A 230,686-nucleotide genomic window follows, 5' to 3' on the forward strand; every position below is an offset into this window, starting at 1 on the left:
CTGATACCTCACGTCCTTCGTTAAATAAGGGAATCTTTTCTTTGTTGCCCAAACGGCATGTATCCAAATTCTGATATAAGGCATAATATTAGTGGGTTTTATTAATAAAAAATTAGTTCTGAATTTTATTTACTAAAGGGCTCTTCCCTTATTTATAAAAGCCACGAGTCTTCCAGATGTGACATTTTTTTATGGCTTTTTTTAACAATAGGGCTAAAGCCCTTTCTAAAACTGATCAATCGCTCCGCCCTGAAGGACGGAGCGATTGATGCCAATTGCTCCCGTACTGATGGGCGACGGAGCGATCGATACCATTTATTCCAGAGCTGATGGAAGACGGAGCGATCGATGCCATTTATTCCAGAGCTGATGGAAGACGGAGCGATTGATCCCATTTATTCCAGAGCTGATGGAAGACGGAGCGATCGATGCCATTTATTCCAGAGCTGATGGAAGACGGAGCGATCGATGCCATTTATTCCAGAGCTGATGGAAGACGGAGCGATCGATGCCATTTATTCCAGAGCTGATGGAAGACGGAGCGATTGATGTCAATTGCTCCCGAACTGATGGGCGACGGAGCGATCGATGCCATTTACTCCCGTGCTGATGGAAGACGGAGCGATCGATGCCATTTATTCCAGAGCTGATGGAAGACGGAGCGATCGATGCCATTTATTCCAGAGCTGATGGAAGACGGAGCGATCGATGCCATTTATTCCAGAGCTGATGGAAGACGGAGCGAATGATCCCAATTGCTCCCGTGCTGATGGGCGACGGAGCGATCGATGCCATTTACTCCCGTGCTGATGGGCGACGGAGCGATTGAAAATTCAAGCATTCCCATCGAACTTGTGCGAATGCAGACTGTTTCATTATTCGAGCATCTGATCTGTGGATAAATTCAGGTTAAGGAATTTGCCCGGAGTTATCCACGAACCATCCTAAATACTTACCTTTGTTATATGAGAACAGACGATTTATTACAAAGAGCACTCAACCTGGAATTCCTCACGGCAGAAGAGGGCGTTTTCCTTTTCGAAAATGCCGAAACAGCTGAATTGGCCTATGTAGGAAATGAATTGCGCAAGTACCATGTTCCTGACAATATCGTCACATGGATCATTGACCGTAATTCCAATACAACCAATGTCTGCATTGCCAATTGCAAATTTTGCAATTTCTATCGCAGGCCTGGCCATGAGGAAGCTTACATTACCTCCATCGAAGAATACAAACAAAAGATAGAGGAAACCTTTGCTTTTGGAGGACAACAGCTGTTGCTTCAGGGCGGGCACCATCCGGATCTCGGACTGGATTATTATACCGGTTTGTTCCGTGAACTGAAATCCCTGTATCCTGATCTCAAATTACACGCTCTCGGCCCACCGGAAGTGGCGCACATTACCAAGCTCGAACAATCCACTCATACCGAAGTACTGAAAGCGCTGAAAGAGTCAGGACTGGACAGCCTTCCCGGCGCCGGAGCTGAAATCCTCAGCGACCGTGTCCGAAGGCTCATCTCCAAAGGAAAATGCGGCGCCCAGGAATGGCTCGACGTGATGAGAGCAGCACATCAGTTACACATCACCACCTCGGCTACCATGATGTTTGGGCATATCGAAACCAACCTTGAACGCATGGAACACCTGGTTGCACTGCGTGAAGTGCAGGCCGAAAAACCAGCAACCTCAAAAGGTTTTCTGGCCTACATCGGGTGGCCCTTCCAGGATATGGATACCATTTTAAAGAAGATCAAACGGGCTCGTAATGATGTTACGGGCAACGAATACATTCGTATGCTCGCGATGGGAAGAATCATGTTGCCCAATGTGGTCAACCACCAGGCATCATGGCTTACCGTTGGAAAACAAGTAGGGCAAATTTGCCTGCACAGCGGCGCGAATGATTTCGGAAGTATTATGATCGAAGAAAACGTGGTTTCAGCGGCAGGTGCCAATCACCGGTTTACGGCCAACGGCATCCAGGAAGCCATTCGCGAAGCCGGATTCACTGCACAGTTGCGTAACCAGGAATACGAATTCCGCGAACTGCCTGAAAACATTAAACAACAGGAGCTCGATCGTACCACCATAATTGTAGATTAATCCTGGTTACGGGTTGCTTGCTACTCGTTTTGGCAACCGGAAACCAGTATGGCCAAAGAGAAACCAGTAACATGTTATACGACAACATCCAGGAATCCCTCGAATTCATCAGGGCGCGAACCCCTTTTCAACCTGAGTTCGGCATCATACTCGGCACCGGCCTCGGGGGACTGGTGGACGAAATTGAAATCATCGCCTCTATTGATTATGGGGACATTCCTCATTTCCCGGTATCTACCGTTCAGAGCCATGCCGGAAAATTGATCTTCGGGCTGCTGGACAGGATTCCGGTTGTCGCCATGGCCGGCCGCTTTCACTATTATGAGGGGTACAGCATGGAGGAAGTCACTTTCCCGGTAAGGGTTTTGAAGTTCCTGGGCATTAAAAGACTTGTCATTTCAAATGTTTCAGGAGGAACGAATCCCGATTTTAAAGCCGGAGATATTGTTTTTGTCCGGGATCACATTTACCTGCAATCCGAAAACCCCCTCCGTGGTGCTAACGATGAACGACTTGGTCCCCGCTTTCCGGACATGCTCAATATTTACGACCGAAAACTGAATGGCCGCGCGCTTAAAATCGCATCAGCCCATAACATTCGCGCTCATGAAGGCGTTTACCTTTGCCTCCAGGGTCCAAACCTGGAAACTCCTTCTGAATACGTATATATTCATCGCGTCGGGGCAGATATGGTGGGCATGTCCACCATCCCGGAAGTGATTGTGGCCCACCACATGTCGCTGCCTGTTTTTGTCATTTCGGTAATTTCCAATCAATCTTATCCTCCTGAAGTAATCAAAGAAGTCAGCGTTGAAGAAGTCATCGCCATGGCTAAATCAGTGGAACCCAAAATGAGTTTAATTGTTAAAGAAATCTTGAAAGAAGAAGCCCGTAGCTATTGACAAAAAGATCGAAATTCCCAATAGGGCAATACATTTTTTGCTAAAACAGGAACTCATTTCCGGTTACATGAGTTATTAAAGAAAATTTTACACAAAAAGCACCGCTTATGATCATAGAAACGGAGCGCCTGATCATCAGACCCACGACCCTTGAAGATGCCGAAGCCGCCTATCAGGTTAACCAGGATCCGGAGGTGAGCCGGTACACCTGTGATGGAGGTGTCAAAACCCGGGAAGAAATTTATGCCATCCTAAAAAATACCACGCTGGCAGACTATAAAAAATACGGTTACGGAAGAATGTCCGTTATTTACAAACCTGAAAATTGTTATATAGGCTTTTGCGGGTTGAAGTACCTCCCGGATCTGGACACCGTCGACATTGGGTACAGATTTGCCCAAAGGTATTGGGGCCAGGGCATTGCCACCGAAGCCGCCCGACCTTTTATCCGGTTCGGTTTCGAAACCCTTGGGCTTAAGGAGATCATCGGATTGGTAGTTCCTGAAAATACGGCTTCCTCCAGCGTTCTGAAAAAACTGGGCTTCAGATTGGTTGACCTGTTCGAATATGATGAAGAAACCGTAGAGAAATATATCATTTTCCCTGAAAATGGATGATCTCTTTTAACTGATCGATCCTTCCCTCAACATATTTCCTGTATTTTTCATCACCCGTTGCAAGATAACTCCTGTAGTGTTTCAATGCAATGGATTTGTCCTTGTAATAAATATCACTCAATCGGGCAAGATGGAAAAGATGTTCCGGGTTGTCTCCGTAATCCACCGCCGCTTTGTAATGAGCTAAAGCCTTAGCAATATCGTTCTCTTTTTCATAAACAGAAGCGAGATCTGCATGGAAGTCAGGCATTTTAGGAGAAATCCCCTTTTCAATAGCTTTCTCCAAATGTTCAATACTTTTGGGAAGGTCTTCTTTGAACCGATAGGCAAGTCCCAGGTAATGATGGGTGTATTCAGAATCTTTGCCCCGGTCAACAATATTTTCTAAATTCAGGATGGCCAAATCAATGCTGTCCATCTGCAGGTAGGCCACCCCAAGCATCATCTGGTAATAATCACTGGTATCTCCCTGTGCCATGGTTTTTTCAATGCTCTCCACGACCAGGCTGTGCTCCTGTCGTTTTTGATGAAGCCGGGATTTATTTTGTAATAATTTGATATTCTGTGGATCCAGGGCGAGCCCTTTGTCCAACATCTGGTCCACATAATCCAACTGATCGAAGGACAGGTAAATTTGACAAAGCTGGTCAATGATCTCAATATCCGATTCATTGACCTCATGACCTTTGAGGAAAAAAGCCACGCCTTCCAATGTTTTTCCCAACCTCATGGCGGTGTACCCGTTTAACTTGTAATAATAACTGTTCGTAGTGTCGATTTTCAGCAATTTCAGGTAGCATGTTTCTGCCTCCCTGTAATTCAGTTCCCTTTCAAAAATGGTTCCCAGTGAACTCAAGGCATTGGTATTGACCGAATCCACTACCAGTACCTGCCTGTAAAACATCTTGGCATCCGGATAACGCCCCATCTGGAAGTTGCAATAAGCTATTTTGGAAAGATAATCGACATTGCGGGGATCCCGGACATAACATTCGCTCAGGATTTTTTGGGCTTCTTCAAACTGGAAAGAGGCGATAAGATCATTGGCGATAAGGTATTGTTCCCTGGTATCGTCTGCCTGCGCTGTTTCCTGGGCAGACAGATTGATGAGCGTAAAAAATATAAAGATCAAAACGATTAAAAATCGGAAGGCAGGTAGTCTGGACATAATATTTTCTTTAAACCATTTACGATATATTAAAGATGCCAGATCAAAAATAAATGGTGTGCCACGGTGTTTTTATATGCGATGGAGAAAATTTATGAATTTAATTCTGAGCAAGAAAAACTCAAAATGCCGTAGTTAGAGCCAGGCCACATCCCAAACCTTTCGAGCCGTAAACAGGACCCAAATGTAGAAATGAACCTCAACCTTGAAACCACCCCGACCTGCGGTACGATGTCGCTACGCTCCACTTGAACAATTAGAACAACTTGCCCCCCTTGAACCATTTCCCCTCACGACATATACTCCCAGGCCGACTGGTACAATCCATGTTTTTCAACATGATCAGAGAGTTGATTGAAGAGCTCAAAAGAAGAAAGGGTAGTCATATCGCCGATGATGACGAGCTTTTTACGGGCTCGCGTCAAAGCAACATTGAGGCGGCGACTGTCTTTAAGGAAACCTATTTCCCCTTTGTCATTCGAGCGCACCAGGCAAATGTAAATAAGATCCTTTTCCTGTCCCTGAAAACCGTCAATGGTATCCACTTCAATATCCAGTCCGGCAAAACTTGTATCCTGGCGGATTTCTTGCTGAATATAACGCACCTGCTCCGCATAAGGACTGATGATGCCGATGCTTATTCCTGCCAGGTCGGGGTATTTTCCGGTAGTCTTATCCTCATAGTGAACATGCATGTGTTCCTTCAGGATAAAATATTCCCCGGGATTGGAAAGGCTCCTTGGTCCGGGGTTGAACACCTCATCAAACGAACAACCGCTGGTATCAATTAAAGTCACCGGGGAATCTCCTGACTTAATCCTGTGACCGGCCACTTTGATATTGGAATAGAGTTTTCCTTCATAAAACTGCGTGTTGGAAAAAGCCAGGATTTCATCATTCATCCTGTATTGTTCCCGCAACAGGTAACTGTGTATTATTCCTCCGGACATACGTTCCAAAAGCGTGTGATCCAGTCCCATTTTTTTAGCCTCCATGCTTTTAATGGTAGGAGGTAATTGAAAATGATCACCGGCGAGAATGACTCTGCGGGCGCGGAGCATGGCATTCCAGCATTCCGCTTCAAGCGTTTGGGAAGCCTCATCAATGACCAAAGTATTGCAGCGAATGCCCTCCAGGGCTGGCGCACTGATCCCCACCAGAGTGGTAGCAATGACTTTACTGCTGTTGATGATTTCTGCCGTCAGCCGGTCTCCCAACTCCCGGGCCCATTTTCTTAATTCTCGGGCTTCTTTATACATATCATGCCTCTCCTGTCGCTGTTGGGCGCCAAAATTCCGCTTAAAGGCAGAGGCCTGCTTTTTGGCCTCTTCAGCCATCACCTTCACTTTTTTGATATGCTTCCAATCGGGATGGTTACGTGCTTTTTCCTCTATGGTCAGATGCGCAATGGAATCACCGATTCGGGTTACATTTCCTATCCGCAGGACGGAGATGCCCAAATCGTCAAGCTGTCGTGCCAGTAGATCTACCGCATTATTCGAAGGTGCACAAACGAAAATACGCTTTTCCACTTTGCTCAGCGCATGGACCAGCGCCACCAGGGTAGTCGTTTTTCCCGTACCCGGCGGGCCATGAATGATCCCCATCTGAGCCGCGGCCAGCGACCCTTTTACGGCTTCAACCTGGGTGGCGTTAAGATGGGAATTTTCGGGCAAGGGGGCCATTTCATCCTCCGATACCACAAGATCCATCGGTTCCTGCCGGCGAATTCCTTCCCTGAAGGCCACCACCACCGGGTCCCGGCTGTTTATTACCTCCTTCAAAGCTGCCTTCATCACTTTATAGGGCCTTTCGTCATAAACCAGTTCTACCCCGACATTCCCTTCCTGGAAAAGTTGTTCTTTTTGAATAAAATCATGCCGCAGGATCACGCCCATCTTGTCGCGCTGCAAAAAAGAGACGGTGCCGCTAAATTCCTGGTTTTCGGCCCCATGACTAAAAACCACACAACCCGCACCCACCCTGAATTGATGCCTGCCCGACTCTTGTTTGGTGCGTTGCACCACCACTTCTACATACTCTCCCACGGTGTAGTGCTTTTGGATAATCTGTACCGGATACCACAAAATACCTGAATCGGATTTTTCCTTAAGGGATTTATTCGCACCAAGACTGCGAAAATATGCTTCCTCCTGTGCCCTTTCGAGCTCAGTAGCATCCAGTAATTGTCGGTATCTGTCCTGATCTGTCATGGGCGCAAAGATAACATTTTTGGAATCTTGTTGCTGGTTACTTGTTGCTGGTTACTTGTTGCTGGTTGCTCGCTACTGGTTGCTCGTTACTTGTTGCTCGTTACTTGTTGCTCGTTACTTGTTGCTCGTTACTTGTTGCTCGTTACTTGTTGCTGGTTGCTGGTTTTTTCAAACCCTTTGAAACTCCTGAAGCCTGGAACAACCCCTACCTGCGGTACGATTTCGCTGCGCTCACCTTGAACAATTTGGACTTGGAACATTCTGAAACCCCTACAAACCATCTCCGTATCAAAAAAGTCCATTACCTTTGCAAAATGTCAGTAATCCATACAAAAATAGATATTCGCCAATTTGATCTTCCTGAGTTGGAAGCATGGTTTACCGAAAAAGGCCAGGCCCGTTTTCGTGCCAAACAGGTATTTGAATGGTTATGGAAAAAAAGTGCTTTTTCTTTTGAGGTCATGACCAATCTTTCCAAAGAACTACGGCAGGAATTGGAAGAGCACTTTGAGATCTTACCCATTGTTTCTGACAAAGTACAGCAAAGCAATGACGGTACCATTAAATCCCGTTTCAGGTTATACGACGGACACCTGATTGAATCCGTTTTGATTCCCGTTCCCGATGATAACCGTTATACAGTATGCGTCTCCTGCCAGGTAGGATGCAGCCTGAGCTGTACCTTTTGCGCCACCGGACTGATGGAACGCCAACGAAACCTGACGGCTGCAGAAATTTACGACCAGGTGGTCCTGGTCAACGAACAATGCCTCGAAGCCTTTGGACATCCATTGACCAATATCGTTTATATGGGGATGGGAGAGCCGCTACTCACTTATCGGGAAGTGAAAAAGAGTATTGAAATGATCACCTCTCCCTCCGGACTCGGCATGTCTCCCAAACGCATCACGGTCAGCACCGCCGGTATTGCCAAAATGATCCTGAAAATGGCCGATGACGACCTGCGGGTCAATCTCGCCCTCTCCCTCCACGCAGCAGACGATACCAAGCGGGACAAGATCATGCCCATCAATGAACACAACAATCTCAAAGTACTCATGGAAGCCCTGACTTATTTCCATGAAAATACAAAAAACAAAATCAGCTACGAATACATCGCCTTTAACGATTTTAATGTGACCTTCCAGGACGCCAAAAATCTGCTAAAACTGTGCAAACACTTTCCGGTCCGCGTCAATATCATCGAATACAATAAAGTGGAAGGACTCGACTTTGTCAAAGCGGGGGAAGACCAGATCAATGAATTTGCAAAATACCTGCGCGACCATGGCGTTATGATCACCGTAAGAAGAAGCCGCGGCAAAGACATCGACGCCGCCTGCGGTCAATTGGCCAATAAGGAATAGTGGACGGTGGAGGGCCTATCCGGAGTGTTCAATTAACTGTGTCATGGAGATTATAAATCCTTGATAATCAACAATAATTCCGATAATTTTATCGAGGATGTCGCCACGACTTATCGGTACGGGATGATCACTGCGTTCAACATTGCTCCATTAGAACCTGCCTCCTGATGTTTTCTACCATATATACATAGATGCTTGGAGGAATGAAGATCGTATTCAACCCATTTCAGGCCTGTCTGCCGTCGGCTTTGCCAGGCAGGGTTGCCATATATGTACTTTTTATCAATGGATTACATCCATTGCCATTAACACCTGCCTGCCGGCAGGCAGGTTGATTCCCTGTCGGGAATAGGCTTGAGAAAATAACGGTATTGGCATACACTAATGGGTAAACTTTTACATAAAATGCCCAACGGGCATTAATTTTAATAACGCAGTATGAAATGCTGCGTCAAACAAAAAGAATAACAACCCTGAAATGGGTTGAATTTAATTTAACCTCCGTAAAAAGTAAGTTGTGCATATACAGTAGCTGATGTTTTCAGGCAGGCTTTGAACCTGGAACTTTGAACAGTCCCTTATTTCCAAAACAAAACCACCTGAAACACCTAAAACCTTCTCCACCAAGATTTCCTTTTGTCATGCATCATGCCTGCACTACGTTCGGCCCTGTCTAACTGGTGTTGCCAGGTAGAACCGGGCTGTTCGCTCCATACTTCCGCTGCCATCCCTTGCTGTGCTCGTCCCTCGCCGCCCTCCGATACGCTCCGGCCGATAATACTTTTTAGCCCAAGAAAAGTCCCTTTATCAATAAAAAAAGCCCGGCGAAATCAATCACCGGGCTCCTGTGCCTTTTTATCAACAGGCATCGCTACATTATTCCCCCATAAAAGACATACTACGCTTAATGAAAGCTGTCAATTTGGGCCCTTTCAGCATATTCTGATTCAACAACGCCAGGTTGTACAGGTATTCTGCAATGTCTTTTTGTTTGCTTTCGTCTTTTTCTCCGATCAGTTTACCGGAGATAAGCGGATGGTTGGTATTCACTACAACATTGAATGTACCGGGGAAGCCATCGAGGCCCATGCCCTGAAGTTGCTGCATCTCCTTCATACGACGCATAAACTCAGGCTGGGTGATCTGTACCGGCTGGTCTTCGGGTCCCATAGCTTTGAGCATAATGGTTCCGTCGGCTGGCGTAACAAAACTTTCGAAAACCGTTTTAACAGCCGTTTGTTCGTCTTCACTCAGCACGGATTCTCTGTTTTCGTCTTTCTGGATCAGGTTGTCCACCGTATCAGAATCCACCCGAACAAAGGTCACATCTCCCAGTTTGTATTCGAGCTGCTGCATAAAGTGATTGTCGATGATGTTGTCAAACAACAATACATCATATCCTTTATCCTGGCAGGCGCTGATCAGGCTATGGTGTTCGCTCACATTATTGGTATAAAGCATAATGATCTTATCATGCTTATCCGTTTGAGTGGCTTTGACCTGTTCTTTATATTCTTCGATCGTGAAATATTTCTTCTCTGTATTGGTCAGCAAAGCAAAATCAATTCCTTTATCGTAGAATTTTTCTTCGGAAATCATTCCGTACTTTACAAACACGTTGAGGTCAGCCCATTTTGCTTCAAATGACTCACGATCTTTTTTGAAAAGACTCTTCAGTTTTTCAGCCACTTTTCGGGTGATGTAACTGCTGATCTTCCTGACTTCTGGGTCGCCCTGGAGGTAACTCCTCGAAACATTCAAAGGAATATCGGGCGAGTCAATCACTCCGTGGAGCAAGGTCAGGAATTCAGGAACAATCTCCTTAACTTCATCCGTAACAAACACCTGGTTGGAATATAACTGGATCTTGTTTTTTTGAACCTCAAAAGAGTTGTTCAGCTTCGGAAAATACAGGATGCCCGTCAGCTTGAAGGGATGATCCACGTTGAGGTGTATCCAGAACATAGGAGGCTGGCTGTAAGGATACAGCTCATTGTAAAAATTCCTGTAATCTTCATCGGAAAGATCTGCCGGTTTTTTATTCCATGCAGGGTCCGTATTGTTGATGATGTTGTCAACTTCGGTTTTGATTTCTTTAGCATCGTCGCCCTCGCCTTCGTAAGTCGTTTCAGTTTTAGTGCCAAATTTAATGGGTACCGGAAGGAACTTACAATATTTATGCAAAAGTTCGTCAATGCGGTTGTCTTCCAGGAACTCTTTACTGTCCTTACTTATGTGTAAAATGATTTCCGTTCCGCGGTCTTTTTTATCGGCTTCGCCGATCTGGTATTCGGGTTCTCCTTCACAAACCCAATGAACCGCCTTGGATCCTTTTTTATGAGATTTGGTGAACACCTCCACCTTATCGGCCACCATAAAGGCGGAGTAAAATCCAAGACCAAAATGCCCTATGATATTGGCATCATCCTTATATTTTTCGAGAAATTCCTGGGCACTTGAAAAGGCCATCTGGTTGAGGTACTTTTCCACCTCTTCTGCCGTCATCCCAATACCTTTATCTTTAAAAGTAATGGTCTTTTTCTTTTTGTCAACGCTGACTTCAATAGTAGTGTCTCCAAGTTTTCCTTTGAACTCACCTTTGGAGGCCAGTGTTTTTAGTTTATTGGTCGCATCAATAGCGTTGGAAATCAACTCCCGGAGAAAAATGTCATGTTCGGAGTATAAAAACTTCTTGATGATCGGGAAAATATTTTCGGCCTGAATCGAAATATTACCTTTCTGCATAATTTTATGTTTTTAGCCTAAGTACCTTCAAAGGTTATGCCATGGATCAATCCCTGCCAAAATGTCAATACATTTACCTTTCTTAAGACAATAGGCTGACGATTTGTACCGCTTCCACCGGCACGCGAAAAAAAACGAGTTAAAAAAAGCATCCGGATTGAAGTAAAGAAGAAAGAGGTTTGTTTTTTTAACCAAAAAAATATATCTTGCAGCTTAATTAAAGATATTGTTTGAATAAAATTCCTTCTATTTAACATTAGGCGTTTATACTATAGCAAATTAATTTCTTTAACAGCTGGTTTTCGATTCTTTTGAATCCTCGAATGTCAATAACTCAGTACACTTTCAGCACCAATAAAAAAACTATTTGCATTTTTTAAGAATGCAATAAACGATAACACATTTACCCAAAAAGAAATCAGGCTCCCGCCTGATAAGTAGTGAGTGAGGTCAGTTCTTCTGGGGGGATCGAGCTGGCCTCTATCTCACTCACTTTAAGTTTTTCTTGTCTTTATTATTTTTTATCCACTTTGATGCGTTCATCTCTATTGGCCAGGTCCCAGGCCGTATAGAAAATCAATCGGGCGATTTTGCTCATTTTATCAAAATTTATCTTTTCTATGGTATCCGTTGCCCGGTGATAATCGGCATGTGTTCCATTGAAATAAAAAATGGCAGGAATGCCCTTTTCTGCAAAATTGTAATGATCTGAGCGATAATAGTACCGATTGGGATCGCTTTCTTCATTATAGGTATAATCCAGCTCCAACTGCGTAAACCTCTGGTTGGCCTGCTCATTGATTTCGTGAAGTTCCGTACTCAGCCTGTCGGCACCGATAACATAAATATAATCGGGATTGTCCTGGTGTTTTTCATCCACACGCCCCACCATATCTACATTCATATCCACAATGGTGTTTTCAAGTGGAAATACCGGGTGTTCGACATAATATTTGGACCCCAATAATCCCTTTTCTTCTCCGGAGACGAGCATAACAACAACGCTTCTACGTGGCCCCCAGCCGTTATCTCTAGCCTCATCAAAGGCCTGTGCGATTTCCAGCAGGGAAGAAGTTCCTGAGCCATTGTCATCTGCTCCGTTATAAATATCCTCCCCTTTTTGCCCGATATGGTCATAATGAGCCGTCAGGAATACGTATTCATTTTTCAGTTTTTCATCAGTTCCTTCTATAAACCCGATGACATTATTTCCCAGGAGTTCATTGACTTTTTTCTTTTGAACCAATTCAACCGCTGCTGTAATATCCAATGACCTGGGGTTTCCTTTCTTATTGATCTTCTGCTTCAGTTTATTTATTTTAGAGAAACTACTGCCCGCGATCTTTTTGGCCAGTTCCGAATTGATCACACAACTGTTGGAATAATTCACCTCTGCATTTTCACTTCTGCCCATTTTTTTTCTGCGTCCCACGATTTGCTGGCGAACGTCAGCTTTTTGAGCTTCATATTCATTGGCGATGATAAAAATAGCTTTGGCCCCGTTTGCTTTGGCTGCTTTTAGCTTTTTATCAAGATTAGTGGTCCATTCAGAAGGCTCGTTTGAACCCGATAGCAGATAGATGCCATTTTTGTCCGGTTCCCCGTCAAAAACAAGCAGCACCTTTCCATTGACTTTTTGCCCTTTGTAATCACTATAATTTGCATCGTCGATACCATACCCCAGGAAGACTACCTCGTTGGTATTGAGTTCGAGATCACTGTTTTTGGCAGGAATGGAAAAGAAATCGCCTAAATGGTTGATAAGTTCTCCGTTGATTTTCAGGGAAATATCATCCCAATTTTCAGAGATATAGGAAAATTGTTGAAAATAGGTACCGTTATCACCTACCGGCGGCAACCCGTAGGATTCAAAAATACCGGCAATATAATTTCTAGCTTTTTCCTCTCCCGCCGTACCGGTTTCCCTGCCTTCGAATTCATCAGAGGAGAGGATGGTCAGGTGTCTGGTCAGTTCATCAACGGTGATGGTTGATGCCAGTCTTCCGAGTTGAGATACTTTTCCTGTTCTTTCCTCAATCGCCTGGTCTTTGGCGGCAGCAGCTTGCTGTGCATAAACCCCAAAAACAGAAAAGGTAAACGTTAAAAAGAGCATTAATTTTTTCATCGTATTTGTTGTTGATTAAAGGTCAAATGGCCATTATATAAAAAAACGCCGATCATCAGTTTTCGATGATCGGCGTTAAAATTAAAAATATTTTTTAAGTAAACGAGTAGTTCTTACCGAGTTAGTCAGTTATCTGCTAATCCTTGGCACCTTCCTCTACCATATAAGGAGCAAACATTTCCTGCAAATGCTTAAGGAATTCATCATCTTTCTGACGCTCAACTTCCTTCAGAATGCTTTCCATGGTATTGTAGGAAAGTACGGTTTCTGCCCGGTAACTCGACTCAATAATACTATCATCCAGGGATAAATAATACTCGAGGTTATCTGCAGTATTCCGGGCCAGTATTTCAATTTTCGGTTTGGCTTTCTCATAAGCGTCGGCTTGAAGGTAAACGCCTATCATCGGCCAGGTCCGGTAGTCGTAAGCAAAATTCATATCCGGGAAAGCTTCAAAGAATTTATCCGTGAGGCTCACCGCTTTGTCTTTCTGGTTTTCTCTCAGCATTTGATATGCGGCACGTCTGATTGCCAATTGCATGGTCTGAACGCTGGGCTGGTAACTGCGGTCGACAAAAAGTCTTTCCTTGTCAAAATTACCCCATCGGAACTTGTTCATTACATTATCGTAAAGCTTCTCGGTATTCACTCGCCCGCTTCCCACGATACCATAATTTTGAAGATCGCTTTGGTTTCTCAAAGGTATGATACGCAAACCGAGGCCTTCCAACTGCATATAATCTTCGAGTCCGAACAATTTATTACGCTGACAGGTCACTGCAAAATAAACCGGACGCTCCCAAAGATTCGAAGCGATGATATCCAAAATGGCAATCTCGTCTTTGATCAGCTGGTTACCCGAAAGCTGGATGGGTATGTTACGCATGACATTGGTATCCCCACGCTCAATGGCACCGCTTTTGATCGCGGCCTCTGCATCAACCGGGATATACCATTTTTTGCTCGGATAATAACTATCGATGGTCCGCCCCCCTTGCAGTGGCAGCGGGTGGTCCTGCCCGATAAATTCCAATACCGACTTGGCAGGAAGCGGCCTGTCCTCTGCCTGGTCCGGATTGTAATAAAAGACCTGGTTCCGTTTTTTCCCGGCCAGGGCCTCTCTAGGGATGGTCATTTTTATCGGTGGAGAATCATTCACTTTTCTCCTCAACAGGTCAATGTACCAGTCCACAGCAATAAGGCTCAGGTTGACTACCCGCACATCGGTACGGATACCTTCCACTTCCTGGGCGTACCAGAGCGGGTAGGTATCATTATCCCCGTAAGTAAAAATGATCGCATCTTTCTCGCAGGAGTTCAGAAAGTTGGTTGCATAATCTCTGGACGCTTTATGGTCTTTACGGCTGTGATCGTCAAAATTCTGGGTACCCATCAACACAGGAGCGATAAGCACCAGTAAACCTGCAACCAGTGCTGGCATTACGCCATTGTTCTTCATCTTCTTCCGCAGGAATTCAAAAATGGACAATACTCCCAGCCCGATCCAGATACAATAGGTAAAGATGGAACCGGCCAGTACGTAATCCCTTTCCCGGGGTTCATTAGGAGGCTGGTTGGAATAAACTATGATGCCGATACCTGTGATGATAAACAATATCATAACTGCAATCGCGTCATTTTTCCTTCGTGCAAAATGAAAGAAAAACCCAAGGAGTCCAAAAAGAAATGGCAAAGCATAATAGACATTTCGGCCCTGGTCATTTTTCATGGCATCAGTGAGTTCGCTTTGATTGCCCAAACGAATAGCATCCAGAGCCTTAATTCCGGTGATCCAGTGTCCGCTTGATTTATCCCATGGATAATATCCCTGAGCGCCGTTCTGACGGCCGGAGAAGTTCCACATAAAATAACGCCAGTACATCCAGCCTAACTGATAATTAATGAAAAATCCAATATTGTCAATAAAATTAGGCCTTCCGGAAGGCAGTGGTTTTTGCGGATCGAGGCCCATCCATTGTTTGTAGAGGTCTGGACGGCCCTGTGAATTATCCCACATACGTGGAAAAAAAACCTTGTCACGGTTATTGTATTCCAGTGATATTTTATATTCAGTGTAAGCATAACGATCGCCTTCTCTTCCATAACGATCCTGGATGTCCGTTCCTGTAGGGCTGGCCGTAAATTGTGGTCCTCTCAATAGGGAACGATCGCCGTATTGTTCCCGGTTGAGGTAAGGCAACAGACGCATGGCATCTGACGGGTCGTTCATATTGACGGGAGTTTCAGCATTGGCTCTGACGACAATAACGCCTACGGTTGCATAAGAGGTTACCAACAAAATAATACTCACCATGGCGTATTGTAACAGCTGGCTTTTGTTTTTATGCGCCATATAGAGCCCTCCCACAGTAATCCCTCCTATGATAAGAATGGCCGGCAATAAACCTGAATTGAATGGCATTCCAAAACCATTGACGGTCAACAATTCTAAGTTTTTCCACAATGCCGGGATCCCTGCAATGATCACTTTTTGTATAAATACAATAGCAACGACTCCTAATCCCATAGCCGCTAAAATCCCTTTTAAAGTATGGTCTTCATATTTTTTGAAATAATAAAGCAATGCCAGTGCAGGGAAGGTCAGCAAACTCAGCAAGTGAACTCCAATGGAAAGGCCTGCGGCAAAGACGGTAAAGATCAGCCAGCGGTCGGTTTCCAGTTCGTCAGGCAGGGTGTACCATTTCATCATTGACCATAAGGTCAGCGTGGTAAAAAAAGTAGACATGGCGTAAACCTCACCTTCCACGGCTGAAAACCAGATGGACGTGGCAAAAGCAGTAGACAAGCCGGCGACAAGTCCTGCAGCAGCAGAAGCAATGGTCTGTGCTTTATCCAGTTTCCCTTCTCTCCCTACCAGGGTGAGTTTTCCGAACATTTCAGTGATCCGGCTAATAAACATGGCGGCAAAGGCCGTACAGATACCGGACATTAAATTGATGGAAAAAGCAATGTCCTCGGGATTGTCTGAAACCAGGGTGGCTACCCAGGTAAATAATCTTCCGATCAGCAGGAAAATTGGCGCCCCCGGCGGGTGTACCACCTCGAGCTTATAGGCTCCGAGAATAAATTCTCCGCAATCCCAGAGACTTCCTGTGCGTTCTGCCGAGAAAAAATATACAACCATGGCGATCGCAAATACGAGCCATCCGGTCAATTTATGGATTCTGTTAGATGAATTCATTGAATAGGTTTGCTTGTTATAGTCATTGGTCCGATTAGACCTAAAGATTTGCAAAAGTAAAAAATTATTTTCAAGTCCATTAACGATTGAAAATCTCTTTTTGGATAAAAGCGCTTTACTTTAACGCCTGGAATGGCAAAAAAAGAACATTCATGTTTCACTTATGGGCAATTTATTGTTATTCCTGTCCGCGAATTTAGGTATTTTTCCACACCACTAGAGGGCATTTGGATAAAAAACATCGTTTTTAACTCCCTTATGGCAGGTTTAAGGTAAAAAAAAGGTCAGTTTCCGTTTTTCGAAGCCGAAATGCGTAATTTTGAGGCTGACCATTAATCACGATTAAATTAAGCGTTATGTTTTTAAAATGGGCACTGGCTATTTTGTTGGGCTATTTTGTATACAAAAGATATATAGCCCTTCCTCCGGGAGAGGATAAAAATAACGATGGTAATCTCAACCGTAAAAACCACTCCAATTCAGGAAAAGCTGATGACGATGATTACATCGACTTCGAAGAGATTGATTGAACGCTGCTGCTTTGCAAACCCCGGTTTCACAGCAGATATAATTAAAAAACGACATTCCTCATGACGGAACAATTGAATATTGGCGAACTGGTTTTGTACAAAAACAACCAGCTGATCGCTTTTAACAAACCGGCAGGCATTCCCGTTCAGGCAGACACCACCGGAGACAAATCCATGCTTGAACTGGGCGAGATTTATACCAAATCAAAGCTGCATCTTGTGCATCGGATCGACCGGCCGGTAAGTGGCGTGGTGCTGTTCGCCAAAACTTCCGGGGCGCTTGTTTTTCTGAACGAGCAGTTTAAAACCCGGCAACTGAAAAAGACGTATTGGGCCGTCGTACAGGAGAAACCGCCCAAAGAGGAAGACACCCTCGAGCATTTTGTCATCAAAAACAGCAAAAAAAATATCAGCTTTGCCGACGATAAGGAACAGGCGGGAAGCAAACAAAGCTCAATGCGCTACAAACTACTCGGCAGTATAGAACGATATCATTTGCTGGAAATCTCCCTCGAAAGTGGTCGACACCATCAGATCAGGGCACAGTTGGCGGCTATTGGATGTCCGGTTAAAGGAGATGTAAAATACGGCGCCCGAAGGGGAAACAAAGACCGCTCCATCCACCTCCACGCCCGCCAACTCGAATTCATTCACCCTGTATCGGGAGAGATAGAATCCATTGTTGCCGAACCGGCCGACGAGGTCATCTGGAACGCATTTCGGGAAAAGGGAGTGATTTAGTGGACGGTGGACGTTTTTTTATAATGAACCTGTTCAAAAAAAAACTACCAACATGTTTGGTTTAGCGCCTGGATACCTCCTCATATTCTCGCATTAAAAACATTCTCTCATTAAAAAAACATTCGTGGCTAATATCGACATCATTTTAAAATACTTCCCGGACCTGACTGACCATCAAAAAGAACAATTCGATCAGCTGGAAGATCTTTACCGGGAATGGAATCAAAACATCAATGTCATTTCAAGGAAGGATATCGATAACCTTTACCCTCACCACGTACTGCATTCCCTGGCTATTGCCAAAAAGGTAAATTTCAAACCCAAAACGGAGGTGCTTGACCTGGGCACAGGTGGTGGGATGCCGGGCATTCCACTGGCTATTCTTTTTCCCGAAGCCAGGTTTACCCTGGTGGACGGAACCAAAAAGAAAATCCTGGTGGTCAATGAGGTGGTAAAAGCGTTGGGGCTTGAAAATGTGACAGCCATTCATGCCCGTGCGGAAGAACTCAAACAAAAGTTCGACTTCGTCGTTTGTCGTGCTGTGACCACCCTTGACAAGCTCTACTTCTGGAGCCTTCGGCTGGTCCACGATGAGCAAAAACACGGACTGCCCAACGGCCTCATCACCCTGAAAGGCGGGGATGTAAAAAAAGAGATCAAAGCCCTACCCAAACGCAGTTACACAGAGGTCTGGCCGATCGACAAAATTTTTCCGGAACCCTTTTTCGAAGAAAAGGTGATGGTGTATGTGCAGCGGTAAACGCCCCTGGATCACTTGACAAATGGGGGATCCCGTTTCATAAAATATGCCCCTAAAGTTATCCAAAGCGCTATTTATTTCAAAAACCTGTTTTATATTTTAAAATAAGTTGTATTTTTGCTTTCCGAAATTCAAAAGACAGCGAATAAACATTAATTTTGAGCTTTGTTTTCTGGATTTTGACTCTAGAATTTAAAACTAAAGTTTTAAATTTCTCCGGGGCTATAGCTCAGTTGGCTAGAGTGCTTGACTGGCAGTCAAGAGGTCAGGGGTTCGACTCCCCTTAGCTCCACAACTTAATTTTTCAAACCCCTTGCAGGTCATTACTTGCAAGGGGTTTTTCTTTAAGAGGCTAATATAGAGGATGTTTTGGATTGAAATGCTAAATGAAACCCAAATTCACCCTTCTTGCCATAATTCCTCCAATTCCCAATTTTTAGGAAATCCCATATGTGCAATATCTATTTCAGGATATTTTTTGATTAATCCCTTTAGGTCTTTTTTAAATTTATGATAAGGGTTTATATGATCTAATAAATAAGTAAGAAGGCACATCGCTGCATAAATTTTTAATTCTTTGTCATTTGTTATTTTATTTTTCTCTTCATTCTCCCAACGGTTTACCCATGCACTCCTAGGAGACTTAATCCAAGTTGGAGAAATAGTAAGTTTTATATTCCATAATCGACTATGATGGGCACAAATATTCCGAATATAAACCAATGTATCCATCCATGAAATAAATACAGAATGATGGACGCCAAAATGATTGCTAATTTGTCTTTTGTATCTTTTAAATTTTTATAGATAGAATATAAAGTTCGAAAGGAAATTATTTCGAAACTCTTCCAGGCGGGAGGTAAAAATTGGATATATTTTTTCTTATACTTTTTGATAAACTCCTGTTTGGTTTCTTGAATCCCATAGGACACTTTATTCAAAACTAAAATATAAGCCGGATAACTTGAAAAGGCCTCTGGCTTTTCATACCAGAAACCTGATTTATATTTATGAGATAAATGATAAATGATCTGTGTTCTGACAGCTATTTCAATTTGTTCAATAGCATGAAAAGTGAGGATTCTTAATTCGCTGTCAAACTGATAGAAATGAAAGGCAGTTTCAAAATTGGCTCCTTCCTTAAATAGCTCTTCCTCTTTCGGGTCTTTTAAAATCGGATACCAATATGCACTTAGTCTATTGTAACTAATATTCGCTAATACCTTTTTAGCTTTTTCCTCATTTGGAATAGTAAGCCCTCTTTGTTTTAATAGGTTAACCTGGTCTTCAAAGGTTTTTGGTAATTTGGTGTATAGTTTCTTTTCCATGTTTTCAAAAGGCGTAGGGTATAAAAACAGAAAACCCGCCAAAAATGCGCATGACCGAAGCCAGAGGCGAGGCGGGTATTGATGAAGCAAAGATAAAAGTAATTCCTCTAAAAGTCAAATGAAAAAATTAACCTCCCGCCTTCAACTATAACAATTCCCTCCACTGTCAATCCATATAATTCGTAAACCGTTTGAATTACCTCCTTATTATCTTGTCAGTCGCTGCTCTAAGTGCTTGCACTCTTTCTTTTTGTTCATTGAAATATGGCATCCATTCGGCTTCTTTATTTAAACGTAAGTTAATTTATTGTTTTTTAAGTTATTTTGAAAATTCACTGCTCAGTAAATAAAGGCTTCTCCTTTGATAGGAAAGACCTTTTTGTTTTGGAGGTAAATTGGGGTTTAGAAATTAAAAGGTTTTCTTTGCAACTCACCGTTAAAGTAAACGATAAAATGCCCATAGAAATAGGTATCGATAGTTTTGCCGCCGCACCTTTGCACAAGGGCGAACCCGTTGCGGTACATAACATGAACGCATTGGGAGAGCTGATCGACAGGATAGCTTATGCAGATGAAGTGGGGCTTGATGTTTTCGGACTGGGGGAACATTACCGAAAAGAATTTTTGGATTCCGCCTCCCCCATGATCCTGGCCGCTGCGGCTGCCCGGACGAAACGCATCCGGCTGACCAGTGCCGTGACCGTGCTCAGTGCAGCCGACCCGGTAAGGGTGTTTCAACAATTCTCCACTTTGGATCTGATTTCCCGGGGCAGGGCCGAAATGGTGGTGGGCCGGGGTTCCTTTACAGAATCTTTCCCGTTGTTTGGGCTGAATCTCCAGGAGTATGATGCGCTGTTTACCGAAAAACTGGAACTCTTACTGGCGATCCGCGACAATGAAATCGTCACCTGGTCGGGGAAATTTCGTCCTGCCCTTCACAACCAGCCTGTTTATCCCCGCCCCTTGCAAGATCCTTTGCCCGTTTGGATAGGCGTCGGTGGTACCCCCGCATCCTTCGTCCGTGCGGGCATGCTGGGACTCCCGCTTATGGTAGCCATCATCGGTGGGCAGACGCACCGTTTCCGTCCCCTCATAGACGCTTACCGGCAAGCCGGAGCGATGGCCGGGTACGCGCCGGAGCAACTAAAAGTCGGATTGCACTCCCTGGGGTATGTGGCCAACACCTCAGAAGAAGCCATCGCTGATTATTACCCGGGGTATGCTGAGATGTTTACCAAAATCGGGAAAGAGCGGGGATTTGCTCCCGTGACCCGCGCCGGGTTCGATGCCCAGAATGATGACCTGGGCGCCCTGGTCGTCGGAAGCCCGGAAGAAGTAGCCGCAAAAATCCTTCGCCATAGTGAAGCCCTGGGCGGGATCTCCAGGTTTACCTTCCAGATGGATGCCGGGTTGCCACATGAAAAGCTGATGAAAGCTATTGAGCTGATTGGAACACGGGTATCGCCTTTGGTGAATAAATAACACCCATCACGCATTTGTATCCTGGAAAATTAAAAAACAAAAGCCCGCATACTCATCGCATACAGGCTTTGCTTGTTTAAAGTAGATCTGTTTTCATAACTTATAAACCCAACTTTCCAAGGGTATCACAATGCTACCACAACAGTAGCAGGAGGGGATGGTTTATTTGTTTGGATTGCCGGGTATTATCCTTTATTCAATTCGGCTTTGAAGTACTTCCAGGGCACGATCAGCATGCCAAAACACTCTCCGTCTTCTTTGCCCAGGTGTTTGTGGTGCACTTTGTGTGCCCTGCGAATCGCCCGAAAATAAATATTGTTCGACTTTCTGAGCCATTTCAGCCTTTGGTGGATAAAAACGTCATGCACCAGGAAATAACAAAATCCATAAGCGGTGATTCCTAATCCGATCGGTAAACAAAATGGCACCCCAAAAAAGGACCCCAGGATGATACAAGTGATGCCCGGTGTGGCAAAGATCAGGAAGAAAGCATCATTGCGTTCAAAAATAGGATGGGCATTGCTTTTATCGTGATGGTCAAGGTGCAGCGTCCATAACAGTCCGTGCATGACGTATTTATGGGTAAACCAGGCCACAAACTCCATGCCCAAAAAAGTCAATAAAAAGATCAATACGTTCATAAATACTGTATTTTTTTTTGCTAAATTAAACAATTATACTTGCTTAAAAAATGGTTTTTCATCGAAGGCCTTTTTTAAAGCCTAATAGTTTTACCTTGTCTTCAGGTTTCAGGTTTTCTCCCCGAAGCAAATTATCCGTAAAAAGGACGATCCACTTTTTATCGATGCCATAATTTTGAACACCATTGATAAAAAAATCGATATCCCCGGAAACCTGTCCGTAATATCCTAAAAGCGCAGGGGCGTTCAGTTGAACCATCAGCCTTATGTACCTCAATTCAGGATTATCCTTTTGTGCCCGGATGGCGGATTCGATTTTGCTTTTTCCATTGTTAAAATACCGCAATTTAGACGTCGGCATAAAAGCATATTTGGCCATCATGGTTTCACAAAGTCCCTTGTATGCCGCTGTCAACGGGGAATCTTCATACCCTTTTTCGTTGATAATCGTTTCCAGGCGTTGTTCATCGGGTTCCTTTTCGTGAAAATCAGCCCTGATGGTTCCCTGGATTCCGAAATTTCCAAGAAAAAAACAGGAAACGACTGAAAGGCTCAATATCATCTGCATTACAACAAATTCATTTTGATGCTAAAATAAGATTTCATCAGCAGCCCCATTTTAGCGTAATTATTCACCCTGATCCGGGTGCTCAATATTTCAGACGAAGGGGTATTTTTGAGTTTCATCAGCAAACGCTTGTAATAAACAAAAGCCGTGTAAACCCCAAATTTCGAAGTGGCCGGAAGATGAATGATGCCTTCATAAGCCTTATGAAAATCTTCCTCAATCTCCTCGATGATCTGCTGTTTGGTGGCAGGATCCAGGTTTTTCAGGTCAGCATTAGGGAAATAACTCCTGTTGAGCAGTTCTACGTCACTTTTGAGATCTCTCAGGAAATTTACTTTTTGAAACGCCGACCCCAAACGCATGGCGCTTTCTTTCAACTCATCGTATTTCTTTTCATCCCCATTTACAAAAACTTTCAGGCACATCAACCCTACCACATCGGCAGATCCGTAAATGTATTCCTCGTATTCTGCTTTGGTGTGGTAGTCTTTTTTGGTCAGGTCCATTTTCATGCTTTTCATAAAAGCATCAATCAGGTCCAGGTCAATATCGTATTCTCTTACCGTCTGCTGGAAGGAATGAAGAATAGGATTTAAACTGATGCCCATTTCCAGGGCAAGGTAAAAATCCTTCTCGAATTTATCCAGCAAAAAGGATTTATTCCATTGGTGAAAAGTGTCCACAATTTCATCCGCGAAACGCACAAAACCATAAATGCTGTGTATGGCCGGGCGAATCGAAGGCGCCAGCATATTCACTGCCGACGAAAAGGACGTACTGTAGGATTTGGTCACCTTCCGGCTACAGTCGTAGGATAATTGATCAAATATCGACAACATATTTTGGATTTTTTGTCATGGTTTTAATAATCTGTTCTGCCACGATCTTTCCAGAGATCAATGCAGGAGGTACTCCAGGGCCAGGCACGGTCAGTTGCCCCGTGAAGTAAAGATTTTCAACTTTTTTGCTTTTGATACTCGGTCTGAGAAAAGCGGTCTGTCTGAGTGTATTGGCCATGCCGTAAGCATTGCCTTTATAAGAATGATAATCTTTTTTGAAATCGGCCACACAATACGAGTGCTTAAAAAGAATGTGCTCCCGAATGGATTGGCCGGTATGAAATTCCATACGATCCATAATGGCATTGAAGTACTTTTCACGGGTGGCTTCATCATCCCCTGTCAAATCCGGTGCAAGCGGTATTAAGAAGAACCCGTTTTCCTTACCGGCAGGGGCTACGGTATCATCGGTCATGCTCGGAAAACTGGCATAAAACAATGGATCTGCAGGCCACTTTGGTTGATCGTAAATCTCTACAGCGTGTGCATCAAAGGATTTATCAAAAAACAAATTGTGATGCGTGAGATTAGATAATTTTTGATCAAAACCCACATAAAAAAGCAGGGCTGAAGGCGCAAAAGTTTTTTTGCTCCAGTATTTTTCTGAATAAACCCGATCCTTCTGATCCAAAAGGGTTTCTGTATGGTGGTAGTCTGCCCCGCTAAGGATAATGTCAGCATGGTGTGCTTTCCCGTTGATCATCAACCCTATCGCTTTTCCATCCCGGGTAATGATCTGTTCCACCGGTGAATGGGTGTGGATTTTTACACCCAGGGATTCTGCCAGGGTTTGGAAAGCTTCAACAATCTTATACATCCCTCCTTGGGGATACCAGGTTCCCAAAACGAAATCAGCATAGTTCATAAAACTGTAAAAAGCAGGCGTATCCTGGGGTTTTGCGCCCAGAAACAATACGGGAAACTCAAGGATCTGAATGAGTTTTTCGCTCTTAAACCGTTTTCTCACTTTCTGGCGAATGGTGGCCACGAACTGGTTGAGTTTGGTCACCGTTTGTGGGGTCACCAGCTCAATGGGAGACAATCCAGGTTTGTAAACCAGGTCCTTGATGGCTACTTCGTAATTGTACTCCGCTTCCTTTAGAAAGGATTTCAAATGAGCAGCGCTTCCAGGCTCTTCCTTTTCGAAGAGGTCATAGATTTCGGCTACACTGCTTGGGATATCAATGAAAGTAGAGTCTTCAAAAAATACCTTGTACGCCGGAGAAAGCCGCACCAGTTCGTAATAATCCGAAGTTTGTTTGCCGAAGTCGTTAAAAAAACGCTCGAATACATCCGGCATCCAGTACCAACTGGGGCCCATGTCAAATTTAAAGCCATTCGTTTCGAATAACCTCGCTCTTCCCCCGATCTGGTCGTTTTTTTCAAAAACATTGACCTCAAAACCGGCCTGTGCCAGGTAACAAGCCCCGGCAAGTGAAGAGAACCCTGATCCTATAATGTTTATTTTTTTCATAATTGTTTAACAAATTTAAAAAAAGATTAAACAAAAACAAAAAAAATTTCTAAATTTTTTCAAGTAGGGTCTGAATATCTTTGAAAATGGTGATGTTTTCGAAGGATTTAGGCATTTCAAGATCCTGAACTCTGCGACCGAGAAGCCAAAATTCATTTGAATTCCCCGGTGCCACTTCAGTATTAAATTCCTTCAGGTAGTCCAGTACATAATCAGGATCAGGTTTTACCGTAAAATAACTGACGTAAGTCACGTTGGCATATCTTTCTTTGAAGGTAGGCAAATTATCAATAGGAATACTTTGGCCCAAATAGATGGAATGACATCCTTTAAGCAACAATTCATAATGAAGATACAACAAACCAAATTCATGGATCTCATTCATGGGCAGAAACAAAACAAAAACCTTGTCTTTATGCTGAACAGGATTTTGTTGCACTCGCTCAATATTGATGAGTAACTTTTGGTTAATGAGGTTGGAGATAAAATGTTCGTGCGCAGGAGTGATATTGTTGGACTGCCACTCCAGGCCTATGTTGTGCAGGAATGGAATGAATACATCGAGGAAAACGCTTCTGAATGAATTATCCTTTATTAACCGACTGTAAGTTTGTTCAAATAAGGCAGTATCAAAATTGAGCATAGCCAGTTTCAAAGGGCCCAGTGCATTTTCTTTCTTAGCTTCTTTTGAGGCAAATTCCCTCACCTTGAGCTGGAGCTCTTCCTCACTCAATTCCGCGATCCGGGAAATTTTAAGCCCGTTATTGTATAAAGTAGTGACGTTGAGGAGTTTTTGTAAATTTATCGTATCGTAAAAACGTATGTTCGAATCCGTCCTCAATGGTTCAAGGATATTGTATCGCTTTTCCCAAATTCTTATGGTATGCGCTTTAATGCCCGAAAGGTTCTCCAGGTCTTTTATAGAAAAAATAGTGGCTATATTGTTCAATGTTATTTTGTTTTTGTTTAACAAAAGTAAAAGAAATAACGATTGTTCGCAACAATTGTTCAAAAAAATGTCCTTTTTAAAACAATTGGGCTTATTTTCGGGCAAAGTCCGCTCAGTTTTCCATCCTTTCTATCAAAACATCGTATTATTGTATAGCCTTGATCAATCAAGGCAGCCCCCTTTTTATTCCATCAAAACATCAAACACCATGAAAAATCTAAAATACCCGGTCGGCCCGTTCAAAAGACCTGAAACCATAACAGAAAATGACCTCGAAATATGGAAAAATGTTATCGCTCAATTCCCGGCAAAGTTATCTTCCTTAGTTGACCCGCTGCGCAAAGATCAACTGTTATGGCCCTACCGCCCCGGCGGCTGGACCATACAACAGGTCGTCCACCATTGCGCCGACAGTCATATGAACAGCTTCATCCGTTTTAAACTGGCCCTGACCGAAGACAGCCCCACCATCAAACCTTATTTCGAAAACCTATGGGCAGAAATGCCGGATTACCTCGAAGCTGAAATACAGGCTTCCCTGTCCATCCTCAAGGGTTTGCACCGGCGGTGGAGCATTTTACTGAACCATCTCAGCGCTGAAGATCTCAAGAAGGAATTCATCCACCCGGAACACGGCAGGCTGTTTTCATTGGAAGTAACGCTTGCCCTTTATGCCTGGCACTGTAATCATCACCTGGCGCATGTGGAGCAGGCGTTGAGGTTTAAGGGGGATTTTGGGGCAGAAAGCGATACTCACTTTGTATAGGCCCCGAAGGGTGGGTTGGTGATTTGAAAAAAGTTAATTAAAGCAAACTGAATCATTGGATCATTGGTTTTCTTTCTGGCAATTTTCACTGTATGTGGAGTTTCATTCCCTGTTGAATCAAAAGAGTGAACCACAAGTGAGTGTCACTTGAATATACCATTGCCTTCCCTCCGTGAATTATGTAGCAACCCAGCCCCCTATTTCAATTCCACCTCATCCCCCAAAGCAGGGATTTCCACATCGCGGAAACCGTTTTCATTCAGCAGGTCCCTGAATTTTTCCTGGCGGTCCAACGTACCGTGCACGAGGAAAATTTTCTTTACATGCCCGCGTTGATTGTGGATAAAACTGAGCAACTCCCCACGGTCGGCATGTGCGGAGAAGGAGTCCATGACGATTATTTCTGCTTTCACCATTTTCATCTCTCCAAAAAGCCGGAGGGTTTCCACGCCGTCTCTCAGTTTTCCGCCCGGAGTTTCCGGGGAGCAATACCCCACAATGAGAATGGTATTTCGTTTATTTTCAATGTTGTTGGCGAGGTGATGTTTCACGCGTCCGGCATTCATCATGCCTGAAGAACTTATGATAATACAGGGCTCATCCGATTCATTCAGACTTTTGGACATTTCAACATCCTTGATGTAAGTCAGGTTGTTGAATCCAAAGGGGTTGTCATCGATAAGCATGTAAGCATTGAGGTCATTATCAAAACACTCAGGGTGGGCGCCGAAAATGGTAGTCGCGTTGACAGACAACGGACTGTCCACATACACGGGAATCCTGGGTAATAAGCCTTCCGTCGCCATCTTGTCCATCATATAAACAATTTCCTGGGTACGCCCCACACTAAAAGCAGGAATGATGAGTTTTCCTCTTTTTTCAACACAGGTATGTTTGATGACTTCCAATAATTTTTTGCTCTCGTTAGGGGCACCTTCGTGATCCTTATCTCCGTAAGTGGATTCACAGATCAGGTATTCCACCTCCGGCATGGGTTTCGGGTCTCGAAGGATAGGCCGATTCGGGCGCCCTACATCCCCTGAGAAACCAAACATACGGGTTACGCCTCCTTCTTTAATCCGCAAAGTTACACTTGCACTGCCCAGGATATGACCTGCATCCCGAAACAATACTTCAACTCCTTTATGTATTTTCAGCCATTTATCGTAAGGATGAGCCACAAAATTATCCATGCAGGCGTTGGAATCATCCATGGTGTAAAGCGGTTCCCTGGGGACGAATTTTTTACCTTTTTTGGCCAATCGTTTATTGTAATATTCTGTATCACGCTCCTGGATTTTAGCACTGTCAAGCAACATAATAGCACAAAGACTTCGGGTAGCATGGGTGCAAATAATATGGCCCGTGAACCCGTCTTTTACAAGTTTGGGAATCCGCCCACTATGATCAACATGAGCATGGGACAATATCATGCACCCTATCTCTGAAGGTTTGAAAAGCCAGTTTTCGTTAAAGTGTTTCCATTCATTGCTGCTGCCCTGGTACATGCCGCAATCGAGCAATATTTTAAATCCGTCAGAAAGCGTTATCAAATGCGCGCTGCCGGTTACCTCTTGCGCTGCTCCGCAGAATTGTACTGTCATGATTTTTATTTTATTTTCTTAAAATAACTATTGTCAATAGGGACAAGAACTCCCAAATATAATAAAAAAATTCCTGCTTTACCAAAGGGTTTGTGCCCCTACACAACAAAAGGCTTAGTGTTTTTTGTACATGAAGTTTATTTTTCATTATCTTTACCCACTGAGTAATTTAAAAAAATGGAAGAGATACCTATCGCCCTATGTATTTTTGACCTTGATGGGGTCATTGTAGATACGGCAAAATATCATTACGTTGCATGGAAGCAACTGGCGGCCGAATTTGGTTACGAACTGACCGAAGCAAAAAATGAGCACCTTAAGGGAGTCAGCAGGGTTCAATCGTTGAACCTCATCCTGGAATGGGCCGGCGTATCTTTTACGGAAAAGGAAAAAACCGAATTAGCCACCCGAAAAAATGACTGGTATGTAAAACTCATCGAGAATCTGACTCCTGCCGATGCACTGCCCGGCGTAGTGACTTTCCTTCAGGAACTCAAGGCAACAGGAATAAAAATTGCCCTGGGCTCTGCCAGTAAAAATGCCCGGCTGATCCTCGACAGCCTCCAACTGACCGATGCTTTTGACGCCATTGTGGATGGCACCATGACCCAAAAAGGGAAGCCCGACCCGGAAGTTTTTCTCCTCGGGGCACAACTCGCAAATATTCCCGCCAAAAAATCACTGGTTTTTGAAGATGCAGCCAAAGGCATTGACGCAGCCAAAGCGGCACATATGTATAGCGTTGGGGTGGGCCATGAAGACCAACTTGGGCATGCAGATTTTGTCATTCCCGGTTTCGAGCACTTCACCCTCTCAGATTTTATTTATCAATTGAGCCTCCTAGAAAAAATATGAAACAGTACATCCAAATTGACCCCTGGAAATTGATAGAGCAAGGTTTCCATCCTGACTACCATGCCAACTCAGAGAGTATTTTCAGTATCGGTAACGGCAAAATGGGTCAGCGGGCCAATTTCGAGGAAGATTATTCGGGTAACATGCTCCGGGGGAACTATATCGCCGGCATTTATTATCCCGATAAAACCCGCGTAGGTTGGTGGAAAAACGGTTACCCGGAATATTTCGCCAAAGTACTCAATGCAGTGAACTGGATCGGGTTGCACATCAAAATCAACGGCCAGGTCCTAGACCTGAACCAATGCGAACTGCTCGCTTTTGAAAGAGTGCTGGATATGCAGCACAGTATTCTCGAGCGCAGGTTTACGGCCCGGATGGCCAATGGCAATGAGGTCAGTATAACGGCCGTTCGCTTCTACAGCCTGGCAGAGGATGAGATCGGCGCCTTGAGTTATAGCATTAAAGCGGATAATTTTGACGGCACCCTTGAAATCGAAAGTTACCTCGATTTCAATGTGGTCAACCAGGATTCCAATTACAACCAAAGATTCTGGACACCGGTTTCGCAGGAGATCGGTGAGCATTATGGCCAGGTAAAATCTGAAACCAAAATCACCAGATTTGTTGTCGCATGCGGCATGAGTCACCAGATTTTTAAAAATGGTGAGCCCCTCGAAGCCAACAAAAAAATGACGGAAAACGAACAACTCGTCAGCCATAAATTTTCTACGGCCGTTACTCCGGGAGATGAAGTTCGCCTGGTCAAATATGCCTCGACGGTTTCTTCCTTTTATTACGATGAAAAGGAAATTGATGAGGCATGCAAGCGCAATGTCGAAAAAGCGGTAGCCAAAGGATTTGAAGAGTTGCTAAGAGAACATTCGGAAAAATGGGAAGAAAACTGGTCGCACAATGATATCGTCATTGAAGGAGACGTATCGGCACAGCAGGCCATCCGTTTTAATATTTTCCAACTCAACCAAACCTATACTGGCAAGGACGACCGGCTCAACATCGGTCCGAAGGGATTTACGGGGGAGAAATACGGCGGAAGCACCTATTGGGACACCGAGGCGTACTGTCTTCCTTTCTACCTGAGTACCGCACCACCTGATGTGGCCCGAAACCTGCTTTTATACCGTTACAAACACCTGGGGAAAGCTATTGAGAATGCCCAAAAACTGGGTTTTAACTCAGGTGCGGCCTTATATCCCATGGTGACCATGAACGGAGAAGAATGCCATAACGAATGGGAAATCACCTTTGAGGAAGTCCACCGCAACGGCGCTATTGCCTATGCCATTTACGATTTTGTTCGTTATACCGGCGACCGGAAGTACCTCATTGACTATGGACTGGAAGTGCTCATCGCCATTGCCCGGTTCTGGGCCCAACGCGTACATTTTTCAGAGGCCAAACAACAATACGTCATGCATGGGGTGACCGGCCCCAATGAGTTTGAAAACAATGTCAACAACAACTGGTACACTTCTTTCGTCGCCCGTTGGTGCATGAGATACGCCATGGAGATCATGCAGGAAGTCAAACAAAAAGCACCTCAAAAATTCGCTGCGCTGCTCGGCAGGTTGAACCTGGATGAGGAGGCTACGGCAAAAAGATGGTCTGTCATTACGGAAAATATCTTTTTACCAGAAGACAAGGAACGAGGCATTTTTTTACAGCAGGAAGGATTTCTCGACAAAGAACTCATTCCAGTTGCCGACCTGGATCCAGCCCAATTGCCTATTGTTCAACACTGGTCATGGGATCGCATCCTTAGATCATGTTACATCAAACAGGCAGATGTCTTACAAGGATTGTATTTCTTTGAAGATCAATTTTCCAAAGAAACCATCAAAAGGAATTTTGACTTTTACGAACCCCTGACGGTTCATGAATCATCGCTTTCTCCCTGCGTGCATTCTATCCTGGCTGCGGCTATAGGCAAGGAAGAAAAAGCCTATGAGCTGTTCATGCGCACGGCAAGGCTGGACCTCGATGATTTCAACAATGACACAGAAGATGGCTGTCATATCACCAGCATGGCGGGTACCTGGGGAGCTTTTGTAAAAGGTTTTGGCGGATTGCGTGTCAGGGAAGATAAGTTGTTCCTGGCCCCGTTTCTACCCAAAAGCTGGAAAAGTTATTCCTTTATCATCGGCTTCAGAGGACATAAGGTGAAGGTAAACGTCCAACAGGATGCTATAACTATAAATAATGACAACAGTAGCTCTATGACGATTTTACTTCATGGTGAAAAACAAATTCTCGAACCCGGGAAAAATGTTTTTGAACATGTTATATGATAAAAAAACCGACAAAATCAATTTCTTAAAATAATTCATTATGCAAAAAGTAGTTTTATTTCTGCTCCTCGTTCTGACCACCACCATGTGTAAAAACAGTACACCGGCACCGGTTATCGCAACGGAAACTCCCGAACTGATTCTCAAACCAGCTCCGGAATGGTCTAAAAATGCCAATATTTATGAAGTGAATATCCGGCAATACACCCCTGAAGGAACCATTAATGCTTTTAAGGCGCATTTACCCCGTTTAAAGGAACTGGGCGCGGACATTTTATGGCTCATGCCTATCTTTCCGGTTGGAGCCGAAAACCGCAAAGGGAGCATGGGTAGCCCGTATGCAGTAAAAGATTACAAAGCTGTCAATCCCGATTTCGGCACGACCGAAGATTTCAAAAGCTTTATCGATGAGGCCCACGCTATGGGTTTCAAAGTCATCCTCGACTGGGTCGCCAACCACTCTGCATTCGACAATAACTGGGCGTTGGAACACAAAGATTGGTACACCCTGGACGAAGCCGGCAACATCACTTATCCAAAAGGCACCGATTGGACCGATGTAGCAGACCTGAATTATGATAATGAAGACATGAGAAAGGCCATGATCGATGCCCTGGAATACTGGGTACGCGATTTGGATATCGATGGCTACCGCTGTGACGTGGCAGGGGACGTCCCCAAGGATTTCTGGATGGAAGCCATCGGCAACCTGAACAACCTCAAAGACGTATTTATGCTGGCCGAAGCCGATGAACCATGGCTCCATGAAGCCGGCTTCCACATGACCTATGGATGGGGATTCCACCACGTTATGAACGCTGTTGCACAAGGTAAAGAACCCGTTGCCAAAATCGAGGCATACCTGAAGGAAGATGCTGAAAAATACAAACCTGAGGATTACCGGATGGAATTCACGACCAACCACGATGAAAATACCTGGAACGGCACCATATCAGAACGCATGGGAGCATTCGGCGATGCCATGAACGTTTTGGCCTTCACCGTAAAGGGCATGCCCCTGATCTACAGCGGTCAGGAAGCCGGGCTGAACAAACGCGTAAGCTTTTTCGAAAAGGACACCATTGATTTTTCCGATCTTTCCAAATCGGCTTTTTATGCCAGCCTGCTGAAGCTGAAGCACGAAAACGAATCCCTCTGGAACGGTACTTACGGTGCTCCGGCCACACGGATTCCTACTTCAAAAGACGACTCAATATTCGCCTTTGAAAGAGCCAAAGGTGAACAAAAGGTATTGGTCCTGTTGAATCTTTCCAAAAAAAACCAATCGTTCAGTCTGACAGGTTACGCTGAACCCACAAAAATGACCGATCTATTTACCGGAAAGGAAGTTGACCTGGAAACCAAAAAAAGTTTTACCTTGGGTTCCGGTGGATATTTGGTTTTAACAAAATAAGTCCGGGGGGTGTGAAAACTCAATTTTTCAATGACCTTGTTGAAAATGCAATGTAGAAGATGGAAAATCGATTTTTCACACCTGTAACTTCATCATAATATGGCAGGTTGGGTAATTTTTCACCCCCTGTTTAAAAAAAAACTAAGAAATTATGAGCACAGCAATATTGACCAGGAAACCGAGACTCAGCTTTTGGGACATCTGGAATATGAGTTTTGGCTTCCTCGGCATCCAGATGGGTTTTGCCCTACAGAATGCCAATGCAAGCAGGATTTTGCAGATCCTCGGGGCAGATGTTCACGAGTTGAGTTGGTTTTGGATCGTAGCGCCTTTAACCGGTTTTATCGTACAGCCCATCATCGGGTATTACAGTGACCGTACCTGGACCCGCCTGGGAAGAAGAAGGCCTTACTTTTTGGTAGGTGCTCTTTTGGCAGCAGTTGGGCTTATTTTCATGCCCAACGCAGGCGTATTGACCACCTTTTTGCCGGGACTTTGGGTAGGTGCCGGGATGTTGATGATCATGGATGCTTCTTTCAACGTAGCCATGGAACCCTTTAGGGCCCTGGTGGCCGACAAGCTTCCTTCTGATCAACGTACGCTGGGGTTCAGCGTGCAGACCATCCTGATCGGATTTGGAGCCGTTGTAGGCTCCTGGTTACCCTGGTTTGTGACTTCGGTGCTGCATATCAGCAATGAAGCGCCTGAGGGTGTTGTACCTTTAAGCCTGATCCTCTCCTTCCTGACCGGAGCTATCGTACTCATTATCACCATTATCTGGACGGTATCCAAAACCTCGGAATATCCTCCTGAGCAAATGACCCAGTTTGAAGATGGCCATGTGGCTGAAGAAGAAGAACACGCCAGTTTATGGAATATTTTCAAGGATTTTGCGAACATGCCGACGACGATGCGTCAACTGGCGGTGGTTCAGTTCTTCTCCTGGTTTGCCTTATTCGGCATGTGGGTTTTTACCACCCCCGCCATCGCTCATCATATTTACGGGTTGCCGGTAGATGATAACCACAGTAAAGCTTTTCAGGATGCCGGAGACTGGGTGGGTATTATCTTTGGAGTGTACAACCTGGTATCCGCCATTTATGCATTCTTCCTGCCGGCCATTGCCAAAAAAATAGGCAGAAGACAAACGCACGCCATGTCACTGATCATCGGTGGTATCGGATTGATCTCCATTTATTTCGCACCAAATCAATACTGGCTGATCCTTTCTATGGTAGGTGTTGGTATCGCCTGGGCAAGTATTCTGGCCATGCCTTACGCCATCCTGGCCGGATCTATTCCCACCAACAAAATGGGCGTTTATATGGGTATCTTTAATTTCTTTATCGTTTTGCCGCAAATTTTAAATGCCATTACCGGAGGTTTTCTCGTAAAATACCTCTACAACAATAACACCATTTATGCCATCATAGTAAGTGGTGTCTCTTTGTTCATTGCCGCCTTCCTGATGAGATGGGTGAAAGATGAGGACGATGTTGTGATCACAGAATAGAAGCATTAAAATGCAACGTGAATCCCGAATTCTGGCATATGTCAAAATTCGGGATTTTTTTTGTCTGGATCAGGATTTTCAGGATTAGAGGGATGATTTTTTCCGTTATCCTTTGTGCCAAACATTACACTGCTCCACTAAATGTAAAAAAAAATAGCCAAATTAAATCCATTATGACCTTGATCTACATTCATTAAAGATGGACAAACGATCGGTGAGCCAATTCCAAGCAAAGAACCAAACCTGATTGCAGCCCATTTCCTTGCCAAGCCAGGATACACACTCACGTTACCCCTTAATCAGTTTTTTCATCCATTGCTGTCCTCCTGATTCGATGGTGAGAAAATACACCCCTTCCGGCAGATCAGACAGGTCGAAAGAAAGGTCATTCGGTCCTTTTTGAGAAATCCTATCCATTGTCTGTAAAATTTCTCCAAGGGTATTGCTCACAAATATTTTCACCCCACTGGGTTTGGAGGCTGTGAAGGTCAAATGAAAAAGGTCGCTTACCGGATTGGGAACTACCTCCAATTCATTGATCAGAGATTCCAGGCGAACCGTTTCTACCTTCGAAAAATCAAACCTGCCATCGACATCCACCATACGAAGGCGGTAAAAAATATTGGTATTGTAAACCATTTCATGGTCAACAAACTGGTAATCCCCCTGACCTTTTGCTGTTACAGATCCTATTTTCTCATAAGTCTTTCCATCCCCTGACCGCTGGATTTCAAAATGATCCAGATTCAGCTCATGGGCAGTTTCCCAAACGAGGTTTACTGTCGATTCCTTTGCTTCTGCTTTAAAGCTCAGCAGTTCAACCGGCAGGGTGGCATCCTGTAACCAGACAGCATAACTTTTGGCCGGCAATTTTATATTGACATCGTTATTCGGGGCAAAAACGGTCAGAGTGGTATTGCTGGAATAGTTGTTGGTAACTTCCGTAAAGGTTTGGCCTACGCCAAAATTGTTATTCCCATCCATGTCCGCATCAAAATTGACCCCCTGCCACATATCCACAGCGGTAGTGCCGAAGTTAATGGCTACGATGACATCCTTTCCGGCAAGGCCGGCCGCCATCTGGTAAACCAATAATTTATTGGCCGCCCCCGAGTTAAAAAACTGGTGGTGCGGAGTACTGTAGCGGTTCAGATTGTCCACCTTCGGAGATTGAAATATATAATCGGTATGCAAACTGATTAGCTCATCGATGCGGGATTTTAAATTGACCCCGGGAGGATAATCCGTATTCGGCCTTACGCCAAAATATTCAGCATAAAATACACAAGGCAAGCCAATCTGGTTGTTGGTCAGCAAATAGGCATAGGCCAGCATAGGATCATTCCAAACCGGCTCATATGCGTTTCTTAAATCGTGGTTGTTCAAAAAGGTAATTACATTATACCCATTAGCGCCAGCGGCCACCATGCCGCTGTTGTAAATATCCCTGGCATCGTGGTTATTGTCGCAAACATCTTTCAATTCCTTCCGGAGACCGAAATCAAAGGCTCTCACTTTAATGGCTGCTTTTGTGGCAGGATCCATATTGCTTTCAACACTTGATACCCAATTATTAAGCGTTCCGGGGTTGCCGTCAAAATATTCCCCTACCACCATTCCCGGGTTAATCCCGCTATAATGTAGATTATCCATCAGGTCCCCTACGAAAGCAGGATCAAAATGCTTGACCGCATCCATTCTAAAACCTCGGAAGCCCACGCTGTTCCACAACCACTTTGTCCAGTTTGTAAGGGCAGTCTGGGTTACGGCCTGACTCTGATCGTAATCGTAGAAAAACAACATGGAGTTCCAGTCTCCATCGAGTTGTTCGTAAGATGTGGTAGTGGTATTAGGCCTGAAATTCTCAAAATTCATGCTTCCCTGTCCACTGGGCATGGCTGTAAAGTCTGTGTAGGTCTGGTACTCCATTTGTCCAACTACATCAGCGGCGGCGGCAGCGTTCCAGATGCCGTAAATCCTGTGGTCAGAATAACCTCCTGTATTGCTGAGGTAGATGTATAAATTATCTCCTGCAGGGTTAAAATCCCCCGGGTTGAGGGTGAGTTTGAATTCATCCACATTACACACCATCGGGTCAGGATCGTAATCCACATGGGCATTGAAATTAACTCCCAGCGTAATTACGGTACCATTACCGGGAGTGCCACAATCGCCCCCCCCATTGGGTTCTAATTCAGAACCATCGCCAAATCCCTGCCATCCAACGGTATTCGTCTGCATATAGACCTTATAGGCATAATTATCGAACTGGGCGGCCCCCGTTTTGGAACTCACCTTAAAATAATAATCTCCTGCCCCATTACCCGAAGCACCTCCCAATGGTAAAACACAGCGAAAACGATCAGAGGGGAAAGGATTTTTAAAGGATTGATAGTGGGTAGTGATGTAGTCTTTGACCGCGTTGTTGGTCTCCGCAGCACCACCGTCGCGGTGATTATAGATTACGTCAGCCACCGCCCCGATTCCGGCACCATTGAGGGCTGAAATTAAATTGTTCAGTTCGGTACGCGTTCCGATTCCCGTTGGGGCTGCATCTCCCAGGTCATAAATATCCCTTGGGTCGTAACCGTTGCTGCATTGACCAAATGAGGCGTTGGTGGGCGGCGGCAACCATACGTAGGTAAAGCCTCCGTTAGCGATGCTATTCACCTGGCCCTGTAATACACTTGCCCACGTATTGGTCACTCCGTTACAGTCTTTTTTGGGATAATCCCAGTACCAGCCCTGCATCATAAAATCCTGCCCGAAGAGTACTGAAATATTAAAAAAAATCAACAATAAAAGTCCAAAAAGTTGGATAATTTTTTTCATATTAGATACTAAATAATTAGGTTATTTAATTTAATAATTCTAAAACCAGGGTGCTGCTTTTATCCACCTCAATAACGTCAATTTCAGACAATATTTTTTCACTTATAACATTTTTTGCTTTTAAAAACCCGCCCATCCGCTCTGCAAAACGAGCTGTATTCACTTTTGTTGCTTCTGCATTCGTATTCATGAGAACCATGATGGTTTTAGTGGTATCGTACCTAAAATACACATAAACTCCGTTTTCAGGTATAAAATGCATGAGTTTCCCGTTGTACAAGGCGGGCGTGTTGCGACGATAATTAGCCAGTTTTTTAACATAACCAAACATATCGTTCTCCGCCGCGGTTCTGTCCGAAGGATCAAATTTGTTGACCTTATCTTCTTTCCATCCCCCTGGAAAATCCTGGCGCACCTTACCATCAGGATCGGCCAAACCTGCAAAAAGTTGCTCCGTACCATAATACATGGAGGGAATGCCCCGCATGGTGAGCAGGAAAGCGATGCCGCTTTTCAGTTTATCCACCTCTTCTCCAACGGTGGAAAAGAAGCGGGACTTATCATGATTGTCCAGAAAGATCACGTTTCGCATTGGATCATCATAGAGAAAATCCTGCGTCAGGGTATAATAAATGCGAGCCAATCCCCCTGTCCAGGACTGGGGGAGGGTCAAAGCTTCTTCAATGGCAAAATTGAGTTGAAAATCCGTGATCCCCGGAAGGTTCGAATTGTATCCTTTGGTTAACCTGTCGTTGGCGGCAAGTGTAGCCTGTACGGCGAGTTGTTGCGTCCAGGTTTCCCCAAACAACCCGATAGTCGGATATTCCTGCTGCATGCGTTTGGCCCAGTCCGACAAGAAATCCTGATCCGGAAAATACCAGGTATCAATACGGTAAGCATCGTGGCCGGAGTATTCGGTCCACCAGATTTTATTTTGAATCAGGTAGTTGGCCAGTCTCGGGTTTTTCTGATTGAGGTCGGGCATGGTATAATCAAACCATCCATCAAACAAATGGCTGGCATCCGATTGGGAAGCATAAGGATCGGCCACCACCGCCGAACGAAAATTGGATTTAGTAAATTCCGGCCATTGGTTGATCCAGTCCTCCTCAGGCAAATCTTTGATAAACCAGTGCTCATGACCACAATGATTGAATACGATATCCATGATGACCTTGATCCCTTTTTCGTGGCACTTTTCGACGAAAGTCCGGTACAATTCATTGCTTCCAAAGCGCTTGTCTATTTCATAATGGTCTGTGATGGCGTAACCGTGGTAGGAAGAATAAGGCTGGTCATTCTCCAGTACCGGGTTCAACCAAAGGGCGGTAACGCCCAATTCTTTAAAGTAATCGAGATGATCGAGAATCCCCTGAAGGTCTCCCCCATGGCGGAAGAACATTTTGTCCCGGTTTACGCCGGATTGCAGCATATCCTCGAAACTATCGTTGGTGTAATCGCCATTGGCAAAACGGTCGGGCATGACCAGGTAGATGAAATCAGAGGCATTGAGGCCCTGTACTTTGGAAGTATCCTTTTTCCTGGCTTTGAGTTCGTAGGGATAACTTTTTTGTTGAGCTCCTTTGGTCAGGATGATATCGAAAAATCCCGGTTGGGTTCCTGGCCCTGTCTCTATTGCGATAAAAAGGTAATTGGGATTTTCCACCCGGTATACTTTACCGAGACGAACGCCGGCTTTATCACTTAAACGCACCTCGTAGTCTCCGATCTTTTCATCGTAGATCATCACCTCAACAGTAGGATCTGCCATTCCAGTCCACCAATTTGGAGGATGCACCCTTACGCGATCTACTATTCCTCCTTCCGCCGAATAGTGCCGAAATGGAGCCACTTCCATTCCCATGGGCAGGTATTGGGTGGGATCATCATTGTAAATGGAATCCGGTTGCCCGTGAAGGAGAAAAGCGAGTGAGATTATGTTTAGAAGTATGAGGAAAAATTTGTACATGGCAACGGGCGTTGAATTTTTAAAAAAAGAACAGCGAAAAGGCTCAGTGACGGCCTGACTTTGAGTCAGGCCGTCACTGAGCCCCCAGCCCCCACATCTAAAAGCCGCGAGATGGTGAAATGTGACATTTTCTGGCAACTTTTTTTAAAATTTTGCCGGCTTTGAATCTATGTCCTTTTTTCATTCCACAAGGAATAAAAGGCCCCCGGAGCAATTCCCCGGAGGCCTTCTAAAACAATTCAATAATTATAAAAATCAATATCCTGTATTCTGTTCAAGGTTTGGGTTGGCCCCCAGGTCTGCAGAAGGAATCGGGAAAATATCCCTCCAGGCTTCCACTGACTTTCCTTCCATTACGCCTCCTTTCCATGCCCACTGATAATCCGTATTGCTGAATTTGCCAAAACGGATGAGATCCGTTCTTCTTTGGCACTCCCAGTACAATTCCCGACCCCGCTCATCGAGTAGAAAATCGAGTGTCAATTCTCCTGCGGTAATATCACCTGCTGATGAATTATTGAAGGCTCTTTTACGAACCGTGTTGAAATATCCAACTGCCGTATCCATATCTCCGCCACTTCTCATGATGGCTTCTGCTGCCATGAGGTAAATATCGGCCAGACGGAATACAGGGAAGTCTGTGTCGGTATGATCCGGATTGGAGCCCGCACTTCCATCTGAATTGACGTTCTTAAACTTATTAATGGCATAACCATCCGTAAACAGGGTCAAATCCGTAATATCAAGGTTTTGTCCGTTTTTGTAAAAAAGTCCCCTTACGTCAGTACTGGTGTTTTTTAACTGGTAGGTATAATCAGGTTTATCCAGGAAAAGGAGAATTTCGTAATTTCCCCCTTCTGCTATCACAATATTTTGACCTTCCTGGGTAAGAATACCGTCTGCATTATCATCACCGAGGTTTGCAGCCCAATCATCATTGGCTCTGAACTTGATGGTCCCCGGATTAAGGCTGATCGTGATCTTCATAGCTTCCTTGGCAGCATCCCATTCCATGTTGGTATCAGAATCCCAACCGGTGGCGGTGGCATCTCCAAGTACACCCCATTCACGCCTTTCCATAACGTAGGTATTGTTGTTAAAATCCACCTGGACGTAATACAAACCGGCAGGACCGGCGGTAATGGTATCTCCCATGGTCAGGGTACCGTCGCCGTCATTGTCACCAAATCCAGGAGACAAAGGATATTTGGTAATAAAGAACCGGCTATTGTCTTCAGGAAAATATTTATAACCTTCATACACTTTATTGCCACTGACAGAAGTCAGCGTGGTAGCGTTATTTGACCCATTCCAACCCTGATAATCACCAGGCATGTAAACTTTTGAATAACTGGCAGTCAATCCTTCATTAGGAGCTACCACAATACCTCCAAGATTTTGAGGGAATTTGGCTATAAATTGCTTAGTGGTCCGGGTTCCGGCCCAACCGCTGGAGACACCAGAAGCTACAGGATTCATGGATCCTCCGATACCCGCTCTGATGATAAAGGTTGTTCCACCCCAGGTCTTTGTGTTCACACCATCAAAAGTAATGGGGAAGATCACCTCATTGTTATGGTCATTGTCTGCCAGGAACAGGTTTTGATACACGGGCTCAAGGGTATATCCTCCATTAATAATTTTTTCACAATATGTTAAACAATCCGTATATCTCGGAGTGCCGGTATAAACTTCCGCATTCAGATACAATTTTGCCAGCAAAGCCCAGACGGCTCCCTGATCCGCTCTTCCGTATTCATTGGTCCTTACCGGGGCGATCTCATTTTCAATAGCCTTAAGTTCGGACTCAATATAATTAAAAAGATCCGGACCTTTAATTTGTTCGGGAAAGAAAGATCCAACGATGTCATCTTCTGTTACAAAGGGTACATTGCGGAAAATGTCGAGTGCGTGCCAGTAACTCAAGGCACGAAGGAACCGTGCCTCAGCGCGGAATCCCTGTATGTCTTTCTTCAAATCACTATCCACCCCTCTTGAGTCAAGTTTGGCATCCGTTGTTTCTCTTAAAAATTCATTGCAAAGCGGTATCTGATAAAAAATACGGCTGTAAAAAGCGTAGGTAAACCCATCGTCAGAACTCCAGTTCTGGCCATGGAAATTCAGAATGGTCTGATCATTCCAACCGATTACGGCTTCATCTGTTGTGAGTTCCTGGTGGTACCAGAGTCCTCTCAAATATTGACCGAAACCTTCATCAATGCCGGAAATATCCGCCTGGCCGGAAGGGCCTTCCTGTCCGGAAACCGCCAATCCTGCATATAATTTTGCCAACACCTGCTTGTAGGCATTGGGATCCTCGTAAACAGAAGCCGCCGTTACAATATCCTTGTCGAGCGGGATGGTATCGAGGTCATTGAAGCAGCTGTTACAAATAAAGAGCAAGGCTGCTAATGACATTATTTTGATATAAATAGAATGCTTCATTTTTTTAATTATTTAGCTTTTTTAGAAAGAGAAAAGTCTGCATTTAAGCCAATGACAAACGTTCTGGGTCGTGGGTAAATGTTGTTGTCAATTCCATTGCCAATCTCCGGATCCAGCCCGTCGTATTTGGTGAGTACGAACGGATTTTGCAGGGTCGCAAATACCCGGATGCCGTGACCAATGAGTTCATTGAAGTTGTATCCCATCGTGATGTGATCCAGTCTGAGGAAATTGGCCTTTTTTACAAAATGATCACTAAAAGTCAGGTTGGACTGGTTAATGACGTTGAGGTCCACGGCAGATTGATTCACGTTCCAAAGCGTTCCTGTTGATCCATACATCCTGTTTAGATAGCCCATGTCGGTCTGAACGTTGTTGTAAACGTAGTTGCCGATAGCCGCCCTTCCCGCAAAAGAAAAGTCAAAATTACCAAGTTTCAGATTACTTGTAAAACCGATAGAGTAATCCGCTGCCGGTTTTTGGTACCTGTATTTGTCCTGATCGTTCACGATTCCGTCTTTGTTTCTGTCTGCAAATTGTCCTTCGAGAATATTACCGCTTTCATCATACAACTGTTCGTAAACGTAAAATGAGTTTGGCGCATATCCTACGGTGTGTATTTGAATATTACTTCCTACCCCGCCGGCAATCCCTCCGACCGCAACGCCCTGGTATTCAGGATCGTCGGTAGCAGTCAGTTTGGTGATCTCCGATTGATTGTAACCGACGTTCACGGCCAGGTCCCAGGAATTTTTCTCCGTCAGGTAAGGCGTGAGGTTAAGCGTCAGTTCCACGCCCTGGTTCTCGATATTTCCAACATTGGTATTGATAAAGTTGGTCAGGTTGGTCCCGGCCGGAACTGGAATATAGTTCAACAGGTCCTTGGTATAACGCTTGTACACCTCAAGGGTACCGGACACGCGGTCTTTCACGAGGGAGAAGTCCAGTCCAACATTATAAGTGGTCGTTTCTTCCCATTTGATGTTTTCGTCGTAACCGTTAGGCCTTAGTGTTGAAATGAACTGATCCCCGAACTGGTACCTGGCATTGTCAAAGCTCAACTGATATCTCGCCAGATAAGCATAATAATCCCCTATATCCTGTTGACCGGTTACCCCCCAGCCTGCTCTCAGTTTGACGTTGTTAAAATATTGATTTCCATTTTCGATCAACTTCACACCCAATGCTACGGCAGGGAACAATCCCCATCTGTTCTCAGGGGAGAATCTGGAAGTACCATCCCTTCTCAAAGTGAAAGTGAATAAGTATTTATCACTAAAACTGTAATTCAACCTTCCAAAGAGGGATACCAGGTAATACTCGGCTGGATCATCTCCCGTCACGATGTTTTCCGGTGTTCTGGCGACATCTGAATTGGTGTAGGTATTGGCTACCTTAAAATGCTGCCAGGAATAACCGGCCATCGCATCTAGAGAATGTTTTCCAAAATCCTTCTTATAATTCATGTAATATTCCAGCAGGCTGTTGTATTTGCTCTGGCTGTAAACATTATCCACCCCACCACCAGTCAACTGGTTGAAAGAAAAAGAGGCAATGGTAGGAATGTAAATGGTTCCGTTTCCTTCGGAAAAATCATAGGCCAGGTTGAGGTTGGCCCTGAGTTCCGGCAAAAAATGGAAACGATAATCGATGTTGGCGTTGGTAATATACCTGAGTACGTCAGAATTATCATCACGCAGGTTTATCAAAGCCAAAGGATTGGTCGGAGCCAAAGAATTAGGATTGCCGTTGGGAAGCGTCCATGTGAAGAAACCTCCATAAGCATTCCCTTCATCGTAAATTTGCTGTGTAGGGTCGAAGGAAAGTGAATTGCCAATGGCTCCTCTGTCGGCAAAGTGATTCTGTGTTTTCATCACTTTGGCATGCAATTTCACCTGCAGTTTATTGTCAAAGAATCCGGGCGTCAGGTTCACGCTTCCTGTCAAACGGTTAAAGTTATCCGTCATCAGGATACCGTTTTTATCGGAATACCCCAGGGAAACACGGTAAGGAACATTGCCCACACCACCGGAAACACTCAGGTTATGGTCGTGTGAAAAGGCTTGCTGATAAATTTCATCCTGCCAGTTCGTATTCGCATCACCCAGCAGCGCCAGGGAAGGGTGTCCTTCTCCATAATAATCGGTCAGGGTGGCTCTGTATTCATCGGCGGTCAAAACATCAATCCTGTTGCTCGCATTGCCGAAAGAAATATTGCCATTATACCCCAGGTGGATACCGCCACCCAGGCTCCCTTTTTTGGTCGTGATCAGGATAACCCCACCAGAAGCCCTGTTTCCGTAAATGGCAGATGCAGAAGCATCCTTGAGAACGGTCATGGACTCGATGTCATTTGGATTGATCACATTCAGCGGGTTCCGGCTTCCCGAAACACCACCATTATCCAGGGGCACACCGTCAATTACGATCAAAGGATCATTAGAAGCACTGATGGAAGACTCCCCGCGCACCCTGATCCTTGATCCTCCCCCCGGGCTACCGTCCGTGGTAATAGTCACCCCGGCGATTTTTCCGGCGAGCAACTCCTGGGGTCCTGTAATGGATCCTTTGTTAAAATCTTTGGAAGTCACCGATTGGAGTGAACCCGTGGCATCACTTCTCTTCACCGTACCGTAACCGATAACGATCACCTCATCAAGCGCCACCCCGGAAGAAAGCAACACGTCAATAATATTCGATTCTCCAATGGCAATTTCCTGGCTTTCAAACCCTGTGTAACTGAATACCAGGGTCTTTACTTCGGCAGGGATCTCCAGTTCGTACTTCCCGTCAAAGTCGGTAACTGTACCATTTAAGGTCTCCCTGGCTAAAACGTTCACCCCGAAAAGGGGCTCTCCGGTACTCGCATCTGTTATGGTACCGGTTATGGTTCTCTGACCAAAAATAAATAAAGGCATGCCCAGAATAAACAGGATCAGCATCCCTCTACCTGAAAGTCTATTTTTACCCATGATATAAAATTTTATAAAAATTAAGTGTCTTAGTGTCAAAGATACACTAAAATTTGATATATTTGTGAATCACACTTGGTGAAATTTGTATTTTTCACCATTTTTACAAAGGTAATTTGTTCTTTAACTTAAATAAACTATACCATGAAATTACGATTACTTTTATCTGCACTTTTCTGTGCAATTCTTTTGTCTGGTTTTAGCCAGATCACTACCGTGGGACTTATTGGGGATGCCACTCCCGGAGGATGGGATACTGATACTCCAATGGTTCAGGATACCGAGAATCCGGATTTGTGGACCCTCAACGTCACACTTGTTGCCGGAGCTGCTAAATTCAGAGCGGATGCTCTCTGGACGGTCAACTGGGGGTCTTCAGACTTTCCGTGCGGTACCGGCGTGCAAGATGGTGATAACATCCCCGTTTTTGCAGGAGAATATGATGTTACTTTTAACGCTGCTACCGGCGAATACTGTTTTAATGTAATCTCTCCTATCGGCATCATCGGTGATGCGACACCAGGTGGATGGGGAAACGATACGAATATGTATAAAGACACCACGGAACATGGTTTTTTCATAGAAATTGACCTCGTTGCCGGTGCTGCCAAGTTCAGAAAAGATGATGACTGGGTTGTCAACTGGGGATCTTTGGATTGGCCAAGTGGCATCGGAGTTCAGGACGGAGATAATATTCCAGTCCCTACCTCAGGAACCTACCGGGTAACCCTGGACACTATGTCTGGTGCTTATAACTTCGAAGAACTTATCGCTATCAATTCCATCGGTCTTGTGGGTGATGCCACGCCAGGTGGATGGGACGTAGACACAGAACTCAACCAGGATCCAAATGATGGAAGCATCTGGAGAGCCAACATTGACCTGGTCGCTGGAGAATGTAAATTCCGCGCCAACGGTGAGTGGGTTCTTTCCTGGGGAGGTGCTGATTGGCCTAGTGGTATTGGTACAGCGGACGGTGGCAACATTACTGTTCCAACAGACGGTTTTTACCAGGTTACCCTGAATACGACTACAGGAGCTTACAGTTTCCTGCCGGTTGTTTATTATGAGACGATTGGTATTATCGGTGATGCTACTCCAGGTGGATGGGCAGAAGATACAGATATGGAAGTAGATCCTGATAATCCTGAATTATGGAACGTAAGAATGGAATTCACCACCGGTGAGGCAAAATTCAGGGCTGACAACGACTGGCCAGTCAACTGGGGTGCGGGTGACTTCCCTTCAGGTATCGGAACTCAGGATGGAGCCAATATACCTGTTCCTGCCGGGGAGTACTTTGTTGATTTTAACACGACTACCGGAGCATATAACTTCACTCAAATCATTGCTTACGATACCATCGGAGTCGTAGGAACAGGCAGTCCTTCCGGAAGCTGGGACATTGACGAAGATCTCACCAAAGATCCGGACAATGAGTTGCACTTCTTCTCAAACTACATCCTTATGCAAGACGGAGAAGCTAAATTCAGAGCCAACCACGCATGGACTATCAACTGGGGTGGTGACACATGGCCAACCGGTACAGGAACTCAGGACGGGCCAAATATTCCAACTGTTGGTGGCGCATATAGCGTATCCCTTTTCACAGACACGGGAGATTTCGCTTTTGGTGACCCGGTCAGCACAAAAGAAGAATTGTTGAACCCTGCTGATGTACAGGTATTCCCTAACCCTGTTGGAGAAACCCTGAACGTCGATTTGAGCAAGTTACAACTGAAAGGCGATGTGACCATGACTGTCATGGACATCAACGGAAAAAAATTGTTGACTAAAACTGCTGCCGCGACTTCTAACCTGACCGTTAATGTGGCAGGTCTCCAGAACGGAAACTACATCCTGCACATTACTTCCGAAGGATATATCATCGGCAAACGTTTCAGTATTGCAAAATAATACTTTAACCAGGCTGAAATAGCAACTGTCGGTTAAAGACAAATGAAACATGAGTCATCCCGAATTTCATCTAATCAGATTAAATTCGGGATTTTTCTTTTACAAAAGAAATAAACCGCAAAACCTGCCTTCCGTCGCGGCAGCAGGCAAGGTTTAAAACAAGTAACCGCAAAATTTAGAAGTGTTTGGGTCGTGTGTTAGGTGTTTTGCGACAAAAAATGACTTTTTTCCAAAACCCAAACCTTTTGCCCACTCACTTTTACACCTGCCTTCCTGCGTCAGCAGGCAGGTTTTAAATTCCTTGTTTTACACCTGCCTTCCTGCGTCTGCAGGCAGGTTTTACATTTAAAAAATACTTCAAATAATCAAAAAATTTCTATTTCAGACAGTTTTTGAAAATTCGGGATGAACTCATGTTTGTTATACACGTTGCCGGTTTTTCGGACATTAAAAATTAATCCGGAGAACTTGTCGCCTGCTTCCCTTCCTGGTTCACAAAACGCGCCAGTAAGCTATGAAAATGATGCACCCCCTGTTCCCGGGTCGGGGAAAAACGCCCGGCCTGGTAAAACCGGGAACGCACCCCTTTCTGAACGCCTTCCACTACATATTCATCTTCCATTTCAACGGCATCCAGAATCGAGCCTGCACCTTCTTCCAGCTTTGTTTCATCATAAATGTAGGAAATAAAGGAAACCAGGCTCTTGTCAACGGCCAGTGGTTTGACGATATTGATGGATAATCCCCATGGGTAAAAATTGAACATCATATTCGGGAACACCCAGAAATAATAAGCGGCCACATTTTTACCATAATCGATATGCCCTTCCGGCAAATCAAAACATACCTCCGGATCATCGGCATAACCGACCTGAAGATTGCAATAATCATAGACCTCCGTGGTATAATCACGATAGTCCAATACCTTGTTTAATTCGGGATGAACGTACGGAATATGAAACCCCTCAAGGTAGTTGTCGCAATAAAGCGCCCAATGTGCATGGACAGGATAATCCCTGGAGCGGTCAGGAGCCCTTTTAAAGGCTTTCAGGGGAAGAAAACCTATTCGCTCATCCATCCTCGCCAATACGGAAGAAAAGTCGAACAAAGGATCCATTCCGACAAACAACAGCGTTCCCCATTGCTTAAAAGAAAAGGGATGCAGGTCATCGCAAGGCCGCGGGAAGTTTTTAGTAGTTTTGAACTCGGGCATGAATTCAAATTTTCCATCAAGGGAAAACCTTCGCCCGTGATACATACACTGTAACCGTTTAGCCGGCCCGGCGGCATCGGCCACCAGGTTTCCCCGGTGGGTGCACACATTGCTCAGACAGGAAATTTCACCGGCTTCGTTTTTCGTCAGCAGCAAAGGCTCCGTCAAAAAGCCTTCCAGCAAAATCAACGGGTGAACGTGCATGGGATCTTTTACCATGGTTTCGTCCCCAATCCATTGCCAGGAGCGAAGGAAAACCTTTTCTTTTAGCGTTTCAAACATTTCCGTACTCCTGTAAAAAGAAGCAGGCAGTGTTTCGGCCAGGGAAATATCAGGATGTATGAATAATTTTGATGGCATTTGAACAGGAAATTTATTGGGCAATATCGCTAAATTAAAGCAAAACATACACACTTAATCTCAATTTGCCCAATCCCAATAAATTTGTTTTCCTCTATTTGACTTTGGTTATTATTCTGTAATATTGCCAGATATTGGGATCTTTGTAAAATGTAAAATAATAAATTAAAATTTTAAAAGTACTGATTTTCAGTGATTTACAAGATTAAGAATGTCAATTTGTTTTTTCATCGTTCCTTATTAAAAATCAGCAAAAAAAACATTACCATGGTTAAAAGCAGTTTATCCCTTGTATGTTTCTCATTTATCCTTTTTCAATCTATGGCTCAGGACTTAACCCTTTTCGAAAAACACCGGTTCACAATAGATGAACAACCGATATCATTCCGCCTGTTATTGCCTGAAAATTATGATGCCACTCAAAATTATCCCTTGATTTTCTTTTTGCATGGAGCAGGAGAAAGAGGGGACGACAATGAAACCCAATTGGTTCACGGGGCGAAATTATTTTTAAAGGATGAGGTGAGGAAAAATTATCCGGCTATTGTCGTTTTTCCCCAATGCACCAAAGACAGCTATTGGAGTAATGTGGGGCACAGCGTTGACCTGACCTCCAGAAAAAGGGATTTTTACTTTCGCAAGGCAGGAGCTCCTACAAAATCAATGGAGCTCGCCGGGGCCTTACTGGAATTTCTCCTCGACACTTACCCTGTTGATGAAAACCGGGTCTATATTGGAGGATTATCCATGGGAGGCATGGGAACATTTGAAATGGTCAGGCGTTATCCAGGAGTATTCGCAGCCGCTTTCCCCATTTGCGGAGGGGCCAACCCGGCAACGGCCAAACAACTCAAAAATGTGAGCTGGTGGATATTCCACGGAGCAAAAGACGATGTCGTGCCGCCGAAATTTTCCGAGGAAATGGCCACAAATCTAAAGAAAGCAGGAGCTGACGTAAGGTTCACTCTATATCCCGAAGCCAACCACAACAGCTGGGATTCAGCCTTTGCCGAAAAAGACTTGCTACCCTGGCTCTTCACACAAAAAAAGCACTAATAACCCCTTGAACAACTGAAACAATTTGACCCCTTGAAACAATTCAACCATAACAAACCATCCAGCCATGCCTTTATCTCAACGAGGAGAAGCCGCCATCAACGCCGTATTAAGATTCGACCTGGAAACCTTTTTCGAGGCGGTCCAAAACCTTTACCATAAGGAAGATAACCCTGAGGGGACTTTTCCTCTCAATATGGCCGAAAACAAATTGAGCTGGCCTGTATTAAAAGCCAAAATGAGGCAAATAAGCAGCGAAAATGAAATCCCCGACTGGGTGTCTAACTACACCTCAAGTTTGGGTGCTCCCGAAGTAAGACAGGCCATCGCCTCTTTTCTCTCAAAATTTCTGACAGGATGCCCGGTTGACCCGGCAAGGATGGGTATGTCGGCCGGAGCAACCAGCGTGATTGAAATGACGGCCTGGGTTTTGGGCAACCCCGGGGACGTGGCCGTTTTTCCGGCCCCCTGTTACCCGGTATACAAACAGGATATGGGCAACAAGGCAGGTATTGAAAGGTACAACCTGGTGACCCACCACGAGTTGTCCGAGATCAGCAAGGGCCCCGTTTTGGATATTCCTCATCTTGAAAAAGCATTCAATGACATAAAAAGCCAGGGCAAGCGCTTTCGGTTCCTGGTACTGACTTCGCCGGACAATCCAACAGGAGGCATTTTCGAATACGATAAATTACTGGAGATCACCGACTGGTGTATTGAGCGCAACATTCACCTTATCGTTAATGAGATTTACGGTTTGTCGCTGATCAATACCCGGCACCCTGAATTGAAAGATGATTATCAAAAGATTCCGGATTTTACCTCCTTTGTCAGGATCATGGAAACGAAAAAGAGTGATTTCCTACACTGGTGGTATGCCTTTTCCAAAGACTTTGGCGCTTCCGGATTCAGGGTGGGGCTGGTCTATTCCCACAATACGCAATTCATAAAATCCTACGAGAATTTCAATGCCACACACATGGTTTCGAATTACGCTCAATGGATATTCCAAAAGGTGCTGGAGGATCATGATTTTGTTGACAAATACATTCAAATCAATCAGACACTTTTAACGGAATCCTACCTCGTTGCTGTTAAGACTTTCAGGAAACTCAACATTCCTTACGTGCCGGCTGCCGGAAGTTTATTTGTCTGGATCGACCTCTCCGAATTCCTCTCGGAACAAAGCCAGGAAGCGGAAAACCAATTTTGGCTGGAACTTTACCAGGAAACGGGCATATTGCTCACGCCGGGAGAAGGGTTCGGGCATAGCAAAAGAGGACAATTCAGGGTGGTTTTCCCGTGTTTGCCTAAAGAAGATCTGGAGGTGGCGATGGGAAGGCTGGAAAATTATATTGTCAGGATACGCCAATAGAAAAATTAGTTCGGCCGCAACGGGCGCCGTTCTATGTTGTGCCTTTATTCAAACCTTTGCGCAAAACTTTAACATTCTACATTCGGTGTTTTGCACCTAATCTAAAATTGGCCGGTCTTATTTCCATTTTCCGGACCATAAAACCCAGTCAGGTTTACGGGTTTTTTTATTCCATTTCGAGTTTATTCTGTACATTTGGCGTATTACTGAAGTAATTCAAATATGTACTTATTAGGATACGACATAGGCAGTTCCTCCATCAAAGCAGCCCTTGTGGCGGCAGACTCCGGCGACACCATCAAAATCGTGCAATATCCGGAAACCGAAATGGAGATGATTTCAGTCCAGTCAGGCTGGGCCGAGCAACATCCTGCCGACTGGTGGGAAAATGTAATCAAAGCTACCCGAAAATTACTGGAGGATACGGGAATCAAATCGTCTGAAATAAAAAGCATCGGCATTGCCTACCAGATGCACGGTTTGGTGTTGATCGACAAAGACCAGAAAGTTTTGCGACCTTCCATCATTTGGTGTGACAGCCGGGCGGTGGACATAGGTCATAAAGCCTTTGAAGGCATTGGCCACGGATACTGCCTCAGTCATTTACTCAATTCTCCGGGCAATTTCACTGCGTCAAAACTCAAATGGGTCAAAGAGAACGAACCGGAACTTTTTGAAAAAATTGATAAGATCCTGCTACCCGGGGACTATATTGCCATGAAGTTGACAGGCGAGGCAAAAACCACTATTTCAGGTCTTTCGGAAGGGGTACTTTGGGATTTCAAGACCAATGCCCCATCGAAAACATTACTGGATTATTATGGAATCAGGGAAGACCTGTTGCCTGAAATTGCCGACACTTTTACCGTCCAGGGAAAACTTACGGAAGCCGCAGGGGAGGCAACGGGATTAATGCCGGGCACTCCCGTCTCCTACAGGGCCGGGGATCAGCCCAACAATGCCCTTTCGCTGGGTGTTTTCAACCCGAATGAAGTGGCGGCCACAGGAGGTACTTCCGGAGTGGTCTATGCCGTGGTGGACCAACTCATTTATGACAATCAGTCGCGCATCAACGGTTTTGCCCACGTCAACCACTCCCCTGGAAATCCCAGACTCGGACTTTTACTGTGTATCAACGGAGCAGGCATTCAATACGCATGGGTAAAAAAACAGATGGCTGAAGCTGGCATTACCTACCAGGAAATGGAATCTATGGCTGGATTGGTTCCCGTGGGCTCTGATGGACTCCGGATCATTCCTTTCGGAAACGGAGCAGAACGCATCCTCATGAATGAAAGCCCCGGAGCACAGATCAACAACCTCCAGTTTAATCGCCACGGACGCGCCCATTTTTACCGGGCCGCCCTGGAAGGCATCGCTTTTTCTTTTGTTTACGGATTTGAGGTATTGAAAGCCCTGGGGTTGGATCCCGAAGTCATAAAGGTTGGCAACGACAATCTTTTCCAGTCGGAAATTTTTGCACAAACCATCGCCAATTTACTCGATTGTTCCATTGAGGTGATCCAAACCACCGGGGCCGTAGGAGCAGCCAAGGCAAGCGGATTCGGAGCGGGAATATACAGCAACCTTGATGAAGCTATGAAAACCGGAAAAGTGGAACACCGTTATATTCCTCAAAATAATATAGAAGCCTTTAAGACCGCCTACCAGCTTTGGAGCGGGGAGCTCGATAAACTGATGCATTAACCATTATAAAATAAAACCATGCAGGTAACAGAAAATACGAATGTGGTTCTGGGAGATAAGGAATACTTCCGGAACGTTCCAAAGATCAAATACGAAGGAAGGGATTCTAAAAATCCTTTTGCCTTCAAGTGGTATGATGAAAGTAAGGTGGTCGCAGGCAAAACCATGAAAGAGCACTTTCGGTTTGCCATCGCCTACTGGCATTCCTTTTGCGGAATCGGGGGAGATCCTTTCGGTGCCGCCACCAAAAATTTCCCCTGGCTGGCCTCGAACGACCCCTACCAGGCGGGTAAGGATAAAATGGATGCGGCTTTTGAATTCATCACTAAAATCGGAGCTCCCTTTTATTGTTTCCACGATTTCGACCTCATTGCAGAAGGCGACAATCTGAATGAATCGGCAAAGCGGCTGGAATTTATTACAGACTATGCCCTTGAGAAACAAAAAGCATCAGGCGTAAAACTCCTTTGGGGAACAGCCAACCTTTTCTCCAACCCGAGATATATGAACGGCGCCGCTACAAATCCTGATTTTGACATTGTCGCCTATGCCGGGGCGCAATTGAAAAACGCACTGGATGCAACCATAAAACTGGGTGGTGAAAATTACGTTTTCTGGGGAGGGCGCGAAGGGTACATGAGCCTGTTGAATACAGAAATGAAAAAGGAACTGGACCATATGGCCAGGTTCCTGCACATGGCCAAGGATTACGCACGTAAAAACGGATTCCAAGGCACTTTCTTCATTGAGCCCAAACCCATGGAACCCAGCAAGCACCAATACGATTTTGATGCGGCTACCGTCATCGGCTTCTTAAAAGAATACGGACTGGACGGGGACTTCAAGCTCAACCTGGAAGTGAATCACGCCACCCTGGCCCAGCATACCTTTCAGCATGAATTACAGATCGCCGTCGATAACGGGTTACTCGGCAGCATGGATGCCAACCGCGGTGATTATCAAAACGGATGGGATACCGACCAATTCCCGAATAACCTTTACGAACTGGTGGAATCATTTTTGGTCATTCTCCCCGGCGGAGGTTTCCAGGGCGGAGGTATCAATTTCGATGCAAAAACCCGCAGGAACTCAACCGACCTGGAAGACCTGTTTTATGCCCACATCGGCGGAATGGACGCTTTTGCCAGGGCTCTCCTGATCACTCAGGACGTTTTGGATCATTCCGACTATTTGCCGCTCAGAAAAGCGAGATACAGCTCCTTCAATACCATCAACGGGAAAGCCTTTGAAACGGGGAAACTGACCCTGGAAGAGCTGGCTGACATTGCCCGTGAAAACGGAGAGCCTGGTTTGAGAAGCGGGCGGCAGGAGTTGTTTGAGAATATTATCAATCAATACATTTAAACGGAAGGCAATTTTTTTTCATACAGCCTTTCATATATCGATTTAATCCGGCACTTGCCTTTGGGTAGTGCCGGATTTTATCTTACCAATCAATCTCCCGCCTGTCCCGGAAGAATTTGCCTGTGGGAATGACTTCGGCCGTAGCGAGCCAGGTGGCCGTATCGGCACCCTCTTCAACCGAGAGCGGGGCTTCTTTTCCGCCCATATCCGTACGCACCCAACCCGGGGACATGGCGTTGACTTTGATACCTATCCCTGATAACTCATTCGCCATTTGGACCGTTAGTGCATTTAAAGAAGTTTTGGACAAGCGGTAACCTGCATAACCGCCACTGAGACTATCCCAGGCTCCCATACCACTGCTCATATTGATGATCCTTCCTTCCTCACTGTTTTTCAATAAAGGAAGTAAAACCTGGGTAAGCCGCCAGGGACCATAAAAATTGGCCTCCATGATGCGTTTTACCTCATCGATATTTACCTCCGTAGCGCCTTTATTGCCAATGAGCAGCCCAGCATTATTGATGAGCACGTCCAGTTTGCCAAAATGATCCCGGAGGTCCATGGCCAGGTTTTTTATATCTGCTTCTTTGGTCACATCGAGATGACGGACATGAATATCTCCTTTAATGGATTCAGCCGCCTTTTTGCCTTTGGCCAGGTCACGGGATCCCATGATCACTTTGTGGCCCATTTCAAACAGTTGTTTGCATATTTCGAAGCCAATGCCGCGGTTACCTCCTGTAACCAGGATGATTTTTTGTTCCATCTTTTATTCTTTTGCCCGCTGAATGTGAAAATTGAAATTGGCATTTCCCAAGGCGCCCCACAATCTCAGCCATACCGGCAACAACATTTCTGTTCCTCTAGCGGTAGAAATATCTCCCAAATCAATAATATTGTCGGCTTTCCAGCCAATATTTTTCAAAAGATCACTCACGGATTTTTTAGCCTCGTTGTCATTTCCGCTGACAAAAACGGTATGATCTCCCGGAATGGTTTCGGGGTGCATCATGATGTAAGTGTTCATGGTATTAAGGCTTTTGACCACCTTAACTTCCGGAAACCTGGCCTGGATCTGTTCTCCCAAAGAATCTGTATTGCAAACAGACAAAGTAGGCGGCATACCGTTTGAGAAGTCAAGTGGATTGGCAATATCCAGTAAAATTTTATTCCGTAGGCTGGAGGCGCCCACTTGCGCAAGTGCTTCCAGCGTAGCTCCGCCGCTCGTGGCATTTATGACCAGATCTGCTTCCTGTGCGGCCGCATCATAGGTTGCCAGGTGAATTCCTTTTTGACCATCGAGCCATTGGCCGAAAGGTATTTTACCCCATTGAGCGGAAGTGTTACGTGTTCGTGTAGCTTCGGGATTACGGGTTCCCATGGTTATTTGATGTCCCAATTCGATGAGTCTTTCTGCTATGGTCATCCCGACCATTCCCGTCCCTAAAATGGTAATTTTCATACTAAAACAGTTTGGTTATGGTTAATTAATCAAAACCACTTTAGCTACAGCCGAACTTGGATCCGTAAACCCCAGGCTGGAGCTTGTCGTGGCAAAAACGAGATAAACCCCGGTATTGGCCCGGCGTCCGTTATAATCCCTGCCATCCCAAATGGCTTGTCCCCCCAGTGCTTTGGTCTCAAAAACCAGTTTGCCGCTGATATCGGTAATTTTGACGGTAGCATCGCGGGAGAAACCCCTGATGGTAATGGGTCCGTCATATTCGGGACGGACGGGATTGGGAAATACTTTGAAATTTTCCTTGTGGGTAAATCCACCTTCCACAGCATCGCCCTGGTAAGAAACGATGCCTTTGTTGGTCGCAAAGAATACTTCGCCTGTTTGTTGATTACAGGCAATATCATAAATCGTATTATCAAGCAAAGGAGAATTATCCTGGTTGAAATACAACAATTCATCCTCCCCGTTTGCAGAGAGCAGGTAAGCACCTGTGGAAGTACCCACCCATTTTCGGTTGGCTCCGTCAACGGCAATGGCTTCTATCCGTTCCGTTTCAAAAAGATACCCGGGGTTACCGTCTTCTCCCACCACAATACGTCGTGACCCATTGCATTCCGGGTCAAAAGAGTTGCCCCCGCATTCAAAAATGACGATACCCGCAGTAGTACCTACCCAGACATCTCCGTCCAGGTCAACGGCCAGGCTGGTCACATCATTGGTTTGCAAATTACTGTTACCGGAAGAAAAAAACTGGCATCGGTCATCTGTATCGTCATCCATATCGCCCTCATCGAACAACAATAAACCGGCACCGTCATCTCCTACTCTAATCCACTTGTATCCGTTGGCATCCACCACCACATCCATGAGCACTTCAAACCCACAAACCTCATCAAAACTCTTCCAGGTGCCGTCGGGCCTGAGGACGGACAGCGGACGGCCGCCACTTGCCAGCGCATTGGTCACCCACAGATTACTTTCCTCATCCACCGCAAGTCCCAAAACCCTTACGCGGCTATCATCTCCCTCCGCTACCTGGAGCGTCGAATTATTTTCGTTATAAAGCTTGACGTTTTCCCCGTCCACCTCAATCAATCCTTCAAAATAAGAGCCGGTATAGACTTTTCCCGAAGCAGGATCGATGGCTAAAGAAATCATTCCAAACAAGTCGTCATCTTTACTGTCCGGGTCTTCGCCTTTCATCACGACATTGGTCTGGTCGTTATAAATGGTCCACTGACCGTCGATAAAAGAATAAAAACCATCCCTGAAAAATTGCCCCTTCAAGGTCTCTGGTGTCAATCCTCCGGAAGTGACCCATAGCTGATTATTTTGTATTTCAATATTCCAGCAACGCTCGGACCAGGGCGAGTTAAGCGAAAAAGTATTACAATTGGCATCCTCCACATTATCGATCCAACGAAAATTCCGGTAGTCTTCCCCAAACCAGATACGTCCCTGTTCATCTTCAATGCCATTATAAGGAACGGCAACACATCCCGGAGCAAGTACTCCAAAGGATTCATCAGGATTGAAATAAAGTACTTTGCCGTTTCCCCCACAATTTTCCCAGTCACAACGATAGCCTGCCATCAGGTGCGCCCCTTCAGCAGAAAGGTATTTCATTTTTTGATTTTCCTCTGTATGAATCTCAACAGGCGCGCTTTCATTCCAGCGGTATAATACGCTGTTGATATCAAAATAAAACTGCCCGTTAAAAATAGCCATGGCGTGTGCCGAATAATCCATAGGGAAACCATTGGACTCATCGAGATACTCCCAATTGGTAAAAACCTCCGGGAAAAAACTATCCGCATTGATCCGGTAAATACCTTCTTCTGTTGCCGCGTAGATAAATCCCTCAAAAGAAGCTACTGAAAGCACCGGAACCCCGGTAAAAGCCGTAAAGGAAAACTCATTGATATTGTCCGTAATTTTCACCCTCGACACCCCATAACTTGCTGCCAGCAATATGGTTGAATCACTTTCGATAAAAATTTCGTTGACTTCCTTACCTATGAGGACATTGGGAAAGTTTGTGATCTGTGGCATCGTAATAACCTCGTCCGGCTTGACTAAATCCATGGTACCGTTGGTGTACACCACTATCAAAGTCTCCTGCGGGCCAAAATATTTAATATATTGGATGCCTGCCTGGCTCAAAACATCCGTTTTGGTAAGAAACCGGGGCGAAAGCTCCTCCTTATCAAAAGCCACGACGGACAAGCCTGTGGAATAAAAAATTTCCTGCTCGCTCTGGGTAACATACTGACCGATCTTGTAGGGTAAATGGGAACGCCATTGCCCAATGGGTAATACATTCTGACCCAAGGCAAATGCGGAAAGGAAAAGGATCAAAACACCTGAGAGTAGAAGTCTTCTGTACATGTTCGTTTTTTTGCTTAAAAAAATAACTGGCGCGGGAAATTTATATTGTGCTTAAATTTCTTTTAAGTGTTTTTTTGCGGGGCGGACAATAGAAGCAGGAGTAAACATGTGAATGAAGAACACCCTTTACGCATTCCCACATTGATCCATTCCCGCATTGTCGCATCGACTCATTATCCCCTATACAGATTACTCGTTGACAAATACTCATATACAGGTTCAGGTACAAGGTATCTCACCGATTTATTTTCCTTAATACAATTCCGGATGTAGCTCGCAGAAATATTCATCAAAGGGGCATCAAAAAGTTGAACTGCCGGATGATCGGCCAGGGCACCCAAATCATATTCCGGCCTTTTATACACGTAAATTTTATGATTAAGGAGGAGCAGTTCGTAATTTTTCCATTTGTGGAATGTGCTTAGGTTATCCCCTCCCATGATAAGAGAAAAAAGGTATTCCGGATGCCGTTCTTTTAAAACGGTAAGGGTATCAATGGTATAAGAAGGTTTAGGCAGACGGAATTCAATATCTGTCACTCTTAGCGCAGGGTTATCTTCAATGGCTATCCGAACCAGGTGCAATCGATCCTGATCACGGGCAAGGGATGATTTTTGTTTCAATGGATTCTGAGGAGAGACGACGATCCAAATTTCGTCGAGATCGGTTTGGGTGGCCATAAAATTAGCAATGATGAGGTGCCCGATGTGGATGGGGTTAAAGGAACCAAAAAACAAACCGATTTTACGTTGAGACATGGAATCTGGTGGCTGGTGGCCGGTTTCTTGTTGCCTAGCCCGGAAACCAGCAACAAGAAGCCGGTAACAAGATTATTTTTTACTGGCGTTAAAAAGGAACTCCTTTTCTTCCGGGGTAAGGCTTTCGTATCCTTTTTCCTTGATCTTATCTAAAATGGAATCCACTTGTTCTTCATGGGATAGATTATCGCTGGTATGATGCGGTTTGCTCTTTTCCTGCTTCCTGGTAGCTGTTTTTTTCTTATCCTGGTTTTTATAAACCATATAAGGGCCTTTGCGTTCCTGTTTTCGGCTATCCGGTTTAAACAAAAGGGTAATGCTGTAAATCAGGCGGTTCACCCATACCGAGAGATCTTGTCCCTTTCGCAACTGACGCACAAATATCCACCCAAAAAGCGCCCCGCCAAGGTGGGCAAAGTGCCCTCCCGTATTGGTATTTCCCGCCACAGCGAAAAAATCCACGATCAACATGACCGCGATGATGTATTTTATTTTGACGGCTCCCAGCAATGGAAGGTAAAAAATATAATCCGGCGACAAGACTCCGGCAGCAAGTACAATACCCATTACGGCAGCCGATGCCCCGAGGGCAAAATGCAGATTACCTCCTCCGTAGGGCAGGAAATTTACGGTTAAAAAAAACATGAGCGCTCCGGCTATTCCAGAAAGCAAATACAGCGGCAAAACCCGATGATTCCCAATAAAATCTCCAACGATGCGCCCAAAATAATACAACATGAGCATATTGAAGAATAAGTGAAAGAATCCTTCGTGCAGGAACATATGGGTGATGAACACCCAGATATGGGTCAGATTGTGCCTTACACTGGATGAAATGCTGAGGAACTGAACAATTTTTTCGTAAGCCGGTGGGGTCACCCAACCGTTTGAAATACGGAGGATCACCCAAACAATATTGATCAAAAGGAAAACACCAATATTGACGAGAATAATGCGGCTAACCGTATTCCCGTAATTAAATTCCCTTTTTATATCTTCCCAAATCGAAGTAAACATGCAAATATTTTTTCGGCCGGTGTTAGGGGCTTAAAACCCCAATACAGGCATCTCCATCAATGCTGAAATCCACTATCAAACTTCCGCCAGTACAAAATTAATAAGAATCCGAATAACGCGCCGCCCAAATGGGCAAAGTGTGCGATATTATCCCATGAGAATTGGGCAATTCCCAAAGTTAACTCAAAAACCATCAATATGGGGATGAAATACTTGGCTTTAATAGGAATCGGCAAAAAGATCAGCATGAGTTCCACGTTCGGAAATTTCATGCCAAAAGCAAGTAACAAACCGAAAATAGCTCCCGAAGCCCCCACCATTGGTACATAATTGTAGGAGTAATATTTCAGATTAAGTTCAGCCAGTGACCCGTTTTCATAATTATACCCTTTACTCAATGCATCATACCCCTCTTTAGCAAACAACTGGATCTGTTCAGGAGTAAGCTGGCTTAAAAAGTGGGCATACTCAAAATAGTGGATCCCAAAGGAAAGCGCTACAGCACCAAGGGCGCTAAAAAAGTAGAAAAACAAAAATTTCTTGCCGCCCCAAAGCGCCTCCAGGGGAGAACCAAACATGACCAGGGCAAACATATTGAATAAAATATGCGTAAATCCCCCATGCATAAAAAAGTGGGTGACGATCTGGTAAGGCTGAAAAAGAGGAGAATTCGGGTAATACAATGCCAGCATCCTGTTGGCATCAAAAATTTCGGAAGAAGTAAGGACATTACTTCCCACAAACATCAAAATATTGATGATCAGCAAATTCTTGACAACATCTGTTATCCTAAGACCCATTTTTTATACTTTTTTTGAGTGTTTAACAAAACGAAACCCTCTCTTTTGAATCATTGGGTACGTACAGAAAACCAGGGAAAGCAAAATGCCCCGATCCCACTCCTGTCTATTCCCCAGGATTACTGCTTTCCCAAAAGGAAACCTTTGGGTCTCCTGGTGAACAGTGATTCTGTTTTTTAACACGGTTCATTCAAAACGTTTCTTCAGGTCCTCAAGTTCAAAAGTGATAAAACAATTCCGACCAGCAGGACTTTTAAATGGAATTTCGCAGGCAAATAGCTGATCAATGAGCATTTGCATTTCCTGGATATCGAGCCTTTGTCCTCTTTTCACCGACGTACTCCGGGCCATGGATCGGGCAATATTGTCGCGGGTATCGAGTTTGAGGTCGATATTATTTTTATATTGTTCCAGCAGGAATTCGATGGCTTCCTTTTCATTTTGTTTGCCGGTCATGTCGGCAGGAAGTCCATTGATCACAAACGTATTTTTTCCCAATTCCTGTATATCAAACCCCAGAAGGTTAAGATCAGGAATGATGTCTTTCAAAATAGCAGCATCTCCGGGCGGCAGGTTCAAGGTGCTCGGAAACAATTGTTTTTGCGTCAGGGCATTTCGTTCCTGGAGGGCCTCAAGGTACTGCTCATACAAAATCCGCTCATGAGCCAATTGCTGATCGATCAGCAGGTAGCCCGATTTGATATGGCTGAGAATATAAGTATTATGAATCTGGAAAGGAGGTTTCTGAACTTCGTTGAAGCCTTTCTGACCTTTGCCATCGGTATCATCGCTCATACTGCTCTCGATGGTAAAAGGCTCATTCGGAGAGGCATTGTCCTCCTCCGGAAGATATTCATCCAGCCCTTCGTAGAGCTTTTCCCATTCCTGCTTTTCCTGTTTAGGCGGTAGCGTAGAATAAGACTCCCCGGTAAATGAGGCGGCAGAAGATTCTTTTACGGTCTTGGGAGGGGTTGACTCTTTCGGTGGTTGGGGGACATTTCTTCTGGCAAAGTTCGTGTCGATCTCAAAGTCGAGCGTCGGCATTACATTGAACTGTCCCAGGGAATGACGCACAGCAACCTTTAGATAATTATAGATCAGGCGTTCGTCATCAAACTTAATCTCCTGTTTGGTCGGGTGCACGTTAATATCAATCTTTTCCGGATCGATATCCAGGAAAATGATGTAAAAAGGAAAAGCGCCTTCTGCCAGCAAATCTTCATAGGCCCCCATGATGGAGTGGTTGAGATAGGAGCTTTTTATAAACCGCTGGTTGACAAAAAACAACTGATCCCCTCGTGTCTTCCTGGCAAATTCTGGTTTCCCGACAAACCCGTAAATATGCACCTCTTCCGTCTTCTCGTCAATAGGCACCAACCGTTTATTGAATGGTTGTCCAAAAATACCGATGACCCTTTGCCGTAAATTGGCAGGGGTAAGATGGAAAACTTCTGAATTATTGTGATGCAGGGAAAAGAAGACATCGGGGTTGGCTAAGGCAATGCGTTGAAATTCATCAAGAATATGCCGCATTTCCACGGTATTGGACTTTAGGAATTTTCGCCTTGCCGGAACATTGTAAAAAAGATTTTTGACGGCAAAACTCGTTCCTGACGGGCATTGAGTAGCTTCCTGGGTTTTAACTTCCGACCCTTCGATAAGAATCCGGATGCCGAGTTCGTCCGTCTGTTTGCGGGTTTTCAGCTCCAAATGGCTGATCGCTGCAATGGAAGCCAAAGCCTCTCCCCGAAACCCCATGGTGCGAATGGCAAAAAGATCATTAGCTTCCCGTATCTTGGAAGTAGCGTGGCGTTCCAATGACATACGGGCATCGGTTTCGGACATACCACACCCGTTGTCGATAACCTGGATGAGTGTTTTACCGGCTTCTTTTATGATGAGCTTGATCTCCGTACTTCCTGCATCGATAGCATTTTCCATCAGCTCTTTTACAACAGATGCAGGTCTTTGGATAACTTCTCCGGCGGCGATTTGGTTGGCAATAGCGTCGGGAAGTAGCTGAATGATGTCAGCCATACTTGTTGGTTGTTACTTGTTACTCGTTACTTGATACTCGATACTTGTTGGTTCCAGGTGGTAAAAACTGCTTAATTTAGTTTCAGGGCTTCCAGTATTTTTGGTAAATATACACCAAGTCCGTAATAGGCCACCAGCATGAGCAGAACAATTATTCCAATTAAGGTAAGATTAGAGCGTAGCACCCTTTTTTTGCGGTAGCTTGCGTCAGCCATATATCCCCTGCTGAAGCCGCTTGAGATACGTTCCTTGATAGATTCCGTATCTCCCTTTTTGCGCAATTCGGCTTTCTTCAAACGCTCTTCGAGTTCTTCCTTTTTGGGATTCCAATACCGCGGCTGATAGTTGTATTGCTTGTTTTTCGGCAATTTTGTCAGACGTCCTTTAAACATAGTTATAGCTTTAATGAACAAATATACTTAAAACTATTGATGTCAAAAAATTGAAAATTGGCGGGTAACCAGGCAATTTGAAGAATAAAATCAAATATCCCGATAAAAAAATTGAACCTGGAAAGAGAAATGCTCTCCCCAGGTTCAACCACACTTTATAATTTTAACTTGATAATTTTAAAGCCCTACTCTCCCACCGTCCAGCTAGTGCCGTCTTTACCGTCTTTGAGTTGAATTTTCAGCTCTTTCATTTTATCCCTGATTTTATCGGAAGTCGCCCAGTCTTTATTATTACGGGCATCCATCCTCATCTCGATGACAAAATCCATGAGTCCGTCCAGGATGCTGTTGTCTTCCCCGGAAGCACCGGTTTCATCCCGCAGTCCAAAAATCTCAAAGACAAAACCATGGAGGAAGGCTTTCAAACGCTGCAAAGTTTCTGCAGCGACTTCACTCAAAGGCAAATGACCGTCTTTAAGGCTATTGATCCTGCTGGACAGTTCAAACAAACGAGCCAGGGCTTTGGGGGTATTAAAATCATCGTTCATATCCGCCATCGCCAGATCCATCAATTCGTTGAGTTCCTGATCCGTTTTACCGGCGGCAGCGGTGGCATCAGGCTGCAGGTTGCTCAATGATTTATAGGCTTCCATCAGTCGGCGATAACCTTTTTCGGCAGCCTGAAGTGCTTCATCCGTAAGATCGAGGGTGCTGCTGTAGTGGGTCTGCAACATAAAGAAGCGCACCACCATCGGGCTGTACCCTTTGGTTACATGGGGGCTTTCTCCGGAAAACAATTCCCAGGGGGAAATGGTATTGCCATCGCTTTTTGACATTTTCCTGCCATTCATCAACAGCATATTGGTATGCAGCCAGTAATTACAGGGCGTATGTCCGCAGGAAGCGGTATTCTGAGCAATTTCATTTTCATGGTGCGGAAATTTCAAGTCATTTCCGCCCCCGTGAATATCAAAAGTCTCTCCCAGGTATTTTGTACTCATCACGGAACATTCCAGGTGCCAACCGGGGAACCCGACCGACCACGGGGAGTTCCATCGCAAAATATGCTCGGGGGAAGCTTTCATCCATATCGCAAAATCCGACGAATGTTTTTTCTCGTCCTGATTTTTGAGATCATCACGCGATTCAGCCATGAGATCTTCAATTTTCCGGCCTGACAATTCCCCGTAAACGCCTTTTTCCTCCGCATATTTGAGGGTATCAAAATAAACGGAGCCGTTGCTTTCGTAAGCGTAACCATTGTCCAGTATCTCCTGAACCATTTCTATCTGTTCCAGAATATGACCGGTGGCCCGTGGTTCTATGCTGGGTTCCAGCGTATTGAACATGCGCATGACATCGTGAAAACCATTGGTGTATTTTTGCACCACTTCCATGGGTTCCAGCTGCTCCAGCCGGGCTCTTTTGGCAATTTTATCTTCTCCGGTATCTGCATCATTTTCCAGGTGCCCTACATCGGTGATGTTGCGTACATAACGTACTTTATAACCCAAAAACTTCAGGTACCTGAAAATTATATCGAAGCTTACAAAAGTCCGGCAATTTCCAAGATGCACATCACTGTAAACTGTAGGACCGCACACGTACATACCAATGTGTCCTTCATGAATGGGTTTGAAAATTTCCTTTTTTCGGTGCAGACTGTTGTAAACTCTTAATTCGTTTTCCATGATCATGTTTTATTCGGGTTTTAAAACCGAACCGCAAAAATATACCGTTTATTTAAACTCCCCAACTCTGCCAAATATTATTTTAGGGGAATAGCGTGTAAAGGGTTAAACTATATACGCCTTAAAGGCTGATTTGGTTCCAATTGTTTCTTTTTTCTTCTTTCAGGCTATAAAAATATCAGACTTTGGCCCTGCAGTATTCCTTCACGCAGAATGATTGAAATTTATAAAATAACCGCAGAATTTTAGTAAGGTGCAGCGTCCCGGCATCGTATGCCGAGGACAGGCTACCGCAATATTCGTTGTAAAAATGCCCCAAAATAATCAAAGGTCCAGCGCACCGCAACCTAAATTTAATTTATGGAGAGAAGGTTGCGGTGCGCTGCACCTTGAATCCTCTTTTCCCTTGTTTGGTGACAAAGATTAAGGTGCTCTGCACCTGATTGTATTCGGAGGTTAAATGTTAAAAACCAATAATTCGGCGCTACTAATACGCATCCCCGAAACCAAATTCTGCCTTACGCTCTGTCCATCTTCCGCGGGTAAAATCGGGCACCGGCATCGGCTGGCTGCCCATGGCGACAGATTGCTCCGACAGCGGGGTGATGGAGAGCCAGGTAGCGGCATCATAGACATCAAAAGGAGGCCTTTCATTCTTTTTGGCACTTTCTATAAAAGCATGTATCAGGAAAAAATCCATGCCGCCGTGTCCCGCCCCGACAGCCCTATTTTCATAGCGCTGCCATAGCGGGTGATCATATTTTTTAAGATAGGGTGCAGCTTCTTCCCAACGATGGGCCGGACTTACCCCTTCAATATGCAAAGATTGGTTGACATCCATCCACAAGCCTTTGGTGCCTTGCACGCGAAATCCCAGCGAGTAGGGGCGCGGCAGGTTGGTATCATGATGCAGGACGATGGTTTCACCGTTGGAACACTGAACGGTGGTAGTCACTTTATCTCCGAGTTTGAATTCGACTTTGGCATTGGGATGATCCGGGCCACCCTTTTCATGGTTGACGATGTAATCATGCAGTCCCCTTGCCTTAGAGGCAAAAGAGGTAAGGTATAACAGGCGATTCCCCCGGTTGATATCAATATACTGAGCGACAGGCCCCAGGCCATGAGTCGGGTAGAGATCTCCGTTTCGGTGCACCGAATGTTTGGTCCGCCATTTGGATTCGCTAAATCCTTTTTCGCCAAACTCTACGCCATGGCCATAAGGTTGCTTTCCGTCATTGAACTTTACTTCACGCAGATCATGCTGGTAGCCGCACTCCAGGTGGATAAGTTCTCCGAACATATTCTGACGTACCATATTGAGAATAGCCATCACGTCGCGTCGGTAGCACACATTTTCCAAAAAGAAAAGATGAGCCCCCGTGGCTTCCTGGGTATTGACGAGTTGCCAGCATTCATCGAGGGAAAACCCTCCGCAGACTTCCATGCCTACATACTTGCCGGCTCTCATGGCCGCGATGGCCATTTCTGAATGCCAGCGCCAGGGCGAACTGATGATAACGGCATCGACATCGGCTTCCTGCAATAAGTCGAGGTAAGCTTTTTCTCCTTTGAATACTTTGGGTTGTGGTTTCCCCTTTTGGGTAAAAATGTCTTTTGTGGCCTGGATCATTACATCATCCACATCGTTTATGGCCACTACATTACAATCATCGCGGTCGAGCAGCAATTCAATGTGGCTCTGCCCCCGGAGGCCTGATCCGAGTACGGCGACATTCAATTTATCTTTCGGTCCTGTGGGTTGAGGCCTTGACTGTGCGTTGATCTCTGTGTTAGGGATGGCGAGACTTGCCCCGGCAAGTGCTGTGGTTTGTATAAACTTTCTGCGGTTGAATGATTTTTCCATAATTACGTTGATTATTCTAAATGTTTTGATCTTCTACTCTTTCCAATTACCATTCCCTCTGATAGTGGAATCCCACAACCTGATTAGTGAGGTTGGAGACGTGCAAAAACGGGGTAATGGTCTGAAAAGTCTGCTTTAATAATTTCAAATTCGAGGGTTTTCATATCGGGGGCACCGAAAATATAGTCGATCCGCAAGGCAGGGATGCTTCCCGCATAGGTAGTTCCCAGGCCCACTCCGGCTTCTTTAAAAGTATCTTTCCTGCCGGCTGAAAGCAAGTGATAGGCATTGGACTGGGGCACATCATTAAAATCCCCGCAAATGATCACTGGGTTGGGACTCCGTTGGATATGTTCTGCAATTTCAGCGGCTTGCATTGCCCTCTTTCGCGCGGCATTCCTGTACTTTCCAATCATCCCCCTTATCGTCAGCCAGGTTTCCTTTTCCTGTATTTTGCCTTCCGAGGCCACTTTATCGGCAATGGTGGAAACGGCATTGGACTGAAGGTGAATATTAAACAACCTAAAAGTTTTACCCCCTTTGGTTATATCTGCAGACAAGTATCCATTAGAATGATTGGTATAATATTTCGCCCGCTTTTTGCTGATCGGATATTTTGAAAAAATGGCCAGTTGTCCACTCTGATCCTGGAAAAAATATTTAAAGCCCGTACCATGAGTAATGGCATCTGCGAATTGGCCGGAAATGGAAGGCACCGGAAATTCCTGAAAACACAAAACGTCAGGTTCATATTCGTTGATCAATCCTGTAAGTTCCTCATTGGTCACCCTGACTTTTTCGCTGCCGGGTTTTATCAGGTTACGGCAATTGTAGGTCATAACCCGAAGTTCCGTTTCCGTCCGGGCATGGATGGGTTTGGCGCGAAAAGCCACCAGGCTGGTAAATTGCCCCCAACCGAACAGGAGCCAGGCCAGGGAATAAATAAAATAACGCTTTCGCAAAACAGCCCAGATTCCCACAAATAAAAGGTTGCCGAAAACCAGCCAGGGATAAAAGAGACCAAGAATGGAAAATATCCAAAAACCTTCAGGCGACACATGAGGGGACAAATAGGCACCAAAACCTAATAAAATCATGAAAATATTAGCCCATAAAAGTATTTTTACCATCAGAATAACTTGTTTTCCCCTTTTTTTTGAAAATTAAAAATAGCCGTTTTATTTTGATAAACAAATCTTCTTTCATTCAATCTTTAAAGTATTGTCCAAAGATCATTGCCGGAGAAAGTACAAGACTGGGAGGTATTGGGAAGTTCCCTTATGAATCCCTCAACCTCGGAATCCACACCGATGACGATCCCAAAACCGTTATGGAAAACCGGCGCATTTTTTTCACAAGCCTCGGAAAAAAGGAGGAGGACGTCGCCGGCAGTCACCAAATACACGGAGATGATCTCCTCATGGTGGAAAAACCTGGCCAATACGAAGGTTACGATGCCCTGATGACCAATAAAAAGGGCATCCTGCTCAGCATTACGATTGCCGACTGTACGCCGGTTTTAATTTATGACAGCGCAAACGATGCCATAGCTGCGGTACACGCCGGGTGGAAAGGAACGGTCAAAAAGCTGGTCAAAAAAACCCTTGGGCAGATGGCGGAGCATTTCGGAACCCGGGGCGAGGATTGTTACGCCTACATTGGCACCTGTATCGACGAATGTTCTTTTGAAGTAGATGCTGACGTAGCCGACTCTTTTGATTCTTCTTTTAAACGGTGGGACGAAGAACGCAGCAAATTTTTCATCAACCTCAAGGAAGCCAACCGGAAACAACTCCTGGATTTTGGCCTTCCTGCAGCACAAATTGAAGTCTCTCCTTTTTCCACCTATCTCGACAATGAACGTTTTTTTTCGTATCGTAAGGAAAATGGCAGGACAGGCCGGATGCTTGCCGTTATTGGCCTGATTTAGTGTCTGGCCACAAGATTGAGGATGCAAACTTCGCTGGATTTGGGTTAATAACTATTGAATGGAGCTAAGTCATTCGGAACAAATTCTATTTTTGCAATCATAATTTGCCCGGATGAATTCATTCATTCGGCAGGAATTTACCTTTGCAAATCAAAATCCCGGAAATCTTTTATACCTTGGTCTGTTCAATATAAAACCATAAATGTCCATAAAAGCCATAATCCCTGTTGCCGGCAAAGGGCTTCGGCTTCGGCCGCTGACTTATACCCAGCCCAAACCGTTGATTTCGGTCGCCGGAAAACCCATTATCTCTTTTATCATCGACCAGCTACTGGAGGCCGGAGTAGAAGAATTTGTGTTCATCATCGGTTACCTGGGCGAGAAAATTAAACTATATATAGAGGAGCACTATCCGGATCTGAATACCACTTTCGTTCACCAGGAAAAACGGCTCGGATCCGGACATGCCATCTGGCTGGCCCGGGAATCCTTTGACACTGCGGACGAAGTGATCATATTTTTTGGCGATGCCATCATTGACACCGACCTTAAAGCCCTCGTAGCCTTACCGCATTCGGCAATTGGCGTTAAAAAAGTTGATGACCCTCGGAATTTCGGGGTAGTTGAGTTGGGAAAAAACGGCAAAATAAAAGCCCTGGAAGAAAAACCCCGTATTCCTCATTCCAATTTAGCGATGGTTGGAGTTTACAAAATCAAACAGGTGCCTGCTTTTATTAAGGCGCTGGACGCTGCTGTGCAAGACGGCATAAACCAGGAAGATGAAATTCCCTTGACCAATGCCCTCGCTAAAATGGTTGACAAAGGCATTTCCCTGAGAAGTTTTGAAGTGGACAATTGGTTTGACTGCGGACAGATGGATATTTTACTGGAAACCAATGCCGCTTTCCTGGATCGGGAAGGATATGCTTCCTATGACCTGCCAGCATTTTACAATTCCATTATCATCCACCCGGTAAGCATAGGACATCATTGCCAGATCATCAATTCCATCATTGGTCCGCATGTGACCATCGGGGATCACGTCAACATAAAAGGCGCGATCATAAAAAATTCCATTATTGGCGATTACTCCAGCGTTCGGGAAATTATCCTTCGAAAGTCAGTCATTGGCAATGACGCATCCATAACAGGGTTTCGTCAAAGTCTTAACATTGGAGACAATACAGAAATTGATTTCAGCCCAAAATAAAAAAAGGCGAGGAATAAAATTCCTCGCCGGATTATCGATAGAAACTTAATCTCCTATCATGAGTATCAAATGAAAAAGACAATCTAAATATATATTTTGGTTAACTTTCCTTCAATATTTTCACTACTCTGTTGAAATTTATTTAAATAAACCTCACCTTTGCTGTTATTTCCTCTAATTTTAAGTTCATTTTGCTTTTCGAATGTAAAAATAGACTCATTTGGGGAGTCCGCCACAGTAAATTTACTGTGACTATAAGAAATCGAAGGAGCAGTAGTGTTACATAATTTACTGATAATAAACAGATTAACTTGATTGAAAATCCTATATCCACCCATCATTCCGATACCTTATTTAGTCTTATAAAAGCCCTGACAAAAGCGGAAAAACGCAATTTCAAGCTTTATGCCAACCGTACCCAGAGCAGTTCGGGTTTAAAGTTCATTCAGTTATTTGATATTCTCGACAAACAAAAAGAACCCAATGACGAGCAGGTGCTCAAAAAAATATCCGGGCTCAATAAAAATCAGCTCGCCAATATGAAACAGCACCTTTACCGGCAAATCCTCAAAAGTCTCAGGCTCATCCACCTTCAAAAAAGCGCGGAAATTGACATCAGGGAGCAGATCGATTACGCTCACATCCTTTATGGAAAAGGCTTGTATATGCAAAGCCTCAAACTGCTTGAAAAATACAGGCTCGTGGCGCGGGAGAATCATTTTAATATACTTCATCTCGAGATCCTGGAATTCCAAAAGCTGATCGAAGAGCGCCACATTACACGAAGTCGGATCGTAAAAAACAGGATAGAAAAACTGCTCAGGCAATCAGAAGCCCAAAGTGAGATCATCAACAATCGTTGTAAACTCGCCAACCTGAAGATCGAAATCCATGGCTTTTATATCAAATACGGACATGTTCAAAATGAAAAAGATATAGACATCGTCCGCCGGCTTTTTCAAACCGGGTTGAAAAACATCAAACTCGAAAGCCTGAGTTTTTACGAAAAGATCTATTTACACCAGGCTTATGTGTGGTATTATTATATCCTGCTCGATTTTGAAAATTGTTACAGCCATGCTTTGAAGTGGGTCAAGCTGATCGAGGAAAATGCGCACCTGCTGGATGAAGACCCCGATCTTTACATGAGAGGACTACACTACGTGCTAACCTCCTCTTACAATATCAAGGCCTTTGATCAATTTCACCATTACCTCGATCATTTTATAAAATTCGAAAAAGAAAAAAGGGCCACTTTTAACGACAATTCCACTGTGCTGGCCTTTTTGTATATCCAGACCTCCAGCATCAACAAACATTCCCTGATGGGAACCTTCGCTGAGGGCGTCAAAATAATACCAGGGCTGCTGGAGCAACTTAATCTCTATGGCAACAAAATGGATATTCACCGGGTGCTGGTGTTTTATTATAAAATTGCCTACCTGTATGTTGGCAATGAAAATTATGATAAAGCCCTCGATTATCTGAATGCAATCATTGACCTTAAGGCAGGTAACCTTAGGGAGGATATTCAGAATTATGCCCACCTGCTTAGTATTCTGGCTCATTTTGAACTGGGCAACTACCAGCTTCTGGAATATATGGTGGGAAAGATCAGACGCCAGCTTTCCAAGACCAAAGAACTCAATGCCGTACAACGAAAAACCTTCCGGTTCTTTAACAACATCATCCGGAAGCCAAAGTCCGACCATATGGAGCAGTTCATCAAATTCAGGGAAGAAATCAAAAAAATCGAGCACGACAGGCTTGCCATCCGGGATTTTATCTACCTGGATGTTCCCGCCTGGATCGATAGCAAGATTGAAAAGAAACCTATGTCGGTTATCATCCAGGAAAGGTTAAAAAGAGAAGGTCATTAAAAAAACACAAAAGGTCAGAGATTTCCTTGTTGAAGAAGGAAGCAGGTAAAACCAGCAGCTCCCTCAAATTGTTATCCCTCAGCAGCTGTACGTTGCTTTTTCCTTAAAGTCAGATTCCGGCCTATCAAACCCTCGCTTAAATTCGGGACGATATGCCGCGGGACAATAAGATGGAAAAGACACCGGTAATTTGGGTACATTTGCTGCTTAATTTTAGATGATATCATATTGAACAAAAAAAAGATCCTTTTTCTAATCAATCCGATTGCGGGGACCAGGAACAATACAGATTACCATCAGTATATCGACAGGTATATTGATAAATCCTTGTTTGATTACGTCATCAAACATTCCCAAAAACAGCATCATGCCACGCGGCTCATTAAAGAAGATTCGGAAAATTATGACATTATTGTTGCGGTAGGAGGCGACGGTACGATCAATGAAGTCATCAACGGATTTGCGGGAACCAATGCTGTCCTGGGAATCATTCCCGCCGGGTCGGGAAACGGGCTCGCTTACACCATGGGGATTCCTTTTGATATCAAAAAAGCCCTTGAACTCATCAACCAGTACGAACAAAACATACAGACCATTGATGTGCTGAAAGCCAATGACAGGATAGCCGTAAACCAGATCGGGTTCGGTTTTGACGCACATATTGCCTACCTCTTTTCCAGTACTCAAAAGCGTGGACTCCTTAAATATGCCTACCTTTCCCTTAGGGAATATTTCCGCTATAAAAACAAGCCGTTTTCCTTCCATGCAAACGGAAAGACCTTTACAAAGCATACCTTCGTCACCAACTTTTCCAACAATACCCAATTTGGCAATAAAGCATACATTGCTCCCCTGGCCAGGCTCAAAGACGGGCACATAGAGATAAGCCTGCTGGAGCATTTTCCAAAATTGTTGCTCCCCGTGATTTTATTCAGGCTCTTTAGGAAAACATTGCATAAATCCCAGTATTATACTTCTTTCAAAGCCCGGGAAGCAACCATTCCTCACCAGGTAAATGTCATCCTGAATATCGATGGAGAACCTATGGAGGTCATTCGTGATCTCCACATTACGGTAATTCCCGGGGGATTGAAAGTTATCGCGAAAGGCGAAGGAATTGCCTAACGCCCCTTCCTCTTTTTTCCCTTATATTTTTCCATTATATTTTGGATCAAAATCCACCATCCATTCAATACCAAATTTATCTCTAAACATCCCAAAATAGGAACCCCAGGGACTGTCGCTAATAGGCACTTCAATCGTTCCTCCTGCTGAAAGCCCGTTAAATAACTTGTCTGCCTCTTCCCGACTTTCTGCGCTAATAGATATTTTAGATCGGTTTTCATTTTCATTTACAGGACCCATGCTTTCGGGGACGTCATTGCCCATCAGAATATTTATGCCAATAGGCAAAGCAATGTGCATGATCTTATTGGCATCATTTTCTGCTACCGGAAATTCGGGGCTTTCCAAATCTTTCAGACGCATAACCATTGCGAACTCTCCGCCAAATACTGATTTGTAAAAATTGAATGCTTCTTCGGCATTGCCGTTGAAGTTAATGTGAGGATTGATGAGTGCCATTATTATTATTTTTATTGTAATTTAAAATCCAATGATTTCCATATTTGTCTGTAAGGTCACCAAATAGTGCTCCCCAAAAAGTATCTTCAAGTGGATGATCAGCTTTACCTTCTGCTGAAAGTTTTGTGTAAACCATTTTTATTTCTTCCTCGCTGCTACAATCCAGGGAAAGAGAAACTGCATTTCCTTTCACAAGTCCGGTTTGAGGAACCATGTCTGAGCCTTGTAATAACAAAGTTTCTCTCGTAAGCGTAGCATGCAATATGAAATCTTTCATTTGTTTTGGTATTTTCTTAGAAAGTGGTGACTCACCAACTGTTTGAAAAGTGAGTTCGCCCCCCAAACAGTAATGATAAAAAGTCATTGCCTCCCGGCAATTACCATTAAACGTGAGGTATGAATGAATATGTGCCATTTTCATTTAAGCGTTTATCAGCTTTTCAATATCAAATTTTTTCATTTGCATAAATGCATTAACCACTCTTTCCCTTTTCTCCGGATCAGCCATTAATTTGCCTAATATTTTAGGGACAACCTGCCAGGAAACGCCAAATTTATCATCGAGCCAACCGCATTGGTTATAGATTCCATCTTTCCCCAATTTGTCCCAGTAATGGTCAATCTCTTCCTGTGTTTCACATTCAATTACATACGAATTTGCAGGGGAAAATTTATACAATGGCCCGCCATTTAAGCCCATAAATAGTTGTCCATTCAATTCCCATTTTACAACCATTGGGTTTTCTTCGGTAATTTTTGAATGGCTAAAAATGGAACAATAAAATTCTGCGGCTGCTTTGGCTTGTCCATCAAACCATAAACAAGGATATATTTGATTGTTCATAGTTTACGAATTGTATTGATTGTTCATTACATTAAACATCCAACGGATGCCAAATTGATCCAGGCAACAGCCCCAGTATCCCCAAAACTCCTCTCTCATATCTGCTTTTTCACTTCCTCCAGCGGATAAAGCAGCGTACAATTTATCGGCTTCTTCTTTAGAGTCCAACTGCAAGCTAATGGTGGTATTATTTCCAATAACCAATTTTTGTCCCATTGATTCCAACATATCGGTACCCATTAATTCGGTGCCGCCAATAATGGGTAAGGCAACATGCATCACGCAATTCTTATCAGATTCTGATAATTTAGGTCCATTTGGGTCAGGGGGTAAATTCCCTATTCGCATGATGGGTGCAGAGAACGCTGTCCCAAAAACTGATTTGTAAAAATTAAAGGCTTCTTCTGTGTTGCCCTGGAAATTTAAATAAATTGCTACTTTACTCATATAAATTATGCTTAGTCGGTTAATTATTTTCAGTGTAGTTTTTGAAATTATTCAAAATGGCCTGCCACCCCCCTTTTTGCATTTCGATGGGATTTTCATCCTCCGGGTCAAAGGTCACTACAACCTCTGTTTGCTTACCCAAATCAGTAAATTGAACGGTTGCCGTTCTTCCTCCAAATTCATACGTAAAGTTTTTGCCTTCCACGATATTTGAATAAATCGCTTCAAAGTCAAAACCAAAACTGCCATCTTTGGCTTCCATTCTTGCTTTGTAGGTGCCTCCTATTCGCATGTCGTTTTCAGCACTGGGGCAATGCCAGCTTGGGTCTGCAAAATTCCAATGGATAATGTGCTTTGGATTAGTGTAATAATCCCACACTTTTTTTGAATCAGCGTTGATGGTTGCTTGAACTGTAATTTTTGAATGGCTCATTTCATTATTTTTTAAAATGCTAATTGATGGTACAAAGATGCAACGACTTTTTAATACATTAAATGTGTAAAAATGACAACAAAAGGGTGTTTTGCGACAAAATAGTTTTTACCTTTCTGTAAATAAAATAATAATGCCTTGATGAATATAAGCATTCTTGTTCCTGAAAACGCCGTAATGCAAGCCATTGCTGACCCACAGTATTTATTTTCTGCCGTAAATCAATTTATGGCAGTAGCGGGTAAAAAGCCATTGTTCAATGTGCAATTAGTGGGGTTGAAAAAACAAGTAAAAATTAATGATGGCTTGTTTTCTATAAATACTTCTCAACTTTTAAAAGAGGTAAAGAAAACAGATCTAGTCATCATTCCTGCTTTGTTTGGCGATATGAAAACAGCCATTGCTTCTAACAAAAAAGCATTGCCCTGGATAAACGAGCAATACCGCAATGGGGCAGAAGTGGCTTCTTTGTGTGTCGGAGCATTTCTATTGGCTTCAACTGGTTTGCTCAATGGGAAAAAATGTTCAACTCATTGGGGATTTCAAAATGAATTTAGGGAAATGTTCCCGGAAGTTGAAGTAGTGGAAGGAAGTATAATTACCGAAGAGCATCGGATTTATTCAAGCGGTGGGGCAAATTCTTATTGGAACTTATTGTTACACCTGGTAGAAAAATATACCGATAGAGCAACTGCGATACTTGCATCAAAGTATTTTGCCATCGATATTGATAGAGAAAGCCAAACTACTTTTGCAATGTTCAAAGGGCAAAAAAACCATACAGACGATGCCGTTAGAAAAGCCCAGGATTTTATTGAAAAGCATTTTCAGGAAAAAATAAGTATTGATGATTTAACTGAATTGGTATCAATAGGCAGACGTAGTTTTGAAAGGAGATTTAAGTTAGCGACCAATAACACTGTTTTGGAATATATTCAGCGCATAAAAGTTGAGGCCGCCAAAAGAAGTTTTGAGAACAGCAGAAAAAATATGAACGAAGTAATGTTTGATGTAGGTTATACCGATACAAAAGCATTCCGTGCTGTTTTTAAAAAAATTACCGGGCTTACACCCATTGAGTATCGAAATAAGTATAATAAAATGGCGGTCTTGTAATACTCGCCAGGGATTCGTATTTAGTGGTGTTGAAGTTTTTCAAGAGGCGTTTCTTTGACCCATTGGAGTTGTCCATCCTTGTCAATGGTGTAATTGGCCCAGCCTTTGACGCCCTCTTTTTCAAAATACAACCGGATATGCTGTTCGAAAATTTTTCCATCCACAAAGATCAGCCCGTTTTCCTCGCAATATTTTTTTCCTGCCATAATATCCTGCCTCCTCTGAATGCCACTTCTGACCCATAATATGGCTACTATTAAAATGATCAGATAAAAAAGAGCATTGAGTCCCATTGAAAACGGCTTATTGGTTACAATTTGGTAGTCCCAAATATAACCAATAAGCCGTTGAAAAGCAATTTAATACATATATTCCGGCAATAGAAAAAGGCTAGTCTTCCTCAAAAAGTAATTTACACCCTGGATCAAGTCTTATGCCGGTCACCTTATTTCGGGCAGGTAATTCAAAACTTTCGGTGGCTGTATCTACCTGAAATGACGTTACGGTGGTCGTTCCATCTTCAAAGGTAATTTCCACCTCCAAAGGAAAAAAGAACGGAGCGCCTTCCTGGGTCTGAATAATTGCTATTTCAAGGGTGCCATTTTTTTGTTTCCAGCTGTCTTTCAAGACAGGATGCCCGGCCCGAAAAATCCACTGCCTGAAAAAGGCTTCAAGATCCTGCCCGCTCGCTTCTTCCATAGCGGCCTGAAAATCGGACGTCAGCGCATTGGAAAACTTATATTTATCATAATACATCCGGATCCCTTTCCAGAAAATTTCTTTCCCCAGTTTATGGCGCAACATATGCAGCACCCAGCCGCCTTTTTGGTAGGAATTCGGATTGAGCAGTTCGTTGTAATCTTCGATTTCAGTATTTACAATGGGAACGGGATTCTGCCTCGCATAACGGATCACCTGGTTCCTTTCGGATTGCATGCGTTCGGTAAAAACAGCGGCCCCCTCGAGATCCTCGAAATACAGGTCTGTAAGGTAGGTGGCAAAACCTTCACTCAGCCAAACGTGGTGCCAGCTCAGCTCAGAGGCAGAATTGCCAAACCACTGGTGCACGATTTCATGGGCAATAAGCGCCTCATGATCTTTTTTACCGGTCACAGAGCCTTCGTAATAAAAAATATTCCCGGCATTTTCCATGCCCCCGTAGCGGGTTTTCGACTGCACATTGGCCAGCTTTTCGTAGGGGTATGCCCCGATCTTTTCGGTGTAATAATCCAATACACGCACCGCCAGGCTGTAATCATCAAATCCGGCCTCCCGATCCTGGGGATAAATCCAGCTTGTCACGGGAGTATCATGGGAATACCCGGCCAGTTGAACGGCAAAACGCGCCACGCCAATCACCATGACTTTAGTCGGCAGGGGCACCGCTTCTTTCCAATGGGTCAGTTTTGTGCCGTCTTCCAGGTTGGTCTCTTCGAATTGTTCTCCATTGGCTACCACCTGGTAATGTTCCGGGGCGATGACGATGAATTCGACAGTAGCTTTATCAGAAGGATGATCCACTGTCGGCAACCAGTAATGGGCGCGGTCAGGCCAGTTGTCCCCAAAAAAAGTGCGGTCTCCGAATTTATTTTTAGCAATGATCAGCCCGTCCTGCGGTTCCCCTTCGTAGGCAATAGTATAATTTCTTGTGGATCCTTTGAGCGCCTGGTCCAATGGTTCAATGATCAGTTGATCGTCGGCCTGTCGAAAGGAAACGGCTTGACCATTTTCCAGGACTGTGGAAACTTCCATTCCGGCATTCGTGCTCGTTTTTGAGGCGAGGTCCAGGGCAAAAGCATCCGAATCTTTCAGAAAATGGATGGTTACATTGGCCTTTCCTTTTATGATATCATTCTCATCAGAAAGTTCGAGTTGAAAAATGTAATGGAGTACGTCGATTTGTTCAAAACGAGGAAGGTGGTTTTGGGCCAGCACAACGCCAATAGACAGGAAAAGGCAAAAGAAACCCGATATGATTTTTTTAGGCATCATCTTGATTTATTTTTTTTCAAATCTCTACGAAATCGAAAGCCCATACGGGAGGGCTACCCCAAAAAATTACCTGCAGATCATTGGCAATACGGAATCGAACCAGTCAACCAAAGAGATCTCTTTGGCTTTACTTAGATCGGCACAGGCTTCTGAAAAACGTTTGAGTTCCATTAGTGCCTGCCCACGAGCGATCAGCATGGCACCGTCATTGGGGAACATTTCGAGCGCCTTGTTCATCATTTTCAGTCCTTGTTCCACATCATCTCCATCGATGAGAAAATTCCCGTCGTTGACGAGTTTGACCGCATCGTTATATTGCTCGATCCTTTCGAGGCAATGCCCTGCTGTAGGGGTAAAGCCCAGCGTCATATCAAATGCGGCAGGTACTTTTCTTCCTTTGTGCTCGGCAAGGTCCCAGTGTCCGATGGTGGAGGTAGTCGCATTGATGGCTTCGTACCAAAAGGCATCTCCGAGGCCATTATAATCAGTCATTTCGAGCACCCGGACATCGCCGTTTGAACGAACTAGTACCTCCACATCGATATTACCGATAAGACAGCTATCATTGCCGATTTCGGGGTAATTTAGTTTTTCTGCCAAAAAAGATTGCAGTGAATCCTGTCCGCCAACAAACTGCAATGGTTTGTCAAATACCTGCCAGATGGAATCGCCCTGTACGATTTCAAACTCAGGAGGAGTCTGCAGTTTAAACCGGACGGGAAGCACATAATGTGCCCGAACGGCCTGTCCGTTATGTTGTCCAGGTACCCAGACCACCCCTATACCATTCATCGCATTGATGACACGAAGGGCTTCGGCTCCACATCCGCCGCCGATTTCTTTAAGGACCTCGCTTTGCGTAATACTTCCGTCCTTTTCCACGACAAACCTCACTACGATAGTTCCTTCAATATTTTCCCTCCTGGCTTCATAAGGATAATTAATATTTTGATAGAGGAAGGCCAGTAATTGTTGTTCGGCACACTTTTGTTTGACCGCGAGGGTGGTATCCAGCCCCTCGCAGGCGGGAAAACGCGGCGCTACCTCAACCACTTCGTAAATGGTCGTATCTGCTTCCATAATTTTTTCCTCCTGGGCAAAGACGGTGGTTCCAATGATCAATGCTAACCCTAAAAAACAATATTTCATCAGCTTAAAAATTTAAATTCTTTTTACATAAAAATACGCTGCAATTTCAACGGCCCGCCTGGTTTGTACGCCCTGGATCTAGCGGGTTATCACAAATTTCTCAACGGCTGCAACTTTTCCCTTTTCTATTACAGAAAGTATATATTCTCCGTTGGGCAAGGTACTGATATTAATAATATTTATGCTTTCTTTTGCTTCAAAAACGATTTCACCCTGCAAATCGCTTATTTGCACCCCGAAATTTCCTCGCTTTTCAAGTCTGATTTCCTGGTCAGCTGGATTGGGGTGAATACCAACCCGGGGCAGTTTCAGGGGCTTCATGGCATCGATATTATTTATATTGATTCGCAAAGTACGATCCGTAACTTTCTGATTCTCCCGCATTCCTCCGGCAATAATAAATTGATCAGGAGCTATTTTAGCTACCCCCCGGAGGTCCATTACCGGCACAAAATACTGGGTCAAAGGAGCCAGGATTCCGGTTAAAGGGTCATAAATCGTTATCCTTTCATTTGATGGAACTCCCCCCGATCCGTTATAGGCAATGCCGTTGAAATTGTAGGTCACATCTGAGCCCCCGAACCACAGCGCCTTTCCGTCATATTGAGCTGACGCCATCCGGTAACCTGTTCCGAAGATATGCTCACTGCCTTCCCAGGTAATTTCCGTGGGATTGTCGGGATGAATGAAACCCTTCCTGAAAAATGAGGTAGCCGGGAAATTGCCGATGGATTTTGCTCCTCCCGCATAATAAATGGTATCTCCGATAATGGTACCGGAACCGCCGAATACTTTCCAGTTTGAATTGTCAAAAACTGGCGTTCCCTGCGTCCAGGAATCTGTAGCCGGGTTGTAGATTTGTACATCGGCCACATTCGAGGTATTGCTCCAGCCCGTTATCACATAAATCAGGCTGTCGCGCCAAACGGCCTGCACCTGGTCATCTATTGGTTTAGGAACAGGAGCCCCATCCGGCAGGTAGGTATTCGCTTCAGGATCATAAATATGGACTTTATCAGAGGATACTTCGCTGTAATTGCTCGCCACATGGTATCCCCCGATGATGTAGATTTTATTTTTGACGGTACTTGCCGCGGAAGCGATCTTCCCTCCATTAGGATCGGGTAAAGGGTCAATAGCTTGCCATTCATCAGCAGTTACATCATAGCGGAAAGATCTTAGGTGAATGCCAAACCAGTCTTTTGTGGTATCGATGCCGGCAAATGAAAAAACAAAAGGCATCCCGTTGACGGTAGCCTGTGTAACGGCATTATTGCTGACAGCCTCGGGCATGGGCTCCAGTTCTTCCCAGGACACCTGCTGTGCACAGGAGGGAAAACAACCTAGAATGACCAAAAATTGAAGTATGAAAAATCGCATTATTTTTTTTGTTTTATCGGGATGGGTTGCCGGGTGCTCCTTGCTTAAAAGGACTGTTGAAAGTTCCATGTTCAAAGTCTGCCTGACAACATCAGGAGGCAGGTTCAAACCTGTCTTCCGTTGCGCAGCAGGTAGATGGAGCATCTCGACATCCTCGATAAAATTATCGGGATTGTTGTTGATTATCAAAAATTTAAAGACTCCCAGACACAGTTAATTGAACACTCCTTGCTGAAAATCCTCAATCTTTTTCAATCTATCTCTATCTTTTTCAATCTATCTCAATCTTTTTCAATCTATCTCTATCTTTTTCAATCTGTCTCTATCTTTTTCAATCTATCTCTATCTTTTTCAATCTATCTCAATCTTTTTCAATCTATCTCTATCTTTTTCAATCTATCTCTATCTTTTTCAATCTATCTCAATCTTTTTCAATCTGTCTCAATCTTTTTCAATCTATCTCTATCTTTTTCAATCTGTCTCTATCTCCATCAATCAATTACCAAAACCTCCTGCCTTCCCGAGCCATTTTCCTTAACAACGGACTACAGCGATAACGATCTTCATGGTACTCATGGTACAGGTCATCCATCCTTTCGACGCAAGTTTGAATACCGATCTCATCGGCCCATTTAAGCAGGCCTTTGGGATAGTTCACGCCCTGGGTCATGGACAAGTCAATATCTTCGCGGGAGGCTATGTTCAGGTAAAGAGCATCAGCGGCTTCATTGATGAGCATAATCACTATCCTATCGACGATCTGCTGACCAAAAACTTCCTCCTTCATGGGTTCGGGCGGGATGGCCCCATCCCTGTAGTCGTAAAAACCTCTTGCTGATTTACGGCCGAGATAGCCGGCATCCACAAGACTCTTTTGGACAAAGGAAGGCTTGTATCGGGGGTCGTAATAAAATGCCTGAAAAACCGATGCGGTGACTTTATAATTCACATCATGGCCGATGTAATCCATCAAGGCAAAAGGTCCCATTCGGAACCCGCCCATAGAAGTCATGGCCCAGTCGATGGTTGCTATATCAGCAAACCCTTCTTCCAAAATCCTGATCGCTTCGCCGTAAAAAGGCCGGGCGATGCGGTTGACGATAAACCCCGGAGTATCTTTGGCCGTGACCGGCAATTTTCCCCAATCCTTTATCAGGTCATACACTTGCTGAACAACGGCCTGGTCGGTCTGGATCGCCGGTACAATTTCCACGAGTTTCATCAAGGGAGCCGGGTTAAAAAAATGGATGCCGATTACCCTGCCCGGCATTTCACATGCCGCGGCTATGGAAGCCACCGAAAGCGAAGAAGTGTTGGTGGCCAAAATACAATCGTCGGAAACAATATCCTCCATTTGGCCAAAAACGGCCTTTTTTACGCCAATGTCCTCCACAATAGCCTCAATCACCAGCCGGCAATTTTTTATATCATAGAGGCTATTGACAAAATGGACACGGCCCATGATGGTTTGCTGTTCCGTTTCATCCATCCTGCCTTTTTCCACGAGGCGTGAAAGGGTGGCGTTCAGTTTTTTTCCTGCACTTTTTAAAGCTTCCGGATTGTTATCGTACAGATTGACCACGTGGCCGGCGGTGGAGGCTACCTGGGCGATCCCCAACCCCATGGTTCCGCTACCGATTATGGCAACTTCTATCATATTATTTATCCTGTTTTGCAAATACTCTTTTCAACAAATCTGTTGTCCTTGCGGCAATGTTATTGCGGATATTTTTCTCTTCTTTTTCCACCATACTGAACAAACCGTTCAATGCCTGCTTGGTCACATAATCGTCCAGATCCGCATCTACCTTTTCGATGAATGGGATTTTGTTGTAAGCCGTAACGGCATCAGACCAGTATTTACGGGCGTTGAATTTATCCAGGGATTCTACAATCACGGGGTTGAATTCCCTGTAAAGTTTATTGGAGGTGGCTCCTTCGAGATAGCGGGTGGCCGAATCATCGGCTCCCATCAGTACATTCATCACATCGCTGAAGGTCATGTTTTTGATGGCATCCACAAAAATAGGCTTGGCTTTTTTGGCAGCATCTTCCGCCCCACGATTTATTTTTTCCAGGATAATATCTTCCACATCCGAAAATCCGGGAATGTTTTTGAGCTTATCCGTAACTTTCCGTGCTTCCGGAGGCAGCAGAATCTTATAACTGCTTTTAAAATATCCGTCTTGCTGGGAAAGGGTTGCGGCACCTTTGCTGATGCCAGAGTCGAGAGCCTCTTTGAGTCCTGAAGCGATCTGGCTTTCAGTGAGTTCACCACTGCTTTCAAGAATGGTTCCAAGGGCGCTTTGGAGCTCAGCGCAGGCATACAATTGAGTCACCAGTATTAAGGCAAAGATCTTTTTGATCATTATTTTTTTCTTTTTATTATGAAAAATGTTCATCACATTTCTTAGAACGAAGTCCAAAGCCGTTGGATAGTTATCAAAAAGTTAATTAATCCTCCGGCAGTAATTCAAGCAGGTCAAAAAGGCGATTAATTTCAAAGGTTCCTGTTCTGATCTCTACGCTGGCTTTTTCCACCCGACCGTCCAGGGGCGGATTCAATTTACTCAACTTGAGGCGCACTCCATTAATATTTTGAAAATGTTCTTCAATTCGATCAACGATTCGCATGGCTACCGTTTCAAGGAGTTTGGCAGGCTCCTTCATTTCAAGTTTACATAGATAAAATAAAGTTTCGTAATTGACGGACTTGAAAAGGTCATCTTCGATAGCGGCCTCATCAATTTCGGTATCGACAAATAAATGAATCAGGAATTCGTTACCCAGCACCTCTTCTTCTTCATAAAAGCCATGCCGGGCAAACAATTTTACCCCTTCCAGTGAAATGATCGCCATACTGTTGGATTATTATTTTTTAGCCCAGTTTTTTAATCTAACCGGCACCTCGGCATTACGTTCTGCGTAAATTTTATCTTCGTTTTTATCCACATTTTTTACGCCAACATAAAGAATATCCTTTTCGATATCTACCATCACCGCTACTTTGGGATCACCGTTCCCCGGGCCCGCCTGTGCAGAGGTAAAGATATATCCGCCTTCTGCTTCAATAAGTGTCTCCTGTTTCCAAAGTTTCTGGATAGAGCTAAACAAATTTCCTCCCAGCAATAATTTCATCCTGGTCCTCAACACCTCATTGCCCAGAAAATTGACAGTACTCGGATACTGGTCTGCATATTTAACGAGATAATTCAACGGAACGGTTTCTGGTTTATAAGGCTCTGCAGGGGTAGACTCTTCTGCCTCATTGGATATTCTTTCCGACCGCTCTTGAGCCAATTCCCTTTCATTCATATCATTTCCACTGGCCGACGTTTCTGTTGTTACACTTTCTTCAGTGGATGCTGTTTGGGGGCCCGCTTCGGTCCCTCCCTGATTACAGGCTGCCAAAAATAAAAACATCAAGGCCCATAAGGTAAATCGAATACTTTGCATATTTTTAAAATTTAAAATTTCAAATAATTCGCCACAAAGATATTAATTATCCTCCAGTCATTTATCTAATCTCCGAATTACGTACATTTGCACTTAATTTTCCTAACCAGTTCAAATGTAAAAAAATGAGCGAAAATAATGGCAACCCCCTGGTAATGAAAAAAACGAAAGAAGATCGTTTCCAAAGTCATGACTACTACAATATCGATGCATTATTGGCTGAAGACCATCTGCTTGCCCGCGAAGCGGTACGGGATTGGGTGAAGCAGGAAGTATCTCCCATCATCGAAGAACATTTTGAAAAAGCGATATGCCCTCACCACCTTTTTAGAGGATTGGGGGAAATCGGCGCATTCGGCCCCAGTATTCCGGTGGAATATGGCGGCGGCGGAATGGATGAAATGGCTTATGGGATCATCATGCAGGAGCTTGAGCGCGGAGATTCCGGTATTCGCTCCATGGCATCGGTACAAAGCTCTCTGGTGATGTACCCGATTTACCGTTATGCTACCGAAGAACAAAAGAGAAAATATCTTCCCAAACTGGCGACCGGTGAGATGATTGGCTGTTTCGGGCTGACAGAGCCGGATCATGGTTCCAACCCCGGCGGGATGGTCACCAACATAAAAGAAGATGGTGATGCCTACATTCTCAATGGGGCAAAAATGTGGATCACCAATTCACCTGTGGCAGACATTGCCGTGGTTTGGGCCAAGGATGAGGAAGGAAAAATTCGTGGAATGGTCGTGGAAAAAGGAACAAAAGGATTTACCGCCCCTGAAATTCACGGCAAATTATCACTACGTGCCTCCATTACCGGCGAACTCGTTTTTGAGGACGTTCGGGTGCCAAAAGCCAATGTATTCCCTGACATTAAAGGATTAAAAGGACCTTTGTCCTGTTTGTCCAAAGCTCGTTACGGAATCGCATGGGGCGCCGTCGGTGCAGCATTGGATTGTTACGATTCTGCACTCCGTTATTCCCAGGAACGCATCCAGTTTGGCAAACCTATTGGTCAGTTTCAGCTCACGCAAAAGAAACTGGCTGAAATGATCACCGAAATCACCAAGGCGCAACTAATGGTATGGCGACTGGGCACGCTGGCCAACAAGGGAGAAGCTACTCCAGCCCAGATTTCCATGGCCAAACGGAATAATGTAGATATGGCACTCACCATTGCTCGTGAGGCGCGACAAATCCATGGTGGTATGGGAATCACCAATGAATACCCGATCATGAGACATATGATGAACCTGGAATCCGTGATCACCTACGAAGGGACACATGATGTGCACTTACTCATTACCGGACATGATGTTACCGGGTTGAATGCCTTCAGTTAATTCGAGTCCGGGTCCATTCATAAAAAACAGCTCCTGTCATCACCGTACTGACTTCCTGTCTTTCCGGTGATGGCAGACAGCGACATACAACTTTTTGTACGTTAATAAGTCGTTAAATATTAGTCGATTATATTCAAAATTGATAATTTTATACTTTATACAAAACAATGTCCCCGGTTAAAAACGTTTATAGACGATAGAGGTAACAAAGAAAAAAATAACCTTTGTAGCCCTTAATGCAAAATGCTTTTTTCATTCATAATGAATAGAAACAACCATCCATTTATTGGATGAAATAAAGTATAAGCCTGTATAAAAATAAATACTATGAAGAGGAGTTTCCTGGCTGTTACTGTTTTAGCCCTTATGTTTACCACCCAACTTTACGGGCAAACAGATACGATCTATTTAACCAACCCATCGTTTGAGGATTTTCCCCAGCCGAGTCATCCTCCACGTGGATGGACAGATTGCGGATGGCCCTTAGAATCCCCGCCGGATACACATCCTGCCGGAAATTTCGAAGTGGTAAAACCTGCTTACGACGGCGCCACCTATCTAGGCATGGTAGTAAGGGATAACGAAACATGGGAATCCGTCAGCCAACGTTTAAGTCAGCCCATGAAAGCCGGTAACTGTTATTCATTCACCATTATGCTGGCTCGCTCCGAGTTATATGTAAGTGTTAGCCAGGCCAGAGGGGAAGATGCTAATTATACAACGCCTGTCAAATTAAAAATATACGGGGGCTTAAATGCCTGTGGCAGAAATGAGATATTGGGGGAAACAAAGGAAATAGTGAACCATCGTTGGGTAGAATACAAATTCAAATTTGAGCCCAGCGAAGATTTTTCATACATCACCTTGGAAGCCTTTTATAAAACCCCCACCTTGTTTCCCTACAATGGTAATGTGCTGCTGGACAAAGCTTCTGCTATAGTACCCGTTCCATGTGAGGAATTGGTAGCCACCAATGAAGATATTCCTGAACCTGATCCTAAACCAGCCCCAAAAAAACCTCAGCCTCCAAAGCCGGATCCTAAAAAAAATGACCCCGTTCCCCCGAAATCTACTCCCGAACCTAAAAAAGATGTCACCCTGGCAGGGGTGGAAAGAGCTGAGCTGAAAGAAGGCCAGGTCATTCAACTCAAAAATGTTTACTTCAAGGCCGACAGTAGCAGCATTACCGCGGAATCTTATGAGGCGCTGAATAACATCTATGATTTTCTAAGTACCAATAAAGATGTTGCCATTGAAATAGGCGGACATACCAATTCCAAGCCAAGTCACGATTTTGCCGATAATCTTTCGAACGAGCGGGCAAAATCCGTTATGACTTATCTCGTCAATAAAGGGATTGACCCCAAGCGCATCAAATACAAAGGCTACGGCAAACGCAACCCGATTTCGACCAACAGTACTCCCGAAGGAAGGAAATTAAATCAAAGAGTGGAAATAAAAATTCTTAATTTTAATGGTTGAGGTGCTCGATTTCAAAACCCAGTTTTTTAAGGTCATTCCAAAAATCAGGGTATGATTTTACCACCACCATTGGCTCTTCGATGAGGATTTTCCCCATCATGGCAAGTGGTGCAAAAGCCATGGCCATCCTGTGGTCTTCATAAGTGGAAAAAACAGGAGGTACGTCCCATTCAGCCCTGCCTTCCAGCAGGTAGTATTCTTTCGTATCTTTGGTAATTTGAGGCGGTAACAGGTTGAACCATGTTTTCACCTTGCCTAATTCTTGCTGAAGGGCCTTGATCCTATCCGTTTCTTTGATTTTGAGCGTCTTTAACCCTGAAAACAACCCGTGTATTCCGGCGCCGGCACAGACCACCGCCAGCGTTTGGGCCAAATCCGGGCATTCGATGAAATCCCATTCAAAAACATCCTCCGGAGGGGCATTTCTGGAAAGCCGGATGCCCTGTGCTGTATAAGTCGTTTGTATCCCAAACCCGTTCATCATTTCTGCCAGCACTGCATCACCCTGAACACTATGCTCAAATAATCCTTCCAGCTCCAGATCAACCTTTTCTGCAAAAACAGCCATTGCATAATAATAGGAAGCCGCAGACCAGTCGGCCTCGACCTTAAACGGCCTCGCCTTGTATTTTTGAGGGGCTATCCGGATGATATTTCCTTCCCAACTATGGGTGACCCCAAAGTATTCCATGGTTTTTAAGGTCATTTGAATATAGGGCAATGAAACGATCTCTCCATCAAGGGTCAGCGACAGGCCGCCAGGCAAGACCGGGGCGATCATCAAAAGGGCTGAAATATACTGACTGCTGGTATTAGCCGGGATAGCCAGTTCGTTTTTTGTTCCTATCTTTTCAGGTGCGTGAATCTTCAATGGCGGGTACCCTTCTTTTTCAACATATTCAATGTTCGCTCCAAGTTGACGGAGTGCCTCGACGAGTACTTTTATGGGACGCTGTTTCATGCGGTCGCTTCCCGTGAGCAATTGAGTACCTTCTTTCAGGGACAAATATGCGGTAAGAAAACGGAAGGTGGTTCCGGCAGGACCTGCGTCCTTCAAATCCTCTTCTGAGGACAACAACTTTTCGAGGAGGTCCGTATCCCGGGCATTGGCCAGCTTAAATATTTCAAAATTTTCCTCACAAAGTGCCTGAATGATAAGTACCCTGTTGCTGATACTCTTGGAGCCGGCAAGTGAAATTTTTCCTGTAAGTTCTTTTTTCGGGAAACGGAGAGAAAGCATGGCTGGTTGACTGGTTGACTTGTTGCTGGTTGAAAAGGAAAGGCGGAATACTTGATACTAGTTGCCCGTTAATGGAGTGCGAAAACCAACAAACCATTAACGGGCAACCGGCCAAAAAACTATTTTACTTATGATTCGGAATCTTCTGTCTGGATACTGGAATCAACTTGAGGGACAACTTCTTTTTCCACCTCAGGAACAGGCTCTTCATCCGGGAAAGGACGGGGCCCAATGAGTTTCACCAGGTCAGATTTGATCAAAACTTCTTTTTCCAGCAGTGTTTGAGCGAGGATTTCCAATTCATCCCTGTATTTCCTCAACAGGCTTTTGGCCCTGTCGTATTGTTCGTCCAGCATTTTCCGTACTTCATCATCGATAAGCCTGCCTGTTTCGTCAGAGTAAGGTTTATTGAACTGGTCTCTCTGCATTCCGTAAAAAGAGATCTGGCCGACTTTTTCATTCATTCCATAAATGGTGATCATGCTGTAAGCCATGCTGGTGATCCGATCCAGGTCATTTTGTGCTCCGGTAGATATTTCTCCGAATACAATTTCTTCGGCTGCCCGTCCTCCGAAAGTCATACACATACGATCGAGCAACTGATCCGTAACGGTGATGTATTCATCTTTAGGCAAATACTGCGCATATCCAAGCGTACCAATGCCTCTGGGGACGATGGTGACTTTCACCAGAGGAGAAGCATGTTGGAGGAACCATCCGCAGATAGCATGTCCGGCTTCGTGATAAGCGATAATTTTTTTCTCCCGGGGCGAGATGAGTTTACTCCTCCGCTCCAGTCCACCGATCACTTTATCCAAAGCGTAGTTGAAATCTTCCATTTCAACAGACTTTTTATTTTTTCTGGCGGCAATAAGTGCTGCTTCGTTACAGACATTGGCAATTTCAGCTCCTGCAAATCCGGGGGTCATTTCAGCGAGAATGGCCGGATCGATCCCGTCGGACTTTTTGATGCTTTTAAGGTGAACCTTAAATATAGCTTCGCGCTCTTTGAGGTCGGGTCTTTCCAAACCGATCTGACGGTCGAAACGTCCGGGACGCAACAGGGCGCTGTCCAGTACATCCGGCCGGTTGGTTGCAGCCATCAGGATAACCCCTTTGTCTGTACTAAATCCATCCATTTCCACCAGCAACTGGTTGAGTGTATTCTCACGCTCATCATTCCCTCCCTGGAAATTTCCACGGCCACGGGCACGTCCTATAGCATCAATCTCATCGATAAAAACGATACAAGGTGCTTTTTCACGGGCTTGTTTGAACAGGTCACGCACTCTTGAAGCACCTACTCCAACAAACATTTCAACGAAATCAGAACCCGAAATAGAAAAGAAAGGAACTCCTGCCTCACCGGCAACGGCTTTTGCGAGGAGGGTTTTTCCTGTTCCCGGAGGGCCTACGAGCAGCACGCCTTTAGGTATTTTCCCTCCCAGGGCAGTATATTTTTTAGGGTTTTTTAGGAAATCCACTACTTCCATTACCTCTTCCTTAGCTTCTTCAAGGCCTGCCACGTCTTCAAAGGTGATGTCAACTTTTGCATTCTGGTCAAAAAGTTTGGCTTTGGATTTTCCGATATTGAATATCTGGGCACCGGCACCGCCTGCGCCACCGCCTACCCGACGGATGATGAACAGCCAGATAAGGATAAACAAACCAATAGGAATGATCCAACTCAGCAAAGTGCTGATCCAACTTGGCTGACTCTTAAAAGTAGGATAAATGCGCTCGTCCCTTGGGATATTTTGTTCATCCTGAGCTGCGGTCAAAAAGGTATTAAACGATTCTTTGTCCCCAATTTCAATCCAGTAATGAGGTCTTGGTCCGCCGAGTTTACTCTTGGCAGCATCCTGGTACTCGGGTTTGTCCAGACTTTCCTTGGTAAGGTAAATCTGGCCAATCTTATTTTCTGCGACAACTATTTTTTCAACAGCACGGTCAGCAATCATTTTGTCCAGACGATTAAACGAGATTTGCTCGTTGCTGCTCTCTGAAACACTGTAAAAATTTATGGCCAACAACACTAATGCAATGGCTCCGTAAATCCAATATGAGCTAAACTTAGGCATCATTGGAGGAGGTGTATTATTGTCGTTGTTGTTATTCTTATTCTCCATTTCTTTTTTTTCTGTTCATCCGGCCTTCCCGGCATAGGTAAAGAAGTCTGATCTTTTTATAATTTATCCTTTGATAACGCTTATGAGGGCTTTTCGTTGCCACTTTTCGTCAAAACTATTTAAATTAGGGATTAAACCAACTTTAAAATAGGCTAAAGGGTTTGATATTCCGTCACCCGGGCATCACTCCAAAGATTTTCCAACTGATAAAACCCACGTGTTTCTTTATAAAAGACATGAATGACCGTATGAAAATAATCCAGACACACCCACGAAGCATGTTGTACCCCTTCAATATGAGAGGGGAAGGTATCTGCTTCAATTTTGAGTCTTTTTTGAATATTATCCGCAATGGATTTGACCTGCGTATTAGAGGTTCCCTCGCAAATGATGAAGAAATCTGTAGGAGATTCGTGAAGTTTTCGCAAATCGAGTTTTACAATTTCCTCTCCTTTTATGTCCTGTATACTATCGATAATCAAATCGTGTAATTTATCCACAGTAACGGCTTGTTCTTTTAACTTTGTGCTTGAATTCAAATTCTTATTTTATAATTTTGTAGGCAATTAAGGCCGAAAATACTAACTTATTGCAAAAATTAAACACTCTTTTTATCGGAAAGGTTCTATTGGCATTTCCTCAACTTCCTTCCACTAACGTTCATGCCATTGACTTACTGTCAAAAAGCAGGCCAATTGAAGGAACTGTCATTTCGACGGCAGATCAAACCAACGGTCGCGGACAAATTGGCAGTAAGTGGTTAAGTAACCCTTTTGAAAACCTGACTTGCAGTGTTATCTTATACCCGATCTTTCTCGAAGCAAAACATCAGTTTTTGCTCAACATCATGACTTCTCTGGCCGTTTTTGATGTCATTCAGCAGCTACTTCCTGGTAAAAAATGTGCCATCAAATGGCCCAACGACCTCTATGTTGAGGACAAAAAAATTGCCGGCATTCTCATTCAAAATTCACTACAGGGCTCCACCATACAAAGTACTGTAATAGGCTTGGGAATCAATGTATTACAAACTTCTTTTGCTAACGAAATTCCCAATGCCACTTCCATAAAACTGGAATCTACCCGACCTAACGGTACGGGATTTCCCTGCGCTCAACCTGATTCCCCGTTTTCTGTTGAAAATGTCCTCTTCCGATTTTGCGAAAACCTTGAAAATCGTTACCTGCAACTAAAAGCAGGAAGAGAATCCAGCCTCAAAGATAATTATTTAACCCATTTATTGGGCCTTGGAGAAGAAAGGCTGTATCAAAAAAACGATAAAAGCTATTTTAAGGGCACCATCAGGGGGGTGACCGAAGCAGGAAAGTTGATTGTTGAATCTTCAGGGGAGCTATTGAATTTTAATTTAAAAGAGGTGAGTTTTTTATAATTTTTTTCACGAATCATTAAAAAATGACCTTCTTATTGTTCCTCCATTAACTTAAGAGGCTAGGGCAATTTCACTGGTCATAACAAAAGTCTGCAAATTGGCGCACCATCAACTGGGTATTTCTTTTGGATTCAAACATGCCCATGTGGCCTACTTTTTCCAAAACGTGCACTGAAGTTACCTCCGGTAAAGAGGTCTGATCCATACTTTGTTCCATGGTAACAGCTCCGTCTTTTTCCCCGATGATAAATAATACCGGTACGCTGATCGTTTGTAAAACAGCCGATTGATCGGGTCTTTCAGCCATGGCTTTTTGCCCCTGGATGATGCCTTCAGGATCGTATTGGGAGGCTTTATGGATAAGTTTGTCGAGCAAAAAACGATTGCTGCGTGCAAAATCAGGGGCGAACAATTTAGGGATAAGTTGTTTGACAAAAAGGTGGTGCCCCTGCTCCAGGATAAAATTTATGCCTTTGTAGCGATTTTTCTTTTTTTCTTCCGAATCAGCATAAGGATGTGAATGGAATATTCCCAGACCTTTGAGGTATTCCGGGAATTTCCTGGCAAAGGCGAGTCCCGTGTATCCTCCCATTGAATGGCCGATAATAATAAAGTCAGTGAGATTCAAATGATCGACGACAGCCTTCACGGCATCGGCCATACCGTCAATGGTCAGGTTTTCGACTACTTCTGATGCTCCAAAACCAGGCAGATCAATACACACCACCCGGTATTTTTTTTCGATTAAATCGAGTTTAAATTCATCCCAGATAAAACTATCTTCACAAAATCCGTGTACTAATACCACAACGTTTCCCTTGCCCTCACTGGAATAAGCAATCGTTTTTTCGTTTTGTTTTACATATTTCATCCTAATAAATTTTTCAACGCATCGTCATATTGGGTAGCTAATGTACTCCAATCGTATTTAGTAACAAAATTTTTATACGCACCAGGCTGATTAAAAAGATTCTTTTGCGCTATAATATTTTCAAGCATAGGCAGCAAATCTTCGTCGGAACGATAGAAATGGTTTTTCTTTTTATCCCCGGGAATATGCTCCGGGTAAGCCAGCCTTTCCGGCAAAAGGGGATAACAATCGCAATAAATCGCTTCCACTATACTGCCTCCGAAGAAATCCTGGTGACTCGTCACGGGCAAAATGTCGGCCTCGTGTAATAACGCTGCGTATTCACCTCTGCTTGCGGCAAAACCGAAGTGGATGATTTCCTCCCGAAGCCGCTCGCGGGCTTCTTCAAATACCGGGGGAACCTGCTGGTAAGCCTCTCCAACCACTATGAGCTGAAAAGCCGTTCCTTTTTCTTTTAACTTAAACAGTGTATTAAAAAACAGTGCCGGGTTTTTGTCGTACTCCCAACGATGATTCCAAAGTAAAACGGGTGCTTTCATTTCGCGATTCCTGCTTTCGCGATCCAGTGATTTCAGATCCATCCCCAGGTGGAGGACAGCGCTTTTTTCAACGATCTTATCGATATTTTTCAATCCGCGATGATCCGGGAAAGCTTTGAGGAAAGGTTTCAACCCCTCCAAAAAAGATTTTTGATGGAAGACGGAGTTGAAAAATACTTTATCGGCAGCGAGGGCACTAGTATAGTTAATGAAGCCGTACTGGCGGTTGAGTTCTCCAGCTGCTGCAGCTTTGATGCCTGTCCAGGGATAGGTAATTTGATTTTCATGAAAATAGAGCGCTACGGGAATCTCCCTGGTTCTGGTGAGCCCAAGGAAGGTCGACAGATCGAGCATATCCGTTGCCAGGATCAGGTCGGGCTCAAAATCCATTTTCATAAAATCATCCGCGAGGCTTACCGCTCCACCGAACATCCGCCATTTCCAGTGGCGACCTTTTAGGCTGAGGATTTCAACCTCATGCCTGCTGAATTGCTGATAGGCTTCAGCCCATTGGCGGTGGCTGCCGGAAAAAAAAGGTTCTATGATCAGGACTTTCATTCGGCTAATATAATGAATGTTGATGAATGATTGATTTTAGTGTTGTTTCACTTCCTTATCTATGGTCGGAAGGGTCCAGAAAGGTTCAAAGAGTTCAAAGAGTTTCAAAGGGTTTCAAAATTGTCCCGGCACTGCGTGCACGAGGATCTCCCTTCGGTCGATTTTAAGTTGGGTTCAAAATTGTTCCAAGGTAGTTTCAAGGTAGTTTCAAGATGGTTTCAAGTGAGTTTTAAGAGGGGGAAGACAACGAAAAAGGTCAACCAAAAAACAGGAGAAATAAATCATCGACGCCCCAAATTCAACGTTTGGGCAGCCTTCAAATCTTAGCAAAAGCTACAAATTATGCACCATCCCTTCTTAAGATTCAAGAATCTCGGCATTATTTACGATATTTGTCAATGAAGGAAAAATTTACGGAAGTTTACCGGGATTTTATTTTCGATTAACCAACAAACAAAACAAAATCTACTAACAATTAATCATTGTAAAGCACTTTAAATTCGACCCAAAATGTCCAATCTTACTGATATTAAAATGGGCCTCTCAAAACTCGAAGCTTTAGAAAAGGAACTCAACCTGAAGCGGTTGCAGATCAATAGTCTGTTGACCATTACTCAAGCCATCAACGACAATGTGTCGGCAGATGAACTTTATGAGATGTACCATTCTTTTCTGAGTTGGGAGCTGACCATAAAAAAAATGGCCCTTTTTGTAAAGAGCGATGACGGGAACTGGCATTGTGCCTCTTCCATCAATATTGCTAAAAATTTACTGGCTAAAGATATCAGTCCCATCCTTGCAGAGATAAAAGGTCCCAACAACCTCGATGACAAAAAACATCCTTTAATCAGCCAGTTTGACGTAGTCATCCCGGTAGCGCATAAAAAGTACCCCATTGCCTATGTCTTTATCGGCGGTTTTTCTGACGAGGAAGACATGTACAACAAAGTGCAGCTGATCACGACCATCACCAATGTGATTGCCGTGGCCATTGAAAACAAAAGACTTTTCAAGCGTCAGATAGAACAGGAACGGTACAACAAAGAAATGGAACTGGCCGCTGAGATGCAGCGCCTGCTCATTCCCCAGAAGTTGCCGTCCAATGAACATTACGAACTTGCCGGTATTTACAAGCCGCATTTCCGTGTCGGAGGAGATTACCTTGACTTCCTCGAATTTGAGGATGGCAAGTTGTTCTTCTGCATCGGTGACATTTCGGGCAAAGGGGTAAGTGCTGCCTTGTTGATGGCAAATTTCCAGGCCAACTTCAAAACACTCATCAATAAACACCGCTCGAACCTCCACGATTTCATCCACGATATCAATAATGCCGTCAACAGGATAACCCTGGGAGACAAATTCATCACTTTTTTTATCGGCGAATACGATATTGCCACACGCAACCTTCGTTACATTAATGCCGGGCATACCCCACCGATCCTGGTAGACGATGGTCACATTCATTTACTGGATAAAGGATGTACCCTGCTCGGGCTTTTTGAGCAATTACCCAAACTGGAAATCGGGCAGATCAAGCTGAGTGGAGAAGCCGTAATTCTGAGTTTTACAGATGGCCTTACAGATATCCGGAACCACCAGGGTGATTTTTTATCGGAAGAAAAATTGCAGCATTTTGTACAAGGTCATTATCTTGTCTCCGCAAAGGATTTTACCCAACAATTGAAAGAATATATTGAAGCATTTATCGGAGAAGAGAAATACCCCGACGACTTTACGGTATTATCTTGTCGATTTTTTTCTCCTAAATGAAGCAGGTTTGCAACAAAACCTGGGTTATAGAGGTTAATTAATCAAAAGCAAAGCAAAAGACAGCGCGTTTAGTCTATGAAAAATAAAAATATTGCCGCTATAATGGCCTTCTTTTTTGGCTCATTTGGTGTTCACCGGTTTTATCTTGGACAGGTGGGCATGGGTATCGGTATGATTTTTTTGTTCAGTGCCGGATGGAGGATGTTCGGATGGCCGGTAGCGGCCATCATCGGGGTCATTGATGCCATTGTGTTTCTTTCCATGGATCAAAAAGAATTCGATAAAAAATACAACAAAAAATTCTTCAACACTGGAGATCCTGATTATGAAAGAAAGAGGGAAATGGAACGCGAACGTTATAAAAATATGAGAAGAACACGCCCTGAAAGACCTGATTTCGATAGAAAAAGACCGGAGCCTCAAAAAACAACAAACCGCAGGCAGACACAGCGCCAGAAAATTGCCGCGGTAAGTCCTTTTAAAGCCAGCGGGATCAAGAAGTTCAAGGAATACGAATACGAAGGAGCCATAAAGGATTTTGAAAAAGTGTTGGAAGTTAACCCCAGAGATGTTGCAGTACATTTCAATATCGCCTGTGCCTATTCCCTGATGGAGAATGCAGAAAAGGCCTTTGACCACCTGGACAAAGCAGTGAGTTATGGATTTTCAGATTTTGACCGCATACGCACTCACGATGCTTTAGCTTTTATTAGGGTTCAGAAGGAATTCGAAACTTTTGAGCAGAACAAATTCCAGCTTCCTCAACAACGGCTGGAAGCGCCAAAAGAAGATTTGCTCAGCACTCCGGCCATTACCTCGGGAGATTTGCTTGAACAATTGAACAAACTGGGTGAATTGAGAAAAAAAGGATTACTCACAGAAGATGAATTTACTGTGCAAAAGAAAAAATTACTCGCAGAAAAATAAATGATCACAGAAACACTTATATCGAATGTTATTGTTCCCCTGCGGACTTCCGATACCGGGGAAAGCGCGCTTGAAGTGATGAATGAATTTCATATCAGGCACTTACCTGTCGTTAATGACAAGGAACTACTCGGTCTGGTGTCAGAAGATGACATCCTTGACTATGATGCCACTGAGCCTGTCGGTTCCTACGCACTGTCCTTACCCAAGCCCTGTGTACAGAGTAAATCCCACCTCTATGAAGTCATGAAACTTATGGCGGATTATCACCTGACCGTAGTTCCCGTCATCGATGATGAGCAGCATTACCTCGGATTGGTCAGCATGGAAGATGTTTTGTACCGTTTTGCCAAAACATTGCCTTTCACCGAACCAGGTAGCATCATTGTGCTTGAAATGGCAAAAATAGATTATGCCTTATCAGAAATTGCACGAATCGTGGAGTCTGAAAATTCCGTGATTTTGAGTTCATATGTTACCTCAAGCCAGGATACTTCTCAAATTGAGGTGACTCTTAAAATAAACAACCAGCAGATCAATTCCATCCTCGCTTCGTTCGAGCGCTTTGAATATGACATAAAAGCCTCTTTTAACGAAGTAGAATATCTTGACACGCTCAAGGAACGCTATGAATCGTTGATGAATTACCTGAACGTTTAGCCGAATTTTTTTCTTAATTTAAGATTTGCGCCACGGTGAATGGGCCCTCCGTGACCAAATACCGCCTTGTCAAAATCCAGGGCAGCAACTTTTCTAAGGCTTTGGAGGCCAATATCCGTATCTTCATAAACAACACTCAGGGCCAAGCCGAAAATATTGGCACAAATGTCTCCGGCTATCACCAGGTTGTCTGCCCTGACCCATAAAGCTATATGTCCCGCGGTGTGGCCGGGGGTATGGATCACCTGGATCCCTCCTGCAAACGGGAGTTCATCCCCATCCTGAAGCCTTCGATCCACCTGGGTCGGCTCAATTACGACAGGAGTTCCTTTGATTAAAAGCTGAAACATAAGCCAGTTGAACCCTCCCGGCGAAACAACTCTGGATTTTCGTCCTGCGATTCCTTTTTCGATCTCCTTCGCATCCTCTTCATGGGCCATGACCGGTACATTGAGCCTTCTTTTTATTTCGGCCGCACTTCCCGCATGATCAAGGTGTAAATGAGTGAGAATGATCCGCCTGATATCTTTTGGATCTTTTCCGCCTTTTTTGATCGCGTTGAAAATTTTATCGGCACTTCCTTTGTATCCTGTATCGACGAGCGTCAGCCCGTCATCTTCAATGACAAATGCGTTTACCGCCCCCAGGGTGATCTGGTAAACGTGGTCTGTGATTTTTCTCATAATAGAATGGGCTTTGGTATTCTTTTTCCATCTATGAGAAAGCGCTGATGTTAAGTAGTTGGCACGGTAGAATCAAACGTAATCATCTGAATAATCATATAAAATATGTTCTATCAGATCGAGTACAAAGTCATATTCCAGCATCATCTCTTTAGAAGGGATTCTTTGATTTCGATAATACAAAAGAAGATAATCCGCTTCTCCTTCGACGGACAACCCTTTTTTTTTGGCGATATCTTCCAATACCCGGCTTCCTGCCTGCCCTTCAAAAATAATACTGTCGTTGGTTTTTATTTCATACTTTGAATGAAATTCCTTTTTCTCAGGGAAAGGTTTCTCCTTATCCATAAAAAACTCCTGGATCTGGTTCAGGGTACCTTTGGGCCTAATTTCAAATTTATCGAAATCAAATTCCTCACTCTTGATTTCAAAAATAGTTGTGGTACGCTTCTTAAACTCCCCGTAATAGGTATAATCATAAATCCTTATGATTCCGGAAAAGGATGGATCCTGCTTCTGTAAAATACCTTTTAAACGCTTGGATTTTTTTCCCTTAAAAATGTCAAATCCTTTGAGAAAAAAAGGTTGATTGGAAAATTTTTCTTTACTCGTAAAAGCAAATTCATATTGCCGGGCCAACTGGCTCAATTCGGCGATGCGCTCGTTACTCCTGAACCTGTCCAGTAAATCATCAATAAATGCCTCCATCAGTAAGGTTTTGGTTGATTTCCCTCTCTTCTTTCTCTCCATTTTTTCATAAAAATCCCCCCCTGGAAATGCAACCCCTAAATTATAAAAAAAATTATAATTATGATAACCTTCTTCCTCCGCTCATTTCCCCGCAGCACTTTTTTTACCCTAAACTGGTTTTCATTGAAATGGAGGCGATGAAATTTAAACCATAAAACGGCCCGAATTTTGACTTATTGAGTTTAATTAATACCCTCTGAATAAAATTCCTCCTCCCACCAGGCTAAAGACCTATAGTTAAAAGTCTTTTTCGCATTTCTATCAATGATTAACTGCAGATAATCTTTGATCTTTTCGAGGTGTTTCATGGCTTCTCCGACGGTATTGATCTGTTCAACGGGGCTGGTTTGTACTGCAAACAGCGCCGTCATTTTTGGATTTTTTCGGGCAATATGATCCGCAGCCATTAAAATCGATTTTTGCAGGTCATTCATTGGTATTCAATTTTGCTTAACCACTCCGAAAACACGAAGGGATAGACAAAAATGAATAAAAAATATGGAACCCAACAGCTTATAAATAACCGGCCAGGGTTAATCCATCCATCCTTTAAGTCCGTTAAGTTTAACCCGCGCTGGCCGCGGCTTTTTTTTGTTTGTAGAGCCGTGCGGCAAATCCACAGTAGATCAGCAATTCAGTAAGCGTTTCTTCCTCAAACTGGTTGATATCTGCTTCAATGTCATAGTCGAAATCAAATTTCCTCCAGATCCATTTGGGATACATGGTCAACACCAGGTTATCGGATTCGTCCAGCAGTTCAAAGCGGTGTTTCCATGCGCCCCTGGATCTAAACAAAAAACTCCGCTCGGCCACGCCTGCCTCCTGGATCCAGTTGATGCTGATGGTTCTTTTCCAATGGTAATTAATTCGCCCCATGGGAATCCCGTTTTTCAGTATTCCGAATTTAGTGCGGAAGAAGTTTTGGGGTTGTATTTCAATGTTTACCCCTTTGTACCTTGCTTCCGCTTTACTTGAGAACCAACTGGTATAATCTACTTTCAACACTGCAAATGTCCCTTTTACGATCTGGAAATTCCCTCTCCCAGAAGTGCATTCTATTTTCATGATTGTCGGTTTTTATTTTCTTACCTACTCTTTCAGCGGTCTCCGTTTTCCAATTAAATCGGGAGCATATCAAAAAACAGCTCCGCAATAGGAATGTTTAAATCCTGGATGAAATCATAATAGAGGCCTGGAGAACAATTAATATCTACTACTTTGTAGCCATCCTGGGTTTTGATAAAATCCAGGCCAAAGTAATCAGCGCCTAAAATTTCCCCTATTTTAATCGCAATGGATTCAATTTCATGGCCAGGTTTGACATAAACCGTCTCTCCGCCAATGCTATCTTCATCATATACTTTCCAGCCCGATATTTTAGTGCTTTTTTTTCGGAATCCATATAAGACCTTTCCGTTAATGACGGTTACCCCAACCCATTCTTCTATATTGTTTGGGTAAAATTTTTCTAAATAATAATCCTTCTTTGGGTGGTAACCGATAATATCTCTTAGTTGATTGAAATGATCTATTTTCACAATCCCAATGCCAAAAGAGGATCTTCTTGGCTTGAGCAGGAAAGAAGACGTTTCAAACAAAGGTTCCAATAAGCCGTAATTATCCGGGTTGACCAGGTATAAATCTGAAACCGGAATATTATACTTGTGTAAGATACTAAATGCAATAAACTTATCCGTAGCTACAGCATAAAAGGAATGGGAGTTATGTACTTTTGTACTTAGTTCAAGAACCCGCAGCACTTCCATGTGATAACTATCCCGACTGCGGTCCAGCATGCCCATCCATACAAAGTGGTCAAGATTACTTAAACAATAATCACCAATAAAAACCTGGTGGTTTTTGATGATCGCTTTTCTGAAATCCAAATGCTCGACATAATCGACTTCCTTTTTGATTAAAAAGGAACAAAACAAGTTGTAAATACGCTCATCAATGTGGGCCGGGTTTTGCATGGTGATGGAAACTTCCAGGTCTTTTCTTGGAGGAATCCAAAGCCCGACTTTTAATTTTTTCATGACGCTTTTTTATCAATAATCAACCAAACAGCCAGTCCAAGTTCTCCAATGGCCATAGGAAGCGCGAGAATCATTTCCAAATTACTTACCATAGCTGATTGAGGAAGAGTTAATTTCAGGAAGTGGACAACTACGTAAGAAACTCCAGCGATTAATGCCAAATACCATAAAATCTTTGGTACCCGGGCATGAAGTTTCATTAAAATTCCAACTAAAAACAGATGAATGCCAAATATGATTAACCCGGCACTCCAAATCGATTGGAACAATTGAAAATTATTGATAATAATCTCCTTACTTATTTCCGTATGATTAAGATTTTTCGTCAGATAAAATGTCCCAATTCCAAATACAATTGTATATATGATTCTCAAGGTTGATGATGCAAATGATATATTTTTATTGTCCTCTTTAAAATACCTATAAAGCGTCCAGGAAACCAATAGATCAAGAAGAAGCACTATTACAATAGCTAATAACATCAATTTGTAAAGTTGCAAATTACCGGCAAGGTTGCTTTGGACAAAATCAGGTTGGCTCGGGTTAAATATTTTAGGAAATGCAAATCCAAATGCAAATCCAGCTATTATTGCCATCAATAAAAGTGAGTACCCGGTAATTTTTGCAAAAGTTCTCTTTTTAATCATTTTATGCTTCATTTTAGTTTAGCAGTTTAAGGAAATAACGATAATTAGGTTGCAAGGTAATATTACACCAAAGGCTGATAAAGAACGTAAATGCTGAGGCCAGGAAGCAATTATCGCATTTATTGTGCATTCGTTTCTGATTTAAAATCTTATTTGTCGTTCACTTTCCCTGGATTTATCCATTTCCAAGCGAGCCACACAATAGCTATGGTAGTGGCTATTTCGATAATGCTACAAAATAAGTAATATTTTGTAGGTGCAACTGCAAAAAGTGTCGCTGTTTGAACAAGTGTCATGATTATTCCGGCAATAATGTTTGCCCACCGGTTGGATCTATAATTTAATATTCTCGACAGCAAAACCATTACGATAGGAATTTCCATCAGGATTGCTGAAGCTAATAAGAAATTTTCATTCATTTCCATTCCGTTTACATTTCCTGCCAGATATTGCTTTAACAGGTTTACATCCATTATTCCCATGATATCGCAATACAAATAATTTAAAATTGCGAAAATCCACAAGGTGGAGAGTAATACTTTTTTATCCATTTTATTATTTTTATGCATGTTACGAGCTTTTTTCCCTTCTCACTATTTTCACAATACGACTATATACTATCTCCGCCAAATTCCAGTCATATCCATGAAAGTTCGTTGTATTATTAAATTGAATAACAACCGTGTCGATGTCTTTGTAGTATTTGGCAATACTTTGATAGCCGGGAAGCAAACCCGTATGTTCGTAAACGTAAATGGAGGAATAGATTTCCTGTTCCCCTTCGTTGAACACCGAACCATCGTTTAATGCGCGCAAGAATATGCCCACATCCTCTGCTGTAGCTAACATTAGGCCTGTGTCTTCATACTTAAAATCCTTTTCAACACCAACATAATAGCCACTCATCACATTGTCTATATTCACTTCACTAAGCGAACCGAACGTGTTTTTTAGCCCAAGTGGATTCAAAATTTCCTCCCTGATAAATTGCTGATGGGGATAACCTAACGTTTTATCGATAAGGTCCTCAATTAACATATAATTTGTATTTGAATATTCATAGTGCTTTCCGGGTTTAAAGTCAGCAGGTAAATCCAGCGCGTATTCAAGTGTTTCTTGTCTGTTTTTTGGCGGTTTTATCCAATAATCAGGATGGTCTACAAAATTAGGAATGCCACTCCGATGTTGCACCATCATTCTCAAGGTTATCTTGTCTGAATATTCTATTCTTCCGGCTAGTTCCGGAAAGTATTCAGCGAGTGTTTTATCCAAAGACAAACGTCCTGCTTTCACTAATTTTGTGGTAGCAACAGCCAGATAAAGCTTGGTAATACTGGCAATTTTAAATAATGCTTGCGGGTAGGCAGGTATTTTATTTTTTCGGTCATGCCAGCCTGCAGCATAAAATTCCGGTGGCTTTCCAGCTTGGTCCACATAAACAATCATTCCATCAAACCCGTGATCGATACCTTCCTCTAATTGCTCCTGAACGGTATCTGGAAGTGGTAATATCCATGCCCTTACCAAAATCCATGGAACGAACGCCAAAGAGGATATGCTTGCAATAATAAATGCTATTCTGAGTATTCGTTTTATTTGTTTCTTTGTCATAATGTAAAGCGACCTGTTGTTAAAGTCCATCCACAAATCGCCGGAATGAACTCATAAATAATTCCTGTTCTTCAATATATCCTTCATGAGCGCTATTTTCTAGGATCACCATTTCTTTGTCCATAAATCCCGGCCCACCAATGCTATTAAATGCATCGAATCCCATTTCAATCGTGTTTACTCCATCGTGTCGGCCCCAAATAACCATGGTAGGTATTTTAATATTTGCCATTTGAGGACTTAGGTTCAATTCCAATATGTTAAAGCGCTTTGCGAGATATCGTCCGTTAAAAAATATGGCCAGCGAAAGGTATGAATTCATAACGCCTGCGGCTCCAACTTCTGGTCCTCGCACTACCTGGTCCGGGTCGTGACGATAAGCATTTGTATTATCCAGATATTTGTCATATTTGAAATAATTGTCCACTATTGTCATATCAGGAACTGTTGCACACCAATCGCGTGCTTCCGTCCAGTAGTCAACATCTAAGCCATTATCTATTTGTTCCTGAGCGTAATCTTTAACAAACACAACTGATTTTGGAATTCCTTCAAGCAAGTTGTGTCCACTGTCCATATCGATAAATCCAGCTACCTTATCCTGATAATTTCCGGTGCTCAAATACGCGCTTCCCAGTGCACCGCCCCAGCTTATTCCATAAAAAACAATTTTAGGATAATTGTGCCGTAAATTAATCGCATCAATTACAAGGTCAAGATCTTCTACAAATTGCTCAACAGTAAATGATTCTTTGTCGGGATTACCCTGAGAAAGCCCCGATGCGCGTTGATCCCAATAGGCAAAGGCATAGTCATTCTCCAACTCCTTTGCTACCGGGAGAAAAGAGGACAACGAAGCATTTCCACCGGGTCCTCCATGTACAAAAAGGATAAAGACTTTCGATTCGATATTTCCTTTGATGTAAACGGGCATTTCCGCCCCGTCATTTTTTACGAAGAAATGATCTCCATCGTAGAAACTCTCTTTTTCACAAGAACTGAATAAAATTGATGTTAATAGAACAAATACTAAAATGATGTGTCTCATAACAGTTATTTTTTGAATTTATAGGTAAATCCCATTTTGGCTGCAACATGTGGTATGAAAGTATGATTAACTCCTGATTGCAAATAAGCTTCCGCTCCAATGTGAATACTAAGCGGTAAATTAGCTTTCCGGCTTCCATCCCAACCCAGCAATACTGAAGAAGTGGGCATAAAATGAGGGTTGCCCCAATTCGGCGCTTTTTCTACACTGCCATCTGCCGACCTATGGTAAATCTTACCAGCTGGAAAGGAGTGCATGTATCCCGCGCCCAAATTTAAATCGACGAACATGGATGAAATAGGAAACCTTGTTCCAATAGATGTTTTAGCAAATAGGGCCGTGTTATTCCATCGATGCCAATATCCGCCTAAATCTGTATCCCAATGAACCGTAACCCACTTTTTCGATGATAGGGTATACTCGATTCCAAGGCTTAAACCCGGATGCAATACCAATTCACCGAAGTAATCGAATTTAACAGCTACTCTTTCATTATGTATTAATCGGGAGAATAGCCCTTCCCGGTCGGTATTTTTATCCATGCTCTGCTGTGCCATTACCTGGCCGTGGCATTGACCCAGCACGATCACGAAAAATGCCACAAAAATCATTTTCATCATATTTTTTATTTATTATTTACGATTCAATTTTCCTCTTTTCAATTCATTGCCTGAATAAATTCATGTCCTCGCGGATGACTTTATAACCCCGGACACTATTTTTTTCTTAAAAATAGGAAGGTAAAAGCCCCTCCTAACATGTTGCCAAACCCTGCATTGGCAAGTAGGAGGGGGCCTTCACTTTAAGGAAGTCAGGTGTTCCGTATCGTATGCTATTTATGGTTTTCATTTTCGCTATTATATGATAAGCGTTATTAATTATGAGCCAAAGGTACTCCCAGGAACAGGAGCAGTCGTTCTGAATTAATAAAATAGCGTACGGAATTATAATTCCGTACAAACCAGATAATGTATTGTATTGAAAAACTGAAACGCTTCTCTTTACTGATTTAGGAACTGCTTGGGTGTTAAGCAGGTTTCTTTCATGAAATGGTTGTCTACATGCGTAGTTATTGACGCTAAAGAGATTCCCCTAAGCAGTATTTATAGAGAAGGGGGGATGCTATGATAGATGACATGGGGAAGAAAAGGGGCCATAAATTCTAAAAACGAATAATTTTTTTGTTTTGGTTTTTAAACTTAGATTTTATTTGTTGCGAAATTGCTTTAACCAATCGCTTACAAGAGGAAGATATTCAGGGGATAGTATTTGAAAATATGGAAAGTCTTCATTCAGCCAGGTCATGGAATGGGATGTGTTTTCTAAAGTGATTAGCTGGTAATTTGTTGATTTTGACCTACCAATTGCCTTTTTAATGGTTTTGTAGCTTTTGTCTGGAATTACATTATCAGATAATCCGTGAATGACTAAAACCGGTTGTGTGATTTTCTTAAAATAAGGAAGTCCGCTAAAGTTTAGTTTGTAATCTTTTTGGATATCACGTTCAGGTATCCAAACGTATTTTAGCCAATCCTCACGGCTATTTTTATTTTTTAGTTGTTCTAAAAATTCATACGAAATATTTCCTGCGAGGTAATTATATCCTGCCTTCTGGATTTTTAAGGCCTGATTAATATTTTTTTTGCCTATTCGATTAATATTTAAATTTTTCCAATGGTTTAAATCACTTTCCAAAAGGGTACCGTCGGGACAACTAATCGAAATACCAAAACCCAAATCGGGTAATTTTGAGAGGATGTAAGGAATTTTAATGCCTCCCTGGCTGCTTCCCTTAATACCCATTTCGGATAATGGAAGCGCTGAAATTTTTGAGAAAAATTCAATGGCATTCATGTCATCAGAACAGAGCTCTTCGATTGTTGCTAATTGCCATGCTCCTTCTGACTTTCCGGTTCCCCGTTTATCGTAATTAAAAACGGTATATCCTAAATTGGCAAAATAATAAGCTTCTGCATTGGTTCCGCTCCGGTCGTTTCCCTGTGATGAGGTCACAAAGAACAGACCCTTGTTAACGGATTCCTGAGGCTTCCACAAGGTGCAGGAAAGCTGAAGTCCATTAGAAATAAATGTAAAATCTATCTTCTCAATTTTATCCTGCTTATTGGGTTCCGTTCTATTTAGATTTGTTTCAAAAGAATTTAATAGTTGCTCCGATTCATTGGAATAGATTTTCAGGTTTCCTTTGAAATTTTCATTTCGTTTGATGTACCGATATTCATAGGTGTAGTAATCACTTACGACATAAAATTCCAAAGTGTCTTTTTTTAACCTTGTATTTTGACAAGGAATTTCATAAGCATTCATATCGATACTTGTAAAGAATGCTTTTGTTTGGCCCTCCATTTCTTTCAATTTCACCTGATAGTCAATAGTCGATTTCCCGAAATGAATGGTACCTGACCAGGTTTGAGCTATTAATCCCCCAAAGGAGAACAGTTGAACAATCGTTAAAAAAAGGATATATCTCATGGCTTTAATTTTATGGTTTATTGAATGTAGGATACAAATTTACCCTTTTCCCCCTTTGTATGCCTTTAGGATTATTTTGTTAGCAGCCAAAATATGCGGTCATAAGAAATGACATAATGTACCAACACAAGGGCACCAAGCACCAGGCTCAGCTGATTTGATTCCATATTATACAATGCCCAGGTGGCAAAACCAAAAAATAAAAATTCAATGCCAAGCCTTACTATTCCTGAAACGGGAACGGGAGCATTGCCCGAACGGCTGGGGTCATTGGCTACCGCAAATGTTCCCCAAATCACAGCCGCGATAACCGGTAAGCCAATAGCCAGAACATATTTTTCCCAGCTGTCACTTTGTTTCCATCCCCAGACTCCTATTACTGCTAAGGAGAATATTTCAAGTAGAAAACGCACCGCCAGATTAATCGGATTTGAACTCATTTGGTTTGTTTTTAATTTTTCTTAGAAATCTATTTATTGTTGCGCTTCCACTCGTATTTTCAGGGCTTTCATAGCACTCAAATTTTGATATTAAAACTCAATCCTGTAATTTAAAATCGGGACTAAACCAACCAGATAACTTTGTTCAATTTTTTTAGTTTCGGGGCTATAATATTGGTCCCAAACATTTGAGCGATTTGTAACATTTTGAATATCCAGAGATAGTACCCAAGCCCATCTTGGTTTATTTATCCGATAGCTGATACCTACATCTATTCTGAAATAATCGGGTGCTTTGTCTTCAAAAGCTTTATCGTACATTCGAACATCTTTGTTTTGCTCGTTCGATTCATCAACATTTAAAGGAATGGTTCTGTAACCACCTCGCCAGATTGTTCTGATGTTTGTGCCAATAATATTTTGTTTGTTTTTTCCAACCAAAAATTCCTTTCCTCCTACAAAATTTCCAATGTATTTGCTGTTAAATCGTGTGTCCCGCTCAATGTTATCGGTCATCGTATATTTCGATTCAAAAAGAGAAGCTGTTACCAGCAGGTACCAATTATTTGAAAAGAATTTTTGAAGGGTTAGTTCAGCCCCATAATTCCTGCCGGTACCTTTGTTTACTAATTTTTCGTTGGTAAAGCCGCTGCTAAAATTCAGCACATTTATTACGTTTGTTGTATCGCCAGGCTTAACAGGAACATCGTATAAATATTGATAGTAAACTTCCGCTTTCAATCTGAAATTTTTGGCAAAGTTCCAGTTATAACCTAAAACCATGTGAGTAGCTTTGGTAAGGTCTAAATCTTTATTTGGAATAATAGTGTTGCCATTGTCCAGTGCTTGTTCTGCGAGGTAAATGGAAACAGGCTCGACTTTACTGTGCAATCCTGCGCCTAAACTTATTTGGTGCATTTTGTTAATATCCCACTTCATTCCAAGTCGCGGCTCGATGGTATAATTATTATTTAATGCAAAATAAGTATAACAATAGTACGGGCAGAAAACTGCCCTTATGAATAATTCAAAGTTCCAAGCTTAATAGCTTGTTGAACTTTGGGATGATTTAATTGAAACTCAGCTTCAGAGCTGAGTTGTGAAAAAAGCCATTTGACCAATCGTTGGTTATAAGCTCTTCTCACAAAACCGTTCATTGACTTAACGGCTGGATTGAGTTCCATTTTGAGTTGAGCTAGGTTTACCGCAGCAAGACTCATATTAAAATGGAAGTCAAGAGCTTCTTTACTTCGAGCCTGACAGTGGGTTAACCCACAAAACTGCTTGGCATCTCGAAACAAGAACTCTATTTTGAATCTCAATTGGTAGTAATGGACGATAGTGCGAGCATCTAATTTTAAATCACAAGCAAGTAAAATGTATTTACTGGTTCGTTTATTAACCAGCATAACGATACGGAAATTGCGATCGAAATGTGGGGAGTTGAGTATCTGGGTATAAATTTCCAAATACTCATATTTCTCATCCTTGCCCACATAATCCCATTTACTTAAGTCCAACTCCTTCCAATTTACTTTACCGTTGTACTGCGTAGGACGGCCTCTTTTTCCAGTTGAAGATCCTTGATATAGGGCAGTTTTCTGCCCGGACTATTGTTAAATAAAATCGGTCATAAATAATTTCAAATCATCTGTCATTTATTGTTCGGTTAGTTTGCCTTACAGAATTAACGCTGATTATATCGTGATAGATAAAGTCAATAATTTCATCAAAGCTTCTGGTCATGGGCAAACCTGCCCAGCTGTGCGAGCCGCCATAAATGGTATAAAAGTAATAGGAGGCACCCAAACCTTTTAAACGCTCAGCAATCGGTTCAGAACCATATAGCATTATATAGCCTTTATCATTTGAATTACAATAATGATGCGGGGCGATGTTATAAGGTACCAATCTATCCCCAGTACCATGAAAAAGTTGTGTGGGAATAGCTGTATTGGCGTTTATTTTATCTAATGTAGTTATTGCTCCTGCCATGCCAATGACACCTGCATAATTAAAATCCGCAGGCAAGGTTTCATCTTCATAAACATAGGCCATATTTAAAACCGTTTCAGCCCCTGCACTTGAACCGGCAAGAATAATTTTATTTTTGTCGATGTGGAATTCTTTGTCATGGTCGAGCATATACTTTATTGCTAAGTTAACATCGTACGAAGCCGAATCAATAGCTGCTATCTTTTTACTAAACTCAACATCGCAACCAAAACCAATCCCCTTCATCGTTAATCTGTATGAAACCGATGCAACAGCGTATCCTCGTTGAGCAAGTTTTGTAGCAAAACGCACAATTTCGGCATCATCTCTTACACCATTTGAAAACCCACCACCATGTACAAAAACCAACAAAGGCATCTTTATCCTGGCGTTTCCCGCCTGATAATAATCGAATTGCAATGGTTCATTTTTATAAGTGTCGAAGTTGTAAGTGGTTTTATTGACTTCAAAGAAAATACTATCTTTATACAGTATTTGAGCAATTGAAACTTTTGCTGCTATAATGAGCAGGATTGTCGCTAAATATTTCATCGAAATTATTTAATTATTAGAGTTTTTTTTTAATGTAATCATATAATTTCCAGTTCAGACAGTTGTTGAAATTTCGGGAACCTGTCCTCGGCATGGAATGCCGGGATGACTCATACTACTTAAACAACTCCTTCATCACCGCCCCCTCCCCTTCAGGAAGACTGAAATGCATCAGCTCCGCGATGGTCGCCGGGATATCCACCAGTTCTCTCGGGGTATCGGTTAGGCACCCCTGTTTAAAGTCGGGCCCCCAGGCAAACAAATTGATATGCCGACAGCCTTCACATCCGTCGCCGTGGCCGGCAAACCCATTGCTTATGCCATCCAGATGACGGCCGTGGTCGTTGGTGACAAACACCGTTGTGGTGCCCTGGTAGAAGTATTCATTTTGGAGAAAAGTCCATATTTTATAGATGTATTCATCGGTTTTATAAATGCTATTGGTGTACTTTTCCCAACTGTTCTGGTGAGCGGAGAAATCCGGATCCCTGAAATGGATGAGCGCCAATTGAGGGTGATGGGTCGCCAAAATTTTAAGGGCGTTGTAATAGGTAATGCTGTCCTCGCGGTAGCCACTCCCCAAACCATCAACGCCACAATTGGTGGCTGGCCTGCTTTTGCCCTTCCACTCCGGAAGGGTGCAATCTGATAAAATTTCAAGTTTGTCTTTACTGGAAATGACCCAGGCGGCCAGGCTGTCATTGTCGGTGGTTTGCAGCCAATGCTGAAAAATGGAGGGATATTGGGGCAATTCGGTCCCGCTGTTATTGATTTCCTGGTAAAATCCTGTGGTCATGGCGGTGTGTCCGGCATTGGTATAAGTGGGCCCGTTGGTGTAAAACCGGGTATAAACCATGCCTTTACCGGCCATCTGATTGGCCATTCGCGGGATGAACTGGTGGGTGGAATCTCCCCAGGTTTCCGAATAGCGGGGCCCGTCCATGACGATGATGATCACGTTTTTGGTTTCATAATTCGCAGCAGGGACGAGGGGCTCTCTTTCGCAGGAGGTTAAAACCACTCCTATGAGTGCCAATAATAATAGTGGTTCAAAACCCCGATAGCATTTTATCATTGAATTTTTTTTAACCGCAAGGGCCGCGAGGAGAAGACGCCTAGGCCGCATAACCTTCTCTTGAGGCCTCTGCTGTAAAGTTAATATTTTTCCAATGAAGTAAAATCTATCTTCGGCGCATTGTGTAACTTGTTTCTTTCAAATCTCGAATCTATCAAAACATTATCATCGGAAAACCCACAATTTTTTAAATAAAAGCTGTTGTTTTCGACCCCTCCGGAATAATCGAGCCGGTAGGCTTTTCTGGCGGTATTATCTGCTGTGAAAGTGACTTCCGTGAGTTCATGCCACCCTGCAGCATCATACACCCATTGATTTTGGTACAAGCCTTTTCTTTCCAGTACGCCCGTTTCGGGGATGAAATTTTCCAAAAAGGAATATAAGTGCTTCAGGTAAGTGTTCGTGTGGGGTCTTCTGAACTCCGCTATTAAGCTCCATTTGTTCGTTGCAGGGTCATGGAAGTACGCCGCATAATCCGTCTGGCCATTGCCCGTTGGTTGGGCGCCGACCAGGAAGCCGTAGGTCAGGCCGGCTTTCCACTGATACACTTTGTAACTTTGTCCGCCGGAGCCTTCGTTTCCAAATTCCCCGGTGGTAACGCCTGCGCCTTTTTTCAATAATTTTATTTTATAATCCTCCGGCACATCCGACGGATTGTCTGTTTCATAGGGGCTCCAAATGGAAAAAAGTATTTTCCGCTCGGTGGCGGAATTTACCTGTATTCCAAAATACCCTTCTCCGAAACCATTGGCCATGAAATAAGATCCTATCACATCCTGATTTTTGGGGATGGTGAGTTCACTGTAAAACCATTGCACCTGCTCCACTCCTGCCGGCACGTTGAAATTTAAATGGACCGAAGGACCTCTTCTTCCAAAATAGAAATCGTCTTTTATAAATTTAGTATCACGGGTTCCTGCTCCTCCCAGCAAAATATCATTTACATCCGCGTAAACCGCGCCGTCCTTTTCCAAACCCTTCAGGTCAACAAAATAATACCCGGGGTTTTCGACCTGGAAATCTCCGATGTAGAAATCCTCAAAACGGCTTCCTTCCAGGGTAATGTTTTGGGATTCATTTCCAAAGGTGCATTGGATCCTGGAAACGCCGGAACTTACTTTTGCCCTGATGCCAAGGGAAATGCTACCTTTTTGTTCCAGGTAAAAGAAGGTACGTATGGTGCTACTGGCATTGCTCCATTGGCGAATGCCCTCTGCGGTGACGATATCCCCGGGCGTATAAATGCCATGATCCATCACCCAGGAATTTCCAGCGGTGGGGATGGCGATATTTAAAGTCGGGGTGGAGGATGTCGCCGGATTGGTTTGTTCATTAAAGATAAATGCACACGAGCTTAGACAAGTTAGGTAAACAAGCGTCAGGATAGAGGTTGGTATAAAAATGGTGTTTTTCATGTTCCTTTTTTTGTGTTTTTCTCCCATATATTTATAATAGTTGTCGTACAGAATTTTTGTCCACCTGACTCACCAAATATTATGCTTTTTAGTACTGTGTAGCAAAAGATTAATTATATTTTTTGAATAAAGAAATTTTACAGATTTCTCCTGGAAATTTAATTTTTAAAAAGCCATCCATCGCCCTGTGCTTTAGCCTGCCTGACGCCGCAGAAAATTATAATAGGTGCAGCGCACCTGTCTGGCAGCCAGGCAAGACCGAAAAATTTGTTGTAAAAAGATTCTAAAATCTATCTAAGGTGCAGCGCACCGCAACATTCTTTCGATGTTCGAAGATTTAGGTTGCGGTGCGCTGCACCTTGAATCTCCTTAATCTGTGTTTGCCAACACAGATTAAGGTGCTCTGCACCTAATTTTAATTCGGCGGTTCATTATTTAATTTCAATTAGCACTGGGCAATCGAAATTTTATTTAAAGCGATTCTTTTTGTTACACGATATTAAGCGGTTATCTTATTCAAATTCGCATAAAACTGGCATATGATCACTTATTTCTATCCACTTGTCGACCTCCCCGATTTCAAATTTTTTCAATTGTTTGCAAAATCCCTGATCTCCAAAAATATAGTCAATATGATATGGCCTTTCGAGTTTTTTTTGGAAATACAACGTCGGAATGGTTTCCCGTCCTTGTTCCTGCCCTGTAAACCTGTGGTAAAGACTTTCAATTCCGATTTCTTTCAGTTCGTTTACAACATCTGAATGATTCCACCATCTGTCCCATTGATCCCAAATTGAATTGCTATTAAAATCTCCTGCGATTATCGTATTGTTCAATTTGTCTTTGTTAACCTGAAGATATTTCCATAACTGTCCAATGTATCCGAAATTCGGGGAATTGTTTCGGTGAGTCCAAACCGCAAGCAGGTCAAAGTCTTGATTGATAGAACAAGATAAGAAATGCTTTACAAAATGGTCTTTATATTGATTCGACCAATTCAGTTTTTCAAGTTTAATTTCAGGCTTGGCGAAAACGGCAAGTCCTTTATTTCTGTCGTCTCCGATCCATAAATAGTTTTCTGCCCAATCCTGATATTGTTTGTGTTGTATTTCGGCAGGATTCTCACATTCCTGGATGATGGATAGGTCTGCATTGAAGTCCAAAATATTTTCAAACTTCCTCCTGAAAGCGCCGTTACAGTTCCATGTTAATATTTTCAATTTTATTGTTTTTTTGACGGTTAGGCTATCAATCTAATTTAGGGGTTGTGTAAAAAGGCTAAAAATCTTTTAAATCAGGTGATTATTTAATGTGTAAAAAGTCGATTTTTCAAGCTTTACATATTCCATTTTCAAAGATATTTTAGAAAAATTGAGCCTTGCCTGCTCCGTGACGGAAGGCAGGTTTTTACACAACCCTTAAATTTATTCCACAACAACTTCATCCGCAAACAACCATGCCTTGCCACCGGCGCCATGGTGCCATTCCGGGCAAAAACCTATATTGTGGGCATGAACCTTGATATACCGGGCTTTTTTCCCTTTGGCCTCTTTGGAAAAGTACCTGACGCCGTCCACGCCGCTTTCTTTATTGACCACCACATCGATGCTGCCCAGGGAGTCAAACGCTTTCCCATCCCCGGAAATGAAAAACTCAACCTTTACCGGATGAAAGATCCAGACGCCAAGGCTTTGCAGGAAGCCGGCCGTTACCCGGTTGACCGACATGGGTTTTCCCAGGTCGAGCACCACCTCCATGTCTTTTCCGCTAAAGCCCTGCCAGGTGCCGTCATTGTAAAAAAAGGAGCCAAGTTTACCGTCGATCAGCCCATTGACACCGCCTCCTGTATAGTTCTCCGCATACAGTCCGTCGGCAACATCTCCGGCAACATCTTTACCGGATGCCGGAGCTAAATAGGTCACCTTTGGGTATGTCCCGTCAAATTTCACCCCGGCTTTCAAAAATTCATGGCTGGCCGTTCCGCTTGGCTCAAATCCTTCCTTAAAAGCTTTTGCTTTCAAAGTGGCTGTTTCAGTCAGATCAAAAGCTCCGGAATACTTCGGGCTGCTTTGATCCGGCTCGCTGCCATCCAGGGTGTAGTGAATGTCCACGCCTTCGGAAATGCAGCCCAGTGTTATCGACAAATGATCGTAAAACAATCTTTGATTTGTTTCGACAAAGGGGTTGAATATTTTTCCTGTCCCCAGGGGCTTTAACTGGTTTTCGGCTTCGATCGGCAAGGAATAAGGTCTGTTTTCTTTTTTTGCCCCCCAGTCTTTGTTGGGCGTGGCACCCATCTCAAAAATCAGGGTTCCCCCCTTTAAAATGTCGGTATGTGAAATATACGAATAGGGATAATCCTGCCCGTTTAATGTGGTCGATTGAACATACATATTTTCATCGGAGGCATTTTTCGATTGGACGACAAATAACTTTCCATTAGGCAACGAAAGGGTTACTTTATCAAATACCGGACTGCCAAAAACATACATATCCTGTCCCGGACAAACCGGGTAAAATCCCATGGCGCTGAACAGGTACCAGGCAGACAACTGCCCGCAATCATCATTGCCGCAAAGGCCATCCGGTTTGGTGGTGTACAGTTCCTGCATGGTTTTGCGGATCAGCTCCTGTCCTTTCCAGGGCGCCCCGGCGTAATTGTACAAATACGGCATGTGGTGCCCCGGCTCATTGCCATGGGCGTATTGTCCGAACAATCCGACAAAATCGGATGGCGCATTTTCGTGTTTTGTCTCCAGGGTAAAAAAAGTATCGAGTTTGGATATGTATTTTTCATCGCCGCCCATCAATTCAATGTGCGAGGTCACATCATGGGGCACATAAAAACTGTACTGCCAGGCATTGGCCTCCGTATAATCTCCTCCATCCAGCATGGTGATCTTCAGCGGATCGAAAGGATCCACCCAGGTGCCGTCATCATACCTCGGCCGCATCAAACCGGTGGAAGGATCGAACATATTTTTATAATACTGGGCGCGTTTGATGTACTGGTTGTACACCTCCGTATTCCCAATGGACTTTGCAAACTGGGCAATACACCAGTCATCGTAGGCATATTCCAGTACTTTGGAAACGGAATTGGAAGATTTATCCCGTGGTATAAATTCAAAATCCCGGTAAGGCTGAATTCCCTCGCTGTTTTGCGCACCGCTGGTCAGCATGGCTTCCAGGGCTTTTTCAATGTCAAAGTCCTGATTCCCTTTGAGGTAGGTATCCACGATGACCGGCACACTGTGGTAACCGATCATACAATTGTTCTCGCAACCGGAAAGTTCCCAAACCGGAAGCAACCCGGAATGCTCATATTGTTTGAGCATTGTTTTGATAAAATCCTCGTTTCGCTCCGGGCTGATCAAATTGATCAGTGGATGCAAAGCCCGGTAAGTATCCCATAAAGAAAAGACGCTGTAGTTCGTAAACCCTACAGCCTCATGCACCTGGTGATCCATGCCACGGTATTGCCCGTCCACATCCATATACAGATTTGGGGTCAACAGCGCGTGATACAGGGCAGTGTAAAATTTTGTTTTTTGATCGGCTGTTCCACCTTCGACTTTCAGGGTATTCAATTCCTTGTTCCAGGCGGCTTTGGTTTGCCGGACAATGGCATCAAAATCCCAATGTGGCAATTCGGCTTCCAGGTTTTTTCTCGCCCCGTCCACGCTTACCGCTGAAATTCCCACTTTGACCATTATTGCCTGGTTGGCTTTCGTTTCGTATTTAAATGCCGCTTTAACCACTTTGCCGGTCACTTCAGTGGTGCCCTGCTGGAGTTCGTTGTCCAGGTAGATCTGTGATGCGGTAAAGGGTTCTGAAAATTGGGCAACAAAATAAACGTACTGGTCACTGGCCCATCCCCGGGAATGCCTGAGTCCTTCAATCTCGGTATTGCTGATCACCCGGATAAAACAATCGTCTTTCGGATCTTCCCCCGCCGTAATATCATGCTCGAGATCGAGGATGATATGGCTTTCAGCCGAGGCCGGAAAAGTATATTTATGAAACCCCACACGAGGCGTGGTCGTCAGTTCCACTTTTACATCATAATCATCGAGTAACACGCTATAATACCCGGGGGAAGTTGTTTCCTTATCGTGACTAAACCGGGAACGATAACCGGAATCGGGATCTTCAGCTGTTCCTGGCATGATATTGATCTCCCCGACGGCCGGCATAAAAAGCACATCCCCGTAATCGGCGCAACCCGTACCGCTGAGGTGAGTATGAGAAAAGCCGATAATCGAATTATGGGTGTAATGATACCCGGAGCAACAACCGTCATTGTAGGTATCCGGACTCAACTGAACGCCCCCAAAAGGGGTGCTCGGGCCGGGAAACATATTGCCGGTGGCGTCCGTGCCGATCATGAGGTCGACATAATTCGTCAAATCCTGTGAGGTTTCTTTTTTACAGGAGCCAATAGTCAAAAGTACGAGTAAACAAAAGAAGAGGTTTTTCATTTTTAAAATAATTATTGATGATTAACACATAGTCATAAAGTTCACAGTAGTTTTTTTTTATCAGCCAGATTTATGTGCTATGTGGTTATGTGGTTCCTTTTTTTTAACCACATAACCACATAGTTTGGATCAAAGTTATTTGGGTTCCAGGTATTCCTTTAGTCTTTCTCCAAGGAAATAATTCCATCCTCCTATACAGCTTTCTCTTTTGAATTCAGGGTTACGCAGAAGCGGTTCTTCAACGTCTTTCACAGGAATACCCAGAACAAGAAAATAGTTTCTTAATCCTAATTCCTCGAAGGATAAACCCCTTGCAGGGCAATGATGTAATTCACGGTTACATAAGGCTGAATATTGGAGGCTTCGCCGTCGCCTAAGGAAATGTTATCCCTTACTGCCCTGGTTGCATTGACGGAAGATATTTTGGGAAAACTTACCTTTTCTGCCCCCCCTTTTTGTCCCAGCCGATATTCGGACAATCCTGGTCCGGTTCCGGGATGGATGACTACTCTTCCCCTCATGTCGGGAAGCGCAAAAGTGGTGCGACCATCCCCTCCATAGGTCGTACCTAGCAAAGAAAAAAGAGCAGTGTTCTCAGAAATGGGGAGAAGCTGGCCGTTACAGAATGCCCAGCCTCGGGGCGCAAAATTGCCGGCAAACATCGTGATTTCGCCTAAGAGCGGATCAGCCGCAAAGGTGACGCCGGCGTTGTTTTGTTCGTTCATCGCACCTGGAATTGGGGCGGAAGGGTTGGAAAGGCCCATTAAAAATAAGGCTAACAAGGAAAAGGTAGCTACGATCCAACCGGATGCTGGACTCAATACGTTTTTCATAATAGTGTAGTTTTGGTTAAAAAATATTTATTGATTACTTGGTTAATTGCGCTTTAAAAAAATCGATGGTACGCTGCCAGGCGAGTTTGGCTGCAGGTTCATTATACCTCGGCGTGGTATCGTTATGGAATCCGTGGTTGACATCAGGGTAGAAATAGACCTCGTATGCCTTTTGGTTCGCTTTCAAAGCGGCTTCATAGGCCGGCCAGCCCTCATTGACGCGGGTATCCAGCCCGGCATAGTGCAGGAGCAGGGGAGCCTGTATGGCCGGCACCTCTTCAGCTGTAGGCTGACCGCCGTAAAAAGGAACTGCAGCCAACAATTCAGGCACACGAACCGCCATCATATTGGCGATCCAGCCACCGAAACAAAATCCCACGACACCTACATTCCCGTCGCACTCAGGATGTGTTTTCAGGTATTCAAAAGCGGCGATAAAATCTTCCAGCATTTCATTCCGGTCTCTTTGTTTTTGTAATTCCCGGCCATCATCATCATTGCCGGGATAACCACCCAAAGGGGTCAGTGCATCAGGTGCTAGGGAGATGAATCCATCCAGTCCGGCCCTTCGGCCTACATCTTCGATATGAGGATTGAGCCCGCGGTTCTCATGCACTACGATGATGCCAGGCAACCTCGTGTCTTCATCCGCCGGACGGGACAGCAGCCCGCGAATTTTGCCCCCTCCCTTGGGTGATTCATATTCAATGAATTCCGATTTCAGGCGGGGATCACCGGGCTGAACCTGGAGTCGCTCCTTGTATTTCGGCAACAGGTAATCGAGCAGGGCCGGTACGGTCAGTCCGCCGATGGCAAAAACCGACAATCGTTCCATGAAAAGCCTGCGTTCAATTTTATTATGGACGTAATCATCATACAGGTCAAATACTTCCTGGCTGATATTTTCTTTTTTGATCTTTTTCATAAACGTTGTATTTATTATTGCCTGAATATGATCCCGTCTTTCATAACAAATTTCATATTGAGCAACGTACTGATGTTTTTAAGTGGATCCCCCTCCACTGCGATGATGTCGGCGAGTTTGCCTTTTTCAAGGGTTCCTATTTTATCGGACATACCCAGCAGGTCGGCGGCATTTACGGTGGCTGCCTTTATGGCCTGTTCAGGGTCCATGCCGTAGCGCACCATGATTTCGAATTCCCGGGCGTTGGTGCCGTGTTTGCTGACCCCGGAATCCGTTCCAAAAGCAATTTTGACGTTGCCTTTCAAAGCCCGTCTGAAGGAAGCTTCCACTACCGGCGTTACCTGTCTGATCTTCTCCTGTATGGCTGGTGGAATGTTATGATTAACCTCCATTTCTTCGGCAACCGAAACGCCGGCTAAAAGTGTCGGAACGAGATAAGCTCCTGTTTTATTAAATAACCCGACCGATTCATCATTCAGGTAAGAACCATGTTCGATGGAATTGACCCCAGCCCTCAGGGCAGCGTTTATACCGTCCGCCTCATGAGCATGGGCCGCCACCTTCCTGCCCAGGGAATGAGCGGTTTCCACGATGGCCACCATTTCTTCATCCGTCAACTGTTTTCCGACGCCTGCCGCGGTATTACTCAAAACACCACCGGTTGCCGCGAACTTGATGACATCGGCTCCCTGTTTCACCATTTCCCTGACCGTTCTCCTGCAATCATCGGATCCGTCACAGGTATTTACCATGGGGCCCATCGCTTCTTCAATTTCTTCCCGGTAGCCATGGAAATCGCCATGTCCGCCGGTGGCGGAGATCATATTTATAGCAGCAATGATTCTCGGACCTTCAATGTTGCCCTCCCTGATGGCGCGCTTTATCGCCGGGATCAGCGTGGGCTGATCGCTTCCCAGGTCTCTCACGGTGGTAAACCCGGCCTCCAGTGTCCGTTTTAAATAAGGAATGCACCTAAAAGCGAAATCTTCCTTGTTGAGGGTCGTCCATTCATGTGGATTTCGGTCGGGGTCACGCTCCCCGGTCACATGGGTATGCAGGTCAATGAATCCCGGCATGACGAATTTGTCCTTCAGATCCACCACCCGGGCATCTTCCAGATCAAGATCCTTCGGGTTCAGAAAACCGGCCTTCACATCGGTTATAAGACCGTTTTTCACAACGATGGTTTGTTTGGAAAGCACCCCCTGGCCCGGAACGGCTAGTAATTTTCCGGCGTGGATGATCGTGGTGCTTTGGGCATTCAGCATACAAAAAGTTGCTAAAAGCAAGCACGTAAGAAGTGCAATTTTTGGTTTTAGTGTCATGTTTATCGGTGTGTTAAAATTAAATTTCCAGATAAAGTTTCCAGAAAGCCTATGCCCTGACAGCAATATCCTCCTACATTCCACAGTCCCTGCTTTAGTTTAGCCTAACCTTTGAAAATATTCAGTAAAATTGAACCCTTCAGGCCTTTTGTATTAGCTGTCGTGTTTTCTTATAACATCCTTAGTCATCATAGTGAAATCGACATTGAATGATGGAGCATTTTTGATCAATCCCTTTATTTCCGCTTACTTTGTAGACTAACCGATGTTCCTGAGATATTCTTCTTGACCAAAATCCTTTTAATCCGTGCTTTAAAGGTTCAGGTTTTCCTAAACCTGAGAAAGGGCTTTGCATTATAGATTTGATTAAGTCTTTAATTTTTTGGACAATTTCAGTATCCGTTTCAATCCAATATTGGAAATCGTCCCAACCATGCTTTGAAAATTCTATTATCATTTGGTCAATTTATTCCTCAATAGAAAAAGGGATTGTTTTACCTTCTTTCAATTGATCTATAGATTCTTCTAATCTTAAACGATTTTTAGATGTTGAGAGCAGATACTCCGTTTCTTTTAATGAATTATACTCTTTTATTGACATTATGACAATGGCATCATCGTCATTGTTGTTTCTTGGGACGATGATAACATCCATGGAATTGCTTACTACATCAAAGTAGTATTTCATTTTTGCTCTTAATGAAGATATCGTTATCGCTTTCATGATGTATTGTTTATGTACATCCAAAGGTACAATATTATGTACAATATATCAACATCAATTATTTCTAAAATGGGATTATTACATTTTTTTTCATTAATGTCCGTTTTTTTCTTTCGCCATTGATTAATTATCGTAGAATTTAAAACTGCCTGGTAAAAACTTAGACACACAGGCAGGGTAAAGAAATACTGTTCCTTGTCCCACTGTCCGAACATTTGACTTTACAATAAATCTACACCCTCACTTTGAAAGCCAATATCCTAACTCAGCCTCAAATTCTGCAATTTTGCCCGTGCATCCCCTTATTTATCCCCTGCTTTAAATTGCTCAAATCTCGACACCTCTTTCACCCGCGGGAAGGCATTATTCTCGGTATTCACATCCGCCAGCTCTTTATTCGGATCCAGGTTGATGCTGATTACTTCTTTGTCTTTGAGGAAGGTTTTGACCACTTCGGCCTCGTTATGTCGCCAGACCTCTACCGGCAAACGGTCGATCTCGGTAGTACCATCGGCATAAGTCCATTCCACAATGATAGGCATGACCAGTCCGCCGAGGTTTTTGAAAGTTAGTTCATAAAGGTTTTTGCCCTCGACCGCCTTCCGCATTCCCTCCTCATCAAGACGGCTCAAAAACTGTCCGTAATACTGATCCGGGGTCGGAATCATCGTCACCTCAACGGGGCCTCCTGCAAAATCCGAAATAACCGGATCCATGGCCATGCCACCGGTACCAGCCAGGGCAGTATTCTCGTCCTTATTTTCTTTCACGACGAGCCATTTTACCGCTGCCAATTCAATATCTACATTATCGGTGGTAAAAAACCATCCCCGCCAGAACCAGTCCAAATCCACCGCAGTAGCTTCTTCGAGGGTCCGGAAGAGGTCAGCCGGGTTGGGGTGTTTGTATTTCCAGCGATTGGCATATTCCTTAAAAGCAGGGTCAAACAAATCCCTGCCGATGACTGTATTCCTCAGTATTTGAAGGGCAACCGTGGGTTTTTGGTAGAAGTTGGCCCCAAAACTGAACATGTTCTCATTGTCTGACTGGACCATAATGGGCCTCATGATGTCTTTTGTTCCGGTCATATAAGTCACAATATCGGCCGGTACCGTATGGTGAAACTGTGGGTACCGCAGCGCCATGGTACGCTGGTGCAGAAACGTATTCAGGCCCTCATCCATCCACATCCATTGCCGTTCGTCAGAACTCACGATCATGGGGAACCAGTTGTGGCCTACTTCATGCACGATGGTGCCGATCATGCCGGCTTTGGCGCCTTCACTGATGAATCCATGCACAGGGCGCCCGCCGTTAAAACTGATCATCGGGAACTCCATCCCAATGTTGGAGGTATTGACGGAAATAGCCACCGGGTAAGGGTAGTCAAAAGTGGCTTCGGAGTAAACTTCCAGGGCATTCGCCACCGCTTTGGTGGATTCTTCCGACCATACCGGCAAACCTTCATTCGGATAAAAAGACATGGCCATCACCGTTTTGCCGGAAAGGTTAACGGCCTGAGCGTCCCAGATGAATTTCCTGGAACTGGCCAGGGCAAAGTCACGAACATTCTCCGCTCTGAATTTCCACGTTTTGGTCGCTGTGGATTTTTCTTTTTCATTGGCTTTTGCCTCCTCAGGGGTAACGATCACTACCGGTTTATCAAAAGACTGCCGGGCTTCCTGCAGGCGTTTGAGCTGCTTTTTACCCAGCATCTCGCTGCTGTTGAGCAAGGTGCCTGTAGCCGCCACAATATGGTCTTCCGGCACGGTGATTTCCACGTCAAAATTCCCAAATTCCAGGGCAAACTCTCCCAGGCGCTGAAACTGTTTGTTTTGCCAACCTTCGGTATCATTGTAAACCGCCATCCGGGGATACCAGTGAGCAATGAGGTAAACATTGTTACCGTCTTCGGGAAAATGTTCGTAGCCTTCACGGGATAGCACAAACATACTCCTGTCGGTAATGGCGTAGGACCAGGAAATATCAAGCCTGATGGATTGTCCCGGCTGAAGCGCCTCCTTTAGGTTGACCCGCATCATGGTATTGTTGACGATGAAATCAAGCGGATTCCCGGTTTTATCTTTGACGGATTTGATTTGACAACCCGCATCAAAATCCAGGGGCCGGACCAGGTATTGCATCTGCAGGGTAGTGACGGAATCTCCAATACCTCCAAACCTGTCTCCAAAATCCTCGTTCCCTTTTTTGTTGATATTCTGCTCCAATTGTAACCACAGGTATGGGAGGGCATCCGGTGAATTGTTGTAATAGGTAATGTTTTCTTCCCCGGTCAGCGTATTGGTCGATTCATCGATAGAAGCCTTGATCACGTAATCGGCGCGCTGCTGCCAATACTCTTTCCCGGGAGCGCCGGAAGCCGTTCGGTAGGGACCCGGCGGGGTAATCAGGTTGCCAAGTTGTTCGAATTTCCCCTGGTAGGGAGCGGTGGGATTTTGGGCAAAGCCCTGAAAAAAGAGGGTTGCGAGGAAAAAGAGTATCGGGTATCTCATATTTTATTGGGTAATTGATTGTAATTATGTTTTGGTCATTATCTCTTGCAAATTAGAAAAATACTGTATTAAAATGAGTTTTGATTCCAACAAATCGCTGATTTCATGTAAAAGAAGCCGTTTCAATGGATGATTACTCATCAAATCAACCGGATCAATATTGTACAACAAGGGATCCTGTTTCCCATTGATTCCCAATACGAAACAGGTAAAAATACATGCCGGGAATGGTTTTTTCCGTATCCCAGGTCATCTCATGGGAACCGCTTTCCAGTCTACCTTTTTCAAGGTTATAAATGGTGCATCCAAACAGATCATAAATGCGAAGGGATACTTCTGCCGGAAGGGTAAGGTCAAAGGAAAAGCTAACCTTTCCCGAAGCCGGGTTAGGAGCCACTGCGATCAGGTTTTTCGTTTTTAAGGGCTGATTCAAAGCCGTCACCGTCGAATCCCCGGAAAGCAATTCCCGCAGGCAGTCAAATTTAAAATTCCGGTCAGGAACGTTCACATCATCCGTCAATCCCCAGCAGCCGTAACGGTTGTAGCTGCTTGTGAGGGTGAACTGCATGGCGAGGGTACCTCCAAGCTGCAGGAAGGCATCGTCATAGTTGTATCGCAAAGCTTCGCACATCCCTTCCGAGCGCTCCGCAAGGATGCGATTGGTTATATTGGCTGTACTGCCCCCGCCGTGATCAGGGCCGCCTTCATAGGAAACATATCCCCCCGACAGGTTCCACTGGCTGGCCTTTTCGATCCATTGCATCCTTCCCGCCTCATTGATGCCGGTATCGTTGATCTGGCCGGAAATGCTGTTGAGACAGTTTTCAATGATCTGACCTACACCATCACCTACATTTTGACCGCCCGAAAAATAGCTTTGGCAACCGATAGCATAAATAAAATCGGAAGGTGCGCCAAAATGGGTACTGACATATTGCAGCATGGGTTCCACCCACCATTTGAGCATGGGTTGGTGGCTGCACAACACCACACGGATGCGGTTGTTCAGCGACCCTGCACCGAATACCGTCTCGAAAATTTGCGCCAGTTCAACCGTTCTCCGGGCGTGGTTTTCCTGCTCTCCGATACCGAGCCCTGCGGCCTGTGCCTGATTGTATTGACTTTGCGAAAAGCCGGGAGCCGTATTCCAGACCTCGTTGCTGCTCTCCACATAAATATTCAGGTCCGCATCCAGATCGTTTTTTAACAGGGTTGCCAATTGGGTCACGTAATCGGAGCTGGCAGAAATGGGTACGTTTATCCAGGCATCGGTTTTTGTCCGGTTGGCCAGGTCGATCACATGTTCCCAGCAGGCGCCGCCGTTTTTGCCGATGGTTGGAATACTCGCCTGGGAGGCATCGGTGGGCAGTTTACGGTCCGCCCATTCCGTCAGTCCCGGAAAATCAGGGTCGCGGCCGTTGGTGCCTAAAAATACCATATAACGAATGGTCGTAAAATGAATGGAATCCAGCATATTCAGCAAGGGGGTATGAAAAAGGGCACTGTCATCATTATACCCCGGACGAAGCATTTTAAAATCGGTAAAACCCGAATTCAGCGGGTCGTTGGGCGTCTTCCGCGTATTGCTGAAATTGATGAGCATCAGGCCATTGCTCTGAGCAGACACCACGAAATCGAATGTAGTCGTATTGGTATTCCCGTCGTATTGCAGATTTTGCACGGCACCACCGACCAGTCCGCTGACCTGACCTTCTCCCCTGAAGGAACATTTCCACGTACCGCTGACATCCAGTCGGTAAACTTCCGGATCATCGATGGATCCACTCCACTCAGCGACAGGTCTGAAATCAACGATATACTGGGCATCCACATTCGGCCACCCCTGCTCATCTACCTGGCTGCCGTTGATGGCATTGCCGGTGTTCAAATCATTCCAGCGGTAATTTTCCCGCACCAGGTCAATGTAGGTGCCTCCACGTTCGGGCAAACCGATATTGACCCCGATCTGGGCAGTGGAATGGATACTGGCCAACAGGAAAAAGATAAATAGGTTACAAGGTTTCATACACGATATTTAGTTATGTGTCTGGGCAAAATTAATATATAAGCTCTTTTTAACGGAAGACTTGCCTGTTTAAAGTAAAGACAATTCTATATATCCTGCTAATGCCGCAAAAAATTGATTCTTCAAAAACAAAAAAGGGTTCCTGGATACTCCATTCAACTGGCAGGGGGGATACGGTGCTTTTTCGTATACCAAATCCCATGTACCAAGGGTAATCCGGTATATTCAGAATCAGGAGGAACATCATCGAAAACAGACTTTCCTTACTGAATACGTCGAATTATTGAAAACTGCCGAAATCGACTATGATGAACAATATATTTTCAAACCCTTGATTTGATGGTTCACTAATCTTCGCTGCAAATCATATGACGCCCCTATGGGGCTACCGTGTGGCGCCCCTTGGGGGGGTGCCAGTGGCGCTCTACCCATAAGTCCCATCGGGACGGCCTATGGGTACAGAATATTAACCTGCAGGCTTAGTGCCTTTAGGTACGTGATATATCATCCCCGCCGAAGAGATAATTCCCGATTAAGCAATTCTTATTTTTGGCCAAGACCCTTTTTGATCGCATCTTTGCAAAAAATGCAGCAACATGCTCAAAGTCTTCGGCATACGGCATCATGGTCCCGGCTCCGCGAGAAGCCTGGTGAAGGCATTGGAGGCCATGCAGCCCGATTGTATTCTCATAGAAGGTCCTGCCGATGCCCAACCCGCAATTTCCTATGCCACCGATGGCCTGTTGGAACCGCCGGTTGCCCTGCTCGTCTACCAGCCCGATGATCTAAAGAAAGCTTCCTATTTTCCTTTTGCTCATTACTCTCCGGAATGGCAGGCTATCCAATACGGGCACCAGCATGATATTGAGGTACGGTTCATCGACCTGCCAATGGCCCTGCAATTTACCCTCGATGCTGAAGAAGCAGAGATCCGGCAGACGAGCCTTGCCGGACAACTTGAAGACCAGACCCAAAAACCGATCATTCACGATCCGCTGGGCTATATCGCTTCCATTGCCGGATACAAAGACAGCGAAAGATGGTGGGATACTGTCTTTGAAACGACCGACGGTACGACCGATACTTTTGAAGCCGTCAACGAGCTCATCAGTACCCTGCGGCAGGAACTCGGCCGCCAGGAATCGCCGCGCACCTTGCTTAGGGAAGCGTTCATGCGCAAGATGATCCGACAAACTGAAAAGGAATCCTTTGAAAAAATTGCTGTCGTATGCGGTGCCTGGCATATGCCTGCGCTGTTAAACTTAAGCCTATTCAAAGCCAGTGCCGACAACGACCTGCTCAAAGGCATCAAACGAACCAAATCGAGCGTCAGCTGGATTCCGTGGAGTTATGAGCAACTGGCCAATCAGAACGGCTACGGAGCCGGAGTGGTGTCGCCGGCCTGGTACGCACTGCTGTTCGATCAGCAACAGGATGTGGTAGCCCATTGGATGGCGAGGGTTTCACAACTTTTCCGTAAAGAAGGTTTTGATGCCTCGCCGGCTCATGTGCTGGAAGCCGTGCGCCTTTCCAAAACACTTGCCGCCATGAGGAAAAAGCCTTTGCCCACCCTCGAGGAAATGGAGGAAGCTGCCCTGTCTGTTTTTTGCCGGGGAGAGGTGGTGCAGCTCAATATCATCCGAAAGGCGCTGGTCATTGGAGAGCGGGTCGGCAAAGTGTCGGAAAACATCCCCATGATTCCTTTTCAAAAAGACCTGCTGGCATTAGTAAAAACGGCCCGGCTCACCAAATACTGGGAACAACCTACGGAAGAATGGCTTAAAAGCACAAAAGACAAACCCAAGGGGGGCATTGACCTGCGCGAAGAAGCGGACCTTTTGAAAAGCCATCTCCTTCACCGTCTGAATATCCTGGGCATTCCTTGGGGGCAACAGCAGCATTTTTCGGATAACGACCTGGGCAGTTTTAAAGAATACTGGAAACTCAAATGGCATCCCGGTTTTTCACTGCGGATCATCGAAGCCGGGATGTGGGGCAATTCCGTGAAGTCGGCCGCTTCCATGTTTTTAATCAAAAATGCGCGGGAAGAGGAAAGGTTATCCACCCTAACGGTTCACGTAAAAGCCGCTCTCGATGCCGGTCTGCATGAGATCATAGACGAATTGCTCCAAAAAATGCAACAGCTGGCTGCACAAACTCATCAAATCCTGTCGCTCATGGACAGCCTGCCGTCCCTGGTGTGGATCGTCCAATACGGTGATGTACGCCAGACCGATATCCCGGCAGTGAGTGATCTGATCAATGAACTCATTCCCAGAATTTGCATAGGCCTGCCGGGCCTGTGTGTGAATATCGACGAAGAGGTGACGGAAGAAATTTTCAGGGAAGTCATCCGCACCCACCGGGCCATCACTGCCCTCGACAACGAGGACCATAACGATCAATGGCAAAAAACGCTGATGGCCATTGCCTCTTCAATGGTGTCAGAAGAAAAACTTAGAGGGGCCTGCACCCGTATCCTTTTTGACAAGTCGGTCCTCGATCCCGAACGGACGGGAAAACTCATGCAATTCGCCATTTCCGGCGGAAATTCTGTCCAGTCCATTGCGCGTTGGGTGGAGGGCTTTTTATATGGAAGCGGGCTGTTGCTGGTGCATCACCCTGCCTTGTGGAAACTGATTGATGACTGGATCAGCGGCCTCTCACCAGATCATTTCAACGAAGTAGTGCCCCTGCTACGCCGTTCTTTTGCCAATTTTTCCGAATCAGAACGCACCAAAATGATGACGCTGGCTCAAAAACCGGAGGATTCCCCTATCTTTGCCGGCCTTTCCGAAGAAATGGAATTTGATAAAAAAAGGGAAGCAGTCGTGTTGCCGGCGGTGAAGCGGATTTTGGGGATTTGATCCTATGATGCTGGAATGCTGCGATGATGTGATGCTACAATGCTGCGATGATGCGATGATTTGATGCTGCGATGATTTGATGAGTGAATCACAGTACTAATTGGTTTTGATTTTGTAACCGCCAAATTTTGGTGAGGTGCAGAGCACCGCAATATTTGTTGTAAAAAGGCCCCAAAATAATCAAAGGTGCAGCGCACCGCAACCTAAATTTTATTTATGGAGAGCATGTTGCGGAGCCCTGCACCTGATTGTATTCGGCAGGGAAATGTTCAAAACCAATAAGTGCTGGGGATGTCGCTGCGCTCCATGGGAGGATGAGTGGATACGGAGCGTTTTCCAAAACTATAGAGACACTTGATGATTACGTTTTAAAAAAAGCAATATGAAATTTTACGCACTACCACTGATCATTTTTTTGACTGTGAGCCTTTGGCTGCCGGCCCAGCAAATAGATGTCTTTCCGACTTACTCCGGAGACGAACTGCTTGGGTTATTGGTACAAAACTATAAACCGGCCACCGTTTTAAATTACACCCAGGCGCGAGATACCTTGTTTTCAAAAATTGATGCAGTACATGACACGCTGACCGGCGTTTATACAGGCTTCTCCATTTACCTCAACCCGAATGAAGATCCGACGGTGGCGGCTTTCATGGGCGGGGGCGCCAACGGTATCAACACGGAGCATACCTATCCCACTAGTAAAGGAGCCGAAGCGGGCAATGCCAAATCCGATATGCATCACCTTTTTCCTACCCGCATCGATGTGAATGCCGCCCGTGCCAATGAACCTTTTGCGGAGATCGATGACAACCAAACGACGAAATGGTACTATCTCAACCAATTGCTTACCAATATTCCGACCGACAACATCGACCTGTACAGTGAATTCCGGCCCGGCGGCTTCGAACCCAGGGAATCCCATAAAGGGGATATTGCCCGCGCCATGTTTTACTTCTACACCATGTACAAAGACCAGGCCGACGCGGCGGACAATGCTTTTTTTCCGGCCCAGCAAGCTACCCTTTGCCAGTGGCATCTCGCCGATCCCGTAGATACCAAAGAATGGGAAAGAACGAACAAAATTGCCCATTACCAGGATGACAAACCCAATCCTTTTGTGCTCGATTGTACCCTGGCGGCGCGTACCTATTGCCCCGGACAGGAATGTCAGGTGAATGGAATTATTGAATCTGAGCCTACAAAACCTTACCACCTTTTCCAGAACACCCCAAATCCTTTTGAAGGTCAGACCGAAATCCGATATATCTTAAACCAGCCTTTTGAAGTGGAGCTTTTCCTGACGGATGTGCTGGGCCGCCATGTGGGAACGCTGGTTCATACCATGCAATACGAGGGGGAATACAAGGTTACCCTTGAAGCGCCGGGCAGCGGGATGTGGTTTTGTCACCTTGTGCTAAAAGATGAAGGTCAGGTGTTTCATGGTATGATAAAAATGGTGATGGGGCAATGAGTTAAGAGAATAAGGACTGAAGGGTTGTAGTGCTGATGCTTTCTTAGCGAACTCTGCGCCTCCTTGGCGGCCTTTGCGGTTAAATTATTGAAACGACAAACTACTAAAACAACTTCAATTGCCCGGTTTTGAACCCATCATGCAGGTCGAGATTGAACGGCACTGAAGTGACATTTTTGAAATAGATCTTTTTGGCTAGTTTGTACTGGTCTTTGATGATTTTAGCGATGTTGCCTTCTCCGGACATACGTTTTCCAAAACGGCTGTCGCCCAACTCTCCGCTGTGGCAGGATTTGATCTTGGAAAGAATTTTATCCTTCCGGTCGGGATAAACACGGGAAAGCCAGTCCTCAAAAATACGGCCGATCTCCCCGTTGAGTCGCACCAGAGAATAAAAAATATCGTTGGCGCCCAGGGTGGAAATCTTTTTGGCCAACGGCATCAGCTCATGCTCATTCAGGCCCGGGATAATGGGTGAGATCATCGCATTCACGGGAATACCCGCTTTCGCCAACGCTTCAATGGTTTTAAACCGGCCCGGGATACTGGAGGCTCTCGGCTCGAGGAATTGCCGCAAGGTATCATCCAGAGTCGTGACGGTGATGACCACTTTAACCAGGTTGTATTGGTTCAATTCTTTCAGTAAATCCAGGTCGCGCAGGATGAGGTTGTTTTTGGTGATGATGCCCACAGGATGGCGGTATCGCAGCAGCACTTTCAGCAATTCGCGTGTGATGCCCAGCTTACTTTCGGCGGGCTGATAACAATCTGTATTACCGGACATCATGATGGGATCGGCTTTCCAGCGGGGCGATTTCAGTTGTTTCTCCAGCAATGCCGCGGCATTCTTTTTATAAAGGATGGTCTGTTCGAATTCCAACCCGGCGCTGTATCCCCAATACTGGTGCGTGTTGCGGGCATAACAATACACGCAGCCATGCTCACACCCCTGGTAAGGATTCATGGAATAATTGAACGGCAGATCCGGGCTTTCCACCTTATTGACTATGGTCTTGGGATATACCTCGATGTATTTGGTCGGCACCTGTCCGGAGTCTTCCGCCAGCAAATGCTGTGTCCCTTCGTCATAAACCAGGTTATGAAAACGATTGGGCGGGTTGATCTGTGCGCCCCTGCCTTTGAGATATGATTGTTCCAATTTTTAAATAATAATGCGAAAAATCTTGGCAACACACCTTGTCCGGTTAAGCTTTGTGGTTGATGTTCACGCCTGTTTTAGTGTGCGTTTATTATGTTTTGAAAGACGGTTTGTGTTGCCAACATTTTCGGGTGATTTAAGAATACTGGTGGAGAAAATTAACTAAAAACAAATATAGTAAAAAATTTATAAAATATCAACTTTTTGTTTTAAATAAATATTATAAATCAGCGCCTTTAAGAGAACCAGAGGAAGTTATTGCTTTGCCTTAATAATATATTATTTGCCTTTCATAAATAAATTCCAAAGTGTCATTACGAAAAACTTTTTTGTTTATCCAATTGCCCATTTTGTCATAGGTAAAATCCGTCGTTCTGACATCCTCCAAAAGGTTTCCGTTTTCATCTCTTTGTATCCAGGCTTGCTTTATAATGTTACCATATCTATCCTTATTTTCCCAATTGTATATAAACGAACCAATTGAATCATTAAATGGCAAGTAGATCCTTTCAATTGGGTATCCATATTCATCTCCCGCAAGAAGTTGTGTTGCAATCCTATTTTTGTCGATTTTATCAGCCTGGATCACACCCCCTTTATCATCGTAATAAAACATTTCCATATTGGTAATATTATCCAGAGAGTCATAGTGAGTCTCCCTGACTTTACGATCAAAATAATCATAATCGTATGCGATAGAGAAAGCCGAAGTGAGTCCTTCCAATCCGGGGTAAAAAACCTTTACCAGGTTTCCGTTTTTATCAAATAATTTTTCCTCTCCAGGATCTGGCACATAGTTGATAGATTCGCCGTATTTATCATAAGTATTTACGTTAGAGTAATGGATTACCCCATTTTTTGAAGCCGTTTCTTCCATTATTACAGTATCAATTTTATAAAAAAATTCCCATTTTATTAGATTGGAATCTGGAAGACTTGTTTCATTTACCTCAATCAGTCTTCCTGATTTATCATAGATAAATGAGCGATGTAATATAAAATTTCCATTAAAATTCGTTCGATTCCATTCTTCAAGAATTCCTTTTTTGGAAAAAATAAAATTCTCAATAAATACGGAATAAAATTTTTCATACTCATGGAATAAATCCTCACTTTGATATCCATTTACACTTCTGATCAATTGGCCTGATCTGTTGAACAAATACGACGCACTCTCCTCAATTTCAACATCTCTTATCTTTTCAAAAAAGCTATCAGCGACTATATTTTGATACTGTCCCCCTTCAAGCGGCACAAAATCATCCACAATAGCCTCTTCAGAATACCCATATTCAAGGAGAGAACGTACCGGTCCAAACAATTTTTTTTCTTCTCTGTCAATTATTATTTCGGCTATCATTTCTTTTACTATATCCTTTTCAATTTTGCCAGGGATTATAGTATTTGGCCCTTCCCGGCAATTGGAAATAATAAGACTAAAAGCTGTGATAAAACTTAAAATATATGATCTCTTATAATGTAACATGAGCTTGGATTTATTGAAAAAATTTCTCTATAAAAGAAACAGTATGTTTAGCAACCCGGTTATCCCTAAAAGCATTAACTCTATCCACAAAGCCCTTTTCCTGACTATTTTACCAAAAAACAAACCTAAACCGATCAGCATTCCACAAATGCCAACAATAATATTAAGTATCAGGAGCCAATTCGGAAATCTGAACAAATATGGCTAGCGATCCAGAACAGCAGAACCTGCCCTCCGTGCGTCAGCGGGTATCGAATACAGAATCGAACTCCGAAATTGGTGCTGGTCCTTTCTATTTCCAACTCTTTTATGCGTAAAAATTTGACAAAAACATTTGCTTATGCGTAAAAATTTAACAAAAAAGGCATTTTTTGCGTAAAAATTTGACTAAAAAGCCACCCCAGATGGTTACGTCAGGATGATGAACCGTGCACATGCTTTTTCTCACTGGTTAAACCCTTTAGATTTTACCAGCCTGACTGACCAACTGAAACAAAGCAATGCCTTCCTGGAAAGCGATGAAGCTGCATTGATTTTTGAATAACCGCCATTGCCTGCCTTGCGCCTTCTTTGCGTGCCTTGCGGTTAAAAACCAGCAGAACCCACAATGCAAAATCCTAAACTATCCATCAAAACCAATTTTCCTCGTAAATTTGCAGAAACAACCAAGCATCATGCTGCACACCGTCGATCTATCCGATACCATCGTTGCCCTCGCCACTCCGCCGGGAGTAGGGGCCATTGGCGTCATCCGCCTGTCCGGCAAGGAGGCCATAACCATTGTCAATGAGGTATTTCCGGGTAAGGATCTTGCCAAAGAAGCATCCCATACCATTCATTTCGGGACCATCCGGGACGGGGACAAGATCGTTGATGAAGTATTGGCCTCGCTGTTCATAGCTCCCAGGTCTTACACCGGGGAAAATGTGGTGGAAGTCTCCTGCCATGGTTCGGAATACATCATTCAGAAATTGATGGAGTTGTTTGTCCGGCATGGTGCGCGACCTGCCGAAGCGGGGGAATTCACCATGCGCGCCTTCCTCAACGGCCAGATGGACCTTTCCCAGGCCGAAGCCGTGGCGGACCTGATCGCTTCTTCTTCAGCATCGTCGCATACCATTGCCATGCAACAGATGCGGGGAGGCTTTTCTCATGAAATTGCCCAACTGCGGCAAGAGCTGATGGATTTTGCCAGCCTCATCGAGCTCGAGCTCGACTTCAGCGAGGAAGACGTGGAATTCGCCAACCGGGACGCCCTGGAAAAGCTCGTCAAAAAGATACGTACCCTGCTCAAGGCCCTGATCGATTCCTTCCAGTTGGGTAATGTGCTAAAAAACGGCGTCAATACCGTCATCGCCGGTCGGCCCAATGCCGGGAAATCCACGCTGCTGAATGCCATCCTGAAAGAAGAGCGGGCCATCGTCAGCCATATCGCCGGCACCACCCGCGACACCATCGAGGAAGTCTTCAACATCCGGGGCATCAACTTCCGCCTCATCGACACTGCCGGCATCCGCGATGCCCGCGACCAGATCGAAGCCGTGGGGGTGGAAAAAACCTTTGAGAAGATCAGTCAGTCGGCCATCCTCATCTACGTTTTTGACGTAGTCGAAACCTCGCCGGAAGAAGTGAAGGAAGACCTGGCAAAACTATCTACCCCCGGACTCATCATCCTCGGCGCAGCCAACAAAATGGACCTCAACCCCTACACAAAAGCCGAACACTACACCAACGAATACCTGCCCGCCGAACGTTTCGTCCCCATCTCCGCCAAAAACAACATGAACCTGGGCCTGCTCAAGGACCGGCTCTACGAAAACGTCGTCAGCGGCGACCTCAACACCGATAGCACCATCGTAAGCAACACACGCCACTATGCCGCGTTGCAAAAGGCCTACGAAAGCCTGGATGCCGTGCTGGCAGCCATGCACTCGGGCATCACATCAGATTTTATTGCAATGGATATCCGCCAGGCGCTGCATCACCTGGGAACGATTACGGGAGAGATCTCTACTGAGGATTTGCTGGGGAATATTTTTGGGAGGTTTTGTATTGGAAAGTAACGCACCATTCCTCCGATTTTAATACGTCCATCGATAGTAAATCTTGCTTTTTCGAACTATATTAAGTACGTTCAGGCTTGATTTGTCTTAAATATAGTACAATGAAAGAAAAGGCATTTCATTTCCCTCAACATCAAAAAATCCGGGATCACTTAGGAGAAAATATTAGGCTTGCCGGAAAAAGGCGAAAACTGACTACCGTGCGGGTTTACGAAGGGGCAGGAATGACGAACCTTCATTTAGTGTGCCCAGTCAATTTTTGACATCAATTATTTGTCACAAATTCGGTGAAAATTTGTGACCGAAAACAATCCCAAGCAGGATCAATTATTACACGGTGGACCTTATCAACCGGATCGTGAATAGACTTTACCGCCGTGCGGGCGGCGGCCCCCTAAAATTAAAAAAGTACAGACGATGGTCAGATATTCGTTTTTTATGTTTAAAGAATCTGGCCTATTAATTTTCACCCTGGATACTCAAAATAAATAGGGCAATATCAGTATAAAAACGATTAACCCGGGAATTAAGGCTAGTATGGCAAGAAAAAGTCCTGAATATTTTTCCTTGTTTAATAGTATCCTAAAAATACTGATGATACCCATAATAAATCCTAAACCCAAAAAGACTAAGACAAAGGGCCCGGCAAAAGGTAGTAAAACGACCCCAAGGGTCGTACTAATTACTGCCATCAAAGCAATCTCGTCCAGTTTCAATCCGGATTTTTTCGCCAAAAGTTCCCGGTTCCTGTATTGATACGCTTTCTCTTTTGCCCAAACATAAGTGATCTCCGATTTTTCAATTGTAATTTCCGCCGAATTTTCCTCTCCACATTTTTTATACACGAAAGCTGTTTCGGTTTCTCTGGTGATTTTTGCTTTTATCCTCTTATTGTCCACCAAACGGATCACGACACAATCATCATAGGAACTGTAGTCTTTTGGTTTATTATTTATTTTGGCCATGTATTCTCTGGCCTCCTGAACAACGGGGCCTGCCCCCTTATGGCCAACGAGGCTTTTTACTATTGTCCAGGGTAAGGTTATTTCAGGGCCATCCGGATCGTTGCAAATCCTGTAGGTAACCTTCTCTTCCGTCATTTTTACGATCTGGATTTTTAGCCGCTTGCCATCTTTCAGAATGAGGGTAACACATTCGTTTTCGGGAGGTTCGGAAAAAGGAAAAGCGATGTTCCCGGATCCTTTTCTCAATTGTTTTCCTAATCTTTTTCGTAAAATCTTCAGTGCGATTTTCTCCCTCCAGTCGAGTTTTGTCTCTTCGCCGGAAATAAACGCACCATGAAAATTTATTTGACCGATGGCCATTGCATCATCATTGGGGTAATGAACCGTATGGATCGCCTGTAAGGGATCGAAAAAAAATAAAAAAATTAGAATGGATAAGGCGTAAACGATTTTTTGATATTGGTTTTTCATGTTTAAAGTATTTGGTTAAGTATCGTTTTTGATCATCTTTTACAGGATCGTTTTAACCGAAAAATGAATCATAGCCCATGGTGTTGTTTACCGCCAATTTAAAAAAAAGTTTGCGATTGCTGAATAAATTATTGGCCAAAAAAAGAATATATATCTGATCTAAATAAATCAGGGTTTTCCGTACAGCCGAACCTGTCTGGCTGCCAGGCAAGATTCGTTACTTTTATTGGGTGTATTTGTAAAAGGTGAAAGGAAAATCATCCCACTTCTTCACTATACCTGCCTTGACCGGATTATTCAAAATATATCCAATAACATTATCAAACTCCATTTCATTACGGATAAACCGGTCATAACTTTCCTTTTGCCAGAAGGTGCTGCCGGCTCTGTCCAGCTCTAAATTGGCGTAACGGGCTGAGGCTCCCTTGATCCGTTTCATGATCCTTTCCAGGGGTTCAAAATCCATTTGTTCAAAGTTGAACAAGTCTTGTTCTTCAGGAATTTGAAGGCTTGTGTCAATCAAAATATGGACGTGGTTGGACATGATACAATAAGCCACCAGGTCATATAATTCCCCGTCGAACCGGTGTAATTGACTCGTAACCATTAAAGCTATCTTCGGATCCTTCAAATAATGCGGCCCTGTCCGGACATCTTCAAGCAATTTGTCATAGGCCAAAAAGAACCGGTGGTGGTGCTCCATCAATTCCTGTTTGGCAGAAACGGTGTTTTCTCGGAGAAGCGTTTTCTTCTTTGCTTCAAATGCCTGCTTCAGTTCAGATAACTTCGCTCGGGGAATGCTGTCTTTCAGCCTGAAGGTGACAAAAAAGGCTGCGCCAATGGGTTGCAAATGCGGCAGGTTATGCCGATAAAAGGTTTTTATTTTATTAGCTTTCATGGTAAAGGGGATAAATTAGCACCGAAGCTGCCTGGAGGTCAGGAAGGCTCGGTAAAAAAGCAAATTAATGGGTTTGAATTAAAAAAGCAATACCCGTCGAATGAATTCGACGGTACTTGTGGATCTCCCGTCGAATGAATTCGACGGTACTTGTGGAACTCCTGTCGAATGAATTCGATGGGACGTTTTGATTCCGTCGAATGAATTCGACGGTACTTATAGAAATTTTGATCAAAAAAAGTTAATTTTGTCAATTGATATTCCAATAAAATAACTTGTAATTTTTGAGGAGTTTCATTTTGGAACAACGCCTCTCCAAAAAACACTCCATTGATCCGCAGGACCAGCCAGAAGTAAAAACGTTTTTTCCCCCTCTGACATTTCGGCTTTTCCCGGTTTCTTTTTTTCTTTTTTTGAAATCGAGCTGTTCATTCCACCGGCAGAACCCATTTGTATTTATTTTATCACACCTTTTAAATCCCGGATTTTGAAAAACCTTATTGTGTTGTACAGATGGGTGGTAGCGATGACCACCATGACGATTACAGGGGGCCTATCGCTTATTTTGATCTTTTTGAGCTTCGGTTACCTGCGCAACTTTTGCGTCCAATACATCATCAAATATTCTTCCCGGTTTATCTTATTGGTCATGGGTTTTAAAGGGGTTTTTCCGCCGGTTGAACAATTTCCCGATTACCCGGTACTTTATACATTTAATCACAATTCCTACCTCGATATATTCCTGCTGACGGGTGTCGGGTTGCCCAATCTGAGGTTTCTGCTAAGTGAAAAAACACTCATTTATGTTCCGCTGGTCATTTCGGCCAAAGCCGCCGGCACATTTTACATCCCCCAAAAACATCATGCCGAACGCCGGCTCAAATTTTTTATCCGAATCACCAATTTCCTAAAGCGCAAACATCTGTCCATCGCCGGGGCTTCGGAAGGTGTCCACAAATACCTGCACGGTATTGCTCCCTTCAACCGGGGTATTTACCACATGGCCCTGGAGGCCAAACTGCCGGTTGTGGCTTTATACATTCACATTCCAATTGAATCCAACCCTTTTAAGGGGCAAAAACATGCGGTCGGCGGCACATTGAAACTGGAAATAATCGGCGAATTTCCCACCTCAGACTGGACCTTTGAACATTTGGATGCCCATATTGCCGAAGTGCGAAAAGTTTATGTCAACCGATTCAATGAACTGAATCCTGAAAACCCCTGCGTATGAATATTCCCTATATACAAGTCCCGGGCCGTGGCCTGATGAATAAAACGGCTTATGAGCTGCGGATGGATTATTTAAAAACACTGGTGGCGGATATTGCCCCTGCCGTGGCATCCGAAACGATCGAATTAGCTCAGATTCAAAATAATATCGAAAGTTATATTGGCACCATCGAAATTCCCCTTGGACTGATCGGGCCGCTGTTGTTTCTTGAAAAAGACCTGGAGCCCGAATGGGTACACGGGGCCGTGGCGACCACCGAAGGTGCCCTGGTGGCAAGCCTGAACCGCGGGGCCAAGGCCATCAGCCAAAGCGGCGGATTCCGGGCACACATCGTCCACCAAAAGATGCTGAGAACGCCCATGTTTACCTTTGTCAACATGTCGGAAGCTCTGGAATTCGACCATTGGATCAAGGCCAATTTGAATAACATTAAAGTCATTACCGGCAAATATTCGAATTATGCGGAACTGCTCGAAATTTCCAGCATCGTCGTCGGCAAGATTGTACACCTGAAATTCATCTACTCCACCAGCGACGCCTCAGGGCAGAATATGACAACCTCCTGCACCTGGAACGCCTGCCTGTGGATCGACCAGCATTTTCAGGAAGAAACGAATATCGACATCCTCCACTTTGTGATCGACGGCAATGGTGCCTCGGATAAAAAAGTGTCTTTTTATTCTATGCAAAACGGCCGTGGGACGCATGTGATCAGCGAATGTTTCCTGACCAATGAGATCATTGAAAAGACCCTTCGCACCAATGCGAACGATATGTTCCGCTCCTTCAATCATTCTATGGCCATCAGCCGCCTGGATGGGATGATCGGGTATAACATCAACGTAGCCAATGCCGTGGCCGGCATCTTTGGCTCCACGGGACAGGACCTGGCCAGCATCCACGAATCCTCGACGGCTATTTTACAAATGGAACAGACGCCGGAAGGATTATACCTGTCTCTCACCCTTCCCAACCTTGTGGTAGGAACGGTAGGCGGCGGCACCCACCTGCCAACGGCATCCAAAATACTCGAACTCATGGGTTGCAAAGGCGCCGGAAAATCAGGGCGGTTTGCCAAACTGATCGCCGGCTTCGCCCTGTCGATAGAGATTTCAACCCTGGCGGCCATCGTGAGCGGACAATTTGCCCGGGCACATCAGAAACTGGGAAGGAACAAACCCGTAAGATGGCTCCTGCGGTCTGAACTGGATTTAGCTTTTTTTGAACAATCCATGCCTTACCTCGAAGGAACCATCCGCCGATTGCATATGGAAACCCAATCCCACATGGACAATGGAATCCTGATGGAACTGACGAGCAAGGTGTCGAAAAAAGTGATCGGTTTTATTGAGGCCGATCTGGAAATGGAAACCGGGAAAATATTGCCCGTGCTGGTGAAAAGCAAGGCTCTGGGAGATGAAGTGATCGACGGGTTGCATTTTATGGCCAGCAACCTCAATGTGCAGCTGGCAGACAAACTGCTGAAATATAAAGATTTCCTGGAATACAAAGACTGCCACAAGAAGGAAATTGAAATCTATGAAGCCCTGAAATCGTTTGATTATCCTTATACCCCCAAATACTACGGGGCCATGGTGGATGAAACCAGGGAAATCCACCTTTTCTTCCTCGAACGATTGTGTGAGTCGGAAATGAGCCTCTTTAACACGGGTAATGCGCCGGAAAAATGGACGGTCCCGCTTATTAAAAAAGCCATAGAAGCCATCCACATCGTGCATCGCCGGTTTGCCAACGGGGAAAACCAGGAAAGGGTTCCATCCATATTCACCCTCGACTTCACCCAATCGATCGATCTTTACCTGTCTTTCATTACCACCAACCGGAAAGACTACGAATACCTGGAACTTGACCACTACTTTGATTTTATGAACCAGGTAATCAATGAATGGGAGGAATTTAAACCCAAACCTCATGGCGTTTTAACGGTGGTGCATAACGATTTTAATCCCAGGAATGTGGCGATCCGAAAAAATGGCGATCCCTGTATTTACGATTGGGAACTCGCAGTAATCCACCTGCCGCAGCGGGATATCTTTGAATTCCTGGCTTTTACGCTGGATAAGGAGATCGGGCAGGAGCAATTATCTGAGATGCTGAACTTCCATTATCAACTCGTTTTGGAATTCAACGATCCCGGGTACAGTTGGGAAAACTACCTGGAAGATTTTAAACTGGCGGGGAAAGACTTTTTGATTACGAGGGTCAATTTTTACCTGGCGGGAAGTACGCTGGTCCATTATCCTTTTATGCCAAGGGTTTTTGAACATTCGGTACAGATACTGGAATCGGTGGATGGTCTGGCAGATAAATAATTAACTGACGTTACGAACTAAGTTTATGCCAATTGAAAAATTGTCAGCCTTTTTTAAAATCAAAGCTGTTTTTTTGAATGTAAAACCTACCTTTCTTCGACAGTAGGCAGGTGTAGAAGTGTTTGGGGATAAGAGTTTGGGTAGGAAAAATAAGTAATGATTATGGAGTGTATTGGAAATGTACAGCGGCCCAAAGAGATATAAGGCGTCAGGTGGCTTCGGGAAGTGGCTTTGTCACAAATGATTCCTAAGCAACGATGCTTGAGTAATTTCAATTACCAGGCATACAGAAATCGGTGCCACTTAACGGGAAAATCGCCTTATGTCAAACGAAAGAGCCAAATAAAACCTTCGATTATGCCTTTCGATAAAACCGAGTGTGAACTTGCCGCCTTGCATTTCCAGGCCTTTTTTCTATCTTTTTTTGGCCGGAAAAAAAGATAAGTGATTCTAAAAGTTACTATCAAAAACAGACATTACAAAACCCAAAAGCAACGAAGTGTCTCAAGCTCTACCTGGCGCTAGATTGGCAATTAAGACCGTATAACTTAAAGATGGCGTAATAAACTATAATAGTGTATGTTTGCGTAACATCAGTGATTAAGATTATTCAGGGGAAAAGTTGCGGTAGCCTTTCCTCGGCATACGATGCCGGGACGCTGTACCTTGAATTCTTTATCCTTTGTTTGACAACTAAGGTTTTGGTCTCACCTGGCTGCCAGACAGGTGCGCTACATCTAATCTAAATTTGGTAGCTATAAAAGCAAACTCCATTAGGCCTTTTTAATATGCTAATTGAAAATAAAAAACATCTGGTTAAATTTGTCCAGGCACTATAAATGCTCAAGGATTTCCGCTCGTTCTTTCTTTAGACCCCGAGCCAATATGGAAAAATGCTAAACAAGAGAAACACAACATGCTGACTTACGCTAAACTCCATATCTTCCTGCTTTTCCTGCCCATGATCACCGGTAATGTGTTGCACATGATCATCGTCAGGAAAAACCTGTTGCCCGGCCTGGCCATCCCGGTATCGCAACCACTCTTTGGCAGGAATAAAACGCTGAGGGGGTTTTTAGTTCTGCCCATCCTGAGCGGGGTGCTAGCCTTATTGAGCAGTCTTGCCTTCGGGCCTTTGCTGCAGTCACACCTGGAAGACTTTCTGACAGGGGCAGGTATGGGGGTTGTTTATCTACTTTCGGAATTGCCCAATTCCTATATCAAAAGAAAGCTGGGCATTGCCAATGGAGAACACTCGCAACGATACAAGCTGGTTCAGATATTTTTTGACAAGGCAGACTCCCTCATCGGGATACTCTTATTTTACTGGCTGGTCACTCCGGTTCCATGGACAACGATCTTTGGTTTGTTTTTCATTTCTTTTGGCATTCACCTCTCCATATCTTATTTACTGGTTCGTCTGAAAATCAAGCAATCCTTATGATCTACCTGTCACCTTTGCATAAAAAACTCACCTCTGCTGAAGTTGGAGGCAAAGCTTCCGGGCTTTCTCAACTGATCACCTTTGGAGTAAAGGTTCCCCGTGGATTCGCCGTAAGGAAAACGGCGCTTAATCAATACCAGGCTGACCGGGCGCTGCCGCCCGGATTCATTCAGGAGCTGGAAGATTGTATCAAAACACTACCCGGCAGGCAATTGATTGTGAGGAGTTCAGGCATTGGCGAAGACTCCGAACACCATTCCTTTGCCGGCCAACTGGATTCCTTTGTCGTAGCTCACGATGCGGAAGCCGTCCGCGCCGCCATTTTAAAATGCTGGGACGGATTGAATAACGAAAGGGTAATCGCCTACCAGGCATTTTCAGGACAATCTCTTTCAGAAATGGGAGTAGTGATCCAGGAATTTCTTGAGGCCGATTATGCCGGGGTAACTTTCACCCGATCTCCCAATGACGAATCTTCTATTTACACCGAATATGTGAAGGGAGGAAGTGAGGCCCTCGTTACCGGTAAAGTGACCCCTCTCAATTTTTCAATATCTACAGGAGAATCCCCACCCCGTGATCTTCCCTTCAACGGGCACCAATTGATCCGGCAATCCATGCAGTTGAAAGAGCAATTCGGCAGTCACCTGGATATCGAATGGGTGGCCATCGGCGATGAAATATATTTTGTACAGGCCCGCCCCATCACTGTAAAAAGTACTGCCCGGGTTTACTGGACGAACACCAACCTGAACGAGAATTACCCGGATCCCATCTCTCCGCTTTTGTATTCCATCGCCCGGGATGCCTATTACCACTATTTCAAAAACCTGGCCAGGCTTTTGCAGATCGACAAAGAGGCCATCAGATCACTGGAGTACGATTTCAGCAATGCTGTCGGGATATGGAGCAACCGGATTTATTACAACATGACCAGCATTCACAACATTCTTTCTTCCTCTCCCCTTAAGGATTATTTCAAGGAAGCCTTCAACCAGTTTGTGGGGTATGGAGACCGAAAAGATGCCGCCTCGTCAGGCATTTCAGGAAAAACTTCCCTGCTGAGGATCGGGTGGCGTCTGGTCTGGCTCAACATATCCCTGGAACGCCACGTGAAACAAATCGAAAAAAAAGTAACCGGTTTTTCATCCAGGGTTGACCACAAGCCTCACGGAAAAGCCAAAGGAGATTTGTTTTATGAATTCCTCGACCTTCGTTTCAACCAGTGGTATCATGCCAGCCTTGCCGACTTTTTTTCCATGATCCATTATAAATGGTTAGGGAAGCTGACCCAAAAATTTTACGGGAAGCAAAGTGTGGGGGTGCACAATACGCTGGTGCAGGCCATCCCGGGTTTGATCAGCAGCGAACCCCTCAACGACACCTGGAAACTCGTAGAACATATCGACCGGCAGGAAGGCGGACGCCAGTTGTTCTCAAATAACACGGCGGAAAAAGTATATCAAACCGTCTTTACTTCGGAAAAATGGGAAAGCACCAAAAAACTGATCCAAAATTACCTCGACAAATGGGGTTTCCGCTGTTCCGGGGAGTTGATGTTTTTTAAGGAAAATTATATTGAAAACCCGGTAAAATTCATCGAGCTGGTACAGAGTTACATGCGCAATGCTGCCCAGGATCCTGGGATCATTATCGCACAGAAAGACAAGGAGCGGAGGCTGGCGATGAGACAGTTTGCTGCCCGTATTTTCCGAAAAAGACATGTGCTGCTGCCGCTTTCCATTTTTGAAACGGGCCAGCTCTACCTGGTGTCAAAATTATGTAAACAAGCCATCTCCAGTCGGGAAAGGGTTCGGTATAAACAGGCGGAGATGTACTATAAATTCAAAGTAGTCGTAAAATCGATCGGCCGGGAGGCCGTGGAAAAAGGGTTGCTGGAAAATGAGGAGGACATTTTATACCTGAACTATAAAGAGATCGGGGAATTAATTTCCTCCTCCGGCATGTTCGGTCCGGCGCTCAAACATCTGGTGGCTTCCCGAAAGGAAACCTTCTGTCAAACCTCCTCCTCCTTTTTCCCGGATAGCTTTTCCACCGAATTCGGGGAAAGGCCCGATCACGTAAGCGCCAAAATAGCACTTGTTGAAGGGGCTACCGAATTCTCCGGGCTAGCTGCCAGTGGAGGCAGGGTAAAAGCCAGGGTAAAAGTGCTGGAATCCGTGCTGGAAGGCCATAAAATCGAAAAAGGTGATATCCTGGTCACCAAACAGACGGACCCCGGATGGGCCATGATCTTCCCGCTCATCGGGGGCCTGATCGTGGAAAGAGGTGGTGCTTTATCCCATGGAGCCATTGTAGCCCGTGAATTTGGCATCCCTGCCGTAATTGGCATCGAGGGCATTACCGAAATACTCAAAGACAATGATGAAGTAATCCTGGATGGGGATTTGGGCAAAATTCAGATACTTTGACTGGGGGTTGCTGAGGGGTTTGTTCGAACAAAAATTTAACCGCAGAGAACGCGGAGGAGGCGCAGAGATCACAAGGGGTTCCTTGTGTCGAATGCTGTTAAAAATCAATTAGATCAGTTGAAAGTTTAAATAAATGATAGGAAAATATTTGACAAGCCGTTTAAAGCCCGTAAAATTTTTGTGGCTCGCAGCACTCTTTTCCATTTTTGTGGCTGATGCAAAAAGCGGGGCAATGCCCTGGCTGCAAAACATCGTTTTTTTATTCCTTTCGTTTTTGGTCTTTCGTTTTATTGACGATGCCGGATCCGTGGAGACCGACAGAAAAGAACATCCGGAGCGCACTTACCTGGAGGTGGAGCAATATCCCCGATTTCTGCGGTTGACCATCACATTAACTATCCTTTATCTCCTTGTTTTGGTGCTCATAGATGTGCGGATTTTTTATACTGTACTGGCTTTGATCGCAGGTTCTGCCGGGCTTTATTTTATTTCCCGCAGATCCCAATTCCCGTTGGAATTCATCCCGTTATTAAAGTACCCTGTGCTGTTGTGGTGCCTCTCCGGTTTTTCAACGGATATTCATTCCCTGGGGCCCATAACCTCAACTTTTTTCATCATTTTCACCTATGATGCACTGGAAAAAATATCTCTAGAAAAAATTAACTTATTTTGGGGCTTAATTCCCTTAGCCGTGAGCGGATTTCTCGCTTTCAGGGTGTGGGAAAATGCAACAAACCTATGGCTTATTTTACCGGCGATGCTCCTTATTATGCTTTTTAAAGGATCTAAAAAAATCCGGTATGTCCCCGTTTTGTATTATCCAATTTTGGTCTTTATGCTAAACATCAATTAAACATGGAGAATTTGTTTTTAAAAAAACTAAAAAACCCTCCCGGCTACCGGTTTGAACCGGTCAACTGTTACAACTGTGGAGCAAATGACTATGATCTCTTTTTGATCGGGGAAGAAGACCTGACCGGAAAAGAAGGCGAATTTCAGTATGTTAAATGCAAATCCTGCGGCCTGGCATATCAAAATCCCAGGATACATGTTGACCAGATCAAGGAGTTTTACGACGGGGAATACATTGCCCACCGCAAGAAAAAGAACTGGGGCATACTGACGCCCTTATACGAATGGGCGATGAACAAACACGACAGGGAAAAGGAAAAGATCGTCGCACAATATGTAGATCTGAATGCTGACACCGAAGTCATGGATGTAGGTTGTGCAGTAGGCACTTTTTTGCTGCACCTGAACCAAAAATACGATTGTAAAATAAGCGGGGTGGACTTCAAGGAAGGATTGGATTATCCTGGGTTTGACAAAATAGAATTTTATGAAGGGTTGTTTTATGAACAGAACCTCGCTGACAATCGCTTCGACCTGGTGACCATGTGGCACTTCCTCGAACATGATTACGATCCCAATAAAACCCTACAAACAGCAGGCAGAATCCTAAAAAGGGGAGGAAAACTCATCATCGAAGTACCTCGGCTGGACAGTTTTACCTTTAAACTGTTCGGCAGAAAATGGCCGGGGGTGCAGGCGCCTCAGCATACCGCGTTGTACGACAAAAAACGTTTTTTGGAAATGATGGAGAAAAACGGTTTCAAGGTGATTAAATACTTGCCTTTTGGTGCCTTTCCTCCTTATTTTTATATATTTTCAGGCACCTATTTTAAGCTCATCGGTAAGGGGCTGAACCTTGATAAAATCATTTTTCCTTATTTCCTGGGCCAGTTTTTATTGACGCCGATATTGATCTTTCAGAAAGTTTTAAATCTTTCCATGCAAACGGTAATTTGCGAAAAAATGGATGATAATTAAGCATGTCATGGGTACACAAGAACTTAAGTTAACCGATTACAAAGCGAGCAACGGGAATGCTTTTTTAAGTCTTATCATTCCCGGGGCATTGGCCGTTGGAGGAACACTGTTGGCGCTGTCCGAAAACACCGTTTCCTACTGGTTCGGGCAGTTGTTTTTGTCCTTTTTCTTTTTGCAGACATTTATTTTACTGCATGAATGTGCGCACCTGAATTTTTTCAGCAGCAGGTGGCTCAACAACCTTTTCGGGCATGTTTTTGGGTTGCTTTCCATGATCCCGTATTACACCTGGCAGCACATGCACAACCTCCACCATCGCTGGACCGGCTGGCGGGACAAGGATCCTACCACTGAGAAAACGGTGGAACCCAGCAAATCACCCGTCATGAGAATTGTGGCCAATGTGTGCTGGTTTCTTTTTATCCCCATTTTTTATCTCGTTTACAAGCTGAGCAATTACTGGAACATATTCAAGATCCGGCGTTTTCTGAATCCTAAAAAATTCAGGTCGGCCGTTTTTCATGTTACGGCCTATCTGTTCGTTTACATCGCTCTGGGATATTTTTTCGGGGCTTTCCTGGCGGCTCTTTTGGGTCCGGCTTTTATCCTCAGCCTGGTATGGAAAGAGCTGGTCATTCTCACCCAGCACTCACACATTGACATTCCCGTTTCGAATGGAGAAGCGGTCCGGCCCATCGCTTATAAAGACCAGGTGCAGTACACCCGAAGTTTTTATGTGAATGCTTTTTTTGCCCGGCATTTTTTGTTCAATTTCAATTTGCACGAAGCCCATCATGCCCATCCGGGGTTGCCTGCCTACTGGTTGGAGAAAGTCGCCCTGGGGGTGCCAAAAGAGCCGAGGTACCTGACATGGTTCAAAAAAGCGAAATCAATGAAAGGGGAAGACTATATTTTCAGGACGTCAAAACATACGGGCAAGTTTTTTTAGACGTAATTCGGCTGGTCTGCGATTCCGAGAATACACCATTACCATCTAAAGAGGAATGTTCGATAAATCTTTTGAAAAAAGTGGAAATAATTGCATTTGTATAAAAATAGCTATAATATCGCTGTAAGTCAACCCGTGGCAGGGTATTTTGTGAACAATATTTTTTACCGCAAAACCTGTAAAAAACATGGCGGCCGAACCTAACTATTCCCACAACAATAATCGGTACTACTGGATGCCCCTGATAGCCCTGCTTATCTTTAGCCTGGCAGGCAGCATTACCGGATTCAGGGAGTACTTTATGGCTCATGGAGAAAGCCATGATTGGTTGCGCTGCCTTTATCGTACCCTTCAACTTTTCACCTTTGAAGGAGGAGATTTTGATTTTTCCATTCCGTGGCAACTGGATGCATCACGCTTCACCGCCCCCCTCACCACTGTGCTGACTTTTGTTTATGCAATGCTGGAAATTTTCAAGGAACGCTGGACCCGGATGAGAATGAGAAGGTTGCGCCACCACGTGGTCATCATCGGCTTGGGCACAAAAGGAAAAAATCTCCTGCGGGAAAGCCTGCAAAAAAAGGAAAAAGTACTGGTCATTGAAAAGAATCCACTCAACCCCAATCTCGCTTCCCTTAAGTCCTCCGGAGGGTTTCTGCTGATTGGTGATGCCAAAAGCACACATCTGCTCAATAAGGCCAAGATCACTCGCGCAAAATCAGTCTTCCTGCTGATGCAGGATGACAATGACCAGGTGAATGCCTGTCTTCGGATTTATCAGCTTTTGAAAGAAAGCCACCGGGACGAATCCAATGCGCTGAATTGTTTGATGCACCTTCGGAACCAGGAATTTCTGAATCCTTTGAGAAGCCATAACCTGGTGCGGGACGTGCATGATGGTTTTGTGCTGAACATTTTTAATGTGTATGAAAACAGCGCCCGGGTAATGTTTGAAGAACACCCTCCCGACCGCTCGGGGATTACCCTCGACAGCGAAAAATATGTGCAGATCATTATCATCGGATTCGGACAGGCAGGGGAGGCACTGGCCCTGCAAACGGCCTATAACGGGCATTATATCAACGGCAAAAAACCAAAAGTTTTGGTCGTGGACTTAAAGGCAAAGGAGAAGATCCCGGATTTCCTGGAACGGTACCCTACTTATACTGACTATTGCGATATCCGGTTTCTGGCCCATAACGCCAACAGCCCTCAATTTCTTCAACACTTGGCCCAAAATCTCGAGGATCATCCTGATGCCTTAAATACCATAATTCTTTGTTTCGACAATAAAACCCACAATATGTTGCTGAGCCTGCAACTGGAGAATTTAATGATCGATGAGACCTATGGCCCGCTAAACATTTTTGCACGGACCAGTGACAATGAATCCTTTGCCTCCTTTTCCAAAAACATCAAACCTTATGGTTTGCCTTCAAGGGTGTCTTCTTTTCCGGCCATCATTGAAGAAGATCTCGATAAAAAGGCAAAAGCCATCCATCGCAATTACCTTGAAAAACGAAAAAGTGAACCTGATTTTGGTACCAGGGCAGCCGATGTCTCATGGCAAAATCTATCCCAGGAATACAAAGATTCCAACCGGAAAGTCGGTGACCATCTCGGGGTGAAAATGAGGGGTATTGGATGTGAGATCGTAAGCAAAGAGGATTCACGCCCTGCCGCAATATTTTCCCAGGAAGAACTCTACCAGCTGTCGAAACTCGAACACCGGCGCTGGAGTGCCGACCGTTCTTTGGCCGGCTGGACCTACGGCAGTGAAATCAATGAAAAAACCCGGAGAACACCCTACCTCACCGATTGGGAAAGCCTTTCTGAAGAGATCCGTGATTACGATAGTAATGTGGTGAGAAATATTCCTGAAATACTGAACAGCGTTGGATTAAAGGCAGTACGGGTTAATTAGCACCCTCATAAGTTCATTCTTTTTTTTTCGAGGCAATTGCTTGCTAGAATTCGTCCTGATCTCCTCAAAAATCACTAAACTTGCCATGAGTTCCGGCCAAGGCATTTCCGGGCGTAAAAATTATGAATTACATCGACATTTTAGTCAAGCTACGGAAGATCATCCGGTCGATCAACCTGGAGAGCAAGCAGATCGAAAAACAATACGGCATCAGCATCCCTCAATTGTTGTGCCTTCAATTTCTCTCGGGCCAGGAAGACTACAAAGCCTCTGCTTCGCAGATCAAGGATTTTATACAGCTCAATGCCAGTACCGTATCCGGCATCATAAGCAGGCTTGAAGCCAAAGGGCTGGTCGCCAAATTGCCCAATTTTAAAGATAAAAGAGCCACTTTTATTACCCTGACCGCGAAGGGAGCAGATCTGCTAAAGGAATCTCCCACTACCCTCCAGGAAAAACTAAAAGCCAGACTTTCTCTACTTTCCACTGAACAGATCAGTGAGCTCAACAAAAATATTGAGTTGCTCGTTCAGATCATGGACGCAGAGCATTTGAGCGCTTCTCCCCTCATTACGATCAATGAAATCAGCGAAAATCAAAAATAGTTTGTATAGAAACTATTTTTTTTCTACTTTTGCAACTGTTTTGTTGCTCATACGTTTCTATTAATAACAGTATGGTCGAGGCCGGTTGGCATATTACTGTCATTATCTAAAAATCTGTTTTTCAACTAATTTTATACCTAACATTAGCTGAACTCACAGAATCACTTGCGTTACAGACAAATTTTACCCGAGAGACAGTCGCGAAAACGACTCATACTTAGAGAATTTTTAGCCAAAATCTCTAGAAAAGGTTTCTATTGAAACAATTTTGCGATCAAAGCAATAAATGTACCATTTGTTTTTTTGCCGTGGGTCGCAATTTCTAAGTCAATAACTACCGACCATACCTTTTTAAATCTATTCTGTGCCTGGCGAAGTCGTTTGGGGCTGCATCGGACCTTGAGAAGGAATACAAACACCAGGATATCCTGTGTGAGTTTATCTGTTATCCGTTTTTAATAAAGACCCTGGTCCCGGGAATAAATAAATAAAAAAGTAAGCATTTATGGATGAATTTAAAATGAAATTATTCACATCGTACGACCCTTTGTCATCGAATCAGACAGCTGGTACGGTCGATTTTTTACACACGCATCTCGACCAGTTTGGTGACCCCAAGGATCACATTTCCAAGGCCATAGATTACGCCATTTCAGACAATGAGGGCGAAGGAGGTTTTGTCATTAACTGCCTTGATGGGGATAAAATCATCGGTACCGTTGTGGTAAACAAAACAGGTATGGAAGGATATATTCCGGAAAATATCCTTGTTTACATCGCTGTTGACAAAACATATCGTGGAAAAGGTCTTGGCAAAAAACTAATGCAATATGCCCTGAAAGTCAGTGACGGAGGAGTGGCCCTGCATGTTGAACCGGATAACCCGGCCAAATTTCTTTACGAAAAACTTGGCTTTGAAAACAAGTATCTCGAAATGAGATACACCAAATAAAATTGCCTTTTAAGGCAAGAAAAATTCCATTATTTACAACAACTTAAAAAATATTTATATGCTAAAAATTGAAAGAAGCGACGGTGAAACGATCGATCGAATGTTAAAAAGATACAAACGTAAACACAGAGACACCAAACAAAGAAGAGAGCTTTCCGACAGGAAGCAATTTACCAAACCTTCCGTGTTGCGCAGAAAAGAAATTTTAAAAGCTGCCTATGTCGAGAAAAAGCGTCAGGAGAAATAATCATTCTTCTGAGTTTTTCAATTTTAAAAGTATGTTGTTTAAAATTTACGGTAGGGAAGTGCTCTTCAGAGCCTTTTTCTGAACCAAACGGCAGCAACTGGAATTTTAAACAGCTTCAAAAAACTATTTATGCTGATTTTAGAAAAAATAAAAGCGTTATTCACAAGTAATAAGCAGGAAAAATCCGAAACGGATTCCCCAAAAACAGGATTCATTAAATACTTTAACCGGTCAAGAGGCTTTGGCTTCATCCACTCTAAACAAATGGCCAAAGATGTGTTCGTACATTTCCAGGATCTTGAAGACAAGATCTATGCCGGCGACAAAGTATCTTTTATCGTTGAGCGCAATGAAAAAGGCCTAAGGGCGCGAAATGTTGCCCTGCTTACAGAATAATAATCCTTGATGAATACTCATCGGACTTCTTGAACTGGAAGACGGAAGTTGTCGATAATTCAACAGCTTCCGTCTTTCATTTTTATGGCTTTTCCTTTTAAAAAGACCCTACTTTTTTATGCATTTGATAGACCTGTTAATTTTTGGGATCTATTTCCTGGCCATGCTCGGCGTGGGATACTTTTTCTATAAACGCAATAAAAATGCGGAAGACTATTACGTTGGTGGACGAGAAATGGGCAGTTGGCACATTGGCTTATCTGTCGTCGCGACAGATGTCGGCGGAGGGTTTTCCATTGGACTCGGCGGCCTGGGCTTTCTCATGGGGATTTCAGGTTCATGGATGCTTTTCACAGGGCTTGTAGGCGCCTGGCTGGCCTCCGTTTTTCTGATCCCCCGTGTGAGCTCCTTATCCCGGAAAATGAAATTCCTGACTTTCCCCCAATTGTTTCTCCATTTCTACGGCAAGCGGGTAGCCTTGCTGGCGGGCATCATTTCCGCTATCGGATATATCGGCTTTACGAGTTCCCAGCTGCTCGCCGGGGCCAAACTGGCCTCTGCCACCTTCCTCGACCTCAACATGAATACGGCCTTGCTCATCATGGGATTCATCGCCGTAGGATATACCGTTATCGGCGGGTTAAAAGCCGTCATCTACACCGACACCATCCAATGGATCATACTCATGAGTGGCCTGATATTCATCGGTATCCCCATGGGATATTATGCCATCGGAGGGATTGATGCCATCCGTTCCACACTTCCGGCCTCCCATCTTTCTCTGACCAATATCAAACCCGTTACTTTAATCAACTGGTTTGTTACGATAGTCCCCATCTGGTTTGTCGGCATGACCCTTTATCAGCGCATTTATGCCTGCAAAGACGAAAAAACCGCCAAAAAGGCCTGGTACATTGCCGGGTTGTTTGAATATCCTGCCATGGCATTCATGGGCGTGCTCCTGGGGTTATTTTCGAGGGTAGCCGCCGAACAAGGCATGTTTGAATATGCCGGTTACGCCAGCGCTGCTGCCATAGACCCTGAAATGGGCCTTCCCATGTTGCTGCGGACCATTCTGCCTACCGGATTAATGGGCCTGATGTTGTCGGCTTATTTTTCAGCCATCATGTCCACCGCCGATAGCTGCCTCATGGCCGCTTCCGGAAATGTGGTGACCGATGTACTGGACCGGCTGATGCCCAGGGAACCTACTGAAAAAGAAAACTTACGCTATTCACAGATCGCCACCCTGGCCATCGGAGTGCTGGCACTGATACTTGCAACGTTGATGCAAAACGTACTGGAATTGATGCTGTTGTCCTACGCCTTCATGGTGTCAGGACTTTTTGTGCCTGTACTTGGGGCACTGTTCTGGAAAAAAGGAACCCCTCAGGCTGCTTTTTGGGCAATGCTTGCCGGTGGGGGCACCACCACAGGCCTGGTGATCGCCGAAATATCATTGCCCCTTGGGCTGGACGCTAACATAGGAGGTATTTTTGTATCCGCCGTTATTTTTATAATGCTGAGTTTTTTTCCGCCGGCAGATCCGGTACCCATGCCTGTTTCAACACCGGCTTAAAATGGTTCAATATGGATTTGACATCATACCAATTCCTTGAAAAGATCAGACATGATTTACATGCCCATCCCGAATTATCGGGTGAAGAATATGAAACAGGACAAAAGGTAGCTTCCATTCTATCCGGCTACCGGCCGGCTTTGCTGCTCGAAAAAATTGGCGGTACGGGAGTCATCGCCGTATTTGACAGCGGAAACCCGGGTCCATCGGTCCTTTTTCGGTCAGAGCTTGACGCTTTACCCATTCAGGAGATCAATGATTTTGCCCATCGGTCCAACCGGGAAAACATCTCCCACAAATGCGGTCATGACGGGCATACTACCATTTTGATCGGACTGGCAAAAAAGCTTTCGGAAGGAATGCTACTAAAAGGAAAGGTCATCCTACTGTTTCAACCGGCCGAAGAAAATGGCTCAGGCGCCGAAACGGTCATGTCAGACCCGGCATTCCGCTCTATTCACCCGGATTACGTTTTTGCCTTTCACAACCTTCCGGGGTACCCGTTCAAACAAATTGTCATAAAACAAAATGCCTTTACGGCTTCAGTGAAAAGTATCATCATCAGGTTACAGGGAAAAACAACACACGCGGCAGAGCCTGAAAACGGGATCAATCCAGCACTGGCTATTGCCCGGATCATCACCGAAACGGCAAAATTATCCAACAATACCCCCGAACAGGAAGACTTTTCCGTCGTCACGCCCATTCACATCAATATGGGTGAAGTGGCTTACGGAACAGCTGCCGGAAACGGCGAAGTACACCTCACCCTCAGGACATGGACTGAACCCCACATGAAAAGGCTGGAAACCAAAATCATCGCCGTAATCGAGCAGGTTTCCGAAAGGGAGCAGTTAAAGGCAGAAATCTCCTGGACGAATAAATTTACCGCCAATGAAAATGATGACGAAGCCACCGAAATGGTCATGGCAGCAGCTCTTAAAAATAATTTTTCGGTAACGAAAAGGGATTTCCCTTTCAAATGGGGTGAAGATTTCGGTCTGTTTACCCAACATTTTAAAGGAGCCATGTTTGGCATCGGTGCCGGAGTAAATACCCCGGCACTGCACAACCCTGACTACGATTTTCCAGACGAACTTATCCCTGTGGGTATTCAGATGTTTTACTCCATCGCTCAAAAAATTCTTGACTAAAAAATGTTTAATACTTCTCAAATTGAAATCAGCCGATCAGCGCTGGAGCACAACCTGAAGTTTATCAGAAACTTCATTGGCCAGAAGGTTTTGTACTCCTCAGTAGTGAAGGGGAATGCCTACGGGCACGGAATCGAAATTTTTGTTCCCCTGGCCATGCAATGCGGCGTCAATCATTTTTCGGTTTTCAGCGCAGATGAAGCTTTGCGCGTCCACAAGGTTACCGATTCAGCATGTACGATCATGATCATGGGGGCGCTGGATAATGACCAGATGGAATGGGCCATCAAAAATAATATTGAGTTTTTTGTTTTTGAGTTGGACCGGCTGCAAAACGCCATAACCATTAGCCAAAAAATGGGGACAAAGGCCAACATTCACATTGAGGTGGAAACGGGAATGAATCGTACCGGATTTTGCGTCAAAGCCATGCCCGAGATCATGAAACTGCTTAAAAAAGAAAGGGAACATCTCAATTTACGGGGTTTGTGCACCCATTACGCAGGGGCGGAAAGTATTGCCAATTTTTACCGCATCAAAAATCAGCAAAAAACTTATGCAAAAGCGTTAAAAAAAATGGCTTCCGACGGGCTGTCTCCCCAACTGCGCCATACCTCCTGTTCCGCGGCCACATTGAGATACCCCAAAACACAACTGGACATGGTACGTATCGGCATTCTCCAATATGGATTTTTCCCAAGTAAGGAGGTGCTTATCGATTATATGATCCGGAATAATGAACATGATTATCCTTTAAGACGCCTTATCTCCTGGAAGACCACGGTCATGGATGTAAAATCCGTAAAAACGGGAGAGTTCGTGGGATACGGTACTTCCTACCTTGCGAATACAGACATGAAAATTGCCACCATTCCGGTAGGCTACAGCCACGGATTCAGCCGCGGTATGAGTAACCAGGGGAGAGTGCTGATTCACGGGCAGCGCGTCAGTGTGGTAGGAACAGTGAATATGAACATGATGTCCGTTGATATTACCCATGTGGAAAATGTACAAAAAGGTGATGAGGTCGTCCTGATAGGGAACCAGGGAGACCTGGAAATTTCAGTCGCTTCATTCAGCGATTTCAGTGACCAGATCAATTATGAATTGCTGACCAGGTTACCTTCCGATATTCCCAGGAAAGTTTTTGTTTAACTCAATCCATTATTATGGCATTTATAAGACTATATAAATCGCGTTTGAAAATCAATTATGATTATCTCAATAAATTATTTGAAACAAACGATATCGACTGGGCAATTGTCACAAAAATGCTCTGCGGAAACGAGGCATTTTTAAGAGAAGTGCTCGATCTGGGGATAAAAGAGGTGTGTGACAGCAGGCTTAGCAACCTCAAAACCATCAAATCCATCAATCCCGAAATTCAGACCGTTTACATCAAACCGCCCCCGAAAAGGAGCATCAAAAAAGTGGTCAAATACGCCGATGTGAGTTTTAATTCAGAAAGCTCAACCATCCAGCTCCTTTCAGAGGAAGCCGTCCGCCAAAACAAGGTCCATAAAGTGACAATCATGATCGAACTCGGAGATCTCCGGGAAGGCATCATGGGAGAAAATCTCATCAAATTTTACGAAAAAGTCTTCGAACTTCCCAATATAGAAATTGTGGCTATAGGTGCTAACCTGAACTGCCTGCACGGCGTAATGCCCTCCCAGGATAAGCTCGTCCAGTTAAGCCTTTATAAACAACTGGTGGAAGCCACCTTCAATAAAAAAATCAAGTGGATTACCGGGGGGACGTCTGTGACCCTGCCCCTGATTTTCAAACGACAGGTTCCCAAAGCCATCAATCATTTCCGTATCGGGGAAACCTTGTATTTTGGGAACAACCTGGTCACAGGTAAAACCATCAAAGGTATGAAATCAGGGGTTATGCGGCTCTATTCCGAGATCCTGGAGATTACAGAAAAGCCCACAATCCCGGTGGGAGAACTAGCAGAAAACCCTTCCGGCGAAATGTTCGAGATCGATGAAACCCAATACGGCAAAACCTCCTATCGTGCCATCATTGACGTCGGGTTACTGGACATTTCCCCGGAATATCTCATACCCGACGATCCGCAACTTCAGATCGTAAACGCCAGTTCCGACATGCTCATCGTAGACCTCGGCAAAACTCGCCGCAATTATAAAATCGGCGGAATGATCTCTTTTAAGCTCAAATATATGGGCGCTTTGCGGCTTTTGAATTCCGATTATATTGATAAGGAAATCGTTTGAGTCATTCCGCAAAAACAACACCGGTTTTTACATTTTTTTATAAAAATTTCCACCATGACTCATAAAGTAACCCACTCCATGGAAAAAGACAATCATTCTTCCGACAATCATTCGTCCCCGACAGGGCTCCACCAAAATCTTCCGGTGGGAATTTACCAAAAAGAGAGTGATTCCTTATCCGAGGCCACCTTAAAAACCATACAAAAAATGGTAAAACTGATGCCCAGGATAAAAAAGAGCAGTAAGGTGCTGATCCTAGGGTACACTCATGCCCCGGCCGCCCGGTTCCTGGAGCAAAAGTACCAATGCAAAATAGAGTGCCTGGTTTCCGAAGAAGCACTCCAGAACAAAAGCAGACAAAACATTCCATCTGAACCTTTGGGCGACCGCATCAATGTTACCATAGGACGTGCAGATGCCCTGACTTTTCCCGGGGAAACTTTCGATGTGGTATGGTCGCAGGACGTTTTTTGGAGTAATCCCGAGAAACGGAAGGTCTTCCGGCAGATTACCAATGTACTCAAACCAGAAGGTCGCCTCATATTTACAGACATCATGAAGGGGGAGCAATGGTCCAAAACTGCCTCAGAGGAACTTCCTGAATGGTTTGACAGCGAAATATTGACCACCTTAAAATCATATCAATTGCTTGCCGGTCGGGTTGACCTGGAAAAAGTTTATATCCGGGAAATGTCCCCCCAATTGTTAAAACACCATAGCGTATTATTAAACAAAGCCGAAGCCGACCTTCCCGGAATGACCGAAAAAAGTGAAAAGGCCCTGGCCGACAAATACATACAGGATCTGAAAAAATGGATCACCGCCGTGGAAAAGGGATACCTTACATGGGGTATTTTACAGTTCCAGAAACGCAATGTTTAAATAAATGCTGCATCATTTCTTCCTGCCCACGAGCGAATAGACCATCGGAATTTTATCGCCCAGGTGTTTGATCCTGAACTTTCGCTCCCCTATCTGCTCAATAGGACTAAAGCAGGCATAGGGAGAATAATCGTATTCTTCAAACTGGAGCAGTTCAATTCCTTGCCTGATCAGGCTGCTCATCACTTCTGCCAGTCCATGATTCCAGGAAACACTTTCCGTTTTCAGATGCTCCCCACCGTCGGTATAGGTACCCTGATCAAATTCTACGATAGGCTCATCCTGGAAATACCGGTACTCAACTTTTGAAAAAGCGTCATCGAACATCCACACCACGGGATGAAATTCGGCAAAAATGAACTGCCCCCCGGGTTTGAGAAAACGGGAGACAACGGCCGCCCATCGGTCAATATCCGGCAACCAGCCGATGGTTCCGTAAGAAGTAAACACAATGTCAAATTTTTCCTCAAGGTGATTGGGTAAATCATATACGTCACAACAAATAAACCTGGAATCCAGGCCCAGCTGTTCATTGAATTTCCTGGCGGCCTCTATGGCCTTATCCGACAGATCCACGCCGGTTGTCTTTGCACCCATTCGGGCCATCTGCAACGTATCCTGTCCGAAGTGGCACTGCAAATGTAATACTGTCTTGCCTTTGATATCTCCCAGTATATTCAAGACGATATCGTCCAGTGGGTTGGCTCCTTCCAGGAAAGCTTTATTGTTGTAAAATTCTGACTCCAGGTGGACCTCTGTGCGTTTATTCCAGGAGTCCTTGTTTTTTTTCAGGTAGTTTAAAGCCATGGTTGATGTAATTTTTCAATTAATTTTGGGAAACAACCTTTTGGTAATCTTTACTTCCAATTATTTCCATTGTTATCATAATTTAAACCAATATGCGGGTAGAAAGAGTTTCAGATGGTTTCAAATGGTTTCAGTCAGTTCTCAAGGACTTCGACATGCTACTTGCTAACAACATTAAAATGATTTTAATTTCAAAAATGGCGGGTATTTTCAAAATGGAAGGAAAATTGAATATAATGCCTTTAACAACAGCTGATGGTGAAATAACAAAGTGACCCCAACAAAAAATGAAATGGACTATTATTATCATTTCATGAGTGCCCGGACGGAGGAATTTATTTTCCCCTTGATTTCAGGTACTCGGCAACGATATCGCGAATGATATACTTGAGGTAGGTTTTTTCCATTTTGGCGATATCCTTAAGTTGCTCTACCTTTTCTGCATCGAGCAGGATGGTGAGGCGGCGGGCATCTTTATCTGCCTTTCGCATCTGTTTCGGATCGATGGTGCTGCGGATGAGGGAATCGAGTCCGCCGAAAGCCTTGCGTTGATTTGCTGAGGGCGTTTCTCCTTTTTTTCCGGTGAGCTGATCCTTGACTTCTTCTTCAAAGGCTTCTGACAACAAAGATTCCAACCCGGAGGCAAATTTTTTGGAAGCGGCAGACTTTCGGAAGGCCCCGGCCTTGTGTTTGGCCGACGTTGATTCAGTCTTTTGCTCAACAACTTCCTCCTTAAAGAAGTCATCCCCGCTGAAAAGACTGTCAAAGCCTTCTGAAAATCTTTTTTTACTCATATTTTGGTTGCTGGTTGCTGGTTACTTGTTACTTGTTACTGGTTTACCTTGTTAGCATCATCGTCCATTCTTTTCAAAATTTCTTTACATAAATTCAGAAAATCTTCTGCCCCGATACTCTTCGGACTGTACTCAAAAATATCTTTTCTTTTCGCAGGCGCCTCGGCAAGGGTTACATTATCCCTGATGATCGTTTCAAAAACAAGCGGCCCAAAGTATTTCTTGATCGTTTTTACAACGTCTCGGTTCAACACCTTTCTATTGTCGTACATCGTCGCGATGACTCCGCCAATTTCCAGTTGTTTGTTGAGGCGAAATTTAACTTTTTGGATCACCTCCTTGATTTTTGCCAATCCCTGCAATGCCAAAAATTCTGTCTGCAAAGGAATAAATACCTTGTCACTGCTGGTCAATGCATTTAAGGTCAACAACCCCAATGATGGTGGACAATCGATCAGTATGAAATCATAATTATCCTTCACCGGTTCAAACAATTCTCTAAGAATGTATTCTCTTCCTGCCTCATTGACCAACTCCATTTCCGCCCCCGAAAGATCGAGCGTGGAAGTAATGATATCTAAACCATTCTTTATAGTATAAGGTTCCAGTTCTGACTCCCCGCGAATAGCTTCATAAATGGTATTCGGCAGGCGTGGAGCCCCCAGGGATAAAGATAAATTGGCCTGAGGATCCAGATCGATCAATAAAACCCGTTTCCCCAATTCGACAAGACCTGCCCCAATACCAATGGTACAGGTCGTCTTTCCAACGCCCCCTTTATGATTTAATAACGAAATGATCTTTCCCATGAATTGCGCGACTATTGATTTTTTTTTTTAGATGTTCAATCCTTTCTACCGGATCCGGACCTCCGGATCGGCGACAGCAACAAAGATGCAAAGATAGTTTAAAATAACCCAGTATGGAGGCGAGCAATTTCAATCAACGGGGGGGTGTTCCAAAATCTTTGCTTCTCGCCAAGGCGCCAAAATGCAAAGATTGGATTATCTTAATAAAAAAATTATACTATTTACTTTGATGCACTTTTTTGAACAGCCTCATCAATGGACAGAATAATTACCCCAATTCCTTTGACGTCATAATTATTACCTGAATCTTAACCTTTAACTGCCTTATACTCGTGCTTCACGAATCCGTGTCTGCCCTGAATAGAAAGCACCAGCTTGTCTTTAGTCAATTCCAGGATTTGCCAGCGAAAATCAGCAACGGTTAAATCCTTTCCGGTGGATTGTCCATTGTATTTTTCAAATACGATGCCCACGCGGGTTGAGTCCTCATTAAATGCCCAGCGGCCAACGCCGGAATTATCATTATCATATTCCTCGTAAGTGCCGTCGACTTCAAAAACGCGATATTGTATATTCGCCGGGTCTGCAGTGCCGATGGTTCCCCCCTGGTAAGGGTCTTCCGAAGATACAAATGCCCATTTCTGGCAAAACATGGAAGTCTTCTCAGATTTTTCACATTTTGAGGCCATGAATAAAATCCCTAAAAGTACGGGAATCAACATTTTAAATTTCATAATAAATTATTAATGAAGTGGTTAGGAAAATCATTATCACAAAATCACGTTTAAAACGTGAAATAAATATCCTTTTGCTACTAACTACCGTGTAACAAATGTTTTTTTATTTTTTAATAAGTCCCCAAACACAAATTTTTCACTCAGATGGAACAACGTGACATATCCTACCTCTGGTCGGTATTCCGTAGATGGAACACCCCGTACCAATGGTCGGGGCAAAACGCAGAATAAAAGGATTTTTCCTAAATATTTCAGCGATAATCTGCGAAATCAGCGTGACAAAAAAGTATCGGAATAGAACATTTAAACTATATAAATAAACTTTCGTTAAAGTGTACTAACTACCGTGTAGCAAAAATAATCGCTTTAAATCAAATTTCGATTGCCCAGTGCTTTAGTGCTGAGATAAATATCATCAAAAACCCTGGCCGTATTGATTTTGAACATTTGACCGCTGACTATAATCAGGTGCAGCGTCCTGGCATCGTATGCGGCGGACAGGCTACCGCAACATTCTCTTTTAGGTTTCGGTGCGCTGCACCTATTATAATTTTCGGCGGTTATTAAATCAAATTCAATTTGGCCTTGCCAATAAACGACCATCAAAAAGGGCTGAAAGCCCTGGAGCTTTGTTTTTTTTTTTGTTTCCTGCGCCTCCTCCTCCTGCGTCAGGCAGGCTAAAGCACAGGGCGATGTAGGACCTTTTAAAAAATTAATTCCCGGCGAAATTTGTAAAATTTCTCCATTCAAAAACTATAATAAATCTTTTGTTCCACAGGACTAACGTTTTCCATCAAGAAATTTGTGAATGGCCGCAAAATCCAACCTACCCAACCCTTCTTTTTTGGCATTGGCAAACAGCTCCTTGGCAAGGTTGGCCAGGTAAAGAGGCTGGTCATTTTCATAAGCCGTCAGCGTTGCCAGGTGGAGGTCCTTGTGCATCCATTCCAATGGAAATTGCACTTCGTAATCCTCCTGGCGAATCATCTCCGCTTTGGCTTTGGTAAAAGGCGCCGCCACGACCAGGTTGGGGATAACATTGAGCAGAAAATCTTTGTCAAGGCCCATTTTTTCACCCAATAAAATGGTTTCCGAAAAGATGAGCATGGATTGCGCCAGCATGGCATTCACCAGCATTTTGAATGAGGCTCCTTTTCCTGTTTCCCCGATATGTAATACTTTTTGCCCCATAAATTCCATCAATGGCCGGACCTCCTCCACCCTTTCAGACCTTCCGCCAACAAAAAACGTCAATTCAGCATTTTGAGCCTGTGGTTTGCTGCCGGCTACCGGGGCATCCAGGAACTGAATGCCATAACCTTCTGCCACGGTATTAGCCTCCAGGCTGAAAGACGGGTTTACCGTTGAACAATCGATCCAGATGGATCCTTTTTTCATATTAGCAAGACATCCGTCTTCCTGGAGCATTACTTCCCGCACTACATCGGGGGTCGACAACATACTAAAAACATAATCAGCTCCTGCAACGGCCGCCTTTGCGGAAGTAGCATTGCCCGCCCCGGCATCTTTCAATTCGAGCCCGGGCCCCTCTGATCTGTTGTAAACCACAAGATCAACTCCGTTTTTCAATAAATTGGAGGCCATACGACTGCCCATAATGCCCAGCCCGATAAAGGCTACTTTACTGTTTTTATTTTCCATGACAACATCATTTTGGGTGATAATAATAGTAAAAAATTCAGCGGTTAAATGTTCAAAATGATTTTGTGACCACAGCTAACATCCCGTTACCCGATAATCTCCCAGGCCTTGACCGAGCGATCATCTCCTGTGGAAATGAGGAGAGATTTGTAATCGCTCCAAATAATTTTATTGACAGATTTAGTATGTCCTTCCTCCTCGGGTTGGGCAATGGTATACAATAGATCGAGCGTGGCGGCATCCCATATTTTGACCGATTTATCCCGGCTCGCCGAGGCAAGATATCGACCATCCGGACTCAGTGCGATGCCGTAAATGGCATATTTGTGAAACTGGAATCCTTTGCGGAACGCATAATCGTTCTCCGCATCCCAAAGGACCAGGTTGGCATCCCTTGAGCCCGACAACAATTGCCGGCCATCTTTCAGGTATTTCAGTGCATTGACGGAAAAGTCTTTTAAATGACCGTCCAGTTTATTTATTTCGCGAAAATCGGTCAGATCGATGACCCGGATAAAACCATCCTCGCAGCCGATCACCATTTCCTCCCGGTGCGGGTGAAAATCGATGCTACGCAATTTAAAATGGCCCAGGGACTTTGTCTCCAAAAGCGAAAAATCTTTTGTGGACCAGACGGAAAATGCCCCATCGGCGGATAAAGCGATGAAAGCCTCTTTATTGGGTAAGATTTCGATTTCAAAAATTATCTGCTGGTGATGTTGAAGAAACTTTACCTCTTCTCCTTTATTCAGATCGATCACATGAATGCCGCCGGTATAATTTCCTGCCAGCAGAATATTCTGTTTACTGAGCAATTTGAGTGCAAAGATACGTTCCGGCATATTCATCAATACCCGGCTTTTACCATGATCCTGAAGATCCCATTCCAGTATGAGATGATCCGCTCCGGCCGTATAAATTATATGAGGGGCCGCACCTTGTTCAAGTGCATAAACGGAAGCTCTGTGCCCTTCAAAGTGGGCCACTTTTTTTACTTGCATTTTTTTTCCTTTTACTTTCGTAGGAATGGAAGTAAAGTAACACAATTCCCTGAGCCTTCCAATAAAACTTAGCACTAAAACAAACTGACAAATCCGAAATGAACTTTAGGTTCCCCAAAATCAATGGGATTGCCCTTTCGGCTTCCGTATGCCAGGCTGATGCCAAAAATGCCGGCTTTGGTTTCAAAGGTAAGGCCCGCCCCAAAGCCGTATGGCAGGCTGATGGTTTGCTCAACGTTCTGCACGGTCTCCTCGTCCACCCGCGCCAGGTCACCAAAAACATACAGGTACCCGTTGCGGTCGAGCAACAAACGATACTCGAGGGTGGAAACGACAAAATTCGTGGCAAAAACAGATTCTTCATCAAAACCCCGCAACAGGCGGTTACCGCCGATGCGGTATTGCTCATTGGCCAGCAGCTTATCATCCGACAATAAAATGCCGGTCTGTAGGCCCGCTTTGACGGCTCCCGTTTGACCGACCGGTAAATAATAGGCTGCCTGTGCCTCAATCCGGTACTGAAAGGATCGGCTCACCAGGGCGTCGTACAACTCCCCCAGTCCGGCGCTTTCGATGAGGCTGTTCCGTCGGAGGTCGCGGAGGCCGGCTCCCGCGCGGAGGCGGACAGAAAATCCACTCCGGGGATTGTAACGGTAATCCAGCCTTTCCAGGGCGTATTCCAGTCCAAGAGTCGTTCGGGTGATGTCGAGGGTATCCGGCAACCGCCCGGAAACCTTAATACTTGCAGTATCCACGGAAAGCAGGTTGGATACGTGCTTCCCGGCATAAGCTTTCAGGTAATTGTTTCCGCTGAAACTGTACTTCACCCCTGTTTCATATTTTATATCGATAAAGTTGGTGTCCCGCCGATACAGTTCAAAAGTAAAATCAGCCCCAAAAGGCAATTTCAACAGGTAGGGATAAGCAAAGGAAACCTCCACTTGCTGGGTCTGCGGTCTGAGTTGTTCAAATTGCAAATAAATTTCCTCTGCCTTTCCGAATTGGTTCTTAAATTCAGCTTCAAGGGATCCGGTGATCAATACTTTACCCCTTTTTTGTTTGTCAGGCAGCACGCCGATGAGGAAATCGAAGCGACTGGCATTTTTCTTTTCCAACTCGAGGTGTACGGTGGCAAAACCATTTTGGAAGGTCACGTAAGGATCTTTTTTCAGCCGTACAAATGGAAGTTCCTGGAGCCGGTTTTTTGCCTGGAGGATCTTTTCCCGGTTATAGGGTGTGCCCTCTTTCAATCCAAGATAAAAACTTAAGTATTGGACAGAAATGTCCGCTTCCCCGGAAACCTCCAATGGGGACAGCCGGATATAAGATTTTTGATCCAGGAAAAGCTGAGCATTGATGACCCCGTTTTCGGCACTGATGCTGTCGAGCCAGACTTTCGCAAAAGGGTAGCCGTTGTTTTCCGCAAAGGTGAGCAGGTCATCCATCAGGCGGGTGACTTCCCGGGTGGAGAAGCGTTTATTGCGAAAATTTTTCTCCCGGAAGCCCACCTGTCCGAGCCATAACGGGCCCACATTACCATCCGACAAACGCGCCCATTCGTAGGGAGACCCAACATGTAAAAAGACATAAACCAAACTGTCGCGAAAAGCGATGGAATCGGCAGAAGCCTCCAGGAAAGCTTCTGCTCTTAAGCGACTGACGATACTGCGTATTTCACTGAAAACCGCCAGGGAATCCGGCTGCTCTTTCTTGTACTTAATATGTTCTTCCACGAACCCGTTTTTATCCGACAGGGGCAACACCTGTAAGACATACCTCCCGGGCTTTTGTGCATTCAGACGGCCGGCCGGTAAACTTCCGATCAGTAAGAACAAAGCGATGAATGGTATGTAGGATCTTTGAAGAATCATTTAATTAGTATAATGGTAAAACGGGTTTTATGTTGTATAAAAATACCGAACATTTTTGTTGCCTTTTATCGCCAGTTTACCCTTAAATACCTTTTTTTGGAAAGCATACTTTTGGGAATATTCGCCAGGATTTCCGTCCGCATGGAATCGATCAGGGCTTCTTTGGCAAAACTGTTATGAACCACCAGGCTGACCTCTCTAACCGGTTCCGGGGTTTGAAACCGCCTGATCTGTCCCTTGAAATTGCATTGTTTGACCGCAAGTTCGGGCACCAGGGTGTATCCAACCCCTTGTTTTACGAGATTCACCAGGGCTTCGATGGAGCCACTTTGATAATCAAAATTAAGTCCCGGCGCGTGTCCGTGATGCCCGCAGATATTCAAGGTCTGATCGCGAAAACAATGCCCGTCCGTAAGCACAAGCAATTGCGACAGGTCCAGGGCTTCGGCTTCGATGGCTTCCTTGCCTTTTAAGGGAAAGTCTTCCGGAAAAAAAGCGAGAAACGGTTCGTTGAACAGGGGGATTTCCCTGATATCATGTTCCATCACAGGAGTCACCAGCAAACCAATATCCAACAGATCGTTTTTCAGCCCGTTGAGAATATCCGTTGTTTGTTGTTCCTGGATGATGAGTTTCGTTTGAGGATTAACCTTAATGAAAGCCGGCAAAAAAAGCGGCAGCAGGTAAGGTGCCAGGGTCGGGATAATGCCCAGCCTAAAGCTGCCTTCCATCGATTTCATCTGGTTGGAAACCAGTTCATTCAATTGTTTGACCTCCCGGATAATCTGCCGCGCCTTGAGCAAAATTTTTATGCCGGCATTGGTGGGAACCAGTTTCTTTTGGGATCGATCAAAAATCTGAACCCCAAATTCCTCTTCCAGTTTTTTGACCTGCATGCTCAGGGTAGGCTGGGTCACAAAACAATGTTCAGCAGCTTTCACAAAATGACGGTAATTGTCCAGGGCGACGATGTATTCCAACTGTTGTATGGTCATGTGCTGATGGTTTGATAGGTTGATCTTATGATGCTATTATTCTCTGATCCTTTTTTGGTTAAAAATGTAAAACTTTAAGGGCTAAAAATTGTTTTTATTTGCATAACTTTAAGACTCAATTCCGACCAACACCTATTTGATCCACACCCTTTTTTTGATTTATTTCCTGGCGCAAACCGGAAGCCGTTTTGGATCATGATTACATGGCATTTAAGGGAGTTAAAGAACTGTAAATCCACTTCACCAATGGCTGTTTCATGAAAGTTTCGCGCCCCTAATGTATAAATAAAATCTATATCGACATAGAAACAATCAATTTGATTTATACTGATGCGTGGCGTATTTTTGTATTATTAAATCAGCAAAGCCCGAAAAAAAAAAATGAATTCAAAATAAACACAAAAATTATCTAAACAAATGATGCAAAACACAATAGGAATTAACCAGGTAGCAGCGAACAAACTGGTCACCCAGTTAAATGATTTGCTTGCCAATTACGAAGTGTATTATCAAAATTTACGCGCATTCCACTGGAACATTACTGGTCCGGGATTTTTTGAGCTTCATTTAAAATTTGAAGCATTGTACACCGCAGCGAATACCTCCATCGATGAAATTGCCGAACGAATCCTGACTCTTGAGGGGCAACCCTTACATACTTTTACCGACTTCCTGAGTGCTTCCACAATCAAAGAAGCCAAAGGACTGACCACTGCCGGTGCAACGGTACAAACCGTTATCGAAAATCTAGGAACACTCATTGCCATTGAGCGTGACCTTCTCAAAAATGCTGCTGAAGCGGATGACGAGGGTACCGTTTCCATGATCAGTGATTACATCAAAGCCCAGGAAAAAGAGGTTTGGATGTTGCGTTCTTATGTTGGATAAAATTCATAAAAACTTAATATCAGGCCAGCCAAACACCCAGGGAAATGTAAAATGTAAAATGATAAATTTAAAATTAAAAGTGCTGATTTTCAGCGCCTTACAAGATTAGGCATGTCAATTTATTTTTTCATTTTTCCTAAAGGAAAGTCAAAGATCAAAATGCAAAAGATCACATTTGAAGGTTTCGACTTCCCGACCATTTTTTATTTTTTTAATTTAAATTCAAACACATTAACATGGAAAATCAAGAAGTAATGGCAAACACCATGCCTCGTATCGGAGATCAGGCGCCTGATTTCACCGCCGTAACCACCAAAGGAACCATCAAATTCTCCGACTATGCCAAGGACAAATGGTTGGTTTTATTTTCTCACCCTGCTGACTTTACTCCTGTTTGTACGACAGAAATGAGTGGTTTTGCAGAAAGAAAAGGCGAATTCGACGCCCTGAACACTGAACTGATGGGATTGAGCATCGACAGCATCCACGCCCACCTGGCATGGGTAAATAACGTGCATAAAAACACCGGCGTCTATTTTGACTTCCCGATCATTGCCGACATCGACATGAAAGTGTCCAAGTTGTATGGCATGTTGCAGCCCAATGAAAGCGAAACGGCTGCGGTAAGAGCCGTATTCTTCATCGACCCTTCCAAAAAGATCAGACTGATCATGTACTACCCGCTGAATGTTGGTCGTAACATGGATGAAATTTTGAGGGTCCTGGAAGCGCTGCAGGTATCGGATGCCAATAAAGTGGCCATGCCGCTGAACTGGAGAAAAGGCGACAAAGTCATCGTTCCTCCACCAAAAACCCTTGTTGAAATGGCCGAAAGAAATGCTAACACGACATACGAAAAGGTCGATTTTTACCTGTGTAAAAAAGATCTGAATTAAATTGACCAAAATAAGGCGGATCCGTAGCAACGGGTCCGCCATTTTTTTTCTGACACAAACCCTATTACATGAAAATCAGGAAGCTCACCCTCTTCACCTCCAGGCTCAATGAACAGATCAACTTTTACCGCGACACCCTGGAATTAAAAATGCTCACCAGCGGAAAGGATTTTGCCGAATTTCGTGTCGGCAGTTCCGTGCTGCGGTTTGAAGGTAAAAGAGGAGCCACGCCATATCACTTCGCGTTTAACATTCCGTCCTACCAGGAAAATGACGCATGGCAGTGGCTCAAAAATCGACTCGAAATCATTCCTTTTGACACACAGGAGATCATTCCTTTCGAAAACTGGAACGCAAATGCCATCTATTTTTACGATGCCGAAAAAAACATCGTCGAGTTCATTGCCCGCAGAAACCTGGGCTATGAAGATTCCATTCCTTTCTCTTCGGAAAGCATTGTGGAGATCAGCGAAATCGGCGTTCCCTTAACCGATATTATTCCGGTACACGAACACCTGACCGCCGAGTTAAGCCTCCCGGTTTACTCCGGCTCAACCGAACGTTTTTGTGCCATGGGGGACGAACGCGGATTGTTCATCCTGATCAACACCCATAAAAAAAGGGAATGGTTCCCTTCAGGGGACAAGGCCATCCCTTCAGATTTCAAAGCCACTATCTCCCACCAGGGACAGCAATACGGCATCAATTTCCACAACGAAATCCTATTGACCCATGAACTTAAATCAAATCACCATTCCTTCAACGAATTTGTTTAAATCCGTGCCCTTTTATCAAAAACTCGGGCTACAGATGATCGTGGATTCAGTCCCCCGTTATGCCCGGTTTGTCTGTCCCGACGGGACGACGACGTTCTCCATTCATCATTCGGAAAAAATGGCCTCCGGCGGGGAAGGCATACAGGTCTATTTTGAATGCGACGACCTGGAGCAGGAAGTCAACCGTCTCAAAGCCGAAGGGCTCGAATTTGAGCACGACCCTGTGGACCAGGTCTGGCTCTGGAAAGAAGCCCGGCTCAGGGATCCAGACGGCCACCTGCTCGTGTTATACCATGCGGGAACGAATAGAGTGAATCCGCCTTGGAGGGTCGAAAGTTAATTCCGTTCAAGAGGATAGAGGAGCATTTTAGGTGGTAACTTTCAGCTTTGAGGGTCGGCTTTTTTATATATTTGGAAAAGCTTCGAAGACCGGGAAGATTTTGGCCAGCACATTTTTTAAATTTACAGAACATCAGCATATCTATGGACGCATTAAACCTGAAAGATTTCCCTTCCATCACTTTTGACAAGATCCGGTACGGGGATACAGACCGCCAGGGGCATGTGAACAATGCCGTTTTTTCAACTTTCCTGGAAACGGGCAGGGTTGAATTATTATTCAATGCAGGGCCGTCTTCTCTTTCCGGGGAGACTGGTATGGTCATTGCCTCCCTCAAACTTAATTTTCTCAGAGAAGTTAAATGGCCCGGCAAGGTCGACATCGGAACAGGAATCATTAAACTTGGTAACAGCTCTATCACCATTTTTCAAAAAATATTCCAAAATGAAGTATGCGTGGCCACTGCGGAAACGGTGATTGTTCAGGTGGACAATACCAGTGGTCAGAGCAAACCCTTGACGGATAATGCGAGGAAAGCTTTAGAAAGGTTTTTGATTATGGAAAGCTGAAAAGAGCATAAAAATAAGCCCGCAAGGACATCAGGGTGGTTGATTATTAGACTTCCGATGGTGGCAGCTTTAAGCCTTGACCATCGAATTCTTTTTTTGTGGCATGCATCAGCCATCAAGGTCTGCCAATACCTTTCCTGTCAAATTGGTTTTGACCATTTAACCGCCGAATATAATCAGGTGCAGAGCACCTTAACCTTTGTCACCAAACAAGGGGGGAAGAGGATTCAAGGTGCAGCGCACCGCAACCTAAATCTCCGACCATAGAAAAAATGTTGCGGTAGCCAGTCCTCGGCATATGATGCCGGGGCGCTGTACCTTAAATTGATTTTAGAATCTTTTTACAACAAATTTTTAGGTCTTGCCTGGCTGCCAGACAGGTGCTCTGTACCTATTATAAATTTCGGTGGTTGAATTAAATTATAAGCCATGTAAAGCCTTCCATCGGTGCCAGCAGGATTTTCTCAAAGGCAGTACATCCGTTAAAATCTGCCCAACCCGTTTTATCAGCGCTCCTCAATTATTTTGAACACAGATCAGGTGGATGGAAGGGATTTTTACTGATTTATAGCCCCCCGATGGCCATTTGATCGTTTTGTATCGTGCCGGAGCAAATCGGATCAATCCAACCTGGAGGGTTAAGGTTTAATTTTTCGTTTTTTTCCCTAATTACTGCCTCGTTTTAACGGTCTTTCTTACCTTTGCGGCAAACATCAAAAGATGAATCTTAACGAGCAACCCAAAGCAGTATTACTCCTGGAAGACGGAACGGTTTTTCATGGAATCGCTGCCGGAAAAATAGGCACCGCCACCGGCGAAATTTGCTTCAATACCGGAATGACGGGATACCAGGAAATTTTTACCGATCCCTCCTATTTTGGTCAACTGCTTGTAACGACGAATGCACACATCGGTAATTATGGCATCAAAACCGACGAAGTCGAATCGAACAGCATCAAGATCGCCGGTTTAATTTGCAAGAATTTCAATATCGATTATTCCCGCCAGCAGGCTAATATTTCCATCCAGGAGTATTTTGAAAACGAAGGACTGGTAGGCATCGCTTCGGTAGATACCCGCGAGATCGTTCGGCACATCCGCCATAAGGGCGCGATGAACGCGATCATATCCTCTGAGGAAACGGACCTCAAAAAATTAAAGGCGATCCTGGCTAAAGCGCCTTCCATGGAAGGGCTGGAGCTGGCCTCCAAAGTAAGCACCGCCGAGCCATATTTCCTGGGCGATGAAAAAGCCGCTTACAAGGTGGCAGTCCTTGATTTTGGGGTCAAGAAAAACATCCTGAACAACCTGACCCAGCGCGATTGTTACCTGAAAGTTTTTCCGGCCAAAACGACCTTTGAGACCATACAGGAATGGCAACCTCACGCCTACTTCTTATCCAACGGCCCCGGCGATCCGGCGGCTATGGATTACGCCACCGCCACCGTAAAAGCCATCCTGGAGACGAACAAACCCGTTTTCGGCATTTGCCTGGGCCACCAGATCCTCGCCAAGTCAGTAGATATTCCGACTTATAAAATGCACCATGGCCACAGGGGCATCAACCACCCCGTCATCAACCTGGTGACCGGAAAATCTGAAATTACCAGCCAGAACCATGGTTTTGGGGTCAGCCCTGATGCCATTGAGGCGGCAACGGATATTGTGGAAATTACCCATCGCAACCTGAATGACCATACCATTGAAGGCATACAGATAAAAAACAAACCGGCTTTTTCCGTTCAGTACCATCCCGAAGCCTCGCCCGGGCCTCACGATTCTAATTATCTTTTTGATAATTTCCTGGACCTAATCAAATCACAGCATTGAGCAGACCAAAAAGAATTAATTAAAGACAGTTTTATTTCATCAAAAACAAAAAATAAGTCATGAGTGAAATAGTTGACCTTCGATCCAGAGAAATTCTCGATTCACGCGGAAACCCAACCGTGGAAGTAGAAGTGGTTACCCAAAGTGGTTTCATTGGCCGCGCTGCTGTTCCTTCCGGAGCTTCAACGGGCGTTCACGAAGCCGTAGAGCTTCGCGATGGCGACAAGAGCCGTTTTCTCGGTAAAGGTGTGCTCAAGGCATGTAACAATGTTGAAGAAATCATCTCTGAAGAATTATTGGGGATCAGTGTTTTCGAGCAGCGTTATATCGATAATATAATGATCGAGCTGGATGGCACACCCAACAAAGCCAAACTGGGGGCTAATGCCATCTTAGGCGTTTCACTGGCAGTGGCCAAAGCAGCTGCAGGCATTTCGGGTCAGCCATTGTATCGCTACCTGGGAGGTGTGAACGCACACGTGCTGCCAGTACCGATGATGAATATCCTGAATGGAGGATCCCATGCCGACAACAGCATCGACTTCCAGGAATTCATGGTCATGCCCGTGGGTGCCGATTCCTTTTCCCAGGGATTGCGCATGGGCGTTGAGGTATTCCACAGCCTGAAAGCCGTTTTAAAAAGCAAAGGTTATTCTACCAACGTAGGAGACGAAGGAGGATTTGCGCCTAATATTAAATCCAACGATGAAGCCATCCAGATCGTACTGAAAGCCATCGAATCTGCGGGATATCGTCCCGGCGAAGATGTGTTCATTGCGCTCGACCCTGCTGCTTCTGAATTTTACCTGACCGAAGAAAAAATGTATCACCTGCATAAATCAAGCGGGGACAAACTGACTTCTTCAGAAATGGTCGGTTTCTGGAAAAACTGGTGCGAACAATACCCGATCATTTCCATTGAAGACGGTTTGGCCGAAGATGACTGGGCTGGTTTCAAAGAAATGACTAACTTGTTGGGCAATAAAATCCAGATCGTGGGAGATGACCTGTTCGTGACGAATACTGAAAGACTCCAAAGAGGCATCGACGAAGGCATTGCCAACTCGATCCTGATCAAGGTGAACCAGATCGGTTCCCTTTCTGAAACGATCGATGCGGTAAATCTCGCGACCCGCAACGCTTATACTTCAGTGATCAGCCACCGTTCCGGCGAAACCGAAGATACAACTATCGCGGATATCGCAGTAGCTTTGAATACCGGACAAATTAAAACCGGTTCAGCTTCGCGCTCTGACAGAATTGCAAAATACAACCAGTTGTTGAGAATCGAAGAAGAACTGGGAGATTCAGCTGTTTACCCGGGTAAGGCTTTAATCAGCTAAACCCCACAAGTAAGGGAGCAAGAATTCCGGGATTTCCTGAAATTCAAATGTTTAAAAATCAGCGTTTATGGCGAATAACAATAATCCTCTGCAACCCTTGCTCGACAAGGTTCCCGGACCATTAAAAAATAAATATTTTTTGGTCCTTGCCGCCTTTTTTGCATGGATGATCTTCTTTGACAGGCACGATCTTTTAACGGAATGGCGCTTGCAAACGACAGTCAACAAGCTGGAAGCCGACAAACTATATTACATCAAGCAGATCAAATTGGCCAAACAAAAGCGAATGGAACAGGAAGTGAATGAGGAAAAATTTGCGCGGGAACGCTATTTTATGAAAAAGCAGGGCGAGGATGTTTTCATCATTGTGGAAGAAGATAAATAATGGTTTCAAGATGGTTTCAAGTTGTTTCAAGATGGTTTCAGGTTGAGCGCAGCGAAATCCCGGACCGACAGGATGGGATGGTTTTCAATCAGTCGTTATTCGATACTTTTTAAAATTAAATATTGAACATTGTAAATAATAATAGCTTATGTCAGTTCTTGTTAATAAAGATTCCAAAATTATCGTACAGGGATTTACGGGTAAGGAAGGCACTTTCCATGCGACTCAAATGTTGGAATATGGTACCAATGTAGTAGGTGGAGTTACTCCCGGAAAAGGAGGAACCTTACACCTCGACCGTCCCGTTTTCAACACCGTTGCCGATTCAGTGAAAGAAGCCGGTGCCGATACCTCTGTCATTTTTGTTCCACCTCCATTTGCGGCTGATGCCATCATGGAAGCTGCTGAAGCTGGGATAAAGGTGATCATTTGTATTACCGAAGGAATTCCTGTGCAGGATATGGTAAAAGTTAAGGCTTACCTCAATAATTACGATTGTCGTCTGATCGGCCCTAACTGCCCCGGAGTCATTACGCCTGACGAAGCAAAGTGCGGCATTATGCCCGGATTTATTCACCGCAAAGGCAAGATCGGGATCGTTTCCCGTTCCGGCACATTGACTTACGAAGCGGTTGACCAGGTCACCAAGGCCGGTATGGGCCAATCCACCTGTATCGGTATCGGTGGAGACCCTATCGTAGGCACCACGACCAAAGATGCCGTTGAATTGCTGATGAACGACCCTGACACGGAAGGAATCATCATGATCGGCGAAATTGGTGGTAGTATGGAAGCCGATGCAGCGCGTTATGTTAAAGCACACGGCACCAAGCCTGTCGTAGGTTTCATCGCCGGTCAAACGGCTCCTAAGGGACGTACCATGGGACATGCCGGAGCCATTATCGGTGGATCCGACGATACGGCGGAAGCGAAGATGAAAATCATGAGGGAATGCGGCATCCATGTCGTTAATTCTCCTGCGGAGATCGGGGCCACAATGGCCCGGGTTTTGGGAAAATAAGCCCGCATTGATTGCAAATAAAACATGAGCCATTCCCGAATTTTATCTGATCAGATGAAATTCGGGATTTTTTTTATAAAAAGAGCTAATCCGCAAAACCTGCCTCCTTCCTCTTTTGCCATATATAAACAAGTTATCTCTCATTCACAGAATTGCAATATAACCTAATAAATTAAATTAGAATTATTAATGTGATGATACATTCTATAAAGTGATATGAAATTAATGGGGATAGTCTTCATCATATCCATGAACATTTAAAGCGAATATTTTTGTTACACGATACTTATGCCTATACCGTAACTGCGTCTGCAGGCAGGTTTTACATTAAAAAAAGGCCCGACCTGTATACCAGGTCGGGCCTTTTTTTAGCTCATGCTTTACTTTCTGTTAATAAAAAGTAGCACGATTATCCTGAATATTAGCTTTAGACTTAATGGATTCAAAAAGCTGACCCGCCACTTTGCCGCGGTCTTCCCGTTGCATGGTCTGGCGAATTTGCTGTAAGCCGTTAGGGGTGGTTACAGCAGGTTTGTTGATCATTTTGACGACATAAACGCCTGTGCTTCCTTCTATAGGTGCAGATACGCCTCCATTTTCGAGACCAAAGGCCGTCGCCACCACTTTAGGCTCGCTGCCCAAACCGGTTACAAATGGCGCTTTAAATGAAACCCCTGAAACAGAATCTACCGGAACGCTGTATTTTGCGGCTACGGCCTCCATATCCATTCCCTTGATCTGGTTCATAATCATCTCTGCACGCTTCTGATCCAGTACAATAGGTTGAATTTGATCTTTAATATTTTCAGCAGCAGGAACGCCTGCTTTCTGTACCGCTTTCAAAGCTACGGCAACATATTTATTGTCGTAAAAGAAAGTTTGGTCTTTAAAGGTGTAAACAACATTGGACACATTGCCTTTTTTAGCCGAAAAGCTCCACTTTACAATATCACGGGCATCATCTGTAGCTCCGAGAGATCCGACAGTATAATCGCTGGATTTCAGAGGTGCTGTTGTTTCAACCGTAAGTTCGGGATCCTCATTGGCCGCTGCTACCATTTCCTCCAGTGTGCGGTGCAGGCCTACAAAAGCATTGGCTTTTTCATAAGCAGCATTCCTGGTATCTTCGCTGGGAACAATATCTTCAGTAAGGTAAGCTAACTGAACGCCAGGATTGTTGTTGATGAATTTTTTACCGGTAACCTCCACAAGGTGCAAACCAAACTGAGTGATTACAGTGTATAATTTACCTTGTTCTGCTTCATAAAAAATCAGATCATTGAATGGCTTCACCATAGCTCCTGGGGCAACATATCCAAGATCTCCTCCCTTTGAAGAGGTTCCGTCTGTACCAAAAGCAGCAGCCAACTCTGCAAATGTATTGGTTCCATTCTCGATCAGGGTCTTAAGACTGTCGATCGTTTTCTGGGCCGCTGTAAATTCTTCAACGGTACTTACCGGACGCAAAATATGGCGGGATTCTACTGAATCAGGAATGATTTTACGGTCGCGTACTTTTACGATTTTGTAAACGCCATTTTCTTCGTAAGGACCATAAACATCTCCTATTTCGAGGTTGAACACCGTATCTTTAATGGCTTCACTCAAATCCGCTTCTTTAAAATAAGTCTGGTCAATGCTTCCGCCGTATCTCAGCACGTAGGCAGAATCTTTTGCTGCAGTGGTGATCGCCTTAAACTCCTCAATACGCTCGACAAGTTTTTTCTTACACAAATCACGGTCACTATCGGTGGCGCTCACATTGAAAGCAACAAAACTCAGGACTCTTGATTCTTCATCCTGCTTCAAAAGGGCTGCATTTTCTTTGATGTAAGCTTCATAATCTTCATTGGAAAGGCTTACTTCCGTAGGGTCGATTTCATCGTAAGGGACTTTTACAAAAGAAAACTCGATCAATTGGTTTTGATCTGCATACCCCATCTGTGTCATCCATCCCGGAGCATACATGGCCTTTTCTACCAGACTGTTGATTTTTGTTTGCAGCCTGTCTTTACGAATTTCATTTCTCTGGTGTTTCCAGTAAGCAGGAAATTGCGGACTCAGCTGACCGGCATCAATTGCTTGCTGGATACGATCTTCGTCAATCGTCTGTTTGATATCATTGAGACGCTGGCGATCCACCTGTCCGGGAGCATTCGGGTTGGAAAATCTTGAAACAATGATCCTGCTTGGGTTGGTTCCAAATTCAAGGTCATCCAATTCAGTGGGGCTGATGCCCAGGCCGAGTTGGTCAGCTTCTTCTTTCACAAGAACCTCTTCTACAAAATAGTTCCACAAATAATTCCGGCGACCGTTTACGTCACCCGTTGAGTTACTGTACAACAAGCTGTAAGCTCTTTCAAATTCCTGTCTGCTCACCTTCTGTCCATCAACTTTTCCAAGATCGAACTGACTGCCGCCCTGGCCTCCGCCACGCTGCTTAGCCGTAAAATAATCCATGAGAATGAATCCCCCGAGGCCAATACCTATCATTACGATCAGTATCCATGACCTTTTTCTAATCTGTCCAATTAATGCCATTATTTATTACTTTTTAAGAAGATATTTTTAATCTTTTACTGATACCCTGGAATTCGGTTTTTCCAAACGGATTGCAAAGGTAACACCTCTTTTGAAAAAATCCATGCAAAATAAACGCTTTGGCATATAAAATCAAAATTTTCAGGGTTTTATAAGACTAATTATGAGATCGCCAGCAAATAATCATGTCTTTTGGGGAAAGAAATCCACGGAGAACCTATCCGAACTGGCTATAACAAATATTTTACAAAATGTCCGTAAGGTGAAATAGGCAATGTTTAAAAATAACTTCTTCATTCCCATCCGTTCCGGCCTGGTCCGATTTAGTCGTACTTATTGCTTATTGGTTTTGAATTTAAATAATAAATCGCGAACTTGTCTGGCGCTGATTACAAAGGATAAAGACAACGTTTCACCCTCAAAACAAACAATAATGAGCAGGCTGGAAAATTATTTTTCATTTATCGTTTATTTCATGATCATCCTGATGGCTTCCGTCAACATGTCGCTCGCCCAGGCTCCTGATATGGAAAATATGCATTTCGTTCAGATCGACATTCCGCAGCATGGTATTATTGAAGTGGCTCCTCCCCTTCCCATGGACGGCAGGTTGCCGGATGGAACGGTCCTTACCATCAAAGCCACCCCCGCTGAAGGATATGTTTTTGATGGAGGATATTATGCCATTTACGGCACATGGGGAAAATTATATTTTGAATCCATGACCCCGGAATTCGAGGTCGTCATCGACCAGGACAAAACCCTTGGAGCCTCATTTATAGAAAAGAAAGCCCTAGAAGGATTCAGGGTCATCCAAAATGTGGAATACGCCCAACCCGGTGAAAAGCTATTGAAATACGATGTTTTTACGCCCGAAGGAGCCATCGGGCTGCCGTGCATCATCATTATCCACGGAGGCGGATGGTCAATCAATACGGAGGATATCATGCGAGGCCTGGCACGGGAATTGGTCAGCACTGGAGATTATGTTGTATTCAGCATCGACTACCGCTGGATAAGCAACCTGGACGGAGACCAGGAACCCAACCAATTGGTCGATATCATCCAGGATGTTTATGGCGCAATATGCCATATCCAGGAGCATGCACAGGAATACGGCGGCGACCCTGGTCGCATTGCCCTCACCGGAGATAGTGCGGGGGGACACCTGTCTGCTGCTGCTGCCAATTTTGCAGACAGGATAGGGGACGGGGGATTCGGCGGCGATGACGGAGTTTTCGAATTTAACCCCAGTTACCTGCCGGAAGGCAAACCTGTCGGGGAAGTCCGCAGGGATATCCTGAACGCGATCAGGGCAGTGGCTCCAAGTTATGGCGTATTTGGCGGCCCGCTGCTCAAAGCCTTTATGGGCGGAGCTTCGGAAGAATATTTCCGGGCGATAGCTCCCATCGAAAACATCCCCGATGTGAAGGACAGAAATATCCCACAATATCTGTTACGCGGAACAAATGATTTCCTGATCCAGAACGAGTCTGTCCAGGCATATGCCGATGCGTTGAAAGCCGCAGGTCAAAAAGTCATTTATGAGCAGGTGGAGGGAGCCGGTCACGCTTTTTTCGACTGGAAACCCGATAGCAATACCAAAGAGGTTTTCTTACAATATGGTGTGCCCTATGCCGCAAAAATGAAAGCTTTTTTCGACGAGGTTTTTTATCCAAAGGAATGATCAGGCTACAGATTCCGCGTGCAATTTAAAATCGTCCAGAATGGCCTGCCATCTGGTTCGTTGCCTGTCCACGGGTTTTGTCGCCATTCCGGGTAAAAGTGATCTTTACTTTTCATCTCCCCCACGATCAGGAAAACCGAAAGCCTACCCCATGAATATTCTCGATCTTTATCTCCGGATCAGCGTTCAGGTATTTTCTAAGGCGGGAGATAAAAACATCCAGACTTCGGCCGAGGAAGTAATCATCCCGGCCCCAAATCTTCTCGAGAATCTCCGAACGTTTGAGAATTTTGCCCCGGTTGTCGAGGAAAAAACGAAGCAAGTCGGCTTCTTTTTGGGTGAGTCTTTTCTCTTTACCCTCCAGAATCAGGCATAAATTAGGATAATCAAAAAGATAACTTCCTATCTGGTAATGATCGGAGGAGGGAGGAGTATGAACCTTACTTCTGCGAAGGAATATTTCAATTTTGAGAATGAGCTCTTCGATACTGAATGGTTTAGTGATATAATCATCGGCGCCCAGGCGAAGCCCGTAAATCTTATCTTCTTTCATGGATTTTGCGGTAAGAAAAAGGATCGGAGCCTCCTTGTCGTATTTTCTTACTTCCTCTGCAATAGTAAAACCATCTACCCCGGGCAGCATCACATCGAGTATGTAAAGATCGAATTTTTCTTTTCTGACGATGTCCAAAGCTTCATTGCCATCTGCACAATGGGTGATGTTAAACCCATGGAATTCGAGATTGTCACGAGTCACAAAACTCAAACTTTGATCATCTTCCACGTAAAAAATATTAGCTTTCATCCAAGAGCTTTTTTGCCTGAAGCAACAGGCTTGTATAAATTGTTCAAATTTAAACCAAACTGTTCAATTTTTAACATTCGGAAACGAAGCATTAAGTCAGCTGGCCGGCACCAATGCTTCAGGAATCCTGATTTGAAAACAGGTACCTTCCCCTTCTTCACTTTTCATTTCTATTTTCCAATGGTGCGCCCTGCAAATGGATTTCACATAATACAACCCAAGGCCAAAACCCTTCACATTATGGATATTTCCTGTAGGCACACGGAAAAATTTTTCAAAAATTTTAGGCTGATATTCCTTTGGGATTCCAATACCTTTATCGCAGATCTTAAAATACACAAAATTATTTTTCTTATCGACTACTACCTCGATATCTGGTGCTTTTTTGCAGTATTTTATGGCATTATCGAACAAATTGTGCAAAATATTAGTGAGATGCAACTTATCTGCTTTTATCCACAGAGGTTCTTCAATAATCGTATTCAAATGCCCGTGTAAATTATCCACCCGGGCATCACAACTCTTAAGTGCTTCTTTGACCAATATCGAAAAATCGAGCAATTCTGGTTTTATCTCCAATCCTCCTTTCTCGATACGACTGATCTGCAATACTTTTTCCACCTGGTTGTTGAGCCGCTGATTCTGCTCATGGATAATACTGGCATACTGAAAAAGCCGGTCATCTGCCTGTACGCCGGGGTGGTTGAGAAAAACATCCGAGGAAATCTTTATCGTGGAAATAGGGGTTTTAAACTCATGGGTCATATTGTTGATAAAATCCTTTTGCTGCTCGGAAAGGCGCTTTTGTCGTAAGATGACAAACATCGAATAAGCGAAGAAAATAACAGTCAGCAGCATGAGTACGGAAAAAAAGATGGACAGCTGCATCTTGCCGATAAGGTAACCGGGCAAGGTGGGGAATTTCACTCCGAAATAATAAGTAAACTGACTGTCTTTGGGCAGGTTACCCAACTCTGCATTAACCTTTGCATCGGGACTGTACCTGCAATAATTGCCATAGACCATTTCATCTGTGTGACAGTCAAATACAGCGTATTCAAAATCGATGTTAAGGGCCAGATGCTCAAATTCCTTTTGAAGCACGTACTCCAGATAATCAGCATTGACCTCATTTTCGATATTGACAATATAATAATTGGATGTTTTTCGTTTGATGATATCCCGGCTGGGCAGGGTGCCGTTATTGATCCGGACAATGTCCTTGGCGGTATTAAAAAGAGCGAGATTTACTTTTTTATTGAATTCTTCTTCATGAATACTCCAGGCACTAAGTACCCAGTAAGTTTGCATGGTTACAATTCCCGTCAGTGCCAGCACCCCAAGGATGATTACTCTTTTTATTATTCCGCTACTCATAGATGGAGCAAATTATTGTTTATTTGTCGCACCGAAAAATCTTTAACAACTCATTAACGCCCTTTCCGGGTGTGCCCCCCCTAGATTCCCCCCTGGAAGGCTCTACCATGTAAGGATAAACACCATTCTACACTAAACATTCTCAAAAATCGTAGTATTTTTGTAAAAAATTTAGCCTTGAAGTTTCAAAAGTACATATACTTCCTACTATTACTCACAGGACCGTTCGTTTTTGTTGCGGCACAAACGGCTTCCAACCCTTTTGAACTCACGCCCAGGCTTACCACACCAATAGTAAAGGCGGATACCTCTGCCCGGTCAGAAGACCTGGTGACCGAGGCAAATCCATTCGAGATTGTAGCCAGCAAAGCCCCTGTCAAACGAAAAAAAGAAAAAGCCCTTGTCCCCGTAGCCAAACCCGACAAACCTGCTACAACATACGCGGACAAGGCTGACAATGCCTTCCTTTTTCCGGTTGTAATTACCATTCTTTTGCTGCTGACGATTTTCCTGACTTTATTCAGGACATATGTATCGAGAGTCTATAAAGCGGTTTTCCGGGATAATATGTTACACCAATTATACAGCGACAGGCAGAACATTGGCATGACTACAGCTTTCATACCGCTGTATCTTTTATTTTTTCTCAATGCCGGACTCTTCCTCTTTTTGATAGCCAATCATTTCGGGGTGTTACCGGAAGGCAACCAATACGTTATTTTAGGATATATCACAGCAGGAATAACGGGTTTGTTTTTGCTAAAACATCTTGTACTCATTTTTATAGGATTGGTATTCCCTGTAGAAAAGGAAGTCAGTACCTATAATTTCACGATGGTCGTTTTTTCCATCTTTACGGGGCTGTTACTCGTTCCTTTCAACTTATGCATTGCCTATATGCCCCCGGGGATGACCCGTGCATTAATTTTCATTACTTTTGGAATTATCACACTTATTTATCTACTGCGTTACCTAAGAGGGCTTTTCATTGCAGATAAATTTTTACAGTTTCATAAATTCCACTTTTTGTTGTATATTTGCACCGTCGAAATCACACCTGTCCTTTTCTTGTACCGTTTTTTCACGAACTATTTACAAGGATGACGGGTTTTTTTTTATCACAACACTATAATGAATGGCATCTAACGGAAAAGCGAAACAAGAGAGTTTTAAGAAGATAAAAACCATTCTTGTGTCACAACCGAAGCCGGAGAGATCACCTTATTACGAACTGGAAAAAAAATACAATCTCACCATTGACTGGCGTCAGTTTATACAAGTGGAAGGCGTTTCTGCGAAAGAATTTCGCAAGACCCGTGTTCGCCCTGATGAATTTACGGCAATAATCTTTACCAGTAAGAATTCCGTGGATCATTTTTTCCGCATGTGTGAAGACCTAAGGATTACTATGTCTCAGGAGACCAGGTATTTTTGTCTTACGGAAACCATTGCCAATTACCTGCAAAAATTCATCGTTTACAGAAAACGGAAAGTCTTTTTTGGTCAGCGGGCCATAGAGGATTTGGCTCCGGCTCTGAACAAGTTTAAAGCAACTGAAAAATTTCTGTTGCCTTGTTCCAACCTCGGCGCCCAGGATGTTTCCGTTTATCTCACTGAAAACGGATTTACCTGGCAGGATGCAATGATGTACAGAACGGTGAGCAGTGATTTGTCTGACCTGAGTGACGTTACCTACGATGTACTTGTATTTTTCAGCCCCTTGGGAATAACGTCTCTTTATGAGAACTTCCCTGATTTCAAGCAAAATGAAACAAGGTTGGCTATTTTTGGGAAAGCCACCAGCGAAGCGGTTGAGGCTAAAGGTTTAATAATCAATATTCAGCCTACGCCTGATGCTCCTTCCATGACCATGGCGCTCGAAAAATACCTGCAGGTATCAAATAAGAAAGATTAGCCTTTAGGGCAACTATTTAACTTCTAAGACAAAACCCTGGTAGTGAACCTTTACTGCCGGGGTTTTGTTTTTAAGGAAACCCGATACTACCCGGCACTTAATCTGTTAACTATATTGTTGGAGGTTGAACGCATCGAAATCCCGGCATGATTAACAGAGGTTGCCGTGACGTTAGACCGGGAGAGATCCCGGGAAAATTGTTCCGGAAAAAATTAGTAATTTTTATGGATTTCATCAGCCGCTTCAGAGAGAATTTAAAGCAACCGCTTCCTGGAAAGAGGGCACAGCTTGAAATGGCGAAAAATTTTCGTTCCAGGGAAGAAATCACTCCCCCCACTGATGCCCGTACTGCCGGGGTACTGATGCTTTTTTATCCCAAAAACGGAGCGTGGCACATCGCCCTGATCCGCAGGCGAGCCCATGAAAATGATCCGCATAGCGCGCAAATAAGCTTCCCCGGCGGAAAATATGAAACCAGTGACCGCACCCTGATGCATACTGCTCTGCGGGAAGCCATGGAAGAAACCGGCGTGGCACCCGACCAGGTAGAAATGCTGGGCCCCCTGACCAGCCTCTACATTCCCGTCAGCAATTTCGAGGTACACCCTTTTGTGGGGTACACTACCACCCGACCCGATTTTGTTCTCCAGCAAGATGAAGTGGATGATATCATTGAAGTACCCGTTTCCTTTTTACTTGACCCGGGAAGCATTCAAACCATCGACCTCACCGTCCGGAATTTTCAGCTTAAAAACGTCCACTGTTTTAAATATGAAGGGCACATCATCTGGGGGGCAACAGCCATGATGCTGAATGAACTGGTGATGGTAGCCAAAAGGTAACTTCGATCAACATCCTGTCACTTGACTTTGTTATAATTCAAAGGTAATGAGCCCTTTGACCAAGCCGTTAAAGGTGTGTTAAAGTGTCCATTCTCAATTTGAATATCCCTATTTTTGTAGCACTTAGATAAAAATCACAATCAGATCAATGAGTAAACGGGTAATATGGACCATTATAGGATTGATGACCATGGCGGTAGTCGGGGTAGTCTGGTTGCAGATGAACCTCATCCGCACATCGATCATCATCAACGAGGAAAAGTTTGACGCTAATGTTTTTACTTCATTAAATGCAGTAGTCAGGAACCTGGAGGAAGAAGAGGATCGCCAGGCATTTCTACACTATGAAAATGGCTATGCCAATATCCACCGGGGCAACATCCCTGCTCCCGGGACCATTACTGAAGTCAATATAGGGCTTTCTTACTCCAAAGACAAAACCAATGGGGAAACCATTTTACTGGATCAGTTGAGAGCGCAGTTTACGGCTACTGAGCCTGTATGTGCTAATTGCCGTAAAGAGATGAGCACCAATAGTCAAAAGCGAATAGCTTACCTCAGTTCCAACAGCCTGGGGCAATTACCTCTCAAAGACAGGGTCAATATTGATTATCTGAAAGAAACCATCCGCCAGCAGCTAACCAACAACGGTGTGAATACCGAGTATCATTATGGCGTATTTTCAAAAAAAGACGGACGGTTTATCATCATGGACGATAAAAACACCCAAAACACCCTGATCACAGAAGCGTCCAACGAAGTGATTACCAATATTAACTCAACGAAATACAAAGTGTTCCTCTATCCTGACAAAAAAGGATCTTCGGGGATGCTCATGATGTATTTCCCCAAAAAGACAAGTGTTGTATGGAGTTCCATGTGGGGAAATTTGCTGGGAACAGCTTCTTTCACCACCATTATCCTGCTCTGTTTTGCTTATACGGTAAATGTCATTTTCAGACAAAAGAAAGTTTCTGAAATGAAAACGGATTTTATCAACAACATGACCCACGAATTCAAAACCCCTATCGCCACCATCTCTCTTGCAGCGGATTCCATTACCAGCCCGATGATCATGGGTAAACCCGATAAAATTGAACGATTTGCCAACATCATCAAGCAGGAAAACAAAAGAATGAACAGCCAGGTGGAGAAAGTATTACAAATGGCGGTGATCGATAAAGATGAGTTTTCCCTGAAAATTACAGAAGTTAACCTTACAGAAGTTATTCACAGGGCAGTGGACAACATTAACCTGCAGGTAGAAAAAAAAGACGGCATCGTCACCACCGATCTGCAAGCGACCAATCCGTTCATTAAGGGCGATTTGACCCATATTTCAAACGTGATCAACAATCTTTTGGATAATGCGAATAAATATTCTCCTGAAAAACCCGAAATTTCTATATTCACACGCAATGTTGCCAACGGAGTTGAAGTTATTATAAGTGATAAAGGAGTCGGGATGGATAAAGAGGCACGTAAGCACATTTTTGATAAATTCTATCGTGTTCATACAGGAAACCTGCACGACATCAAAGGGTTTGGACTCGGGTTGAGTTATGTCAAAGCTATTATGATAGCCCACAAGGGACGAGTCGAAGTAAAAAGTGAATTGGGCAATGGAAGTAGCTTTATTCTCGTTTTTCCTTTTGAATTATAATCAAAACAATTTAATGGAGATGTTGTCTTAATGGGAAACATCCTGAAAATCCTCTTTAACCATGGAGGACCGAAAAAACTAAACTTATGACGAATAACAGAATCCTGTTAGTAGAAGATGACCAAAATTTTGGAGATGTGCTCAAATCATATCTTGAAATGCATGATTATGACGTTACGCTGGCAACCGACGGGGTGCAGGGCTATGATTTTTTTAACCGGGGAGAATATGACTTGTGCATTTTTGATGTAATGATGCCCAAAAAAGACGGATTTACCCTCGCCCGCGAAATTCGCGAAAAAGATACAGAAACCCCTATCATTTTCCTGACCGCCAAAACGATGAAGGATGACGTCCTCCAGGGGTTTAAGCTCGGAGCGGACGACTATATTTCAAAACCTTTTAATTCCGAGGAGTTATTATTCCGTATCCAGGCCATACTCAAAAGAAGCCAAACCAAACCTGACCCAAGAGAGGAAATTAAAGAATTTACCATCGGAAAATATCATTTTAATTACCCTTTGCGTATTTTAACCTACAATATGGGGCAACAAAATGAAGAAAAAGAGAAACTTTCTCCCAAAGAAGCACAACTTTTGCGTATGTTTGCGATGTATGTAAATGACATATTGCCCAGATCAGAAGCTTTAACAAAAATTTGGGGGGAAGATAACTATTTCACTGCCCGGAGCATGGACGTCTTTGTGACCAAATTGCGTAAATACCTCAAAGCAGATGAAAATATCGAAATTGTCAACATTCACGGCAATGGTTTCCAGTTACTGATTCAGGAAACCGAAGCTTAAAGTTTGTATGAAACAGCCCGCAAGGGCTTTATCATAAATTTAGTTTTTGGGATTATGATTTTGGCTGGATCGCTTTTTTGCTTTCCAGCCCTTTTTTTACCGGCCAATAACTTTAAGGAGCTCGTCAGATTTACCTATTTTTGCCAGGCGATCAAATAATATTTCAGGTTCTCCAATATCTCCTTAAATGTACAAACGATTCGTAAAACCACTCCTCTTCCTGTTATCTCCGGAAAAAGCACACCGTTTCACCATGAGGCTCTTCGCCTTTGGCCTTGGCTTCCCCGTAATTAGCAGCGTTATTCGTAATCTTTTCCATTTCAGCCACAAAAACCTGGAACGTCAGGTACTGGGACTTTCCTTCAAAAACCCTGTTGGACTGGCAGCGGGTTTCGACAAAGACGGAAAATATTTAAACCTCCTGCCCCATATGGGCTTCGGCTTTATCGAAATTGGCACCGTTACCCCAAAACCCCAGGACGGAAATCCCAGGCCACGCCTGTTCCGGCTTCCTGCCGACAATGCATTAATTAACCGTATGGGATTCAACAACGAAGGGGTGGAGGCTTTGGTGGAAAGACTAAAAAAAGCCTATACTAAAAATATTATCATTGGTGGAAATATCGGAAAGAATAAGGTGACACCCAATGAAGATGCTCAAAATGATTATACCTTCTGTTTTGAGGCTTTATTCCCGTGGGTCGATTATTTTGTCGTCAATGTAAGCTCTCCCAATACACCTGGGTTGCGTGAACTCCAGGAAAAAGAACCCTTGACCCGATTGCTCCAGACCCTTCAGGACCTCAACCGATCCAAAGAAAACCCGAAGCCTATCTTATTAAAAATTGCTCCTGATCTTTCCAACGAACAATTGGATGACATTTTGGAAATCGTCAAAAATACAGGGATCAACGGCATCATTGCCACCAACACAACGATTAGCCGCGAAGGATTAAAAACCGAAACAGAACATATTGGAGCAGGAGGCCTGAGCGGTGCCCCCCTTCAAAACCACTCCACGGAAATCATTCGTTACCTGAGGAAAAACGGACACAAAGATCTTGTCATCATCGGGGTTGGGGGCATCTCCTCTCCGGAATCCGCCCTGGAAAAACTCAACGCCGGCGCCGACCTCATCCAGGTGTACACCGGGCTTATTTTTGAGGGGCCCCAACTGGTAAAGCGGATCAATAAAGCCTTAGTAGTCCAAAACTGATCCATTCGTAGATATGAATAAACATGGGGAGAAGTTCTTTTTTGTATCCTTAAGCAAAATAATCCTTCATCCGATCAAAAAACCCTTTATCCTTTTTACCCGGTTGAGGATTAAAATTCGGGCTTTGACGCAACTGCTCCATCATATCTTTTTCTTCTTTTGACAAGGATCTTGGTGTCCATACATTTACGTAGATCAACTCATCCCCGTGCCCGTAGGACTGAACTGAAGGTAAACCCTTTCCTTTCAGTCTAAAAATTTTACCGGGCTGTGTTCCTTCGGGGATTTTTATTTTCACCTGTCCGTTGATGGTAGGCACACTCACTGAAGTTCCCAGTGCCACATCGGCGAAATTCAAGTAGAGATCGTAGATGAGGTTCATGCCATCTCTTTTCAACTCAGCATGCGGCTCTTCTTCGATATTGATGATCAGGTCACCGGCAGGTCCGCCATTCATCCCGGCATTTCCCTTACCTCTGAGGGAGAATTGCATTTGTTCTTCAACTCCTGCAGGAATTTCAAATTCTATGGTTTCTGTTCCATAAGTTCTTCCTTCCCCTTTGCAGGTTCCGCACTTGGCGGTAGTTACTGTTCCCGCCCCGTTGCAGGTAGGGCAGGCCACTACCGTCTCCATCTGGCCCAGGAAGGTGCTCTTCACCTGGCGCACAGAACCGGCGCCACGACAGGTCTGGCAAGTTTTGACCGAGCTGCTGTCTTTGGCACCACTGCCACTACAGGTTTCACAGGCCACCTGTTTTTTTACTTTAATTTTTTTATTGACCCCTGTGGCGATTTCTTCGAGGTTCAGGGTAACTTTTATTCTCAGGTTACTGCCCCGAACTCCTCCTGAACGTCTTGCGCCACCACGGCCTCCCCCAAAAAAGGCATCAAAAGGACTTCCGCCATCGCCGAAAATATCTCCGAACTGACTAAAGATGTCTTCCATGGTCATGCCTCCCCTTTGGAAGCCCCCTCCTGAATTTTGGTTTAATCCGGCGTGGCCAAACCTGTCATACCGGGCACGTTTATCAGCATCAGTGAGCACCTCATAAGCCTCTGCCGCTTCCTTAAATTTTTCCTCTGCCGCTTTATCTCCCGGGTTTTTATCCGGATGGTATTGAACGGCTAATTTGCGGTAAGCTTTTTTTAATTCATTCTTATCCGCTGACTTTGCCACGCCCAGCACTTCATAATAATCTCTTTTCGACATAAATTGTTTTTTCAATTACGAATATCGAATTACGAATTACGAATTAAATCATTTAGCTATTCGTAATTCCTAATTCGTAATTTATCATTTCCCAACCACTACTTTGGCGTGGCGAATTATTTTATCATTCAGATAATACCCTTTTTCAACTGTATCCACTACGACTCCTTTCATCTCCTCGGCAGGAGCCGGGATTTCAGTGATGGCCTCATGCAGTTCCGGATCAAATGCAACGCCATTGGATTCCATCTCGCTCAACCCTCTTTGAGCCAGAATATTGGATAACTTTTGAATGATAAGCCCAATGCCTGCATTGAAACTATCTGCATTACCCCCTTGTCCGGCAGCTTTCCCTGCTCTGTCAAAATCGTCCAGGACCGGTAATAACGCTGACAATGTGTCCTGCGCAGCAGTCTTCATCAGATCCAGCTTGTCCTTTACGGCTCTTTTTTTATAATTTTCAAAATCCGCGAAAAGCCGCAAATATTTATCTTTTAATTCGTCGTATTGTTTTTTCATATCTTCCGGTTGCTGCGACGGATTATTTTCCGTTTTCAAATCAACTCCTTCCTCATTATTTTCCATTTCAATCATCGGATCTGAGTTTGTAGACTTATCTGCAACGTCTTTTTTGTTTTTTTTGCTCTTTTTGGCTGCCATGTTTAGTCTTTGTTTTTTGTTTCGATAGTAAAGATAATCAATTACTTTGCCAGTTAAAATTTTGTGTCATTTTGACAGGCTGCAAAATAACTCAAAAAAAAAGGCATTACCTCCTTTTACTCAAAGGATTAAAATAAATATCAGGAAAAAAAGATCCATTAGCCTATCTCGCAGTTTTTATCCTCCCTGGCATCATTCCGGGCTTTGGGCTTTAAAAAATCAACTCCAATAAATAATTATCCGGGACAGTAATCAAGGTTTTATTTTCTGTTCATAACAGGGTGATTAACACTGTTGAAATGTCAAAATATTTTAAAAAACCCGTCGAAAACTCAGGAATCAGATAAGATTAACTGGGATATTTTTTTTATTCAGGCCAGCACAATTAAACTCTTTTTTTATCAAAAAAAACTACTCAATTTTCTTATCTTTGCAGGATGGATACGAATAAAGAAAACGAACAGAAAAAGCCCAAGTCCGACAATTATGATGCCAGTAACATTACGGCATTGGAAGGACTGGAGGCTGTGCGCAAGCGACCTGCGATGTACATAGGCAGTACCGACATTAAGGGGCTGCACCATTTGGTTTGGGAGGTGGTGGATAACTCCATTGATGAACACCTGGCAGGACATTGTTCCAGGATAGAGGTAATCATTGAACCAGACAATTCCGTCACCGTAATTGATAATGGCCGGGGCATCCCTACCGGCATGCATGAGAAGCTTCAAAAATCAGCCCTTGAGGTGGTCATGACGGTTCTTCACGCCGGGGGTAAATTCGATAAAGACACCTATAAAGTTTCCGGAGGACTTCATGGTGTAGGGGTTTCATGTGTAAACGCATTATCTGAACATCTCAAAGTACAAGTGCACCGCGATGGGAAAGTCTGGCAGCAGGAATATGCTAAAGGCATCCCTTTGGAAAATGTGAAAGCCATTGGCGATTCCGACAAAAGAGGAACTTCTATCACTTTTAAGCCGGACCACGAAATCTTTGAAACACTTGTTTACAAATTTGAAACCTTAGCCAACAGGCTTAGGGAATTATCTTTCCTGAACAAAGGGCTTCAGTTGATCCTGATCGATAAGAGATCTAAAAATGATAAGGGAGAGTTCCTCACCGAAGAATTCCAGTCAGAAGGCGGATTAAAAGAATTTGTCATCTTCCTCGATGAAAGTCGTCAAAGACTTATTGAGGAACCGATCCATGTATCTGGCAAAGAAGATAATGTAGAGTTTGAAGTGGCCATGCATTACAATACGTCGTTTACTGAAAACATCTATTCCTACGTCAATAATATCAATACCATTGACGGGGGTACCCACGTCAATGGATTCAGAAGGGCGGTGAACAGGGTTTTTTCAAACTACGGCGATGAAAACGGTTTTTTCAAAAAGCTGAAGTTTAAAGTTTCAGGCGAAGATTTCCGTGAAGGTCTCACCGCGATCATTTCAGTCAAAGTGCAGGAACCTCAGTTCAAAGGTCAAACCAAGGGGGAACTCGGAAACTCTGAAGTGACGGGGATTGTTTCCCGAGGAATAGGGGAAGCACTGGGACATTTCCTGGAAGAACATCCCAATGAGGCAAGACGGATCATCGACAAAGTGATTCTCGCCGCAACAGCCCGCCACGCAGCCCGTAAGGCCCGTGAGATGGTTCAGCGGAAAAACGTGCTTACCGGAACAGGCCTTCCCGGAAAACTGGCAGACTGCTCTTCCAAGAATGCGGACGAATGCGAGATCTATCTGGTGGAGGGAGATTCTGCCGGAGGAACGGCAAAGCAAGGAAGAGACCGAAAGTTCCAGGCCATCCTGCCATTAAGGGGTAAGATCCTCAATGTAGAAAAAGCCATGGAACACAGGATCTACGAGAACGAGGAAATCAAGAATATGTTTACCGCCCTGGGGGTAAGAATTGAAGAGGATAAAGACGGCCGTCGACTGTTAAACATCGAAAAACTGCGGTACCATAAGATCATCATCATGTGTGATGCCGATGTCGATGGCAGCCACATTGTTACGCTGATCCTTACGTTCTTCTTCAGATATATGCACCGTTTGATCGAAAACGGGAATATTTATATTGCGGCACCGCCCCTTTACCTGGTAAAAAAAGGAAAACAATTCAGGTATTGCTGGAACGAGGAAGAAAGAAAGGATGCTGTTCAAACTTATGCAAAAGGTGAAAATGATGCTTCTGTAAAAGTGCAGCGGTATAAAGGTCTTGGAGAAATGAATGCCGAACAGTTGTGGGAAACCACCATGGATCCGGACGTTCGTATCCTTCGACAGGTGACCATTGATGACGCCATTGAATCGGATCGTATTTTCTCTATGCTCATGGGCGACGAAGTACCTCCCCGCCGGGCATTTATCGAAGAGAATGCCAAATATGCCAACGTTGACACATAATTTGATATCAACAGCGGGAAGCAGCAGAGGGAGCATCCAAATAAATTGGAAGCTCCCTCTGTTCATCCCCCCGCTGCCTCCTTTTCCATTCACTAAAACCGACCATGATGTTCCGCACTTATCTGCCTGTTTTGGTTTTATTCCTTTTATTTCAGTGCAACGGGGTTTCCACTGCGCAAAATATAGCCTCCCAATTCTACCAGTCCTATCCTCAATACAAAGAAAAAAGCATCAAAGGGCAGAGATTTAAACATCAGGATATTTTACCCCTCATCCGGCAATTGAAATCTCCCTTCGAGGTCATTCCGGCAGGAAAATCTATTGAGGGCCGCGAAATCAACCTCGTAAAATACGGAAATGGCCCCGTTAAAGTCCTGCTTTGGTCTCAGATGCACGGAGACGAACCTACCGCCACTGCGGCCATAATGGATATTTTCAACTTCCTTCAAGCCCACGATACATTCAATCCTTTTCGCGAAAAATGGAGGGATAAACTTACCCTGTATTTCATTCCGATGCTCAACCCTGATGGAGCCGAACAATTCGAGAGACGCAATGCCCTGGGTATTGACCTGAACAGAGATGCGGTGAGATTACAATGCCCGGAATCCAAAATTCTTAAAAGGATACGCGATGAGATCAATGCTGACTGGGGCTTTAATTTACATGATCAGAACAGGTATTACTCAGCTGGCCTCGACCCCAATTCCGCGACTATTTCCTTCCTCGCCCCGGCATTCAATGCTCAAAAAGACATCAATTTCGGTCGGGCAAATGCCATGAAGGTTATTGCCGTAATGAACAGCGCCCTCCAGCAATACATCCCAAACAAAGTGGCCAAATACAACGATACTTTCGAACCTCGTGCCTTTGGTGATAATATCCAAAAATGGGGTACCAATACTATTCTCATAGAGTCCGGAGCCTTAAAAGATGACCGCGACAAACAGGAGATCAGAAGATTGAATTACATGGTTCTCCTGACTGCCTTTGAATCCATTGCCTCCGGAGATTACGAACGCCGCGGAGTGGATGAATACACAAAAATCCCCTTCAACTCCAGCAATGCCTTTAATGACCTTATCATCAGGGAGGTGCAGATTCCCTTTAACAATGAATGGTACACCGTAGATATCGCCTACAAAAACAGTGAAATAAATACCAGCCGAACCTCTGATGGTTATTACCTGAGCGGAAAAATAAGTGATCTTGGCGATTTGTCCGTTTACTTTGGCCATGAAGATTTTTCGGGCATGGGTTATCGGGCCATTGTGGGCAAGACTTATCCCAACCCAATCACCAGTCTCAGCCAGTTAAAAAGCCTAAATGTACAGGAATTGTGGTCCTCCGGTTACACCAGCGTAAACATGCCGGAAGCTCCCTATAACGTGCGTTATGCCAATTTGCCTATCCAGGTTTTAAACGGTAAGAACAAAGCAGACAGCTCCATTGCTCCCGGAAAAAATCCAGGATTACTTATACAAAAAAACGGGCAGACCCGTTTTGTAGTGGTCAATGGTCAGTTGTATGACGCAAGGGGCGAAAAACGCTTATTGGGAAACTGGCTGAATTAAAAATGCCCATTCTATTCAACATAAAAAATAAAATGTACAGACCTATAAATTTACTACTCTTAACGATCCCTCTTATATTTTTTGCCTGCGGCAGTGATTATGCCTATCAAAAAGAATATACCATCCCCGAAGAAGGCTGGACTTATCAGGATACCTTGGATTTCACCTTTGACATTGAGGATACGACAAGTATATACAATTTGTACCTTAAAATAGAGCATGACAAAGATTATGCCTTTCAGAATCTTTACACTAAGGTTCATACCAAATTTCCGGGAGGAGAACGCATAGCCGAAACCCTCTCCCTGGAGCTCGCCGACAAAGCGGGAGGCTGGCAGGGGAATTGTTCGAAAAAATCCTACCAATTATCAATCCCCATTCAGAAAAATGCCTTTTTCAATGCTACCGGTGCCTACAAAATCACTCTGGAACAATTCATGCGTACGGATCCCGTAAAAGGGCTACACAAAATTGGATTCATGCTGGAAAAAACAGCACAAACCCGCTAACAGGCATTACAGAAGAAAGTCTTTGTCAGCAGAACTACATAAATAAACAGTTGGGATTCAATCAATATTATTTACTTTTGTCTTACTTTTTGGAGTATTTCACCCTGATTTTTTAGTTTTTTTGATGAAAATTAAAAAATCACAAGAAGTAATTATCAAATACATTTTCAAACATTACATTATTATCTATTTAATCAATTCGTGAATTATGAAAAAAATCTTTACAATTGCCTTCGCCTCGGTAATGTTTTTTTACGCAAACATTGCTTTCGGACAATCACAACGCCTGGTATTCGTTGAAGAATTTACCCAGGCTTCCTGTGGCCCTTGTGCCTCACAAAACCCCGCTTTTGATGCCTTGCTCATGGCCAACCCTTCAAAAGTTGTTGTCCTCAAACACCAGGTATGGTGGCCGGGTTTTGACCCAATGTACGAAGACAACCAGTCTGATGTAAATGACAGAGTGGATTATTATGGCGTCAATGGTGTGCCTACCGGCATAGTAAATGGTGTTCAAATTTCCAATGATTGTGGTTATTATGACGGTGCTCCGGCATGTCTGAACCAGGCGGAAATCAATACTGCCTACGGCATTGCTTCTCCTTTTGATATCACTATCAGTGCGTCAGGTAATGGTTCTACCATTTCAGTAGAGGTAACCGTTACCTGTACCCAGGATGTATCCGGTACCCTTAAATTACGTACGGCTTTGGCTGAGACCCAGATCAACTGGTCAGCACCTCCGGGAAGCAACGGTGAAACTTCTTTCAACCACGTTATGAAAAAATTCTTCAACGGTACTGGAGGAGAAACTTTATCTAACAGTTGGACAGCCGGTCAAAGTGCAACTTACTCTTATTCGCTTAACCATAACGACATCAATATCTATGATTATGAGCAGCTGGAAGTTGTCGCATACATCCAGGATGATGCAACAAAAGCGGTTCACCAGGCAGCATTAAACCAGGACATCTTGTTCACAGTGCCTGAGATAAACAACAGTACAGCTATTGCCATTTCAGGATTACCTGCAGGGGTATGCAGCGGTTCTCAAACGATCACTCCTGCTGTTACCATCAAAAACAGCGGAAATGATAACCTGACTTCTTTGGATATCGTTTACAATGTAAATGGAGGCGCCAACCAGACTTACCAGTGGACAGGTTCTTTGGCTACCTTTGGCGCAGAAACTGTAACCCTGGATCCTATCACTTTCAATGCTACCGCTACCAACACACTGAACGTGAATCTTCAGAACCCTAACGGACAAACTGATGAAATCCTGGATGACAACACCATTTCTGCCGACCTTGCTCAGTCTGCTTCAGTAGGCAACCATATTGTCATTACCTTGAATACAGATTGCTGGCCTGAAGAAAACACCTGGAACATCAAAAATTCTTCAGGGGCTACAGTGGCCAGCGGTGGACCCTATAACGGACAAACTCAGACACAAATCATAGAGAACGTTACTCTTGCTGATGATATCGACTGTTATGAATTTAACTTTATAGATTCTTACGGAGACGGTTTGCACGGCGGCCAATGGACTGATTGCTCTGCTGACGGAAACCTTACCGTGGCTGATGATGCGGGAAATATCGTATATGCTTACGACGGTTCTTATGATCTTCCTTCAGCAAAAGAGTCTTTCGAAGCTGAATACACTGTAGGAGTACAGGAAAATGTGCTGAACGAACAATTCACCATTGCGCCTAACCCTGTAAGAAACAATGCCACCATGTTCTTCACTTTGAACGAAACACAGGCTACTATTGTTAGAGTATTGAACGTTACCGGAGAAGTCGTTTATACTAAAAATCTCGGTATGCTCAATGCTGGTGAGTACACAGAAGAACTCGCCCTCGATCACTTGAGTGCAGGTGTTTATTTCATCAACCTGATCTCAGGAGAAGCAACAGGAATTAAAAAAGTATCTGTAATTAAATAATTTTACGCAGGTATCAATCAAAATACAGTCGCCCCGAAATTCGGGACGACTGTATTATTCATTCACCGGAAAATTTTATTTATGATGAAAAATTTACTCCTATTAGTTTTAACGGTTTGTGCAACTTTCACCTTATCTGCACAAGTGACCATTTCGCCAAGCCCGGTGAGTGTTGAAGGTATATCAGCCAGCGCTGGCGATGCTGCGGCTCACAGTATCATGACCAATAATGCCTCAGAACAACGTACCTACCGCTGGGTAAGAACGGAAGTTGCTTTGACAGAAGGATGGGAAAGTGCCGTTTGTGACAAAAACCTTTGCTGGTTTGCATCCGTTGATACGAAAGATGTAACTATGGCTGCCGGCGAAGAAGGTACACTGGACGTCCATGTTTACCCCAATGGGGTGGAAGGGGCTGCCGTAGTAATGATCACGGTAACCGATCTTGCTGACTCAACCATCCAGGCCGTCAATATGTATTATTTCAATACCCCCTTATCAACCAATGAGGTACAGGTTGAAAAAATCACCATGTACCCTAATCCTACTGACGGAATATTTTCAATCAAGGCCGGGGCTGCCGTAAAAAAGGTTATTGTTTATAACCTCGCAGGAAAGGCGGTCAGAGAATTTGAAACCGCAGGAAAAAGAACTTTTGATGTTTCTGATCTCCCACGAGGCAATTACCTCGTTCGTATGCTTGGAAAAGATGGTACCTCTCTGGTGACCAGATTACTCCAAAAACTTTAACGGGCAGGAAAGCCTTGTTTGAGATCAATAAAAAAGCCCGGACGAAACGTTTCGCCCGGGCTTTTTTTATTGACCTTTTTATTTACTGGTTCTCCCCGGATCTTACTTTTCTGATCTTTCCGGTAAACAAACTATTGATACTTCTGTTAGCAGGCTGCCCCGCATATTCGATGGAACCGCCGGTATTGGCTTTCGCGTCAAGGGATTGTATGGCCACCACGGACAACTCTCCACCGGTATTGGACCTGGCTTCCGTGTGTTGGCAAACGAAATCCAGCCCATCGTATTTTCCGCCGGTAACGGCCGTAGCATATTGTTCTTCAGCCTTACCCTTTAATTCAATCAGTCCGCCTTCAGCAACGTATACTTTCAATTTTCTTACATAGATTTCAAGGTCCAGTTGTGCCCCGGAAACAGCCTTTAATTCAAACTTATCTCCTTCCAAAGGTTCTGTGGATGTCAGCCGGGATCCTGCACCGATTTTGATATAGTCCAAAGGATCCTTATAAAACACCTTGATGGTTACATTCTCATCTTCTCGAAATATGGTTTTGAGTAATTGCAATTTCAAAACACCTTCCTTAACAAACACGCTTACATCTTCTTCCGAGATCCCATTTGCAGTCACTTCTGCACGGGGAGTATCTCCTTTTTCAAGAATGACTTCAATATTTCCTAAAACGGAAATACCATCAAATGAATTTAAATTATAGACCTCCTGGGCGAATAAGCCCGATGCACAGCCTATTAAAAGAGCGCTCAAAAATCCAATTTTTAGTAATTGTCTCATTTTTTTTAGTTTTAGTTTGTGATAACTTCATTTATATGATGCCTTTTTTCGAAGATTCCCCTATACAATGAGGTCATATATGTATTTTTTTCGGAAATTTGCACCTCGTTTCAAATCACTTTAGGGATAAATCAGGATTTTATCCGAACTAGGGTGCAGGAAATCAAAATGCAGGATATTGGGTTATACCATGAACAATAACCGGGTATCCCAAAAAACAACAGCAAAATTATGTCTCAACAGAGCGATCAGTTTAAGCGGCTAGTAGCCCATTGCAAAGAATACGGATTCATTTACCCGTCAAGCGAAATTTACGAAGGACTTTCCGCCGTTTATGATTACGGACCCTATGGTGTTGAATTAAAAAACAACATCAAACAATACTGGTGGAGGGCTATGGTGGATATGCACGATAACATCGTGGGTATTGACTCTGCTATATTTATGCACCCTAAAATTTGGAAGGCTTCCGGCCACGTTGACGCATTTAACGATCCTTTGATCGATAACAAAGACAGCAAAAGACGCTATCGTGCCGACCAGCTGATCGAAGGCTATTGTGAAAAGATACAGGCCAAAATAGACAAGGAAGTCGAAAAGGCACGTAATCGTTTCAAAGATTCCTTCAATGAAGAGCAGTACCTCACCGAAAATCCCCGGGTAGTCAAATACCAGGAAGATATCAAAGCGGTAATGGATCGTTTTGTCAAAGCGATGGCCAGTGAGGATTTGGCAGAGATGAAAGCCATTATCGAAGACTGTGAGATTGCTGATCCTGAATCAGGCTCCCGCAACTGGACGGATGTTCGGTTGTTCAACCTGATGTTTTCTACCCAATTGGGCAATATATCCGGTACAGAAGGCAAACTCTACCTGCGTCCGGAAACGGCACAGGGTATCTTTGTCAACTTCCTCAACGTTCAGAAGACTACGCGTCAGAAAATACCATTCGGCATCGCCCAGATCGGGAAAGCCTTCCGTAATGAAATCGTAGCTCGTCAGTTCATTTTCCGTATGCGGGAATTCGAACAAATGGAGATGCAGTTTTTTGTCCGTCCCGGAGAAGAAATGAAATGGTATGAATACTGGAAGGGCGTGAGAATGAAATGGCACAGGGCTCTCGGCACACCCGCCGAAAAACTCCGCTACCACGATCACGATAACCTGGCGCATTATGCCAATGCAGCACTCGATATAGAATTTGATTTTCCTTTTGGTTTTAAAGAACTGGAAGGGATTCACTCCCGTACGGATTTTGACCTGGGAAGCCATTCCGAGTTGTCAGGCAAGAAAATGCAATACTTTGATCCTGAACTCAACGAGAACTACATTCCTTACGTCATCGAAACTTCTATTGGCGTGGACCGTATGTTCCTGGCGGTAATGAGCCATGCGCTGGTCAACGAAGTGGTGCCCGGATCCGATGATCCTAATAATACAAGGGATGTCTTGAAGATTCCTCCTTCTTTGGCGCCAATAAAATGCGCTATCCTTCCGCTCAAAAAGAATGAAGATGCCATTGTGGAGAAGGCCAGGTACATTTTTGATAAACTCAAACTGTCCTTCAGTTGCCAGTACGACGATACCGGTAGCATCGGAAAACTTTACCGCCGGCAGGATGCCATCGGTACGCCTTTCTGCCTGACCGTTGATTTTGAAACGCTGGACGACAATACAGTGACGCTCCGCGACCGCGACACGCTGGAGCAAGTCCGGGTGCCTATCGACGAGGTAGCGGCCATCATTGAAAAGAAAGTAGATATGAAAAATGTCCTGGCGTAATTTTTCGCAGGCATTATTGGATTAATATTTCTAAAAAGGCTGAAATCGGGACTAAGCATATAACTTTCCTGATTTCAGCTTTTTTATTGGCTTTTGGGCTGCTTTGCTTGATTTGTACCTATCATAAATATCCGTTATCTTTGAAATAAAAAAGCGTGCAACAGGATATTCAATTAGCAAGACGGTTATTCAATATTAATGAATACTACAGAATGGCAGAGAGCGGCATTCTGGAGGAAAGTGCACGCGTTGAATTGATCAATGGTGAAATTATTAGCATGAGCCCCATAAACAGCAACCATTCAGGGTTAATAAATCTTATTACCCGTAATTTATTCACTATCCTGGGAAACTCGGCAAGCATCTCCATCCAGAATCCTTTAAGGTTGAATGAATACTCAGAACCAGAACCCGACATTGTCGTCGCGAAATTCAAAAAAGACGCGTATCGGACCGCCCACCCCACTCCGAAGGAGGTGTACTTCCTTGTAGAGGTGTCTGATTCTTCACTTGATTTTGACCGCAAGATAAAGATCCCTCTTTATGCCAAAGCCGGCGTTCCTGAATACTGGATTGTCAACATCCCGGAACAACAGGTCGAAATTTACACCCATCCCGGTGACGGTGAATACCTCAACCGCTACATTGCCAAAAAGGGAGACACCGCCAAAGCAACCGGTATCCATTTTGAAATCCCTGTTTCCACCCTCTTTGAATAAAACCCCTCTCAACGGAGCAACGAGCAACCAGTAAACAAGGCTACTTCTCTATCGCATCATACAACACCTGGTGAACCCTCGGGCGAATGTTCAGATCATAAATTTTGGTATTAAACCGGGTGGGATAAACCCGGTTGCAAAAGAAAACATACAACAATCCATTGGCCGGATCCACCCAGGTGAAGGTTCCTGTATACCCGGAATGTCCAAAACTCGACGGGCTGGCATCTTTAGCCACGGAACTGCTCGCCGGATCATACTCGATCAAAGGTTTGTCAAATCCCAGGCCGCGTCGATTCCCTTCTTCGCAATATTGGCAACGGGCAAATTCTTTTACCGCCTCTTCCCCGATGTAACGTTTGCCCCCATAACTGCCATAATTCAAATACATCTGCATAAGTTTTGCCAGGTCTCCTGCCGATCCAAACAGTCCGGCATTGGAAGAAACTCCGCCCATCATGGCCGCGCCTTCATCGTGGACGGTCCCATGCAATTGGATCAGCCTGAAAAAGGTATCCCGCTCCGTTGGAACGATGCGGTTCAGCGGAAAATGCCGGGAAGGATTATAAGTCAACGTATAGGCTCCCAAAGGGCGGTAGAAAGTTTCTTTAAGATAGGTTTCGAAATCCATCCCCGAGCGGTTCGCTACGATCTCCGGCAACAGGTAAAACAACAGCCCTGAATATTTGTATTCCTGTTTTGCGTTCAAAGGCGACTTCCGAATGGCTTTATAAATCTTTTTTTGCTTGTATTTTTTGTACAACCAAAGATCGTCTGTGACATAAACATTGAATTTTGATGAAGAGTCCCTGCTAAAGGTATTTCGTTTAAATGCTCCGTTATTATAATTGTTGTTGTCCCAGCGTTTTCGCCATGGATAGTTTGCACAACCTTTGAGGGTACTTCTCCAGAAAGGTATCCAGGGCATCAATTTGGCGTTGTGCGCCAGCATGGAGCGATAGGTCAGATCTGCCTTATTCGATCTTGAGAAAGCGGGAAAATAGGTTTTCAAAGGAGCATCCAGGTCAAAATCACCCTCTCCATACCACTTCATAATGGCCGGCAAGGAGGACGTCACTTTAGAAACCGAAGCAAAGTCATAAATATCATCCTTCATGACAGGAGCCAGACTATCGTAAGTGTGGTATCCAAAAGTTTCATGATAAACAACTTTTCCGTCCTTAGCCACCAAAACCTGTGCTCCGGGGAAAGCGCCGGCCCTGATTCCTGCTTCAACGATGGCGGCAATACTATCCTCCAATAAATCGGCATTCATGCCAGCGGCAGCCGGGGGCGCATAGCTAAACCTCCCGTTGGGAGAAAGGACAACGCCACTCCCTTTAACAAAAGAAGTGCTGATATTTTCATCCAAAACGGCATGCGTTCCCATTCCTCCAAATACAAGTTGGGCCGCTACCGACTGATACCAGTAAGCTTCTGACGGAGCATAAATGATGGCATCAAAAATGGGCTTCAACCGCTCCAATTGTGGCATTTGTCCCCGTCCAAAGACGACCAGCACCTTGGGATATTCACCCTGAAAATCCTGCAAAAAAGACAACATGGATCCCCGGTCATCATTTTTTATTCCCTCAAAGAAGTCAGCGTTTACCGCTCCGACGAGTAACTTTTTATTAGCCGTTGCTTTAAATTTTTGCTGCCCCCCCTGCTCTCCCAAATGTAGAACGGGCATGTAATTCCTTAAACTTTCCAGGAAATAACTTTTGGCATCACGCCCGAAATAAGCATAACCTATGGTAAGGTCTCCAAGTTCCTTCACAGGCAAAATATCGTTGTTGTTTTGCAGACACACCACCTTCGCTACAGCTTCATTATAACCTGCCAGCTCGTTTTTTCTCTCCTGGGCAGCGCCCAAAAAATAACTTACCATGAATAAAAATAAGAAATACAGTTTGCGCATAATCAATGAATTGTTAATTTGAGTGAAGTTAAAGAAAATAAAGAAAATGATAAAACTAAAACACCTTGCAACCCTATTTCTTGTGGCAAGTTTTTGCTATTCCTGTACTTCCGGTCTGGTTATATCCAAAAAAGAAATCAGGACCGTTACCCAAATGGTAGAGGATTCCCCCGTTTTCGCCAGGCAATTCACAGGTTTTGTCCTCTACGACCCGGAAACAAAAGAAACCCTGATCAATAAAAACGGCAGTAATTATTTTACCCCGGCTTCCAACACCAAGATCCTGAGTTGTTACACTGCCCTGAAAATATTGGGAGACAGTCTTCCTGTATTGAATTATTTGGAAAAAGAGGAGGCATTTTACTTTTGGGGCACGGGTAACCCTTTGCTCCTGCATCCTGATTTTGATGGACAAAACGAGGCCCTTGAACTGTTGCGAAAGGCCGGTAAACCCTTGCGCCTTGTAGAGCAAAATTTCCGGGACAGCAGGTTTGGGGAAGGATGGATGTGGGACGACTATCCCTATTATTTCCAGGTAGAAAAATCCGCCCTGCCGCTTTATGGAAATGCGGTAAGATTTACGCTAAACCCCGGGGCAGAAATGCCGGAAATCTATCCTGAATATTTCAGGGATCTTTCAAAAAAGGTGGATAGCGCAGCATGGTTCAATGTCACCCGGGACGAAACCCGCAACCATTTTGAATACACCCTGCCCGCAAAAGGTTATAAAACCAGGGTGTTCAAAGAGGTGCCTTTCCTCATTTCCGGAGCATTATTGCGCAATCTTTTGAGCGACACCTTGGGCATCAGCGTACTTCCCGGGACCTACATCCCCTTAGATTCGCTGGCTGGATACCATACGCTCTATGTACCTATGCCTGATAGCCTTTACCGGCGCCTCATGCAACAAAGCGATAATTTTATTGCTGAACAATTACTGCTCATGTGTTCCGACAAAGTCTTTGGGTTTCAAAATACGCAGCAGCTTATCGAATATGCAAAGAATAATGTGCTTACGGAAATGCCGGACGAACTCTTATGGACTGACGGTTCCGGGGTATCGCGATACAATATGTTCACCCCACGGAGCCTGGTTACACTCCTGGATCGTATGCGGATGGAATTTACGGAAAAACGACTTTTCGATCTCTTTCCGGCGGGAGGGCAATCGGGCACCATTGAAAACTGGTACGGTGCCAACAAACCTTATTTATTTGCCAAATCAGGCTCATTGCGCAACACCTACTGCCTTAGTGGTTATATTCTTACCGATAGCGGGCGTACCCTAATCTTCAGTTTTATGAACAACCATTTCAAAGGAACCTCCGGGGAAATAAAAGATGAAATGGAGAAGGTTTTGAAATTTGTAAAGGAAAGGTTTTGATACCAATACTGTTAAAAAAAATGGTATTGGCGCACAAAAAAAAAGTCCCGACACTGTGTGTCGGGACTGCTAATAACAAATCATAATCTCATGAAATAATAAGACGACCTAAATCTTATTCTCTTTTGTGTTTCAGTAGTGTATAAAATAATAACGCTTTTTTTAAAATTTTAGTTCATTGGTTAGGTTTCCTGCCGAAGCAGGAAACCTGGGATGTTTATGGGATTATGATCATCTAACCAGCATTTTCCCACTGCCGATCTGTTTTCCTTCACTTTCCAGTTTGAAAATATACATTCCGGAAGGAAGCTGGTTTCGATTAAAATCATATTTGTTACCAATGAACTGTTGAGATCTCACCATTCTGCCTGTAATATCAAACAGGGTGAAAGTCAATACTTTGCCCTCAAATCCTTTGATCTCAAGGGTTACCGTTTCGTTAAACGGATTTGGATAAACTTTTATTTCAAGGCCCGGCAATGTGGGTGCATCCAGTCCGACAGTGATACAACTTTCTTCTTCATCAAGAAAGTTTGTACAACCGACTACGTGGTGCGTCACATTGGTGTAAATGGGCTCTTCGTAATCAAAAAAGATAGCAGCGCTATTTTCGATAATTGTCCCCAGCGGATTGCCCGTTGTTTGCGGGATTGCAAATTTTACAAACCCGCGGGTCAATGCCGCTTCAGCACTGCTACCTGGAAGAAGTTGGATTTCCTCGAAGGTGAATTTCAGGACACCATTGTCGTAAATCTGAAAATCATAGGGGTGACTGCTTGCTCCCGGCCTTATCAAAGTACGGTCGAGAAAAGCCGGCAAGGTGTCCCTTATCACCAAACGGTTTATGGTATCAGTTCCAAAGTTTTGAAACACTATTGTGTAATTCAAATCGGTTGTAGGGGTTATGATCGAATCTTGATAACCCCTGGGATAGCCTCTCAATATAACTGGAGAGTTGGAACTAATCGCTTCTTGCACATCAATTGATATATAGTAATCCTGATCGTTTTCAGGAAACTGTGTCGTTTGTCCTGTAGAATATGATTCTCCTTCTGTCACACAACCTTCCACCGCTACGGTAGGGAAGTTGTTGCCCGGGTGATCCACTGATTGCTCAGCGATGATCCGGAAGGTGGAACCATTTCCTTCAATGGGTTCTAATTCCTGTATTTCTCCGGGGCCTAAAGGAAGGATAGGTTCTACCTGGAAAATGATCTGGTCTTCTACGATGAAAGAATTTCTTTCGATCGATGTACTCAATGCCTGATCTCCGACATTCTGAATAAAAAACTTAATAGAATCATTTTCACAAATACCTGTCACTTTCAAACTTGCTCCATCCCATCCCGGTCCCGGTTGCAGGCAGAGTGTATCAGGAAAAACATGGGCGCTGACTACAATGGCCTGGTTTCCTAAGATATTATCACAAGCAACCGTTGCCTCGATGGTAAAAGTATCACTCTGTGTCGGTGGCACATCATCAATCGCAAAACGGTAAAGATTGCCTCCCAAATCCGTCCCTGCGATGCTGGATGAGATGAAGGTCAGTTCATCGTCGAGTTGTACATCTATATGAGGGTCATTGACTGTTACCGGACCTTGATTGGTATAGTTAACAGTGTAGGTAATATCTTCGCAGATAACGGCTTCCCCTGAGGATACATTTACTGAGAGGTATGGGCAATTGAGCTCTGCCTCTACAGGAAAATTAAAACTTGTCGTGTCATAGAACGTGTTGAAATTAATCGAAAATTCTGTATTACAGATCGACCAATAATCATTCAGTGGTAAAAGTGAAACAGTATAAAAACCTGAATCCACTCTTATATCGTATTGGCCATTTTCATCCGTCGTAGCGAAATAAGTGGCCTGATCACTTTCTGCCTTTACAATCCAGTCTTTCAACAGCACATCACCTGCATGGTAGGCATTACAACCGTCGTTGGAAAAATAAACCTTTCCTACAATATGGTTGGTAATGAGATCCCCGTTTTCATCCGTTTTGATCAGAACCACATCGTTGAAAGCAGTAAAATCACTCAGTGAATTATATCCTGCAACGATGTAGCCTCCATCTGATGTTGGGGCCAGACCTTCTGCAAATTTGGTTCTGATATTTCCTTCGATGATCTTTTCCCAAATCAGCTCTCCGTTTTCGGGTTTCAGTTTAACGAGCAGCACACCTGATTTGAAAATGGTTATATCCCGGTATCCGCAGGCAACCAATTCGCCGCCTTTGGTTTCGATGACATCATTGAGGCGGCTTTCCCCTTCAATTTCCGTCGTCCATACCTCTTCGCCATCCAGATCGTATTTAGCGACCATACTATTGGCCAGGCTGTTGGAAGCTCCTGCAAGGATCAAATAATTGTCCTGTGTCAACAACAAATCTCTCACCTCTTCTCCAACCCCGGTTTCACCTATGGTTTTGGTCCAGATGATCCCTCCCGTGCTATTGATTCTTACCAGGAGAATATCGTTCTGCACTCCGTCTGCTTCTTTGGAAATGGCTGATAAAACGAATCCGTCTTCCAGCGCGACAAGTGAAGTGCCCTCGTCGCGGGTATCACCTCCATAAGTCTGGCTCCAAAGTTCGTTGCCTTCTTCGTCCACCCTGATCAACAAAATATCGGAAGAATTACCACTGTTCGCTTCGGAAGTCAGGCCAATGATCGCATAACCTGCACCATCTTTTGCTTTTACAATATCAAAACCCGTCTCATCAAAATTCGGACTGCCATAAGTTTTTGTCCATTTTACATCGCCCTGTTTATTTATCCTAAGCAAATAAACATCGCTGTAACCGTTCTGTGTTATGGCTCCGACGATCAGAAAACCTTCGTCTTCTGTCTCTAAAATCTGATATCCGTAATCGTTGACGTTCGCTGCAATACCTTCGCTGTAAGCTTTCGACCAGATGGGTGTACCATCGACATCCGTGCGAACAACATATACATTAAAATCAAAAAACGGATCATTGCCTGAAAATGACTGGCTAAATCCTGCTGTTATATAACCGTGATCTTTTGTTTGAATCACCGAATAAGCCTGATCTTCACCTGCTCCTCCGAAGAGGATATCCCAACCCTGAGCATTTACCTGAAAAGTGGCAAATAAAACCAGCCATGTAAAAATACATCTCATTAATCCGTTGAAAAATGTTGCTGATTTATCAAGCATTCGCTTGCTCATTAACTTTATTTTTAGGTCGTTCACTTTCAATTGCATAACAAAAGTCTATTATAATGATTACTAAAACAATGACAGAAAATGCTATTTGTTGATAAAAAATTGTAATTTTACAAATCATTTTTTTTAAATAAAAACAAACAAGTTATTGATAATCATTTATTTATAAAAAACAATATTTTGATTTTCCTGTTGAAAAAAAACACTCTATTTACTCATGAAAAATAGTCATATTTTTATCATTTTTAGAAATTTTTCTAAAAAAGAAGTCCGTGAATTACGGAAATGGCTGCTTTCTCCGGTACACAACCAACGGGAGGATGTGGTTGCTTTGTTTGAATACCTCTCCAACGAGAAACATTTAGATAACGAAAAATACTACGAAAAAGAGCGGGTTTTCCAAAAAATATTTCCAAAAAAGAAATACGACGACGCCAAATTCCGCCAAACCATCTTTTTTTTAAATAAGTGTATTGAAGAATACCTCATCTACAGTGATCTTCGTGAGGATGAAGTTCGTTCAAAAATGGCACTTGCCGGGGTTTATCGTAAGAAAAATATGTCAAAGGCCTATCAAAAAATCATAAAAAGCATTGCTGATCTCCAGGAAAAAGAAAACCTTAGAAACGAACATTTCCTTCGTAATGAGTACCTGATCCAAAAAGAACAATACCTGTACTTTGAAAAACAAAAGCGGAACATCAAAATGAATCTGCAGGAGCTTTCGGATGCACTCGACATTACTTTTTTTGCAGATAAGCTCAAACTGAGTTGCCTTATGCTGGCTCACCAAAGGGTTTACAAAGCTGAATACAACCCGGGACTGCTTGACGAGGTGCTCAATTATGTTGAAGAAAATAAAATTCTCGATATTCCAGCCATCGCTGTTTATTATTATGGCTACAAAGCCCTGACCAGCCAGGACAAATCCTTCTTTGATCACCTCAAAGCTCATATGTTCAACCTGGGTGGAACTTTCCCCAAATCCGAAACAAGAGACATTTACCTCATGGCACTGAATTATTGCATACGCCGAAATAATGAAGGCGACAAGGCTTTTATCCGTGAGACTTTTGAGCTGTTCAAAAAAATGCTGGAACTGGACCTGCTCATCGAAAATAAAACTTTCAGCCCCTGGACGTTTGCCAACATTGCCCTAAACGGCCTGCAGCTGGGAGAGTACGTGTGGGTGGAAAATTTTATCAAAACCTACCAGACCTACCTTCCTAAAAAAGTCAGGGATCACTTTGTCCATTATTGTATGGCAAGACTCCACTTTGAAAAGAAGGAATACGATAAAGCCATGCCGCTGTTGGTACAAACCGAATTTGATGATATCCTTCTCAACCTGAATGCCAAAACTTTATTGCTGAAAATGTATTACGAACTAGTAGAGTTTGATACCCTCGAATCACTGTTGGAAAGTATGCGCACCTATCTTCACCGGAAAGACGTGGGGTATCACGAACCTCTGTTTAAAAACGTGATCCGCCTCACCAGGAAACTCGTAAGGGTCAACCCCTATGACAAGAAGGAAAAAGCAAAGTTGCGGCTGGAAATTGAAAATACCAATCCTTTGAGGGAACGCACCTGGCTGCTGGAGCAGTTGGATGCTATGTGAGAATGCGAGGATGAGTGGATGGGGGGGATGAGTGGATGCGAGGATGAGTGGATGCGAGGATGTCCCAAATGGAAATCCTGAAAATTCTGGAATCCTGAAAATCCTGATCCTGACAAGGAGGCAATGTGGGGATGTGAGGATGAGTGGATGTGAGGATGTCCCAAATGGAAATCCTGCAAATTATGGAATCCTGAAAATCCTGATCCTGACAAGGAGGCAATGTGGGGATGGATGTGCTCCATTTGAACCAACCTCCTGATGTTGTCAGGCAGGCTTTGAAGCTGGAACTTTGAACAGTCCCGCCTTAAACTGCCGCCGTTTTCTTCTTCAGTATAAAAGCCGTGATGAGAGCCACGATCAACCCTACCGGGAAAATTTCGAGGAAAGTCATCCCTGTTTTTAAGAAAGGATTTTTATACATTTCCTTGTATTTTTCCATCAAGGCTATCTGGCGAGAGATCTCTTCTTCGTCGGCTCCGCTGTTCTGTAGCTGTTCCAGGTTGTACTTGTAATACTGATCCATAAAGTCCGGGGCCAGGAAATGACTATACAACATCCAAGTAATCACATAAATGCACGATGCGATCAATGCGATCAACAATCCCGTTTTAAAAGACTGATCAAAAGAAATACTCCCTGCAAGATGGTTATCCCGGTAAGACTTAACCCCCACGAAAACCATTGATAAAGAAATGATCATGGTGACATATCCCAATAACATCCCTCCGGAAAAATCTATTTCTTCTCCCCGTCCCTGGATGGAAAACGTCAAGATCATAAAAAAAGCTAAAACGCCTCCTGAAATTAACCCGTACTTCCAAACTGTATTTTTCATAATTGAGTGTTTTTTGAACGAACCAAATGAATAAATGATTTCAATCCAAAGAAAAGCTATTTTGGAATTTTTCAGGTTTCGCCCAGGGACTAATTTACAAAAATCATAATTAAGGAGGAAGGAAGGATTATGATGCCAGACTCAGGCCTGGCCAAGCAATCGGCCTCTAATCCTGGTGCATTTCCTGCTCTTCCTTAACCGACAGTTTATAATCTTTGGAAAACTCAGCCATGTAAGGCCGTACAAACAAAAGTGCCAGCCAGCCAATACTGAAATATAAAGCGTTGAGTTCATCCCCCGTTAAAAGCAGGGCAACCACGGCAAAAAGAATGGTTCCTTCAATGAGGGCTGACCGCATAATGATTCGGGTCCTGTAATCATTTAATTTTTCAGAAAGGTCCGATGTTCCCTTGAAGGCGGCCATTTTATTCCTGTCAAGCAGCCTGGAAAGAAGAATACTTGATAAGACCATCAACGGCACCAGGTAGGTAAACACCTTTAAATCTTCTCCCTCCGGTGCACCAGTGTTTTCTGTACCCAGCAGGAAATAAACCACCATAAAAAACAGCAGCGACCCCAAACAAAGAGCGCCATGTACAATGCGAATGGAAAGAAAGTCTTTTTTCATAGATCTGTTAGTTTGTGAACTACTGAAGATATTTTGATAAAATAACCTTTGAATGAAGTTATTTCACTCCGTGCATCAACTTTTTGATAAACGGACTGATCAATACCGCCAAGAGGCCCATGCCCACAGGAATCAGGGTGAAAATCAGGAAGAAAGTGGTAAGATCCCACTGCTCGGTGATCTTATCGATCTGGCCTCCCATTACGCCCGCCAGTTTATTGCCGATAGCAATAGCCAGGTACCAAACTCCAAACATGAAGGCGATCATTCTTGCCGGCACCAGCTTACTGATATAGGACAAGGATACCGGGGAAAGGCAAAGCTCTCCAAGGGTATGAAAAAGATAAGCCAATACCAGCCAGACAATACTCACAGAGGCCGCTTTGGCCCCTTGGGGAATAGCCATCGATCCGAAAGCCAACACGGCGAATCCTATCCCCAAGAGGATCAATCCCAAACCATATTTAACCGCCGGTGGGGGATTGTACTTGCTTTCCCACCATTTCGAGAACAAGGGTGCAAAAGCGATGATAAACAACGAGTTGAGGATGAGGAACCAGGTCGCCGGAATTTCCACCTCATTTTCCCGCTTTTTAATCACGGTCGCCTCGATCTTACGATCCACAACCGCTATTTTATCCGCCGAAAGTTCCCGGTAGGTTCCTTTTTTATCGATGTCCAGAATATAGGTTTTGTCACCTGCACTCAGGTTTTCAGCACTGCGAATGGTCGTCGGCTGCTGTTCGATGACTGCATCGGGTGCTACATCCATCATCCCCGTCAGGGCCGTGTAGGTTGTTTTTTCCTTACCATCGTCGCCGGTTTGTACGCTGACCAGGGCCGGGTAGGTAATATCGTAAGAAAAGGTATTCAGATTCCGGTTGATCTTCCACCCGACGATGCCCCAGATGATCACAAAACTTAGCCCTAAGATAATATTGGCTGTGGCGTATTTGGCAAAAGTTTGTCTGAACAACAACACCAAAACCCAGGTAATGATCGCCACAGGAATCACCGTGATGAGAATATCCACTACAATGAAGATATTGGCCGCACTTCCTGAAAATACACGTTGGGTATAATCTTTGGCGAAAATGGTCATGGACCCTCCGGCCTGCTCAAAAGAACCCCAGAAGAATATGATAAAAAAGGCGAAGAATACGATCGCGATCATTCTCCCCCGAAGCACTTTGTCATAACGCATGATCCTCAAGCCCAGCACCAGGAAAAACAGGATCAGTGCCCCGGCGATAAAATAGTTGGAATAATCGACTCCACCAAAGGCCAGAATGTTTAAATCGGCAATTTTTGACATCGGATCATTGATGATCCAGGTAAGCCCGACTACTGCAATAACAACAATCATTATTTTATCCAGGAGGGTAAACGGATTCAACGGCACATCATCTTTTTCATTTTTAACCACCGTCTTTTGCGCTTGTTTTACCGGTTTTTTACCAATATCCCCGAAAATATCCTGGGCAAAATAAAACTGCAACATCCCCATAAACATAAAAATACCGGCCAGTCCAAACCCCCAACTCCAGCCCACCATCTCCCCGAGGTAACCGCACATCATAATCCCGAGGAAAGCGCCAGCATTCACGCCCATATAAAAGATCACATAAGCCCCGTCTTTTTTCTCCGGGGTATCTTTATACATTTCAGAAATAGTGGAAGTCATATTGGGTTTGAACAACCCATTGCCGATAATCAGTAACCCAATACCGATGTAAAGGAAAATGTGCGAAAATTCAATGGCCATACAGGCATGTCCCATGGTCATGACCGTCGCCCCGTAGAACACCGCTTTACGGTAACCGATCACCCTGTCGGCCAGCATGCCACCCAGGATAGGCGTCAGATAAACCAATGCCGTATAGGTGCCGTACAAGGCAAGAGCATCTTCCCTGGGCCAGTCCCAGCCACCCATTCCGAATGCACTGACCAGAAAAATAACGAGCAAAGCCCGCATCCCGTAGTAACTGAATCGCTCCCACATTTCTGTAAAAAAGAGGACAAACAGCCCTGCCGGATGACCCAATACTTTGCTCTTGAAAAATTCCGAATTTGATTCCATTTACTTCTGATTTTGTTCCACTATACTTTGGCTTCTAAAAAAATTATGCCTCCGCACTTTTTTTCTCCCGGGGTCTGATCACCATTTTGTCATAAAAATATAACGCCAAAATGGTTACAATTCCAATCCCTACAATGACATACCATATTCGATTGGGCTGGTAAGTGTCCCAAAGGAATTGCGTCATTTCATTTTGAGTCATACTCAGTTTTTCAGAAGCCTGGGCGAAATAATCATTCTTGGAAAATGTCCCCCCTATCCCTTCCATGCTAAGGTCTTTATTGCTTTTTACAAAAACGCTTATTTTGTCAATAACAGGCTGCCAATTAGTCGTATCAACATTTACCGGGATAAATTTAGAGGTAACTTCCGCTACATCCATTTTCAAAACATGGGCCGTTTTTTCAGCAAATTGAGATTGGGATAAATTCGTTCCTACCTCTTGAACCTGGATTCCTCTTTGCAGGACTTCTCCCTTCAACAGACTAATTTTATCAGACCAGGCTTGATAAAGATTTCCAGAAACGAAGGTGGTGAAAAAGTTCCCCGCAGCGACCGGTAAGAAATAAGTTCCCATGTATAAAGCCTCTTTCCCTTTTGGAGAGATTAAGGCAATGAATGAAGAGAAAGTAGGGTTAGTGGCCATTTCACCAACGGCAAAAATAACAATACCAATGATAGTATAAAGTCCGTTATCGGTATAAAAAGTAAGTCCTATACCGATGGCAGCGATGATAAAACCCGTAATCATCGCACTCACGTGACGGAATTTGAGCACCACATAGGACACCAATAATTGCAACACGATTATAGCTCCTGCGTCGATATTAATAAGCATTTCAGGTTTTACGGCAACGGAATCACCCCCACCAGCCATTAATTTCGCAAACCACGGCGATACAGATGCAATAGTATTATATAGTGCGCTCGTGTTTACCCAATCCTCAACAAACGTAGGAAGTGTATAAAAAAGCTGATTAAACATGGTCCAGAAACCAACCATGATCACCAGAAGCACAGTTAACCTTACATCCATCACCGCTTCAACGATCTTCTTAAAGGAACTTTTAATCGCTTGACCAATGCTTTCTTCCGTTTTTATCCGATTAGGCTCCTTAAAGAAAAAAATCACGATCAGTAAATTCACAAAAATAACAGAGGCTGCCATTAAAAAAACGATCTTCCATCCGTAAGCCTCTCTCAAATTAGCCGAAAAGGCAGGGCCAATAAACCCACCGATATTGACCATCATATAAAAAATACCAAAACCAAGTGTTGAATTGGATTCATCGGTACTTTTTGTAACAATCGCTGAAGCTACAGGCTTAAAGATCGCTGCCCCCACTGCTACATACAGGAAAACAACAAAAACAGCCACATAACTCGACACTTCGCCCATTAAATAGTACCCCGAAATCAGCATTACATAGGCAATAATCAGGGAAAGCTTATACCCGATTTTATCTGCAATCACCCCGGTCAACAAAGGTAAGAGGTATAAAATAGCTGTTACAATACCCATGATTTGTCCCTTTTCCGTATGGGAAAACCCAAGTGCCCCTTCATCGGTAGACCCCACTAAATATAAGGCCAGCACAGCAAACAAACCATACCAGGCCCACCGCTCGAACAATTCCATTGCACTGGCTACCCAAAAACTCTTAGGGTAGGATTTCATTACGCTTAAAAATGATTTTTTCTCGTTGCTCATAAAATGTAAGGTTAAATAGATAGACCCTGTTAGGAGGTAACAGGGTCTATCCAGGTGTTATTAACTATTAAATTTTGTCATTTTCCTTTTTAATGGATTCCTTTCATGAATTTATTTAAAAATGGAGATAACAATACCAAACATATACCTGATCCGAGCATTAACATCGTAATAAAAGGATATAGCTCAAAATCGTATTTTTGTAAAATACTTTCCAACATAGCGGCAAGATAGTTACCGGCTGCAAAACTTGCCATCCACAAACCCATCACTACCGATACTAATTTTTTGGGGGCTAATTTGGTAATCATAGAGAGTCCAATAGGTGATAACATCAACTCTCCAAGTGTCAAAATAACATAAACGGCAACGAGCCACATAGGTGATATTAATTTTCCACCTTCCGCCAGATGACTAGCTTGTGTCATAATCCAAAAAGCAAATGCTCCCAAAAACAATCCAATCGCAAACTTGATCGGGGTTCTTGGATTAAGCTTCATGGCATCCAACTTCAACCACATGATTGAAAATATAGGTGCAAAAATCAGAATGGCGATTGGATTAATATTTTGGAACCAGGTTGCCGGTATCGTCCAATTAAACAAAACCCTGTTGGTGTTTTCAGCAGCAAACAGGTTCAACGTACCCCCCGCTTGTTCAAATCCGGCCCAAAAGGCAACATTGAAAAATGCCAGTACCAATATCACGATCATTCGGGTCCATTCGTCCGCTCCATTTGTTCCTTGTACAATGACATAACCCAATCCTAAAACACCCACGACAAAACCAACAATAGTAACAATATTGGCTACATTATCCGGGATCATTCTCCATAAGAAAACCAGCAGAAAAGTCACTACGACCAGGCCAATGGCATAAATGATAATATCACGCCAATCTTTGCCGTCCAACACTAATTTTCCGTTTGCTGTATTCGGAGGTAACCCTTTATCTTCCAAAGATGCCTCTCTGGTCTTCATCCAAAGCACCCCAATGATCATACCTATGGCTGCTGCCAGGTAACCATATCCCCAATAGACATTTTCGCCCAATGCACCGGCAATAAAAGGTCCCAGGATGGCTCCAAGATTGATCCCCATGTAAAAAATATTAAATGCGGAGTCTTTTCTTGGGTCATTGTCATCATAAAAATCACCTACAATGGTGGAAATATTAGGTTTGAAAAAACCATTTCCAATGATGAGTACCCCCAAACCGAAGTTGAAAATAAACAGCCTGGTGGCAACATCGACAGAACTCATCATAAAGGAACTGGAAGCCAGTAATAATTGGCCTACTGCCATGACCAAACCACCGATATAAACTGTTTTTCGTTTTCCTAAAAATTTATCGGCTACCCAACCTCCAAGGATAGGAGTAAGGTATACCAATCCGGTAAAAATTCCATAAATAGCCAACGCCTCTTGTCGTTCCAGGCCAAATCCTCCGTTGACCAATTCAGCGGTTAGATATAAAGTTAACAGCGCGCGCATTCCATAGTAGCTGAATCGCTCCCACATTTCGGTAGCAAAAAGCGTATAGAGCGCCTTAGGGTGTTTTGTCGTTGTACTCATATTTTAATTGATTTTAATTTTCAAATCGAGTAAAAATAAATTATTTAACCTTAATAAGAAAAAATAAGATAGTGGCTTTCAATGGCTATAAATTGTTCTCAGGCATTTATAGTCGTTCCCAAAGCAGCACTAAAGTAATTTTTTTTGGTAAGAATAAGTGAAAAAAAGGGCTAAATTTTGTTAGGATAAAGTTAATCCGCTAAAAAGGTGGGGTGAGTGGTTAAATTTGGGATGAAATACTGCGATATCGAGAGGTTGCAGTGCCTTGATCCGGTGATCCCAATGGTATTATGCCCCCGGAAGGCTGCGGTGGTTTGCTGTGAGATAAAGGGCAGAAAGTGTTTCTTGTGCAAATGTGATTAATTGACCCTAATCCGGAAAAGAGTCCCGCTCCAACACGGGAATGAGGTCATTGTCGATTTCGACCCGCCAACCGACTGAAGTAGCCATATAAGTGATGACACTGAGCATTTGATTGCCTTGTTCCCTGGCTTCTTCCAGGAGGCCGGATTCTGCAGCTTTCTTTTTGAGCACCTCTTTGGCATTCTTATTGAGCTGGGTATAGTCATCAGGAGTAAAGCTGTTGAAAAAGCTCTCTTCCAGCCCCATGTAACTCAACTCATGGTCGATAGAAAGGATTTTGGGCTCCGGCAAATTGCGAATGATCAATACATGACGGGCACTGTCGGCCGTGATGGTCACCTGTTCCATGTCATAACCAACATAGACCGTACCCTTCACCTGCAGTAAAGCTTTTTTGGAAAACTCAAAAACAGTGGGAAAAGGCAGGTACAAGGTCATCGGACGGATATTTGCCTCATTGTAAACCTCTGCAAAATTACCTTCAATGGTCACCAGTTTACATACCTTTTTGACCTTTTCGAGCAACACCACCGATTGAATGTTTCGCTGCGCTTCCGCTTCTTTTTTATAAAAAAGACGGGTAATAAAAACGCCGGCAAGAAATATTAGGACAATACCTATTCCATAAAGGATTTTTTTCATCGATTTGTCATGCTACATTAAAAAATTAACGCTTATCTCCCCACCCCTAAAATAGTCCTCGAAAGTTGAAAACGCACCATTTTCAGGGCCTGATTTCTATCCCATCCTGCTATAATTCCTATAAGGCTGCTTTCAACTGGTCGTACAACAATTGTTTATGACTCGGGCGAAAAGCACTTTTATTAACGACTTTTCCTTCTTTATTCACGATGATATAAGTGGGTAAACTCAACACTTTCATACCATTCGACTCCCGTGAATAAAAATGCTCCTTCAGATCGGCAACCAGCTGTTCATTCGCATGTACATGATACCCTGCCATGTGTTTATCTTTAATAAAGTTGCCCCACTTTTCCCATTCATAAGAATGATCCACCGAAAGGTATAACAATTCGATCTCTTTATCCTGTATAAAATTATTCAAATCATCTTTATACAAAAGCTCATTGCGACACGGACCACACCATGTTGCCCACAGATCAACATAAACCACTTTCCCTTTGAAGGGCTTCATCAATTCTTCAAACGAATTGATCTTGTCATAGTTTTCAATAATCTGAACTTCCCCCGAACCAGAGGAAGCAACAGGGGGAACTGAAAGGTCATCATCTGTCACCGTTTGGTGTTTTTTAACGGTATTACAGGAAGAAATGGCTAAAACCATTATGGATAATATCAAAACGAAAAAGCGCATGATCTAATCAACTTTAGCGGTAAACGGATACTTAAGTCCTTTGTAGCTTTTCAGGACAACCATTACAGAACCAACAGCAATAGGGGTCTCAATCATCAACGGCACACGATTGTCATCATCGGAAACCCATATCTTCATCTCGTCTCCTTCCTTAAAAACCTCTCCGGCTATCAATGACAAAGATAATTCAACGGTATTGTAAGTTCCCATGCCCTTAATTTTTTTTTCGGCCACCTTCCCGTTGCTCTTCACCTTTATAGGATATTCCTCCCGATCGAGGAAAATTTTCACGGGAAATGATTGTTGCTTCGGCATAGTGCTGAAGTTTATATTTCTGGCAAAATACATGGCAGACAAAAGGTCATGAATACATTCACTGACTTCATGGTTTTCCTTCCAGGTCTTTTCCTTGGTTTTTCCACGAACATATTTCGCAGAATTGTTTTCCTGGTCAAAAGTCACATTCTCATAAAGCTGGTATTTTCCTTCACTGATATCCCGTATCGAACGAGTAGGCAATAAGCTAGTCTTATCGACATAACTTTCAATTTTATCCCGCACCTTAAAAGCCCAATCATAGGATTTATAGGTACGGCCATCCACTATATAATGAAACTGGTTGCCTGATTCTTTCACCCTGAAAGTGGCTTCTCCTGCAGCGACCCACATGAATCCCCAGTTATAGTACAATTTATAAACGACCTCCTCTCCTGCTTTAAAGGTCGTATTTTCAATGGAACACTGATCAAAATTATTGTCCGGCATAGATTGGGCATAAAAATGATCCGCAGCGGGAAAGCTGAAAGCCATCATAAAGAAAATGGCTGTACTCCATAAAAGTGGTCGCTTTATTTTATTTTGCATAACCTAACGATTTTAATACGTTTGTTCTGACGATTATTACTAACCCAAGTAACGCGGGCACACTCAGGTTTATTATAAACAACAAAAAGGTCGCTGCCAGGACGGCCAGTTCATTTACCTCCGTAACCCCCCAAACAGTGAGTGCAATTTCGCCCCTAACCAACAGCCCGATCACCATTGGCAAAGGAATACTTGTTTGCACCAGGAATATAGTAGCAATACCCGACAGAACGGTAAAAACGGGAAGTTCCACCCCAAAAAAAAGCAGGATAAGATAATATTGGAAACTATAGACCAAATACCGTATGGCAGATAAGAACAGTACATTTCCGAGTAAGGCAACGTCATAGGATTTCAATACGACCATTTGCTTATAAATAGGCACTTTCCAACGCCCCAGGGGCAATTTTCGCACCAGCGGCAATGCCATATCCACATTGAAATAAATGAGCAACATAATGAATACCAGGCTTCCGCCAACGAAAATACTACTGCTCAAAATAAAAACATCAATCATCTCAAACAGATGCAGATAGTACAATGCCCCGCACAGCCCAAAGGCCAATAACACAATGAGCTGACTCAGGCTGCCTACCAGGGTGGCCAACACCCCACGCCAGTTGTATTTTGCCTCCACCTCCAGGATGCGACCTCCGTACTCGCCGATCCTGTTGGGGGTAAAGATGGAAATCGTCACCCCCGCTAAAATGGCGCGAAAAGCTTTTTTGAAACTCATAGGAAGAAAAGGTCGCATCAACTGTTTCCACTTTAGACTTTCGAGCCCCCAGTTGACAGGCATTAGTAAAATGGCCAAAGCGAGATAGATATAATGATCGGCTTCAACCAGGCTATTCAGGGCGGTTCTTACCTCCCCAATATTTTTTTGAGCATAAAACTGTCGGTAGAAAGCCCACAACAGGAATAATACGATGGTCGCTTTTATGAGAAAATTAAGTCCTCTTCTGTGTGTAATTATATTCAAGTGATCGATTTTCCTGTCCTCAACAAAGATATTATTTTACAAATATGCTTCTTTTGATACTAATTTCTATCCTAAATCCATGAATAGGACAAGAAGTTGCATATTTTCGCAAGATATCAACAACTTAAAAAAAACTTGAGCAAGGAAAAAGCGCCGCCATACAGACTCATAGGCATCGACCCGGGAACCAATTTATTGGGTTTTGCCGTCATCGAGATCGCCGACAAGCAAATGAAGCTTATCGAGCTGGGCGTGGTACGGCTGGGGTTGCTTGAAAATCACCAGCTCAAACTCAAAAAGATTTTCGAGCGGATACAGACCATCATCAAAACCTACCATCCTAAAGAAATGGCTATCGAGGCTCCGTTTTTCGGCAAAAATGTACAGTCGATGCTCAAGCTCGGCCGGGCACAAGGGGTAGCCATTGCCGCCGCCGTTACGCTGGATGTACCCGTCACCGAATATTCTCCCAAAAAGATCAAACAGTCGGTTACCGGAAACGGGAATGCCTCCAAAGAACAAATCGCGGCCATGTTGACCAATATATTCAAAGTTGACATGACAGAGCATACCCTGGACGCAACGGACGCACTGGCGGCGGCAGCCTGTCATTTTTACCAGGGCAGCAGCTTACCAGGGAGTCCTAAACGTTACAATAGCTGGGATAATTTTTTGAAAGATAATCCGGACCGGAAAGGATGAGGCAATGCTTTTCCAAACGAAACATGAGTTCATCCCGAATTTCATCTAATCAGATTAAATTCGGGATTTTTCTTTTACAAAAGAAATAAACCGCAAAATTTAGAAGTGTTTGGGTCGTGGGTTAGGTGTTTTGCGACAAAAAATGACTTTTTTCCAAAACCCAAACCTTTTGCCCACTCACTTTTACACCTGCCTTCCTGCGTCTGCAGGCAGGTTTTAAATTCCTTGTTTTACACCTGCCTTCCTGCGTCTGCAGGCAGGTTTTACATTTAAAAAATACTTCAAATAATCAAAAAATTTCTTTTTCAGACAGTTTTTGAAAATTCGGGATGACTCATGTATTGTTTTGGAACTATAGCGAATTGAACTTATCGGCGATCTTTTCAGCCAGGGATACAAATTCCTCCTGGCTCATCTCCACCGGTTTATTGCGCAGGTTCATTTCTTTCTCCCTGGTAAAAGGAATGAGATGGATGTGGGCATGGGGCACTTCCGTCCCAACCACAAGAATGCCTACACGCTTACACGGCACTACTGCTTCAATGGACCTGCCTACCTTTTTTGAAAAGGTCATCAGCCCGGAGAGCACTTCGTCAGGGAGATCAAAAATATAATCGACTTCCATTTTGGGAACGGCCAGCACATGCCCTTTTACCAGGGGACGAATATCGAGGAAAGCAAAATAATGCTCTGTTTCCGCGATTTTATAAGAAGGAATTTCTCCGCTGATGATTTTGGTGAAAATGCTGGCCATGATGATTAAATTGAAATGTTCATGATTTCAAATTCAAGATTGCCTCTCGGGGTCTCCACGACCGCAATATCGCCCACTTCTTTTCCCAACAGACCTGAGCCCATAGGCGAGGTTACTGAGATCTTTTTGAGTTTCAAGTCTGCTTCAGTCTCTGATACGAGTTTATAGGTAACCTCAGTGCCTGTTTTAATGTTTTTAATGGTGACATTAGCCAGTACGGTAACCTTTGAGGTATCCAATGTGCTTTCATCCAGTATCCGGGCATTAGCGAGTACTTTTTCCAACTCATTAATTTTCAGTTCGAGCATGCCCTGGGCATCTTTGGCCGCGTCATACTCGGCATTTTCGGAAAGATCTCCTTTCTCACGAGCTTCTCCAATGGCTCTGGCCGCTTCAGCTCTACCCACATTCTTTAGTTCATCCAATTCTGCCACGAGGTTGTTGTAACCTTCCTGGGTTAAATAATTAATTGCTGACATAAAATATTATTAATAAATAAAAAGACAAGAACGCTTTTTGACTCAATTGAATCAAAAAGCGTTCTTGTCTTGTTGAACCCCAAAAATAAGCAATCTTAAGCGGAAAATCAAGATTTACCGCTCAATCAGAATAAAAATATGACGTAAAACATATTTTTTCTGATGAATAGAGTACCAAAGACAGGAATAGTGTCCTTTTTAAAAAAAAACTTCCTGGCTTCCTGGCTTTTTTCGATCTGCCCGGACTTAAGTTTTGCTTTCCGGATTCTAATTACATATTGAAACGGATTCCGATATTGTGGGTACCGTTGAATATTTTTGTTTGACGATAAGCATAATCAATGCTTATTTTTGTGTTTTTGTTTTCTTTACTCAATGGCAAAGAAACGGTTGCGCCGGCACTCAGCCCTGTGTACAACGGACGTTCAAATTCTTCGGGACTCCCTGAGACAAATTCATATCTATATCCTGCACGGAGCATAAACATTTCCTTGAGCGAAAATTCCAATCCACCTCCCAACTGATCCTGGGAGAAAGAGTTCGAAGTAAAGTTACCCAAAGCCGTCAGGCGTCCTGTTGTTCCGAAAAGGAAATCATAAGAAAGACCAATATTCAGCATGGATGGTAATTCATAACCGGCAGAGCGCTGAGAAAGCGTAATCTGATACCCGCCTTCAACATTGTTTACCTCGTTGAGTCCTTCCCCGGAAAACTTCATTTTACCTCCGACGTTTCTTAAGGAAATGCCGAACTTGAAATTATCATCCTCCCCTGTAACGTATTGCACCCCTGCGTCTACCGCGAAAGCAAAAGCGCTGATATCGGCGGTAGATTCCGAAACACCACGAAGGGTAATACCCACCGTTACTTTATTTTCAAAAGTATGGGCATAAGACATTCCAAGATTGAAAAAATTCGGAGAGAACGTTGTTCCGGTTCCTTCCGGCTGATCAGCCGTAGTGACGGGGATATCTCCAAAATCAAGGGCCATCAGGCTAAACCCGAAAGCACCGTTTTTTCCCACCTTCCTGGCTACGCCAAAAGCATTCATATTGATCCCGGTACCCGTGAGGTAAATGCCATTACTAAAGGACAATTCAGTGGTATTGATCCGTGCCAAACCGGCAGGGTTGATGCGAATGGATTCCACTCCTGACACGTTTGCGGTAGTCATGGCATGCAATCCGGCAGCCCTGGCATAAGGAATCATCAACAATTCATAAGCACCGGCCTCTCCCTGGCGATCGGGGTTACCCGCCTGCACTTCTGTGGCCATTCCTCCCAAAACCAATAGGAATATGATTGAGTATATAGTTTTTTTCATTATTTGAAACCTTTAAATAAGACTCCTTTAATAAAGTCTGAATTAAAAAATGGACTTCCGGAAGTCAAAAACCTCCGGAAGTCACAAGATATTTTATAACCCTGACGGGTCGAATTGTCTGTTGACACCGAACCACTTGAGGGTTCTCTCACCAAGGCCTTCTGCCGCCACATGGATCAGGTAAACGCCACTGGCGATAGGAATGCTCTTACTGTTTTTCAAATCCCACTCAATATCCGGCAATACCTGCTTAAGTTCAACGGCTGAACCTTTAGGCAAACCACCCAATTCATCCCTGTCGTATTGACGGATGAATTTTCCGTCCAGGGAGTAAATGGTCACCGTACATTTTGCAGGAAGGTTGGTGATCTTTACGGTAGTCGTGAACTGGCTGATTTCATAATCAGAAAATCCATAATACGGGTTAGGCACCACATTAATCAGGTCAAGAGCCGTTTCCACACCATCCGTATCAAGCTCTTCTGCCTGAAGACCGTCAAGTTTAAACCTGTAAGTTGGATAACCATTGTAATCTCCTGTTCCTACTTTCACTTCGTAAGGGTTGTTGGCTCTCAACTTAACGGTTACATCCTCAGGAATCAACCCGTCGGCGTAGGAAAGCATCTCCTGCCCAGAAGCCGGCATGATCAATCCTGCCCATGTAATTTCCTTGACTGCTTTTACTTTTTTCAAAGCAGAACTCGAATGTTCCAGACGATCCGCAATATCGAGACAACCATCATAAGGCTGTTTGGTGACATAAACGTAATGTTGTCCGCCAGCGTAATAATTAAAGCTAAAGGGCTCTCCAAATACTCCCGTATTGAGGAACAACTGCGAGGACGGGTTGAACATCATATCTCGTCCTGTTGGTGCTGCATCAAAAGCATCTCCGAACAATGAACCATCATAGGTCGAATTTTCACCAAAGAAGATATTCAATCGTTCTCCTGTTTCCACATCAATGGCATACCCCGGGAACCAACCCATACCCATGGCTACTTCCGGATTGGGGTCCACATCGGGCAACAGATCCCCGTCGTTATCGAATTTGGTCACACTCGGGCTTCCTCTGAGGTCAAAATGAACAATATTGGCTCCTTCGGTAGGAAGACCTCCATTGGTCACCCATTTATTGGCTGTTTCAATAACCACGCAACGGCTCCAGAGATCTTTATTCGAAGTAAATACGATATCTACGTTATTGATTTCGCTGAGAGACGTCTGGTCGTGAACGATTTTGTTGCCATTGGAATTATTGGTCCAGGCAGGAGTCAAAATATCCTGGATAAACCCTTCGTTACCGACCCAGTCACACAAGTAATAAGGCACAAAATACCCCGGTCCGATTTTATTGTAAACCTGTTTCGGATCGAGGAAATCAAATGGCTCTCCTACGTTTGTTTTCACAAAATTGAACAAGGTCTGATCGATAACCGTAATTTCCGGTTGGTAATCATCCGCAATACCGGATAACCAGGAAGTGGCTTCTGCTCCCTTCGCATATTCCTCTTCATAACCGATGTATCCATTCGTAGGATCTACCGATGGCTCTGAACCTGCATCGGCCACCTGGCCGATAGCGACGCTAAAACCGTATTCGTTAACGATCTGTTCGTTCAATTTCGTAATGGTAGTATCCGATAGTATTTCGGGAGTTCCCGGACTACTCAGGTTTTTCAATACCCAATACGTTTTGTTATCGAGTTGGTCATTGCCCATATCTTCATCGATAAAAGTCAACTCAAACTCACCATCTTTAACTTCCAGTGGGTTGTACACCAGGATATCGATAGGTCCGCGACCCGGTCTGTAGGTAAGTTCGTTCACCTGGGTTCCTGTAGCAAAACCATCTTCAATAGCGGTTCTTGTTTCATCGGAAAGATCCAGGAAGTTGGTCGCAGTACCCACCCCGTCAACCCTGGTAATGATGGCTCCGTCACCGTACCCGGCGTTCAGTTTCCTGTCTACAGTAGGACGTGGGATGACCGTGTATGGTTTACCATCCTGATTAGGTCCGATATTTTTTCTGCCTTCAAAATAAGGTTTCTTCTGGCCGATCTGTGTAACCGGATCAAAAGGCTCGTATTCGTTAAAGGCATAAGCTACTGCTACGTAGTAGTATTTTTTATGATTGATCAACCGAATATCATCTCCGGTAGCAAACTGGTCTTCTGTAATGCGGAAAGTATGACGAATGCCATCGTCCTGACCTTCAATTTGCATTACAGGTATGAAAAACTCTTCTGCGGTGGGTCGGTCTGCTTCATCAAGCGCCTTCCAGTTGAACAATTTTCCAACACCGTTTTTAATATCCACCTCTGCCACGATACGTACTTTTGCAGGATCTTCGCGGTTTTCGGAAGAAAGGTCAGTATCAGAATCAGCTACCTGGAAAATACGGTATCCTTCGAAGTAATAAAGGCTGTCTTCTGTGCTGGCAGGAATGTCAAGCCCCGTACCGGCATATTCTTCATTAATATTGTTGGAAGGAAGGTTGTTGGTCAATACCGCAATAATTTCCTGGTCGAGTTCGATGAAATCCACATCCGGAGCATCCGGCCCGTTGGGAATGTTGAAACATTCGTCAAACAGTTTTTGCGCAATATCATCAGCTTCCTGCAATTTACGGATACTTGGACATGGGTAAGCCTGGTCGGCTACCCAAACAGCTCCTACGATCAGCTCGTTAACTGCCCCCGGATCCAAACGAAATGGTCCGGAAGCCTGTACTGTACGACGGTCTCCAAAAGGCAGGTCTTGTGTACACATAGACCATCCTCCATCCTGATTTGGTGGATCGACAAAGGCATAATCAATATCATAGGTTCCCTGCTGCCAGCCATTTCCGCCGTATTGGAAAGGTGAACCATCTTTCCATGTTCCTGACATGTAATTATAGTATTGCTGGTCGTTATCAGGGTCTGTAGTTCCTCCTTCAGGAGAACCTACACTTCCGTTATTGTAATAAGTAAAAGAAGACATGCCGAGTTCCACTCCATCTTCATCCAAAGGCCCGCGGAAGTAATCCACTCCAAGAATCGGCACCTGTTCACAGTAAGTATTAACCCCCTGGTCACAGTTGCAGCCGGTAGTACCGTCAATAGCATCCTCGTTGTAAACATAAGCCATACTCCTTTCCACATCGCAACCTACGTAATCATCGGTGTAACACCCAAGATCCGGGTCGACCCACCAGGCAAAGTAAGTACTGTCAATACTGGTAATGGCCCGGTTGATCAGCTTATAACGCTGGAAGGTCATATTGTTGATCTCATCGCTTGTTGAATAGGCAAATGTTTGCACCTGAACCTCCATCTTGAGGGGTAAAACGGCTCCTGATTCTGCGTGGGAGTTCCCGGAATCATTATAAACCCAAAAGGTCATCTCATCACCGTAATAGATATCAGGACATCCCCTGATCTCAATGATCGGATAATCCCCCTGAACAGGATCGTAGTTTCCGTCTCCATCATAATCATGGAAACCGGCGAGTCCCTGGCTGGTATTAGGCAATTCAAACTCGTGTACATCAAAGAAATAGGGATTGCCTTTAGCAGGCCATCCTCTGACATCTCTTGGAACTTCCGCCTCATCGTAAGGAATCCCCGCAAGTTTTGCCTGTTCGAATTGTGCTTTATGCTTATCGATATCCAAAGCGGAGACAGTAAAAAAGCGGTCCCACTTTGCACAGGTTTCCTTTTCGATCTCGCCCTGGTTATCCCCGTCAGGGATCAGCGGACCAGGCCAGTAGTCGAATTTACCGGTAGAGCGACCATAAGTCTGAGCAGCCAGTTTCAGGTTGCCCCCGTCATCATACCCGCCAAGCCATACCGCACCGGCAAAGATTGAAGATACTTCAGGAACGCCCGGAGCTACTTTAGGTACGACATAACGTCCATCATCCCCATCCCACCAAACGTCACCTCCTGTGGTGAGTCGGGCTCTTACGTTATTCACTGCCTGGTCAATCTGGGCAATGGCATTATCACAATTCTCCCGGTAACTGATCTCACTAGTGGAGGTAGCAGGCTTATGATGAATATTCGGGTTGATGTGTGCGCCAGCCACGGTAACCATTCCGACACCGACAGCACTCAAAAGCCAGGTTTTCAGATTACGCATTTTTAATATTTTTATTTGCATAACAATTTATTTAAGAAGAAAAAACCCTAAAAATGATCGTATTAAAATGATCCATGATAATTTTTCAAGCTCAATTAAATCCTACTTTAAGTTATCGAACGACTCATTTTAATTAACCCTCACTTCTTGGGGTTTGTCTATTTTTTAGAAACTAAAACTTGCTCCCAAGAAAATCCTGCGAGGAAGGCTAAAGTTGTTTGGATTCAACAATGCCCACTGATACGAAGTAATATAGGCTTCGATCTCACGCTTGGAATTTTCAATCGTAGCCAACTTACTGATCCCTCTTGAGGAAGCAAGGAAACCATCATCGTCAGGAGCTCCGGTCGCTGGATAGACATTAATTACATTACGTCTGTCCAATACGTTTGAAACCCTAAGGTAAACGTTAATGCTATAATCTTTCGTCAGGTTTATGCTCTTGTCAATTCTCAGGTTAAGTGTATTGTTCCATGGTTTCCTGGCTCCGTTAATAGCCCCGGAAATCTGTGAACCACCCAATTCGTCAGGCGTCAGGTATTTAGTATAAGGTCGACCTGAAACGGCAGTAAATGTAACGTTGAGTCCTGCATTGGCAAATATTTGTGATCCAAATAATTCAGGACCGTTATAAGAATTTCCGGAACTATAGCGGTAATCCAGTGAGGCTACAAACCTGTGGCGTTCATCAAATGAAAGCGGTGAAAGCGTCCTGATCACCCCGCGGCTTGAGATCCCCCTGGAAGAATTCGCATCAGAACCGGTTCCATCGGCAAACTGCAAAGTGTAGTTGGCCAGTAAGGTCGTATTTCCGGTTCTTCTCAAATCATACTGGAAGCTGAATCCTTTAACCGTTCCAAAATCCAGGTTATCATAGGTGTCATAAGAACCAATGAAAGGAACCGGGAAAATAGTCCGGAAAGTGATCATATCACGCATTTCCTTGTAATATGCCGAAACTTTTAAGGCCGAAGAATTGGAAAGTTTCTGCTGGAATCCTACTTCATAGTCTACCGTTTTCTCCGGCTTGAGGTTAGGATTATTTTTTATTATAGAAGCTTCATCCGTGAAATAGAAATAATCTCTTGGAGAAGCAATAGAGTTAGACGGCGGACGCTGCACGAGTACATCGTAGTGAGCAAAGAAATTCGCCTGGTCAGAGATCGGGAAAGAGAACGCCAATCGAGGCATCACGTTAACCTGTGCTTCATAGTCTTCAAAAGAAACATCAGTATCAAAATCACGACTCTTGATAAAGTTCGGAATATCCTCTATCCGTGGATCTTTGTATTTCGGGGTGACCTGGCCTGTGAAAATAAGCGTGGAATTGTTCACGGGTTCTCCGTTTGCACGGTACCAGGTATCCCCTCCACGATAAGCCAACACATTATCTCCTTCTCCGGTATATACTTTAAAATCAGACCCAATGTTGCCCGGCTTATCTCCTCCAAAATTTTCATGGAACTCATCGGCTCCCATAATTTCATACAAAGAGTATTTATCTTTCAGCACTTTAGTATTGGCATCATAACTATCAATACGCACCCCTAAACGGAAGATAACATCCTTGAAAGTAAACTTATCCTGGATAAATGCTGCCGTGTAAATCGGGCGGGCAGGTGCTACAGGGAATGTTCGGATACCATCAGCATCCTCTGCATCAAAGAAATCGTCAAAAGAACCGTCAAATTCTCCTCCGAGATAATCATACCCGTAGTAACCAAGCACTCCTTCATCATTAAGTTCCTTGGCAGAGAACATATTCAGGCTCAACTGGTCCGGAGTCAATCCATCAATATCCACGTATTGGTCCAACGGAATGCCCAGGGCTTCTCTGACCTTACGGTAGAATAAATTGTCAACATCCTCGGTATAGGCCAATCCATAAATCGGCACCCCTGAAACCATGTTTCCTGCAGGAGTGATCAAATCGATATATCCGATGGTATCTGTTTCAGCATAAGGCAACCTGGTAATAGGGTCAAGAGGAATACCGCTGATGTGCTCATTAACTTTCTGACGCGCAATATTCCACAACCCCCGTGGGGCAACAGTATAAGCGCGGTTGGTACGTTTTTCCCATGCAATACCGATCTGGATGTTGTGACGTCCTTTATCGGAACCACCGGGGACGAGGTCAAATGCTGCATTGGCATTAAAGGTAACGATATCATTATCAATTTTCCTTGCGGTATTGTAAACCGATCCCACATTAGAGTGAAATCCCCATGAGTTGTTAAAGTTACTTCCAACCGTTCCGTTATAGGTAATAAAATCCGTTCTGCTGATCAGGTTGTTTCCGGCTCCTCCTGTGAAAAAATAGGATCCGATTTCCGAATTCAATCCTTCTCCGACAGGAATGTCGAGGTAGTTATTGTAATTCGCCAACACAGGATTGGCATCCCCCGGATCGTATTCTCTCAACACCTGCAGGTATCCGCTGTTGACAATTTGCTCGTCAATAGGCTCCGGGTTTCCCTCTTCAAAAATAGGCACGATCCTAAACGTAGGTACCCATTCGTGCTTCAGCTGGCCTACATACCCATAATCGAAATAATTATAACCATGATGTTGGTCCGCCAGGTTGTTGAGGTTGTTCTCATAGCCTACCTGAAGGGTATAAGATACGTTCTGGATCAGAGCATTTTTCCCTTCATCATCCGTACCGGCTCCACCCAGGCGGTGACGGAAACGGAAGTTTCCGCGATAGGTGCTGTTATTGTCAATAGGATTATTATGTGAATTTAACACTCTCCATCCTCCCGGGGTGAATTGATTTTCGCTTTCGGTATAAACTCCGGTCAATGAAACGTCGATCGCCTCACTGAGCCGTGCATCCAATTTTCCGGTAAAATCATACCGCTTATAGGATTCAAAAGGACGTGCATCCAAAACATTAACGTCGTCCTGAAGCAGAAAATCTGCCGCCACAAGCGGATCGCCCCCTACGTCAATCACAGGATTAGCTTCAATTTCGGCAAGTTTATCGTCTTTAATCCGGTAAACGGGTACTGCTGGTGGATCATCATCTTCATTATAGGTATAACGTCCTGATAAACGGAAGCCTAAAATAGAATTGCCTTTTTTGTCTTTAACCAAAGGTCCGCTTAAGTTGATCCCGACCAGGTTGTTGTTGAATGCGTCGAGGAAACTTGAGGTTTCTGCTTCTATGCCCCCGTTAAATTTGGAAGAAGGTCCCTTCGTAGTAATGGAAATGATCCCCCCGGTAACATCACCATACTCTGCAGCCACACCTCCGGTAATGACCTGGAGCTGATCGATTTCAGACTCAGGCACCAAACTTCCCTGAACACGCATACCATCTACATAGTAGTTGGTGGCATCGCTTCTGGAACCACGAATGGCCACGGCATCTCCTTCATCTGCCGAAGATAAACCGGCAGCGGTGGAAGCCAGCGCGTTGATGTTACGTGTCGGAAGGTTTTTGATGTCATCTCCCGTGATTACACGCCCCTGGGTAGTGTTATCCTGTTCAATCAATGGAGCTTTATAGCCCACTACAATAACCTCCTTAAGGTCTACCCCCTTACTCATCTTAACATCCAGTTTGATAGCCTTACCGGCCAAAACCTGAATGTCAGCAATGCGCTGAGGCGAAAATCCTATATAACTGACCTCGACATCGTAGGTGCCCGGGTCAATATTGGAAAAGGAATAGTTTCCGTCGAAATCCGAAATGGTTCCTCCAATATAATTACCATTTTTATGCAGGGTAATATTGGCATTGAAGGCCGGTTCGCCGGTGTCTTCCTCCGTCACCTTTCCTGCCAGAGAAGTTTGCGCGCTGGCAATACCTCCCAAAAAGAAAAGTGCGAAAAATAATAGTAAATAACGTGCCATAAATTTTTGTTTTAAAATCTACAATACAATGCTCTTTTTAAAAGTAAAATACATAAGGTTAAACGATACAAGTAGCTTGGGGTTTGGTGTTATCCCCTATTGGGAAAACCTGCTGCCAATCTCGGAGATTAACCTTTAATATTTATGATTTCGTTTTCAATTCAGTTGGGAAAAAGGATAAAAAAGATGTCCATTTGTCCTCTTTTATTCAGCAATTTACACTTTTTCAACGCTGTGCTCCAATGCTTGGGGCAAAAATCGTGGGCAATGTTAAGAAAAATAGGTCGCTTTTCAAAAATACATTTGCCAGCTGTCACACATAAGACAAACGTGCGCCACATTAAGCCCATAAAGCTTCCTTTCCTAAAAAAAAGCCGTGTATATTGGTTTCTGATATAAAAGAGAGATGGTTTGTAAAGCCTTTCAGTCCCAAAAGTAATTTTTTTTAATTGAATCCCAATATTATTTTTTATTAAAAGTCAGGTTTCTGATGAATGCATGGGAATAAGTATATTATGCGGGAATGTATGAATGCTTGAATGAGGGAATGCTTGAATGAGAAAGTGCATGGATGTTTTTAAATTCATTTGAGTGGATAACGACTAAGACCGGACAACGAAGCTGGAAGGAAGTATTTTCAGTCTCACGGCCCTGGCTGGGATTGTTCAATGCTCCAGGTTCAAAGCCTGCCTGACAACATCAGGGAGACAGGTTCAATTTATTATTGATTACCAAAGATTTATAGACTCCAAGACATAGTTAAATGAATACTCCCCCCCTGGCCTTCCTCCTTTATAATGCAAGGTAGCCGCGAATTTGTGTCAGACTCGATCCAATTTCTCCGGATCTTATCACACGCTCAAACCCCAAACCCAAACAACTTTTACAATTTACATTCTACATTTTACATTTTAAATTTATATTACTCTATCTTTGCACCCCAAAAGGATCATATTGATGAAATCAGTTTCTGCCACTCTTTTTGTTTGTTTAATAATTTTTTTACAAAGTTGTAATCAGCAGGAAAATCCCATCACCCAACCATCCGTTTTTGAAGATTATTTCGTCAGGTACCTGGCTCCGGAACAAAAACTGAAAGCCCAGGCCATTTTTTCTTTAGGAGACAGTATCGACGTCGCCGTTCCTTTTGTTCCATTTGGCGGAGTGGCCTTCATGGGAAGTGGTATGGAAATGAAAAAAATAAGTGAGCAATTGATTCGATATTCCAGCGAATCGTCTGCCGAATATCAAAACATCTTCAAATTCAGACATAAAAACCCGGCCGGTGACATTGTTCCTTATGAAATAAGCATGACTCCTATCGAAGACTTTTTCGTAAAAAGCAAAGCCAGCAAGTCTTCCGGACTGGATTTAGTCATCAAAGGCGGGTTATTGTCTCCGCAGGAATCCCTGGTGTTTCTCTTCTCTGATCAAAACAACGTGGCCGCTTCCTATACCCTTTCCGGCCCAACCAAAAACATCGAATTTCACCTTCCACCCAATTCAATTAAAAACCTGAGCCCAGGAAACGGAAAACTCTATATCGTAAAAAAAATAATGAAACAAGAAAGCCTGGACCACAGAGAGATCCATGCCGAAGTTGAATACTATACCAAAGACATTGACATTGAAATTAACGACTGATAAAAACCAGTAACAAGCAACCAGTAACAAGCAACCAGTAACAAGCAACCAGCAACCATGGCAAAAGATCAATCCATAAAATCAGTGCTCATCATCGGAAGTGGCCCTATCATCATTGGACAGGCATGTGAGTTCGATTATTCCGGGACACAAGCGGCCCGCTCCCTAAGGGAAGAAGGCATTGAAGTCAGCCTCATCAACTCCAACCCGGCCACCATTATGACAGATCCTGTCACGGCCGACCATATTTACTTATTGCCGTTAACGCCCGAAAGTCTCATAGAGATTCTCGAAGAACGCCAAATTGATGCGGTGCTCCCCACGATGGGAGGACAAACTGCCCTAAACCTGACCATTGAAGCAGGAAAACTGGGCATTTGGGATAAATATAATGTCCGGTTGATCGGTGTTGACCTGGATGCCATTGAGATTACCGAAAACCGGGAAGCTTTTCGCCAACTCATGATCCGGCAGGGATTAAGTGTTGCGCCTTCCTATATTGCCAATTCTTTCCTGGAAGGCAAAGAAGCCGCTCAAAAAATTGGTTATCCTCTCGTTATCCGCCCTTCCTATACGCTGGGAGGTACCGGGGGCGCTTTTGTGCATAACGAAAAAGAATTTGATGCCGCCCTTCGTCGCGGACTGGAACTTTCGCCGACTCACGAAGTCCTGGTGGAAAAAGCTGTATTGGGCTGGAAAGAGTTTGAGTTGGAATTATTGAGAGACAGCGCCGACAACGTGGTCATCATCTGTACGGTGGAAAACCTTGATCCCATGGGGATCCACACCGGAGACAGCATCACGGTGGCTCCGGCCATGACCCTTTCGGATACGGCTTACCAGCGAATGCGCGACGAGGCTATCATAGCCATGCGATCCCTGGGTAATTTCTCCGGAGGTTGTAATATTCAGTTTGCCCAGAACCCGGAAACCGAAGAGCTGATCGTCATCGAGATCAACCCCCGCGTATCCCGTTCCTCGGCCCTGGCCAGTAAAGCCACAGGGTACCCGATTGCTAAAATTGCCGCCAAACTAGCCCTGGGCTACCGGCTAGATGAGTTGAAAAATCAAATTACCAAAACAACTTCCGCTTTCTTCGAACCTACCCTGGATTATGTGATCGTTAAAATGCCTAGATGGAATTTCGACAAATTCCAGGGAGCCGACCACAGCCTGGGATTACAAATGAAATCCGTAGGTGAAGTGATGGCCATTGGCCGCAGTTTCCTTGAAGCCCTGCAGAAAGCATGCCAGTCACTCGAAGATAACAGGATGGGACTTGGTGCGGATAAAAAAGAATGGATCAAAACATCGGACATCCTGGAAAGGCTCGAAAAAGTAAGCGACGACAGGATTTTCAGACTGAAAGATGCCCTCCGTCTGGGTGTGCCTTCCAGGACGATCCACAAGCTTACCCTGATAGACCCCTGGTTTATCAAAGAGATCAAAAAACTGGTCAAAATGGAAGAAAGACTGACGCGTTTTAATGTCGCAGAAGATATTCCTTCCGATTTCTTCCGCGAACTGAAACAGGCCGGATATTCCGATGCCCAGATCGCCTGGGTATTGAGAATAGCCGACGAAGAAGTGACCAATGTCAGGAAAAAACTGGGGATCAAAAGGTCCTTCAAAATGGTGGATACCTGTGCCGCTGAATTTGAAGCCCAGACGCCTTATTTCTACTCGACTTTTGATGGAGAAAACGAAAGTATTGCCTCCAATAAAAAGAAAGTGATTGTACTCGGAGCCGGACCGAACAGGATTGGACAAGGTATAGAGTTCGATTATTGTTGCGTACACGGGTTGCTCGCCGCCAAAGAAGTGGGGTATGAATCCATTATGATTAACTGCAACCCGGAAACCGTTTCCACTGATTTTGACATGGCCGACAAGCTGTACTTCGAACCGGTCTTTTGGGAAAACCTGGAAGAAATCATCGAACATGAAAAACCGGAAGGGGTCATTGTTCAGTTGGGCGGACAAACAGCTCTGAAACTCGCTGAAACCCTCCATAAAAAAGGCATAAAGATCTTCGGAACAGATTT

The 230,686-nt window shown here is 44.1% G+C and carries 185 protein-coding genes, 1 tRNA gene and 1 pseudogene (2 of these 187 running past the window's edge); 79 read left to right on the forward strand and 108 right to left on the reverse strand.

The window, feature by feature from the left end:
* On the reverse strand, positions 1-84 hold the 5' end (the start) of the coding sequence (gene tnpA, locus H6571_11065) for an IS200/IS605 family transposase (GenBank protein MCB9324265.1). The gene continues 348 nt to the left of window position 1, outside the view; 84 of the gene's 432 nt are visible here — the first part of the coding sequence; the start codon lies at positions 82-84; the stop codon falls past the left edge of the window.
* Between the two features lie 881 nt (positions 85-965).
* Here tnpA and H6571_11070 point away from each other — a divergent pair.
* From H6571_11070 to H6571_11080, 3 genes are all read left to right on the forward strand, one after another.
* Positions 966-2,108 carry a CofH family radical SAM protein gene (locus tag H6571_11070; protein ID MCB9324266.1) on the forward strand — a complete coding sequence of 381 codons (1,143 nt, stop codon included), beginning with the start codon at positions 966-968 and terminating at the stop codon, positions 2,106-2,108.
* A 71-nt stretch (positions 2,109-2,179) separates the two neighbouring features.
* Positions 2,180-3,010: a purine-nucleoside phosphorylase gene (locus tag H6571_11075; GenBank protein MCB9324267.1), complete on the forward strand. Its 831-nt coding sequence runs from the start codon at positions 2,180-2,182 to the stop codon at positions 3,008-3,010.
* A 107-nt stretch (positions 3,011-3,117) separates the two neighbouring features.
* Positions 3,118-3,627 (forward strand): GNAT family N-acetyltransferase, encoded by a 510-nt coding sequence (locus tag H6571_11080; protein ID MCB9324268.1) that lies wholly within the window; start codon positions 3,118-3,120, stop codon positions 3,625-3,627.
* Here the strand turns inward: H6571_11080 and H6571_11085 are convergent.
* Positions 3,605-4,795: a hypothetical protein gene (locus tag H6571_11085; protein ID MCB9324269.1), complete on the reverse strand. Its 1,191-nt coding sequence runs from the start codon at positions 4,793-4,795 to the stop codon at positions 3,605-3,607. The genes H6571_11080 and H6571_11085 overlap by 23 nt on opposite strands.
* Positions 4,796-5,085: 290 nt before the next feature.
* Entirely contained in the window at positions 5,086-7,008 is a 1,923-nt protein-coding gene (locus H6571_11090; GenBank protein MCB9324270.1) for an AAA family ATPase, read from the reverse strand.
* 314 nt (positions 7,009-7,322) lie between these two features.
* Here H6571_11090 and rlmN point away from each other — a divergent pair, with 314 nt between their 5' ends.
* The gene (gene rlmN, locus H6571_11095) at positions 7,323-8,375 is read left to right on the forward strand and encodes a 23S rRNA (adenine(2503)-C(2))-methyltransferase RlmN (GenBank protein MCB9324271.1); all 1,053 of its coding nucleotides are present in this window, start codon (positions 7,323-7,325) and stop codon (positions 8,373-8,375) included.
* Between the two features lie 876 nt (positions 8,376-9,251).
* Here rlmN and htpG read toward each other — a convergent pair.
* From htpG to H6571_11110, 3 genes are all read right to left on the reverse strand, one after another.
* On the reverse strand, positions 9,252-11,120 hold the full coding sequence (gene htpG / locus H6571_11100) for a molecular chaperone HtpG (protein MCB9324272.1): 1,869 nt from the start codon (positions 11,118-11,120) through the stop codon (positions 9,252-9,254).
* 514 nt (positions 11,121-11,634) lie between these two features.
* Positions 11,635-13,233: a M28 family peptidase gene (locus H6571_11105; GenBank protein ID MCB9324273.1), complete on the reverse strand. Its 1,599-nt coding sequence runs from the start codon at positions 13,231-13,233 to the stop codon at positions 11,635-11,637.
* Between the two features lie 148 nt (positions 13,234-13,381).
* Positions 13,382-16,447, reverse strand: coding sequence for a DUF2723 domain-containing protein (locus H6571_11110; protein MCB9324274.1), 3,066 nt, complete (start codon positions 16,445-16,447; stop codon positions 13,382-13,384).
* A 356-nt stretch (positions 16,448-16,803) separates the two neighbouring features.
* Here H6571_11110 and H6571_11115 point away from each other — a divergent pair, with 356 nt between their 5' ends.
* The 4 genes from H6571_11115 to H6571_11130 all read left to right on the forward strand — a co-directional run bounded on the left by H6571_11115 (position 16,804) and on the right by H6571_11130 (position 18,770).
* Complete coding sequence (locus H6571_11115; protein ID MCB9324275.1) at positions 16,804-16,977, forward strand: hypothetical protein; 174 nt, start codon at positions 16,804-16,806, stop codon at positions 16,975-16,977.
* Positions 16,978-17,037: 60 nt separating this feature from the next.
* Entirely contained in the window at positions 17,038-17,718 is a 681-nt protein-coding gene (locus H6571_11120; protein MCB9324276.1) for an RNA pseudouridine synthase, read from the forward strand.
* Positions 17,719-17,851: 133 nt separating this feature from the next.
* On the forward strand, positions 17,852-18,478 hold the full coding sequence (gene rsmG, locus H6571_11125; protein ID MCB9324277.1) for a 16S rRNA (guanine(527)-N(7))-methyltransferase RsmG: 627 nt from the start codon (positions 17,852-17,854) through the stop codon (positions 18,476-18,478).
* A 218-nt stretch (positions 18,479-18,696) separates the two neighbouring features.
* Positions 18,697-18,770: transfer RNA gene (locus tag H6571_11130), tRNA-Ala, on the forward strand.
* Between the two features lie 107 nt (positions 18,771-18,877).
* On the opposite strand, the gene H6571_11135 is transcribed toward H6571_11130, so the two are convergent.
* Together H6571_11135 and H6571_11140 are read right to left on the reverse strand one after the other, a co-directional pair.
* Positions 18,878-19,255, reverse strand: coding sequence for an Abi family protein (locus H6571_11135; protein MCB9324278.1), 378 nt, complete (start codon positions 19,253-19,255; stop codon positions 18,878-18,880).
* Positions 19,150-19,806, reverse strand: coding sequence for an Abi family protein (locus H6571_11140; protein ID MCB9324279.1), 657 nt, complete (start codon positions 19,804-19,806; stop codon positions 19,150-19,152). Before H6571_11140 ends, H6571_11135 begins: the two co-directional genes overlap by 106 nt.
* A gap of 459 nt (positions 19,807-20,265) precedes the next feature.
* On the opposite strand from H6571_11140, the gene H6571_11145 reads away from it, so the two are divergent.
* Entirely contained in the window at positions 20,266-21,288 is a 1,023-nt protein-coding gene (locus tag H6571_11145; GenBank protein MCB9324280.1) for an LLM class flavin-dependent oxidoreductase, read from the forward strand.
* A gap of 185 nt (positions 21,289-21,473) precedes the next feature.
* Here the strand turns inward: H6571_11145 and H6571_11150 are convergent, their stop codons facing one another.
* From H6571_11150 to H6571_11170, 5 genes are read right to left on the reverse strand one after another with little or no spacing between them, the layout of a single operon-like run.
* The gene (locus H6571_11150) at positions 21,474-21,929 is read right to left on the reverse strand and encodes a sterol desaturase family protein (protein MCB9324281.1); all 456 of its coding nucleotides are present in this window, start codon (positions 21,927-21,929) and stop codon (positions 21,474-21,476) included.
* Between the two features lie 58 nt (positions 21,930-21,987).
* Positions 21,988-22,497, reverse strand: coding sequence for a hypothetical protein (locus H6571_11155; GenBank protein MCB9324282.1), 510 nt, complete (start codon positions 22,495-22,497; stop codon positions 21,988-21,990).
* The gene (locus tag H6571_11160; protein MCB9324283.1) at positions 22,497-23,336 is read right to left on the reverse strand and encodes a phytoene/squalene synthase family protein; all 840 of its coding nucleotides are present in this window, start codon (positions 23,334-23,336) and stop codon (positions 22,497-22,499) included. The genes H6571_11155 and H6571_11160 overlap by 1 nt, the downstream gene beginning before the upstream one ends.
* Complete coding sequence (gene crtI / locus H6571_11165; GenBank protein MCB9324284.1) at positions 23,320-24,813, reverse strand: phytoene desaturase; 1,494 nt, start codon at positions 24,811-24,813, stop codon at positions 23,320-23,322. The genes H6571_11160 and crtI overlap by 17 nt, the downstream gene beginning before the upstream one ends.
* A 46-nt stretch (positions 24,814-24,859) precedes the next feature.
* Positions 24,860-25,759: a MerR family transcriptional regulator gene (locus H6571_11170; protein MCB9324285.1), complete on the reverse strand. Its 900-nt coding sequence runs from the start codon at positions 25,757-25,759 to the stop codon at positions 24,860-24,862.
* Positions 25,760-25,967: 208 nt separating this feature from the next.
* Here H6571_11170 and H6571_11175 point away from each other — a divergent pair, with 208 nt between their 5' ends.
* On the forward strand, positions 25,968-26,525 hold the full coding sequence (locus H6571_11175) for a putative metal-dependent hydrolase (GenBank protein ID MCB9324286.1): 558 nt from the start codon (positions 25,968-25,970) through the stop codon (positions 26,523-26,525).
* 197 nt (positions 26,526-26,722) lie between these two features.
* Here the strand turns inward: H6571_11175 and H6571_11180 are convergent, their stop codons facing one another.
* Entirely contained in the window at positions 26,723-28,129 is a 1,407-nt protein-coding gene (locus tag H6571_11180) for an MBL fold metallo-hydrolase (GenBank protein MCB9324287.1), read from the reverse strand.
* Between the two features lie 177 nt (positions 28,130-28,306).
* Between H6571_11180 and pgmB the strand changes: the two genes are divergently transcribed.
* The 4 genes from pgmB to H6571_11200 all read left to right on the forward strand — a co-directional run bounded on the left by pgmB (position 28,307) and on the right by H6571_11200 (position 34,220).
* Entirely contained in the window at positions 28,307-28,984 is a 678-nt protein-coding gene (pgmB, locus tag H6571_11185; GenBank protein ID MCB9324288.1) for a beta-phosphoglucomutase, read from the forward strand.
* Positions 28,981-31,293, forward strand: coding sequence for a glycoside hydrolase family 65 protein (locus tag H6571_11190; protein ID MCB9324289.1), 2,313 nt, complete (start codon positions 28,981-28,983; stop codon positions 31,291-31,293). Before pgmB ends, H6571_11190 begins: the two co-directional genes overlap by 4 nt.
* Before the next feature lie 40 nt (positions 31,294-31,333).
* Positions 31,334-32,707, forward strand: coding sequence for an alpha-glucosidase C-terminal domain-containing protein (locus H6571_11195; GenBank protein MCB9324290.1), 1,374 nt, complete (start codon positions 31,334-31,336; stop codon positions 32,705-32,707).
* A 208-nt stretch (positions 32,708-32,915) separates the two neighbouring features.
* Positions 32,916-34,220 carry an MFS transporter gene (locus tag H6571_11200; protein MCB9324291.1) on the forward strand — a complete coding sequence of 435 codons (1,305 nt, stop codon included), beginning with the start codon at positions 32,916-32,918 and terminating at the stop codon, positions 34,218-34,220.
* A gap of 288 nt (positions 34,221-34,508) precedes the next feature.
* Here the strand turns inward: H6571_11200 and H6571_11205 are convergent, their stop codons facing one another.
* The 4 genes from H6571_11205 to H6571_11220 all read right to left on the reverse strand — a co-directional run bounded on the left by H6571_11205 (position 34,509) and on the right by H6571_11220 (position 44,438).
* Positions 34,509-37,052, reverse strand: coding sequence for a T9SS type A sorting domain-containing protein (locus H6571_11205; GenBank protein ID MCB9324292.1), 2,544 nt, complete (start codon positions 37,050-37,052; stop codon positions 34,509-34,511).
* A 25-nt stretch (positions 37,053-37,077) separates the two neighbouring features.
* Complete coding sequence (locus tag H6571_11210) at positions 37,078-39,021, reverse strand: glycoside hydrolase family 13 protein (protein ID MCB9324293.1); 1,944 nt, start codon at positions 39,019-39,021, stop codon at positions 37,078-37,080.
* Between the two features lie 255 nt (positions 39,022-39,276).
* Complete coding sequence (locus H6571_11215) at positions 39,277-41,466, reverse strand: RagB/SusD family nutrient uptake outer membrane protein (protein MCB9324294.1); 2,190 nt, start codon at positions 41,464-41,466, stop codon at positions 39,277-39,279.
* Between the two features lie 8 nt (positions 41,467-41,474).
* The gene (locus H6571_11220) at positions 41,475-44,438 is read right to left on the reverse strand and encodes a SusC/RagA family TonB-linked outer membrane protein (GenBank protein ID MCB9324295.1); all 2,964 of its coding nucleotides are present in this window, start codon (positions 44,436-44,438) and stop codon (positions 41,475-41,477) included.
* A gap of 144 nt (positions 44,439-44,582) precedes the next feature.
* On the opposite strand from H6571_11220, the gene H6571_11225 reads away from it, so the two are divergent.
* Complete coding sequence (locus H6571_11225; GenBank protein ID MCB9324296.1) at positions 44,583-46,355, forward strand: SusF/SusE family outer membrane protein; 1,773 nt, start codon at positions 44,583-44,585, stop codon at positions 46,353-46,355.
* A 454-nt stretch (positions 46,356-46,809) separates the two neighbouring features.
* Here H6571_11225 and H6571_11230 read toward each other — a convergent pair whose 3' ends face one another.
* Positions 46,810-47,928 (reverse strand): Rieske 2Fe-2S domain-containing protein, encoded by a 1,119-nt coding sequence (locus tag H6571_11230; protein ID MCB9324297.1) that lies wholly within the window; start codon positions 47,926-47,928, stop codon positions 46,810-46,812.
* A gap of 267 nt (positions 47,929-48,195) precedes the next feature.
* Here H6571_11230 and H6571_11235 point away from each other — a divergent pair, with 267 nt between their 5' ends.
* The 4 genes from H6571_11235 to xylA all read left to right on the forward strand — a co-directional run bounded on the left by H6571_11235 (position 48,196) and on the right by xylA (position 53,431).
* Positions 48,196-48,984 carry a prolyl oligopeptidase family serine peptidase gene (locus H6571_11235; protein ID MCB9324298.1) on the forward strand — a complete coding sequence of 263 codons (789 nt, stop codon included), beginning with the start codon at positions 48,196-48,198 and terminating at the stop codon, positions 48,982-48,984.
* 67 nt (positions 48,985-49,051) lie between these two features.
* Positions 49,052-50,359 carry an aminotransferase class I/II-fold pyridoxal phosphate-dependent enzyme gene (locus H6571_11240; protein MCB9324299.1) on the forward strand — a complete coding sequence of 436 codons (1,308 nt, stop codon included), beginning with the start codon at positions 49,052-49,054 and terminating at the stop codon, positions 50,357-50,359.
* Between the two features lie 222 nt (positions 50,360-50,581).
* The gene (locus tag H6571_11245; GenBank protein MCB9324300.1) at positions 50,582-52,066 is read left to right on the forward strand and encodes a carbohydrate kinase; all 1,485 of its coding nucleotides are present in this window, start codon (positions 50,582-50,584) and stop codon (positions 52,064-52,066) included.
* Between the two features lie 18 nt (positions 52,067-52,084).
* Positions 52,085-53,431, forward strand: coding sequence for a xylose isomerase (gene xylA, locus H6571_11250; GenBank protein MCB9324301.1), 1,347 nt, complete (start codon positions 52,085-52,087; stop codon positions 53,429-53,431).
* 82 nt (positions 53,432-53,513) lie between these two features.
* Here the strand turns inward: xylA and H6571_11255 are convergent, their stop codons facing one another.
* From H6571_11255 to H6571_11305, 11 genes are all read right to left on the reverse strand, one after another.
* Positions 53,514-54,200: an SDR family oxidoreductase gene (locus H6571_11255; GenBank protein MCB9324302.1), complete on the reverse strand. Its 687-nt coding sequence runs from the start codon at positions 54,198-54,200 to the stop codon at positions 53,514-53,516.
* A 3-nt stretch (positions 54,201-54,203) separates the two neighbouring features.
* Positions 54,204-54,896 carry an NAD(P)-binding domain-containing protein gene (locus tag H6571_11260; protein MCB9324303.1) on the reverse strand — a complete coding sequence of 231 codons (693 nt, stop codon included), beginning with the start codon at positions 54,894-54,896 and terminating at the stop codon, positions 54,204-54,206.
* Between the two features lie 21 nt (positions 54,897-54,917).
* On the reverse strand, positions 54,918-57,284 hold the full coding sequence (locus H6571_11265) for a hypothetical protein (protein MCB9324304.1): 2,367 nt from the start codon (positions 57,282-57,284) through the stop codon (positions 54,918-54,920).
* A gap of 173 nt (positions 57,285-57,457) precedes the next feature.
* Positions 57,458-58,042: a nicotinate-nucleotide adenylyltransferase gene (locus H6571_11270; protein ID MCB9324305.1), complete on the reverse strand. Its 585-nt coding sequence runs from the start codon at positions 58,040-58,042 to the stop codon at positions 57,458-57,460.
* 72 nt (positions 58,043-58,114) lie between these two features.
* The gene (locus H6571_11275) at positions 58,115-59,059 is read right to left on the reverse strand and encodes a rhomboid family intramembrane serine protease (GenBank protein MCB9324306.1); all 945 of its coding nucleotides are present in this window, start codon (positions 59,057-59,059) and stop codon (positions 58,115-58,117) included.
* A 56-nt stretch (positions 59,060-59,115) separates the two neighbouring features.
* Positions 59,116-59,859 carry a rhomboid family intramembrane serine protease gene (locus H6571_11280; protein MCB9324307.1) on the reverse strand — a complete coding sequence of 248 codons (744 nt, stop codon included), beginning with the start codon at positions 59,857-59,859 and terminating at the stop codon, positions 59,116-59,118.
* Between the two features lie 186 nt (positions 59,860-60,045).
* Positions 60,046-61,896, reverse strand: coding sequence for a DNA mismatch repair endonuclease MutL (gene mutL / locus H6571_11285; protein ID MCB9324308.1), 1,851 nt, complete (start codon positions 61,894-61,896; stop codon positions 60,046-60,048).
* 71 nt (positions 61,897-61,967) lie between these two features.
* Positions 61,968-62,288, reverse strand: coding sequence for a hypothetical protein (locus H6571_11290; GenBank protein MCB9324309.1), 321 nt, complete (start codon positions 62,286-62,288; stop codon positions 61,968-61,970).
* Between the two features lie 185 nt (positions 62,289-62,473).
* On the reverse strand, positions 62,474-63,979 hold the full coding sequence (locus H6571_11295) for a cysteine--tRNA ligase (protein ID MCB9324310.1): 1,506 nt from the start codon (positions 63,977-63,979) through the stop codon (positions 62,474-62,476).
* 487 nt (positions 63,980-64,466) lie between these two features.
* Positions 64,467-65,846, reverse strand: coding sequence for a Gfo/Idh/MocA family oxidoreductase (locus H6571_11300; protein ID MCB9324311.1), 1,380 nt, complete (start codon positions 65,844-65,846; stop codon positions 64,467-64,469).
* A gap of 83 nt (positions 65,847-65,929) precedes the next feature.
* Positions 65,930-66,976: an endonuclease/exonuclease/phosphatase family protein gene (locus tag H6571_11305; GenBank protein MCB9324312.1), complete on the reverse strand. Its 1,047-nt coding sequence runs from the start codon at positions 66,974-66,976 to the stop codon at positions 65,930-65,932.
* A 56-nt stretch (positions 66,977-67,032) separates the two neighbouring features.
* Between H6571_11305 and pgeF the strand changes: the two genes are divergently transcribed.
* The 4 genes from pgeF (at position 67,033) to H6571_11325 (ending at position 71,991) form a co-directional block, all read left to right on the forward strand.
* Positions 67,033-67,776 (forward strand): peptidoglycan editing factor PgeF, encoded by a 744-nt coding sequence (gene pgeF / locus H6571_11310; GenBank protein MCB9324313.1) that lies wholly within the window; start codon positions 67,033-67,035, stop codon positions 67,774-67,776.
* Positions 67,777-67,984: 208 nt separating this feature from the next.
* Complete coding sequence (locus H6571_11315) at positions 67,985-68,986, forward strand: NTP transferase domain-containing protein (protein ID MCB9324314.1); 1,002 nt, start codon at positions 67,985-67,987, stop codon at positions 68,984-68,986.
* 311 nt (positions 68,987-69,297) lie between these two features.
* Positions 69,298-70,866, forward strand: coding sequence for a hypothetical protein (locus H6571_11320; GenBank protein ID MCB9324315.1), 1,569 nt, complete (start codon positions 69,298-69,300; stop codon positions 70,864-70,866).
* A 228-nt stretch (positions 70,867-71,094) separates the two neighbouring features.
* A complete protein-coding gene (locus tag H6571_11325; protein MCB9324316.1) occupies positions 71,095-71,991 on the forward strand; it encodes a diacylglycerol kinase family lipid kinase in 897 nt (298 codons plus the stop codon).
* Positions 71,992-72,012: 21 nt separating this feature from the next.
* Here H6571_11325 and H6571_11330 read toward each other — a convergent pair whose 3' ends face one another.
* Genes H6571_11330 through H6571_11350 form a run of 5 tightly spaced genes read right to left on the reverse strand, consistent with a single transcriptional unit; the run spans position 72,013 to position 74,174 of the window.
* Positions 72,013-72,450: a VOC family protein gene (locus H6571_11330; GenBank protein ID MCB9324317.1), complete on the reverse strand. Its 438-nt coding sequence runs from the start codon at positions 72,448-72,450 to the stop codon at positions 72,013-72,015.
* The gene (locus H6571_11335) at positions 72,425-72,865 is read right to left on the reverse strand and encodes a VOC family protein (GenBank protein MCB9324318.1); all 441 of its coding nucleotides are present in this window, start codon (positions 72,863-72,865) and stop codon (positions 72,425-72,427) included. The genes H6571_11330 and H6571_11335 overlap by 26 nt, the downstream gene beginning before the upstream one ends.
* 6 nt (positions 72,866-72,871) lie before the next feature.
* The gene (locus H6571_11340; protein MCB9324319.1) at positions 72,872-73,294 is read right to left on the reverse strand and encodes a VOC family protein; all 423 of its coding nucleotides are present in this window, start codon (positions 73,292-73,294) and stop codon (positions 72,872-72,874) included.
* A 3-nt stretch (positions 73,295-73,297) separates the two neighbouring features.
* Positions 73,298-73,741: a VOC family protein gene (locus H6571_11345; GenBank protein MCB9324320.1), complete on the reverse strand. Its 444-nt coding sequence runs from the start codon at positions 73,739-73,741 to the stop codon at positions 73,298-73,300.
* A gap of 19 nt (positions 73,742-73,760) precedes the next feature.
* Complete coding sequence (locus H6571_11350) at positions 73,761-74,174, reverse strand: SRPBCC domain-containing protein (protein ID MCB9324321.1); 414 nt, start codon at positions 74,172-74,174, stop codon at positions 73,761-73,763.
* Positions 74,175-74,312: 138 nt separating this feature from the next.
* Here H6571_11350 and H6571_11355 point away from each other — a divergent pair, with 138 nt between their 5' ends.
* Complete coding sequence (locus tag H6571_11355; GenBank protein MCB9324322.1) at positions 74,313-75,290, forward strand: helix-turn-helix domain-containing protein; 978 nt, start codon at positions 74,313-74,315, stop codon at positions 75,288-75,290.
* A 20-nt stretch (positions 75,291-75,310) separates the two neighbouring features.
* On the opposite strand, the gene H6571_11360 is transcribed toward H6571_11355, so the two are convergent.
* The 8 genes from H6571_11360 to H6571_11395 all read right to left on the reverse strand — a co-directional run bounded on the left by H6571_11360 (position 75,311) and on the right by H6571_11395 (position 83,267).
* Positions 75,311-75,583: a hypothetical protein gene (locus H6571_11360; protein MCB9324323.1), complete on the reverse strand. Its 273-nt coding sequence runs from the start codon at positions 75,581-75,583 to the stop codon at positions 75,311-75,313.
* 97 nt (positions 75,584-75,680) lie between these two features.
* Positions 75,681-77,279: a M1 family metallopeptidase gene (locus tag H6571_11365; protein MCB9324324.1), complete on the reverse strand. Its 1,599-nt coding sequence runs from the start codon at positions 77,277-77,279 to the stop codon at positions 75,681-75,683.
* Positions 77,280-77,348: 69 nt separating this feature from the next.
* Positions 77,349-78,431: a TonB family protein gene (locus tag H6571_11370; GenBank protein MCB9324325.1), complete on the reverse strand. Its 1,083-nt coding sequence runs from the start codon at positions 78,429-78,431 to the stop codon at positions 77,349-77,351.
* Positions 78,432-78,509: 78 nt separating this feature from the next.
* Entirely contained in the window at positions 78,510-79,811 is a 1,302-nt protein-coding gene (locus tag H6571_11375; protein MCB9324326.1) for a T9SS type A sorting domain-containing protein, read from the reverse strand.
* A gap of 499 nt (positions 79,812-80,310) precedes the next feature.
* Entirely contained in the window at positions 80,311-81,465 is a 1,155-nt protein-coding gene (locus H6571_11380) for a 3-hydroxybutyryl-CoA dehydrogenase (GenBank protein ID MCB9324327.1), read from the reverse strand.
* A 4-nt stretch (positions 81,466-81,469) separates the two neighbouring features.
* Complete coding sequence (locus tag H6571_11385) at positions 81,470-82,180, reverse strand: DUF4197 domain-containing protein (GenBank protein MCB9324328.1); 711 nt, start codon at positions 82,178-82,180, stop codon at positions 81,470-81,472.
* 85 nt (positions 82,181-82,265) lie between these two features.
* Positions 82,266-82,670 (reverse strand): dihydroneopterin aldolase, encoded by a 405-nt coding sequence (folB, locus tag H6571_11390; GenBank protein MCB9324329.1) that lies wholly within the window; start codon positions 82,668-82,670, stop codon positions 82,266-82,268.
* A gap of 12 nt (positions 82,671-82,682) precedes the next feature.
* A complete protein-coding gene (locus H6571_11395) occupies positions 82,683-83,267 on the reverse strand; it encodes a hypothetical protein (protein MCB9324330.1) in 585 nt (194 codons plus the stop codon).
* A gap of 125 nt (positions 83,268-83,392) precedes the next feature.
* On the opposite strand from H6571_11395, the gene H6571_11400 reads away from it, so the two are divergent.
* The gene (locus H6571_11400; GenBank protein MCB9324331.1) at positions 83,393-84,610 is read left to right on the forward strand and encodes an acyl-CoA dehydrogenase family protein; all 1,218 of its coding nucleotides are present in this window, start codon (positions 83,393-83,395) and stop codon (positions 84,608-84,610) included.
* Between the two features lie 366 nt (positions 84,611-84,976).
* A complete protein-coding gene (locus H6571_11405) occupies positions 84,977-86,092 on the forward strand; it encodes an OmpA family protein (GenBank protein ID MCB9324332.1) in 1,116 nt (371 codons plus the stop codon).
* Here the strand turns inward: H6571_11405 and H6571_11410 are convergent.
* The 3 genes from H6571_11410 to rsfS form a co-directional block, all read right to left on the reverse strand.
* Positions 86,082-87,332, reverse strand: a complete 1,251-nt coding sequence (locus H6571_11410; protein ID MCB9324333.1) for a 3-phosphoshikimate 1-carboxyvinyltransferase — start codon at positions 87,330-87,332, stop codon at positions 86,082-86,084. The two genes, H6571_11405 and H6571_11410, sit on opposite strands and share 11 nt — an antisense overlap.
* Positions 87,333-87,460: 128 nt before the next feature.
* Positions 87,461-89,461, reverse strand: coding sequence for an ATP-dependent metallopeptidase FtsH/Yme1/Tma family protein (locus tag H6571_11415; GenBank protein ID MCB9324334.1), 2,001 nt, complete (start codon positions 89,459-89,461; stop codon positions 87,461-87,463).
* Between the two features lie 152 nt (positions 89,462-89,613).
* Entirely contained in the window at positions 89,614-90,000 is a 387-nt protein-coding gene (gene rsfS, locus H6571_11420; protein MCB9324335.1) for a ribosome silencing factor, read from the reverse strand.
* A gap of 50 nt (positions 90,001-90,050) precedes the next feature.
* Here rsfS and H6571_11425 point away from each other — a divergent pair, with 50 nt between their 5' ends.
* A complete protein-coding gene (locus H6571_11425) occupies positions 90,051-90,851 on the forward strand; it encodes a biotin--[acetyl-CoA-carboxylase] ligase (protein ID MCB9324336.1) in 801 nt (266 codons plus the stop codon).
* 70 nt (positions 90,852-90,921) lie between these two features.
* On the opposite strand, the gene H6571_11430 is transcribed toward H6571_11425, so the two are convergent.
* Positions 90,922-91,722, reverse strand: a complete 801-nt coding sequence (locus tag H6571_11430) for an alpha/beta hydrolase (GenBank protein ID MCB9324337.1) — start codon at positions 91,720-91,722, stop codon at positions 90,922-90,924.
* Positions 91,719-92,819: a DUF3524 domain-containing protein gene (locus H6571_11435; GenBank protein ID MCB9324338.1), complete on the reverse strand. Its 1,101-nt coding sequence runs from the start codon at positions 92,817-92,819 to the stop codon at positions 91,719-91,721. Before H6571_11435 ends, H6571_11430 begins: the two co-directional genes overlap by 4 nt.
* 510 nt (positions 92,820-93,329) lie before the next feature.
* On the opposite strand from H6571_11435, the gene H6571_11440 reads away from it, so the two are divergent.
* From H6571_11440 to H6571_11450, 3 genes are all read left to right on the forward strand, one after another.
* Positions 93,330-94,589, forward strand: a complete 1,260-nt coding sequence (locus H6571_11440; protein MCB9324339.1) for a PP2C family protein-serine/threonine phosphatase — start codon at positions 93,330-93,332, stop codon at positions 94,587-94,589.
* 75 nt (positions 94,590-94,664) lie between these two features.
* On the forward strand, positions 94,665-95,516 hold the full coding sequence (locus H6571_11445) for an NINE protein (protein MCB9324340.1): 852 nt from the start codon (positions 94,665-94,667) through the stop codon (positions 95,514-95,516).
* A complete protein-coding gene (locus tag H6571_11450) occupies positions 95,517-96,176 on the forward strand; it encodes a CBS domain-containing protein (protein ID MCB9324341.1) in 660 nt (219 codons plus the stop codon). It begins immediately after the preceding gene.
* Here H6571_11450 and H6571_11455 read toward each other — a convergent pair.
* The 26 genes and pseudogenes from H6571_11455 to H6571_11580 form a co-directional block, all read right to left on the reverse strand.
* A complete protein-coding gene (locus H6571_11455) occupies positions 96,173-96,859 on the reverse strand; it encodes an MBL fold metallo-hydrolase (GenBank protein ID MCB9324342.1) in 687 nt (228 codons plus the stop codon). The two genes, H6571_11450 and H6571_11455, sit on opposite strands and share 4 nt — an antisense overlap.
* Before the next feature lie 72 nt (positions 96,860-96,931).
* Positions 96,932-97,609, reverse strand: coding sequence for a hypothetical protein (locus tag H6571_11460; GenBank protein ID MCB9324343.1), 678 nt, complete (start codon positions 97,607-97,609; stop codon positions 96,932-96,934).
* 182 nt (positions 97,610-97,791) lie between these two features.
* The gene (locus tag H6571_11465) at positions 97,792-98,043 is read right to left on the reverse strand and encodes a hypothetical protein (GenBank protein ID MCB9324344.1); all 252 of its coding nucleotides are present in this window, start codon (positions 98,041-98,043) and stop codon (positions 97,792-97,794) included.
* Positions 98,044-98,173: 130 nt separating this feature from the next.
* Positions 98,174-98,674, reverse strand: coding sequence for an aminotransferase (locus H6571_11470; protein MCB9324345.1), 501 nt, complete (start codon positions 98,672-98,674; stop codon positions 98,174-98,176).
* Between the two features lie 53 nt (positions 98,675-98,727).
* Positions 98,728-99,645 carry a hypothetical protein gene (locus H6571_11475; GenBank protein ID MCB9324346.1) on the reverse strand — a complete coding sequence of 306 codons (918 nt, stop codon included), beginning with the start codon at positions 99,643-99,645 and terminating at the stop codon, positions 98,728-98,730.
* Positions 99,642-100,292, reverse strand: a complete 651-nt coding sequence (locus H6571_11480; GenBank protein MCB9324347.1) for a DUF4386 domain-containing protein — start codon at positions 100,290-100,292, stop codon at positions 99,642-99,644. Before H6571_11480 ends, H6571_11475 begins: the two co-directional genes overlap by 4 nt.
* Before the next feature lie 149 nt (positions 100,293-100,441).
* The gene (locus tag H6571_11485) at positions 100,442-100,861 is read right to left on the reverse strand and encodes a hypothetical protein (GenBank protein ID MCB9324348.1); all 420 of its coding nucleotides are present in this window, start codon (positions 100,859-100,861) and stop codon (positions 100,442-100,444) included.
* A 1-nt stretch (position 100,862) separates the two neighbouring features.
* Positions 100,863-101,903: a beta-lactamase family protein gene (locus H6571_11490; protein MCB9324349.1), complete on the reverse strand. Its 1,041-nt coding sequence runs from the start codon at positions 101,901-101,903 to the stop codon at positions 100,863-100,865.
* A gap of 19 nt (positions 101,904-101,922) precedes the next feature.
* Positions 101,923-102,951, reverse strand: a complete 1,029-nt coding sequence (locus tag H6571_11495) for an alpha/beta hydrolase (protein MCB9324350.1) — start codon at positions 102,949-102,951, stop codon at positions 101,923-101,925.
* Positions 102,952-102,956: 5 nt separating this feature from the next.
* A complete protein-coding gene (locus H6571_11500; protein MCB9324351.1) occupies positions 102,957-103,571 on the reverse strand; it encodes a hypothetical protein in 615 nt (204 codons plus the stop codon).
* 586 nt (positions 103,572-104,157) lie between these two features.
* Positions 104,158-105,441 carry a hypothetical protein gene (locus tag H6571_11505; GenBank protein MCB9324352.1) on the reverse strand — a complete coding sequence of 428 codons (1,284 nt, stop codon included), beginning with the start codon at positions 105,439-105,441 and terminating at the stop codon, positions 104,158-104,160.
* A gap of 71 nt (positions 105,442-105,512) precedes the next feature.
* Positions 105,513-105,881: a YrdB family protein gene (locus H6571_11510; protein MCB9324353.1), complete on the reverse strand. Its 369-nt coding sequence runs from the start codon at positions 105,879-105,881 to the stop codon at positions 105,513-105,515.
* A 90-nt stretch (positions 105,882-105,971) separates the two neighbouring features.
* Entirely contained in the window at positions 105,972-106,820 is an 849-nt protein-coding gene (locus H6571_11515; GenBank protein ID MCB9324354.1) for a TonB-dependent receptor, read from the reverse strand.
* Positions 106,821-106,897: 77 nt separating this feature from the next.
* Positions 106,898-107,449: pseudogene (locus H6571_11520) on the reverse strand (transposase).
* Positions 107,450-107,528: 79 nt separating this feature from the next.
* Positions 107,529-108,428 (reverse strand): alpha/beta hydrolase, encoded by a 900-nt coding sequence (locus tag H6571_11525; GenBank protein ID MCB9324355.1) that lies wholly within the window; start codon positions 108,426-108,428, stop codon positions 107,529-107,531.
* A gap of 115 nt (positions 108,429-108,543) precedes the next feature.
* Complete coding sequence (locus H6571_11530) at positions 108,544-109,503, reverse strand: sulfatase-like hydrolase/transferase (GenBank protein MCB9324356.1); 960 nt, start codon at positions 109,501-109,503, stop codon at positions 108,544-108,546.
* A gap of 80 nt (positions 109,504-109,583) precedes the next feature.
* A complete protein-coding gene (locus H6571_11535) occupies positions 109,584-110,918 on the reverse strand; it encodes a DUF3472 domain-containing protein (GenBank protein MCB9324357.1) in 1,335 nt (444 codons plus the stop codon).
* A gap of 512 nt (positions 110,919-111,430) precedes the next feature.
* A complete protein-coding gene (locus tag H6571_11540) occupies positions 111,431-112,138 on the reverse strand; it encodes an endonuclease/exonuclease/phosphatase family protein (protein ID MCB9324358.1) in 708 nt (235 codons plus the stop codon).
* A 204-nt stretch (positions 112,139-112,342) separates the two neighbouring features.
* Complete coding sequence (locus tag H6571_11545; protein ID MCB9324359.1) at positions 112,343-115,399, reverse strand: glycoside hydrolase family 92 protein; 3,057 nt, start codon at positions 115,397-115,399, stop codon at positions 112,343-112,345.
* Positions 115,400-115,686: 287 nt separating this feature from the next.
* Complete coding sequence (locus tag H6571_11550) at positions 115,687-116,124, reverse strand: phage tail protein (GenBank protein ID MCB9324360.1); 438 nt, start codon at positions 116,122-116,124, stop codon at positions 115,687-115,689.
* Positions 116,125-116,266: 142 nt separating this feature from the next.
* On the reverse strand, positions 116,267-117,157 hold the full coding sequence (locus H6571_11555) for a dienelactone hydrolase family protein (protein MCB9324361.1): 891 nt from the start codon (positions 117,155-117,157) through the stop codon (positions 116,267-116,269).
* Positions 117,158-117,171: 14 nt separating this feature from the next.
* Positions 117,172-118,482 carry an amidohydrolase family protein gene (locus H6571_11560; GenBank protein MCB9324362.1) on the reverse strand — a complete coding sequence of 437 codons (1,311 nt, stop codon included), beginning with the start codon at positions 118,480-118,482 and terminating at the stop codon, positions 117,172-117,174.
* 181 nt (positions 118,483-118,663) lie between these two features.
* Positions 118,664-118,939 carry a Txe/YoeB family addiction module toxin gene (locus tag H6571_11565; protein ID MCB9324363.1) on the reverse strand — a complete coding sequence of 92 codons (276 nt, stop codon included), beginning with the start codon at positions 118,937-118,939 and terminating at the stop codon, positions 118,664-118,666.
* A 9-nt stretch (positions 118,940-118,948) separates the two neighbouring features.
* A complete protein-coding gene (locus tag H6571_11570; GenBank protein ID MCB9324364.1) occupies positions 118,949-119,206 on the reverse strand; it encodes a type II toxin-antitoxin system Phd/YefM family antitoxin in 258 nt (85 codons plus the stop codon).
* A gap of 302 nt (positions 119,207-119,508) precedes the next feature.
* Entirely contained in the window at positions 119,509-121,719 is a 2,211-nt protein-coding gene (locus H6571_11575; protein ID MCB9324365.1) for a M1 family metallopeptidase, read from the reverse strand.
* 154 nt (positions 121,720-121,873) lie between these two features.
* Positions 121,874-123,745, reverse strand: coding sequence for a hypothetical protein (locus H6571_11580; protein MCB9324366.1), 1,872 nt, complete (start codon positions 123,743-123,745; stop codon positions 121,874-121,876).
* Positions 123,746-124,341: 596 nt separating this feature from the next.
* On the opposite strand from H6571_11580, the gene H6571_11585 reads away from it, so the two are divergent.
* Both H6571_11585 and H6571_11590 read left to right on the forward strand, forming a co-directional pair.
* The gene (locus H6571_11585) at positions 124,342-126,612 is read left to right on the forward strand and encodes a hypothetical protein (GenBank protein MCB9324367.1); all 2,271 of its coding nucleotides are present in this window, start codon (positions 124,342-124,344) and stop codon (positions 126,610-126,612) included.
* Positions 126,613-126,994: 382 nt separating this feature from the next.
* Positions 126,995-128,086 (forward strand): endonuclease, encoded by a 1,092-nt coding sequence (locus tag H6571_11590; protein MCB9324368.1) that lies wholly within the window; start codon positions 126,995-126,997, stop codon positions 128,084-128,086.
* 103 nt (positions 128,087-128,189) lie between these two features.
* Here H6571_11590 and H6571_11595 read toward each other — a convergent pair whose 3' ends face one another.
* Together H6571_11595 and H6571_11600 are read right to left on the reverse strand one after the other, a co-directional pair.
* Complete coding sequence (locus H6571_11595; protein MCB9324369.1) at positions 128,190-129,245, reverse strand: PA0069 family radical SAM protein; 1,056 nt, start codon at positions 129,243-129,245, stop codon at positions 128,190-128,192.
* Between the two features lie 268 nt (positions 129,246-129,513).
* Positions 129,514-130,731: a hypothetical protein gene (locus tag H6571_11600; protein MCB9324370.1), complete on the reverse strand. Its 1,218-nt coding sequence runs from the start codon at positions 130,729-130,731 to the stop codon at positions 129,514-129,516.
* A gap of 674 nt (positions 130,732-131,405) precedes the next feature.
* On the opposite strand from H6571_11600, the gene mnmE reads away from it, so the two are divergent.
* A complete protein-coding gene (gene mnmE, locus H6571_11605; GenBank protein ID MCB9324371.1) occupies positions 131,406-132,794 on the forward strand; it encodes a tRNA uridine-5-carboxymethylaminomethyl(34) synthesis GTPase MnmE in 1,389 nt (462 codons plus the stop codon).
* Positions 132,795-133,273: 479 nt separating this feature from the next.
* On the opposite strand, the gene H6571_11610 is transcribed toward mnmE, so the two are convergent.
* On the reverse strand, positions 133,274-134,230 hold the full coding sequence (locus tag H6571_11610) for a hypothetical protein (protein ID MCB9324372.1): 957 nt from the start codon (positions 134,228-134,230) through the stop codon (positions 133,274-133,276).
* A gap of 223 nt (positions 134,231-134,453) precedes the next feature.
* Positions 134,454-135,128, reverse strand: coding sequence for a hypothetical protein (locus H6571_11615; GenBank protein ID MCB9324373.1), 675 nt, complete (start codon positions 135,126-135,128; stop codon positions 134,454-134,456).
* 487 nt (positions 135,129-135,615) lie between these two features.
* Between H6571_11615 and H6571_11620 the strand changes: the two genes are divergently transcribed.
* From H6571_11620 to H6571_11700, 17 genes are all read left to right on the forward strand, one after another.
* Positions 135,616-136,362, forward strand: a complete 747-nt coding sequence (locus tag H6571_11620; protein MCB9324374.1) for a 1-acyl-sn-glycerol-3-phosphate acyltransferase — start codon at positions 135,616-135,618, stop codon at positions 136,360-136,362.
* Entirely contained in the window at positions 136,359-138,695 is a 2,337-nt protein-coding gene (locus tag H6571_11625; GenBank protein ID MCB9324375.1) for a phosphotransferase, read from the forward strand. The genes H6571_11620 and H6571_11625 overlap by 4 nt, the downstream gene beginning before the upstream one ends.
* 916 nt (positions 138,696-139,611) lie before the next feature.
* Positions 139,612-140,139 (forward strand): CDP-archaeol synthase, encoded by a 528-nt coding sequence (locus H6571_11630; GenBank protein ID MCB9324376.1) that lies wholly within the window; start codon positions 139,612-139,614, stop codon positions 140,137-140,139.
* On the forward strand, positions 140,136-142,571 hold the full coding sequence (locus tag H6571_11635) for a hypothetical protein (GenBank protein MCB9324377.1): 2,436 nt from the start codon (positions 140,136-140,138) through the stop codon (positions 142,569-142,571). The genes H6571_11630 and H6571_11635 overlap by 4 nt, the downstream gene beginning before the upstream one ends.
* A gap of 133 nt (positions 142,572-142,704) precedes the next feature.
* Positions 142,705-143,424, forward strand: a complete 720-nt coding sequence (locus tag H6571_11640) for a hypothetical protein (GenBank protein ID MCB9324378.1) — start codon at positions 142,705-142,707, stop codon at positions 143,422-143,424.
* Between the two features lie 2 nt (positions 143,425-143,426).
* The gene (locus tag H6571_11645; GenBank protein ID MCB9324379.1) at positions 143,427-144,401 is read left to right on the forward strand and encodes a class I SAM-dependent methyltransferase; all 975 of its coding nucleotides are present in this window, start codon (positions 143,427-143,429) and stop codon (positions 144,399-144,401) included.
* A gap of 7 nt (positions 144,402-144,408) precedes the next feature.
* Positions 144,409-145,350, forward strand: a complete 942-nt coding sequence (locus tag H6571_11650) for a fatty acid desaturase (GenBank protein ID MCB9324380.1) — start codon at positions 144,409-144,411, stop codon at positions 145,348-145,350.
* A gap of 187 nt (positions 145,351-145,537) precedes the next feature.
* A complete protein-coding gene (locus H6571_11655) occupies positions 145,538-147,274 on the forward strand; it encodes an NAD-binding protein (GenBank protein MCB9324381.1) in 1,737 nt (578 codons plus the stop codon).
* A gap of 122 nt (positions 147,275-147,396) precedes the next feature.
* Positions 147,397-147,879 (forward strand): MarR family transcriptional regulator, encoded by a 483-nt coding sequence (locus H6571_11660; GenBank protein ID MCB9324382.1) that lies wholly within the window; start codon positions 147,397-147,399, stop codon positions 147,877-147,879.
* A 520-nt stretch (positions 147,880-148,399) separates the two neighbouring features.
* Positions 148,400-148,831 (forward strand): GNAT family N-acetyltransferase, encoded by a 432-nt coding sequence (locus tag H6571_11665; GenBank protein ID MCB9324383.1) that lies wholly within the window; start codon positions 148,400-148,402, stop codon positions 148,829-148,831.
* Between the two features lie 58 nt (positions 148,832-148,889).
* Positions 148,890-149,078 carry a 30S ribosomal protein S21 gene (locus tag H6571_11670; GenBank protein ID MCB9324384.1) on the forward strand — a complete coding sequence of 63 codons (189 nt, stop codon included), beginning with the start codon at positions 148,890-148,892 and terminating at the stop codon, positions 149,076-149,078.
* Positions 149,079-149,207: 129 nt separating this feature from the next.
* Positions 149,208-149,474, forward strand: a complete 267-nt coding sequence (locus tag H6571_11675; protein MCB9324385.1) for a cold shock domain-containing protein — start codon at positions 149,208-149,210, stop codon at positions 149,472-149,474.
* 118 nt (positions 149,475-149,592) lie between these two features.
* Entirely contained in the window at positions 149,593-151,053 is a 1,461-nt protein-coding gene (locus tag H6571_11680; protein ID MCB9324386.1) for a sodium:solute symporter family protein, read from the forward strand.
* Between the two features lie 11 nt (positions 151,054-151,064).
* Entirely contained in the window at positions 151,065-152,207 is a 1,143-nt protein-coding gene (locus H6571_11685) for an amidohydrolase (GenBank protein ID MCB9324387.1), read from the forward strand.
* A 3-nt stretch (positions 152,208-152,210) separates the two neighbouring features.
* On the forward strand, positions 152,211-153,362 hold the full coding sequence (gene alr / locus H6571_11690) for an alanine racemase (protein MCB9324388.1): 1,152 nt from the start codon (positions 152,211-152,213) through the stop codon (positions 153,360-153,362).
* Between the two features lie 14 nt (positions 153,363-153,376).
* The gene (locus H6571_11695; protein ID MCB9324389.1) at positions 153,377-154,447 is read left to right on the forward strand and encodes an alanine racemase; all 1,071 of its coding nucleotides are present in this window, start codon (positions 153,377-153,379) and stop codon (positions 154,445-154,447) included.
* Positions 154,448-154,501: 54 nt separating this feature from the next.
* Positions 154,502-155,329 (forward strand): methyltransferase domain-containing protein, encoded by an 828-nt coding sequence (locus H6571_11700; protein MCB9324390.1) that lies wholly within the window; start codon positions 154,502-154,504, stop codon positions 155,327-155,329.
* A 12-nt stretch (positions 155,330-155,341) separates the two neighbouring features.
* Here H6571_11700 and H6571_11705 read toward each other — a convergent pair whose 3' ends face one another.
* Positions 155,342-156,136 (reverse strand): class I SAM-dependent methyltransferase, encoded by a 795-nt coding sequence (locus H6571_11705; protein MCB9324391.1) that lies wholly within the window; start codon positions 156,134-156,136, stop codon positions 155,342-155,344.
* A gap of 92 nt (positions 156,137-156,228) precedes the next feature.
* Here H6571_11705 and H6571_11710 point away from each other — a divergent pair, with 92 nt between their 5' ends.
* Positions 156,229-156,411 (forward strand): hypothetical protein, encoded by a 183-nt coding sequence (locus H6571_11710; GenBank protein MCB9324392.1) that lies wholly within the window; start codon positions 156,229-156,231, stop codon positions 156,409-156,411.
* 60 nt (positions 156,412-156,471) lie between these two features.
* On the opposite strand, the gene H6571_11715 is transcribed toward H6571_11710, so the two are convergent.
* The 7 genes from H6571_11715 to H6571_11745 form a co-directional block, all read right to left on the reverse strand.
* Entirely contained in the window at positions 156,472-156,930 is a 459-nt protein-coding gene (locus H6571_11715) for a hypothetical protein (protein ID MCB9324393.1), read from the reverse strand.
* A 35-nt stretch (positions 156,931-156,965) separates the two neighbouring features.
* A complete protein-coding gene (locus H6571_11720; GenBank protein MCB9324394.1) occupies positions 156,966-157,739 on the reverse strand; it encodes a ParA family protein in 774 nt (257 codons plus the stop codon).
* A gap of 308 nt (positions 157,740-158,047) precedes the next feature.
* Positions 158,048-158,473 carry a hypothetical protein gene (locus tag H6571_11725; protein MCB9324395.1) on the reverse strand — a complete coding sequence of 142 codons (426 nt, stop codon included), beginning with the start codon at positions 158,471-158,473 and terminating at the stop codon, positions 158,048-158,050.
* A 783-nt stretch (positions 158,474-159,256) separates the two neighbouring features.
* On the reverse strand, positions 159,257-160,138 hold the full coding sequence (locus H6571_11730; protein ID MCB9324396.1) for an NAD(P)-dependent oxidoreductase: 882 nt from the start codon (positions 160,136-160,138) through the stop codon (positions 159,257-159,259).
* 86 nt (positions 160,139-160,224) lie between these two features.
* Positions 160,225-161,139 carry a WD40 repeat domain-containing protein gene (locus tag H6571_11735; protein MCB9324397.1) on the reverse strand — a complete coding sequence of 305 codons (915 nt, stop codon included), beginning with the start codon at positions 161,137-161,139 and terminating at the stop codon, positions 160,225-160,227.
* A gap of 74 nt (positions 161,140-161,213) precedes the next feature.
* The gene (locus H6571_11740) at positions 161,214-163,010 is read right to left on the reverse strand and encodes a BamA/TamA family outer membrane protein (GenBank protein ID MCB9324398.1); all 1,797 of its coding nucleotides are present in this window, start codon (positions 163,008-163,010) and stop codon (positions 161,214-161,216) included.
* Between the two features lie 65 nt (positions 163,011-163,075).
* On the reverse strand, positions 163,076-164,005 hold the full coding sequence (locus tag H6571_11745) for a LysR family transcriptional regulator (GenBank protein MCB9324399.1): 930 nt from the start codon (positions 164,003-164,005) through the stop codon (positions 163,076-163,078).
* Positions 164,006-164,422: 417 nt separating this feature from the next.
* Here H6571_11745 and H6571_11750 point away from each other — a divergent pair, with 417 nt between their 5' ends.
* The 9 genes from H6571_11750 to sucD all read left to right on the forward strand — a co-directional run bounded on the left by H6571_11750 (position 164,423) and on the right by sucD (position 172,053).
* The gene (locus H6571_11750; protein MCB9324400.1) at positions 164,423-164,893 is read left to right on the forward strand and encodes a DNA starvation/stationary phase protection protein; all 471 of its coding nucleotides are present in this window, start codon (positions 164,423-164,425) and stop codon (positions 164,891-164,893) included.
* A gap of 236 nt (positions 164,894-165,129) precedes the next feature.
* Positions 165,130-165,789, forward strand: a complete 660-nt coding sequence (locus H6571_11755) for a peroxiredoxin (GenBank protein MCB9324401.1) — start codon at positions 165,130-165,132, stop codon at positions 165,787-165,789.
* Positions 165,790-165,857: 68 nt separating this feature from the next.
* Positions 165,858-166,565 carry a VOC family protein gene (locus H6571_11760; protein MCB9324402.1) on the forward strand — a complete coding sequence of 236 codons (708 nt, stop codon included), beginning with the start codon at positions 165,858-165,860 and terminating at the stop codon, positions 166,563-166,565.
* Entirely contained in the window at positions 166,522-166,905 is a 384-nt protein-coding gene (locus H6571_11765; protein MCB9324403.1) for a VOC family protein, read from the forward strand. The genes H6571_11760 and H6571_11765 overlap by 44 nt, the downstream gene beginning before the upstream one ends.
* 143 nt (positions 166,906-167,048) lie before the next feature.
* Positions 167,049-167,474 carry an acyl-CoA thioesterase gene (locus H6571_11770; protein ID MCB9324404.1) on the forward strand — a complete coding sequence of 142 codons (426 nt, stop codon included), beginning with the start codon at positions 167,049-167,051 and terminating at the stop codon, positions 167,472-167,474.
* A 720-nt stretch (positions 167,475-168,194) separates the two neighbouring features.
* Entirely contained in the window at positions 168,195-169,304 is a 1,110-nt protein-coding gene (gene carA, locus H6571_11775; protein MCB9324405.1) for a glutamine-hydrolyzing carbamoyl-phosphate synthase small subunit, read from the forward strand.
* Positions 169,305-169,363: 59 nt separating this feature from the next.
* Positions 169,364-170,647 (forward strand): phosphopyruvate hydratase, encoded by a 1,284-nt coding sequence (gene eno / locus H6571_11780; protein ID MCB9324406.1) that lies wholly within the window; start codon positions 169,364-169,366, stop codon positions 170,645-170,647.
* Between the two features lie 67 nt (positions 170,648-170,714).
* Positions 170,715-171,032, forward strand: coding sequence for a hypothetical protein (locus tag H6571_11785; GenBank protein ID MCB9324407.1), 318 nt, complete (start codon positions 170,715-170,717; stop codon positions 171,030-171,032).
* A 148-nt stretch (positions 171,033-171,180) separates the two neighbouring features.
* Complete coding sequence (gene sucD, locus H6571_11790; GenBank protein MCB9324408.1) at positions 171,181-172,053, forward strand: succinate--CoA ligase subunit alpha; 873 nt, start codon at positions 171,181-171,183, stop codon at positions 172,051-172,053.
* Between the two features lie 390 nt (positions 172,054-172,443).
* Here the strand turns inward: sucD and H6571_11795 are convergent, their stop codons facing one another.
* Positions 172,444-174,594 (reverse strand): peptidylprolyl isomerase, encoded by a 2,151-nt coding sequence (locus tag H6571_11795; protein ID MCB9324409.1) that lies wholly within the window; start codon positions 174,592-174,594, stop codon positions 172,444-172,446.
* 487 nt (positions 174,595-175,081) lie between these two features.
* Here H6571_11795 and H6571_11800 point away from each other — a divergent pair, with 487 nt between their 5' ends.
* Positions 175,082-176,281: an alpha/beta hydrolase gene (locus H6571_11800; GenBank protein ID MCB9324410.1), complete on the forward strand. Its 1,200-nt coding sequence runs from the start codon at positions 175,082-175,084 to the stop codon at positions 176,279-176,281.
* Positions 176,282-176,408: 127 nt separating this feature from the next.
* On the opposite strand, the gene H6571_11805 is transcribed toward H6571_11800, so the two are convergent.
* Positions 176,409-177,086 (reverse strand): response regulator transcription factor, encoded by a 678-nt coding sequence (locus H6571_11805; GenBank protein MCB9324411.1) that lies wholly within the window; start codon positions 177,084-177,086, stop codon positions 176,409-176,411.
* Between the two features lie 96 nt (positions 177,087-177,182).
* Positions 177,183-178,463 (reverse strand): HAMP domain-containing histidine kinase, encoded by a 1,281-nt coding sequence (locus tag H6571_11810; protein MCB9324412.1) that lies wholly within the window; start codon positions 178,461-178,463, stop codon positions 177,183-177,185.
* A gap of 177 nt (positions 178,464-178,640) precedes the next feature.
* Between H6571_11810 and H6571_11815 the strand changes: the two genes are divergently transcribed.
* From H6571_11815 to H6571_11840, 6 genes are all read left to right on the forward strand, one after another.
* Positions 178,641-179,567: a DUF4271 domain-containing protein gene (locus H6571_11815; protein MCB9324413.1), complete on the forward strand. Its 927-nt coding sequence runs from the start codon at positions 178,641-178,643 to the stop codon at positions 179,565-179,567.
* A gap of 31 nt (positions 179,568-179,598) precedes the next feature.
* Positions 179,599-180,378, forward strand: coding sequence for a uroporphyrinogen-III synthase (locus H6571_11820; protein MCB9324414.1), 780 nt, complete (start codon positions 179,599-179,601; stop codon positions 180,376-180,378).
* Between the two features lie 224 nt (positions 180,379-180,602).
* Positions 180,603-181,220: a CoA pyrophosphatase gene (locus tag H6571_11825; protein ID MCB9324415.1), complete on the forward strand. Its 618-nt coding sequence runs from the start codon at positions 180,603-180,605 to the stop codon at positions 181,218-181,220.
* Positions 181,221-181,368: 148 nt separating this feature from the next.
* Positions 181,369-182,883 (forward strand): HAMP domain-containing histidine kinase, encoded by a 1,515-nt coding sequence (locus tag H6571_11830; GenBank protein MCB9324416.1) that lies wholly within the window; start codon positions 181,369-181,371, stop codon positions 182,881-182,883.
* A gap of 86 nt (positions 182,884-182,969) precedes the next feature.
* Positions 182,970-183,689: a response regulator transcription factor gene (locus tag H6571_11835; protein MCB9324417.1), complete on the forward strand. Its 720-nt coding sequence runs from the start codon at positions 182,970-182,972 to the stop codon at positions 183,687-183,689.
* Between the two features lie 187 nt (positions 183,690-183,876).
* Positions 183,877-184,905: a quinone-dependent dihydroorotate dehydrogenase gene (locus H6571_11840; protein ID MCB9324418.1), complete on the forward strand. Its 1,029-nt coding sequence runs from the start codon at positions 183,877-183,879 to the stop codon at positions 184,903-184,905.
* A 49-nt stretch (positions 184,906-184,954) separates the two neighbouring features.
* Here the strand turns inward: H6571_11840 and dnaJ are convergent, their stop codons facing one another.
* Both dnaJ and H6571_11850 read right to left on the reverse strand, forming a co-directional pair.
* Positions 184,955-186,115 (reverse strand): molecular chaperone DnaJ, encoded by a 1,161-nt coding sequence (gene dnaJ, locus H6571_11845; GenBank protein ID MCB9324419.1) that lies wholly within the window; start codon positions 186,113-186,115, stop codon positions 184,955-184,957.
* An 84-nt stretch (positions 186,116-186,199) separates the two neighbouring features.
* Positions 186,200-186,775, reverse strand: a complete 576-nt coding sequence (locus H6571_11850) for a nucleotide exchange factor GrpE (GenBank protein ID MCB9324420.1) — start codon at positions 186,773-186,775, stop codon at positions 186,200-186,202.
* 437 nt (positions 186,776-187,212) lie between these two features.
* Between H6571_11850 and gyrB the strand changes: the two genes are divergently transcribed.
* The 5 genes from gyrB to H6571_11875 all read left to right on the forward strand — a co-directional run bounded on the left by gyrB (position 187,213) and on the right by H6571_11875 (position 193,973).
* Entirely contained in the window at positions 187,213-189,189 is a 1,977-nt protein-coding gene (gene gyrB / locus H6571_11855) for a DNA topoisomerase (ATP-hydrolyzing) subunit B (GenBank protein MCB9324421.1), read from the forward strand.
* Between the two features lie 104 nt (positions 189,190-189,293).
* Positions 189,294-190,763: a peptidase M14 gene (locus tag H6571_11860; protein ID MCB9324422.1), complete on the forward strand. Its 1,470-nt coding sequence runs from the start codon at positions 189,294-189,296 to the stop codon at positions 190,761-190,763.
* A gap of 32 nt (positions 190,764-190,795) precedes the next feature.
* Positions 190,796-191,272 (forward strand): gliding motility lipoprotein GldH, encoded by a 477-nt coding sequence (locus H6571_11865; protein MCB9324423.1) that lies wholly within the window; start codon positions 190,796-190,798, stop codon positions 191,270-191,272.
* 208 nt (positions 191,273-191,480) lie between these two features.
* Positions 191,481-193,223 (forward strand): Omp28-related outer membrane protein, encoded by a 1,743-nt coding sequence (locus H6571_11870; GenBank protein ID MCB9324424.1) that lies wholly within the window; start codon positions 191,481-191,483, stop codon positions 193,221-193,223.
* 81 nt (positions 193,224-193,304) lie between these two features.
* Positions 193,305-193,973, forward strand: a complete 669-nt coding sequence (locus H6571_11875) for a T9SS type A sorting domain-containing protein (protein ID MCB9324425.1) — start codon at positions 193,305-193,307, stop codon at positions 193,971-193,973.
* Positions 193,974-194,055: 82 nt separating this feature from the next.
* Here H6571_11875 and H6571_11880 read toward each other — a convergent pair whose 3' ends face one another.
* Positions 194,056-194,763, reverse strand: a complete 708-nt coding sequence (locus tag H6571_11880; protein MCB9324426.1) for a DUF2807 domain-containing protein — start codon at positions 194,761-194,763, stop codon at positions 194,056-194,058.
* 231 nt (positions 194,764-194,994) lie between these two features.
* On the opposite strand from H6571_11880, the gene H6571_11885 reads away from it, so the two are divergent.
* Positions 194,995-196,545, forward strand: coding sequence for a glycine--tRNA ligase (locus tag H6571_11885; protein MCB9324427.1), 1,551 nt, complete (start codon positions 194,995-194,997; stop codon positions 196,543-196,545).
* Between the two features lie 155 nt (positions 196,546-196,700).
* Positions 196,701-197,264 carry a Uma2 family endonuclease gene (locus H6571_11890; protein MCB9324428.1) on the forward strand — a complete coding sequence of 188 codons (564 nt, stop codon included), beginning with the start codon at positions 196,701-196,703 and terminating at the stop codon, positions 197,262-197,264.
* Between the two features lie 40 nt (positions 197,265-197,304).
* Here the strand turns inward: H6571_11890 and H6571_11895 are convergent, their stop codons facing one another.
* Positions 197,305-199,185 carry a serine hydrolase gene (locus H6571_11895; GenBank protein ID MCB9324429.1) on the reverse strand — a complete coding sequence of 627 codons (1,881 nt, stop codon included), beginning with the start codon at positions 199,183-199,185 and terminating at the stop codon, positions 197,305-197,307.
* A 46-nt stretch (positions 199,186-199,231) separates the two neighbouring features.
* On the opposite strand from H6571_11895, the gene H6571_11900 reads away from it, so the two are divergent.
* Positions 199,232-200,569 (forward strand): D-alanyl-D-alanine carboxypeptidase, encoded by a 1,338-nt coding sequence (locus H6571_11900; GenBank protein ID MCB9324430.1) that lies wholly within the window; start codon positions 199,232-199,234, stop codon positions 200,567-200,569.
* Positions 200,570-200,800: 231 nt separating this feature from the next.
* Here the strand turns inward: H6571_11900 and H6571_11905 are convergent, their stop codons facing one another.
* Entirely contained in the window at positions 200,801-203,761 is a 2,961-nt protein-coding gene (locus H6571_11905; GenBank protein ID MCB9324431.1) for a T9SS type A sorting domain-containing protein, read from the reverse strand.
* 214 nt (positions 203,762-203,975) lie between these two features.
* On the opposite strand from H6571_11905, the gene H6571_11910 reads away from it, so the two are divergent.
* A complete protein-coding gene (locus H6571_11910) occupies positions 203,976-205,379 on the forward strand; it encodes a hypothetical protein (GenBank protein MCB9324432.1) in 1,404 nt (467 codons plus the stop codon).
* 304 nt (positions 205,380-205,683) lie between these two features.
* On the opposite strand, the gene H6571_11915 is transcribed toward H6571_11910, so the two are convergent.
* The 9 genes from H6571_11915 to H6571_11955 all read right to left on the reverse strand — a co-directional run bounded on the left by H6571_11915 (position 205,684) and on the right by H6571_11955 (position 215,752).
* A complete protein-coding gene (locus H6571_11915; protein MCB9324433.1) occupies positions 205,684-206,214 on the reverse strand; it encodes a DUF4199 domain-containing protein in 531 nt (176 codons plus the stop codon).
* 166 nt (positions 206,215-206,380) lie between these two features.
* A complete protein-coding gene (locus H6571_11920; protein MCB9324434.1) occupies positions 206,381-206,842 on the reverse strand; it encodes a hypothetical protein in 462 nt (153 codons plus the stop codon).
* Positions 206,843-206,900: 58 nt separating this feature from the next.
* Positions 206,901-208,922, reverse strand: a complete 2,022-nt coding sequence (locus tag H6571_11925; protein ID MCB9324435.1) for a peptide MFS transporter — start codon at positions 208,920-208,922, stop codon at positions 206,901-206,903.
* Between the two features lie 43 nt (positions 208,923-208,965).
* Positions 208,966-210,633, reverse strand: coding sequence for an MFS transporter (locus H6571_11930; protein MCB9324436.1), 1,668 nt, complete (start codon positions 210,631-210,633; stop codon positions 208,966-208,968).
* A gap of 89 nt (positions 210,634-210,722) precedes the next feature.
* Positions 210,723-212,207 carry a peptide MFS transporter gene (locus tag H6571_11935; protein MCB9324437.1) on the reverse strand — a complete coding sequence of 495 codons (1,485 nt, stop codon included), beginning with the start codon at positions 212,205-212,207 and terminating at the stop codon, positions 210,723-210,725.
* A gap of 369 nt (positions 212,208-212,576) precedes the next feature.
* On the reverse strand, positions 212,577-213,212 hold the full coding sequence (locus H6571_11940; GenBank protein ID MCB9324438.1) for a DUF4230 domain-containing protein: 636 nt from the start codon (positions 213,210-213,212) through the stop codon (positions 212,577-212,579).
* Positions 213,213-213,330: 118 nt separating this feature from the next.
* Positions 213,331-213,906: a TlpA family protein disulfide reductase gene (locus H6571_11945; protein ID MCB9324439.1), complete on the reverse strand. Its 576-nt coding sequence runs from the start codon at positions 213,904-213,906 to the stop codon at positions 213,331-213,333.
* Positions 213,907-213,909: 3 nt separating this feature from the next.
* Positions 213,910-214,770, reverse strand: a complete 861-nt coding sequence (locus H6571_11950; protein ID MCB9324440.1) for a DUF3108 domain-containing protein — start codon at positions 214,768-214,770, stop codon at positions 213,910-213,912.
* A complete protein-coding gene (locus tag H6571_11955) occupies positions 214,760-215,752 on the reverse strand; it encodes a flippase-like domain-containing protein (GenBank protein MCB9324441.1) in 993 nt (330 codons plus the stop codon). Before H6571_11955 ends, H6571_11950 begins: the two co-directional genes overlap by 11 nt.
* A 135-nt stretch (positions 215,753-215,887) precedes the next feature.
* On the opposite strand from H6571_11955, the gene ruvC reads away from it, so the two are divergent.
* On the forward strand, positions 215,888-216,454 hold the full coding sequence (gene ruvC / locus H6571_11960) for a crossover junction endodeoxyribonuclease RuvC (GenBank protein ID MCB9324442.1): 567 nt from the start codon (positions 215,888-215,890) through the stop codon (positions 216,452-216,454).
* Positions 216,455-216,806: 352 nt separating this feature from the next.
* Here the strand turns inward: ruvC and H6571_11965 are convergent, their stop codons facing one another.
* The 5 genes from H6571_11965 to H6571_11985 form a co-directional block, all read right to left on the reverse strand.
* Positions 216,807-217,208, reverse strand: a complete 402-nt coding sequence (locus H6571_11965) for an HIT family protein (GenBank protein MCB9324443.1) — start codon at positions 217,206-217,208, stop codon at positions 216,807-216,809.
* A 5-nt stretch (positions 217,209-217,213) separates the two neighbouring features.
* Positions 217,214-217,687: a transcription elongation factor GreA gene (gene greA, locus H6571_11970; GenBank protein ID MCB9324444.1), complete on the reverse strand. Its 474-nt coding sequence runs from the start codon at positions 217,685-217,687 to the stop codon at positions 217,214-217,216.
* Positions 217,688-217,958: 271 nt separating this feature from the next.
* Complete coding sequence (locus tag H6571_11975; GenBank protein ID MCB9324445.1) at positions 217,959-219,011, reverse strand: PorV/PorQ family protein; 1,053 nt, start codon at positions 219,009-219,011, stop codon at positions 217,959-217,961.
* A 93-nt stretch (positions 219,012-219,104) separates the two neighbouring features.
* On the reverse strand, positions 219,105-223,136 hold the full coding sequence (locus tag H6571_11980) for a hypothetical protein (protein MCB9324446.1): 4,032 nt from the start codon (positions 223,134-223,136) through the stop codon (positions 219,105-219,107).
* Positions 223,137-223,301: 165 nt separating this feature from the next.
* Positions 223,302-226,997 (reverse strand): TonB-dependent receptor, encoded by a 3,696-nt coding sequence (locus tag H6571_11985; protein MCB9324447.1) that lies wholly within the window; start codon positions 226,995-226,997, stop codon positions 223,302-223,304.
* Positions 226,998-227,954: 957 nt separating this feature from the next.
* Here H6571_11985 and H6571_11990 point away from each other — a divergent pair.
* Together H6571_11990 and carB are read left to right on the forward strand one after the other, a co-directional pair.
* On the forward strand, positions 227,955-228,641 hold the full coding sequence (locus H6571_11990) for a hypothetical protein (protein ID MCB9324448.1): 687 nt from the start codon (positions 227,955-227,957) through the stop codon (positions 228,639-228,641).
* A 57-nt stretch (positions 228,642-228,698) separates the two neighbouring features.
* On the forward strand, positions 228,699-230,686 hold the 5' portion of the coding sequence (gene carB / locus H6571_11995) for a carbamoyl-phosphate synthase large subunit (GenBank protein MCB9324449.1). Its footprint extends 829 nt past the window's final position; 1,988 of the gene's 2,817 nt are visible here — the first part of the coding sequence; it begins with the start codon at positions 228,699-228,701; its stop codon lies beyond the right edge, outside the window.

Source organism: Lewinellaceae bacterium (assembly GCA_020636105.1).
In the GTDB taxonomy this organism is placed as follows: domain Bacteria; phylum Bacteroidota; class Bacteroidia; order Chitinophagales; family Saprospiraceae; genus BCD1.

Coding starts and splice junctions, on each gene's coding strand:
- H6571_11070 (MCB9324266.1), top strand. CDS start 966: ATGAGAACAGACGATTTATTACAAAGAGCACTCAACCTGGAATTCCTC.
- H6571_11075 (MCB9324267.1), top strand. CDS start 2,180: ATGTTATACGACAACATCCAGGAATCCCTCGAATTCATCAGGGCGCGA.
- H6571_11080 (MCB9324268.1), top strand. CDS start 3,118: ATGATCATAGAAACGGAGCGCCTGATCATCAGACCCACGACCCTTGAA.
- H6571_11085 (MCB9324269.1), bottom strand. CDS start 4,795: ATGTCCAGACTACCTGCCTTCCGATTTTTAATCGTTTTGATCTTTATA.
- H6571_11090 (MCB9324270.1), bottom strand. CDS start 7,008: ATGACAGATCAGGACAGATACCGACAATTACTGGATGCTACTGAGCTC.
- rlmN (MCB9324271.1), top strand. CDS start 7,323: ATGTCAGTAATCCATACAAAAATAGATATTCGCCAATTTGATCTTCCT.
- htpG (MCB9324272.1), bottom strand. CDS start 11,120: ATGCAGAAAGGTAATATTTCGATTCAGGCCGAAAATATTTTCCCGATC.
- H6571_11105 (MCB9324273.1), bottom strand. CDS start 13,233: ATGCTCTTTTTAACGTTTACCTTTTCTGTTTTTGGGGTTTATGCACAG.
- H6571_11110 (MCB9324274.1), bottom strand. CDS start 16,447: ATGAATTCATCTAACAGAATCCATAAATTGACCGGATGGCTCGTATTT.
- H6571_11115 (MCB9324275.1), top strand. CDS start 16,804: ATGTTTTTAAAATGGGCACTGGCTATTTTGTTGGGCTATTTTGTATAC.
- H6571_11120 (MCB9324276.1), top strand. CDS start 17,038: ATGACGGAACAATTGAATATTGGCGAACTGGTTTTGTACAAAAACAAC.
- H6571_11140 (MCB9324279.1), bottom strand. CDS start 19,806: ATGGAAAAGAAACTATACACCAAATTACCAAAAACCTTTGAAGACCAG.
- H6571_11150 (MCB9324281.1), bottom strand. CDS start 21,929: ATGAACGTATTGATCTTTTTATTGACTTTTTTGGGCATGGAGTTTGTG.
- H6571_11155 (MCB9324282.1), bottom strand. CDS start 22,497: ATGCAGATGATATTGAGCCTTTCAGTCGTTTCCTGTTTTTTTCTTGGA.
- H6571_11160 (MCB9324283.1), bottom strand. CDS start 23,336: ATGTTGTCGATATTTGATCAATTATCCTACGACTGTAGCCGGAAGGTG.
- H6571_11175 (MCB9324286.1), top strand. CDS start 25,968: ATGAAAAATCTAAAATACCCGGTCGGCCCGTTCAAAAGACCTGAAACC.
- H6571_11180 (MCB9324287.1), bottom strand. CDS start 28,129: ATGACAGTACAATTCTGCGGAGCAGCGCAAGAGGTAACCGGCAGCGCG.
- pgmB (MCB9324288.1), top strand. CDS start 28,307: ATGGAAGAGATACCTATCGCCCTATGTATTTTTGACCTTGATGGGGTC.
- H6571_11190 (MCB9324289.1), top strand. CDS start 28,981: ATGAAACAGTACATCCAAATTGACCCCTGGAAATTGATAGAGCAAGGT.
- H6571_11195 (MCB9324290.1), top strand. CDS start 31,334: ATGCAAAAAGTAGTTTTATTTCTGCTCCTCGTTCTGACCACCACCATG.
- H6571_11200 (MCB9324291.1), top strand. CDS start 32,916: ATGAGTTTTGGCTTCCTCGGCATCCAGATGGGTTTTGCCCTACAGAAT.
- H6571_11205 (MCB9324292.1), bottom strand. CDS start 37,052: ATGAAAAAAATTATCCAACTTTTTGGACTTTTATTGTTGATTTTTTTT.
- H6571_11210 (MCB9324293.1), bottom strand. CDS start 39,021: ATGTACAAATTTTTCCTCATACTTCTAAACATAATCTCACTCGCTTTT.
- H6571_11215 (MCB9324294.1), bottom strand. CDS start 41,466: ATGAAGCATTCTATTTATATCAAAATAATGTCATTAGCAGCCTTGCTC.
- H6571_11220 (MCB9324295.1), bottom strand. CDS start 44,438: ATGGGTAAAAATAGACTTTCAGGTAGAGGGATGCTGATCCTGTTTATT.
- H6571_11225 (MCB9324296.1), top strand. CDS start 44,583: ATGAAATTACGATTACTTTTATCTGCACTTTTCTGTGCAATTCTTTTG.
- H6571_11230 (MCB9324297.1), bottom strand. CDS start 47,928: ATGCCATCAAAATTATTCATACATCCTGATATTTCCCTGGCCGAAACA.
- H6571_11235 (MCB9324298.1), top strand. CDS start 48,196: ATGGTTAAAAGCAGTTTATCCCTTGTATGTTTCTCATTTATCCTTTTT.
- H6571_11240 (MCB9324299.1), top strand. CDS start 49,052: ATGCCTTTATCTCAACGAGGAGAAGCCGCCATCAACGCCGTATTAAGA.
- H6571_11245 (MCB9324300.1), top strand. CDS start 50,582: ATGTACTTATTAGGATACGACATAGGCAGTTCCTCCATCAAAGCAGCC.
- xylA (MCB9324301.1), top strand. CDS start 52,085: ATGCAGGTAACAGAAAATACGAATGTGGTTCTGGGAGATAAGGAATAC.
- H6571_11255 (MCB9324302.1), bottom strand. CDS start 54,200: ATGGAACAAAAAATCATCCTGGTTACAGGAGGTAACCGCGGCATTGGC.
- H6571_11260 (MCB9324303.1), bottom strand. CDS start 54,896: ATGAAAATTACCATTTTAGGGACGGGAATGGTCGGGATGACCATAGCA.
- H6571_11265 (MCB9324304.1), bottom strand. CDS start 57,284: ATGTACAGAAGACTTCTACTCTCAGGTGTTTTGATCCTTTTCCTTTCC.
- H6571_11270 (MCB9324305.1), bottom strand. CDS start 58,042: ATGTCTCAACGTAAAATCGGTTTGTTTTTTGGTTCCTTTAACCCCATC.
- H6571_11275 (MCB9324306.1), bottom strand. CDS start 59,059: ATGTTTACTTCGATTTGGGAAGATATAAAAAGGGAATTTAATTACGGG.
- H6571_11280 (MCB9324307.1), bottom strand. CDS start 59,859: ATGGGTCTTAGGATAACAGATGTTGTCAAGAATTTGCTGATCATCAAT.
- mutL (MCB9324308.1), bottom strand. CDS start 61,896: ATGGCTGACATCATTCAGCTACTTCCCGACGCTATTGCCAACCAAATC.
- H6571_11290 (MCB9324309.1), bottom strand. CDS start 62,288: ATGTTTAAAGGACGTCTGACAAAATTGCCGAAAAACAAGCAATACAAC.
- H6571_11295 (MCB9324310.1), bottom strand. CDS start 63,979: ATGGAAAACGAATTAAGAGTTTACAACAGTCTGCACCGAAAAAAGGAA.
- H6571_11300 (MCB9324311.1), bottom strand. CDS start 65,846: ATGGAAAAATCATTCAACCGCAGAAAGTTTATACAAACCACAGCACTT.
- H6571_11305 (MCB9324312.1), bottom strand. CDS start 66,976: ATGGTAAAAATACTTTTATGGGCTAATATTTTCATGATTTTATTAGGT.
- H6571_11330 (MCB9324317.1), bottom strand. CDS start 72,450: ATGGCACTCATCAATCCTCACATTAACTTCAACGGCAATGCCGAAGAA.
- H6571_11335 (MCB9324318.1), bottom strand. CDS start 72,865: ATGGCACATATTCATTCATACCTCACGTTTAATGGTAATTGCCGGGAG.
- H6571_11340 (MCB9324319.1), bottom strand. CDS start 73,294: ATGAACAATCAAATATATCCTTGTTTATGGTTTGATGGACAAGCCAAA.
- H6571_11345 (MCB9324320.1), bottom strand. CDS start 73,741: ATGAGTAAAGTAGCAATTTATTTAAATTTCCAGGGCAACACAGAAGAA.
- H6571_11350 (MCB9324321.1), bottom strand. CDS start 74,174: ATGAGCCATTCAAAAATTACAGTTCAAGCAACCATCAACGCTGATTCA.
- H6571_11360 (MCB9324323.1), bottom strand. CDS start 75,583: ATGGGACTCAATGCTCTTTTTTATCTGATCATTTTAATAGTAGCCATA.
- H6571_11365 (MCB9324324.1), bottom strand. CDS start 77,279: ATGCCTAAAAAAATCATATCGGGTTTCTTTTGCCTTTTCCTGTCTATT.
- H6571_11370 (MCB9324325.1), bottom strand. CDS start 78,431: ATGAAATATTGTTTTTTAGGGTTAGCATTGATCATTGGAACCACCGTC.
- H6571_11375 (MCB9324326.1), bottom strand. CDS start 79,811: ATGCGATTTTTCATACTTCAATTTTTGGTCATTCTAGGTTGTTTTCCC.
- H6571_11385 (MCB9324328.1), bottom strand. CDS start 82,180: ATGATCAAAAAGATCTTTGCCTTAATACTGGTGACTCAATTGTATGCC.
- folB (MCB9324329.1), bottom strand. CDS start 82,670: ATGGCGATCATTTCACTGGAAGGGGTAAAATTGTTTGCCCGGCATGGC.
- H6571_11395 (MCB9324330.1), bottom strand. CDS start 83,267: ATGCAAAGTATTCGATTTACCTTATGGGCCTTGATGTTTTTATTTTTG.
- H6571_11400 (MCB9324331.1), top strand. CDS start 83,393: ATGAGCGAAAATAATGGCAACCCCCTGGTAATGAAAAAAACGAAAGAA.
- H6571_11405 (MCB9324332.1), top strand. CDS start 84,977: ATGTTTACCACCCAACTTTACGGGCAAACAGATACGATCTATTTAACC.
- H6571_11410 (MCB9324333.1), bottom strand. CDS start 87,332: ATGCTTTCTCTCCGTTTCCCGAAAAAAGAACTTACAGGAAAAATTTCA.
- H6571_11415 (MCB9324334.1), bottom strand. CDS start 89,461: ATGGAGAATAAGAATAACAACAACGACAATAATACACCTCCTCCAATG.
- H6571_11430 (MCB9324337.1), bottom strand. CDS start 91,722: ATGAAATATGTAAAACAAAACGAAAAAACGATTGCTTATTCCAGTGAG.
- H6571_11435 (MCB9324338.1), bottom strand. CDS start 92,819: ATGAAAGTCCTGATCATAGAACCTTTTTTTTCCGGCAGCCACCGCCAA.
- H6571_11440 (MCB9324339.1), top strand. CDS start 93,330: ATGTCCAATCTTACTGATATTAAAATGGGCCTCTCAAAACTCGAAGCT.
- H6571_11445 (MCB9324340.1), top strand. CDS start 94,665: ATGAAAAATAAAAATATTGCCGCTATAATGGCCTTCTTTTTTGGCTCA.
- H6571_11450 (MCB9324341.1), top strand. CDS start 95,517: ATGATCACAGAAACACTTATATCGAATGTTATTGTTCCCCTGCGGACT.
- H6571_11455 (MCB9324342.1), bottom strand. CDS start 96,859: ATGAGAAAAATCACAGACCACGTTTACCAGATCACCCTGGGGGCGGTA.
- H6571_11460 (MCB9324343.1), bottom strand. CDS start 97,609: ATGGAGAGAAAGAAGAGAGGGAAATCAACCAAAACCTTACTGATGGAG.
- H6571_11465 (MCB9324344.1), bottom strand. CDS start 98,043: ATGAATGACCTGCAAAAATCGATTTTAATGGCTGCGGATCATATTGCC.
- H6571_11470 (MCB9324345.1), bottom strand. CDS start 98,674: ATGAAAATAGAATGCACTTCTGGGAGAGGGAATTTCCAGATCGTAAAA.
- H6571_11475 (MCB9324346.1), bottom strand. CDS start 99,645: ATGAAAAAATTAAAAGTCGGGCTTTGGATTCCTCCAAGAAAAGACCTG.
- H6571_11480 (MCB9324347.1), bottom strand. CDS start 100,292: ATGATTAAAAAGAGAACTTTTGCAAAAATTACCGGGTACTCACTTTTA.
- H6571_11485 (MCB9324348.1), bottom strand. CDS start 100,861: ATGCATAAAAATAATAAAATGGATAAAAAAGTATTACTCTCCACCTTG.
- H6571_11490 (MCB9324349.1), bottom strand. CDS start 101,903: ATGACAAAGAAACAAATAAAACGAATACTCAGAATAGCATTTATTATT.
- H6571_11495 (MCB9324350.1), bottom strand. CDS start 102,951: ATGAGACACATCATTTTAGTATTTGTTCTATTAACATCAATTTTATTC.
- H6571_11500 (MCB9324351.1), bottom strand. CDS start 103,571: ATGATGAAAATGATTTTTGTGGCATTTTTCGTGATCGTGCTGGGTCAA.
- H6571_11505 (MCB9324352.1), bottom strand. CDS start 105,441: ATGAGATATATCCTTTTTTTAACGATTGTTCAACTGTTCTCCTTTGGG.
- H6571_11510 (MCB9324353.1), bottom strand. CDS start 105,881: ATGAGTTCAAATCCGATTAATCTGGCGGTGCGTTTTCTACTTGAAATA.
- H6571_11515 (MCB9324354.1), bottom strand. CDS start 106,820: ATGAAGTGGGATATTAACAAAATGCACCAAATAAGTTTAGGCGCAGGA.
- H6571_11525 (MCB9324355.1), bottom strand. CDS start 108,428: ATGAAATATTTAGCGACAATCCTGCTCATTATAGCAGCAAAAGTTTCA.
- H6571_11530 (MCB9324356.1), bottom strand. CDS start 109,503: ATGATAAAATGCTATCGGGGTTTTGAACCACTATTATTATTGGCACTC.
- H6571_11535 (MCB9324357.1), bottom strand. CDS start 110,918: ATGAAAAACACCATTTTTATACCAACCTCTATCCTGACGCTTGTTTAC.
- H6571_11545 (MCB9324359.1), bottom strand. CDS start 115,399: ATGAAAAACCTCTTCTTTTGTTTACTCGTACTTTTGACTATTGGCTCC.
- H6571_11550 (MCB9324360.1), bottom strand. CDS start 116,124: ATGAACGAACAAAACAACGCCGGCGTCACCTTTGCGGCTGATCCGCTC.
- H6571_11555 (MCB9324361.1), bottom strand. CDS start 117,157: ATGAAAAAGATCAAAAAAGAAAATATCAGCCAGGAAGTATTTGACCTG.
- H6571_11560 (MCB9324362.1), bottom strand. CDS start 118,482: ATGACACTAAAACCAAAAATTGCACTTCTTACGTGCTTGCTTTTAGCA.
- H6571_11565 (MCB9324363.1), bottom strand. CDS start 118,939: ATGATAATAGAATTTTCAAAGCATGGTTGGGACGATTTCCAATATTGG.
- H6571_11570 (MCB9324364.1), bottom strand. CDS start 119,206: ATGAAAGCGATAACGATATCTTCATTAAGAGCAAAAATGAAATACTAC.
- H6571_11575 (MCB9324365.1), bottom strand. CDS start 121,719: ATGAGATACCCGATACTCTTTTTCCTCGCAACCCTCTTTTTTCAGGGC.
- H6571_11580 (MCB9324366.1), bottom strand. CDS start 123,745: ATGAAACCTTGTAACCTATTTATCTTTTTCCTGTTGGCCAGTATCCAT.
- H6571_11585 (MCB9324367.1), top strand. CDS start 124,342: ATGCTCAAAGTCTTCGGCATACGGCATCATGGTCCCGGCTCCGCGAGA.
- H6571_11590 (MCB9324368.1), top strand. CDS start 126,995: ATGAAATTTTACGCACTACCACTGATCATTTTTTTGACTGTGAGCCTT.
- H6571_11600 (MCB9324370.1), bottom strand. CDS start 130,731: ATGTTACATTATAAGAGATCATATATTTTAAGTTTTATCACAGCTTTT.
- mnmE (MCB9324371.1), top strand. CDS start 131,406: ATGCTGCACACCGTCGATCTATCCGATACCATCGTTGCCCTCGCCACT.
- H6571_11610 (MCB9324372.1), bottom strand. CDS start 134,230: ATGAAAAACCAATATCAAAAAATCGTTTACGCCTTATCCATTCTAATT.
- H6571_11615 (MCB9324373.1), bottom strand. CDS start 135,128: ATGAAAGCTAATAAAATAAAAACCTTTTATCGGCATAACCTGCCGCAT.
- H6571_11625 (MCB9324375.1), top strand. CDS start 136,359: ATGAATATTCCCTATATACAAGTCCCGGGCCGTGGCCTGATGAATAAA.
- H6571_11630 (MCB9324376.1), top strand. CDS start 139,612: ATGCTGACTTACGCTAAACTCCATATCTTCCTGCTTTTCCTGCCCATG.
- H6571_11635 (MCB9324377.1), top strand. CDS start 140,136: ATGATCTACCTGTCACCTTTGCATAAAAAACTCACCTCTGCTGAAGTT.
- H6571_11640 (MCB9324378.1), top strand. CDS start 142,705: ATGATAGGAAAATATTTGACAAGCCGTTTAAAGCCCGTAAAATTTTTG.
- H6571_11645 (MCB9324379.1), top strand. CDS start 143,427: ATGGAGAATTTGTTTTTAAAAAAACTAAAAAACCCTCCCGGCTACCGG.
- H6571_11650 (MCB9324380.1), top strand. CDS start 144,409: ATGGGTACACAAGAACTTAAGTTAACCGATTACAAAGCGAGCAACGGG.
- H6571_11655 (MCB9324381.1), top strand. CDS start 145,538: ATGGCGGCCGAACCTAACTATTCCCACAACAATAATCGGTACTACTGG.
- H6571_11660 (MCB9324382.1), top strand. CDS start 147,397: ATGAATTACATCGACATTTTAGTCAAGCTACGGAAGATCATCCGGTCG.
- H6571_11665 (MCB9324383.1), top strand. CDS start 148,400: ATGAAATTATTCACATCGTACGACCCTTTGTCATCGAATCAGACAGCT.
- H6571_11670 (MCB9324384.1), top strand. CDS start 148,890: ATGCTAAAAATTGAAAGAAGCGACGGTGAAACGATCGATCGAATGTTA.
- H6571_11675 (MCB9324385.1), top strand. CDS start 149,208: ATGCTGATTTTAGAAAAAATAAAAGCGTTATTCACAAGTAATAAGCAG.
- H6571_11680 (MCB9324386.1), top strand. CDS start 149,593: ATGCATTTGATAGACCTGTTAATTTTTGGGATCTATTTCCTGGCCATG.
- H6571_11685 (MCB9324387.1), top strand. CDS start 151,065: ATGGATTTGACATCATACCAATTCCTTGAAAAGATCAGACATGATTTA.
- alr (MCB9324388.1), top strand. CDS start 152,211: ATGTTTAATACTTCTCAAATTGAAATCAGCCGATCAGCGCTGGAGCAC.
- H6571_11695 (MCB9324389.1), top strand. CDS start 153,377: ATGGCATTTATAAGACTATATAAATCGCGTTTGAAAATCAATTATGAT.
- H6571_11700 (MCB9324390.1), top strand. CDS start 154,502: ATGACTCATAAAGTAACCCACTCCATGGAAAAAGACAATCATTCTTCC.
- H6571_11705 (MCB9324391.1), bottom strand. CDS start 156,136: ATGGCTTTAAACTACCTGAAAAAAAACAAGGACTCCTGGAATAAACGC.
- H6571_11710 (MCB9324392.1), top strand. CDS start 156,229: ATGCGGGTAGAAAGAGTTTCAGATGGTTTCAAATGGTTTCAGTCAGTT.
- H6571_11715 (MCB9324393.1), bottom strand. CDS start 156,930: ATGAGTAAAAAAAGATTTTCAGAAGGCTTTGACAGTCTTTTCAGCGGG.
- H6571_11720 (MCB9324394.1), bottom strand. CDS start 157,739: ATGGGAAAGATCATTTCGTTATTAAATCATAAAGGGGGCGTTGGAAAG.
- H6571_11725 (MCB9324395.1), bottom strand. CDS start 158,473: ATGAAATTTAAAATGTTGATTCCCGTACTTTTAGGGATTTTATTCATG.
- H6571_11730 (MCB9324396.1), bottom strand. CDS start 160,138: ATGGAAAATAAAAACAGTAAAGTAGCCTTTATCGGGCTGGGCATTATG.
- H6571_11735 (MCB9324397.1), bottom strand. CDS start 161,139: ATGCAAGTAAAAAAAGTGGCCCACTTTGAAGGGCACAGAGCTTCCGTT.
- H6571_11740 (MCB9324398.1), bottom strand. CDS start 163,010: ATGATTCTTCAAAGATCCTACATACCATTCATCGCTTTGTTCTTACTG.
- H6571_11745 (MCB9324399.1), bottom strand. CDS start 164,005: ATGACCATACAACAGTTGGAATACATCGTCGCCCTGGACAATTACCGT.
- H6571_11750 (MCB9324400.1), top strand. CDS start 164,423: ATGATGCAAAACACAATAGGAATTAACCAGGTAGCAGCGAACAAACTG.
- H6571_11755 (MCB9324401.1), top strand. CDS start 165,130: ATGGAAAATCAAGAAGTAATGGCAAACACCATGCCTCGTATCGGAGAT.
- H6571_11760 (MCB9324402.1), top strand. CDS start 165,858: ATGAAAATCAGGAAGCTCACCCTCTTCACCTCCAGGCTCAATGAACAG.
- H6571_11765 (MCB9324403.1), top strand. CDS start 166,522: ATGAACTTAAATCAAATCACCATTCCTTCAACGAATTTGTTTAAATCC.
- H6571_11770 (MCB9324404.1), top strand. CDS start 167,049: ATGGACGCATTAAACCTGAAAGATTTCCCTTCCATCACTTTTGACAAG.
- carA (MCB9324405.1), top strand. CDS start 168,195: ATGAATCTTAACGAGCAACCCAAAGCAGTATTACTCCTGGAAGACGGA.
- eno (MCB9324406.1), top strand. CDS start 169,364: ATGAGTGAAATAGTTGACCTTCGATCCAGAGAAATTCTCGATTCACGC.
- H6571_11785 (MCB9324407.1), top strand. CDS start 170,715: ATGGCGAATAACAATAATCCTCTGCAACCCTTGCTCGACAAGGTTCCC.
- sucD (MCB9324408.1), top strand. CDS start 171,181: ATGTCAGTTCTTGTTAATAAAGATTCCAAAATTATCGTACAGGGATTT.
- H6571_11795 (MCB9324409.1), bottom strand. CDS start 174,594: ATGGCATTAATTGGACAGATTAGAAAAAGGTCATGGATACTGATCGTA.
- H6571_11800 (MCB9324410.1), top strand. CDS start 175,082: ATGGCTTCCGTCAACATGTCGCTCGCCCAGGCTCCTGATATGGAAAAT.
- H6571_11805 (MCB9324411.1), bottom strand. CDS start 177,086: ATGAAAGCTAATATTTTTTACGTGGAAGATGATCAAAGTTTGAGTTTT.
- H6571_11810 (MCB9324412.1), bottom strand. CDS start 178,463: ATGAGTAGCGGAATAATAAAAAGAGTAATCATCCTTGGGGTGCTGGCA.
- H6571_11820 (MCB9324414.1), top strand. CDS start 179,599: ATGGCATCTAACGGAAAAGCGAAACAAGAGAGTTTTAAGAAGATAAAA.
- H6571_11825 (MCB9324415.1), top strand. CDS start 180,603: ATGGATTTCATCAGCCGCTTCAGAGAGAATTTAAAGCAACCGCTTCCT.
- H6571_11830 (MCB9324416.1), top strand. CDS start 181,369: ATGAGTAAACGGGTAATATGGACCATTATAGGATTGATGACCATGGCG.
- H6571_11835 (MCB9324417.1), top strand. CDS start 182,970: ATGACGAATAACAGAATCCTGTTAGTAGAAGATGACCAAAATTTTGGA.
- H6571_11840 (MCB9324418.1), top strand. CDS start 183,877: ATGTACAAACGATTCGTAAAACCACTCCTCTTCCTGTTATCTCCGGAA.
- dnaJ (MCB9324419.1), bottom strand. CDS start 186,115: ATGTCGAAAAGAGATTATTATGAAGTGCTGGGCGTGGCAAAGTCAGCG.
- H6571_11850 (MCB9324420.1), bottom strand. CDS start 186,775: ATGGCAGCCAAAAAGAGCAAAAAAAACAAAAAAGACGTTGCAGATAAG.
- gyrB (MCB9324421.1), top strand. CDS start 187,213: ATGGATACGAATAAAGAAAACGAACAGAAAAAGCCCAAGTCCGACAAT.
- H6571_11860 (MCB9324422.1), top strand. CDS start 189,294: ATGATGTTCCGCACTTATCTGCCTGTTTTGGTTTTATTCCTTTTATTT.
- H6571_11865 (MCB9324423.1), top strand. CDS start 190,796: ATGTACAGACCTATAAATTTACTACTCTTAACGATCCCTCTTATATTT.
- H6571_11870 (MCB9324424.1), top strand. CDS start 191,481: ATGAAAAAAATCTTTACAATTGCCTTCGCCTCGGTAATGTTTTTTTAC.
- H6571_11875 (MCB9324425.1), top strand. CDS start 193,305: ATGATGAAAAATTTACTCCTATTAGTTTTAACGGTTTGTGCAACTTTC.
- H6571_11880 (MCB9324426.1), bottom strand. CDS start 194,763: ATGAGACAATTACTAAAAATTGGATTTTTGAGCGCTCTTTTAATAGGC.
- H6571_11885 (MCB9324427.1), top strand. CDS start 194,995: ATGTCTCAACAGAGCGATCAGTTTAAGCGGCTAGTAGCCCATTGCAAA.
- H6571_11895 (MCB9324429.1), bottom strand. CDS start 199,185: ATGCGCAAACTGTATTTCTTATTTTTATTCATGGTAAGTTATTTTTTG.
- H6571_11900 (MCB9324430.1), top strand. CDS start 199,232: ATGATAAAACTAAAACACCTTGCAACCCTATTTCTTGTGGCAAGTTTT.
- H6571_11905 (MCB9324431.1), bottom strand. CDS start 203,761: ATGAGCAAGCGAATGCTTGATAAATCAGCAACATTTTTCAACGGATTA.
- H6571_11910 (MCB9324432.1), top strand. CDS start 203,976: ATGAAAAATAGTCATATTTTTATCATTTTTAGAAATTTTTCTAAAAAA.
- H6571_11915 (MCB9324433.1), bottom strand. CDS start 206,214: ATGAAAAATACAGTTTGGAAGTACGGGTTAATTTCAGGAGGCGTTTTA.
- H6571_11920 (MCB9324434.1), bottom strand. CDS start 206,842: ATGAAAAAAGACTTTCTTTCCATTCGCATTGTACATGGCGCTCTTTGT.
- H6571_11925 (MCB9324435.1), bottom strand. CDS start 208,922: ATGGAATCAAATTCGGAATTTTTCAAGAGCAAAGTATTGGGTCATCCG.
- H6571_11930 (MCB9324436.1), bottom strand. CDS start 210,633: ATGAGCAACGAGAAAAAATCATTTTTAAGCGTAATGAAATCCTACCCT.
- H6571_11935 (MCB9324437.1), bottom strand. CDS start 212,207: ATGAGTACAACGACAAAACACCCTAAGGCGCTCTATACGCTTTTTGCT.
- H6571_11940 (MCB9324438.1), bottom strand. CDS start 213,212: ATGAAAAAAATCCTTTATGGAATAGGTATTGTCCTAATATTTCTTGCC.
- H6571_11945 (MCB9324439.1), bottom strand. CDS start 213,906: ATGCGCTTTTTCGTTTTGATATTATCCATAATGGTTTTAGCCATTTCT.
- H6571_11950 (MCB9324440.1), bottom strand. CDS start 214,770: ATGCAAAATAAAATAAAGCGACCACTTTTATGGAGTACAGCCATTTTC.
- H6571_11965 (MCB9324443.1), bottom strand. CDS start 217,208: ATGGCCAGCATTTTCACCAAAATCATCAGCGGAGAAATTCCTTCTTAT.
- greA (MCB9324444.1), bottom strand. CDS start 217,687: ATGTCAGCAATTAATTATTTAACCCAGGAAGGTTACAACAACCTCGTG.
- H6571_11975 (MCB9324445.1), bottom strand. CDS start 219,011: ATGAAAAAAACTATATACTCAATCATATTCCTATTGGTTTTGGGAGGA.
- H6571_11980 (MCB9324446.1), bottom strand. CDS start 223,136: ATGCGTAATCTGAAAACCTGGCTTTTGAGTGCTGTCGGTGTCGGAATG.
- H6571_11985 (MCB9324447.1), bottom strand. CDS start 226,997: ATGGCACGTTATTTACTATTATTTTTCGCACTTTTCTTTTTGGGAGGT.
- H6571_11990 (MCB9324448.1), top strand. CDS start 227,955: ATGAAATCAGTTTCTGCCACTCTTTTTGTTTGTTTAATAATTTTTTTA.